Here is a 230,686-nt window from a genome sequence, read left to right on the forward strand (position 1 = left end):
GTTTAAAGCAGGGCTCGGATGGTATGAAAAATACGAATCGAAGATTTTGCCCCGGCGTGTGAACAAAGAAGATCAACTGTCCGCAGGGAAGTGAAATGTTAATGCATATGCGTAAATTTACAATACTGTTTGTTCTCCTCATGATCTTGTGTTCTTGTGCCGGGCCTAAGGGAACCGGGCAAGCGGAGGCGGGGCAAAGCGTAGCAAAGCCTCAGACGATGAAACCCGTTGGCCAAAATGCAGCCCAAAGCGGAAGAACGGTAAAGGTTCCCGATCATGTCGTCATCGTCGTGGAGGAGAACCATTCCCGCCAAAACATCATCGGGAATCGGGCGGCACCCTATATGAACAGCCTGGCTAAGCAAGGGGCGTATTTCACGGAATCGTATGCCAACGCTCATCCAAGCCAGCCCAATTATCTCATCCTGTTTTCCGGGTCTGATCAAGGCGTTCACGATGATTCCTGCGGACATACGTTTACCACGCCCAATCTGGCAAGCGAGCTGTTCAAACACAAGCTTACTTTTTCCGGATACTCGGAAGGTTTGCCTTCTGTCGGATCGACCGTGTGCACCAACAAGCAGTACGGAAGAAAGCATAGTCCCTGGGTGAACTTTACCAACGTACCGAAATCGGCAAACCGGAGATTCACAGATTTCCCGGCTGATTACAATCAGCTTCCGACCGTTTCTTTTGTGATCCCTAACCTGGATCATGATATGCATGACGGAACGATCCAGTCGGCAGACAAGTGGCTTAAACAGAACATGGGCCCTTATGTCGAATGGGCGAAAAGCCACAACAGCATCCTGATTTTAACCTGGGACGAAGACGACTACGGCAGCCGGAATCATATCCCGACCATCATCGTGGGGGATCATGTTCGTCAAGCCGTATTCGATCAGAAGATCACCCATTTAAATGTCCTGCGGACACTGGAAGACCTGTACGGTTTGTCACATCTTGGCCGTACATCGGGCAGCGAACCGATCCGAAATCTGTGGAAACCGTCCTAATGAAATTGAAGCCATGGAATTTGAATATAGATGGGGAGTGAGAGGCATGTATGAGAAGCTTCAGGATATGGATTTGTTTTTGCAGTCCATGCATGACTTGGAAACACGTATTCGTCATATGATTCAACGGTCCGGCCTTTCCGAGAAAGAGCAGCAGTTTATTTTGGATCATATATTGGTCATTCCCGGCAAGGATTTTTCATATCAGCGTAACTACGGTTAACTCTTGGCAGATCATCCTGACCGGATCAGGCATCGACTTGTGTCGCCTGGCAATCCGATGAGACCAAAGGGAGGGAACAAGCATGTCTAACCGTCGCCCGCGTATTTTGATTTTGACAGCCGGCTTTGGAGACGGACATCTCCAGGTATCTTCGGCGTTATTGCACTATTTTCATGCGCAGCAGGTCAACCAGGTGCAAATCATTGACCTCATGAAGGAAGCACATCCGGTACTAAATTCCTTGTTCTCGAAAGTGTATCAAATGAGCACATTTACGTCCCAATTGGGCTTCGACTATTATGGCTGGAGCTATTACATGACCAGGGATTCCAATCCATCCGGGCCGGTGATGCGGTACCTGAACGGACTCGTGAAAGGCAAAATGCTGGAGACCATCAGCCGTTTCCGGCCCGATGCGATCATCAATACATTTCCTTTCGGCGTCGTTTCGGAGCGAGAATGCGTTCAAGCCGCGCGTACGTTTACTGTCATTACCGATTATGCCCTGCATTCCCGCTGGATTCATCCGGATACGTTCGGGTATTACGTGGCTACTAACGAGATTAAGAACCAAATGGTCCAAAACTATGACGCCGCAGCGGAGAAAATCAGCGTTACCGGTATCCCTGTGAGGCCCCAATTCTATACAGCAGCCGTTGAAGCCCCGCTGCACCGTGGTGCACAAGGAACGGCCAAGGGGAAACGTATTTTGATCATGGCAGGCACATTTACGGTGTTCCAGCAGCTCGTCGAGCTCATTCATCTGCTGGTTGACCAGGAAGTTTGCGAAATCACAGTCGTATGCGGACGCAAACAGCAAGCCTATGAGAAATTGACGACGCTGTTTTCGGGTCAGCCGCAGGTGAATATTGTTGGATACGTTAAAAACATTCATGATCTGATGGCCGCTTCCTCCTGCATCGTAACGAAGGCCGGAGGCATAACTTTGTCCGAAGCCGTCATTCTGAAGCTGCCGATTTTTATTCTGAATCCGTATGGCGGTCAGGAGAGGGAAAACGCCCGCTATTTTAAAACCAACGGCATGGCCCAGATTTCATCCAATGTTCGCCAGCTTGCGGAGCAGCTCCGGGATTTTCTCGGGGCACCGACGATAGCCGATCGGATCCGCGGGGAAATGGCTGAATTTCATAAAGGAGCGGCAGGCGAGCTGATCGTGAACGATATTTTGAAAACGCTGCAGAACTATCAAGATGCAAACCATGATTATGAGCTGATGCTTCGTCCATAAACGATGAAGCATAGGATGAAATGGTTCGGAATGCTGCTCCTGACCGCTGTGGCAATATATATAGTTTATGTGCTGCAAACAGGGGATGCGGAATCTATTGTCGCGTGGATACGCCACTATCGTTTCTTTGGCTTCGTCGCTGTGTTTCTGTTTCAAACCCTGCTAAATATGCTCCCGCTGCCAGGCGAAATCACCGCCGTGATGGTTCTGGAAATCTACGGACCATATTGGGGAGGTCTCTGCTTGTGGACGTCGGGGATCATGGGAGCTTTTGGGGGATATTGGCTTGCCTGGTCTTTCTCTTCCTATTTTGCAGGTACGCGGGTTGAACCGTATCTTGCCAAAATGGAGGATTGGCTGAGAGCCAGTGAATTTAAAGGCCTTCTGATCGCACGGTTCGTTCCATTCATTCCTTATCATGCTGTCAACTATGCCGCCGGGCTCTTAAAGGTCAACCTATTTCGTTACATGCTGACGACGGCGATCGGCGTGTTTCCGCATACTGTGGCTATGAGCGCACTATACGCCGGTGTACGGAAAGGTTCACTGCTCTGGGCTGTGATCGGCTGCATGGTCTTCATGATCCTTGCCGGTTTGTCATGGTATGTAAAGAAGCGGACGTCCGCTAAGTCCCGAAAAAGCAGAGTGACGGCGGAGTAATGTAGACAATGAGAGCAGCCAAGGAACGGTTGCCGTTTATTGGGATCCATGAAAAATAGCTTAGCGTTTCATAGGATGACAGGCAACTCCAACCAAGCCCGGCGGATTTCTCGTTGGGGTTGGTTATTTCGGCTTGGAGCCTGCGATTTGACAAGAAGTCAAGGTCTTTTTACACCGCGTATTATCCAAGACCGGATCGGCGCATGTTAAAAGCGTGAAATGAAGGGGAAATATAGAGAAAGTGGCTTCTATAAAGCCGATGAAGTAAAAGTTATACGACTAAATAAGTTATAGCGGTTATGTGTAGAGGGAGCTGGAAGTACGTATGCTGACGAATTTGCTGGAGCACTATGGTTACGCATTGATCTATCTGTTTTTGTGCCTTGAAATGCTTGCCCTGCCGCTTCCCGGTGAAATGATGATGAGCTATACCGGTTTGTTTGTGTATGAAGGGAAACTGAACTGGCTGCTGAGCATGGCGTCAGCCGGAGCCGGCGTCTTGACCGGCGTGACTTTATCTTATTGGATCGGATACCGGCTGGGACGCCCTTTTATTTCGCGCCATGGCAGCAAGGTCCATCTCACCGAAGAGAGGATGGATCAAATTACGGGCTGGTTTGAGCGCTACGGGGACAAGCTTCTGTTTGCCGCTTATTTTATACCGGGGGTCCGTCACATTACCGGTTACTTTTGCGGCGTAACGCGTATGCCCTTCCGGCGTTATGCGCTGTTTGCCTACACCGGCGCGCTTTTCTGGGTAGGCCTGTTCATTTCGCTTGGTAAAGTGCTCGGCCCGAAATGGGAAGCCTATCACTCTACGGTCAATCGTTACATGGTTATTTTCGGGATCGGTTCGGCACTGGTAACAGCGGCCATTTATGTCTACCGCAAGTATAAACATCAAGCGATCGAGCGATTGATGGATTTGCTGGCAAGCGGCGTGCGGCATTTTCAGTCGTTCGGAAAGGTCCGTCTATTGCTGCTGGCCTCGTTTGCTGCATTTGTTTTGTTTTTTTCGTTAATGCTCGGCGTCATTCAGGATTTTTTGTCGCATGAGTACGGACAATTCGACCAAATTGCCTCTTATTTAGTATCGGTTCTGTTCGGTCCGGAGTGGGCGGGCTGGATGCACGTATTTGAGAGGTTCGGGACTTTGGATTTGTATGGGCCGGTTCTATGCCTGACAGGCTTGTGGATCGTGCTCCACAGCCGGGACCGCGGGCTTGATTTGTCGTTCCTGGTATGGGTTGTGGCCGGCGGAGAGCTCTTGGACAGGGTGCTTCGCCTGTTGTTCCATCGTCCTGGCCCGGTGGCAGCTGGCGTGCAGCTGTTCAATACATTTCCGAGCGAGGAAACGTTAGTTACGCTGACAGTATGCGGTTTTTCGGCCTTTTTACTGCTGCGGCATTATCACTTCCGTTACGTTCGCTTGCCAGTAATATTGGCGGTGATCCTGATCTGTTTGGCCGTCGGGATCAGCCGGGTTTATTTTCACGTGCAGTTCCCAAGCGATGTGTTTGCCGGATACATTTTTGGCGGTGTCTGGGTCAGTCTGCATGTGATGCTGCTGGAAATTATGCGCAAATTCAAGGAGTCGGAACTCGGCACGGCCCCTGATCACGATAACAGCAATAAAGGTGCCTAATCCGGTTATTTCACGGCAACCAGAAGTGCGCCGATTGCGATCAGCACGACGCCGGCCGAGTTCAGCCAGGATATCTTTTCGCCGAGGAACAGAAAGGCCAGAATGACGGCGATCACGACGCTTAACTTGTCGATGGGCCCTACCTGCGACACCTTGCCGTACTTGAGGGCCAAAAAATAGAACAGCCACGACGTTGCACCTGCCACTCCGCTGAGCACGATGAAGCTGAGTGCTTTTTTTTGTGCCAAAATGCTTCCCAGCTGGCCGAACTTTCCCTGTACGGCAATGACGCCGAGCAGAAATAAGGCCATAATGACGGCCCGAATCGCCGTGGCGGCGTTGGCATCGATGTTTTGCAGACCGATTTTCCCGAAAATGGACACCAGCGCAGCCGCTGCGGCAGAAAGCAGCGCGTAAATAAGCCATGCAGCCATAAGCATCCCCCTTTTTTCATAAATGACTTTTCAACAGCGGCAAAGATTCCCTATTATAGTATTGTTCATCACGGGCTCAAATCATGAATCATTTTACAAAATATCCATTCCCCGAATCCGTGGCACGTTTTTCGGCGTAAAGAGGGATATGGACGAAAGGAAATAGATGAAAAGAGGTGAACTGCCATGGAGAATCAGACCAAGGCTTTTCCTGACCATATCAAATTTCGCTATCCGTGGCGTTCCTATCAAAAGCGGATACTGGACCGGTTGGACGAGCATTTGCGCAATCGGCACCTGCATCTTGTCGCGCCTCCCGGATCCGGCAAAACCGTTCTGGGCCTTGAAGTCATGCTGCGCATCAACCGGCCGACGATCATTTTGGCACCGACTTTGACGATCAAGGAGCAGTGGGCAAACCGCTTCATGGAGCTTTTTTTGGATACAGACATACGCCCGGATTGGTTGTCGACTTCCATTCATCATCCGGCCATGGTCACAATTACAACATATCAGGCCTTACATACTGTTCTCACTGCCGCCGGGAAAAAGGATGAGGAGCAGGGAGACAAGCAGCCTACCGTTCTAAGTGAACATGGTCTAAAAGCTGCGGTCGATGATACGGAAGATGCTGCGACTGAACGTGGATCGGCTTCGGAAGAGCAGGAGATTCCAGAAGACACGGATGAGGCGGAGAAGGAAGACGAGGTGGACCAGCCTTCAGCAGCGATGGAGATCATTGAAAAGCTGAAGAAGCTGGGACTGCACACCGTCATTTTTGATGAAGCCCATCATTTACGAGTGTCCTGGTGGAGAACCACGGTTCAGCTGTGCGGCATGCTGGAGCGGCCGACCAAAATTGCGCTGACGGCAACGCCGCCGTATGACGTGAACCCGAACGAGTGGCAGCGGTATATCGAGCTGTGCGGGCCGATTGATGAGGAGATCAGCGTGCCGGAGCTCGTCCGTCATGGCGAATTATGCCCGCATCAGGATTACATCATGCTGACCCCGCCTGAGGAGAAGGAAGCGGCACAGCTTCGCGAGTTTCGCATGCATGCGGACAGACTGCGGGGCGAGCTCATCCGGGACAAGTTCATGACCGAACTGATCGCCGGCCACCCTTGGATCACAAACGCGGAATCCCATATGGAAGAGATATTATCTTCCCCGGGTTATTACTCCAGCATGGTCATTTTCTTACGGGCGGCGAATCAGCCGGTGTGGCGCGATGCGGTCAGGCTGCTGGGGCTCAAAGAAGCAGATACGCCTAATCTAAGCGACGAATGGCTGGAGGAGCTGTTGAACGGGGTATTGTTTAAAGATGCCCATGTGGATTCAGATCGGCCTGAGCTGAAGGAACTTCGCAGACGGCTCAGCCAACTCGGCATGATTGAGCGGCGAAAACTGTATTTGCGGTCCACCCCGGCCCTGGACAAAATGCTGGTTCACAGCGTTTCGAAGCTGAAGCAAATCGGACATATCCTCGATTTTGAGAGATCAGTCCTTGGCGAAGGCCTGCGAATGGTCATCCTGACCGATTATATCCGGAAGGAAGACATGCCTAAGCAAGCGGGGGATGAACAGCCAATTCAGCGCCTTGGGGTGGTCCCGATTTTCGAAACCATCCGCAGACGGCTTAGAGAAAAAGAACCGAGCGGGCGAGAGCTCCCCATCGGCGTTCTGACCGGCTCACTTGTGATCCTGCCAGTCGCTGCGGCAGCATGGGTGCGGGAGACAGCCGGTCAGCGCGGTATTACGCTCACGGAGCGGCCGCTCGCCCACGATTCCGAATACGTGACGATCGATGTGCGCGATTCGAATCGTTCCGTTATCGTCGAATGGGTCACAGAGCTCTTTGACCAAGGCGGTGTCCGCGTACTCGTTGGTACGGCTGCGCTGCTGGGCGAAGGATGGGATGCGCCGGGGATCAATTCGATGATCACGGCCTCCTACGTAGGCTCATTTATGCTGTCCAATCAGATGCGGGGGCGTGCGATCCGTTCGCAGCGCGGAAATCCGGACAAAACCGGGGCGATATGGCATTTGGCCTGCGTCGATACGGAGCTTGCGGATGGAGGAGAAGATATGGCGTCTCTTGCCAGACGTTTCCGCTCGTTGGTGGGCTTGTCCATTACGAATGAAACGATCGAATCCGGCATGGAGCGAATGGGATTGGGGCCGGGACGGTTAGCGGAAAGGGATATTGAGCTGTACAACGCACAAACATTGGAAAGGGCAAAGGAGCGGCACTTGCTCAAGGAGCACTGGGCAACAGCCGTTGCCCTGCAGGGTTCGATGACCGAGGAGCTGAAGGCGGAAGGCAAGAGCGTTCCAAGGCCGGTGGTTTATCCCTATACGATCAAAGCGGTTCTTATTTCCGCGTTGGTGCTCGGTTTGGAGACGTTTTTTGACGCGGCCTCATCGCCACAAATGCTGCACACGGATGTACCGGGGTGGTTCAAATTCAGCATTGCTGCCATCTTGGCGGCCGTCTGTGCCAGTCCCTGGATCTACAAGGCTGCAAAAATGACGATCAAGCACCAGTCGCTGGATCGAAGTATTCGCGAAGTCGGATTAGCCGTATACACCGTGCTGTATGAACTGAAGCTGGTCCAACCCGCTCCGAGTATTCATCTGATTGGAAGCCATGAGGAAGGAGGTACCGTCGTATGCTGGCTGAGGGATGGGAGTACGCATGAAAAGGCGCTGTTTCTTAATGCCCTGCAGCAGCTGCTCGATCCGATCGACAATCCCCGCTATCTAATCTATCGCACATCGCGGCTGTGGTTTGGCCGGTCGCATGATTATCATGCAGTCCCGGAGGAGATCGGACGCCGCAAGGAACATGCCGAGCGTTTTGCCGTTCTGTGGCGCAAGCATATCGGACCGGCTGAGCTGGTCTATACCCGGACTCCCGAGGGGCGCAATATGCTGCTCGATGCGAGAGCGAAGTCCCTGACGGCGATGTTTGTCCGCAAATCCGAGCGGGTCAGCGCTTGGCGGTAAGGCGGGCAAATCATCACATGCGGCACTGAAGCTGGTGAATTATTTACGGGGAAATTTCTCAGGGCAGCAACCAACAGCTGATTTCCGGCGTTTATTGATTAGGCACTCATCTTTTTATAACGGGAGGATCCTATCTGATGCGCTTCAAACTACGATGGAATTCATTTCTGCCGGCTGCTTTTCTGGCCGCCACTGCTGCATTTGCAATTGCACTGCCTGTTAGCGCCGACAATTCCGCGGCACCCAAAGCAGCGGCCAATACTGGCATTAACATGACGATGAACGGTAAAGCTGCAAATCCGAAAACACCCCCTTTTCTTGACAAAGGTACGGTTTATCTGCCGGTCCGGGATATGGGAGAAGTGCTCGGTACCCTGGTCTCTTGGAACGGTCAGGCCAGAACGGTAACAATGAGGTATCCAAAGCTAACCGTGAAACTGCCTTTTGGCTCGAAAAGCGCTAGCGTCAATGGACAGCTTGTCGCCCTGTCCTCGCCACTTCGAATGGTCGACGGGCGGGTGTATGCCCCGCTGCGCTTTTTCTCCGAGGCTATGGGAACGGAAGTGAAGTGGGAGAAGGCTACGCAAACCGTACATATGACGAAGTCGGACGATTACCTGAGATTTACGCCCTATGCGATTTGGTTGAATCAGGTTACCCGTGACCTGTATCTAACCAAAGATGAACAGTCTGATGTCATCTCGATCGGTAAACTGGATGCTGAATTTAAAGGGATCGTTACGACCGATGGAGCGGTTCGAAGTGGGAAAAATAAGGTGCTGACCTTTGTGGACAAGTACGCGAACCCACAGCCCCATTATGATGTTTACGAGCTTCTGATCCGCAATAACCGGATCGTCGATCAGAAGCATGCGGCTTATGACCTCCGGTACGAACCGAATACGTCAAACTATCAGGTTTATGATCCTAAAGGCTGGATCGAATATACGGTACTGACGGACGGAAAGATCGTGTGGGTATATAACGACGAAGGGAAGATCGTCTCGACGTATGATCTGCCTGCTTTGACCAAGCAGGATGATGTGTTCGGCGTTCAGTTCGTTGGAGCGGATTATCTGGTCGTCCGGCCGGGCCGCACGGGCTTGCTGACGCTGGTCGATCTGAAGGATAACACGACAACGGTACTCGCCGACAAGCTTTTAACGGGAAAAGATTTGGCATACGCCCGTGACAACCAGACGCCGTATCCTGGAGATACGCTGAGCTTCGCCGGGGATATGGGGCATGGAATTGTAGATTTTGCTTATCACAGTCCGTTCCAAAAGAACACCCGCTCCGAGCGGTTAACTTATGAACGGCCTTCTTATGCCGAAGAACGAAAGGCACTGCCTAAAGAACGCAGCTTTCAGGAGATGGCCGCTTCATGTGCCGTCGACACCGTGAGTTATGTTCACATTCAGGATGGGGACATCATTTACAAACCTCTGATTGGAGCGAACAAGAAGGATCAGGATGGGATTCGTACCGTTTGCCGGATCCTTAAAAAAATTACTGCCGAAGGCACGGAAGTGACGCTGCCGGGGACCTTTCCAGAAACGTTCTTCCACGGCATGTCGGTAGAGTTCACTGCCGGGGATTCCGTCAGCATTTACTTGGCTGGAGGAAACAAGCTGGGCATGGGTAACCAATTAGGAGGTAAAAATATTTTTCTGGAGAATGCCGGATTGGTTAAAGAATTCAATAGTTTTAAAGTGAAACCTGAAGGATGAGGAGTTGAAACAAGCCGCTGGCAAAGCGGCTTGTTTTTTGTTTTTTATGTAAAGCGCCAATTCTAGGGTTTCATTTTATTTTTTTGGAAACATAACCCTTGACACAAAAAACCAACCCGGGTATATTATTAATTAACAAAATGTTAATTGTAAATCGAAACAGGAAAGGCGCAGGCAAATATGTCCAACGAACAAGCACTTCAGCAATACGATGTCCGAAAGTACCGCACACCTGACGGCTATACGTCCGACATCGCGGTTTTTACAATCCGTTCGGAGAAGACGGAAGCATTTAAACCGCCGGTTATGGAGCTGCAAATTATGCTCATTAAACGGAGTATGACGGACAATGAGGGCCGCCCCAACATCGAAGCAGGGAAGTGGGCGCTGCCGGGAGGCTTTGTCGAACCAACGGAATCCGCGTTTCAAACGGCGCAGCGGGAACTGAAAGAAGAGACTGGGGTCGAGCATATTCATCTGGAGCATTTTGGCGTATACGATACGCCGGGCCGGGACCCGCGGGGCTGGATCATATCGAACGCGCATTATGCGATCGTGCCCGAACGCCATCTGTCCCAGAGAGCAGCCAATGATGACGCGAGCGAGGTTGAGCTGTTTCCGGTCGACGACGTCCTGTCGCTGGACTTGGCGTTTGACCATGAAGCCATCATCCAGGACGCCATTGCCGTCATCCGGCGGAAGCTGCTGGAGACGACGGCGGCCAAGGATTTTCTGCCTGAAGAGTTTACCTATTCGGAGCTGCAGAGCGTTCTGCTCACCGTAACGAAAGATTCGGCGATTGCTCTGGATGCGGCTTTTGCCAGAAAGATCAAGTCCCTCCCGTTTATCCAGGAGGTGGCCGGCAAGAAGACGAGCCGAACGTCGAAGAAACCGACGCAGCTGTACCGCTTTGTGGATGCGGATATCAGCAGCTCCATATATCACAGCAAGAAGTAAATCCATTGTGCGAAATTAGAGATCTTATTTTTTTCGAAATCTGATTTAACATTTGGTTAATTGTTATTTTACAAAAGGAGGACCAACGAATGAATCAGCAACCGATTCAGGATACCAATCTTCATGATGCAGATGACAGCCTTGCGCTGCATACGGATAAATATCAGATCAATATGACGCGGGCCTACTGGCAGGATGGAATTCATGAACGGCGGGCCGTGTTTGAGGTTTATTTTCGTAAAATCCCGTTTCACCACGGCTATGCCGTCTTCGCCGGACTGGAACGGGTGGTGCGCTATCTGCAGCAATTTCGTTTTACGGAATCCGATCTGTCTTACCTGAAGGAAGATGGATACAGCGACGAGTTTTTAAAATATCTCTCCGGGATCCGCTTCACGGGAACAGTGAAGTCTATGAGGGAGGGGGAGCTGGCGTTCGCCAATGAACCGCTGATGCGGATTGAGGCACCGCTGGCGGAAGCTCAGTTAATTGAGACGGCTGTGCTGAATATCGTCAACTATCAGACTCTGATCGCGACTAAGGCATCCCGCATGAAGCAGGTTACCGGAAACGACATCACGATGGAGTTCGGATCCAGGCGGGCTCAGGAAATGGATGCAGCCATTTGGGGAACGCGCGCGGCGTACATCGGAGGGTTTGATGCGACATCGAACGTGCGGGCCGGCAAACTGTTCGGCATTCCGACGGCAGGAACGCATGCCCATGCGATGGTTCAGGCCTACAGGGATGAGTATACCGCTTTCTGTAAGTATGCAGAGTCCCACCGGGACTGCGTTTTCCTAGTCGATACGTATGACACGTTGAAGTCCGGGGTACCAAACGCGATTAAGGCGGCCAAAGCGTACGGCGATCGGATCTCCTTCAAAGGCATACGTTTGGATAGCGGCGATCTGGCTTATTTATCTAAAGAGGCCAGAAAAATGCTCGACGATGCCGGTTTTCCGCAAGCCCGAATTTATGCCTCCAACGATCTCGATGAACAGACGATCATGAGCCTGAAAGCCCAGGGGGCGCAGATCGATGTGTGGGGTGTCGGAACCAAGCTCATTACCGCTTACGATCAGCCGGCACTGGGAGCCGTTTACAAGCTGATTTCCATTGAGAATGAAACAGGTGAAATGGTCGACACCATTAAAATCAGCTCGAATCCCGAAAAGATTACAACCCCGGGCAGAAAGCGGGTTTATCGCATCATCAACCGGAGCAACGGCAAATCGGAAGGCGATTATATTGCGCTGGAGCATGAAGAACCACAGAAAGAGACGCGTCTCAAAATGTTCCATCCGGTGCATACGTATATTGCCAAGTTCGTGACCGGTTTTGAGGCAAGGGAGCTCCATCATCTGGTTTTTGACAGCGGAGAGCTGGTGTATGAACTGCCAGACTTGAAGGACATCAGAGCGTTTGCACGTGACAACCTTCAGGTGTTGTGGGAGGAATATCAGCGGATCCTGAATCCGGCTGAGTATCCGGTGAACCTGAGCCAGGCATGCTGGGATAACAAAATGAGGCTGATCGACGAAATTCAGCAGGACATCCAGCGGCAGCTGCAGACTTAAGGAGGGGAACATGGCGAAAATCGGAATTTACGGATCCTCGTTCGATCCTATTACCAACGTGCATCTGTGGACGGCCAGCACCGTGGCCCACCGATGCCGGCTGGACCGGGTGATCTTCCTGCCCTGTTCAAGCAAAAGGCCGGATAAATCGCTGCATGCCAGCGACGAGCACCGGTGGAACATGATTCAACTTGCGATAGATGGCAATGATAAATTTGTCGCGGACGATTATGAGATGAAGCAAGCAGGATGGGAAATTGCCACCTATCTGACGCTGAAGCATTACAAGGAGGCATTCCCGGACGACGACATTTATTTTATCATGGGTGCGGATCTACTGCTTGATATCGGGGAAGGGAAATGGAAAAAATCCGAGGAGCTCATCCAGGAATACAAGTTTATCGTAATGGCTCGGGACGGAATCAACATGCTGGCGGCCATCAGCAAATCGCCGATTCTGCGGAACGCCGACGACGGACAGACGTTTCATTTGATCGACAAAGGGCTTGCGATGGAAATCAGCTCGACGTATATCCGGGATGAATTCCAACGAGGCGGTGAGCCGCGTTACCTGGTTCCCGACAACTGCTATGCTTATATGTGCCAACATAAACTGTATCGATAGAAGGGAGTCATTTATATGAGAAACCAACAACAAATTATTGAAGAACTTCATGTAAAGCCTGAGATTAAGCCGGAGGAGGAAATTCGCAGACGAATCGGTTTCCTCAAGGATTACTGCAAAAAGGCAGGGGCCAAAGGGTTCGTGCTCGGCATCAGCGGCGGGCAGGACTCGACCCTGGCAGGACGCCTTGCCCAGCTTGCGGTCCAGGAGCTGCGTGCGGAAGGATATGAGGCCAAATTTTACGCGGTTCGGCTCCCTTTCGGCATTCAGAAGGATGAGGACGATGCGCAGAAGGCGCTGGATTTTATCAAGCCGGACGAAAGCTATGATTTCAACATTATGAATGCCGTCAACGCTTTTGCCCTTACGTATTCTGAATCTACCGGAAACGGGCTTCCCGATTACCATAAAGGAAACGTCAAAGCGAGAATGCGGATGATCGCCCAGTACGCCATCGCCGGTGAGCGGCAGTGTTTGGTGATCGGAACGGACCATGCCGCCGAAGCGCTCACCGGGTTTTTCACGAAATTCGGTGACGGGGGAGCGGATATTCTGCCGCTGACCGGGCTGACCAAAGAGCAGGGCCGTCAGCTGCTTAAAGCTTTGGACGCCGAAGCGCGGTTGTATCTGAAGACGCCTACGGCCGATCTGCTGGACAACAAGCCGCAGCAGCCGGATGAAACCGAGCTGGGCATGGAATACGAAGTGATCGACCAGTATTTGACCGGGCAGCAGGTTGACCCGCAGGAGCAGCTCAAGATCGAGCAGCGTTACGACCGTTCGCAGCATAAACGTGAGCTGCCTGTGACTCCTTTTGATGAATGGTGGAAATAAGGCCAAATCCGGTTTGTGCGGCTGTTATAATCAATGAAAAGAGTCGAATGAGGTGAGCCGACATGGATATTCAGTCCATAATCCATCGAATAACACAGGATCTTTGTCAGGTTGATGGGGTCAGGGCCATCGTACTTGGTGGTTCCAGAGCTAGAGGGACACATCATCCCGGATCCGATATCGATATCGGCATCTATTATGATTCAAGGGAAGGATTGGACATCAAAGAACTCCGTCGGATCGCTGCTGTCCTCGATGATGACGGCCGAACGGACCTGATCACGGAGATTGGCGGATGGGGACCCTGGATCAATGGCGGGGGCTGGCTGCAAGTCGAACAAATTCCGGTTGACTTTTTGTACCGCGATATCCGCAAAGTCTCCACGGAGATGGAAGAATGCCTCGAGGGAAACGTCACGATTGATTATCAGCCAGGACATCCTCACGGCTTTATTAACGCCATTTACATGGCGGAAGTCGCGTTGTGCCATGTGCTATGGGATCCTGCGGACATCATTACCGCCCTGAAGTCCAAAACGTCGCCTTTCCCAGCCGTATACAGGCAAGCGGTTATCGGCAAGTTTTTGTGGGAAGCCGAATTTTCGCTTGACATCGGGATGAAAGGGGTCGCCAAGAAAGACATCTCTTATGTGAGCGGATGCTGCTTCAGGGCGGTATCCTGCTTGAACCAGGTGCTTTTCGCCATAAATCATCAATATTGCATGAACGAAAAGGGAGCGACTGCCCTCGCCGACGCTTTCGATATCGTGCCGCCAGCCTATGCAGAACGGGTCCATCAAATATTTCCCTTGGTATCGGCAGATGCCGGACGGTTACAGGAGGCACTTGATATTCTGCGCAAGCTGGTGCAGGAAACCAATAGGCTGGTCACCGCGGGAGATTGAAAGCAGGCTGAGGAGTAATTAGTATAGTGGTGAATATAAAAAAGCTGCCGAGTTAATCGGCAGCTTTTTTGAATTTATTCGTATACAATTATCTTAAAGTCTTGAGGGCTCCGCTCCAAGCTACGACTTGATCCAGCATGGCATTGACATTGTCCAGATGAAGGGCTTGCGGTTTAAAGACCGACCCGTTTTCAAAATCGGTGAACAGAGACAATGTTGGATGAACGCGAACGTCGGCAACCAAAAGTTCTCCCAGGATACCGCGGAGATGTTCCGCTGCGCGGGCGCCGCCGGTGGAGCCGTAGCTCACGATCCCTGCTGCCTTGTTGTTCCACGCATCACGGGCGAAGTCAATCGCATTCTTCAGCGCGCCGGTAATGCTGTGGTTGTATTCCTGAACGATGAACACGAAGCCGTCCAGTTCTCCGAGCTTTTGGTTCCAAGCGGCGATGCCAGGTTCGGATCCGTCAGTCGTTCCGAGGAAAGGCAGATTATAATCGCTGATATCCACGATTTCGTAGTTAGCGTCACCGCGTTGGTCGGCAATCTCTTTGATCCATTGTCCCACTTGTGGGCTTACCCGGCCTTGACGCGTGCTTCCCAAAATAATTCCGATGTTCAATTTGCTCATTGTAACTTCCTCCTTGGCTGCTGTGCCAAATAATTTTTTGAAAAACGACATGTTTGCACCACCTGAACTATCTATGATGTATTTGGATTATGAACCGACTGCAGTCTGAATTCATCAGTAAGTTACTTTACGTAAGTTATTATATTTTTTAAATTTAATATTGTCAACATAAAAACTTTATTTAAGTAACTAAGATACCAACCTGTTATAACCGAAGAAAGGATACATGGACTGCGGCATGGAAGTAGATATAAGCAGAGCAAGCAAGTAAGAAAAAGAGCGAGAGGTGAAATCATTCGATGAAGGCTATTACCGATATTCAGATCCCAGACGTTCCATGGCATCGGTTGACGACGGCCTATGGGAGAGGCACGGACATTCCTCGGTTCATTATAGAAAAACAGTACGCTTCCGTAGCGGGATTGATCGAACATCAGGGAACCTTGTGGCAGGTGACCCCTTGGACCATTCTTGTATTGATGGAGAAACTAAGGACGGTGGAGCCGGTACAGGTTACCATCGAAGAGATCGATTTATACCTTGCTGTAGCTTCTGCATTAGCAAATCAGGATATTCGTGACGTGGGTTTAATATCATCCATGGATGAGCTGCTGGATGACAAGTACCTCTGGCCCGAGAAAGAAGACGGAGACGAGGAGGAGTGGGAGGAAGAAGAACCTCGGGGCTACGAGCCAGATCCTTTTTACGGATATTATTATTTCAGCGGTGTGCTGCTAAAACAGGATGAAGCGGAGTTCACCCGGATCATGAACGGAAACGAGGACCTTGCTCCCAGGATCAGGGAGCTGTTGGCTTTGCTTAAACATATCACCGCTGAATGAAATTTAGCTACAATCATCGTTAGGCAATTACGCTATGAAAAAAGAACACACCGCATTTAGCGGCGTGTTCTTTCTGCGCATGAACAGCCTGTTACTTTCCTTGAATGCTCAGCTCGGCGAGAGTCGGATTCCAATCGACCTGGCATCCCAACTGTTTGAACAGGGAGGCTGGCACCATGACGGCGCCGTTTATCATACTTACCGGGCCGGACAATGCAATGGACTGCCCTTGAATGGCGGCTTCGGCCGAGTCGGGACGGAAAGTCACCGTAGTTTGGCCGTATTGAAGCCTGTAAGTGGTCCCTTCCTGAGTTGTAGAGGCCTCGAGAGAGCCTCCGAGCTCCTTCGCTATGCTTTTTACAGGGACGATGATCGAGTTATTCTTATTGACTGCCGGGAAGGAGGCGGGGAGCAAGCTGCCGTTGATACGAATGGTGATTGGCCGCTGAATGGGAACCGGTGCGTATTCCATGCCATCACCCGCATTACGCGCGACGCCAACCTCGTTCCAATTGTTCGCTCCCCAGCCGTACACCTGGCCTTTGGCATCAACGGCCAAACGATGAGTATCCCCGGCCGATGCCGATACAATCCGCTGCAGTCCTTTGACTTTAACGGCTGATCTGCCCTTTTTGCCGTCGTACATCCACACTTCGCCTTGCCGGCTCACCAGCAACGCATAACCGGGGGAAGCATAAACATTTCGGACCTGAAGGGACGGCTGAATGCTCACTGGCTTTACATACAGCTTTCCTGTGCTAGAAGAAGCCTGGGTAGACCAATTCCATACCTTGCCGGAACCGTCTACTCCATAAGCGTCATAGGCATGCTGCATGGAAATTTGCTTCAATGCCGGCAAACCCTGTATTCGGACCGGTACGGAGAGGTGGAGCTGATTCTCTGAGGCGTTCACCGTTAACTTCCAGACAAATCCTGCGGAATCCAGCGCATAGATATAATCGGATGTCGACTGCAGCTGAACGATATTTTTCAAGCCACTAACTGAAATCGGCTGTCCCGAATCGCCGCTCTTCTGATCTCTCATCCACGCTTTAACGGATCCATCGCTTCCGAGACCAAAGCTGTACTTTTGCAGTGTCGTTACTTGCGAGATTCCAGATAAACCTGGGAGTGCTCGTGGAACCTGGGTTTCCCGGACGTAGCCCGGCCGTGATCCCCATTCCCATACCGTACCGTCGCGAGCGACGCCCAATTGGTAACCATACCCGTCGGTAGCTATCGAGTTCAATGGTGGCAGTGTGTTGAGACGAACAGGTGCCACCATGCTGGAAACGGCCGTAGTATCTGGAATCCCGAGTTCGCCCAATAAATTTCTTCCCCAGGTCCACACCGAGCCGTCTGCCCGGAGTCCGACCGAATAATAATTTCCGGCTGCCACCTGAACGAAAGCCGTTCCCAAAGCGGCGGTGCTGGAAGCTGACGCGGCCGGTGACTCTGCAGAGATGGAAACCGATAGCCGTGCTGCAGCATCCATACGATCTCCCGGTTGAGTGGATGCTGCCGCAAACGAATGGGGTGATACCGCCGTCACAACCACTGCAGATAGCAGCACGCCTTGCATGAAGTGGGAATATTTCATGATCATCCTCCGTGTTCTTTTTACTTGAATCTACTAATCAAGACGCAGGCATCATGTGGGAAGTTGCACGACCCATTGTCTAATCTTTATCGGGTAAGATCCGTGTCCGGCCAACCGTTGCCCCGGCCACTGCCTACGCTTTATAATTCTAGTTAGTAGAATCCAGCAGACAGGAGGCGGATATGATCGATCAGCAGGAGTATGGAAAATACGTGCTTGGATTGATGGATGAAGAAGAGGCTGAAGAAACTGCGGGGCCTATTGAAGAAGAGATGTTTTACGGCTATTTTCAAATCTATATGCCCAGTGGAAAAGGGGTGGAAGCTACGTTCGCGCCCCTGGAAGACGGTGATATCTTATTAAAGCGGATCCTCCCGATCTATGAAATGCTGGATCCGCAGGACTTTGAAGGGGAATGGGTGCCCGGGTATTTTAACGGAAAATCTGAACATGTATCCGAAGAGGAGCTCAGGGAACTTGGCCAAAGGCATATCCTCGGGTTGAAGCAGCTGATGGACGATCATGCCGAGCTTGAGGAAGCGGTTGAGGCGTCGGCGTATCTCGGAACGGTCTCCGAAGTTGTCATCGTATCCGGCAGCGAATTCGAAAAATTCCGGCAGGAGTATGATCCCGTCGTACACGAATCGTTGTTTGAACTGGTGAGTGAGCATACGGATCATCAGGAACCTGTTCAAATGTTGAGCGAGGCTTATTATTCCATTGCCTGTGACTACTGGATTTCGTACTACCTCCAATGGCACCGCTACGGGCTTGAAGGAGACCCGCTTGCCCCGTATTTTGAGCTGTACAAGCTTGGATATTCGGCGATTTTTGCGAACGGTAAGCTGTATATCGGTAAGCCGTAGAAGTTGAAGCTGTTGTCGCAACAGAATCCTATGAAAAAGGCGTCCATCCAAGATGGCCGCCTTTTTGTGTTCATACAGTAATGATCAGTTTGATGTGCTGCGTACCTTGCCTTTCTTGAACAGCAGCGGATAAAACAGAATGCCGCTGACGATCAACACAATGCCCAGCAGGAAGGTTTTCAAATCCGCCGTTCCCGCGATGATGACCCAAAGCGAATACAATGCTGCAAGCCCCGCGATCATGCCCTCAGTTACCCGTTCTTTGCGAGCCGTAAAGGTTTCTCCGGTCCAAATCAGCTTAATATGATAGAGTGAAGCAATCAAATAAGGGACCAGATAGGCAAGCGTCGCAATGTAAATGATAAAATCGAACGCTGCCGAGATCGAGCCGGAGATCGTCGACAGCAGCAAAACCTGACCGACCGCGTTCGAGATCCATAGCGACGTCTTCGGCATGCCTTTTCCGTTTTCCTTGGAAAAGGAAGGGAGAAACACGCCCAGCTTGGCGGCCTGAAACGGCACCTCGGCGCTCAGAAGCACCCAGCCGATCGTCGATCCAAGCAGGCTGATCAAGCCCAGCGCAGCGAGGAGCTTGCCGCCGATCGGACCGATTACCGCGGTGATGCCGTCCACCAGCGGATTCTGGGAAGCCATCAGCTGATCCTGCGTCAGCAGTCCCATCGTCAGGATGCTGATGCCCACATACAAGACGATGGAGATGAGCAGCCCGGCAATGGTTGCGCGGCGGATGTCCTGCTTGCGGCGGGCGCGGGCGGCAAAGACCATGGCGGATTCGACGCCGATAAAAGCCCACAGCGTTCCAACGGCTGCGGCATTGACCTGGGACAGCAGGCTGAGCGTTTCGCCGCTGTCATTGGTCCGAGGAGCCAGGAAGGGGCCGATGTTGCTTTTTTGAAAAGCGAATAATGCAATGATAATAAACAAGGCGAAGCCAACCACTTTGGTTGCCGTCGCGATAAAATTCAATCGGCCCGCACCGTTCATGCCTTTCATGCAGATGGCGTGCGTGCCCCACAGCAGAAGCGAGCAGACGATAAATGTCAGCACATTGCCGGCCTTTAACGTCAATATTCCGGTATCCACCCACACCTTATCGCTGGTCAACACGGGAAAAAAGGTCGACAGGTAACTGGCGAAGGTCGTAATCACCGCCACAAACCCGGCTATATTGCCTACCCAGTACCCCCAAGTGGACATGAAGCCGGCCAGGCGGGAGCCATGTGAGCCTTCCCGGAACAGCTCCTTCGCATAAATTTGCGGCCCGCCGCTCAGCTCCGGCTTACGGACAGCCAGGCTTCCGAAAACCAGCGCAAGCATAAGAACCCCGAGCCCAGTCGCCAGCCAGGCCAGAATGACGCCCGCAGGGCTGGCCGCTTCGGACAGCGAGCGGGGCAGCATAAAAATTCCGGAACCGACCATATTCCCCACGACGAGAGCGGTCAAAATCCAGAATCCCAATTTGTGTCTGGTCATGATGTCAAACTCCTTTTGAATGAATAATGCATCGACTTGTTGAAAAAACACTGACAAGTATTAATCATACACTTTCTTCTGGTAAAGCACCAGAGTAAAATTCAGGGGAGCCCATTTTATGACGTTAAGCCCTCTGTAGGTTTCGCTTGTCCATTCGACGGGGAAGAATAAAGAAGATAGAACAAAGATGGAACAACTTTGCACGAGGAGCGTGGGAATATTGAGAGAAATCCGTGAAGCGGGTCAAGGGTTCGTGATGGTGGAGGATGATCGGAGGGTGGCGGAAATCACTTTTCAGCCCGTAGATGGCAGAACCATCGTCATAGATCATACGTATGTGTCCGAAGAGCTGCGAGGGCAGCGGATCGGGGATGAACTGGTCAAAGCAGTGGTGGATATGGCCCGGAAGGAAGGCAAGAAGATTATTCCCGCCTGCTCGTTTGCCCATGTTCAATTCAAGCGGCATAAAGACTATAAGGATGTGTGGCAGCAGGAAGAACGCTGATCGAACAATAAGAAATGAGGTGGGAACTGTGAAACGAAAAATACTCGTTACCGGTGCAGCCGGACGGATCGGAAGTTGTGTAGCGGATGGACTCCGGTCGACAGGCAAGTATGAAGTGGTCGCAACGGATATTCGGCCCGATCCGGAGCACGGAGTCGGCAAGCTGGACATCACGGATGGAGAGGCTGTGGCGACAGCGCTGGAGGGTATCGATACGGTGCTTCATTTTGGCTGGGCTAAAGACGAAGACGATTTCCTCGGGAAGGTGCTCCCGATTAACGTGACAGGTGCTTATCACATTTATGAAGGCGCCCGTAAAGGCGGCGTATCGAGGGTTATCTTTGCCAGTTCCAATCATGCCACCGGTTTTTATAAAGTAGGAGAGCATATCAAGCCCGAGGATCACCGGCCTGACAGCTTTTATGGGCTCAGCAAAAGCTATATCGAGCTTCTGGGCCGTTACTATTCCGATAAGTACGGAGTTTCCTCCGTGAACATCCGGATCGGCAATTTTCCGGGCGACGACCGTCCGCACTCGGACCGTACCGCTCATATTTGGATCTCCCGGCGCGATATGGTGCAATTGGCCGAATGCTGCATTGAGGCAGATCCATCCCTTAAGTTTTTGACAATGTACGGGACCTCAGCAAATGACGACAATTATTATAATATCGGATACTTGCGCGAAAAAATTGGCTATGTGCCTAAGGACAACGCGGCGGATGTGCTGGCACGGCAGGGACTGGACGAAGACGACATCAAGCAGGAGGAAGGAGTATATCAAGGCGGTCCAGGGGTAAAGAAGGAATAGGCATAAAAAATATTGTTCTGAATATGTCCCTGAGAAAAGCGGGAATTGTTTTATCAAAAAAGCGAAGGAGTTATGTCGTCTGCAGGCGGCGTAACTCCTTTTCATGTTGACATGATCAATGAGTTTGGCACAAAAAGCTTGCATTGGAACATAAAAACTCCGCCATACGGAACGTTATCCCGTGAAAGGCGGAGTTAGAAAGTAAACAAAAATAGAGTTGCCAAAATGAAAGCAACATGGTAAATTTAAATATGCGTCATGTGAATTTTATGTATTTAATCAGTATTATCTACTTATATCTTACACCATAGCGTCGGTTCCGTCAACCCCTATTTTTCAGGAACTCACAATCATTTGTGTAAAGGAGTGTTTCTTAATGAGTCAAGAACTTCAACAGGAGCAGCAGCGGGTGAATCAGGTGATTGGCATCATCCAAGATCAGATCAACGAATATGAGGAAGCAACGGCCCGCCGCCGGCAAGAGGTTGTGGACATCCGTAAGCATTTCTGGGAAGACGTTACGGTGAACACGGACAACTTTGACGATTTTCTAGAAACGATTATCAGCTTAAGGCAGCAGTCCGAGGTCCTCTCCTTAAGCCAGGGCAGCCACCGCCAGTCCTCCAAGCGGCTGTCCCAGCTTCAGCGCATGCAGGATGTGCCGTATTTCGGGCGGATTGATTTTGCCGAAGAGGGAATGAACGAGACAGAGCGCGTGTACATCGGCGTTTCCTCACTTACAGATGCTACCGGTGAAAAGTTCCTGATTTATGACTGGAGAGCCCCGGTCTCAAGCATGTATTACGACTGCACACCGGGTCCGGCTGAATACATCACGCCCGGCGGGCCGATTCAGGGCACGCTGGAGCAAAAATGGCAGTACATCATCCGCAGCGGAGTTATTCAGTCGATGTTTGATACCCGGCTCACCATCGGTGACGAGATTCTCCAGCAGGTGCTCGGTCAATCCGCAGACACGCACATGCGAAGCATCGTGGCGACGATTCAGCAGGAGCAGAACCGGATTATCCGCCATGACAGCGCACGTCTGCTCATTGTTCAGGGCGCGGCCGGGAGCGGCAAGACGTCGGCGGCATTGCAGCGGATCGCTTATTTGCTGTACAAATACCGGAACCGTTTGACGGCGGACCAAATGCTTTTATTTTCACCAAACGCCATGTTCAAGAGTTATGTCTCCAGCGTGCTGCCAGAGCTCGGGGAAGAGAACATGCAGCAGGTCACGTTTCAGGAGTACCTGAATCACCGGCTGAGCGGCTTCTTCGACGTTGAAGATCCTTACACTCAGCTGGAATACGTCCTTACGGCTTCGGAAGACTCGGACTACCGGGTGCGGATGGCGGGTATCCGCTTTAAGGCGACGAAGGCGTTTTTTGATCGGATCCAATCCTGCCGCCAGGCGCTGGAACAATCCGGAATGGTATTCAAGGATGTATCCTTTAAAGGCAAAACGCTCGTTTCCGCCGAGGAAATCATGGAGAGATTCTACAGTGAGCACACGACGCTTCGCTTTGCCAACAGACTGGAAAAGTTGTCGGATTGGCTGAAGGAGCTGGTCAAAGAAGCGGAGAAGGCCGAGCGGAAAAAGCCTTGGGTGCAGGACGCCGTTGAGCTGGTCGACAATGATGAATACCAGCAAGCTTATGCGCATCTTCGAAAAAAACAAGGGTTAACCGAAGAATCGGAAGAGGATGTGGATCTGGAACTTGTCCGTAAGGAGCTCGCGCGCCGGATCGTCAGCAGGAAATTCAAACGTATTCGGCAACAAATTAAAGATATGGGCTTTATCGATACGCCGGCCATCTATAAGCAAATGCTGGTTTCCCATCCGGCTGACGACGAGGTTGAAGGAGCAGAACTCCTTCCCGAATGGAATGAAATCGGCGAAATGACGTCTCAACTGATGGACCAAGGGAAGCTTTTATATGAGGACGCAACACCTTATTTGCTGTTAAAAGAGCTGATCGAAGGCTTCCAGACCAATGTTTCGATCCGGCATGTCCTCGTGGATGAGGCGCAGGATTATTCGCCGTTTCAATTCGAATTTATAAAAAGGCTGTTCCCAGCGGCGAAAATGACGGTGCTTGGCGACTTCAACCAGGCAGTCTTCGCGCACGCCGACGGTACGGATGATTTCGGCATGCTGGCCGAATTATACGGAGAGGAACAAACCGATGCCATTATCTTGAACCGAAGCTACCGGTCCACCAGACCGATCGTCGAATTTACACGAGCGCTTATCCCAAATGGGGAAGAGATCATTCCTTTTGACCGGAACGGAAGCCGCCCCGTACTCACGAGAGCTGCCGACGCGGAGCAGTTACATCAGTCCATTAGGGAAAAAGTCAATCAATTCCGGGAACAGGGGCACCGGACCGTTGCGATTATTTGCAAATCCGCAGCCCAAAGCGCATCCGTATTCGAATCCCTTCACGATCTGGAGGACATCAAGCTCGTTACCAGCGGTTCGATCGAATATAAACAGGGAATCGTTGTCATTCCGGTATATTTGGCCAAAGGAATTGAATTCGATGCTGTAATCGTCTATAACGCTTCGGACGAAGAATACGGAGAAGAGAGCTTGCGTCGGCTGTTCTATACCGCCTGTACCCGGGCCATGCATGAACTGCAATTGTACAGCATCGGGAAGCCGAGCCATTTTGTTCAAGAGGCTGCTTCATGGATTGCGGAAGATTCGATTTCATGAATTGAAAACCATCCCCATTTCATGTATCGTCAATCACAATGAGAGACGCTGCATGGGGAGGACCATATCATGACGGGTAAGATCGTTGTCGTATTAAAAGCTGTAATTATCCATCAAGGCCGTATTCTGATCCTCAAACGTTCCGGTTCAGACGAAGTAGGCGCGGGAGGCTGGGAAACGGCCGGTGGGAATCTGGAGTTTGGCGAGGATTTGGATACCGCTTTGATTCGCGAAATTAAAGAAGAAGCGGGGATTCACGCAAGTATCGATCGATTGCTGTTTGCAACGACATTTTTTACGGATCCGGGGAGGCAAATCGTGCTGTTATCTTATTTGTGCAGGACTGACGAACCGTACGTAACCCTCTCGCACGAGCACGACGAGTATAGATGGGCGACGAAGTCGGAGCTCGTTCAATATTTGCCTGAGGCGATCATCAGCGACTTTACGAAGCATGGCGTCTTAGCGCTTCCCGAATTGATTTAATTCCTGTATCAGTGCGTGGGCGAACGATCTTTATTGCATTTTACCCACTCTACGCCGCTTTAGGAGCGAAACATATGCATACTCACAGAGCATTATCCACGATGGATTTGACAGACATTTGCGGGTTCCCGCAAACGTCTAATTTATATAACCGAAGTGGTCATGCTTGTTGGCTTGGCAACGTCATTGTCTCACCAGGTCACAGGGGGCGAGGTGCCGGTGAATTTTTATTGCATGCAATGATGCAAAAGGCAAAAGAGAACTACGGGGTGAGGGAACTCTTCCTCTCCTGTCATCACGCGAATTCAAGAGGGCTGGCATTTTATCATAAACATTCCTTTAGACCTTTCGATTTGAAAATTTCCCAAATAGATGGCGGCCGCAAAATCATCACGGTGCAAATGAAAAGGAATCTGGGCTGAGTTCAAACGACTTGAAGAAGCAGTTGATTAACCAGCGAATAGCGAAAGCCCGCTTTGCAGCGGGCTCGTTATGCTCTCCGTTTATCGAATCCTTTATTTAGTTCTGCTCCTCGGCTGCCAGAATCATTCCCGAGTATTCCAGAGCCTGGATTCGGTATGTGCCGCCACTTTCCATGACAATTTGCTTGTACCCGAGCTCGTATTCTTTGCCGTCTGCTGTTCGTACGCGGTCTCCGCCTCGTCTTGGATCCCATATTTCGACGACGTGCACGGTTTTGACAACCGGCCCCTGAACGATATCCGCTGTTACTCTCCCAAGCATAATTAAAGGGAATAACGATAGGAAGAATATAAAAATGGCTAATAGCAAGTCTGCTCTTCGCGTAACTGATTGCCGTTTGCCGTACCGAAGCACCACGTATGTAAAAATATAGCTGAAAAATAGTAAAGCTGTACAGTATCCGGCGATTCCAATCCACAAAAATTGGCGGACATGACCATCATACTTCACTCCAACAATAGCCAGTTCTACCAGGCATAGCAATAGCAGGACGATCCGCAGTATGTTTCTTTTCTTTTGGTACCATACCCTTGTTGGGGGAGAAACCAGAGCTCCCAGCTCGTTCATGTCATCAACCTTTCGTCATTCGATCATATCCGGATTATCGAGGCCGATTCGTGCAAGCAAATGCTGCGCACGCCGGCATCATACAAAAAGTAATGGAAGATCCTGCAAATTGCAAGCCTGAATATCAGGAACAGGAAACGAACGTGAATTCATCAGGCGCACAGGTGCACGATGCTGAAACCCGATCTAATACGGCTCCGTAATGTTACAAAGACAACATTTTTTGAGCTCACAGGGGGATCGAGCGCGTGGCGAGGCATTCGAAAAGTCAAACAAAGCACATCAGCACAAAGCGTCATCAAGGGGATCGCAAAGGTAAATCTAAACGGAAGGGGAACCCGGCCGGAAGCCGGGCTTCCCGTTTTTGGCTGGGTTTATTAAAATTCCTAGGCTTTTTCATATTAGCCGGCTTACTTCTGTTATATTGGGACTCGGCCAGGTTGGCCTCATTAATCTCACATGCGTCTCCGGTACAGCAGCTGACGGCAGACACGAACGGAATCGTCCGAATAGAAGGAAACGCAGAGGGAGAGGCCGTTGCAGCGGATGAAGGCAAGTTAAGGCAGCGTTACCTGCTGCTTCAAAAGGAAAAGTTTAATTGGCACTGCAGCAAAAGCGGCTGTAACTATATGTGGAATGAAGACGTCGCTCCTCAAGTATGGGGAAGGTTAACCATTCAAGGCGTTAAGGTGGAAAGTGAGCGGTTCAAATTCTACTCGGACTGGCTGCCTCTTGATTCCGAAACTGTGAGTCCGGACCAGCTCCCCTTTATCCATGAGGGAAAAACATCCCGCCCGTTGCTTGTGGAGAGCCCTAAGGAAACGGCCTACGGTTATCACGCGCTTAGTCCAGGGCAAAGGATCACGGTGATCGGCCGGGCCGTTAACGGACATCTGGAGCCCATCCATCTGCCCGGTGAGGAAGAAGATCGGCGTACGATTTTGATTGGAAGCAGTGTAGAGGAAATGCTCTCCAGTGAAAAGGAAACGCAAACCGGGGTTCTCATCGCTGCCGGATTCGTCATGCTGTTTTTGGTACCCATGATCGTCGGGTGGATCCGTAAATTGTTCCGGAAGCTACACACTTTGCACCGCTAATAGTCTGTGTTTTGCAAAAAAAAAGCAAATTGATAGAGCAAATTAAAAGTCCGCGGAAACCGCGGACTTTTTCGTTTGCTCGGAAAGGTCAAACTATTGGAGTTTGCAGTGCTCTCGCAGCATTGGCACGTCTATTTTATGGTCGCGTCAGCAGGAAGTTCAGGAAGAACTGGCCAGACTGAAGTCCGCCAAACAAAGCTCTTAATCCTGGAAGTGAATGGTGTGTGGTGACTGACGCCTCAAGACACAAACGAAAAAAAACCAAATCAAATTCAACCCCTGTTTCTAAGAGAAGCGGGGGTTTGCCTATTTATATGAAACGGATTTCCAGTAACGAAAGTGTCATTGCTTCCTTCCCGTGATATGGTAATCTCATTTAAGGGGATTCATTTCCATTTGAGACCGAAATCCACGGCATAAGGAGGAGAAACATGAGTTTGCTGTCATTTTTGAAAAGATTGCTGGGTTCCGGTTCGGCTTCCGGAGATAGCTCAAAAGAAGGGAATAAGGGTCACGGGTTTGATACACCCATACCACCATACATAGGCATCACCAGAGAGATACAAGGCTTATCCGATCTCATCATACGATTGGAGAACGCGCTGGGAACGGACTATATGGAGCACGTAAAGCAGCGGGTTATGGAGCGCCATCCCATCAGCCACACCCAATATCAATGGATGCTGCTTGAAGTGAAGAGGTTCTTTCTCATATGCGCGATTCTCAAGCAGGTTCCCATGTTCAGTAAAGATGCCGACCTGATCTGGCATGAAATGCTGATGTTTACCCGCGATTATGATCGCTTCTGCACCACATTTGCAGGACGGTTTATTCATCATCAACCTAACGTGGCCTACACGAATGATAAAAAGTTGCAGGAAGAAGAGAGGGCACGGTATGATTTGATCTACAGCATGCTGTTTCACATTTATCCGGCAAACGAGGCACTTCTGAATCCGTTTTTCCAATTTAAAATCGATGAAGAGTTCTTTCAAACTTTCGACAATTTAAACGATCAAGAGATCCGAAGCCGATATTTTCAGAGCAGTTCCGATGCCGCAATCGAAGCCATTCACCTGGCCATCATCGGCTCGATCCGAAAACATTATCGGGACGTCAAATCAGCAAAACCCGGCACATTGAGAGCAAGCCGTCCTTTGCCTCCCAGAAGCGGCCGGGGTCAATCCACCGGCATCCGCCGCAGTGAAGAGAGCGGGGTGACGGTAGATCCGTTCAGCTCCATTCTGTTTCTGACAGCCATGGATACGGATCCTTGGAATGATGACAACCCTTCGGGCGACTGGAATCCTTCAGACAGCGATCCTTCGACCAATCCAGGGGTGGACGATTCAGGCCCATCTTCGGACAGTGACAGCCCTAGCGGCGATGATTCCGGTAATTCGTCCTGCAGTTCGTCCAGCGATTCTTCCTGCAGCTCGTCCTCGTGCAGCTCCTCATCCTGCAGTTCCTGTGGAGGGGGAGGAGACTAGGAAACCTGTACCCCTGTACCTTCAAAAAATCCTTCTGCTTTCTGCAGGTGGATTTTTTTGTCATTTATATTGACCGAGAGGTTAGCATGCTGTATGATTTTACTAACCAATTGGTCAGCATAATCAAAAAGAGGTGATGAGACTGCCGATACAGCTCTACGAACAGGAGAAAATTTTGCAAGCCTGCTTAACTGTGTTTGCACGCAACGGTTACAAAAACACTTCAACGGAAATGCTGGCGGCTGCTGCCGGGATCTCCAAAGCTTTGATCTTTCATCATTTCACGAGTAAGAAGAAACTGTATCTTAGCTTAGTGGATCACTGCTTTAAGAAGGTCCGAACCGGTATCCATTTTGATGAGCGGACTACGGAACATGCTGATTTTTTTACAGCCATCACGGAGTTAAGCCGTGCGAAGCTCGGCTATTTTCGCGAGCATCCGGATGAATGGAAGTTGGTATACGAAGCATTTTATGCCACACCTGATGGCTTGAAGGAGGAAATTGAGGATAAGTACGGCCAGGTGAGCGAAGCGCGGAATGCTATGTTGGCACAGCTTTTTGACAAGGTTCCCCTTCGTGAAGGCGTAAATCGAACGTATGCATTCGAGCTTGTCATGTCCGTAACCAGACATTTCGAAACGAAGTTTCTGAATGAGACCAAGGGGATGAGCCATATTGACGAAGCCTATACCCGCAGCCTTATGGAGGAATTGGAAGCTTTTTGCGACATGATCCGATACGGTATGGAAAACTAAAGTGAAGAGGTGAGCGGCCGTGAAAGACATCACTAGCAGTGATTTAGTGGCACCGGAAACGATGCGTGATTTCAACGTGTTTTACCAAAAATTGGCCCATCGTCAGGAAAGGCTTTACCGGCTTGACGACTTTTTTGGCATGGGCGAAGCTTGGATAGCTTTTCGGTATGAGGATGTCTCAGCGATTTTGAAAGATCCCCGGTTCCTTTCGGACCGGCGAAAGTTCCCTTCACAGCAACAATCTTCACGTGAGAACAGCTCGGTCAATGAATTGCTCGAATGGTTCAAAAACATGCCTAATATGCTCATGGTGGATCCACCCGACCATACCCGGCTCCGGCGTTTGGTGTCCAAAGCATTTACGCCCCGAATGATTGAGGATCTGCGCCCACGCATCCAACAAATCGCCGACGAGCTGCTGGATAAGGTGGCTAGCAGGGGCAAGATGGAACTCATTTCTGAATTTGCTTATCCGCTGCCTATCATCGTAATCTCGGAGATGCTGGGAATCCCCGGCCATCATCAGGCGCGCTTTCGCGAGTGGACCCACAAGCTGGCCCAAGGCGCGCTGAACCCCGGCCAAGCAAACTTGGTTCAAGAAGCCCTCCATGAGTTTATTGATTACATTCAATCTTTGATTTCCGAAAAGAGGGTGACCCCCGGTAACGATGTTATAAGCGGTTTGCTGCAGGCCTATGACGAGGGCGATAAACTTAACGAGAACGAGCTGCTCTCTACCATTTGGCTGCTCATTACGGCAGGACATGAAACGACCGTGAATCTGATCGGCAACGGAACCCTGGCACTGCTTCAGCATCCAGAACAAATGCAGCTGCTTCGCGAGGATCCAGCCCTTCTGCCGGCTGCGGTTGAGGAGCTGCTCCGGTATGCAGGTCCGGTTATGATTACGGGCCGGGTTGCAGATGAAGATATCGAGATCCATGGTACACTCATTCGAAAAGGCGAGATGGTTATGGTTTCGCTGGCCGGAGCGGATATGGATGCAAGCCGATTCGACGCGCCAGAGCGGCTGGATATCACAAGACAAGAAACCGATCATTTGGCGTTTGGCAGAGGAATCCATCTATGCTTGGGAGCACCCCTTGCCCGCATGGAGGGACAAATCGCGTTCGGCTCGCTATTGCTGCGCTTTCCCAACCTGCGTCTCGACGTGAAACCGGAAGACCTGGCATATCACTACAGCACGCTGCGATCCTTGGTGAGCCTTCCCGTCAGCTTTTAAAAGCTTATTCATATCCATCTTAGAGAAAAAGTCCGCGAAATGCGGACTTTTTTCTTTTGCTTTCAATTTATTGATCAACTCGTCTGGAGACAGGCGAGTTTTTATTTGTGACGGCAGCTCATAAAGATTCTTTCCGTTTTGTTGCGCCTTCTAACAATTTAAGGTTCCTGTAAGGTTGGGATTAACATGCTGAAAGGTTCGGGATTTAACATAAATGATGTAAGCAATAAGGAACGAATACAACCCAATTGAAGGAGATACTCATGAAAACGATACTGCAAGCGGAGAACGTCAATAAAACCTTTGGCACCAAAGGAAACCAATATACGGCACTGCACAATATCAGCCTTAGCATCGAAGAGGGCGAATATGTCGGCATCATGGGACCTTCCGGTGCTGGGAAATCCACCCTGTTGAACATTTTTTCGACGATCGACACGCCGACTTCCGGGGAAATCATCATTGATGGGCACAACATCGTGACTATGAATGAAGAAAAGCTGTCCGATTTCCGCCGGAATAAGCTCGGCTTTATTTTTCAGGACTATAACCTGCTCGATACGCTCACGGTCAAGGAAAACATTCTGCTCCCGCTGGCCCTGTCCAAAGTACCGGCAGTGGAGATCGAACAGCGGGTTAACGAGATTGCCGACACGTTTGGAATTCGTGAAATCCTGGATAAGTACCCGTACCACATCTCGGGCGGACAAAAGCAGCGGGCAGCGGCTTCCCGGGCGATCGTGGCCAATCCGAGCCTGATTCTGGCGGACGAGCCGACTGGAGCGCTCGATTCGAAGTCGGCCACCCGCCTTCTGGAAAGCTTGAGCCGGCTGAATCAGGCAAATCGATCCACCATTATGATGGTTACGCATGATGCGAATGCGGCGAGCTACTGCAAGCGGGTTATTTTCATCAACGACGGCCGGCTGTTCATGGAACTCCGTAAGGATGATCTACCACGAAAACAGTTTTTTGGCCAGATACTTGAGGTTCTGGCTACGCTTGGAGGTGAGGAAGATGACACTGTTTAATATCGCCGGCAAAAACATCCGGAATAACTTCAAACATTACTTTCTGTATTTTGCATCGATGATTTTCAGCATCGTTATTTATTTTACGTTTGTGTCGTTGAAGTACGATCATACCATTCAATCGGCATCGGACGGGTCGCCGAAAATCAGCTCGGCGTTCAGCGGAGCGGCCGTCGTCCTGATCGTCTTCGTCGCCATCTTTATTTGGTATTCGAATTCGTTTTTTACGCGTAAGCGCAAAAAGGAAGTCGGACTGTATTCATTACTCGGCGTCCGAAAAAAACAGATCGGCCGCATGCTCTTTTATGAAAATTTCCTGATGGGCGTCCTGGCGCTGCTCGTCGGGATTGCGCTCGGATCGTTGCTCAGCCGTTTTTTCGTCATGCTTCTGATGAACGTGATGGGTTACGACGCCATGCCGAACTTTACCGTTTCGCCGGCAGCTATCCTGAATACGATTACCGTGTTTTTGATCATTACGCTGATCACTTCGGTGCAAGGCTACCGCATGATTTACCGGTTCAAGCTGATCGAGCTGTTCCGGGCGGACCAGGAGCGGGACAAGGAACCAAGGTCATCGGTGTGGATTGCGCTTCTATCGGTTGTGCTTGTTGGTTTCGGCTACTGGCTTGCGCTGCAAAACATACTGACTTCACAGGCATGGAAGACGATTGGTGTGCTAGTGACCCCGCTGGTTATCCTGGTCTCGGTTATTCTCGGCACCTATCTGCTCTTTAACACGTTGACCGTTACGCTGCTGAAGCTGGCCCGCAAACGGAAAAGAAGCTATTGGCGGGGGCTGAATCTGATTGGAACTTCCCAGCTTTTGTACCGGATGAAAGGGAATGCACGCACGCTGACGATCATCGCCGTGCTGAGCGCAACGACGATGACGGCGGTCGGAACGGCATACAGCTTGTATTACAATAACCGGATCAATGTGGCGCTGGCGAACCCGAACAGCTACATGTTTATCGGAGGGGATAAAGCGGCAGATAACAAAGCAGATCAGGCGATCGAACAAGCTCCGGGTCACAAAGTGATCTATCATGAGTCCGTTCCATTGCTTGAAGTGGATGCCGACACAACGGGACTGGGGCAAACAGCCGGCTCCAATGATCAGACGTTTACGGTGATATCGAACCACTCCTTCAACAAGCTGGCCAAGCTGCAAGGACGGGACGAAGTGCTCAGCCTTCAAGGCAGCGATGCCGCGGCTCTGGAGCCTGGGTATATGAAGGGGATTTCACCGGCATACGAAGGTTCTACCATTTTGCTGACTGGAAAGGGAATCCATGAACAGATCCATTTTACCGAATTGAAAACGTACAGCGTGCTGAACCTAGGGACCGTCTATTCAACCCTGGTTGTCAGCGACGATTTGTTTGCGGCGCTCCAGCCGAAAGCCAAGAGCTTGACTGTTCAAGCGTACGAAGTTACGCATCAGGAAAACGCAAAGGAACTGACCAAGCAATTGGAAAGCGTACTGCTGGAGACCGCCGGCCTGGCGAGCTTCTATAGTGATTATGCACGGGGAATGGAGTCAACCGGACTGATGATCTTTATGGGCGGGTTCCTTGGGCTCGTGTTTCTGGCGGCGACGGGCAGCATCATTTATTTCAAGCAGCTGACGGAAGCGAGCAGCGACAAAGCCCGGTATTTGATTTTGCATAAAATCGGCGTCAAAAAAAGTGAAATCCGCAAATCGGTCGCCAAGCAGGTGCTGTTTGTATTCGCGCTGCCCCTTGCAGCAGGCATTGCCCACTGCGCCGTGGCCTTATCGGCCTTATCGAATCTGATGATGACCAGCCTGGTCGTTCCCGTCGTCAGCTGCATGGGCATTTATATTTGCATTTATCTCGTTTATTATTTCCTGACCGTCAACAGCTACTACAAAATCGTTACGAATGTAAAGTGAGGAGTGGATTGAAGTGAAAAAAGGACTCATCGCAATAGCGGTCATTTTGATCGTACTGGTCGGATTCGTCGTATTCATCCAAAACGTAAATTTGAACCGCCTCGGCGCGCAGCAGTATTATGTGCAGATTAACCAAGACGGAAAACGTTTCGAAGACAAATCGGACAACGGGGAGAAGTACGTCTACTACGAATACACCTTGGATGGCTATAATCCAAGCGGGAAAGAAAAAGCTCTGACTTTTACGGCACAGAAGGAACTGCGCAAAGACGCTTATTTGCGGATTTATGTAAAAGGGGATGAGGTCAGTTCCTATCAAGAAGTGAAGGCCGATGAGCTGCCGGAAGGAGCGAAGCAGAAGCTGGACGATGCGGGGAACTAATCTCTCTGCGTGAACCACGATTTATTCAGTAAAACTTTCTAAAGGGAGAGAATCCGATGTATCGCACGACTTTAAAAACCGTATCCCAAAAAGCGCTGGCGTATTCGCTTGCTTTGACGCTGGCAGCTTGCCCCATCGCAGGTTCATCTCAGTTGCTGGCCGCCCCTGGAGCACCTGCTTCCTCATCCGCCGAAATTGCACAGGTTCATGCTCCGGTTAAGTATCAGATCAACGCGCGGCTGGACGAGAAAACAATGCGTATTCAGGGAAGCGAATCGGTCACCTACCGGAACTTGTCCAAGGATACGCTCCAGGAGATCATATTCCACACATTTGCCGACGCGAACCGATCCACAGCGACCCAAACGTCGATGTTTGAGCGCAATAATGAGGAGATCCGGAAGGAGAATCCGCAGAAGAAGGCGGAAGACTTTCTGGGCGGGATCGACATCCGGAGCGCTGCAGTCAACGGCCAATCCGCGGAGTTTACGAACAGTAACCAGGCATTGACCGTTCATCTGAAGCAGGGTTTGAAACCAGGCGAATCGGTGACAATTCAAATCGCCTTTGACGTCAAAATCCCGTACGGAATGCAGCGTCTGTCGTACTACAAAGATATCGTGAACGGCGCGCATTGGTTCCCGGCCGCGTCGGTCTATGACGAAAGCAAGCATCAATGGGACAAGACGCCGTACAGCAAAACCTTCGAAACCGATTATTATGACTCCTCGGATTTCGAAGTACATTTGAATGTACCCGACTCTTATCAAATCCTGATGCCAGGGACCATGACTTCACAGGAAGTTCCTGAGGAGCCGGGAAGAAAAGTGATTACCACGACTGTGCTTAACACCAGGGAGCTTGTCTTTTTTGCCAGCCCGAATTACAAGGTGGAGAGCGTGACACGTGACGGCCTGACGGTTGAATATTATTATTTCGATAATATGCCGGACAAGAAAAAGCTCGTGGATCAGTACATCGACGCTGCTTTTGATGCGATCCGTTTTTTTAACGAAAGATATGGCAAGTACCCTTATCCGGAATTCCGAATTGCAGAATCCTATGTAGAGGGGGTTGCCGTCGAATTTTCCCGGGTCATTCAAATGGGGCAAATTGCGGAGAACAGCGATCCGGCGCATGATGACGTATTCGTGCATGAAATCGCCCATCAATGGTTCCATGCCCTGATCGGCAACAATTCGGAGACAGAGTCGTTTTTGGACGAGGGATTTGCCGACTTCTCCAAAGTATATTTTGCGGAAAAACGAGGCGATGCGCTTGGCGGATTCAAATCAATCCAGATGGATGACTTGTCGTCCATTGACAAACCGATCGCTTCAACCAATGCAAATGCGGGAGATGAAGAGAATCCGGTCTTTTACGGAAAAGGACGTCAAGCAATTTACCAGCTGTACCGTACGGTGGGCGAGGAGAAATTCGATGCGTTCATGAGGGAATACTTCAAACGCTTTGAATATAAAAATGCCACGATCGACGGTCTGCTGCAGACGATTCAGGATACGCTCGGAAATGTTGCACGGCAGGAAATGGACCGGGCGCTGCACGATCCGAATTTTACATTAAAGCCTGAATACCGGCTGTCCGAGGCGGAAGAATCCGCGTATTGGCATGAGCAGTTCAAAAGCATCTATCACTCGTCCCTGACCCAGATTCCCAATCTTGGGGAGGAAACGATGAGCCGCATTGTGGATAAGGCGCTTCAGGGCGAACCGCTGACGATCGTGATGAGCGACCAAGCCGACGACAGCGCACACAAGCAGGAGCAATCGATGCTGGAGCAGCTGCAGGGTTCCCTGCAATTGATGGGAATTCATGCCGACGTCATTACAGAGCGTCACATACTCAAGAAGCAAATGGAGAAGGAGCTGGCCGCCAGCAACATGATCGCCATCGGCAGCGCCGGGTCGAACGGCTTAATCCAGGCGCTGAAGCCCGGCATCATGCAAAACGCAAAGTCGATCGGTCTGAACTGGACGAGCTTGATGGGACAAAAAGCAGCTTCAGGCGCTTATATCGTCAAGCATCCTTACAATCAAAACCGTCTGCTGCTGCACTTTTTCTGGAACGGTAAGGCGCTCAGCAAACCGGCTATGAAGGTTTTTCCTGCTAAGATGTTAAATGCACTCAGCTTCAGCACGGATTACTACCAATATTATGTTATGAATGCGTCAGGCAAAATCACGTCAGACCGGAAAACCACCAACCCGTTGGCTCAGTTTTTCGCGCAGGAATGAGATGGACAGTGTTTCAAAAGGGGACAGCGGCTTGAAAATAGAGTTATAGTAGATGGCAGGGTGGAAATGATGAAGAAAGGAGGTACAGAACGTATGCCGCAAAGTCAGAAAGTGCTAATCGTCGATGATGAAGAAGATATCGTCAAGCTTTTGAAAACCGTTCTTCTGAAGGAAGGCTTCGAGCATGTATTTGCCGCTTTTTCCGCGAAAGAGGGTTGGCAGCAATTTCAGGACCAGCGCCCTGACGTCGTCATCCTGGATATTATGCTGCCGGACGGAGAAGGCTATGACGTCTGCAAGCAAATCCGCAGCGTTTCGAATGTACCGATTTTCTTCCTATCGGCCAAGACGGAGGAAATCGATAAAATACTCGGTTTTGCTATCGGAGGCGACGACTACATTACCAAACCGTTCAGCCCGAAGGAAGTAGCATACCGGATCAAAGCCCGCTTTCGGAGGCAGGAGGCTGCCTCTGAAGATGTGGACAAAGAGCATATTGTGCAAGCAGGCCCCTTTGTGTTTGACGAGCAAAAGATCGAACTGAAGAAAAATGGTGAAATCATCGAGCTGAAGCCGAAAGAGCTGGGATTGTTCACCCACTTGCTGAAGCACCCGAACCAAATTATCAGCAAAGAAAGCCTGTATGATCAGGTTTGGGGCGAAGATTCCTTCGGGTATGACAATACCGTGATGGTGCACATTCGGCGGCTCCGGGAAAAAATCGAAGACGATCCCTCCAATCCGCAGTATTTGGTCACAGTGAAGGGTCTTGGGTACAAGCTGGCGCTGGAGGGCGCGAAGCGATGAAATGGAGGCTCACCGGAAGATACCTGGTATCTGTAGTTCTTATCGTCGTCATCGTCATTTTCATGAATATCGTGGTTGTGACCGGTCTTTATTTAAACCAGTTTGCCTTTCCCCATTTTTCTTTTCAAAGCAAACAGAATAATCCGGATTTGATTACCCGGTCGTTCGGCAAAGAAGTGATCCTCTCCGATTCGGGGATGACCATTACAGGTGAAGGGAAGGAACTTCTTGACCGTAACCAGGCCTGGATCCAGGTTTTGGATGAGAACGGTCGGGAGGTCTACGGTTACCACGTACCCCCGGATGCAAAGACCAAATATACGCCGATGGATATGGTTCAGACCTACAAGTATATGGAAAAAGAGCTCATGTCGACCGTTTTTGTGGGGGAAAAGCAGGGCAAACAGCAGCGCTACAGCTACTTAATCGGTTTTAAAAATACTTATCTGGAGCGCAACGTCTTAACGTACGATATTCGCTCCGTGGTGCATTTTTTCAAAATCGGAAGCTTGGCCGTCATTGGGGTCGACGGATTTATTGCGCTGTGCATCGCTTATCTGTTCAGCAAAAAACTGACCCGGCCGCTTCATACGCTGATCGATGGAATCAAGCAGCTCGCCCACAAAAAATATGGGGTTCATTACGAGCCCCAAGGGGTTTACAAAGACGTGTTCCATCATGTCAACCTGCTGAGCGCGGAGCTGGAAGCCAGCGAAGCCGAACGTAAAAAGCTGGACCGCATGAAGGAAGAATGGATTGCCAACATCACGCATGATATCAAAACGCCGCTGGCTTCGATCCAAGGATACGCCGAAATGATGAGGGACAAGGATTATGAGTTTACGACCGGAGAAATGCGCGATTACGCGGAGATCATCGAACAGAAATCCCACTACTTGAAAGACGTCATTGAAGATTTGAACTTGTCCACCCGCCTTAAAAACAAAAATATTACGCTTAACCTGAAGAGCGTCAATCTGGTCAGCCTGGTGCGCAGCGTAATTATCGACGTGCTGAATGATCCCCGATACAGCGGCAGGAACATCGATTTCAGCTACAGCGAAGAGACTATTCAGGTAAAAGTGGACGACCTCCTCATTCGCAGGGCCGTCAGCAATTTAATATACAACGCGATGGTTCACAATGCAGAGGATACAGTCATTGAGGTTGGGGTTGAGAAAACGGCGGATTCGGTGACGATGATCATAGAAGATCATGGGAAAGGCATCTGCAAAGAGGAACTGGACCGGATTTTTGACCGCTATTACCGCGGGACCCATACGGGCGAGAAGCATAAAGGTTCAGGACTGGGGATGGCCATCGCGCATGATATCGTGGAAGCACATGGGGGAGAGATCCGCGTCACCAGCGAGCTCCATCAAGGAACGAAGATCGAGATTAGACTTCATCCGCTTCCAGAAGTTCACAAATCCGATGAGATCCTATAAGATAAAGATTCCTATATCATTTGATGGATGATAAAGAGTCAAGATTCATGGGAGGCAGAGTTTGAAGTTGGCTGAATGGATGACGAGTCTAGGCGAATATTCGATGATGCGTATTCCAGAGGGAGACGTTGCGCTTAGGGATGACAGGGTTAATAGATCATGGAACGTCAAGCTGGATGCCTTTTTCATGGCACCCGTCCCGGTAACGAATGCATTCTACGACGCCGTGCTGCAGCATAAAACCCGCACGCACGAACGTGTGAAAGCACCAGTCACAGGGGTATCATGGTACGAAGCAGTCTCATTCTGTAATACGCTGTCCCGGCAAGCGGGACTGGAGCCTTGTTATGAGATTGCCGATGAGGGCGAGCGTGTCATCTGGAATCGGGAAGCGGACGGCTATCGTCTGCCTACGGAGGCCGAATGGCAGCATGCATGTAAAGCAGGCTCTCAGGGCTACCGGTACGGCGAATTAGAAGAAGTCGCCTGGTTCCAGGAGAATTCCGATGGCATGACGCATGAAGTCGGAGGCAAACTGCCGAATGCGTGGGGGCTATACGACATGCTGGGAAATGTGTGGGAATGGTGCTGGGATCTGTATGACAAAGAGGTGTATGGATCCTATCGCATATTCAGGGGAGGCAGCTGGGCGGAAGAAGCAAGGGGCTGCGGAGCGACATGCCGCCGGCGCAGCCACCCGACGTTTCAGATCGACGACCTCGGATTTCGCCTGGCCCGCTCGATATTCTCCCGTAACGGAGATGGGCATCGGCCAATCGGATAAGCTGCCTGTCCTATACAAATCATAAGAGAAGGGCCACCCTTTGCGGGCGGTCCTTCTTCGGTTACCGGCGGCCGTGAAAGGTCCGGCGCAAATCTTGAACCCACAGCTCAGGAACTTCCCACGGTATAAAGTGGCCTCCTTCATCGTGGGCAGTAATATTGACGTGGTTATACCACGCTGCGCGGTCGGTCTTGAGAAAATGCTCCACGCGTTGATCGGTCGTCACCCCCGGCGGATTTTCATAACCCACGAAAGTGATGCCGGTCGGTGCTTCAATAACAGGCAGGCGTGAATGGGAGGGCTCCCATGGATACCGGTTGTTATTGGCATACACGCGCATTGATGTTTCGATGGCGTTATTGACCCAGAAAATCGTGGCGTGCGTCAGTAGATCGTCCTTGGAGAACACTTGTTCAATGCTGCCTTTGTTGTCGCTCCACTTGATCCAGCGTTCGAGGATCCAGGCGAGCATGCCGACAGGTGAATCGCTGAGCCCGTAAGCGAGGGTGCCGGGATCCAGAACGTGTACGGCAAGATGCGAAGCAAACTTACGGTCCAGCTCCAACATTTGGCTCCGGATCTCTCCAGGCAGGTCTTCCGGAATCGGACGTCCGCCGGCATAATCCCAGGCGCGTTCCCCGTTAAAGAAGTCCAATTTGAGTGCCGAACCGATATGAATACCATACAGCTCGGCTCCGTATTTATGCCCGAGCTGACCGGTGATCAGCGCGCCGACATCGCATCCGGCAGCAGCATATTTTTCGTACCCGAGAATGTCCGTCATGAGGATGTGCCACAGATCGGCCATTTTCCAGAAGTTCATATCCGGATGGTCCGGAAGCGGAGCAGAGAAGCCAAAGCCCGGCAGCGAAGGGACGATGACATCAAAAGCATCGGAGGGATCTCCTCCATGCGCACCCGGGTCCGCGAGCGGATCCACTACTTTAGACCAATGCCAGAACGTCCATGGCCAGCCATGGGACAAAATGAGGGGAACCGGGTTTGGCCCCACTCCAGGCTTGCGCATAAAATGGACAGGCACACCGTCGACTTTGACTTGATAATGCTCATAGGCGTTGATAGCCTTCTCGGATTTACGCCAGTCGAATTCGTGAATCCAGTAATCCACGAGCGCTCTCAGTTCATCGCGGCGTACGCCGTAGTAACCGTCTTCGTTCCCTGCATCCAGGGGCCATCTGACGGAGGTAAGACGACGGTTCAGATCGTTCAGTACCTCTTCGGAAACATGGATGGGACTTGCTTTAAGCGGAAATTCGGCATGGGTCATAGTTATCCTCCTCTGACGTGATTTGGAACTGACGATAGGGCGAACGATTCAAGCGCAACATCCGCTACGCGTCGCCAGCAATCTCGACCAGCCGCCTCAATGCCGGGATGGCGTCAGCTATCGCCTGACTCTCTTCTCTCGTAAGGTTTTCCGCGAAACCGGCAATCCGACTGATCCGTTCCAGACGCCGGGAATCGATCACGTTAGCTCCCTGCGGGGTAATATGTACGAGAACTACGCGGCCGTCATTCGGATCGGATCTTCGTTCTACGAGACCATCCCGCTCCAGCCGGGTTACAATTTGCGTGATCGCCGACTGGGTCACCTGCTCCGTGGCGGTCAGCTCCGTCAGGCGCATCGGACTGCTCAGTGTCAGTGTGTGCAGTACCGACAATGTGGTAAAGCTCAGCTTATCAATGGAAGGCAGGCGGATGTTGATTCGGGTCAAGCTTTCAATCACTTTGACGAAATCGGCGATGTCCAGTTCTTTGGAAACATGTTTATTTTTCATGACTTTATTATATTAATAACTTATATAAATGTCTAATACAAAAATGAAGATGCTTGAATAATGGAAGTGAATGATATCCGTGGAATCGCATCATAATAGCAGGATGAAAGCAGGATCTGCTCCAAACACCATGATGAAACGAGTGATGAGGCTTGAGATGGACATCCGCGGCATGCCTCCTGTTTATGCTGCTGCATAATCCGACCGCAGATCAAGAACAGGCACAGGACAAGCTTACGGTCACCCATGAAGGAAAAACCATCTCCGTGCTCAATCGTGACGCGCACAGCTTGGGGGTGTTTCCTTTACTGGACAAGGAACAATATAATGCGTGGGTCAACGAACTGGACCGGAAAACCTATAAGGAAGCGCAAAACGCCAGTTTTGACGCCGGGGGGCGCATTGTCGAGGGGAAGAACGGATACAAGCTCGACCGCAGGGCTTTTTTAATGAAATATTATGCGTATCTGTACGAAACGAACGGGCCGGCCACGATTGAGGTTCCGACGTACCCGGTATATCCGAAGGTCGATACGGAACTGCTCGCGTCTTTGCGTTCGAAGCAAATCGGTTATTATATTACTTACTACAACGCCGGCAACCAAGACCGCTCGCATAATATTGCTCTGGCGGCCGAAGCGATTGACGGTACGGTCATCTTTCCTGGTGAACGGTTCTCATTTAACCGGGTGGTCGGCATACGAACAACCGGCAGAGGATACCGCAGGGCTGCCGTCATTGTGCGGGGCGAGCTATCTGAAGGCGTAGGAGGCGGCATCTGTCAGGTATCCTCCACCTTGTTTAATGCCGCCGATCGCGCAGGGCTGAAGATCGTTCAGCGATATTCCCACAGCCGTCACGTTCCCTATGTGCCATCGGGCAGAGATGCAACCGTAAGCTGGGGAGGACCGGATTTTGTTTTTGACAACGCGTACAACCAGCCGGTCCTTCTTCGCGCGTTTGCGGGCGGCGGCAGCATGGCTGTGTCCATATTGTCGTCTGATGTGATCGAATACTTCCCGAAAAAGGTCCCCAGCATATCTCATCATCTGCCGGAAGAGGTGCGCGACATCACCGCAAGCCAAAGCCCCGGCCATCAGAAGAAAAATTAGACCACAGGCTTGCCTTGAAGAAGCCTTCATAGTCCAAACGGAAACAAGTTAATTCCTTAAGCTGTGCAGCGCACGGGCAAATCCGGCGATGCCTTGTCCAATGCATTCCGTCTTTGCACGCGCGAACGTAAACCGGACGAATCCGGCATCCGAACCGTACACGCTTCCAGGCACGAATACGACGCCGTTCCGGATCGCTGCTTCCAGCAGCTTTGCGTCATTGACTGGCTCAGACAGCTTGCACCATAAATGATGACCGCCCTTCGGAATCACGAATTGAATCACCCCCGGCAGTTCCTTCCGCAGCGCTTCGATCAGAAGATCGCGCTTATACATCAGATTTGTCCGCAGGCGGCCGAGATGAGGTTCAAAAAAGTCCGATTCCAAAAACTGCGCCGCCACCTGCTGGGGAATGACGCTAAGTCCAAAATCCATCTGCTGCCTGGCATCCGCCAATCTCTGCACGACGGAATTCGGAGCAACCATCCAACCGATCCGCAGTCCCGAAGCGGCGATTTTGGAGAAGGATCCGATGTAAATGACAGACCCCGACGTATCTATTGATTTTAAAGGCATGCGTGGTAAGCCTTCGTAATCGGTTAGGCTGTAAGGATCGTCTTCGATGATCGGCAGTCCGAGCTCGCTTGCGGTTTGAAGGAGCTTGTGGCGCCGTTCGTCGGCAAGCAGCGTACCGGTAGGATTTTGAAAATTCGGATTCGTAAATATCATCTTGATGCGGTGTTTTTTGTACAGTCCACGAATTTCTTCCGGCCTCATGCCGTCCTGATCTACGGGGAGCCGGAAGATCCGCAGTCCCGCCGACTGGAACATCGGCAGCGAATAATAATAGGATGGGTCCTCTATAGCAACGGCGTCGCCTGGGGACAGCAGGCAATGCGTAATTAAAAATAAGGACTGCTGAGACCCGGATGTAATCAGGATGGATAATTCCGTCGCCTGAACCCCGCGGTATTCGGCCAAATATCGAACCAGAGCTTGCCGGAGCGGGATATATCCCTGCGGGTTGTCATATCCCAAATACGATGCGTACTGATGGCTGCTCATGATTTCGCTGATTTCGCTTGTCGGGGCCAGATCGGCCGCAAGTTCTCCACTTGCAAAATCGACCAGGGAGGGATCCAGGCTCAGAGCTTCCCGAATTCTCCGGAGAAATGGAAGGTTCGGAAGAAAGCTCCCGCCTTCGGCATACCTGTTCCAGTTTGGTGTATGTTTCGGTGAAGCACCCCACTTAAATTGGCTCACCCGAGTTCCGCTGCCGGAACGGCTTTCGATGATCCCGAGCGAACGGAGTTCCGCAAAAGCCTGTACGACCGTGCTCCGGTTTACGCCGATCTGCTCAGCCAATTTCCTTTCTGAAGGGAGCAGGCTGCCGGGCGGAAATTCCCCAAACGAAATTCGCCGCTCGATGTGGTCGGCGATTTGCTGATATAATGGTTTTTTACTTTCTCGGTCAAGACCCCACATCCGTTTTCACTTCCTCGAACAACAATTACGACACATTTTTATTATCCTTTCCAATATATCTTATTCGCTTAACGATTTCCGTCTTTTTCTCACTGAAAGTTTTGCGTTTTCATGAACACGGCCCGTTTCATTTAGTGAAATGGATGGTCAGGGAACGATTGCAATGGCTGGTGTGTTCACGTCCGATGGTGATTATAATGAAACTGCAACAAATCTACTTGACGGGCGGGTGAACAGCATGGTCTGGCTGATGGTTTTTGCCGTGATCGTATTAATATGGGGACTCTTCGCAACGATGAGAATTGGACAATCCCAAAGCAATAAAGAACAAAATCCACAATACTTCCAGGATACGGGCAAAAAATGGTTTAGGCTTCTAGGCTTCTACGTAATTAGCATCGTTGCGGCAGCTATAATTATTGTGATTTTGATCAAGTGAATAAACAGAGGTAAATGATGAATGAATTGTAAATAAATATAAATAAAGGTTGTTAATGTTATCCAAACCGGATATACTAGCTATGTAAGCGCTTGCTTTAGTAGATTGAGACTTCTAGATTTCCCTGCCGCTGTACCATACCAAGCATAAAGCGAGGTGATTAACGTCCCGTAGGCGGGCTCTTTAATGATGCAGGTCTGATTTTCCTTATAGTGTCTGTGACGTTTTCCCAATTTGATGAGGAGGGAACAAGATGCTGAAAAAAGGATTATGCGGAATCATCATGGTCAGTCTTTTGATTGCTTTATTTCCTGTCAAACAGGTGAGTGCGGCTCCGAACTGGAAGCTGGTATGGAGCGATGAATTTGACGGAACCGCGCTGAACCGTTCCAATTGGACTCCGGAGATCGGCACGGGCAGCGGCGGATGGGGAAACAACGAGCTTCAATACTATACGGACCGGTCGCAGAACTTGCAGGTTACCGGAGGAAATCTGGTGATTACGGCAAGAAAAGAATCATACGGCGGAATGAACTACACTTCGGCACGTATCAAAACGCAAAATCTGAAATCCTTTACCTATGGAAAAATAGAGGCTAGGATCAAGCTGCCTTCCGGACAAGGGCTGTGGCCGGCGTTCTGGATGCTGGGCAGCAACATCAGCACGGTCGGATGGCCGTACAGCGGGGAAACGGACATCATGGAGAGAGTTAATAACAACCCTTATGTTAACGGCACCGTTCACTGGGATGCGGGAGGGCATGCGGAATACGGCAGAGTTTCGGGCAACCTCGATTTTTCCCAATACCATGTGTACAGCGTCGAATGGGATTCGAAGTATATCCGCTGGTTCGTTGACGGACAGCAGTTCAATGAATTTTATATTGAGAATGGCACCGGAAATACCGAGGAATTTCAGCGGCCGTTCTTCCTGCTCCTGAACTTGGCGGTCGGCGGCAACTGGCCGGGGGCTCCGAACGATTCGACGCCGTTTCCTGCTCAAATGCTCGTGGACTACGTCCGTGTATATCAGGACAATGGCCAGTCCAGCTCAATCAGCAACGGAGTTTATACTTTGGCCTCCAAGGCGAGCGGAAAAGTAATGGATGTCGTTGACGTGTCCATGGCCAGCGGAGCCAAAATCCAGCAGTGGACGAATTATACCGCCACCAACCAGCAATTCCGGATCGAAAGCACGGGTGACGGTTATTACAAGCTTACTGCCGTGCACAGCGGCAAAGTATTGGATGTGCCGAATTCGTCAACGGCATCCGGCGTCCAGCTGCAGCAGTGGGATGATAACGGGACAAACGCTCAGTGGTGGAGCATTGTCGACGTAGGCGGAGGGTATTATAAGCTGGTTTCCAAAGTAAACGGACTCGTCGTTGACGTGTCCGGTTCGTCCACGGCGGATGGCGCGGCCGTTCAACAGTGGACGGATAACGGAACGGACGCCCAGAAATGGGCCTTGACCAAAATCAATTAAGGCACAAACAAGCAGTCCGTATTCGGACTGCTTGTTTGTGTTTACGAGACTGAAGCTGGCAGACCGTTTGGCCCGCCGCCGCTGGAACCAGGTTTCCGTTTCATTCGATCCAGCAGCATTCCGTCGGAAGACGGGTTCTCCCCCACGACAAAATCCTTCATGTAATAACTGAGATAATCCCCGTAGCGGCTATCCGTCTGCATAAGGAGTTCGTCCACAAAATAGGCGCCATTAGGTAGATCGTCTTTCAGCAGTGTACTTAGGGCGCCATAAATCCCGCATGCAACCTGAAAATATGTGGCGTTGGTATGGTAGATCGGAAAAATTTCATCGCTGCTAAGGACATTGTACATATAGCGTTCCTTATCCGGATAAACGAGCAGAACACCCACCAAATCCTGTCCACCAACTTCGACGACGGAAGGATCCAGCACCTGATGATTCCAATCCCACAAATCGTCTATGGTGTCCAAATGGCCGCGAATTAAATCAATGGTGTATTCGCTAACACGGTATATAAAGCCCGTTTCAAGATCAAAAGCATGTCCAAGCGACAGAACCTCCTCATGCGGCATAAGAGATCCGTAAAACTGCTTATCCCCTAGCGTAACTTTGAATTCAAGCTCATAGACGGGAAGCTGCATGATAAACGGAATCTGTCGTTTCATAAAAACCGGATAGTTCAGTATCGCTTCATCGAGAAAGCATTCGGGTGACCACGTGGAATAAATCGTTTTGTCTTTGAGCAGAGAGGGGTCTTTATACAGGGAGTCGTCATGTTCAACAATATAGCAAGCCACCGGCTTTTCACCGGAGTCCTTTTTCATGAGCTGAATAGCCATCCACTGCACCACACCCGGATTCATCCCTGAGCCAATGATGGCTTTCGAATTCGCAACTGATTTCCGTCCTTCTTGAAACACATGATAGCGCTCGAGCAGGGAATACTCAGCAAGATTCTCGATCTCATCAACGGCAGGACATTCCAGCGCCGTGTTGATATAATGGACTCCCGCTTGATCGCAGCAATGAAGCATATCAACCGAATCGGCCCATGACACATCAATCACATGCGTCGTACCGGTTTCAGACAAATGCAGGCGGAACCGGTCCAGATCGGTTAGATCGAATTGGTGCAGTGCTGCTTGTTGAATCAACTGGGGCATAAATGAGCCGTAGTATGTCAAGTCTTGTTGATCTAAATCTATCAAGTGAATTTTGCTGTGCAAAATGAATGAATGGATCGGATCCCGGGTGTCTCCGAAGGATTTCTCTAAAACGGATAGAATCGCTTTCGCGACACCGCCTGCACTGCCAAGTATCGTAATCACAGTCCTCGGTTTCTTCATGATGTTCAACTCCTTTCTATCTTTACCGTATTCATAGATTGATAGAAAGGATTGTTCGTGAACCTATCATTGCTGTTTTTTTATAACCAACCACTTATGAAAGTATAAAGAACCACCGGGGATTCCCCGACATTTTCGATTTGTTATTCCGCTGTGATTTCAATTCCTGTGGTTGGAAATGATGATAGTATAGAGGAAATGAGTCATAACAAGCCAAAGGGAGAATGGAAGACATGATGGAACAGCTGAAAGCTTGGGCCAAACAATTAAAAAGGCAGGTATTTGTACTCTATTTCGCCTATCGCGACAAACGTTCGCCATGGTATGCAAAGCTGTTTTCCATGTGCGTCGTTGCCTATGCATTCAGCCCCATAGATTTAATACCGGATTTCATACCCGTTATTGGCTATGCGGACGATTTGGTTTTGATTCCGCTGGGAGTATTGGCTGCTATAAAAATGATGCCTGGTGAGGTCATTGAGGATGCCAAAAAGAAAGCGGATGCTCGCATGAACCAAGGGAAACCGGTGAATTGGGCTGCAGGTGGCATGATTATTTTATTATGGGCTGCTGTACTGGCAGTGGTATTGACTTACCTGTATAACCGTTTGAAGTAACCCGCTGATGCACAACAGGGCCTTCCGGCAGGATTCGGATCGCCCGCCCAATCGCTGCTTAAACCATGGTTGTTCCCCCGTATTTATGAATCCTGCAGCTTTTCCCGATACTCCGATGGCGTACAGTTGTAAACCTTGCGGAACTGGCGGGCGTAATAGTTCTGGTCCCGAAAGCCGCTTTCGAGCGCCACCTGGGAAATGGACAGGTTTGGATGGCGAAGCAGCGTGCAGGAATAGTCCAGGCGCTTGCGTATGACATAATCCATCGGGGTTGTGTGATAGTTGCGCGTAAAGACGCGCTGAAACTGGCGGGTGGACAGGTAGGCTTTGTCGGCCATCGCTTGCAGGGTGATCGGCTGGAGAAAGTGCTCTTCAATGTAAGTGACGGCTTCACCGATCCGCAGGGCCTTGTTATCATCAGCTCCGCTGCCGATCTGATAATAGCGGGAGAGCAGGCCGACGAGAGCGGTAAAATAAGAGCGAATCATCAGACGATAGCCCTGCGGCTGCAGCTCATACTCGGTTAAAATCAGGTCAAGCAGTTTTGTCGCTTCCTGCAGCTGCGCTTCGTTCAGCGTAAGCATGCCCTTGAAGTTCATTTCCTTGCGGTAAAATGGTTCGATGTAGAAGAGCGCTTGAAAGCCCGGAAGCAGCCTAAGCTCGGACAGCTGCAGAAGCTGCTCGGGCTGGAACATGACGTTGATGTATTCAATCCCGTCGACGTTTTTGTAACCGTGGGATACGCCGCTGTGAATCAAGAATACCTGGCCGGCTGTAACGGGGTATTCCCTCCCTTCAATGATATGAACGGCGCTGCCCTGCAAAATGACGACGAGTTCGGAAAAATCGTGGCTATGTACAAAATATTCGTGCGTTAGCGGACATTTCTGGATGCGGAACGTAAAACCCGGCTCGAGCCCGATGTCCGTGGCAAACAGTCTGGTGGTCATCATGTCCATATTATGCTAAACAATGTCGGCATCGTCAAGGCGAAGAGCGGCGTCCCGCGATACCATTAAGATTACAGGCCGACGCATGGCAGATCGATACGTCATCGGCTTAGAGAATGTCAATGGGGAGGTACCTATGGATTTAAGGTGGAATGAAAGATCGAATCAGCCCGTGAAGCCGGTTATTCTTTTTCTGGGGGACAGCATTACGGCCAGCGGTCATTATATCCGGTATACCGAAGCTTGGCTCCGTCAGCATCGGCCGACGATGGACATGAAGCTGGTTCCATGCGGCGTTCCCAGCGAAACCGTGTCGGGACTCAGTGAGGCGGCACACCCGTTTCCGCGTCCTTGCGTACACGATCGGCTTCGGAACGCGCTGGATACGGTATCGCCCGGGATCGTGGCCGCCTGTTACGGGATGAACGACGGGATTTACCATCCTTACTCCGAGGATCGTTTTGCTGCCTTTCAAGAGGGGATGTATCGTCTAGCCGAACGCAGCCGAGAGGCAGGAGCCAAGGTGGTGTTCATGACGCCGCCGCCGTTTGACCCACCCTCCATGAACGCCGAACTTCTGCCCGAAAGCGCGCCGGATTTCAGTTATCTCACACCATTCCGGGAGTATGACCGCGTCCTCGAACAATATTCCGCATGGCTTCTGTCTGCGGGCGATGTGGCCGGCCAGATCATCGACTTACGCAGTCCGCTGCTGGACTATATAAAGGAACAAAGGGCACTGAATCCTGCTTATCGTTCAGGGGACGGTATTCATCCGAACCGTGCCGGGCACTGGGTTATGGCGCGTACGTTTCTCAAGGAAATGTTCGGCGCGGCACCCAGTGTTATTCCCGATGTGGATGCGATTTCGAGATCGCTTGCTGAAGAAACGGATTGACACCTAAAAATCAACCGGATTATAGTTAGGTCACTCCAACAATCGGGAGGGAGAGAGGTACGATGAACTTGCTGCAAATGCTGCGTACGCGGAAATATTTACAGCGGATCTTGCTCAGCTTTATGCTCGTAGTCGCCACGCTGGCGGTGGCCTCCCTATTTATGAACGCCTTCGCACGCGACAAAGTGCTCAGCCTTCAGAACGAAGCCGACCGCAAGCTGCTGACCCAAATCAACTATAATATTGAAAACATGAACGGCATCGTCAAGGACCTGGCGGTATCCTTGTACAACGACGAAGAGCTGATCGCACTGAAATCCGGAGCGGATTACAAGCAGAGCATTCTGAAGATCGAGCGCCTGAATCAGACCGTAGCGGCGTCTCCGTATCTCCACGCTGCCGTCTTTTACAACGGTGCGCAGCACCGGTTTTTCTCATCGCTCAACCATGATATGGACAACAGGCTGCTGTATCAAAGGCTGGGGGATTATATGTCGTCCCGCAGCGACCTGCCGAAGCTCCAGTTGATTCCGATGGATCTGGACGGCGGAAATGAAGGGATCGATGTGTTCGCCTTCTTCATTTATGACGGACCGTCCTTAGGTTCCGTAAATGATAATGTCCTGATTTTGACCGTCAAGCCGGGATGGATGCTGGATAACGTGAAAGCGCTTAATCGTGTTGCGGAGCGGGAGAACGACATGCTGTTCGTGACTGACAGTGACGGGCGCATGCTGATCTCCAACGACCGGTCGCTGCCGGAGGGGCTGAGCGTCAAAAAGGATTTGCTTCCGCGAATCCAATCTACCGGGAGTACGCTGGACTCTTTTATCTATAAGCACGGTTCGCATAAATACAAGGTGACGTATTTGAGCAAAGGGCTGAACAACTGGCAAATCGTCAGCCTCCAGAATTATAACGACGTGCTCGGCAGCGTCCGGCAGATGAAATGGACGGAGATGGCCGTGACGCTGTCCGTTGCGGTCCTGGCTGTGCTGCTGTCCGTGTTTTTTTCGCTGCGGCTGTATAAACCGGTCGGTCAGCTGCTGACGCTCGTTCCGCCGCAGCGGCGCGATGCTCCCCCGGCGAAGGATGAGCTGTCGGTCATCGCCGCCAACGTAACGGAAATGATCGGAAAGCTGAAAGGGCTCGAGCAGGAGAGGGCATCCCAGTGGAACATCGCCAAGGTCTATCACCTGCGCAGCCTGATCGGTCTCAGCGAAGGCGTACACGAACTGGAGTTTCGGCGGATCAGAGAGCAGTACGGGCTCGATATCGCGTATCCGTCAAGACTCCGTCTGGCTCTGGTCCAGATTGACGACGTACAGAGCCTTGCCCCCGGCCAGGGATCGCAAGCAGAATCGCTGCTGTATTTCGCCATAGCCAATATTGGCCAGGAACTGCTCCACAAACACGGATCCTGCGAAGCCGCAGATATGAAAAGCGGGCATCTCGTCTTTATCGTCGGCGGCGAATCCAGGGATTTAGCTATGCTTGCTGACCGCTTTCGGGAGCTTCAGCACACCATCCTTCAATATTATCGGGTTACCTTCACGGTAACGCTCAGCGACCCGTTTGAAGACTACCGCGAAATCACGGCGCATTATAACCTGGCTGTCCGCCACGCCAATTACCGCATGGTTTTTGGCAAAGGTGCGGTGCTAGAGCCTGAGCGGGTCCGAAGCTGCGAGGCAAACGATACGTTCCGCATTCCGCAGGAATTGGAGCGGCGCCTGACGGAAGGATTAAAGAGCGGCGATCTGGAAGAGACGGAGCAGGCGATCCGGAGCTGGAGAGAGCTGATCGGAAGATTCAGCTTCGAGAATATGTACTCTGCGCTGCTGCATCTGGCGGTTACGCTCAGCCATACGCTGGGAGAGATGAACCATCACAATTTGAACCCGGTATCGGTCAACGTTCAGGCCATCAACCGGCGCATTCTCGAGAAAGAAACGTTGGATGAAATCGAAACGGTGCTGCTCGATGTCGTCCGCGAGGTATTCGAACAGCGGCGGAACGGGCGTGAAGACAAAAACAGGCTGCTTGCCGATACCGTGAAAGAAATTATCGACAAGCATTTTGCCGATCCGGATCTCAACGTGCAGCGGATCGCCGACATGCTGAAGATGAGCTCGGTCTACATCGGGCAGGTGTTCAAGGCACAGGAAGGAACGACGGTCGTCGATCAGATTAATGCCACCCGCCTGGCCCGTGCCCGAACGTATTTGGAGCAGCAGGAGCTGACCGTTGTGGAAATTATGGAAAAGGTCGGCTTCGGCAACGAAAGCTATTTTTACCGCTTGTTCAAACGCCGATACGGAACCACACCCAAGGAGTACCGCCTGAAATCTGCCATAGAGAGAAGCATATGAACCTGATGAAGACCCGCACGGGAGAACCGTTTTCCTGGCGGGTCTTTTGCATGCCCAAGAACGGCTGCAGGCTTGTAAATACAGGAATCCGGCATCTATACAGCCCGCCAGTACAGTGATCCTGCAATTGTACAGTACGCAGCAGTAAGGGTTTTACGTTATCGTTAGACGTGCAAAGCCTGACACCAGGCAGAGCGCAAAGGAGGAAAGGGGCTTACGATATGTTGAATAAGGTTTCTCTGGCGGGTGACGCAGAAAACAGACGGATGGAGCCAGAACTCGGACAAACCGGATTGCTACCCTCACCGGACGTGCCGCCAAAGCAGCGCAAGCAAAAATCGATCATCCGGAAGGAGCTGCGCCATTTCCGTAACAACCGGGAGCTGTTCCTGCTCTCATTGCCGGGAATATTGTATAAGCTGATATTCGCCTATATTCCGATGGTGGGGCTCATCATCGCCTTCAAAAATTATCGGTACGATCTGGGCATCTTCGGCAGCAAATGGGTGGGACTCGATAATTTCCGGTATTTGTTTTCTACGGATACGGCTTGGCGGATTACGCGCAACACGGTGCTGTACAATGCCGCCTACATCTTGGTGACCACCGTGGCTGCACTGCTGCTTGCGATCCTGATGAACGAAATCAAGCAGAAATGGAGCAAGTTTTATCAGACCGCCTTGTTCCTGCCGCATTTCCTGTCCTGGGTCCTGGTCGGTTACGTCGCGTATGCTTTTTTGAACCATGCGGACGGGTTGATCAACCGGACGCTGCAAGCGTTTGGGATGGATCCGGTCAGCTGGTATCAGAACGCGGCTCCTTGGCCGGTCATTCTCATTCTGGTTCATTTATGGAAGGCCGTCGGTTTCAATACGCTTATCTATTTCGCGGGAATTTTGGGAATTAACGGAGAATATTACGAAGCGGCGCGGATCGACGGGGCGACCAAATGGCAGATGGCCCGCAAGATCACCATTCCGCTGCTGTCGCCGCTGGTCATCATACTGCTGATTTTGTCCATCGGCAACATGTTCCGCGGTGATTTCGGTCTGCACTACTTCATTCCGAACAACTCAGGTTTCCTGTATGGATCCACCGATATTATCGATACTTACGTGTACCGCGCACTGCGGGAAATCGGGAACGTGAGCATGTCGGCGGCAACGGGCTTTTACCAATCGGTTGTCGGCTTCGTACTCGTTCTGCTGGCCAACGGCATTGTGCGCAAAATCAATCCCGACCATTCTTTATGGTAAGGAGGTGACGTAAAGTTGACAAAAACATTGGAGCTGTCGAAAGTATTGATCAACCTGCTGTTTATCATCCTGTCCGTCATGGTCGTGCTGCCGTTTCTGCTCGTCATCGCCGTATCGCTTACGGATGAGAAGGCATTGTCCCGGGACGGCTATCAATTCATCCCCAAATCGTTCAGTCTGGAGGCTTACCGCTATCTGCTGGATGCCCCGGACGTGATGATCCAGGCATACGGGGTTACGATCACCGTCACGGTGATCGGATCAATCGTCGGCCTGCTGCTGACCGCGATGACCGCTTACGTCATTTCCCGGCCGGATTACCGCTACAACCGGATGACGACCTTTTACGTATTTTTCACGATGTTGTTCAGCGGGGGACTCGTTCCTTCCTATATTCTAATGACCCAGTACCTGCACCTCAAAGACAGCCTGCTTGCACTCATACTTCCGGTGCTGCTGTCGCCGTTCAACATCATGGTCATGAAAGGATTCATGTCCAAGATCCCGCTTGAGATCATCGAATCGGCGAAAATGGATGGGGCGAGGGAATTCCGGATTTTTTTCCGCATCATTCTCCCTTTGTCCACGCCGGCATTGGCTACACTGGGCCTGCTGATCTCGTTCTCTTATTGGAACGACTGGTTTAACGCGATGCTGTACATTGACGATCCGGGTAAGGTGCCTCTGCAGCTGCTACTGGTCCGGACGCTGAACAGCATTGAATTTCTCACGACGAATACCGAGTTTGCGACGCAGCTGGGCATCGACCTGGCGAGCTTCCCGAACAATTCCGCCCGGATGGCGATCGCCGTGCTGGCCGGCGGACCGATGCTGATCATCTTCCCGTTCTTCCAGCGGTTTTTCGTGAAAGGGCTTACGGTTGGCTCCCTCAAGGGTTAACATACACGCAAGCGATTATAAAAACAGGAGGTCACACAGATGAAGAAAAAGTGGTTTAGCGTGCTGGCGTTTATCCTGCTGGCAGCGACCGTCCTTGCCGGATGCGGCGGCGGAAAAAGCGCGGACGGAGGCGGAGAAACGGCCGGATCAACGGATGTGAAGAACGAGAGCGGATTGAAACCCGTCGAGCTGACCTGGTATTATCCGTTGTCCCAGCTCCAGCCCGATCAGCAGAAGGTGCAGGACGAAGTCAACAAAATCGTCAAAGAAAAGATCAACGCTACCGTCAAGCTGATGCCGGTCTCCATCGGCGACTACGTGCAAAAAATGAACACCGTGCTTGCAGCAGGCGAGAAATTCGACATTCTCTGGACCGGCTACATGCTGAAGCCGGAGGAGCTGGTACGCAAAGGAGCCATCCAGCCGCTTGACGATCTGCTGAATCAATACGCGCCGGAGCTGAAATCCGATGTGCCGCAGGTGATGTGGGACGGCCTGTCCGTCGACGGCAAGATCTACGGCATCCCTAACCAACAGATCAACGGTTCCCGCTACGGATTTATCGTGCTGAAGGAGCTTGCCGACAAGTATAAACTGGACACCACGAAGATCAAAAAGATTGAGGACATTGAACCGTTCCTGAAGCAGATCAAGGACAATGAACCGGATATGATCCCGTTCGGTATCTTCGGCACTGATTTTATCAATCCGCAGGTGCATGACGACAAATATTGGATCGTGCCGGGACTCGATGACCACTTCTACATCAAGACGGATGACCCGACCTATACGCTTCAACGTTATCCGGAAGAAGAGCTGAACAATTTCCGACTGGCCAGCAAATGGTACAAGGAAGGTTACATTTACAAGGATGCGGCGACCGTGAAATCGGGTGACTTCAAAGGCAAGATCGCGGTGGATTACCATATCGTTCTGAAACCGGGCGTCGAAGCTGAAGTCAAGGCGAGAAACGGCGGACACGACGTGGTCATCATCCCGCTCAGCAACTGGTTCTCCAACGGTTATTCGGCGACCACCAACCAATCGATCAGCCGCACTTCGCCGAATCCGGACCGGGCGATGATGCTGCTGAATCTCGTAAACACTGACAAGGAGCTGTACAATCTGCTCTGCAACGGCCTGGAAGGCGTTCATTACGAGAAGCAGTCCGGCGAATACATTAGCGCACTCCCGGATTCCCGATATAAACCGAATATGGACTGGGTTTTCGGCAGCGTATTCAATTCCTATCTGAAGGAAGGCCAGCCGGAGAACGTCTGGGAGGAAACGAAGAAGATCAACGAAACAGCCGAAATCAATCCGGTTGGGGCGTTCAAATTCAATTCGGAGCCGGTCAGCACCGAGATCGCCAACCTGAACGCGGTATGGGGCGAATACAAACGCGGACTTGTGACCGGGACGCTTGATTTTGACGAAACGTGGCCGGTGCTCTACGGCAAGCTGAAGGAAGCGGGCGAGGATAAGTATGTAGAGGAGGTGAAGAAACAGTTTGAACAATTCCTGAAAGACAAGGGGCTGAAAAAGTAAGAAGAATATTTAAAAGCAGAGAAGCGCAAGCGGCGCACGGATAACGGGGAGAAACCTGCTGTCATGGGCGGCTTCAATGGAAGCATACTACGGGACCGGGGCCAGCCCTAATCCATGCTGAAAGGAAAGAGAAGCCATGGCAAAAAAACGGTTGCTCGCTGTTCTCGCAGCCATCGTGCTGATCACGTTTACCCCGTCTCCGCCGCCAGCTTCAGCGGAAGAAGCAGTCGCCAAACCAACGGGAAAATCGCTGTATGTAGCCATAAATGGCAGCGACACGAATAATGGATCCAAGAACCACCCGTTTAAAACGCTGGAGAAGGCAAGGGATGCCATCCGGAAGCTGAAAGCGAAAGATGGCCTGCCCGCCGGAGGCGTGACGGTGTATCTGCGTGAAGGGCGGTACGAACGATCAGGCAGCTTTGATTTGAACGAGCAGGACTCCGGCGAAGCCGGGAAGCCGATTAAGTATACGGCTTATCCGGGAGAAAAGGTGACTTTGTCCGGATCGAAACGCATTGGAAAATCCGCCTTCACACCGGTCACCGATCAAGCGATTCTTAACCGGATCATCAGTCCCGAGGCTAGACAAAAAGTGCTGGTGGCCGACTTGGCAGGCCAGGGGATTACCGATTACGGCGAGCAAAGCCGCCACGGCTACTATCTCGCCAACGACCTGAGCAAAGTCCCACCGATGGAGCTATACGTCAACGGGCAGGGAATGACCTTGGCGAGATGGCCGAACCAAGGGACGGTACAGATGGATGAAATCATCGATCCGGGCCCGACGCGGAAAGATCCGAACGGGGAGGTACATACGCGCGGAGGAACCTTTTCCTATTCGTATGACCGGCCCCAGTATTGGACGCAGGCGGACGATATTTGGCTTGACGGAATATTTGGCTACAGCTGGGAATGGTCCTACAACAAAATCGCCTCCATTGACACAGCCGCCAAAACCATCACCCTCCGCTACGGAGAGATGAGCGGCCTGCTCAAAAACTGGTATCCGGATTTTCATTTTGCGCAAAACCTGCTGGAAGAAATCGATATGCCGGGCGAGTATTACATTGACCGCCAGGCGGGAAAGCTGTACTTTTTGCCGAACGCTGAATTTACAGCGGCGAATCCGACGATCGAGGTTACGATGCTGAAAACGCCGATGATCAATGCGCTGAACGCTTCGCACATCGACTTTTCCGAGCTGGTCATGGAAGATGGACGCGACTCGGCAGCGGTTATTATGGGCGGCAGCCACGTGCGTATTCTGAACAGCGAAATCCGCAACTTCACGAACAGCGGCGTGTTGGTCAATACGCAAAGCCGGTTCTACTACAATGATTTTCAGGGCGTGCCGGGAACAGATCATGCCATTGTCAGCACGCATATCCACCATATCGGCGGGACCGCGGTCACGCTGACGGGCGGCGACAAAACGACCCTGCAGCCGGGAAACAACGCCGTTGAAAATTCGCACATTCATGATTTTGCTTATTACCATAAAGCTTACAATCCGGGCGTTCTTCTCTCTGGGGTCGGCAACCGTATGGCGAATAACGAGCTGCATGACGCGCCTCATCCCGGCGTGCTGATCTTCGGCAACGACCATGTCGTAGAGTACAACAACATATACGATGTGTGCAGAACCTTTTCGGATCTCGGGGCTATTTACATGAACGCGGGCGAAACACCGCAGCAGCGGGGTACCGTCATCCGCAGAAATTATTTTCACAATATTGGAGAAAGCAAGGCCGGCGTGGAGGGTGTCTATCCCGACAATTTCACCATGGGGCTTCAGATCGACGAAAACATTTTCTACAAAATGGGCAACTCGGCGATCAAAAACAACGGCGGCGCACATATTCTGTCCCGCAACAATATTTTCGTAGACAGTAAAGTTCCGTATGATTACGCGGACATCTACCTTGGGGATCAGCCGGACAATCAAATCCCGAAAAACTACATGCCAAAATGGCAGGCACTGTTCGCCGCCAATAACGATTTCGTCGGGACGCCTTATTTGACCAAGTATCCTGAGCTGGCCAACTTCTTTACAGAAAACCGTTATTATCCCGATACGAACACGTTCCAGGGCAATGTCATCTACAACCCGACCATTCCACGCAGCACGACGACCAATGCCAACGGAGCGTATGACAAATTTGGGCTGGTTCAGTATGCCGATAACTTCGTTACGACGGAGGATCCGGGCTTTGTGGACCTGGCGGGCGGAGATTTGTCCCTGCGGCCGGATGCGGCTGTATTCAGCGCCATACCTGGCTTTCCCAACATCCCGTTCGGAGAAATCGGCATTATCGGCCGAGCCGGCACCAGCACAGGTCAGGACAGCCATCCTGTCCAAGGGGTTGCCGTGTACAACGACGATGTTACGGTCGACCGTTGGAAAACGGTCAAACTGCAAACCGCGGTCCTGCCGTGGAACGCAGATCATCCGGCACTGTCTTTCACATCCGCCGATCCGGGAATCGCAACGGTCGATAACGCCGGCGTTATTACCGGACAGTCTGTCGGCCAAACCGAGATCACTGTGGCATCTGTGGAAAATCCGCAGCTGACAGCATCAGTGAAAGTAACCGTGGAAGCCGGCGACGGCATTATGGACTTCACCGATTTCGAATCAGGTGCAAATGGATGGCCGGTGGATGCTAACCGGAGCATCGTGAAAGTAGATGAAAACCGCTGGTATAAGTTACTTAACGGCGCGTCCGCGCTGAGCAGCAAAAAGTTCTCCGATTATGAGCTGACCTTCAAGCTGAAGACGCCGGCGACCATCGGCGAAAACGCAACGCTGTATATTTTCGACCGCCAGGCGGGAAGCGGTTCAAGCCGTATCGGATATAAAACCCGGGCCGACGGAACATCGTCATGGCTGCTGTACAATTCGGCGTGGTCCGTGCTGAAGGAAGTCAAGATGCCTGAGCATGATTTGAAGCCGGGCACGGAGTATGCCGTCAAAATGCTCGTCAAGGGCGGCGACATCAGCGTGTACTTGAACGGCGAGCTCCGGATGAAAGGCACCGATCCGGGACATAACCCGGAGGGTCAAGTCGGGTTCTACGTTAACAACGTCAGCGACATGATGTTCGATGACATCCAGTTCATGGTGCTGACCACCGATCTGGCCGGTATTATCCCGGCGGATAACAAAATTCGGCTGGCTGCCGGAGAGAGCAAGCAGCTCCAGCTGACGTTTGATCCCGCGGATACGCCGGATACGGATGTGACCTGGCAATCCGCGAACCCTTCGGTGGCCGAAGTGAACGACACAGGTGTCGTGAGCGCTGTGTACGAAGGCGAAACGGTCATCACGGCCGTATCCAAGGTAAACCCGCTGATCAAGGCGGACATCGCAGTCACCGTCTCAAACGTTACGCATGAGACCGATTTTGAATCCGGAGGAAACGGCTGGCCCGTCGATCCCAATCGCAGCATTGCAGCCGATCCGGACGGGAACCGCCGCTATAAAATCTTAAACGGCGCCACCGGCCTGCTCGACCGTAACTTCTCGTCATACCAGCTTGAGTTCAAGCTGAAGACGCCTTCCGTCATGCCGAATGACGGGGTGCTGTACATTTTTGACCGCCAGGACGCCGCAGGCTCAACGCGAATCGGCTACAAAACGAAGGCTGACGGCACGTCGGCATGGATGCTGTACGACACCGCCTGGCAGAAGATCAAGGAAGAGACGCTGCCCGCGCAAGACCTGCAGCCGGATACGGAATATGACGTCAAGGCGGTCGTCAAAGACGGCGACATCCAGCTCTATGTGAACGGGGAACTGAGGCTGTCCGGCACTGATCCGGGACATAAACCTTCCGGCAAAGTCGGCTTTTATGTGAGCGGATTCGATTACATGCTGTTCGACGACATTCGTTTCTCGGTAGTGCCTTAAAGCTTACTGGTGTTTAAGGGTTTCTTCGGCGCTCTCTCCCTGCATGGAGGGGGCGCTTTTACAATTCCAGGTCCGGTGCAGCAATCAAGAGGTTCAATTCAATTCTATTCAAGGACAATACGGTATACCTTCCATGGCAAAATCGTGCTAAATATGAGCAGCGCGAACTTCATGGATAAGCGCGATTCTCGGATACCTAAAGATTTTAGCATGGTAAAACCAAAAACTACCTCGAGGAGGGTCAACATGATTCGATGTTTATTTCGGGCCGTCTGGAACGGAGAGGGCAGTCCTCGCTCTTTTTTTCGAGCCCAGGAAAGAGAGCTTTCGCTTGCCGATGCGATGGAGCGGCTGCAGGTCGCCAATCTAAGCCTATTTGCCGATCAAAAACAGCTGTTTCTATATTATGAATGTCTGGACACGCCGGTTCTCCCGGAAAGCTTGCTGGCTGAAACCGGAGAGCAGCTGGCTGAATGGCCGGGAGGCGCACCGGGAAGACGTTGGGTACCGATGACTGATATTTTTCATTACCAGCACCCTGTGTCGAATTCGCAGTGGGCCCGTGTCCATAAGGAGCGCACCCCTTACGGAAGAATCGCTCTGCTAAAGCCGGAGCAAACGGCAAGCTATATATATTATCACTACCAATACCAGGAGGAAAAGCCGGGGGACGGCGATAAGTACGGCATGATCGGCATGCACGAGAACGTTTTGTTTTTCTACTCGGAGCTTCCGGAGACGCTCACGCCCGTGCTCTATGAGGGCCGATTGAAAACGTCGTTGAAGCCTGAAAACTGGGCCGAGGTGATGGAGCCCCATTTTATCAAGTGGGAGGGGGCTCCTGATGGGCAGGACATTTGGCGCAAGCTGATGCTTGTGCTTGAGGTACGCTGCCCGGCCGAAAGAAGGGGTGCACGACATGCGTAACTCGCTATGTCTGAACGGAGATTGGGATTTCATGCCGCTGTACGATCAGCCCCAATCCCGCAAGCTGCCGGAGAACATCGTATACGATCAGCACAAAGTTCAAGTCCCATCCAGCTGGAGAAGGACCTACAAGCAGGGCACCGGCCGGTCGTTCGGGAACATTCCCGAATACGGATATGTTCCGATGGACCTGTACGATTATCCGAAGGAATGGGACGCCGCCGAGGCGGGCGTGCTGCACCGGAGCTTCCGGCTTCCGGACCACATGGCCGGCCAGCGGATTGTGCTGCGGCTGGACGGCATCATGCAGAAGGCCGTTATCTATTTGGACCGGGAGGAAATCGCCGTATGGGAGGACGGTTACCTGCCGCTCAGGCTGGATATTACGTCCCGGGTGCAGACGGATCGTGAACACCACCTGCACGTCGTTTGCGGGAGCTTTGATCGCGTGACCCTTCCGTCCGGATCGCAAAAAGTGACCGGCCTTACCGGTTCCTGGTTCGGCACCGTTTGCCGCGGCATTTGGCAGGATGTTTACTTGGAGAGCTATCCGGAATTATCTCTGGAAGACGTCACCATCCGCACGTCTGTCCGGGATGGGAAACTGGAAGTGCAAGCGATTGCCGGAGGAGCTTCCACCGAGATAGAGCACAATTCGGGAGAGATGGAGCAGAATACGGTTCAGGTCAGGCTTGTCGTACGGGAGCTTGGCGTGCTGAGCGGGGATCCGCAGCCTTTGGAGCATGCCCAAGCATCCGCGACTCATCCGGCTCCAAATCCGGTTCTTGCAGCGAGTACAGCGGCCGTTTCTGTTGACGGTGCCGTTATTCAGCTGCCAAGGCTGTGCGAAAACGAGCGGGACGGGATAGCATACCACGCCTCCTTCATACTGGATTGGACAGACGCCCATCAATGGAGTCCGGATTCCCCATTCCTCTATCGGGCGGAGCTTGAGCTGCTAGTGGATGAGCGGAGCATCGACCGCTGTCATATTACGTTCGGGTTCCGGGAGTTCTGGTGCGAAGGACCGCAGTTTGTCCTGAACGGCATTCCGATCAATCTGCGCGGAGATTCCTGGCATTTTCAAGGCGGGGTGCAGCAGACGGAAGCCTACATCCGGAACTGGTACCGGATGTGCCGCTCCGTCGGCGTGAACAGCATCCGGCTGCATGCCGAGCCGTACCCTGAGGACTACGTGCGCATCGCCGATGAAGAAGGCATGCTCATTGTGGATGAAACCGCGATATACGGCTCGGGCAAATCGATGCAGGCAGACCATCCGGCTTACCTGGAAAACTGCCGGACCCATGTCCGCCGCCTTGTGCAGCGGGACAAAAACCACCCGTCCGTCATCTTGTGGAGCGTACAAAATGAGATGCGCTGGGTCGACGGGCGCGACGGTTTCAAAACGCATATTCCCGGCCTGATGGCCGCCATCCGCGAGCTGGACCCGACGCGGCCGATTCTTGCTGAAGGAGACAACCGTCTTCTGTCGAAAGAAGATACGGAAGTGGAGAGCCGCCATTACAATATCGACGGCACGATCGGCCAGTGGGACCGTGACGTTCCGCTAACGTTCGGCGAGCATGGCGGGTGGTGGTACATCTGCCCGCAGAACAGCAGTATGTATGTTGGACTGCGAGCTTACTGCGGGACAGATGAGAGCACGGCGGGGCTTGCCGAAAAAGAGCGGCTGTTTGTGGAATATGCCCGGCGTCAGGGCGTATCCGGCCTTTCGACCTTCAACTTTGCGCATTATTTCATGCGGGCTATGCCTGACCGGGACGTGATCTTACCGCCGGCCGGTCAAGGCGAACTCGGCCAGCCCGGCGTAAAGCCGAAGCGGATCCCCGCCTATTCACTGACCTTGAACAACGGTCTGCTGCCTGAAGAGTATCCGGCTTATTCTCCAAATCCGGCCTTTGCCATCATGGCCAGAGCATTCAAGCCGGCCACTATCATCGCGGCCGAATACAATCGCTGTTTTTACGATGATGCGCCGGTTCACCGCAGCTTCGATGTGTACAACGATACACTTGCTGCGCAGGACGTCCGGGTGGAATGCAGGATCAGGCAGGGAGGGAGGCTGGTTCACGAGCAAAGCTTTGACTTCCGCCAAGTTCCGGCTGAGCACCAAATCGTCTCGCTGCAATGGACCCCGGAATCTGTGGATGCAGAAGAACGGGCTGAGCTGACCGCGCAGCTGCTGCATGACGGGCAGCTTGTGCATGAGCTGCGTATCGAATACAGATTGGTTTCCGCCAGGCTGCGCAGCGAAGCGGTAGAAGTCGGCCGGGAAGCATTCTTTTGGGGGCCGGCCGGCGAGTATGACATGATCTGCCGGATGATCCCTGAATGCGCAGTAATAGAGCGGGAAAGCTTGGCCGGAGTGTCAGCGGACAGCTTACTCATCATCGGTACCTATGCCGAGGATGCGGACGGCTGGCTGGAAGCGCAGCTGAAGGCATTCGTGGAACGCGGCGGCCGTCTCATTCTGCTGGAGCAAAAGCAGCTGTCGCTCGGCAAGCTGACGCTGTCGCGCAGGCCATTCATCCGCGCCCATGCAGGCAGCTACAGCCATCCCGTTCTGAAGGGAATCGGCGATGAGGATTTAATGTTCTGGCATGAGGAGCTGCGGGAAGAAGGACCGCTGCCGATCATTCATGCGGCCTTTGAAAAGCCGGTCATCGGCGACTTTACGCTGCTGCTCGAATGCGGTGCAGGCGATTTCGGAGACGGTGGAGACTTGTGGTCGCCGCTGCTGGAATACCGCAGCGGCACAGGCATGTTTATCGCGAGCCAGCTGAATCTGATGGCGAACGTCGCGCGCGTTCCGCAGGCCTGCCTGCTGCTGCGGAACCTGATCTCCTACGCCGGGCGCGCCGATGACGCGGGCGCAGGCGAAACCTCCCGCACGGCCGCGCTGGTGCGCGCCGGCGGAGCAGCCGCAGCTTTCCTCGACAAGCTGCGGCTGAACTACACGGCGCTTGGCGAAGCGGCGCCGCTTCTGGCGTCGGCGGGCACTGCCGCCGCGCCAGGGGGGTCGGCGCAGGGCATCGCACCGCCGCCGGAAGCAGGCGGGCATGGCCGGCGTGCCGCCATGCCGCCCGGGCAGGACTTCGGCCTGCTGGTGGCCGAAGCCTGCCTGCTTGAGGCGCCGGGCGCGGCCGAGGCCGTCCGGCGCCACGCCGAAGCCGGCGGACGCGTGCTCGTCCTGCCGGCGGAGGCCCCGCAGCAGGCGGCGCTGGCGCGCCTGCTGGACCGCCCCGTGCGGGTAGCGCCGCACGAGGCGTATCACTTGGCGGCGGATGACGGCGCCGCCATGCGCGGCATCAGCCCGGTTGACCTGTTCGGCTACGACAAGGTATTCTTGTCGCCGCGCGACGTGGTCAACCGGGTGCTGGCCAGCCACAAGATCGAAGCACCCGGCACGGAGGTGCTGTGCCGCAGCGTGGAAGGCACCGCCTGGAAGGACTACTTCGTGAACGGCTACACGGCGGAGTACAGCCGTTTGTCGCTGGTGGAACTGAATCGCGCTAAGGCCGTGCCCGCAGGGGCATTCGTGATCGAAGCCAAGATTGGCGGGGGAAGCGTGGTATGCTCTCAGCTGCTGCCCGGTCCCGGCAGCGACAAGGCGCTGCGCCTGTATTCGCGCCTGCTCACCAATCTCGGAGCTGCCTTCGATGACGGCTTGCTTACGAGCGAGAAGGGTGATGCACAGTGGGCCGTGGAAGCGGTGATGGCCCTGCCTTGTCCGCCGCATGTCGATTACGGAGCGATGAAGGCTTACCACACGGATCCCGAATTTTCGTTGAACAATTTGGGCGAAGGCTTGTACGGATGGATGCAGAAGAAGGAACGGCGCCCGGATGACGGCATGCTTCGCATAGCGGACGCTGGAGACACGCCATGGTTCCTCAGCTGTTTCATCCTCGTGCCCGGGAAGGAAAACGAGATGCGGCAGGGGAAGCTGCGGATCAACACCGAGGCGTGGTTCGAGATCTATATAAACGGGGAAAAGGTCTCGAGTCCTGAGCAGGAAATCATCCTGAAGGGCGGGTTGAACCGGCTCATCGCCATCGTTCGCGGGACAGCGGGTGACCTTCTTTTCGGCATGACTTTCCTGAATCGGGACGGTACGTACATGAAGGATCTGGCGTTCCGCCTGACGCTGGACGAAGTCGAGCCGAAATAGGCAGGTACGTAGGCGTGCTGCCGATTAGGTTTAACTGCATCTTTATAGGGGGCTTCATCCTATAGATCCAACACAGAGACCCTACTTCATCTTTTTTCAGGAGGTTGTTATGAACTGGAGCGCAATGATCGAGCAAACGCTGTTAACTACTAAAGCCAACATCGCCCGCTTTCAAGGCCAATTTCCGCATGTCAGCCACGGTGATGGCAAATATCAACTGGTAAACCATACCGATTGGACGGAAGGCTTCTGGGCCGGCATTTTATGGTTGAGTTACGAATACAGTAAAGATCCGGATATCCACCATGCAGCGGTCCAAAGCGTCCGTTCTTTTCAGGAGAGGCTGCAGCAGGAGAGCCACTTGCAGCACCATGATATCGGCTTCCTGTATTCTCTGTCCGCTATGGCAGGCTGGATTGTCGAGCATAATGAGGAGGGCCGGGAAACCGCCCTGCAGGCCGCCGACCTGCTCTTAAAACGATGGAGGCCGTCCGCGCAAATCATTCAGGCGTGGGGTCCGGAAGGGGACCCGGAAAACGGCGGGCGCATCATCATCGACTGCCTGATGAATCTTCCGCTTCTGTATTGGGCGTCCGAGCAGACCGGTGACCCTCATTATGCCGCGATCGCCCGCATTCATGCAGACAAGAGCCGAAGATTCCTCGTACGGGGGGACGGATCATCATACCATACGTTCTACTTCGAACCGAAAACGGGCGATTCGATCCGCGGGGGTACGCATCAGGGCTTCAGGGACGGTTCCACCTGGTCCCGCGGGCAGGCTTGGGGGATTTACGTTTTCGCACTTGCCTATCGTTATTTGAGGGAGCCGTATTTTTTGGATACAGCCAAGCAGCTGGCCCGGTATCTCATAGATCACGTACCGGAGGATCTCGTGGCTTATTGGGATTTTGACGCCCCGCAGCAGCAGGGTGAACCGAGGGACAGCTCTGCTTCGGCCATTGCGGCATGCGGAATGCTGGAGCTGGCGCAGCATCTGGACGAATCGGATCCTGAGCGCGCATCTTTTCAGGAGTTCGCGGAGCAGTCCGTCATCTCCATGGCGAACGGTTATTTCACGGCCGGCAGCACGGAGGAAGAGGGATTCCTGCGGCATGGCTCCTACTTTGTCAGAGGGGGAATTTCGCCGGATGATTTCGTCATTTGGGGCGATTACTTTTTCCTTGAAGCACTGATGCGTCTGGATGGCCGCTCGACCGGGTATTGGTACGAAAGGTCGCTCTAAACGCTGGGTCGAAGTCAATGTAAACTATAATGGAGTATGATTTAAGGTGGCGGCCATTGTGCCGCCTTTTGCCATTGTTCATGCTGTTTCCTGTTTCCGCTGAACGACAAAAGTTCGCTGAGATAGATTGCTGAGCACAAAAAGAAGGGACACGCTAAAGAGCGTATCCCTCCTCTCGTCTACCAAGCCCAGACGTATGGCATACCCGAAATGATCCTCGAAATGATTCCTTGTTCAGTCTCAGCCTTTTCCTTTCAAACCGATGTGCCGCGCAACCCTTTCACCCAGCTCCGGAGATGCTTCGTACAAGTAACTTAATACGATCCGCTGCGTTTCATCGGATATTCCTTTCAGATCAGCTGCTAAGTTATCCACCAAGTGCTCCTGCTGTACTGGTGAAATGGCGCAGTAAAACTCCCCGGCTTGGGTGAAATTATCCGGTTTGGATATGTCGGTCCGTTCGAGCTTACCCTCCACGTATCTTCCATTTCCGCTGGTCACCAGGGAAGCCGGAGACCAATCTTCCTGGTGATTGATCGGTATGCTGCGAAAATTAGGGCCTAACCGCCGGCGCTGGGAGTCCCAGTAAATGTTGGCGCGGCCCTGCAGCATTTTATCATCCGACAGCTCGGCACCCTCCAGCAGATTGGACGGGGAAAAGGCAATCTTTTCGACCTGTCCCATATAATTGTCCGTATTGCGGTTCAATACGAGGCGGCCGACCGGACGAAGAGGGTACTGCTGCTGGTCCCACACCTTGGTATCATCCAGCGGGTCGAACGGAAGATGCGCCGCATCATCGGGATTCATCAGCTGCACATACAGCCCGTACTCCACGGTCTTGCCCGCGGCAATGGTATCGTACAGATCCTGGCCGGCAATATCCGGGTTTTCACCCGCCAGCCGGGCTGCTTCCTGCCGATCGATATACTGCTCGCCGGCTAATGGCATCCAGTGGTATTTTACATAAAAACGCATGCCCTTTGCATTTTTCCACACGTAAGTGCTCACGCTGTGACCCTTGATATGGCGGAGACTCTTCACCGTGCCCACGTCCGAGTAGAGCCAAACGAGGAAATGGGTGGATTCCGGCGCCCTCGCTACAAAGCTCCAGAAGCGTTCGGGATCGATCAGATTGTTTTTCGGCGAGGGGAGAAAGGCCTTGATCGATTCCGGGAACCGGACGGCATCTCGAACCAAAAAGACGGGGATATGATTGCATAACAAATCAAATATCCCCTGATCAGTGTAAAATTTGGTGGAAAACCCGCGCACATTGCGCGAAGTATCCGGTGTGCCTTTATTGCTGACCGCGAGGGAAAAGCGAACCGCGACGGGAACCTGCTGACCGGGCGTTTGCAAAAAGCTGAGCATCGTATAGTCGGTCATGGAATGCACTGTCTCAAAATAACCGAATGCACCAAAGCCTTTTACGTGGACGGGACGCTCAATGATTTTGCTATGTACAAAGGTTTCCAGCGTTTCATGCAAAATGTTATCCTGCTCCAGGACAGGTCCGCGTTCGCCAACCGTCTGCGAGTGCATCGCGGCCGGCAGGTCCTCTGCCCATGGTAAGGACTGGTTTACGCTATGCGGTCTGTCGTTCCCCTCATTTGGAACCGCTGAATTTGGTTCACGGTTCGCTGCATTGCCAGCCTGAGGGGCAGCGCCGTTGTGATGGGAATCGTTCATTCCTTAACCTCCATTTTCATGACTTCTCTCCAATATGGTTTATGCGGACTGCCAATGAAAATATGAGTGGACATCCATATGTCATTGCAGGTTTCGCGGCGCTGTGTATCGAAATATTCAACATCATGAATATGGGGCACCAATCTATGACCGTAAGCTTTTCTGGATAATCGAAAATTTTATAGACTTTCCGGATCGTAAGGTTCACGAGCTGGGGATGTTTTTTCTTGTGAATTTGCCAAGAGATCATTCCATATATCATCATGTTGAAGAATTTCAAGGCATGGAAGAGGGATTTGTCAATCTGTGGATCGATATCGATGAACTTGATCAGTATACCGTCATTCCTGAATTTGTTGCTTCGGAAATCAGACAATTAGATCATACGACAGGGGTCAAACATATTAAAAATAGAGCCGTCAGATAGATCGGAGGGAGAATATATTATGATCCGTGAAGCGGAATCCAAAGATAGAGAACAACTGAGTAACTTGTACAGAATGCTGGTGCCGAACAGCAAGAAAATGAATGTGCTGGAAGAGCAAATCGAACAAATTAGAAGGGATCCCGCCAATTTTCTGCTGGTCTTTGAAGAGGAAGGGGCATTACTGGGAACGCTTACGCTGAACATCTGCCTTCAAGCCATGCATGGGACCCGGCCCTATGGATTGATCGAAAACATCGTTGTTCATGAGGACCACCGCAGCCGGAATATCGGCCAATCCCTTCTGAAATATGCCGAAGAATATTGCAGGTCGCTGCATTGTCACAAAATCATGCTGCTCAGCCATTCCAAGCGAGTCCGGGCCCATCAATTTTTCGAACGAGAAGGATATGACGGCTCAGTCAGCAAAGGCTTCAAAAAATATTTGTAAGCACATTCAGGAAAACCTAAAGGTCAGCCCGAATTTCCACTGTAAGAGAAGTGTTCGCTATAATGGGGTAACAGGCATCAAGAAAGGAATGTAATTATGAAGAAATATATCATCATCGGATCAGGCATCCTGGGAGCATCGACGGCTTATCAGCTGGCAAAAATGGGAGCGGACGTCCTTCTCATCGACCGCAAGGATCCAGGACAGGCGACGGATGCCGCCGCGGGCATCATTTGCCCATGGCTGTCGCAGCGCCGCAATCAGGCCTGGTACCGGCTTGCCAAGGCAGGGGCGGCTTTTTATCCCGGGTTAATCAAGGAACTGGAAGCGGAAGGCGAGACTCAGACGGGCTATGCGAAGGTTGGTGCCCTCAGCGTCCACCAAGACCCGGAGAAAATCCGGAAGATGGAGGAGCGGGCTTTGCAGCGTAAGGCGGATGCACCGGAAATCGGCGGTATTACCCGGCTTTCTGAAGAAGAAACCCATCAATGCTTTCCGCTGCTGGAGAGGGGCTATCAATCGGTTCGGATCAGCGGCGCCGCCCGGGTGGACGGCCGTGCCCTGCGCGACGCTTTGATTCGGTCTGCCCAAAGGCACGGGGCTGTAGTGATTCACGGGGATGCGAAGCTTCTGGCGGATGGGAACCGGGTGAGCGGAGTATCGGTCGGACCCGACGAATATACAGCGGACCGCACGATCGTCTGTGCAGGGGCGTGGGCCGGACAGCTTCTGCAGCCGCTCGGTGTCCGCTTTAACGTCCGTTATCAAAAGGCGCAAATCATGCACCTCCAGCTCGAGAATCATGAGGATACAGGCACATGGCCAGTCGTCATACCGCCTTCGGATCAGTATTTGCTGGCTTTCGACGAGCAGAAGATCGTGATCGGGGCAACGCATGAAAATGACGTGGAAGGCTACGATACAAGAACGACGGCAGGCGGCATGCAGGAGATTTTGAATAAAGGAGTAACCTTGGCGCCCGGATTGGCGGACGGCACCTTTCAGGAAGTCAGGGTCGGCTTCCGCCCGTTTACATCCGACTTTTTGCCGGTACTTGGTGCCGTTCCGGGCTGGAGCGGCCTGCTCGCGGCCAACGGGCTCGGTGCATCCGGCTTGACGATGGGGCCTTTTATCGGCTATCAGTTAGCTAAGCTGGCGCAAGGCGTGGAGCTTGATATCGACATACACGATTACGATATCCGCAAAGCCATTGATGAGGGTTCGTTAACCGAATCGTAACCCGAACGTAACCCTTCTTGGATCGCCATTCTTCTACAATAGAAATGACATCTATACATATAAATACGTCTCCAATGGAGTATATAAAGGAGAATGATCCATGAAGAAACGGTTGAAGGTGTTCATTGCGGCGAGTTCGGCATTTGTCATTCTGTCGGGTTCTGCGCTGGCGGTGTCGGCCGGGCCGCGGATTTTTATCAATGGGGCGGAATTCGCCAACACTTTTATGAAATTGAAAATCGAAAACGGAACCGCCATGGTCTCGCTGCGGGCCATCGTGGAGCAGCTGAAAGGCGAAGTGGAGTACAAGAGCGACGGCATTCATGTGTCATTGCCCGAGGCGAGCAAGCTCTCCCAGCAAGTGAGCGGCTTCATGAACGCCTTGCAGGCCGATACGCCGGAAGATGCCGCCAAGACCTGGATCCGCGGTGTCCAGAAGCGCAGCGGACCGATGCAGTACGCGGTGATGACTCCCGCGCTGCAGGCCAAAACCAAACAGCAGTTTGAGGACAATTTCTGGGTTACTGGGGGTTCCAGTCCTCATATGGGCACGGTCACCAATATGACTACCAAGACATTGTCGGACGGCAAAGTGCAAATCTCCTTCGATTACCCGCTGGTGACTTCCGCAGGCGTGGAAGGCACAGGCAAAGCTATGCTCACGATTGAGAAAGGGTTTGGTCCTGCTGATAACCAATGGGCGATCTCGTCCATTTGGCTGAAAGATCCCGGCGATACCGGGCTCATGATCGGCGTGGATTAGTGTTTTTTGAAAGCTCGCTTGATAGCGGGCTTTTTTTCTTGGTTTATCGTTTGCCCGGCAACCAATAAACATCGTCTATTTCCCATTAAACTGCATAAAATCCGGCTATTTTTCCCATCGTAAGAACATATTCAAACATGTCGGATTCTTAAGCAGGAGGCAAAAGATGGCGCAGCAGCAGGAACGGGAGCATTGGCTGGCACTCATCAAAAAGGGAAACAAATCATCGGCGATCGCTATGCTTGGCAATGCGGTCATCGCTGCAGCCAAAGGGGTAGGGGCCGCTTTGAGCGGCAGCGGGGCGATGTTTGCATCGGCGATGCACTCGCTTGCGGACTGTGTAAACCAAGGGTTTGTGTTTGCCGGAAGCGTGCTTGCGGAAAGAAAGCCCAACCGTAAATTTCCGACCGGATTCGGCCGCGTGATCAATATTTTCTGTATGGTCGCCGTCATTGTGGTGACGATTATGGCTTATGAAACGATTCGGGAAGGGTGGCATTTGATTCATCATCCGGCCAAAGCGGGCGGAGCTTTTTGGATTAACGTGGGTGCGCTTATTCTGAACCTGGTGATCGATGGCGCGATTTTATTTAAGGTGATGAAGGAAATCGCCCGAGAAGCAAGGATCGAGGCCTCCGGGATCTCACTCATCCCTATGGCCTTCAAGCATGTATCACGCTCAGCACCTCCGACGCGGCTGGTCTTTTATGAGGATTTGGTAGCGGTCACCGGTGCGTTTCTGGCTCTTGTCGCTGTTGTTGTCACGACATTTACCGCCTTTAAAGCACTGGACGGCGTCGTGACCGTCATCATCGGTGTGTTGATGGTGGCCGTGGCTTTTCGTGTAGGCTATGATAATATGGTCGGACTAATCGGTGTGGCTGCGCCCCGCGACGTGGCGGAGAAGGTGTCGTCCATCATCTTGTCCGATCAGGATGTCACTGACATCAACGGTCTGCGGATTATCCAGGAAGGCCGATACTATCATGTGGATACGATGATCGAACTTCGGAGCGGCCTGTCGCTTGCCGATGCCGATGATATTAAGTTCCGCGTTCAGGACCAGCTCAGCTCGGATCCGGATATATCCGATGTCGTATTGGGCATCATCGAAGATAACGGTGTGAAAAATTGGACGCCGGAGCATTTGAATGAGTTTTCGTAATCGCTAGAATTAAGATATTGAAAAAGTCCGCAGAGTGCGGGCTTTTTTGTGTTGGGCTGCACGAATCCGGATTGATGGCTGGGTGTCAAATGTGCTATATCTTGTAGCTTGAATGTCTAGATCATGCTATTTTCCTGACTTGATCATCAAGGTTTGACTTAAGGCAACCGTTTAGAATATGGGACAGAGCCGATTGAACCAGAACAATGTGGCGTAACCGCTCTCATAGATTCAAGTGTGGAATCATCACGATTAGGAGCTGAGTATCGATGCAGTATACCAACCCCGTCATTCCCGGGTTTCATCCGGATCCCAGCATCTGCCGGGTCGGTGAAGATTATTATCTGGTCACCAGCACATTCGAGTATTTTCCAGGGGTGCCGATTTTTCACAGCAAAGATTTGGTGCATTGGCGGCAAATCGGGCATTGCCTGACGAACGAGCAGCAGCTGCCGCTGGCGGGTGCAGGCAGTTCAGGTGGCATTTACGCGCCAACCCTTCGCTACCATGACGGTATGTTTTATATGACAACGACCAATGTTAGCGGGATCGGGAATTTTTATGTGACCAGTGTTGAAGCAGCCGGGCCTTGGTCCGATCCGATACCCGTTGCGCAGGGCGGAATCGATCCATCTTTGTTTTTCGATGAGGACGGCCGTGTGTATTTCCAGTCGACCCGAATGGGAGACGAGGGAGACGGGATTTATCAATGCGAAATCGATAAGGAATCCGGTGAGATGCTCACAGAAAGCCGCTTGATCTGGCAAGGAACCGGAGGGTCGCATCCCGAGGCGCCGCATCTCTATAAAATAGGGGAGTATTATTACTTGATGATCGCCGAAGGCGGAACGGAGTTCGGACATATGGTGACGATCGCCAGAAGCAACGATCCCTATGGACCTTATGATTCTTGCCCGCATAATCCGATTCTGTCGAACCGGAGCCTGAAGAGCACCATCCACGCGACAGGTCATGCCGATCTGGTACAAGCTCATGATGGAAGCTGGTGGGCGGTTTGTTTGGGGATCCGGCCACCTTCCTATCCGATGCGCCACCACCTGGGCCGGGAAGTGATGCTTGCGCCGGTAACCTGGACGACGGACGGTTGGCCGGTCATCGGAGCAGGCGGACACATCGAACCCATTATGGACTCGCCGAATTTGCCTGCCGTCCGCTGGGACGAGAAGCCGGTAAGGGATGACTTTGACGGCACGCAGCTTCAGTTGGAGTGGACCTTTTTGCGTAATCCCGTTCCCGGGAGCTGGTCTTTGGAGCGACGACCCGGGCACCTGGAACTTCGTGGAAATCGGACGACACTGTCAGACACCGGCTCTCCGGCATTTGTAGGACGCCGTCTGTGCCATTTTACCTGCAATATTTCGGCAGCCATGGAATATGAACCAGCCGGCGACGGGGAAGAAGCCGGATTAACCGTTTATATGAATGATAAGTATCACTATGATGTTGCCGTTACGTCAAACAATGGAGTCAAGAAGTTACGGCTTCGGCGCACCGTCGGTTCCTTATGTGTGGAGAAGGAACATGCATGTCCGGCAGGGCCGCTGGAGTTGAAGATCGAGGTACAGCCTGACAAGTTCGTGTTTTATTACGGGCAGCCGGGAGCAGATCTGACGGAAATCGGCTGGGGGGAGACCCACCTGCTTTCCACGGAAGTGGCCGGGGGATTCACCGGGGTATTCGTGGCGATGTACGCGGTATCTGCCTATGAGGAGCCCGCTCCTGCGTCGTTCGATTGGTTCGAGTACGATCCGGCAGGCTGACGCCAGTGCTTATCCCGTTATGGCTGCACGCTTTTCCGGAATGCTTTGGGCGTCATGCCGTAAGTTTTTCTAAACTGGCGTGTCAAATAATTGCTGTCGTTATAGCCGCATTCATATGAGATTTCGGTGATCGAAAGGTTCGTCTGCTTGAGCAGGATGCATGCCCGTTCCAGGCGAAGCCGCTGAAGATACGCCATCGGCGACGTCTGATAATATGCCCGAAAGATCCGGTTCAGGTGCCGTACGGAAATCCGGGACTTATCCGCGATTTCTTCCAGGGTCACCGGTTCGAGGTAGTGGTCTTCGATATAGGATACTGAATTTGCCAAATGCATCAGATTGCTCTCGACGCCCTGATCCTGGTGCTCATACAGCCTGGACAAGTATACGGCAAGCTCCATAAACCGTGACGCCAGCATCGTTTGGTAACCTTGGTGCCGATGGTGGTATTCGTCAATCATATCGGAAATAACCGAAGCCACATGTTCGAGATTGGACAGCGGAATATTGAGTTTACTTTCATAAGGATGCAGGTGACGATAAAGCGGTTCCAAAATAAAAAGCGCCTGAAATCCTTGAGACGCCCTTAAATCCGGGCCGGCATATTTCAGCATATCGGGTTTGAACATGATGTTGCAAATTTTAAAATCGTACGGATCCTTGTAGGCATGCTGCGTGGCGCCATTAATAACAAACACGTTGCCTTTTTTGATAAAAGAAGCCTCGTTGTTGACGATATGCGTAGCATGTCCGTTCAGTACGATCACCAGCTCGCAAAAGTCGATGTGCTTATGCAGCTGCATGTCTTCGTCATGATCTCCATACTGGATGAAAAACGGAAACTGCTCGTCGGTCGTAAACCAGTTTAAATACACGTTGATGCTCATGGAGAATCCCACCCGAAAAAGTATGGTTTGATGTCTATATCATCCTATAACCGCGACTTAAAAATCAAGGTTTGCCAGCAGATTACGAATTACAATGGCTATTAACCAAACCGGAAATCGGTAAAGGAGGGATGTTTTTCGAGGATATTTCCGAAAACGTTTTTACTTCACGCACATACGGAAGGATAACCGGGAGAGCTAAATCAACTATGCTAAACCCAAAAATGCAAACGCATTCTTAACAGAAATAAGGGGGAACGATGAATATGACAGGTACAGTTGGGAAAAAATTCGGGCTGCTTCTTCTTGCCGGCATGCTGTTCATTTCGGCAGGGTGCAGCAGTTCAGGGGATGGCAAGCCAGCCGGTTCGGCCGGCAGCACGCAGGATTCCAAATCAGACGATACGAGCCCGATCACATTTTCGTTTTTTGGGGCGGACGCGAGCTCGAACTGGAACAAAATGCAGGATGAGGTTGGCCAAGAAATCACCAAAAGGACAGGGGTGACCCTGGATGCGGAATTCGCCGTATCCGGCGCGGGAGCGGATAAAATATCGCTTATGGCGGCGAGCGGTGATTACCCGGATCTGATTTACGGCAAAGGCGATGTCGACAAATTGGTGGAAGCCGGGGCCATGATCGACCTGACCGATTTGATCGACAAGTATGCACCCAATCTGAAAAAGGTATACGGCAAGTATATGAACCGCCTGCCATACAGCAACGACGACAAATCTATCTATGTCATACCAAGTAACGCGGCTGTTGATCAGCAGGACTTTGACGCCGGCAGCGGCTTTGAAATCCAAAATGCGGTGCTGAAGGAGCTGGGTTACCCGAAAGTCAGAACCGTCAAGGATTTTGAAAACGTTCTCCAGCAGTACAAAGATAAGCATCCTACAATTGACGGCAAGCCGACCATTCCGTTAACTTTGGACGCCGATGACTGGAGAATCATGATCACGGTTACGAACCCCGCAGTGTATGCTACCGGACTCAAGGACGATGGTGAATACTACATTAATCCGGACACCTTTGAAGCCAAGCTGCACTATAAGCGGCCGGAGGAAAAGGAATACTTCCGCTGGCTGAACCATATGTACAATGTGGGGCTTCTGGATAAAGAAACGTTTGTCCAAAAGAGCGATCAGTATAAGTCCAAAATCGCCAGCGGCCGCGTCCTCGGTCTGATTGACGCCAAATGGGGATATGCGGAAGCCGAGAATGCCCTGAAGTCCAGCGGGAAGGCGGAACGCACCTACGCCCATTTTCCGGTGACTATGTCGGAAGAGTACAAGGATCATAACTTCCAGGATACCGGATTTATGTCCGGCTGGGGCGTTGGCATTACGACCGCATGCAAAGATCCTGTACGGGCGATCAAGTTCCTCGACTTCCTTGCATCGGACGAAGGACAGGTCCTGATCAATTGGGGGATTGAAGGCAAGCACTATAATGTGGTGGATGGCAAACGGGTCATTCCCCAAGAAGTGCTGGATAAGAAAGTGAATGATAACGCCAACTTTACGAAAACCACCGGTGTTGGCTTGTACGGAAACATGTCGGCTCACTACGGTGACGGTGTCAAGGACGCCACAGGAAACTACTACACGACGAATTTTCCGGAACAAATTATCGCCTCATATACCAAGCCGGAAAAGGAAACGCTTGAGGCATACGGAGCAACCACCTGGAAAGACCTGTTCCCATCGAGCAAGGAATTTCCGGTCAAGCCGTGGGGTGCTGCCTGGAATATTGCAGCTCCGCAGGACGGTAATTATAACGTGATTTATCAGAAAACGCAGGATATTATCCGCAAACGGATTCCGGAAGCTGTGTTGGCGAAACCGGAGAAGTTCGATGCGATCTTTGACGGTATGCTGAAGGAGCTCGACGACGCGGGTGCTGTGGAGATGGAAAAGCAATACACAGAGCTGGTCAAAGCGAGGGTGGAGCTGTGGAGCGGTAAATAAACGCCGCACGCCAAAAGAAGATGCACGAAGGAGCTTCATGCTTCCTCGGTGCATCTTCTTTTCTTTTAATAGATTACATATCTGCAATTAACATCTTACATATTTGCGTTTAAAACCAAGCTGCTGCTTGTCCACCGCTTTTTGAATGTTTCCAGAAGCATTTAGGATGCTGCTTTTTTTATGATCGCGTTTCATTTCTACCGGACCGACTGCTTTTGCAGTCTCGACCGCTTTATCATGAAGCGGCAGATAGGATACGGCAACCGTGTATATAAAATTGTTCATCGCCGATTTTGTGCGTTCCGGAGCTTCGTGGATTGTCTTTGTCACCAATGCCAGCATATCCGCGAGTTTGCTTTCGTCAAATTGAGTGTCCGGCCGGCTGCCTAGAAGCCAGCAATAACAGCTCCAGCCCGCCGACATTTTCAGCTCCTCACCACTTGCGATCCATTGATCGGCGACTTGTTGCGCAATATCGGTTTCCGCCAAGGTTACCGCCACCACGTAATCGGACAGCATATAAAAATAGGCCCCCTGAATCCAACGCTCAAAATCCGATTCGGTCATCGCTTTCGGATCGGCAATGATGCCGGCAAAGTACATGGCGTCATAATTTCCTGTGGCGAACAGCTGCTCAGCCAACGATTGATCGATTTTGATCTTCTTGGCCATGGGTTTCATGGCACCTGTCGCTACGCCAAAAAGCGGTTCGTGTGCTCCATTGGACATATACTGCTTCTTGAGCCGTTCCTTGCCGAGAGCTTCGAGCTCCTGCATGACCTGTTCAAAATCCATGCTTTGACACCGCCTTCTTCAAATTGTTGCCGTATTTATTTTCCGCTTTTGCCGTTCCAAACGAACAGCGAACAGCACTCCACATGGCTCGTCTGAGGAAACATGTCCACGGGCTGGGCCCACTGGAGCTCATAACCGCCGTCGATGAGCACCTTGCTGTCCTTGGCCAACGTGGAAGGGTTACAGGATACATACACGAAACGGTTGGGCTTCGTTTTCAGAACGGTTTCCAGGAAGCGACGGTCCAGTCCGGTTCGCGGCGGGTCGGCGACGATGACGTCCGGGCGAAGTCCCGCTTTGACCCATCGCGGGAGCAGATCCTCCGCTTCGCCTACATGGAAGCTGGCGTTATGACGGCCGTTGCGCTCGGCATTCCGCTTGGCATCCTCTACAGCTTCCGCGATCGTCTCGATCCCACGGACTTCCTTGGCGTGCGGGGCCAGCCAGAGTCCGATCGTGCCGGTGCCGCAGTAAGCATCAATGACCGTCTCGCGGCCGGTCAGACCGGCGGCTGCCCGGACCGATTCGTACAGCTTCACGGTCTGCTGCGGATTGAGCTGAAAGAACGCTCGCGGCGATAGGGAGAATTCCAAATCGCTCAAGGATTCCTGCATGGAATCGGCCCCCCATATGGTGATGGTCCGGTCTCCGAAGATCAGCGAGGTCCGCTTCGGGTTGACGTTCAGGGCGATTCCTGCCAATCCATCGATAGACAATCTGAGCAGACGGATGAGATCGTCCTGACGCGGAAGGCTGCTGTTTGCGCAAACCAACGTCACCTGCAGCTGGTCGGATTGAAAGCCATGACGCACCACGATCGTACGCACGCCTTCTTTACTGCCGTTTTCTTTGGCCAGCGGGATGCGAAGTTCTTCCAGCACGGATTTCACTTTCTCCACGGCTTCATTCACCTTTGGATGCTGGATCGGGCAGCCGCTGATATCTACGATGCTGTGGCTGTCGGCTTCATACAGCCCAGCTATGATTTCGCCGTTTCGGCGTTCTACTTGCAGCTGGGCTTTGTTGCGGTATCCCCAAGGGTGGTCCATGCCCAGGATCGGCTTCAGCTTGAGCTGGTCGATACCGGCATACCGGTTGAACGCTTCGCGGACAATGTCCGTTTTGGCCTGCAGCTGTCCTTCATACGAGATATGCTGAATCTGGCAGCCGCCGCATACGCCGAAAACCGGGCAGGGAGGTTCAATCCGGTGGGGAGATCGTTTCTCCACCTCTGTAAGCTGCGCTTTGATAAACTTAGGCTGCACTTCGGTTACCTCGGCCTTGACGACTTCACCGGACAGCGCTCCGTCGATAAAAACCGCCTTCCGCCGATAATAACCTACGCCCTCACCGTTAATACCCAAACGTTTGATGGTCACGACGATGCGGTCGCCGGTCCGAAGCTCATCGGCATGATCGCGCGTAGAGCCAGGCGTCCGCTTCATCGGCTCATTTTTACGGAAGCCTTTGCGAGCAGCTGCATCCTTTCGATATAAATGAGTCCCGGCTTGGGACTGTCGTTTGTTATTGGGATGTTTTCGTTCATTCATCTTCGTTCTACACTCCATTGCTTGTTCTTCGTTTCACTATACCACGCGGCCAGGTAGGAATGCCATGTTCCGCCGCCGGGTGCTGCATTTTTCGTGACATTTCCTGTTGGGCAGCGTTTATATCTTAAAAAGCAGCAGAGGGGACCTGTTTCATATGAAAAAGCTGAAATTATTATTATGGATGACGATGGCCACAACGGGATTAGAAATGATGGGATTTGTGATGAATGAATCTGCACAAGCCTCAGCAGCCCCACCGTCGGTAGCAGTTCAAAATGCAGAATGGAACCAAGGACATGTCCTCGTCCCGGTCCGGCCTCTAATCGAACCGTTGGGAGCCCGCCTAGAATGGTTTCCTACAGAAAAGGAATTGGTTATCCGCAAAAACGATCTTACCATTCGGCTGGCTGCAAATTTCAAGCGGGCCATCGTGGACACCCCATCAAGAGGAGAATTTCCTGATTATCCGGACCTGCCGCATCGCGAGTATGCCGATATGGGAGCTCCCGTCCAAGTGTTGAATGGGAGTGTCTATGTCCCATTAAAATTTGTCGCAGCAGCACTGGGAGCTACAGTTGAGTGGGATGGGCCGTCCAAGCTTGCCACGGCGATTCTGGAAGGAATCCGGATCCAAATTAAACCGTCACCATCCCCTGTTTCTATGCCGGGTACCCAAAAACTGACCTCCGCCCGCATGAAGTTGTTGTCGGACAAATTAAACGAAGCCCAAAATCTGGACGCTAAATACGTGAGCGCACACTACAAATCCTATTTTACCGAACGCTTCATCCGTACGCTGATTCATGATCAAGGGCTGCAGGCAGCCGGCCGCTATAAAGATCCGATAACCCTGCCCGAATATACTGGCAAAACTGCAGCCACGTTTACACAATCAGCTCCCTTAGGGAACGGGCTGACGGGAGAGGATCAATACATTGAGGATCGGACCGTTACGCTCATCTGGACAGGAGGGGCTTGGAAGGTGGAGCGCGTCGACATCCGCATATGAACATTAACGACGGGGTTTGCCGAATACTCACCAATGAAATAGGAACATACGAATCTTTCCTCATCGTGATCAAACGGAAAGTCTTTCTATGAATTCTATATGAAAACGCCTCTAATTATCCGGGTATCTCCTGAAACCGATATGGCTTAAAATACGCCTGAAGGAGATGATAACGATGCCAGCACAGACCGACTATCCATTTCAGAATACATCCTTACCTTTAGAAGAACGAGTGAGAGACCTGGTCTCCCGATTTACACTGGAAGAAAAAGTGGAGCTGATGGTTCAATATCAAGCTGCCGTCGAGCGGCTCGGTGTGAAAGCGTATAAACACGGAACGGAAGCAGCCCACGGCATGGCGTGGCTGGGAGAAGCGACCGGATTTCCGCAGCCGATCGGCCTTGGCTGTACGTGGGACACGGAACTCATGAAACGAATCGGCAGCGTCATCGGTGACGAGGCCAGAGGGTTCTACCGCCGCAATCCCGAAGTGAACGGATTGACCCTGTGGGCTCCGACCGTCGATTTGGAACGCGACCCGCGCTGGGGCAGAACGGAAGAAGCCTACGGAGAAGACCCGATCCTGACCGGGAAACTGGCCTCCGCGCTCATTCAGGGCATTCAAGGTGATCATCCCGTATACTTGAAAGCGGTTGCCACTTTGAAGCACTTTATTGCGAATAATAACGAAGTTGGCCGGGGTGACGCTTCGGTCAGCATTGATCCGCGCAACATGCGGGAATATTATTTGAAAGCGTTTGAGATTCCGTTCAAGGAAGGCGGCGCCCAGTCCATGATGACGGCTTACAACGCGATCAACGGCGTGCCGGCGAACCTGAGTCCTGACGTCAAAGCCATCGTCAAGGACGAGTGGGGCATGGACGGTTTTGTTGTAAGCGATGCCTTCGACGTGACTGGTACCGTCCGCGATCATGGATACCTGGATACGTATAAGGAGGCCGTCGCCCGCTCCGTTAAAGAAGGTGGGATTGACAGCATCACGGACGATTCGGCTGTGATCAAGGATGCGCTGCGTGAAGCACTGAGTGAGGGACTGCTGGCTGAGAGCGATCTTGACGCCGCACTGACGAATACCTTCCGCGTCCGCTTCCGGCTCGGCGAATTCGATCCTGAAGAGGGCAACCCGTATGCTGCGATCGACGAATCCGTAATCCTGCGGCCAGAGCATGCGGAGCTGTCCCGGGAAGCCGCCCGTAAGGCAATGGTACTGCTGAAGAATGACCGTGGGCTTCTCCCGCTCAATGCAGACAAGCTGAACAAAGTGGCCGTGATCGGGCCGCTCGCCGGAATTGTGTACCGGGATTGGTACAGCGGCTCGCTCCCTTATGCCGTCACGCCGCTCCAGGGCATCCAAGAGAAGCTTTCCGGGGCAGGAACGAACGGCAAGACAAGTTACAGCGGGGGAACGGACCGCATTCGGCTGAAATCCAAAAAGACGGGGCGGTATGTGCGAATTCAGGCCGGAGAAGAGGCCGCGCTGGCTGCAACGACCGAAAATGCTTTGGATGCGTCTGTGTTTGAAATGACGGATTGGGGCTGGGGAAGCCACACCTTGATCTCTGAAGACAATGGCCGCTACCTGACAACAGACGATAAGATCGTTAAAGCGTCGTCCGAACAAATTTGGGAGTGGTTCACCAAAGAAGTCTTCCTCATCCATCCTGCCGAACATGAGCAAGGATGCGTAACCTTCTCAACATGGAACGGTACACCGGTGACGGTGCATGCCGAATCAGGTCAGCTGCTGGTTGGCGACGGCCAAGCCGCGGAAACAGCGAATGAGATCAACGTTGCAGGTGCTGCCGAGGTATCCGATGAGGATGCCCCGATCGTCCATGCCGATCTGTTCGAGCTGGAAATCGTCACGGACAAGCCTCAGACTGCCAAAGAAGCAGCAGCGGAAGCGGACCTGGCGGTCGTGTTCGTCGGTAATCATCCGCTGATTAACGGCAAGGAGACGATCGACCGTCCGGACATTACGCTTCCGGAATCGCAGGAGAAGCTGATTCAGGAGGTTTATGCAGCCAATCCGAACACGGTGGTCGTCGTCGTCGGCAGTTACCCGTACGCGCTAAACTGGGTGGACGCGAATGTACCGTCCGTCCTGTACACGTCTCATGCCGGCCAGGAACTGGGTCATGCTTTGGTAGACGTGCTGTTCGGGGACACCAACCCGGCGGGACGACTGAATATGACGTGGTACAATTCCGTCGACCAGCTGCCGGAATTTATGGACTATGATGTCATTAAGCACGGCAGAACGTACCAATACTTCGAGGGCGAGGCTCTGTATCCGTTTGGACACGGCTTGTCCTACACCAGCTTCCGGTACGATGGGCTGCAGCTTGCGAAGGAAAAGCTTACGGTAGGCACGGATCAAACGGTTCGTCTGACATGCAGGGTAACCAACATTGGTAAAGTGGCAGGGGAGGAAGTGGTGCAGCTGTACGGCCGGGCAAATCAGTCCCGCGTCAAGCGTCCGCGCAAGCAGCTGCTTGGATTCCGCAGAGTGATGCTTCAGCCGGGCGAGACGGCCGATGTGTCCTTTGAAGTTCCGCTTGATCAGTTGGCGATCTGGGATGTCACCCGCGAGCGCTACTGCATCGAGACCGGCACCTATATGATGATGGCCGGCGCTTCTTCGGAGAACCTGCCGCTGACAGCCGAGCTGGTTGTAGACGGGGAGACCATTCCGCCGCGTGACCTCACGCAATCAACGAAAGCCATCAATTACGACGATTACGAAGGCGTTCTGATTGGTGAGTGTACGGAAGGCGGCAGCGCCGTGGTCGTGAAGGATCAATCCGGATGGATCGTTTTCCGTGATGCCAAGTTCGAGAACGGTGCGGATACGCTGCGAATCCGGGCGGCCGGAGCGGCGGATGCCGTCGTTGAAGTGCGGCTGGATCATCCTGAAGGGCTGCCTGTGGGGCGGATCACTCTGACTTCAGGCGACTTACAGAAATGGCAGGATTATTCCTGCAAGCTTAGCGGAATACACGGAAGTCAGAATGTGTATTTTATTTTGAAAGGGAACCTGGCAATTAGCCAATTCCAATTCGCTTAAGTCCGAAACGGAAAGCAAAATATAGCTATTGACCCATGCACCCGCCTGCATTAAAGGCGGGTGCATTTAGGTTTCATGCAGGCTTGTAGCTAGCAAGAAAATATGAGCATTATGTTTATTAGATTAATCATTAATCATATTAAATAAATGATGTTCCCTAAGTAATCCAGACAGCATGTTGAATCATGTCGTCTCGTCCCACAACTTTCCCTCAAAGTTACTTACACGGCTCAGGACTGGCATCATCGGCTAGTGGACTGCTGGCTGGACTGGATCCTGGATGCCCCATCCACCAAGAAAGAACATGAGCATGAGCATGTGTGTTGTACGATTTTTCACCGAATCGGGAAGTTACGCACCAGCGGACAAATCCTTAACATGATTAATTAAATTTGGTCATCATGAAGAGAACAAGCCCCAATCTCACCGAGATCGGGGCTTGCTGTTCTTGTGGCGCAGCTTGTATTTCACCTATGGAAATGAGGGAACCCCCTTACTGGATAGAGGCTTGCTTCAAATCACTTTTAGGCGGCAGACCATACAATCGGGCATACTCGCGGCTGAATTGGGAAGGACTTTCATAACCAACCTGGAAAGCGGCATCGGCTGCCCCCATTTTTTCACTGATCATGAGATGTCTCGCTTCCTGGAGTCGGATCCGTTTCTGATATTGCAGCGGGCTCAGAGCCGTGACCTGTTTGAAATGTTTATGAAAAGACGACGCGGCCATATTTACTTCCTTGGCCAGTTCCTCGACGCGAAGCGGCTTGGAATAATCACGATGGATGAGCTGAATGGCCTTCGCAATGGCGTGCGCCTGGCTGCCGATCACCGCAAACTGCTTGACCAAATGGCCTTGCTCGCCCTGCAGAACGCGGAATAGAATCTCCCGTGTAATCAAGGGAGCCAGGATAGGGATTTCGGCAGGTTGGTCGAACAGTTTTACCAGCCTCAGCAGGGCATCAAGCAGTTGCGAATTCGTATTGCCGACAAATATGCCGCTTCCCGGCTCCGATTCTTCAGGCCAGGCCAGATCCGTATGCTGCAATATATCCAGAATTTGATCCGGTGTAAACTCCAGGTGAAGCCCAATGAACGGAACCTCAGGCGAGGCTTCGGTGATCTCACTTTTGATCGGGAGATGAACGGATGTCACGAGGTACGTGGTCGGATTGTAATGGTAAATCTCTTGACCAAGCGCTGCGGATTTGGCGCCCTGGACAATGAAGCATAAAGAAGGCGCGTACATGCTATGAATAGGTTCGGACGTCGCCGTGGCCCGCATCATGTGCAGCGACGGGATCTCTGTTATATGTAATCCATCCGTCTGCAACAGCTGGTTTAACCGCCCGGATAATTCAGACAAATAGGGTTCGAGTCCGTTGGGTTGCATTTCTCGATCCATTTTCAGTACGCCTCCTTGTTCAAACATACGGTAAGAATAACAAAGGAGCCGACATCAGGCAAGAATGGATGGAGTGAGTTGTTCTGAGTCTGAGATGCTTCAGATCATTTTCCTGAATCATCCTAGGAACCTCCTTTTACGGATATAGAAGCCGATTCATTCCGTCAACTTCTTCTTTTTTTCTGTTATGCGAAAATGTTAACATGGAGAAGGTCGAAGGAAAAATATAAAAAATGTTCAGGACAAATGAGCTTTTTCATATACCAACGAGGAGTGAACGTTCATGCAGAAAAAGATAGGTCATGTTACGCTGCTGGTTAAAAATTTTGACGAAGCGATTGAATTTTACACAGAAAAGGCAGGGTTCGTTCTGTTAACGGACAACCATTTCGGGAACGGCATGAGATGGGTCACCGTAGCTCCGTCGAAGGAGGCGCAAACCGCCATCGTATTTGTGGTGGCAGACACGGAGGCTAAGCAGGACAGGGTTGGAACCCAAGCAGCGAACCACGTATTCCTCGTCGTCCAAACCGATGACTTCTATCGCGATTACGAACAAATGAAGGCAAACGGAGTTCATTTTCTCAGTGAACCGAAAGAGGTCCCATGGGGCATTGAGGCGGTCTTCGAGGATCTCTACGGAAATCGGCTGGACCTTGTCCAACATAACGGATTTTAAAGACTGATCCATACCACATAGAAATCTAAGAATCGTGAGGTTAGCATGAAGCCAATTTAGAAACTCTGCGAAAGCGATCATCATTCAGCAAGGCAAATTGTTATTGACCAAAAACAAAGATAACGACGGTTTTTTCTACCTATTCCCAGGCGGCGGCCAAGAGCACGGAGAAGTACTGAAAGAGACCCTCAAGAGGGAATGCATCGAAGAACTTGGAGTACAAGTTGAGGTGCAGGACCTTGTTTACGTGCGCGAGTACATCGGGAAAAATCATGAGTTCGCAGCATGGGATCATGACGTTCATCAAGTGGAGTTTTATTTTGTCTGCTCGCTTGCGCAGGAAGCGCCGACGCGGATGAATGGAACCCAGCCCGACCCGGATCAGATCGGCGTAGAATGGGTGGATATTCGTCAACTCGATCACATCAGGCTGTATCCGAAAGCGCTTGGACATCAATTAGTGAATAATGAAATGAACGTACGGTATCTCGGTGATGTGAATTAAGTGACAGAGTGAATAACCGCAGGTCATTTATACGAATCTTTGGGGTTTCTGAAAGTTAGCGATGACCTTTGGGATGGTGAGGTTGTTCGTTTGCTGAAAATCGAGTGATTTAACAAATGAAAGGGATAAGGGAGCCTGAATGGCTTCTTTTTTTATGTGGATTTGAGAAAGCAGAAATCTGTTGAGGGTTAAGTAATTTTCAGGGATGATTCAGAATATATGTTCTGGTATAATAAGCAGGGGAATTTTGGAAAAACGAGGTGCTGTGAGGTCGTCCAAGCTATACATATCGATTGTTCAATCTGATCATTCCATGAAAGGGGCAAGAAATGTCCGAATCAACGGCAACCATAAGAGATGATATTCTGCAATCCGTTACAGATATCTTTGGGATCGAAATAGATGATTACCGCCAAATCGATCAAGGATATCTAAACCTGAAATGGAAAATTGAAACGGATATCGGAAGCCTGTTTGCGAAGCAGTACAACAAGAACCGATATCCCGAGCATCTCGTTCAAGGACTAGAGATTTCTTTATCGCATCAAAACGATCTCTATAACCAAGGGATCCCCGTACCCCAACTTTTCCAGTATCAAGGCCAATATGTGCTCCGGACGCCTTCACAGGAAAGATACGTCCTGATGCGTTCTTGCCAGGGTGAAATATTACAGCCGGGTACGGCTAATGCACATCAAATGTATTCGCTTGGGAAAATAACCGGGCACATGCACAAGCTCCTGAATTCGCACCGTGCCAAACAGCCTCTGCATTGGAATATCCGCAGCAAAGAAGAAATGCTAAAACATTGGGAGCGCAGATGGTCCGATGCCGTATCGATGGGATGCGAAAAAACGCTAGCCGCTTTGGAAATCCAGCGAGACATCATTGACGAGACGGATATCGGACTATTTTCAGGCTGCGAGCAAGGCTGGTGCCATTGGGATTTGTTTGTCGACAATATTTTATTTACGCCAAATTCGGTATCCGCAGTCCTTGATTTTGACCGGTTGAATTATGTTTATCCCGATTTCGATATTTCCAGACCCATTTTGTCCTGTGCTTTAGAAAAGGGAGGCATCCGTCTGGATGTCGTTCGTGCTTTCGTCCATGGTTACCGCGAGCACCGACCGCTTACATTGGATCAATTGGTCAGATCCATCCAGTTAACCTGGTGGAAAGAGGCCGGATGGGTGACCGTGGAAAAGGAACGGGATTCCACTCCCATCAAAAGATTTCGGGAAGAGAACCTTTGGGTAGGTCAGCATTGGCATCATCTAAGGGATATCTTGGGCGGGATATAAGTTTATGAATATCGGTGATAAGCCTCCGCTGAAACGAGAAGATTTTTATGAATTGGAATCTATTAAATATCATTCAATCCCCTAAGGAGGCGAGTTCATGCCAAAGTTAATTGGCTCCGCGGCCATAATTCTCGATGCAGAGGGAAGAGTGCTGCTGGTAAAACACAGCTATGGCAAATACAATTGGGACCTGCCTGGCGGTAAGGCGGAAGAGAACGAGTCGGCTCAGGAAACCGCAAAAAGGGAAGTATCTGAGGAAGTCGGCATGGAAGTGCTTATCGGGAACCTGACAGGCATATATTACGATCCGGATTATGACATTCATCACTTTGTGTTTCTTGCGACGAGTAAATATACCCGTGTGCCACAGCCAAGCTCACCTGAAATTGTAGAATGCGGATTTTATTCAAGAGACGAACTTCCTAGACCCATTAGTGATTTCACAATCAGACGGATCGAAGATGCACTTCGCAATACCCAAAACCATGAGCTGTTTCACAAGGTGGGGTCAAGACAATGGATCGAATAGTGAGCAATATGGGATCCGTAATGTTCGGGCTAATAAACGAGGAGGTGTGAACATGGAACTTGCGCTCGAATTTATCCAAAGCATGAAGGTCAAGTTGATATCGGAACAAAGAGGGACGCTTAAAGCCATTGAACAAGTGTCTGAAGAAGATATTACCTGGCATCCGACTCCGGAAAGCAACAGTATTGCTAATTTGGTGGCGCATATTCGGGGGGCCGCACACTCACGGGTCGAGACGATTCTGTATAACATTCCGGACATGCGGGACAGGGATAAGGAATTCGAACGTGGACTGATGATGACGAAAAAAAAGCATACCAGCATACAAAAGACGCGTTTGATATCATTCTTCAGTATCTTGAACAGCTTCAATCCGAGCCAGAGCAATTGATGTCCCAGCCTTTCCTCCATCTGCCGCCGCTTACATACAGCCAAGTGAACAACGAAACGACAGCACTAAATCTGATGATGGCGATGTTCAGAGAAGTGCACTACCATACGGGACAGATCATTTATATTGCCAAAATGAGAAAAGGCGAGTTAACTTGGGACTGAAGAGATCAGAAACTGTAGTTCTGTACATTTTTCGGAAAGGGGACAGGGTATGGAAAAAATGAAATGGGTGCTGCTTGCGATCTCATCGTTGATCTTGGCAGTCTGCTCGTTACGGGCAGGGTATCTGTACCTGCATCCAATGATCCCCGAGACAGGCCCTGTGGGTGAGTCTCCTGAACCTGACCGTTATCAAGCTGTGATTTGGTATATAGCTTCCGGGTTGTTATTCATCTCATTCATCATCGCTGTTGTTCGATCGATCAGCAACTGGGTGCAAGGGGGATGGCGTATACCTCATGATTAGCGCCTTGAAAACTAGAAACAAAGCAATCAAAAAGAAACGCCGGTTCCCCTGATAGGCTACAATCATCATAGAAATGAATATAGCCGGGAGGTATGACGCGAATGAAATTGCACAAGATTACCCCAAACCTGTGGTTCGATTCTCAAGCAGAAGAGGCGGCGAATTTTTATACGTCCATTTTCCATGATTCCCAAATCGGCAGAATTGTCCGCTATGGTCCGGAAAGCAGGGGTGTAGAGGGAACGGTGATGACCGTGGAATTTCAATTGGAAGGGCAGTCATTCGTCGCGCTGAATGGGGGTCCGCATTATAAGTTCAATGAGGCCATATCTTTTATCGTTCATTGCGATGATCAGGAGGAGCTGGACTATTATTGGGATAGGCTCTCCGAGGGAGGGGACGAAAAGGCGCAGGTTTGCGGTTGGTTAAAAGATCAATTCGGCGTATCCTGGCAAATCATCCCCAGCCATTTAACGGAGATGGTCTGTGACCCCGATCCGGCAAGAGCAGGGCGAGTCATGCAAGCCATACTCCAGACGAAAAAGAAAATCGACATAAAGGCGCTGCAGCAAGCTTACGAAAATTAGCGGATATTCTTACCCGCGTAAAATACGAAGGTTCGAAGAAAGGCCATCCATCAGGGTGGCCTTTTGCACTTTTGTTTCTTACGGTTGGAGGTCATCACAATAACGCCGTAAAATTCCTGGCCTTCGCAAATTTTTTGTTTTAACCAAGCCACTGTGATTTACTTCACAGGCAAAGCCTCCCATATCCGTTACGATATTAATGTAATAAATTTCACAAGGTTGCACGGGAGGCGTGTTTATGAGCAGACGATTGGTGATGATAGGCAACGGGATGGCGGGGGCGCGGTGTATCAAGGAAATTCTTCGCCGGGACCGCGACCGCTACGAGATAACGATGATCGGGGATGAGCCGTATCCCAACTATAACCGAATTATGCTGTCCCCTGTGCTGCAAGGGAAAACAACGTTTGAAGAAATCACGATTAACGATTGGGACTGGTATCAGTCCAATAACATACATTTGCTGTCCCAGGAACGGGCTATAGAGATTAACCGAGCTTTGAAAGAAGTTCGAACCGACCGGGGAACCGTCATCCCCTACGACGAGCTCATTATCGCGACCGGATCCAGCGCGTTTATTTTACCTGTACCAGGACATGACCTGGAAGGCGTCGTCGGTTTCCGCACCATTGAAGACACGAAAATGATGCTGGAAACGGCTAAACAATACAAAAAGGCGGTCGTGATCGGCGGCGGATTGCTCGGCTTGGAAGCAGCTCGCGGATTGATGAACCAGGGGATGGAGGTCCATGTCGTTCATTTGCTGCCCCATCTGATGGAAATGCAGCTCGACGCGGCAGCGGCAAAGCTGCTTCAGCAGGACCTGGAAGCCCAGGGCATGAAGTTTCTGATGGAAAAGAAAACAACGGAAATCTACGGTGACGGGAGAGTACAAGGGCTTCGGTTTGAAGACGGAACGAACGTCGAATGCGATCTTGTCGTCATGGCCGTTGGCATTCGTCCCAATGCAGCGCTGGCGCGGGACGCGGGGCTGGCGGTTGGCCGGGCCATTCAAGTCAACGACCTGATGCAGACGACGGACCCGTCGATTTATGCCGTAGGCGAGTGCGCTGAACACCGCGGCATAGCCTATGGTCTGGTGGCGCCATTGTATGAACAGGGCATCGTGCTTGCGGACCACCTTACGGGCCGGCCAACGGAAGGTTACGCGGGCAGCGTGTTGTCCACGCAGCTAAAGGTAGCGGGATGCGATCTGTTTTCCGGCGGAGAAATCCATGCGGATGAGGACACGAAAGCCATCGTCGTGCAGGACGAGGTCGCCGGATCCTATAAAAAGATCCTGGTTCGCGAGAATCGCATCGTCGGCGTTGTGCTGTACGGGGACGTTTCCGACGGAACCCGACTGTTCAGCCTACTGAAGAAAGGCAGCGACATTCAGGAATATACGAGCGCCTCCGTGCTCCATAAAGCCGGGGGAGACAGCGGACTCGATGTCGCCTCAATCAGCGCGGACGAAACGATTTGCGGATGCAACGGCGTAACCAAGGGACGCATCGTCGGCGCCATTCTCGAGAACGGACTGACCACGTTCGACGAAGTGAAAGCTGTGACCAAAGCCGGAGGCTCATGTGGCAAATGCCGCGGCATGGTTGAGGCGATCCTCGCGCATACGCTGGGCGACAAATTCGACGCATCGGCGCAGAAGGCGGCAGGCATGTGCGCCTGCACGACGCTTACCCGCGATGAGGTAGTGGCCGCGATTCGCGAGAAAGGTCTGCAGTCGCCGCGGGAGACACGCATCGTGCTCGGGTTTGCATCCGAGGAAGGCTGCTCGAAGTGCCGCCCGGCACTGAATTATTATTTGCGGATGCTGCATCCTGAGACGTATGCCGACGATAAGGCATCCAGATATGTCAACGAACGAATGGAAGGCAACATGCAGAAGGACGGCACGTTCTCCGTCATTCCGCGGATGTATGGAGGAACGACGACACCGGAGGATTTGATCCGCATCGGTGAAGTTGCGAAGAAATACAACGTGCCGCTGGTAAAAATTACGGGCGCCAGCCGCATCGGGCTGTACGGCGTACAGAAGGAAGACGTCCCGAACGTTTGGGAGGAGCTGGAGATGCGTTCGGGGTACGCCTACTCCAAGTCGCTGCGTAACGTCAAATCGTGTGTCGGTTCGAGATTTTGCCGGTTCGGCACCCAGGACTCGTTAGGGCTTGGCATCCGGCTGGAACAAGAGATCGAGATGGTCGATACGCCGCACAAAATGAAAATGGGTGTGACCGGCTGTCCGCGAAACTGTGCCGAAGTATTGACGAAGGATTTTGGCGTCGTCTGCGTGGAGAACGGATACCAGCTGTATTTTGGCGGAAACGGCGGCACCGAGGTCCGGGAATGCGACAGCCTGACGACGGTGGCGACTGAGGATGAGGTGATCCTGTTGGCTAAAGCCTACGTACAGCTGTACCGGGAAACCGGTATTTACGGCGAACGCACAGCCCCATGGGTGAAGCGGATGGGCACGGATTGGGTGCGCCAAATGCTGGGCAATGAGCAGGAGATTGCCGGTTTAGCCAGCCGTTTCGAGCATGCAAAATCAACGTATCACGAAGCATGGTCGGCCGCGCTGGAAGACGAAGAACGCCGCCGGATGTATACCGTGGAGAGACCATAAGGGGAGGGAAGGGCATGGACGTGACGAGAGAAATGATGAAAGTGATGAAGCTGGAGGAGCTGAAACCGCAGATTGGCAAGGAGGTACGCGTTGGCGATGAGTCGGTTGCGTTGTTCCGGCTGTCAAACGGGGAGGTGCGGGCGGTAAGCAACCGGTGTCCGCACAAGAACGGTCCGCTGGCTGAGGGGATTGTGTCAGGTGAATTTGTCTTTTGTCCGCTGCACGACTGGAAAATATCGCTGACGACAGGGGAAGTGCAAAAGCCGGACGACGGCTGCATCCAAACCTACGAAACCGCGGTTATCGACGGTTACGTCTATATTGGAGGACTGAAAGAGCATGAAAAACACCATTCAGATCGTTGATACCGCCGGGGTAAACAAGGTTAGCCTTATGAACCGGAGTATAGGCAAATACTTTGTATCCTCCATGCTTGCCGGTTTGTTCGTTGGTCTCGGCATCATACTGATCTTTACGATCGGCGGACTGCTCGCGCCAGTTCACGCACCCGCCATGAAGATCGTCATGGGAGCCAGCTTTGGTATCGCCTTGAGTCTGGTCCTGATGGCGGGATCGGACTTGTTTACAGGCAACAATATGGTCATGGTGGTCAGCACGCTGAACAAGAAGACGACCTGGCTCGATACGCTTAAAATATGGCTGTACAGCTACCTCGGCAATTTTGCCGGATCCTTACTGGTCGCGGCGATCTTCGTATGGACGGGATTGGCGAAAGGGGGAACGGCCGAATTTATCAACAGCACGGCTGCTGTTAAAATGAATGCACCGTTTATGGAATTGTTCATGCGGGGAATTTTATGTAACACGCTCGTCTGTCTTGCCGTCTGGTGCTCCATGAAGCTTAAGGAAGAGACCGCCAAGCTGGTCATGATTTTCTGGTGTCTGTTCGCCTTTATTACCTCCGGGTTCGAGCACAGTGTGGCAAACATGACGCTGCTCTCGGTCTCGCTCTTTATCCCGCATCCAGACACGGTAACCTGGGGAGGGCTGGCCGCAAACCTGATTCCGGTTACCCTAGGTAATATGGTCGGCGGCAGCGTGTTCGTAGGCCTGGCTTATTGGTATATGACGAAAGATAAAGAGAAGGTGGAGATCGAAACTTTGCCGCAAAGCAAAAGGTCTGCAAGTTAATGATCTGAAATAATCAACACCGTGAGCCTTCCCATAGAGAGCCCCAAGGGCGCAGCGGGAATGAAAGCCAAGAAAGCGCGGTACGCCCCATCAGGTCGCTTTCTTGGCTTTCGGTTTCCACGTGGGCGCTTCCGTCTCAGCTGGCTCCTCGATGATAGCCATGGCTTCATCGTAACGGCGGCTTTTAAATAGAATGATCAGTTCCTCCAGATCTTCTCTGTCCAACAGCTTCACCCCGTTCACGGCCGCAAGGATGCGGCAGGATTCGGTGTATCTTCCGGAAGTCAGCACGATTGCCCGTTCAGCTTCATAGTATCTCATCGAAGTATAAATCTCCTGAACCGCTCCGATGCTGACCGGATTGCTGTTCCCGTAGCGTTTGGCCTGAAGGACGTTTCTCAGTCCGTTCTGATCCGTAAACACCAAGTCGGCGCCGAAGTCCCGGCTGGCTGTCGTTTGATACACTTCTCTATATCCGAGCTCGTGAAACAGCCGGAAGAGATACAGCTCAAATTCAGAGCCGTCTGCCATTAAATCGATATCCTTGATCGTAATCTTGCGCGGATTCGCCTCCCGGCGGATCCTTTTTCTGCGGTTTCTGACCAAACGTATGACGAATAGGACGAGGAGCAGGGCAACCAGCCCGGCGATCATGATGGTCGTTGTATCCAAGGTAGTAGGCAAATTAGGTTTCCTCCAAATATCCGAATGTTTGTTCCTATCCACTATATCAAAATCGCTTCAACGAAGGAAGTCATTTCAAATGACTTGCTAGCTGAACATGACCGTGAGAGAGTAAAGGATATACAAAAATAAAACATGGGGTGTGATTGTTAAATGACCGAGACGTTGAATTTCGAGGAATGGTTGGATCGGGAACGGGATCGGGATCGTGACTCCGCTCTAGTCGTGCTCATGTGCGGAATCGCCGGTTCCGGGAAAACTACATTTTCCCAGAGATTGGAGGAACAAGGATTCATCCGTCTCTCTATTGACGAGGAGGTGTGGAACACGCACGGCCGTTACGGAATCGATTATCCGGTTGAAAAATACAGAGAATACTTAGATGTAGCGCATGCAAGCTTACGAAAAAAGCTAGTCACATTGGTTCAAAACAAAAAGCAGGTTGTGGTCGACTCCAGCTTTTGGAGCCGTTCCGCGAGAGATGACTATAAACAGCTTATTGAACATTCGGGAGGAAAGTGGAAGTTAATTTATTTAAAAGTACACCCTGATGAATTGCGAAAGCGCCTCAAAGTCCGGAGCCAACGTTTCGATGCAAACGCCGCGTTTCCTATTACCGAGGAGACGTTGAACAATTTTTTTAACTCGTTTGAAGAGCCTCAGGGGGAAGGAGAAATCGTAGTAGAAAATGTGATAGAGCAACAATAGCCGGCAGATGCTGCTGGTCTGTTCTGCGGATTACTAAAAGGCTGCCGTACGCACGGCAGCCTTTCGCATTTCTACAGGAAGAACATTAGCACTTCTCATCTCAGCACAATTTTTTTATTACAGATCAACAGTAATTTTTCGCGTTATCTTCATCGTTCTGATCAGAATATTTGGAACAATCAGCAGCAGCGCGATCGCTCCGTAGACGCCGACGGTATAACTCAAAGCGTATTCCAACCCAAAGCCCTGTTGAAGGACGGAAGTGATCAGATGAATGAGCAGGTTTGTAAAACAAAACGCATAACTCCGAATCATCCAGTTGCGGTGCCGAATGACCTGTTTCTTCTTAATTTGAACGAGTGCCGTCACCGTAATGAACAGCCAGATTAAATTCAGCGCGTTAAACGCCATGCTCGTCACTTTTCCTCCGGTGGCGTAAGGCGCCATATACCCGGAAGTTATTACGACAACAAGCACCGACAACATATAGACGTATCCGTTGATCCGATGGAATTTTCGGCTTTTTTGAAAAATGCGGTTGGAAAAGTTGACAAGCCCAGCCGCCATGGCGATGCACGCAAAAGCAACATGTATGCGCATGATGCTTAACCACGCTGGGAGGTGAATTTCACGTTGAAGACCGGTTTTATGGCTTAAAAAGCCTTCTGCACCGGGATCGATAATAAAATTATCCAATAAAGCATAAAGGATAAACAAAATACTGACACAGGCCAACACACCATATAAGATTTTTCGTTTGTTCACTTCATTCATAACCCCCAAAGCTCTTCATTTCATTGTTGAAAAGTTGATTTCAAACGCTTGCCGGCGACCCTGGAGGCCGGAAGCACGCCGGCTTTGGCGGTGCCGTGCAGCTCGTCGCCATCGACGGTGACATCAAATTTCAGGTTTAAACGCATCGGCTTGGTTACTTGCTGGGACCAGGTCAGCTTGTTACCTTGAATGACTGGACTCATAAATTTGACCGTTTCATCCCCTTGGGTGGCTGTTCCGTGGACTTCACCATGGCTTGTTGCGATGGAGAGCTTGACATCCATTTTCCCCACGGGCGTTGCAATGGTCACATCCCAGTCTCCGTCGAATACGGACTCTGTTTGTTCGAATGTGTTTTGAAGGGAAGGGGAAGGTGGTTTCACCGCTTCAGTACTCAGCACAAGGTTCGATTCCTTGTCTATTTCGGTCTTTCCCGAGTTCGGCACCATTCCCTGTGCCCGCCATGCGGTACCTCTCCGCTCGTATTCGAACAGCTCCTCGATCGCATGGGCGATCCGTGGGCCAAGCTCGCGTTCCACCAGATGCAGTGCAACATCGAGCCCGGACGTTACGCCGCCGCCACTAACCAAATTGCCGTCGTCCACGACACGTGCTTTGACCGGCAGAGCACCGGTTGCGCCAAGGACGTCCATGCCCAGATGATGCGTAACGGCCCGTCTGCCCTCCAGCAAGCCTCCCATGGCTAAAACTAAGGATCCGCCGCATACGGTAGAGACAATGATGTCTTTCCTTCCGAGGGCTTCCCTGATTATGCCGGTCAATTCGGTATTTGCGATTCGTGCCAGTATGGCTGGGACGGAATCGGGACCGTCGCCTTCGACATCCCCGGCTGCGCCGGGAACGAGAATAATCCCTGCTCGATTTGGATCCAGTTTGCCGGCTGCTTCAATAGGCAGGCCCTGGGTGCCGCTGGCCACAGCTCTTGCTCCTTCGGCGGTGACAAGCTTCACCTCCAGCGCACCATTGGACATCATCGCCGCGGCACAGAAAACTTCATATGGTGCCAAGGCATCCAGCAGATCGAAGCCATCAAAAAGAACGATTTGAACGGTTAACATCGTTACATCCTCCTTCATTGAAGACGAAGCCCGTACGTTCAACTTGAGCCCCTTGTGTTTTTACGCGAGACACGATCGCCGAACGGTACATTATGGGTCATCGTCGTTATTTGGTCAGCAAGTCCTTAAGCCGGCTATATTCCTGTTCGTCAATTTCACCTTTCGCCATCCGGTTTTTGAGAATCCAGGCAATGTCATCCTCCCGGCGGCGGCTGTTACCGGACTTGTGACGAATGGAATACATCCGAACCGCCAAAAAACAAAAAAGCGTGATACAAAACAAAGCGCTAAACACGTATACACTGCTGTTTTCCATGGTCAACCTCCTTCACGAACAACATCCTATCAAATGAATATCTCGAATGAAGAAATAAAAGTGTCACAAAACGATAAACATTGCATCACAAAATGGGTAGGGCAGTTAGTTCTTCCTCAAAAAAATGATAAACTAGATGCGAAGGTGGGATGTACATGAGCGGAGGCCATACGATTCTCGTTGTTGACGACGATTCCAGCATCGTCGAACTGTTGAAGGACTTTTTGGAAAATGACAATTTTCGTGTGATCACGGCCTGCGATACGGCAGAGGCGTGGGACATGTTCGAACGGAATACGGTTCACGCGATCATTCTGGATATTATGATGCCGGGACAAAACGGGTTTGATTTATGCCGCCGGATTCGCGCGAATAGCGACGTTCCGATCCTTTTTCTGAGCGCGCGCAGCGATGACGTGGACAAGATTCGGGGGCTGACGCTCGGCGGCGACGATTATATCGTGAAGACGGCTTCTCCGGGAGAGATTGTCGCCAGGGTAAAAGCCGTCTTGCGGCGCACCGCTTCGCGGGAGCATACGAAGGAAAGGATCCTTGACTACGGCCGGATCCAATTAAACTTGTCCACCAGGGAAGTTTTTGTGGATGGGGTTGGCATCGTGCTCACCCCGAAGGAGTACGATTTGCTGCGATTGTTCGCCGAACATCCAAGGCATGTATTTTCCTATGAGCAGCTGCTCGCCAAGTTTTGGGAAGGGATCGGCGACCGGCATACGATTCGGGTTCATCTCAGCCGGCTCCGGGAGAAAATTGAGGTTGATGCAAATCATCCGCAATACCTGGTCAACGTGTGGGGTGTAGGGTATCGCTTCGAGGGAGGATAAGATGAAAACACTTCGCATTCGCACATTTACGATACTCTGCTTATTTATGATCACGCTCGTGCCTTGGGTATTTTTCGTTGCAGCCAACTTTCTGGAAACCCATTCGCTAAAAATCGGCTCAAACCAGCCATACGATGAAAGTCTGCAGAAAGATATAAACGAGGCCATTCACATGATTGAGATGGGCTCGGGTCAATGGCGGGATCCGAACTGGCAAGGCCAGCTGCAAAGCGAGCTGCATCAATCCAAACTGGACGCGGTCATATTATCCGGTTCCGACGAGGAGATTTATCGGTCAACCGATCGTGAAGGTGGCTTGCAGTCAACCGAGCGCTTCTCTGTCATCGAGAATGGCCATGTGCTTGGAAGGGTGGTTGTTTACCTGCCCAAGTCCAATACGCTTCCGATGATATCTGCGTTTGCCGGTCTGCTGCTCGCCTTTTTCATCGTTGGCGTAGAGATGCGGAGATTCCTGCTGAAGCCTCTGGAGAAAATGAGCCGGGCCGCCAGGCAAATCGCTTCAGGCGATTGGGAGGTGCGGTTACCGAAGTCCAGAATTACGGAAATCGCTGAAGTAGGGGATGGATTTGATGTGATGGTTAAAGGGCTGCGAACGTCATACCAGAAGCAGGTAAAGCTGGAGGAAGACCGCCGCTTTGTCATATCTGCGGTCGCGCATGATTTGCGTACTCCGTTGTTCGCCCTGAGGGGATATTTGGACGGCTTGGAGCAAGGTATTGCCCAAACGCCGGAGAAAATTTCAAAGTATGTGGCGGTGTGCAAGGAGAAATCGGCCCAGTTGGATCGGTTGGTGGAAGACCTGTTTACTTTTACGAAAATGGAGTATTGGGATCGTCCATTGAACAAGGCGCCAATCGATTTACCGGTTGTGCTCCAGCAATCCATCGACAGCTTGAGTCCCAGTGCAGGGCATAAAAGTATTGTGATCAACAGCCATCTGGCCGCCGATTGCATCGTTAGCGGGGATGCTCATCTGCTGGAGCGCGCACTGAGCAACCTGCTGGATAATGCGGTGAGGCACACCCCGCCAGGCGGTACGATAGATGTCCGTTGTAACAAGAAAGAAGGGAAAATCGCGTTTATGATCCGAGACAGCGGCCCGGGGTTCACGGCGGAAGAGCTGGAGCGCGTGTTCGAACCGCTGTACCGCGGGGAAGCGTCCAGAAACCGTTCGACCGGAGGCAGCGGCCTGGGATTAACCATCTCGCAGCGAATTATTCGGCAGCATGGAGGCGAACTCACGGCAGGCAACGATCCGCAGGGCGGCGCAAGGCTGACGGGCTGGATTCCAGCTGCAGACTCACAACTTTCTTGATGGAGCTTACTGCGGATAACACTTTGAAATAGGCTGGTCACTGCCATTCGGCGGCCGGCTTTTTTGCGTATAAGCAGCTGCTTCTATTTCTTTCGGTTGGTCCTGATTTGGCAATATGTCAGGTTGACTCGACAATTTTTTATATTCCTTTATATAATATGTATAAATTTCCCCCGTTAAGAAGCAGCCCACTCCAATTGGAAAGTTGTCATTTTGTTGCGTAAGTACAAAGTGTTACCATCTCTTCCAGCAGTAACCTTAAAGAAACAAGCGAATATTTTTTTCTGAGGATTGGGAAGCGCTTGCATATAAATTGCCAGTCCAACGCCATATAAAACGAATTTAAAACACACTAATAAGGGTGGTATAATATGAATTTATCAACGCTGCGAAGATGGCTGTGGCCGCAAACGAGTTTCCAGGGGAAAATTTTTATGGCTTTCGGCCTGATCACATTTCTGTCCATCGTCTCCGTCACTGCCATCGTCTATGTGAATATGCGCGAGACGATCAAGCATAACGCGGTCACTTCCGTCTCGGACAGCATCCGGCAGGCGGATGAATCATTGAACGTCATGCTCGAGGAGATCGACCGGCTGAACACGGTTGTCGTAACCAATAAAAACACGGTGATTAATACGATCATGAGCCCAAACGAAGAGCCTAGTTATGAATGGTTCCTGGAACAGAAGCGGATAACGGAATATTTATCCGGACTGATTCAATATAAGCCTTATATTTCCCGCATGGCGGTTGTCGGACTGAACGGAAAAGTATTTTTTACCGGCGGTCCCTGGATGGACCGGAGCGTTCTGGGTACTCCGATGCTCAACTACATGCTGCACAACGGATCACGTCATGCGTATTTTAAGCCGGAAGGAACTGCGGATGCCATTACCGTCGGCCGCGAGATTCGCTATAACCGCGAGACGGTCGGCATCGTCATGGTTGACTTGGACTATGACTTTATTAAAAAAACGTACGGAGTCAAACCGACCGCGGACAGCATGCTGTATGTTCTTGATGAGCAGAACGGCTATGTGTATCAATCCGAGTCTGCGCCGTCTTCTTATGCGCCTTCGCTGGACAGAATCGTCCAGATCAAAGGGAAGCTTGCCGGAGATAACGACGTCGTGGAGCAGAAGATCAACGGCAGGTCCTACATCGTGGTCAGCCGCCATTCCGAATACACGGGCTGGAGCACGCTGGCACTGATTCCGCTTGATTCGTTACTTAGTGAATCGACGCGAATCCGTAATTTGATGACCGAGGTATCGATCATCGTCTTTATCGTCATCCTGATCGGTTCCCATCAGGTCTCTTCGCGGACCACAATAAATATCCGGCGGCTCAGATCGATGATGATGCAGGTGAAGGACGGGAATCTGTCGTTTCCCCGAACGGAGATTCACTCAAAGGACGAAATTGGACAGCTGTACCGCGTGTTCATCAGCATGGTAGACGAATTAAAACGGCTGATGGAAGGCATCCGATTAAGCGAGAAGAAGAAGCGGGAGGCTGAACTGACCGCCCTGCAGGCACAGATTCGTCCGCATTTTTTGTACAATTCGCTGAATACGATCAAGTACTTGGCCAAGCTGAACGGGGTGCCCAATATCGAGGAAGTATCCGGCTCGCTCATTGAGCTCATGCGGGGTTTATTGGGGAACTCCAACGAATTTTTAACGCTGCGCGAAGAGCTTGACTATGTGAACAGCTACATATCCATCGTGAAATACAAATATTTGGAACCCATCGAGGTGCACACACAGATCGAAGACGACGCTTTGCTGGACTGCCGTGTGCTGAAGCTGATGCTCCAGCCTCTCGTCGAGAATGCGATTATGCATGGTATCGGTCCATCCGGGGAAGGGGGCTTCGTCCTGATTCGGGTCTATGCGGAGCATCAAGAACTGCGGATCGAAGTTACGGACAACGGCCGGGGCATGACACAGGACCAGATCGACGCTCTTCTTGGAGCAGCGGACCGTGAGGATATGCCGTCACGCTTCAGCAGCATGGGCGTACGCAATGCGAACGAACGGATCGTGAGAATGTTCGGCGAATCGTACGGTTTGAGCTTATACAGCGAGCCGGGTCTGTACACGAAGGTAGAAATTCGTTTTCCGCAAATTCGTAACAGCGATCAATCTGATCAAGAGGTGGTCTAATGATGTTTAAAGTACTGTTGATCGACGACGAGCCGTTGATTGGCAATGTCATTCGAACGTTATTCAACTGGAAGAAGCACGGGTTCGAGTTCGTCGGCGAAGCATACAGCGGGACGGAAGCATTGGGGATGATGGAGGAGTCGCAGCCCCACATCGCCATTATCGATGTGAACATGCCGGAGATGAACGGGGTAGAGCTCCAAGGCATCCTCCGTGAGCGGTATCCGTCGGTTAAGACGATCATGCTCAGCAGTTATGACGATTACGATTATGTCCGCGAATGCTTGCGAAACGGGGCGGTCGACTATTTGCTCAAGCACCGGCTTGATGAGGCGTTGCTGCTGAACGTTTTGGGCAAAGCCGTTAAGGATTTACAGGAAGAAGACCGGGTGGAGGAAGGAAGGCTGGCGAGCAAAAAAATGGCGGAGACGATGAAACCCGTATTGATCAGAGGCCGCATTGCCGAGCTGGTGAGAGAGAACGGGGAAGGGGCAGGTAGCCTTGAGGTTGCGGGCGGGCTGGAAGGCTTGTATCCAGGTGCTGTCCGTTATGCGGCAGCGGCACTGCAGATCATCCCGTTCCTGCTGCTGACGGAGTCGTTCAGCGACAGCCAAACGAACCGGCTGGTACAGCAGGCGGTCGATGTGATGCAGCAGAGCCTTGGAGATATCCATGAGCGGACGGCCGCTTACGTGGAGAACGGGCGGTTGATGGTCGTGTTTGCGTTCAAGGAGCGCAGCGAGCATGCCGGCAGCAGCGAGGCGCACCGCTGGATGGGCAAAGTTCAGCATGCGCTGGAGCTGATGCTGAATCTGAAATCTGTCTATGCTCTTGGGCATCCATGTGCTAGCTTGACGCAGCTGGGGACGAGCTACAGATCGGCCGAAAAGGCGCTCGATACCTCTCCTGCCGTGGAGAATGGGATCCGATCCGAACATGTGACCCATAACGAGCCTGCTGCCAAAGAAGGACCGAACGAGCAGCATCTTCGCGTTGCCTTGACGATTGAGGAACAGAAACAGCTGCTTCTTGCCCTGGAAAGTCTGGACCAGGAAAGGATGCAGCAGCTGATCGCCTCCGTCTGCGGTTCTGTATGTCATCAGCCGCTTCATTCGCCTGCGGTCCAGATGATTGTCAGCGAGCTGCTGCACACCGGCGACAAGGCTCTGAAAAAGTCCATTTCCACACCTGCAGCGGAAGCCGCCATATCCGAACTCCCGCCGCGACGCGATCTGGGGCGGATCGGCAGCATGGATGAGCTTGAGGAATGGCTGAAATCCTACTTTACCGCCTTGCTGAATTTACTGAAGCGTCAGCGTGCTGGAGGCAGCTATTCCCGGCATGTCTCGCAGGCTATCCATTTTATATTGGAGCGGTATCAAGGTTATATCAACTTGGAAATGGTGGCGGCTTCCATCGGGCTCAATCCCTCTTATTTAAGCCGTTTATTCAAAGAGGAGACGCAGTGCAACTTCTCGGAATACGTGAACCGCATACGCATCGACGCGGCCCAAAAGCTGCTGGAGAGCGATCAATATTCGGTCAAACAAATCAGCAGCCAAGTGGGCTTTACGACATATAACTACTTTTTCAAAGTGTTTAAGGAGCTGACCGGGATGACGCCGCATGCTTATGTGGAGAGCCTCCGTCCGGAACGACAGCGGTCGAAACCGTAAAATATGTGGAGTAAATAGTCAAATAAGTAGAATTTGCTGTCATGCCGGGTGAACTATAATACTCACATGCACCAGGGGAAACGTTTTCAACTGTTCCCAAATATACAAAAACGGAGGTCATAGAATCATGTACAAACTTTGGGGTAAATATGCGCTGAGCACAGCGCTCGTTTCCGCTTTACTGCTCTCGGGCTGCAGCTCCAACAGCGGTTCGGGATCCGATGCAAAGACGGCGGAGCCGTCCGAAGCAACGGTGAATGAGACCGGGTTTCCGCTTACTAAAGAGCCCGTCACACTGAACATGTTCACCCGGATTGCCCCGCTGAATGGTCCTTTCAAGGACATGCCGGTGTTCCAGGATTATGAAAAAATGAGCAATGTGCATGTAAACTTCACCGAAGCGCCGACAGACGGCTTCCAGGAGAAAAAAAACCTGCTGTTCGCCTCCAATGAGCTGCCCGACGCTTTTTACCGCTCAGGCATTACTCCGCTTGAAGCGACGCAGTATGGTGCCGTTGGCCAATTGATTCCGCTGGAAGACCTGATCGACAAATATGCGCCGAACCTGAAATCACTGATGGAACAGTACCCGGAAATCCGCTCGGCGATCACGACACCGGAAGGCCACATTTACGCGATCCCGGGAATCGTGACGCTTGCAGCCGCCCGTACGGATAAGAAGTGGATCAATGAGGCGTGGCTGAAGAAGCTGGGCCTGAAAGAGCCCGAAACGACGGACGAATTGTACGATGTGCTGGTGGCTTTCCGCGATAAGGATCCAAACGGCAACGGCAAGAAGGATGAAATTCCGATGACTGCCCGGGCGGGTCTTGCTGTCGTCAACTTGATGAGCGGATCGTTTGGTCTCGATCAGCAGCTTGGCTACAACATCAATCTGGAGAACGACAAGGTCAACATCTGGATGGGCAGCGAGCAGAACAAAGAGCTGCTCATGTACCTGAACAAGCTGTACAAAGAGAAACTTCTGGATCCAGAATTGTTCTCACAGAAGGAAGCACAGTATTTGGCCAAACAGGGCTCGGGCAATGCCGGATTTTTCTTTGATCAGACGAACAACAACTTTCTTCCTATTGCCGACCAATATGTAGGGATTGCGCCTCCGGCAGGTCCGCACGGCGATCGGCTGCAGGCCCAGACAGCGCCAGTGCCGCGTGACTTTGGTGCCTTCGCCATTTCGTCCGTCAATAAATATCCGGAAATCACCATGCGCTGGATCGACTATTTCTACAGCGACGAAGGATCGACCCTGCTGCGGTTCGGGCGAGAAGGCGAGCACTATGAGCTGAAGGACGGAATTCCATATTATAAAGAAGACTTCCTGAAGACCGACAACCAGCCAAAAATCACACCTTATGCTGGAGGAGGAGCGCCACACCTCATTAGTGATAAGGTAGCCTCTTATATCAATCCTCCTCAGGTGCAGGAAGCTCAGAAGAAGCTGGATCCATACATGCCGAAGGTCCGTTATGCGGCTCCGATGTTCGACGAGAAGACAGCACAGGAAGTCAACATCCTCCGGAACGATATCGACAAGTATTACGAAGAACAAAGTACCAAATTCATTGCCGGTGCGCTCAGCTTCGATAAATGGGATGAATTCCAATCCACGCTGAAAAAGATGCAGATCGACAAGCTTCAGGAGCTGTATCAAGCAGCCTATGACAAGATGGAGAAGTAATGAACTAATGATATTTCGTCATGAGGTAAGGAGTAGATGGTTATGAAGAGCGCGCAAGTCCAGGCGACGGCCGCTCCATCCCGGGTTTCCGCAAGACGGGGGAGACGCATATGGATTCAGATGGTCAAGCGGTACGACCTGTATCTCATGCTGCTGGTGCCGATCGCCTGGTATTTGATCTTTCATTACGGGCCGCTGTACGGTCTGCAAATTGCTTTTAAAAATTTCAACCCCGCCAAAGGAATTATAGGCAGCGGCTGGGTCGGCTTCGATCATTTCGAACGGTTTTTCGATTCCTATTATTTCGGGCGGCTGCTGTGGAACACGTTATCGATTAATCTGTTCTCGCTGCTGATCGCTTTTCCGATTTCCATCGTGCTGGCGCTGATTGTCAATGAAATTCGCAGCAAATCGTTCAGCAAGCTGCTGCAAAATATTACGTTCATACCGCACTTTATTTCCGTCGTCGTCATCGTAGGCATCCTGAACGTATTCCTCTCGCCCACGACGGGGCCGATCAATTCGCTGATTGAGGCATTCGGCGGTTCGCCGATCCGATTTCTGGAGGAGGCCGGCTGGTTTAAAACGATTTTTATCGGCTCGAACATATGGCAGAACATGGGCTGGCAATCCATCATTTACATCGCGGCGCTCAGCGGGATCAATCCCCAGCTGTACGAAGCGGCAAAGATGGACGGTGCCTCTCGGATGCGGCGCGTGTGGCATATCTCCTTGCCGGGAATCGTTCCCGTCATCGTGATCATGCTGATCCTGGACATCGGCCATTTCATGGACATCGGATTCGAGAAAATATTACTAATGCAGAACAATTTGAACCTTGAGGCGAGCGATGTCATTTCCACATTTGTGTACACGACCGGTATTCTCAAAGGAGAATACAGCTACACCGCGGCCATCGGGCTGTTCAACTCGGTCATTAACCTGGTGCTGCTGCTATTGGTAAACCGGTTTGCACGCAAAACGTCGGAAACGAGCCTTTGGTAAAGGAGGACCATGCGCCATGTCTAAACAAGCTGCTGCTATGATCAGCAGACCCAGGGATGAGCGGGTGTTCGATGCGATCGTGTATACGATCGCATCGCTCATCATTCTGATCGTGCTTTATCCGCTCATTTTCGTGGTCAGCGCTTCGTTCAGCGACCCGGCGAAAGTGCTGAACGGGGAAGTATGGCTGCTGCCGAAAAGCGTGTCTTTGGACGCTTACTCGAATATTTTTCATAACGGAAAAATATGGACGGGATACATGAATACGATCATGTATACGGTAGTTGGCACAATCGTTAATATGATCCTGACCATATTGGCGGCTTATCCGCTGTCAAGACCCGACCTGCCCGGCCGGAAAGTGCTGATGGTCATCATTACGCTTACGATGTTTTTTGGCGGCGGGCTGATCCCTACTTATTTGCTTGTCAAAAATCTCGGAATGCTGGACACGATGTGGGCCTTGATCGTTCCGGGAGCGATCTCCACGTACAACCTGATCGTTATGAGAACGTACTTTCAGAGCAGCATCCCTTGGGAGCTGCAGGAGGCCGCCCACATCGACGGATGCTCGAACTGGCGGCTGCTGATCAACATCATCCTGCCCTTGTCCAAGCCGATCCTGGCCGTCATGGTGCTGTTTTATGCCGTCGGCCATTGGAACTCATTTTTTAATGCCCTGATCTATATCCGCGACGAGGGACGGTATCCGCTGCAGCTAGTCCTGAGGGAAATCTTGTTGATCAGCCAAACCGACGCCGTTGACGGCAACGTCGGACTGGAGAGTAAGGTGCTGCTTGCGGAAAGTATCAAGTACGCGGTCATCATTATTTCCAGCCTGCCGATTTTGATTATGTACCCCTTTGTGCAGCGGCATTTTGTCAAAGGCGTCATGATTGGCTCCATTAAAGGATAGACATGGGCAGACGCCTTGATTGGCGACGTTTAATAACATCTTACTTATGGAGGTACATTGTGCAAACGAATGCGACGATAACAATCGACTGCAGCCGGACTGGTGAACATACGGTTAACCCCTATCTTTTCGGGCATTTTGTGGAAGATATTCGCGACCATATGGAAGCGATGCTGGCCTTTCCCTTAAGAGATATGGATTTTGAAAGCGAGAAAACCGGAGAGAGCGCCGTATCGGGAAGCTGGTTTCCCTTTACGAACGGACGAAATACGCAATATGCGCTGGAAGCGCCGGCACTGAGACATTCAGGCCGCGCTCAGCGCATCCGGATCATGAGCGACGACGAGGCATACGCAGGCATCGCGCAAAATGCAGCGCTAAAGGGACCGATGACATACACGGTCCGCATTGTAGCCCGCGCATCCGTTGAGCTCCGTTATATCATACTGGACGCGGTGGACCGGCGGACCAAGGAGCTTCTTGGGCGTGTGAAGATGGAGCTCAAAAGCCACAATTGGCAGGAATACGAAGCCAGCGTGCCCGTCTCCAGAAACTGTGCCGACGCGGAGATCCGTGTCTATGTTCCGGCAGACCATCCCCGCTGGACCGACCATGTTTCCACCGGCATGCTGTGGCTCGATCACGTTTCCCTGCTTCCTGAGGACAACATTGGCCTGGTGAAACGCGAGGTGATCGATATGGCCCGGCCGCTGAATGCGGGCATGATGCGGCTCTCGGGGAATTACATCAGCGCATACCACTGGGAACATGGCGTGGGTCCAGTACTGGAGCGGCCAGTGATGTACAACGAAGCTTGGGGCGGATGGACCAGCAAGTATTTCGGGACGGACGAATTTATCCGGTTTTGCCAAGAGCTGCAGGTGGAACCGCTGATCTCCGTCAACGACGGGTCCGGTACGGCCGAGGAAGCCGCACGGTGGGTGGAATACTGCAACGGAAGCATCGACACGCCGATGGGAGCGCTGCGGGCGGCGAACGGTCATCCCGAGCCGTATAACGTACGGTATTGGGAAATCGGCAACGAAGTATGGGGCGACTGGCAGGTGGGAACCTGCTCCGCCGATGAATTTGCCGAGCGCTGCCAGGCGTTCGCTCTAGCGATGAAGGCGGTTGACTCGTCCATCGTCATCTTGGGCTGCGGGCATACCGATCCGGAATGGAACAAGCCGGTGCTCGATATTGCGGGCGAACAGATCGACTACTTGACGATGCATCTATACCACGGCTTCGGACGCTTCGGGATGAACCGCGATACGCCGGCAGAGGAACGATATAAAGCCATCGTTACGTTCCCGGAATGGACCCGTGAAGATATCCGGCAGGCGGAGGAACTCATACGCGCGAATCCGAAGCACAGCCATGTGAAGCTCGCCGTCACCGAGTACAACACCATGTATTTTCCGAACACGGTCCGCAAAGGGCTGCCGGATGAGCATACGCTGGGGGCAGCTGTCGCTAACGCCGCCAATTTGAACGAAATGCTCCGCAGGAGCGATATGGTGCACATTGGCAGCTTCTCCGATCTGGTGAACGGTTGGCTTGGCGGCTGCATCCGTGTTGGCGATTACTATGCCGATCAATACCGCGGCAAGAAGCCCGGCTGGAGCGGCCAGCCGCTTACAGTGTACGGAACGCCGACCTATGAAGTGTTAAAGCTGTATGCCAACCGGGACATCCGGCGGATCCTGCCGGTGGATGCGGAGTGCGGCACCTTTGCCGTGGAGTCGCCTAAGCAGACGCGCATCGGGCTTGATGCGGTGCCTGACTTGGACGTGACCGCAGGTATTAACGAGGACGGCAGCGTCATCACTTTGTTGATCGTGAACCGCAGCCTGCATGAAGTCAAGGCAAAGCTTGACCTGCTCTCATTCGAACCTTTTGGTGACACTATTTTATATGAGATCACAGGCGACTCTTTCGAAGACATTAACTCCGTTTTCGAACCGGAACGCATCAAATGCGTGCCCCGTGTCGTTCCGGTTTCCGCCTGGCAGGACGGTTATCCTTTACGGAAAACATCGGTGTATGCAATTGAAATCAAGAAAGAACAAAGGTCAGGGGTGGCAAAATGACAACCAGAGGCTATATCAAGGATTATCCCAGGCCGCAGTTCGTCAGGGGCGACTGGATGAGCCTGAACGGAGTGTGGGATTTCCGTTTCGACGACCATAACGCGGGAGAACAGGAACGCTGGCAGGAGACGTTCGCTGAAACGCATAAGATCAACGTTCCTTTTACGTACGAAACCCGGCTGAGCGGAATCGGGATCGAAGAGTTCCACCCTTACGTCTGGTACAACAAAAAGGTACATATCCCGAAAGAAGCCGGGGGAAAACGGGTCATCCTGTATTTTCAAGCCGTCGATCACGTTGCCAAAGTGTGGATCAACGGCCAGATGGCCGGCAGCCACCAGGGCGGGTATGCCGCCTTTTCCTTTGATATCACGCCATACTTGGTCTTTGGCGCCGATAACCAAATTACGGTGAAAGCAGAAGACAGCGACAGCTGCACCCAACCGCGCGGCAAACAGCGCTGGACGAAGGACAACTTCGAATGCTTTTATGTCCAGACGACGGGCATTTGGCAGACGGTATGGCTGGAATATGTAGAAGAGCAGCGGCTAGAAACAGTCAAAATCACACCGGATGTCGACCGGTCGATCATCCGTTTCGATTACCAAGTGGAGGGGGTGGAAACTTCAGGCGATTTGAGGCTGGAGGCGATCGTTACATTGAAGGGCAAGCCCGTGAAGCGGGTGAGCTTAGTGATTGACCGCCCCTGCCTGACGGTGGAAGTGGATCTGATTCATGAGGCGAACGGGCCTTGGAAAAAATGCCTTTGGTCGCCGCAGCACCCGAATCTGTACGATGTTGAGTTTGTCCTGACTTTGGACGGCCAAGTGGTGGACCGCGTCTTTTCCTATTTTGGAATGAGAAAAATTTCGATCGAAAATGGCCGGGTGCTGCTGAATAACGTGCCGATCTACCAAAGGTTGATCCTGGATCAGGGGTACTGGACGGACAGCCATTTGACACCGCCGAGCGAGGAAGCCCTGATCGAAGACATCGACAGCATGTTAGCGATGGGCTATAACGGTGTTCGCAAGCATATGAAAATCGAAGATGCCCGCTTCCTCTATTGGTGCGACGTAAAAGGTCTGCTGGTATGGTCTGAAATGGCTGCGACCTTTGAATTCCACGATCAGGCGGTCGAGGCGTTTACGAAGGAATGGCTGGAGATCGTCCGGCAGCAGTACAATCATCCGAGCATTATCACGTGGGTTCCCTTTAATGAATCGTGGGGGATTTCATCGATCCTTCGAGATCCAAGACAGCAGAAATTTACCGAGGGCATTTATCATTTGACCAAAGCGATTGATCCGTACCGGCCGGTTATTACTAACGATGGCTGGGAGCACACCGTCTCTGATATTTTGACGCTGCATGATTATGTCGAAAATGGAGACGGGTTCATGAAACGGTACTCGAATCTGGAGGCTGTCTTAACATGCGAAACGACCTGTAACCAATGGAAATTCGCTTTTGCCGAAGGGTATGAATACCGGGGTCAGCCTATTATGATCACCGAGTACGGCGGTATTGCGTTCCGGTCGGACAAAGGCTGGGGATACGGACGTCAAGTCTCTACTGAAGAGGAGTTTCTGAGCCGGTTCGAGGGATTGACCATGGCGATCAAGAACGTCGATTCCATCGTTGGCTACTGCTATACGCAGCTGACTGATGTACAGCAGGAGATTAACGGGATTCTGAACGAAGACCGTACGCCAAAATTTCCGCTCGAGAAAATTAAACAGATCAATATGGCATAACCGAACGCCGATACTCCAAGAGCCAAAAGAATCATATTTCTTTTGGCTCTTCCCGTGATCAGATCCATTTACGAAAAACGTAATCTATCCTACAAATTAGGGAGGTAATATCATAGTGAAATCCTTGCGATGGCTAATCATGGTAGCGGTTACATTTTCCCTGATCACCACGGTGCCCACCGAAACCTCTGCTTATCAAAACCCGAGAACACTTCCTGACGAATGGGGGCAGTATGGACTCGGAGACCCTTACGTTTTGAAATTTAACGGATATTACTATTTGTATGTGAGTACGCGAGATACGGATGACGGCGTTAAAGTATGGAGCTCCAAGGACTTGGTGAACTGGTCCTACCGGGGTTTGGCCGCAACGGACCCGATTACGCATGGCGCTTATGCGCCTGAGGTCGTCTATTGGAACGGCATGTTCTATATGTATACATCGCCGGCAGGCCAAGGACATTACGTCCTCAGCAGCACGAGTCCTACCGGTCCGTTCAACGTCGTAACCGGCAATCTCGGCAAAACGATCGACGGACACGTCTTTATCGACGACGACGGATCGTTCAGCTTCTATCATGCAGGGCAGGGACGCATCGATGCAGCACCGATGAGCAGCCCGACCTCGATCGGGGCGAGCTCGTCTACAGGTGTCGGCATGGGAGGCTGGACCGAGGGGGCGACCGTCTTCAAACGGAACGGCAAATACTATATGACTTATACCGGTAATCACGTGTTCAGCAAAGGATACCGGGTAGATTATGCCGTGAGTACGACAGGTCCGCGGTCCGGTTACGTTGCCGACAGTCTGAATCCGGCGTTAATCAGCACGGAAGGCCCGACCGTGGGACTTGGTCACAACACGGTGGTGGTCGGCCCTAACCTTGACACCCATTACATCGTGTATCACAACTTGGAGGGGCCCGGCGTGGTTGGTCCGCTCCGTCATCTGAATATGGATCGCATCGTATGGAACAACGACAAGCTGATCGTTCAGGGACCGACAACAACGCCGCAGCAGGATCCGGCGATGCCCACATTCTACGATTACTTCGACCGGACATCGATCGGCAGCGGGTGGACCAATGTCAACGGCGGCCATTGGGGCATCTACAATCAAGAGCTGATGTGGCAGGACTCGATCGGGGATACGACCTGGTACAAACAGATTTCGTCGGCAACCAGCTCTTCCGATTATACGGCCGAATTCAATACGAAAGAAATGAAGCGGGGCACTTCCGCTAGCCCAAGATACGGTGCCACCTTCTCGTATACGGACGAGAACAATTATGGCGTAGCGCTGCTAAGCTCGAAAAATAACCGCCTTGCGACGTCCTTCCGGATCAACGGTGTGGATCAAGCGTGGCAAACGTTCGACCTGCCTGCAGGTTTTGATTACACGAAATGGCACAGCATTCGTATCGAGAAGTCCGGCACGACGTTTAAGTATTATGTGGACGGCATGCTGAAAGGAACGCGTACGGCCAATTTGGGCGGAGGTGAAATCGGTGTCCTGACGGAAGATACGCATGCGGATTTCGGCTATGTCGCTGTCAGTAACGATGTCAACGGAAGCAGCGCATGGGATGCTTACAAACCGGTCCCAGGGACGATCGAAGCGGTGCATTACATGAAGGGAGGCGAGGGTGTCGCTTATCATGACACGACCGCGAATAATATTGGCGGCGCGTACCGCACGGACGCGGGCGATATTCGTCTCAATAGCGAGGGGCTGTTTAACCTAGGCTGGAATCAAACGGGAGAATGGTATAAATACAAAGTCAACGTGGAATCGAGCGGTTATTACGATATCGACTTCCGAATGGCCACGACGATGAACGGTGTGCAAATCCGCCTGTGGGACGGATCGACGGACTTAACGGGAGTCATCGACGTGCCGAACACAGGGGACTGGGATAACTGGCAGACCGTAACGAAGAAGGGAGTCTATTTGAATGCCGGGCAGCGGGAGCTTCGAGTCGAATTCGTTAAAGGTGAGGCCGATTTCTCGCGGATGACGTTCCATAAGAGCGCTCAAGTCACAGCGCTTAGCGATGACTTTAACGATGGTAATGACAACGGGTGGACGCGATTTGAAGGGACATGGGCTGTAGAGAACGGCGAGTACAGCGCTGGAAGCTCTGGACCTGCCAAGTCAACGATCGGGGACGCGAATTGGGCGGATTACACGGTCGAAGCCGACGTCAAAATGATCGACGCTGGAGGCGACGGTGGTTTGCTCTTCAGGGTGTCCAATCCTTCCCATGGCACGGAGCGGGGGCAAAACAACTATGACGCCTTCCAGGGGTACTATGCCTATTTGACGACAAGCGGGGTTAACCTCGGCAAGATGAGTTACAGCTGGACATTCATCAAAAGTGCGCCGCAGACTTATACGACAAACACCTGGTACCATATGAAAGTGGTGGCGAAAGGGACAAATATGAAAGTTTACGTGGATGATATGAACCAACCGAAAATCGATTATACGGACAACAGTCTGAACCCGTTCACGCATGGTAAAGCAGGCGTCAGAACGGCCAATAAGCATACGCATTTCGATAACTTTAAAGTTTCGCCGTAAGCCGTAACAGGAAGGTATCCCGATCTCTGCGTACTCTCCGCAACAGCAACAGCCTGCCGATTTCTGGATCGGCAGGCTGTTCTCATGATCGCATCATTTCGATTTATAAAAGTTCTCCGCTTTTTGGATCATATGTTTTTCTTCGTCCGGCACATCCGTATCGTAAAAAACGGCTCCGACCGGACAAGCTACCTCACAAGCACCGCACTCAATACAAATATCCGCCTCGATAAAAAATTGGTCCGGGCCTTCCTCGATGCAGTCTACCGGACAAACGTCCACGCATTCTGCCGCTTTTTCATCAATACAGCCCGAGGTAATCACATATGGCATTTGGTCTCACCCTTTCGATGAAATGTTTACCGGCGGATTACGCGTACCGGTAAAGAGATCAGCGTCTGTCCGGCGGCGGATGGGGTCAGGTTATCTTCCAGCTTAAACCCTGGAACGGGCTCGATCCGCTCAAATTGGTCCATGAACAGTCCCAAGCCGATATTGGCTTCAAGCCGGGCCAGCGGTGCGCCCAGACAGAAATGCGGACCGTTGCCGAAGGTCAGATGCCGTTTATTGTTGGAACGGTGGATGTTCAGCGTAAACGGGTCCTCAAAAACTTCTTTGTCCATGTTCGCAGCACTCATCCAAGCGACGACGACGTCTCCTTTTTTAAGCTCCACGCCGAGCACGTTATTATCCTGCTTCACCGTACGGTCCATCTTCGCCATGTGGAACCGGTAGCGAAGCATTTCTTCCACCGTATTCGGAAGAAGCTCGCGGTTGGCTTGAACCTCACCATAGATCTGGTCGTTATCATACAGGAAGGAATAGAACGTGCTGGACAGCAGATGGCTTGTCGTCTCAATGCCGGCCCCGAGAATAAACATGGTCATTCGGACGATTTCGTCATCGGTCAAACGTTCGCCATCGACCTCGGCCTGGATCAGATCGGAAATAATATCATCGGTGAGCTGGCTTCTTTTGGCGATGACATGCGGATAGAGATAGTTGTAGTAATTCGTGGCCGCCTGCCGCTTCAGCTCCTGAACGTCTTCGACATTGTCGGCCGGAAGAGGGAGGAACAGATGATCGACCCATTCCTTAAACAAGAAGCGGTCGTCGGACGGAACGCCGAGCAGGTCGGCGATCACGATGGTGGGCAGCGCGCTTGAGAAGCTTTTGACGATATCGATAACCGGTTCGTCATCCATTTCCTTGATCAGCTGGCTGACCACCTCATGGATGCGCGGCTCCCACAGCTTCAAGCTTCTTGGCGTGAACGCCGCCGACAGCAGGCTGCGGCTTTTGCGGTGTTCCGGAGGATCCGAACTGAGATCGACTCGTCCCGAATTATGCTGGCCGGCTTCATTATCGGCGCCGACGCTGATCGTCGTTCGGGCCCTCACGCTGGAGAAGTACTCGTAATCGCTCAGTACTCTTTTAACATCTTCATACCGGAAGACATTCCAGGAATTCGTTTCCTCATTATAGCTGATCGGATCATGTTCCAAGTGGTGCCTGTACCATTCAAAGGGGCTGAATTCTTCCACGGCGGATCGAAATTGGGTGATTTTAGCTAAGGAGATAATTTCCTTCTGCATAATACTCCCTCCCGGTTTGAATTATTTGGATTATGATTAAATAAACATATGTTAATTTAACATATAATCGTCAGAGGAACCACGACCGAATGACCCATGCCTAAAGGTCCGCTTTCCGGTTATAACGGTTGGATCAAGACCATGGGCGAACCCTTAGGCCTTACTCACGACGCCTTTTTTGATCGCAGCTTCGGGTGCATGCTCAATACTCCGGGACGTGCGCTTGATAAAGAACGAGAGCAGCAGCCCAACGATACCAATACCGATAATGACAACATAGGCGTCGTTAATTCCTTGGATGGTCGCTTCAAGCACCATTTGCTTCTGATTCGCCGCTGCGCCGCCGGACGCCATCATGTCCGTCAGATGCTTTTTCGTCCGGTCGGACATGACCGTTACCAACAGGGACGTACCGACCGCACCGGCTACTTGACGCACGGTGTTGGATATGGCTGTTCCATGCGCGTTTAATCGGGAAGGCAGTTGGTTGAGACCTGCGGTCTGGATTGGCATCATCAGCAGTGCCATACCGATCCGGCGTCCCGTCGACATGAGCAGCAGATACGCATAGGTGGTATGATCCGTCAAGTTGATGAATCCGGCGGTTGTTGCGATCGTAATGATTAATCCGGCAACGGCAAGCCATTTGGCGCCGAATCGGTCAAACAGGCGGCCGGTGACGGGCATCAGCAGTCCCATCACAAGCGCACCCGGGAGCATCAGCAATCCGGATTCCAGGGCGGAATAGCCGCGTGCATTTTGCAGGTATAACGGAAGCAGCATCATATCCGCATACATGACCATCGTAACCATGATGTTGATCACCGTGGTCAGGGAGAACATGTTGTACTTAAAAGCCCTTAGATCCAGCAGGGGTTTCTTGGAAACAAGCTGTCTCCATACAAACAGCCCGAGGGCAATCACGCCGACGGCAATGGACACCAGCACCTCGGCGCTGGACCATCCTTGGCTCCCTGCTTGGCTAAAACCATACAGCAGCGTGCCGAATGCGACTGTGGACAGAACGACGCTGATGATGTCCATCTTGGAGCGGACGGTCTCCGACACGTTTTTCAAATAAATAAAGCCGCAGATAATGACGATAACGGCAAGCGGGATCATGCCAAAGAACATCGTTTGCCATTTGAAATTTTCCAGGATGTAGCCGGCAAGCGTCGGGCCGATCGCTGGAGCGAAAATGATGGCGAGTCCCATCATCCCCATGGCCGCGCCCCTCTTTTCCGGAGGGAACAATACCAAAATCACGTTAGTTAACAGCGGCATGATGATACCGGCTCCTGCAGCTTGAATCATGCGTCCTGTGAGCAGAACCGGGAAGTTGACCGCGAGGGCGGACACGATGGTTCCGACGAGGAAAATCATCATCGAAGCTTGGAACAGCTGGCGGGTGGAGAACCTCTGCATAAAATAAGCCGTAATCGGAATCAGGATTCCGTTGACCAGCATGTAGCCAGTGGTCAGCCATTGAGCCGTGGTGGCCGAAATGTTGAAATCAATCATCAATTCCGGGGTGGCCACGCTCATGACCGTCTGATTCAGTGTGGCGAGGAAGGCGCCCAAAATCATAATGATTAGAATCGGGCCCTTCTTGACGGAACTGCTGGTTGTGTCCATAGGATGACTCAATCTACTCCTTCCTTTCTTTTCTCTCTAGACTTAATTTACAATGTGTTGGATAATTAACATTGTATAAATGAGATTATAGACAGAACCGTTGGAGCTTACAAACAACGCTTTCACAAAAAATGTAAATTAGTTATCGTTTCATCGTTTTAATGTTGATTAGTGATAAGATTTACTGCACATTGGTATTAAATTGTCTATTACGCAGGCCAGGAGAAAGGAAGGAAAAAAATGCCCGACGTTTCCAAACAGCCGACCGACCCCAGAGTGCTTCGTACAAGGCAGCTCATCAAGGATGCTTTTATCGATTTGCTGCAGGAGATGGATATCGAAAAAATGTCCATCAGCCGGATCGCCGAACGTGCCACCATTAACCGTGTCACGTTCTATTTGCATTACCGCGATATTCCCGACATGCTGGAAAAAATGGCCGATGATATGATCGAAGATTTCAAGCAGGCCGTGGGCATTGAGCCGGAAAAACCGGCAACCGAGGAAGAGGATTGGTTCATGATGCTGCGGCTTTTGGAGCATATTGCGGAGCATCACAAGTTCTACAAGGTGATCTTGGGATCGCGGAAGGCGCCCATATTCAGTGAGAGGCTGTTAAGTATGCTGACCGAGCTAATTTCGGCAAGAATCGAAGAGATGGGGACCGAGTCTTTTTGTTACAAAGCAGGCATACCCAAGGACATCGCCATCTGGCATGGATCCGCGGCCCTCATTGGTACGATCGTGGCCTGGCTGCGGAATGATATGCCGTACACACCGGCCTTTCTCGCCAAGCAGTTTTATTTGCTGACGCGCAGCCGGATTGAAACGAAGGGAGAGTGAATGGTTGGATGCAGGAGTTAACTTTAAAAGACCGGCTGTTGATTTTATCGGAAACGATCCGGATGACCGAAAAGGCATTTGCGCACTGGGAGAGTGCAACCATCACACTTGATGAATTGGGGGAAGCCGCAAAAGAGTTTTTCGGCAAAGCCGCAGCGGCCGAGAACCGGGCTGATTTTCAAAAGGTGATGTGGGCGTATTTTGGACAGCTTCGTAACGCTCATTCGAATTATATCGACAGGGCGGCGCCGTTCCCGCATGGCGGGGCATTTCCATTATCACTGCTGGAGTCGGATGGCTCTTGGCTTGTAAAGGAAGACGACACCGGTCTTACCCACCCCGGGGATATGGTGGTATCCATTGCCGGCAAATCGATGAACGAGTGGCTGAACGAGTTGGGCCAATGGACCGGGATTACGGATAGGCGCATGATGGCTGGCCTTCTATCTGTGTATTTTTCGCATTATTACATGAAGGAGCAGGCAGATATCGAATTGTTGAATGAGCAGGGCAATACTCGAACGGTTACGTTATCTCGTCAGCCTATAGATTATAACAGTCACAACAATGGCGATACATCAGGAAAATGGCTGCAGCAAGACAAAACGGCATATATACATATTCCAAGCTTTAACCATTCGAGGTTTGAAGAGAAGGCTCTCGAGCTGATCGGGGAATATCAACACGCTGCATCGATCATCATCGATGTGAGAGGAAACGGCGGCGGGAACACGCCGGGAAGGTTAACGCATCAACTTATGAACCGGCCGTATCGATGGTGGAAAGAGATGGCGCGCCATCCTGAGTTTTTATACCGGCGGCACCCGAATGCCGAAATCTCCTATACAACGGATTATCGGTTTTCCGTATTTGATCCGGACTATACGCAAGCTTCGGCCGAAACCTCCTACCAAGGTAATGTCATCATCCTGGTGGATCGATTCACCGGTTCTGCAGCCGAAGACTTTACCATGCCGTTTATTGACAACGGAAGAGCAGTTATCATCGGAGAGAGGACCTATGGTTCCACCGGTCAGCCGCTCGTTCAGCATTTCGATGACGGCAATATCGTTGTGCTGGTCGGAGCCATCCGCTCCTATTTTCCTAACGGGGACCCATTTGAGAATGTTGGCATCGTACCTGATATCGAAGTTCCGGTGGGGAGAGAAGATCTGTATCAACGATGGGACAGAACGCTGGAGAAGGCGCTTGAGGTAATCAAAAATGCATCATTGTAATTCGTAATAAAACGAAGGTCGGGCATACAGTGCCCGGCCTTTATTATGTTGTGAGGACATAACACCCCACTTATTTTTTCAACTAGGGATTGTCATGCGGAAGAATATGCCTTAATATATTCGATAATGATAATCATTATCATTACATAGACAGACATCGGTACGCATCGATAGGAGGTGAATTTTTGAATACGAAGGAAGGAGCAACTACTAGGTTGGGAAGCGGCTATTATGCAGTGATTTTGATCTTGATTATTCTAATCGCATTATCCGCTGTCTTTTCCGTATCGATTGGACAGGTACATATTCCTTTCAGGCAGGCGTGGGAGATCATCGTTCATGCCTTGACCAACGGCAAATGGGGATCGATGAGCCATGTCGAGAGCGACTCTTACGTCAACATCATTTTGCAAGTCCGGATGCCCCGCGTCATATTTGCCCTTTTGATCGGCATGGGGCTCTCCTTATGCGGAACGATCATGCAGGCGGTCGTGCAAAATCCGCTCGCTGACCCGTATATTCTCGGCATTTCGTCTGGCGCATCCTTGGGAGCAACCTTTGCAATCCTGGTCGGATTCGGCAGCGGTGCGCTGCTGTCCCAGTTCGGCGTCGCCTTCGGGGCTTTTGCCGCGGCCATGGTCACGTCGATTGCCGTGCTGGTGTTATCCAGCATCGGAGGCAAAGCGACATCGGTAAAGCTCGTCTTATCCGGCGTCGTCATCGGTGCCTTGTGCAGCTCCTTTTCCAGCCTGGTCATTTATTTTGCCAACAACGCGGAGGGCATCAAGACCGTCACATTTTGGTCCATGGGCAGTCTGGCTTCCTCCAGCTGGGATAAAACGCCAATCATGGCGGCGGTTGTACTGCTCGGCTGCGCATTGTTCTTATTGCAGCACCGTGTGCTCAATACGATGCTGCTCGGGGACGAGTCAGCCATTACGCTCGGGATTAACTTGAGTGCCTACCGCAAGTTTTATATGATCGCCGCGGCGCTTATTACCGGTACGATGGTCGCTTATGCAGGCATGATCGGTTTTGTCGGTTTAATCATTCCCCATATCGGCAGGGGGATCTTTGGCGCGGATCATAAGCGGCTGACGGCAGGAACGCTGCTGCTGGGCGGATTGTTCCTGATCTGGTCGGATATTTTATCCAGAACGCTGATTCATAATGTGGAACTGCCCATCGGGATCATTACGTCAGTGATCGGGTCGCCGCTGTTTATCTACATGATCGTGAAAAAAGGCTACAATTTCGGAGGGTGAGACATGGAGTTGACCGCAAAGGAAATGCATGTCCGTATCGGCAAAAAAGATATCGTGAAGAACGTATCGATCCAGGTCAAAAACCGGCAGTTCGTTGGCCTGATCGGTCCCAACGGATGCGGGAAATCCACACTGTTGAAAAGCATATACAAAAGCCTGGTTCCGCAGAAAGGGACCGTTTATTTAGACGACCTGGATGTGCTGAAAACGAACGAAAAGAAAGTTTCGCAGCGGCTTGGCGTCGTGGGCCAGTTTAATGAGATGAATTTTGATTTAACGGTCCAGCAGATGGTCATGTTGGGCAGAACACCGCACAAGAAGCTGCTGGAATCCGACAAAGCGGAAGATATGGCGATTGTGGAAGAAGCTTTGGCGAGAACGAATTTGCTGGATTATAAAGAGCGCAGCTATTTGTCGCTGTCTGGCGGGGAAAAGCAGAGGGTCATTTTGGCGCGGACGATCGCGCAGCAGCCGAAATTCATGATTTTGGATGAACCGACGAATCACCTCGATATTCGGTACCAGCTCGAAATCTTAACTTGTGTAAAAGGGTTGGATATCGGGGTGCTGGCCGCGCTTCACGATTTGGAAATGGCCGCTCATTACTGCGATTATCTCTATGCCATGAAGCATGGCGAGGTATATGCGCATGGCACGCCTGAAGAGGTACTGACGCCGGAGAACATTGAAGCGCTGTACCAGATCAAGTGTAAGACATATATAAATCCGGTTACGAACGGGTTGGGATTTGCTTATGGTCTATAAAAGGGGAGGAAGACAAGTGAAAAAACATCTGCTGCTGACTGCCGGGATTGCGGCAATGCTCGTGCTCAGCGCCTGCGGAAATGCGGCGAAAACCAGTGAACCGGAGGCCCAGGCTGCCAGCCACTATCCGGTAACGATCGAAAATTTCACGAAGGCGGAAGGCGGAACGACCTGGGAGAAAAAAGAGCAGGTATTCGATAAGGTGCCAGAACGCATCATGGCCAATACCCGCCCGGCAGCGGAACTGCTGCTTCACCTTGGACTTGGTGACAAAATCGCCGGGGTCGGCGCGAATTTCGGGGCACCGGATCCAGCGGTCGAATCGGAATATAACAAACTGAATATCCTTAGCGACGAGTACGTCGGCAAAGAGGTTACGCTGGGGACCAATCCTGACCTGGTTTATGGACGGGGCGGCTTATTCGATAACGCCGATTGGGGAGTCGGTACGGTGGACACCTTGAACGGCATGGGAATCAAAACCTATGTTCTGGAATCGTCGGTGACCGGGGGAACCTATGATTCGATTTACAAAGATATTGAACATCTAGGTGAAATTTTTAACGTACAAGATAAGGCCGAGTCGTTCATCCAGGAGCTGAAAGGGAAGCAGGAAGGCATCGCTTCCAAACTAGCGGGTATCCAAGCGGAGAAAACATTCGCCTATCTCCATATGAGCGATCCGAAGGAAGTGAGCGTATACGCAGCCCAACAAGAAACATTTTTTAATGATGCGTTCAAAATGGTCAAACTGGACAACGTTTTTAAAGATGAAACAGGCGAGGTCAGCGTCGAAATGCTGATTCAGGCAGACCCGGATGTACTCATCATCCCGGACTGGAGCACGACGGGCGGCACGACCCAGGATATGCTCAAAGAGGCGCTTTATGCAAATCCCAAATTGTCCAGCATGAAGGCGATCAAAAACAAGCAAATCTATGCGGTGGACTACAACTATATGTTTGGCTATGGCTACAATACGATCGACGGGATGGAAAAGCTGGCCAAAGAAATGTATCCTGACTTGTTTAAATAGTTTCATTTCATATAGAAGCGCGTCATGGCAACACTTTGTAATCGACAGAATCGCCGCACCTCCATCAGATTTCCTTCCTTCTGATTTGTGTAAATAAGAAGTAACAGCCTGGGCCATACTATGCCAATAGGAAATGAATGGGAGGTGGGAGCGATGAGCGAGACCAGCATTACGATTCATTTTGTCGGCGGAGAAGCACTCAATATTATATCCGATGACGTCAGCGGTGTAATTTCCAGGCTGAAAAGCGAGGAATGGGTAGAATTGAATGAGCATCAGGTGCAAACTTCGAACATTTCCTTTTTTACGGTGTATGAGTCAGGCTTTGGCAAAAACAGCGAAAAACAGCTTCCGTCTAAAAGCTGAGTGGGTCATTAGCATACCGAACGACAGCCTGGAGCGATCCGGGCTGTTTTTTTGTCGTGAAGACTTTCATATCTATACCCAGCAGGCTGATGGGCTTCTCGTCCATTCCGTTATCCTCGACTAAGGTCTAGTGATCACACTGGCCCTTTGATAGGTGTGCTCCATGCGATTTTCCTTATAATTAATATTATACATAACCAAACAGGAAGAAACTGGGGGTACAAATGAAAAACATAATCACAGGAACGACCGCCGTACTTGCCGTCATGCTGCTCGCAGGCTGCGGTACCGTGGACGATGCTGCACAAAAGCTCAAACAGGGGGCGCACGAAACGGCAATGACTGCCGGAACAACGGTCATGGATAAAGTTAGCGGTATCGAAGAAAGCATCAAAAGCAAGGGTGACAGCATTCAGCTTACTGCCGCACAGGAAGTTGGGGCGGATTCATCGGTACAAATTCACCATAAAGCAGGGCACATCACTCTCGTACGGGGTACAGGAAATAAGATCACCGTGGAGACCACCATCTGGTTTTTAAATGATCAAACTCACCGCAATATTGCCGAGCAAGCGGAAACCTCCATTGTGGATAAAAACGGCACGATGGAAATCGTGACACATGCAAAGGGGGATCCCAAACGAGATTTATGGGATTGGGCAGAGTCCCGTTTCGGGAAATCCGAGCTGTTCATCGAGTATGTCGTCAACGTGCCGGATCGGATCACCGGTTATGAAATTGTTAACGATGTCGGCGGCATCACGATGAAAAACCTGAACGGATCGTATCAGGTTGAAAATAGTGTTGGCAGTATAACCGTTGAAGGAGCGCATGTTGCAGGGAAATCCAGAATCCAATCGGATGCCGGAAGCGTCCGTGTGGACATCCAGGAAATGGAGAAGGACAGCACTCTTCAAGTAGGCACCGATGTAGGCGGAGTCCAAGCGGCCCTTGCAACTTCCTTGTCTTGCACCTTGAAGGTTCAGAGCGAACTCGGAACCATTTCCGGTGTATCGGGCGGTTCTACCGAATTCAACGGCGGGGGCCCGGTCATTACGCTTTCCTCTTCGGTCGGAGCGATTTCGGTTGAAGAAGCCATTTGAAATCAGTGATTTGAAACCAATTATGTTTAGATGATTTGTGATTATCTTTGGCACCATGAAGAGGCTGTCCCTGAGTCCGTAGACCTGGGGACAGCCTATTTGTTTGTTCGACATCAACTTTGAAAATATTGCCTAATCCCCAAAATATTTATATTCCTTACGCCAAATTTACTATAAGATATAGGAAGTACAGTCGTATTTTGGGGGTTCGACCACATGGAAAACAATTACCTCGCCGAGGTTCGACGACGTTGCATCGCTTATGGAATGCAGCCAACAGATGTTCCCTCACCCTTAACAACCGTGTCCGAAGAGCATCTACAGAGACAGAAGCGGCTTTATGCCGACATTCTGGAGGTTACCAAGGGATTTGGAGAGAACACGATTCAATTACTAAACGGGCAAATGGTTTCATTCGTCGTCACGGATGACAAAGGTTTGGTTATTGATTCCTTCGGTGATCGGATTATTAGAGAACAACTTTCACAGCTGAATATTAAAGAAGGGAGCTTACTCATTGAGAGAGAGGTGGGGATTTGTGCGACGCTGATCACGCTGGAGAACAAAATTCCGTTTCAAACCGTAGGGACGGATCATTATCATCTTGTTCTGCACGAATCCGCCTGCCACAGCGTCCCGTTTTCGTTTCCTGGCAATCATGGGGTGCGCGAAGGAACGATCTCCCTGATGACAAGCATCGTCGATTTCAGCAATTACCAGCTCGCCATGCTCGTCAATATGGCGGAATCCATGGGAAGGGAGCTGAAGCTGAGAAAAGCGAACCAGCGGCAGCTGGATCTGCACCATCTCATGGTCGACAATTTGGATACCGGAATTCTTTTGGCTGACCGCTCCGGCATTGTAGTCGATTTCAATCACGTCGCCCTAAACATCATCCCCGATTATATTTCCGTCGGACAGTCCTCCTATCAAATTACGGAGCTCGGACCGCTTTTTTTGCAAACGATCGCTAACGGCCAGCGGCAGCGGGGAATCGAGGTTCATTTTCACGCCGGCGGGACACACACGGTTTGCCTTGCCGACATCATTCCGATATTTGAAAATGGGATCATCCAAGGCGCCTATGCGCAGCTGCGGGATATTACCGAACGTTATTTGCTGGAGCAGCAGATCATCGTCAGCGAAAAGCTATCGGCCATCGGCAAGCTGGCCGCCGGTTTAGCCCATGAAATCCGCAACCCGCTAACCTCCATCATGGGCTTTGTGCAAATTATCCGCGAGAGGCCGCTGGACCCGGACACGACCCGTTATTTGGGTTTCGTACACGAGGAACTGGTGCGCGTTAAAAATCTTGTATCGGATTTTGTCACGATGTCCAAGCCTTCTTTTCCAATCGTCAAGCCGATCGAAATCAATCTGTTCCTTGACAGCGTGCTTGATTTTATGGAAGGACAGGCCGCGCTGCACGATATCCGGTTTATCCGGGATTACGATACCGGTGACCAGGACATCCTGTATGCCGATGCTTCGCAAATTAAGCAGGTACTGATCAATATTTTACAAAATGCCGTTGAAGCGTCCCAGCCTAAAGAAGCCGTAACCTTAAAATCTACCATTCAAAACAAACATCTAACCATCACTATTTCTGACAATGGCACCGGTATTAGTCCTGAAAACCTCACAAAAATACAGAATCCTTTTTTTACGACCAAAGAGAACGGAACGGGCCTGGGTCTATCCGTATCCTACCGCATTATTAACAACCATAACGGAGAGATCACCGTCGATTCCAGATTGGGTGCAGGAACGGAATTCAATATCCGATTACCTTTGTCAGGCATTTTAAAGGAGTGTCCTGTGTGAAAAATGTCGTAGAGCTCTTAGTTGAAACGCTGGTCAGTATGGATGTTCAGCATGCTTTCGGAATTCCGGGCAAATCCGTTGCCCCTGTGATTCTGGAATTTGGCAACCAGGGGATCGAATTTATTCTGGGAAGGCATGAAAGCGGGGCGGGTTTTGCAGCCGGAGGTTATGCTTTTGCTGGGAAAAAGCTGGGGGTGGTCGTCGGTACTTCAGGACCGGGAGGGACCAATCTGGTCACTGCCGCAGCGCATGCGAAAATGAACTGCCTTCCCGTTCTCTTCATCACGGGACATCAGTCGGCGGCGGAAACAGGGATCCCGCAATGCCAGGATTCCTCGTTATTCGGCATCGATTTGGCGGAAATTATGAAACCCGTTACGCTGTTCAGCACGATGGTTTCCCGCGCCGATACCTTCCCGGCGATTCTTAATCATGCGCTTCGCGAAGCCATGACCGGACGCAAAGGTCCGGTGCATCTGTGTATCCCGTTTGATGTGATGATTTCGCCAGTAGCCGAGACGAATATCCATATTCCGTCAAGCCGTCTAAACTATGCCGCAACCAATCTGACGGATGTGGTGAATCAGGTGCGAGCCGCCCGAAACCCGGTCATTCTGGCAGGAAAAGGGGTCGTCCTCTCCGGAGCTCAGGAGCCCCTCGCCAGGTTCGCCGAGCAGTTTCAGGTTCCCGTCGTCACAACTCCCGGTGGCAAGGGGAGCATCCATTCGATGCATCCACAATATTACGGACCTTTTGGTCTGGGCGGGCACCAAAAAGCCAAGCACCTGCTGGAGTCGGGTGTCGACCTGATGCTGGTGATGGGATCGCGATTGAGCGACACCGCACTGGCGGGCTTGGACCGTTCTTATTTCCCGCAAAGGATTATTCAGTTCGATATCTCCTATGAATTTATGGGCGGGATAATCCAGGCTGAGCATACGCATGTGTTCGGCGATATTACAACGAATCTCGAGGAGCTGCTGCGCCTGTACCCGAATGAAAACGTGAGTGATGACGTGCGGTTTGGTGAGCGGTATCATGATCCGCTGCCCGAGCTTCAGTCCCTTTCGGTCGCGGAAGTCTGCCAGGCGGTAGGGGATATCATTCCTGAGCGAACCACGGTTTTTGCCGATGATGGCGCACATGGGTACCATGCGGTTCGTTGGCTGGATGTAAAGCCTGGCGTCACATTTTTCTTCGATTCCTATTTTGCTTCCATGGCCAATGCGATCGGGATGGCGATTGGTACTAAATTTGCCGACCGGGACCAGAACGTCATCTGCTTGACGGGAGACGGCTGTTTATTTATGCTGGGCTCTGAAATCTCGACCTGCGTCGCCGAGCAGCTTCCGGTTATTTTTATCGTCATCAATAACGGACAGCTGGATATCGCATTAAAAGGGATGCGCGAGTTTACCGGAAGAACCGACGGCACGGTCTTTAAGCAGCCTTTGGATGCCGCAGCGTATGCGGCTTCAATGGGAGCGGACAGCGCGCGGTGCACGACGCTCAGCGAATTTACGGATGTTTTTAAACAGGCACTGCAGCTCAATAAGCCTTTTGTGATTGACGTGATCGTGGACAAAGAGGAGATCCCTTCCACCTTGGCTCGGCAAATGAAGCTCGATTAAAAAATTTATGCTACCGAATTGACCGGATAACGCGAGAGAAGCGCCTATATGGCGCTTTTTTATTTTTGCAAATCTTCATATTCCTAATAGATTGGGAGAATTGTATTAAGGTATTTGAATTGGGTTCATCCCAAATATGGGCAAATCATGTGAGTATTTAGCCCTAATTCTTTGAAAAACGGTTTTCATAGCCAGTTATTTCTATTAGCATAATGCTAACAACACTCAAAGGAGGTATGAACAAGATGTATTCATTTCAGTCATTGATCTCAAGGAACAAGCATTTTAAATTATTCTGCTTCGTTGCTCTTTCCATCCTGCTCTTTGGGATGTCGAGTTTGACCGCCTTTGCGGCATCGCCGGGAAAAACCGTCAACGCTTCGGCGAAACTGGCATACAACCTTAAAGGACTTCATCATAAACTGGCGGTTCAGAAAGCTTATATTGCTTCGAAATACGTATATGTTACCCAGCGGTCCAAAGGGACGGTCTATCTATCAAGACTGGTTATCAACGGCAATACCGCTACATACAAGGATGAAATGAAGATCACCAATGCCGGTCACGGGCAAACGCTTGATATGTATACCTACAAAGGGATCAACTATTTTTACTTCAGCTCAAAAGCCGATCCTTCAACAAGCAATTATTGGTCGCTCCAGGTCGCGAGACTTCAATATTCAGCCGGCAAGACCCTGGATTATACGGACCTTCACCGGTTCACGTATATGAATTACGCTAACAAAAAGGGCACAAGACTAGGGGACACGTACCGTGTTGACGGCGGCGGAAACAGCACATATACTTTTTTTCGGGTACAAACGAAACAAGGAAAGGTCACCTGGTCCGTTTATGATACGGTTAAACTGAACAAGCTGCTGGACAGCAACGAGCAGGTCCGTCTGGATAGTGCGGCGGCGAAGGCAGCGTGTGTATCCAGCTTTACCCAGTCGGGCAGTGCCATCGTGAGACCGAACGGTTCCTTCCAAGGCGCCGACCTGCTTGGCAAAACGGAAATTTATACGTCTGGCGGCGCTGAAGGAAACACCCCGCAGATTGCTATGATATCTAACACAGGAGCTTATAAGAGCCTGGTGAAAATCACCAACGTTGGAAAACATGAAATCGAGGGTGTACAAAACAAAAACGGGAACGTTTATTTTAATATCGTAACCAATCCCGACAGTAAGCAGAATACCCAGAAAATCTATTACGTTCCAGACAGCATTTTTTAATCGCGATCGTGTTGGCTGGTTCGATGAAAAGACAGAAAACAACCTGAGCATGGTTCAGGTTGTTTTTCTATTGGTAGTGATTATGAAATTTTTCCGGGGTCCGTTACCATGATAAAATAGTATGGAGCTTCAACTGCCAGTTATTTAACGAATCGTCATTGCAAAGGAAAGGTGAAGAAAATTGTCAGCCAAGACGAATGCCTGCCGAATACTCGACACGCTTCAAATCAAGTATTCGCTGCACGAATATGAATGGGACGAAAATCAGCTGGATGCGGCAACGGTAGCCGCGAAAGTAGGGCTGGAGCCCGGCCAGCTGTTCAAGACGCTCATTTTAAAAGGGGATAAGACAGGGGTCATCGCTGCTTGTATTCCAGGCGACCGGGAACTGAATCTGAAAAATCTGGCCGCTGTAAGCGGCAATAAAAAAGTGGAGATGGTGCCCGTGAAAGACATTCAATCCTTAACAGGGTATATCCGGGGCGGCGTGTCTCCACTGGGCATGAAAAAGAAGTATCCGCTGTATATGAATGCATCCGTGAGCTCCATGGAAGTCGTCAGCATTAGCGGAGGAAGACGGGGGCTGCAAATTTTTCTAAGTGGGCAGGACTTAGCGGCAGCTGCGGAGGGGGTGCTGGCCGATCTTGTGTACAGTTAGCCCGCGATGATGGAACGGGTTCAGACACATGAACCTGCAGGTCTAATCAGATTTTGCCTATTGAACTCAAAAGCTGCATAAATGCGATAAAAAAGCCGCCAATCAACACTAAAACAATCACCATGATCAGTACAAATCTTTTTCCATCCATCGTTAAACACCTCAGGATGATTATACCAAAAGATAGCCCTGATCCATAACAAATATGGAAAGCAAGGCCTTGAAATCAGAGCAATGTCTGGGGGGAATTGTGATTCGGGCGAAAAAAGAAAACGGTGAAATTCATTTCTTGGGTTAAAAACAATCTTATCTATCCATAATTAAGCCTATGTATACGGAACACTTTGATCTAAGTATAGAAGAAAGGAAGGATTTACTATGAACGTACTGATTATCGGAGCCAATGGCCAGATTGGCCGGCATCTTGTAAGAAAGCTGCAGGAATCCAACAAGCACAATGCCATCGCGATGGTGAGAAGCGACGAGCAGAAAGCGGCATTTGAAGAGCAGGGCGTGCAAGCGGTGCTTGCTGACCTGGAAGGAAGTATCGATGAGATTTCCCGCGTTGCCGAGGGGGCGGATGCAGTTGTATTTACTGCAGGCTCGGGTGGCCATACAGGAGCGGATAAAACGATGATGATTGATTTGGATGGTGCAATCAAGTCGGTAGAGGCTGCCAAACAAGCCGGGGTGCGCCGCTTCATCATGGTGAGCGCGATCGGGGTCCATCACCGCGAGCTTTGGATGGAGAGTGCGCCTTACTACAGCGCCGCAAAGCATTATGCGGATATTTGGCTCGAGCAGAGCGGCCTGGATTATACGATTGTTCGCCCAGGCGGGCTGATCAATGAACCCGGAACGGGGAAGGTCACCGCGGCGGTTGACCTGGATCGGGGGACAATTCCCCGTGAAGATGTGGCTGAGGCTATACTAGCATCATTGGAAAATCCTCATACCGTCGGCAAAGCTTTTGATATAATTCGTGGCGAAACTCCAATCATGGAAGCGTTAAACGCGTTATAAACATCCCGTAGAGACCCGAGGGGTATTTCTAGATAAACCAGGTTATTGAAGCCGCTGAATAAGCGGTTTTTTTCTGTAGCGTCATACCTGCTACTCAGTCCCATGAGCGTGGCACTAAGGGAAAAGGTCGAATGGATCAAGGAGGATAACCGATCGCTATCACGAAGTAAAAAAGATTCCGAGTTGTTTTTCGCCAATTTATATCTAGTACCAATATGCCGAGTATTTCGAAAGGGAGCGGAGAATCGTATGCATCGTCATCCATCGTTTAATTTGCTGCTTCACGACGACGAAGAACTGGCAGAATATCTAGGCAGCCCGGTCTCTCAACGGACCACCATTCACGAGTGGCCCTTATCGTGTGTTCAGCGCATGGTTACGGAGCAGGGAGGCCGTTACATTTATAAAGTGCAGGCTCCGCCGACGCTGGAAGCCCAATTTTATGCTCGTGCTCAATCTCCGCTCCTGGTGCCGGTTCGCGTGATCGAAGCGAAGGACAATATGACGGCTATGCTAATGGAAGAAATCCGGGCGCCGCGGCTGAAGGACATTCCTTTAAAAGATACGGAGGCAGCCAGCATCGCCAATGATCTGATAGACATGATCTCACAGATCCATGGAGATTTGCCTGTCATGTTCGACATCAGTACGGAAGAAGGATGGGCCGCATATATCGAGGGTGCTCTTCATGATATTTCCGAATGTATTCATGAAGGAAGCTTCAAGGAAGTGGACATCGGCAAGGTCAACAAACTGCGCGAGTGGAGTCAAGCCCCGGCATTGCTTACCGAACTCCGTTCACCTTCAGGATATGTACATGCAGACCTCAAAGCGGAAAATGTGCTGGTGACAAACGACGGGTACCGGGTCCTCGACTGGCAGCGCCCGATTCGGGGGCCGGTATCTCTGGATGCTGCAGCTTTATTACATTCGCTGGGTATTGATCCTGTTCGTTACGTCCCGATCGGCATTATGCAAATCTATCATTTCCTGCATCTCGCATGGTATGCCCAAGCGGCAAGGAAATGGGTTCCTCAGGGGAAGCCGTGGTTCGACCGCCTTATTGCCGAAATTGCTCGTGACCTCGAGCTGAAGCAGATCTAACTTAGCAGTGACTAACCCCAATAACAAAAGCTACCGGGCATCGGTGCGAGCTTACCTCTATCCTGCTGATGAAGCTCGTCTCGACCGAAATGATCCTGATACGTTAACTAAAAGGCACCTCTTACCTGCCATGAGGCATTCTAGAGGTGCCTTATTATGTTTGTAACTACATTTTCAGATCAGACGACGATCTTTGACCTTATTAAAAGAACAGCGTTCGGTCATTTTACAGCCGTATTTTTGAAAAAGTCGATGGGCGTCGTGCCTTCGGCTTTCCATACCGTGCCGCGCTGCTCGTACTGGAATAAGTTTTCTACAGCGTTAGCGATCTGCGGCCCCAACTCGCGTTCTACCAAATATAGGGCTACGTCCAATCCTGAAGTCACGCCTCCTCCGCTGACCAGGCGTGGTCCATCCTCAACAACTCTGGCCTCTACCGGGATTGCGCCCGCGGCACCTAACGCAGTCATGCCAATCGGATTGGTCACGGCATGCCGGTCTTTCAGCAGACCATCCATCGCAAGCAATAAGGAACCTCCGCATACCGTTGCTACCGTCACTTCTTTATCGTCCATTGCTTGTTTGATCATGCTGGTTAAGGGCGTTTGCTTCGCCTTCCAAAGAAGGTTCGGAATGGTATCAGGAGTATTTCCCGCCGGCTTGCCAGCAGCACCAGGCACCACAATAATTCCCGGCTGATTGGGGTCCAGCTTGGATTTCGCTTCCAGAGAGGGTCCACCCAGCCCGCTCGGAACAGAACGCTTGCCTTCTGCGGATACCAGTTCGACCGTCACTTTGTCACCGGAATACATACCCGCAGCGGCAAATACTTCATAGGGCGCCAAGGCGTCGAGCAAATCGAATCCATCGAACAGCACGACTTGAACATGAAGAGTATCCTTCCTGTTTTGATTGTCTGGTGCAGCATTCGCACTCGCGGCGGGGACAGCCAGACTGAGTACCAATGCCAATGACAAAAATAATGCAAACATCTTTCTCATTTCTGAATCTTCCTTTCTCTCTTCGCACCAAGCCCAGGCAGTATAGCTCATGCGTTTTTTATTAGCAGTAGAATCATATCAAGCGAATATCACAAACGGCGTTCTATAAAAGTCACAAAAGGATCAACAACTCCTCACAATCCATGGAGCCATGAAAATATGAAAATCTTGACTCCAAAACGAGAACAATCCTTAACCCATCGCACTAAAGCAAACTCTATAATTAAACTTGTCATGAACAATCTTAAGCCTTGGACGGTTAAAGCACAGAAGATTTATTTTACAGAATGTTTTTGCGCGGATGAAGGAGGCGTTAAACATGAGAATAAGACGCAGGCATGTCAGAGCAGCAGTCCTTGTGTCCATTTTGGCAGCCGTTCTTACGGGGTGTGCTAAAGGGGCGGAACCAGCAGCGGCCGCGCTGTCTTCGGCTGATATCCCTATTCAGCCGCAGCAGGGAAAGGAGCTCAAATGGAATGGGAATATCCCGTATGATCTTCCGGTTATCGATTTCATCGACTCCAAAACGGGATTTGCGGTTAAAGAGCGCACTGACGCTCAACTAAGGCTGCTGTCCACCCATGACGGCGGAACGCATTGGCAGGAACAGAATTTGCCTGGGAAGTATATACGCAGCCTGGACTTTATCAATGCCAAAACCGGGTATGCTTTGGTCGAAGACAACTGTTCCAGCAGCGCAGGACAGCTGAAGTGCAAACAGATCAGCCTGCTAAAAACCGGAGACGGTGGCAGCAGCTGGATGACAAAATGGAAGGCCGAATCCCATGAGGACCACAGCCAAGGCAATCCCATTCTGCGGAAATTGTCGTTCGCAAATGAGGAAAGCGGCGCGATGCTCGTAAACGGCCGCCTGCTGCTCACACAGGATGGTGGAAATCATTTTCAAACGGCTGTGTTCGGAATCAAGGACTTCAAGCCGATCAGCACAAGTTTTCCGAAAGCCGGCACCGGCTATGAGGTCGGTACGGTCGGCAAGGATGATACCAAGCTTGCTGTTATAAAGACCAATAATGGTGGGCGGACATGGTCCAAACAGCTGGATCTCTCTGCGAAGGATTCGCCTTTGTCCGCCTTTCAAATCTCGTTTGCGAGTGAAAATACCGGTTGGCTGCTGACAAATGAGAAGGGGATGCTGAGCGGGGACGTCTACCGTACCGTTGACGGAGGTAAGCATTGGACTAAAATGAGCACACAGCGGACGGGACGTCCTTATGTAAACGGTATTCAGCTGATCGACGGGAACACTGGCGTAATTTCGCTGCACCCGGGCGCGGGACCGATCGAAGGAGGCATTTGGCTGACAAAGGACGGCGGCCGCAGCTTTACCAGCGTGAGCAAGGCGGTGGCGGTAAATCAGGTACAGATGGTGTCCGCTAAGGCAATATGGGCCGCCGTCGACGGGATGAACGGCTCCGATTTTCTCATTCGCTCGACTGACGGGGGAGTAAGCTGGCAGGAGTCTTATCCGCTATCCGAGCCGTATGGCAGACCAACGGAGGACATGGCTTTTATCGATCGTCAACTCGGATTTGGCATTGGAACCCAGCTGGACAGCGGTAAGGTCCTGAAAACGATCGACGGTGGGGCGAGCTGGAAGATCATCGCTTCCCTGGATTCTTATATCCGGCTTGAGAAAATCAGCTTTGTCAGTGAGAAAGAAGGCTTCATGATGGCCTTCCGGGATAAAGACCCCCAGCATGTTTTATTGAAAACCCAGGACGGCGGGCTCACCTGGCATGAAGTTTCCAGCGAATCGCTGAACAAGCTGGGGATATCCGACGTTTCAGCCTTCCGGTTTTTTGACACGAAACATGGCGTCTTGTTCGCCACAGGAGAAGGGAAGGCTATTTATCGCACTTCGGATGGCGGAAAGACCTGGGGCAAAACGCTGGTGAGCAAAGAAAATAGTGAGATGCAAGTCTCCTTGACCTCCTATACCAGTGGATGGCTGCTGAAGCAGACGGACACCAAGGGAAGTCTTGAGCTCATTCGGTTCGGGACGGATCATTCGGCGCAAACTGTATTGACACTGAACAAGGACTGGTATCCGGACGCTGTCTATTTTAGCGATGAAACGCACGGGTATATGCTTTTTGAAGATTTCGAAGCCAAAGAAGGTGTGATAACACGGCTCCTGACGACTGCTGATGGGGGCCGCACCTGGGTGGATCATCCTTTTCCCGCGGATGCCGAGATGGTAGACGTCCGATCGATCGGCTTTTCCGATCCGCAGCATGGCTGGATTCAGTTCCTGCAGGGAACTGCCGTGACGGCTGATGGCGGGCTGAGCTGGTCCGTTCAGCAGTGATCATCGACAGGTCTAGCCGGAAATCGGAGAAGCTGACAACATGTGCCCATTTTTTGCCGCCAAACGGCGGTTTTTTTTATCCTTCGCTTGAACTAAAATCTAATTAAATTGAAGTAAGAAGAAAGGGGCACTGGTGCATGAAAGCATTGCCGACCATTCCACTAGACAGGCTGCTGTTACGTCCTTTTTGCCTAGACGATGCCAAGGCTGTTCAGGAATTAGCCGGGGATCCATACATCGCTGACATGACGTTATATATTCCTCATCCCTATGAAGATGGCATAGCGGAGAAATGGATCGCGTCCCACCAAGATCAATTTGATCAGGGACGATCCCTCGAGCTGGCTATCGTACATAAGGAAGGCCAATATGTGATCGGTGCCATCTGCATCGCATTCCATCAGCCATTTGACCACGGCGAACTTGCTTATTGGGTCGGGAAGCCCTATAGCAATCTCGGTTATTGTACCGAAGCCACAAAGGGGATCGTTCGTTACGCCTTTGAAGAAATAAGGTTAAACCGCGTATTTGCGCGTCATTTTGGCAGGAATCCCGCTTCGGGTAAAGTGATGGCTAAGGTGGGGATGAAATATGAAGGCACGTTACGACAGCATGCTAAAAAGCAGGGGAAATATGAGGATCTTGTGTATTATGGGCTGTTAAAAGAAGAGTATCTTTCGATGAAATGACCGGCAGCGAGCCACATGATGCATGACCGGCTGCCGGAAAATACAATTAAAGAACAGATTGCACGCGGAGAGTTGTATTCACAAACGGCTATCTGCTGACAGCACGCCATGCATCCAGCTGTCTCTGCACTTCTTTACGCACGTCTTCAATACCTGCCTGCTTCAGTTCATGATTAAACTTGGGGAGGATCGCGCCAACATCGACGGAGCCTGTCATCAGACTGGGGTAGTATTTCTGCCAGACCATCTCAATGTTATCGGTTTGTGCCGTCATTTTGCTAAGATCCGGCGTAAATCCGAGCACGGCCGACTTGACGACTCCAGCATTATATTGACGGAACTGCTCCCATTTATCGAGGGGATCCGGGTAGCCGCCGCCCATCGTATTCAGGATAAACCAATTTCCCTGAGTATACTGTACTCCAGCATAACGGGAAGAGGCATCGGCTCCATCCTTATCTTTTGAGGAGATGGGGACAACCTGCCCTTTGGCATCAAGCGTGTAGTGCACGCCCTCAATACCGTAATTAAATAAGTTCCGTATTTCCGGATCCGTGTTCAGCAGATTCAAAAACTTAATGCTCTCGGCGGGATGCTTGGTGTTGGCATTGACCGCCATAATTCCTCCCCGGACCGATTCCGTGGTGACAACGCTCGGCGTAACAGGATTCGCCACAACCTTGTAGCCGCGGTCCTTGCTCCAGGTCGTCTCCGAAAGGGGACCGCCGCCGGAGGATTTCCAGAATACTTTGGCTCCCCGCTTCAAGCCTCCAGGCTCCCGCAGCGCGGCGTCTTTGTTAATGAAGCCAGCCTTGTAATAACGTCGCAGCGTATCCAGAATCTGCCGCGCTTCCTTGGTTTCGAATATATTGACGACCTCGGCGCTCGGATCCAGCGATTTGATCATTAAGGGAATTTTGTTGTTCATGATATATTCATAGCCATCGAGTGCAAAGAAATTGTGCGAATCCCGATCAAGCTCCATCGGCACGTAATCCGGTTCTTTTTGTTGAATCATCCGAAGAAGAGGTTCAAGCGATTCCAGCGTATCGTACTTGGAGATGTCGATATGGTATTTATCCACGATGGAAGCAGGGTACATCCACTGATCGCGCACGGCCAGCTCCTTATTGGTAGGAATGCCGTATATGCCGCCGTCATTCATGCGTACTCCCTGCCAAAAGATCGGATCAACCTCGTCGTACATCTCCTTGCCCAGTCCCTGAAGGTAGTCATCCAATCTCAGCCAGGCACCGCGCATTGCCGTGGGGGCGTAATCAGGAACAAAGGCGATGTCGAATGGACTGCCGGCGGATATGAGCGTGTGCAGCCGATCTTCATATTCCTGCCAACCGACCTTGATATACGTGACGGTGACGCCGATTTTGGGTGCCATGATTTCGTTGATCTTATCGTTGACGAGCTGTAAATCCTTATCAGGTTCTCCAATCGTATAATAAATCAGATTGACCGGTGCGCCTTCATCGGAGTCGCTATTTTGGCCGGACTGACGAAAGCAGCCTGTCGTCGATAAGAGCAGTAGAATCAAAGAGAGGGTTATTAAGATCGGCTTGCGTCCATAATTCATGACCACCAGCAGCCTCCTTTCTGAAAAATGCGCAGCTTAAGCTTTTCCGCGGAGCTCGGAAGGAGACTTTCCGAAAAAGCTATGAAAGTGCGTATAGAAATAATTGAGATTGTTGTAGCCGACGGAAAACGCGATATAAGATATTTTCTCTTCGGTTGAGCGGATTCGGTCCTCTGCGAGCAGCATCCGGTATGCCATGAGGTACTCTGAAAACTTCATTCCGGTTTCTTTAAGAAACAGCTGTCCCAGGTAAGTACTGTTCATTTGGAAGCGCTCCGCTACGGATTTTAACGTTATGTTCTGGGCGTATTCCATCTTGATCATCAGTAATATGCGGTTGACCAGCTTGGAGAGATGCTCATATTGAACCCCTAATACGGGATCCCTGTTCAGGTCCTCGCTGTTCTTATCGCCGATCGTACCGTTAAGATCCTCGACAATGATTTTCTCAATGACTTGCTGCAGCTTGGTGCGCTCAACCGGTTTGAGCAGATAGTCTTTGACGCCGCAGCGAATGGCTTCCTGAGCATATTTGAATTCACTATAGCCGCTCATAATAATGTATTTCGTCGGGATCTTAAATTCGTTAAGCCTGCTGATGGTCTCATACCCGAGCGTCTTGCCAATGCAGACATCAAAGATAGCCACGTCCGGCTGCAGGTCAACCACTTTGGTCATGGCTTCCTCAGTCGTTTCACACGTTTCAATGCGGCCAAACCCGTATTGGTTCCAGTCCAGTATCCGTTTCATGCCTTCCAAAATTTGAGGCTCGTCATCCACAATCATCAACTTGTACATGTTCAATCACCTCTTTTGATATCCGTACCGCAATCTTGACCCCGGCTTCCTCGTTATTTGCGATTTCGATCGTACAGCCGTCCCCATAGAAGAAATGCAGCCGCGTATATACGTTGCGAAGGCCGATACTTCCGGAGGAAGCGTCATCCTGGTTAAACAGCGTGCGCCGAACGGTATTTAAACGCTCCGCCGGTATTCCCTGCCCGTTATCCACAAATTCAAGCATATAACCGTCATCGGATTCCCAGCCATTAACGACGTACAAATTAAACTCATGACCGGCATCGAAGCCGTGAATGAAGAAATTTTCCGCGAGCGGCTGCATCCAAAATTTCACGGTCGGGATCGAGAGGAGGGCCGGTTCGACATTGACCTGATAATAAAAACGTCCCGGATACTTAAACTCCATAATCTCCAAGTATTTCTGCAGCAGTTCCAGCTCGCTGGCAATCGAAATGATATTTTCCTTCTTCACGATTTCGCGGTAGAGCGTCCCTAAAGTCGCAATGGCATCGGCGGTATCTGTGTCCCGGTTGACCAGCGCTGTAGAGCGGATCACCTCCAGGGTATTGTACAGGAAGTGCGGATTAATCTGGTTCTGAAGCGCTTTCATTTCGGTTTCCTGCTGCTTTATTTTTAGCAAATATTCATTGCGGATGTACTTATCCAGCTGCTGTATCATATCATCCAACTCACGGGCGATCATACCGTATTCGTTTCTCCGGTACCGGGCCGGGCGGCTCGTCGTAAAATTGGCCGTTTTGACGCGCCCGATCGACTGGATGATGCGGTGCAGGAAGAGGGCATCATCCCGTAAATTGTAGACAATGAGCAGCAGTACGCTGACCATCGCGGCCAGCACGATCAGGAAGAGGGTGATCAGCATCCCGGCATGCTGACGAATCAGCGTGGACAAATCGATGATGCTGACGAATTTGAAATTAAACTTGGTGGAGGCGAAGGTGACATAAAATATCGGCTTCAGCATTCCCCTTGAAATAATGCCGTGTGTGCGTCCATTTGCTGCAGCCAGGCGGGACATTTGCTCCAAATCTTCGCCGTGTCCGCCGATCAGGTAGATATCGCCGGCAGCACTGACGGCCGCAGCTTCGCCAACCCGGAAATTTTGGACCGATCTGAAAACTTGCTCACTGCTGACCAAAAAGCGCAGCTCTCCGAATTCCTGAGAGCCCAGCGTAGGATTCGACAGTTTCTTGCGGTATACGAAACCTTTCGTAATCGTGTCATGAAAAGCCTCGTCCTTATTCGGAAGTCCGAACGTATAACTGGCGATACCGTTATCGTTAAAGCGTACTACATTGCCGTATTGGCCGGTGTGCAGGCTAATTTGCGTGATCTCACCCTGCGCCCAGCTGTATAAGTAGGTCTTAAGATCTTCGGGAAAGGAAACCAGCGGCTGCGAGTAGATGCTGTGATCCAGCCTGCTCGTCAAGTAACCTTCAGCACTGCTGCTCGCAAAGCTTCTGGCATCGTCGAGCAATCCCGGATTGGAGTAAATCCGCTGCATGTAAGCCTCGATACGGTCGGCGTCATACTGCAGTTCATTCTCCACGCGCGAGAATGCGTTCGCCGCCTCGATCCGGGCATTGCCGACCCATTGATTGAGCAGCATGGCACAGGTCAGCGTGCCCAGCGTGAGTCCGATGCTCACGACGAAGATGACATAGGCGATAAACTTGTGGCGGTAAATTTTGATTTGTAAAAAAGAGCCCATAAGACACCTCGATTGACAGCAACTCGTCGAAGCATGAATGCTAATCCCAATGTATCACGATTAGTGCAAAGGTACCACGATTAGTGCGAAACTTCATCGATGGGAAGGAAAAAGCATCCCTTAAGAGAGTCTCATTAAGGGATGCGCTTCCATTTCTTTTACTTGAAGTAGTTATCGATTTGCTCTTGAGCCGCTTTCATAATCGTGTCCATGCCGGCCGACTTCAGTTCAGCGGTAATCTTCGGCACCATTTTCTCCGGATCGGATGCGCCGGTAATGAGTTCATACTTGTATTTGTCCCATACGGCTTGGCAGTTTGCCACTTCGGTCTGCAGATTGCTGATGTCCAGTGCGAAACCAAGGATCGTGGAAGAGGAGGCAGCTTCGTTCAACTTTTTAACCTGTTCCCATTGATCTTCCGGAGCGCCTTTCGTCACCGCCAGATTAAAGAACGTGCCTTGGGTGTAAGCAGCCAGCGGCCAAGTATCGGTTGTACGCTCGATGACTTTTTCGCCGTCGACGTTTTTGTAGTCTACGCCCAGCTCGCCAAAGGCCAGCATGTTGCGCAGCTTCGGATCGGTGTTAACCAGTTCAAGGTACTTCAATGCTTCCTTCTGATATTTCGAATTTGCCGAAATCGCGTTCAAAGAACCTTGGATTGTACTTGTGGTGTAGATCGGTCCGTAATGCTGAACCATGTCGTATTTCTGGACGTTATCATTGATTTGCCAGCTGATTTCGGCGCCAGGGAAGGCTTGTGCCGCAAAGAACGGTCTGCCTTTGTCAGCTTCGGTTTTGGTCGGAGCATCCGGATTGATGATGCCGTCTTGATACCATTGATGCAAAAGCTTCAGGTTAGCCATAACGTCAGGCTGCTCCAGAACGGAAACGACCTTGCGCGTTGCATCGTCCGCTTTCACGCCGACCGGAGGGAAGCCCAGCGTTAAATCGTCATAATCGTTAAAGAATCCGTTCAGGCCTTCGCCCTGGGTCATCGGCAGCGGGTAGAAGCTTTTGCCTTCGCCGGCCTTCATATCATGAAGCGGCTTATCCAGATCCTGCAGCGTCTTGATGTTGTTGATGTCGATATTGTACTTCTGCACATACTTGTCATCGAATACCCAATACTGCGTCAACGCGGAATCTTTATAAGTCGGTACGGAATAATATTTTCCGCCGATTTTGGTGCCGTCCCATACGTTTTGCGGAATCAGTTTGTAAAGGTCAGGCGTTTCGCTTTGTACCAGATCGGTAATATCGGCAAAAGCGCCCATCGCAACCTGCTTGCTGTACTTGCCGCTGTTCGTGAACATGATGTCGAAAGGCTCGCCGGTATTGACGATGGTGTTCATCTTCGTGTCCCATTCGCCCCAGCTGGCTACCTTGATGTCCACTTTCACGCCGATCTTTTCGGCTGTGTAGGCATTCATGGCGTCAACAGCCTTGCTGAAGTTGCTCGGCACCTGGCCGCCGATCGTCCACCAGACTAGCGTCGGAACATCCTTGGTCGTTGTCGAAGTTTCCTTCGACGGTTCCGTGGTTGTCTGCGATCCATCGGCTGTAGAAGCAGGCTTCGAACCGCCGCAGGCCGCCAGAGCTGTGGCCAGAAGGGTCAGCAAACAGAGCGTAGAGATGAACCTGAAAGATCTTTTCATTCCAAATCCCCCTTATAGATGTTGAATCACCGTGATTAGCAGTGATTTATCATAAACCAAGATGTCTTGGCTTATTTCGTCATTATCCTTTAACAGCACCGACCGTAAGCCCGGAAATAAAATACTTCTGGAAGAACGGGTAGGCGCAGGCTACAGGCAAAACGATGAGGATCGCCACAGCCATCCGCGCGGATTCCTTCGGCATCGTCGCGACAAGTACGGCGTAGCTCACGCCCATGCTTGCGGCATTCTTTGCCAGGGCATCGACATTGCTCATCAGGCTGTTGAGCAGGGCCTGCAGCGAGTACAGGTTCTGGTTGTCGATATACAGCATCGATTGAAACCAGTCGTTCCAGTAGGCGAAGCAGAGAAACAATCCAATCGTCGCGATCACAGGCAGCGAGATCGGGAGGACGATAGAGAAGAAGATCCGCAGCTGGCTCGCGCCATCGATTTCCGCCGATTCGATGAGTCCGTCGGGAATCGTGCTTTTGAAAAACGTTTTGCAGATGATCACGTTAAAGGATGAGACGGCCAGCGGCAGAATCAAGGCCCAGATGCTGTCCTTCAGACTCAATAAATTCGTGTTGATAAAGTAGCTGGACACCAAACCGCCGTTGAACACCATCGGAATGAATACGATCCAGGTCAGGAACCCCTTCAGCTTGTAGTTGGGGCGGGAAATGACGTAACCCATGGATGCCGTCAGCAGGACGCCGAGCACGGTCCCAATCACAGTGACAAGAACCGACACGCCGAGTGCCCTCAAAATCGTCGTCCCCTGTTTGGTGATATAGGCGTATGCATCACCCGATAGTACGGTCGGCAGTAAATGATATCCCGTCTCACGGATCGAGTCTTCACTGGAAAATGAGATGGACAGAACCACAACGACAGGAATGACACAGATCAGCGCCAAGACGATAAATATCAGATGGAAAATGACGTCGACGACTCTGTGGGTACGATTAAATTTCTCCAGGCCCGTATCGTAAGCCGTTCTTGTTGACATCGACCCTACCTCCTTACATCATTGCGCTTTCCGGATCGATTTTGCGGACAATCCAGTTAGCGATCAGAATGGTGGCACAGCCCAGGACGGACTGCACGAATGCAGCAGCGGAGGCCATCCCGACAGTAGCGGTTTTCAGCTGCTTGTATACCATGACATCGATGGTCGTAGACACGTTGAACAAGGAATTGGAGTCCCGCGTGACCTGGTAGAACAAACCGAAATCGGTGTAGAAAATGCGCCCGACCGCCAAGATGAACATCATGACGATGACCAGCTTCAGCATCGGCAGCGTAATAAATCTCGTCTGCTGCCAAATTGAGGCGCCATCGATAACCGCAGCTTCGTAATAGGTGCTGTCAATGCTCGTGATGGTGGCCAAGTAGATAATCATTCCGTAGCCAAGGCCTTTCCAGACGTTTAAGAGAATCAGGAAGAACGGCCAGTATTTCGGTTCCATGTACCAGTTCACCGGGTCGCTGCCCATACTGACGAGCATTTGGTTGACGATCCCCTTGTCGAAGCTTAGGAAAGCCCAGCCTACGGCGGATACGACCACCCAAGATAAAAAATAGGGAAGGAACATCATCGTTTGATAGATTTTGCTGGCCTTCCGGCTGTGCAGCAGTCCTACCATAATGGCGAATAGAACAGGGAGGACGATGCCTAGAACGATAAAGATCAGGTTGTATCCAATCGTGTTGCGGATAATGATCCAAGCATCGTTCGATTTGAACAGGAACTCGAAGTTTTTGAAGCCGATCCACGGGCTGTTGAACACATTGCTCAGGAATCCGCCGCTAATTCTAAAATTTTTAAAGGCGATAATGATCCCGAACATAGGTAGAAAGCAGAAGAGGATATACCATATGGTCGTCGGCAAGGCGAGCAGGGTCAGTTCCGTATCCTGCTTGTGCCAACGTGGACGTAAGCGCTTACGTTTGTGGCTTTGCTCGGCTTTTGAACTCATGATAGTCACTCCTTCCGGTGGTTTCTCTATTGCAGCTTGCGCTTCGTAAATTCATTGTATAAAAGGAAGATTCCATGCATCCAGATAACAAACTTGATACTATAGTCAAAAAACGTTAGGTGAACATGAAATTTTGTCGAAATAAACGCATATAGGCACCCGGTTTCTACGACCGAATGCCTTTTTTAAATGGTGAATTAAGAAGCTTATTTGAATGATAATCGATGGGATCATCTTAAAAAGCGTTAGCGGAACATATTCTAACCGTCCAACAAATTAGACACGAGCCAGGGCTTGATGACCGGAAGCACGGTCTCCGGGTGCATGGCTTTGGTATGGTCCATCCCGTCTCCCGTTAAGATACGAACGTCCCAGCCCATTTCTTCCAAAGCTTGTTGGTTTCTCTGCAATATCCCGGCAATGTCCACAGTGACGCCGCCGAAGTTTTCCCCATACACGATCGTATCTTTCTCTCCGGCAAAAGCCAGCTTCGGAACGGCCGGGTTCAGACTCACCGCCCGATCGTCAAAATCCATCAAATGCTGGTACAGCGTCATAAACTGTTTGGTCTGATTTGTGTCGATCTTGACCTGAACCTGGTCCCAATCCACCTTTTCCGGACTGCTCGAATCCTGCCAATCTTTCATTATAGGGGTATTTTGATTGCGTACAGCTTGTTCATAAGTACTGCGGGTCACCACCATCATTTCTTTATAGGGCCCGTCCAATGGCGGAAATCCACCCATGATCAAGCTATCCAACCGCTCCGTACGGATAGCCAGCTGCAGACCGACCAGCGCCAGCCAGGAGTAACCATAATAGCTAAAATGGCGGACATTCATTTCATCAGCGATGAACAGCAGATCTTCTACAAACTGCTCTGGTGTCAGATGGTCGGGATTGGGGTGCTTCATGCGATGGCCTTCATAGTCAAAGTACAAGACTTGGAACATATCAGCCAGTCCCTCGACGAAATGCTGTCCAGATTCGGGGTCGACACCCCACAGCTTCAGGCTTTCAGCTTCTTGGCCGTACACGGATTCCTTGGCAACAGGCAGCATGATTGTTTTGCCTCCGGATCGTCCCGCCAAACCAACTTTGATTTCGGATGAATCCTTGAGCTTGATGACTTTTTCCATATTCTTCACTCCCAAATGGTTTATACAGTCATCATATAACATTCATGCAATCTTTCGGTTCCGCGGGTTTACTTCCTTGATATACTTGAATTAATGGCAAAAATATATTGTTGTAGCACTTGAAGGTTTAACTTTAAACTCGAGTGCCGGCCATGGAGCTGTATTGATCGAAACGAAATACCAGTTTAATAAACGTAAGCTATATCTCAGATCCTTCTCCAAGATTCTGTAAACTGCTGGATTCTACGCAGCCCTTCAGCGATTTCCCTCTCTGTCAGATTCCCGTATCCGAGTACCACCTTGCCGGGGGAGCGACCTTTTAACACTGCATAGTCTTCAAAAGATGAGAGGCGGACGCCGAGCCCTTCCATGTTGTGCCAGTCCATCGGCCCGTAAGCATCCTGCTTAAAATGGAGCTGAACATGCATTCCAGCTTCGTCACCCAACAGTTCAACGCGGTTGCCGAATAAGCGGCGGCATTGTTCCGCGATATATACGCGTTTTCGTTTGTATATCGCTCTCATTTTGTGAATATGCCTGTCAAAATGCCCGTCCAATATAAAACGCGCAAGTGACGATTGCATGATACCGGAAGTTGTCAGGTTTAGTTCCGTTTTGGTGCGAATGACCGGCTCGATCAGTTCCGGGGGGACAACGAGGAAACCGATCCGCAGGGCGGGCGAGAGCGTTTTGCTAAACGTGCCTGCATAGATGACCTTGCTCGGGGCAAGAAGCTGCAGTGGAGGGACCGGCCCGCCTTTATGCCGGAACTCGCTGTCATAGTCATCCTCAATGATATAGTGACCAGCCTTTTCAGCCAGCGCAATAGCCATTTGCCTCCGTTGAATCGAGAAAATGCTACCTGTCGGGTATTGGTGGGAAGGCGTCAGCACGATCAGGCCGGCAGGGAAGTTATGCTCAATCCGGTGGATCTGCATCCCTTGATCATCAACCTCGACCGGATGGATGATATAGTTTAATCTTTGGAAAATATCACCGACAAACCCGATCGTCGGCTCTTCGGTGTAAACCGTATGAAAACGGTCTGAAAGGGTAGACGCCAGCAGCAGAATTCCTTCGGAGGTCCCCGACGTAATGACAATTTGGTCCATGCTGCACGCCATGCCTTTGACCCGGTACAAATAACCGGCAATGACCTCACGCAGTGCAGGCAGCCCTTGAATATTGCCATACGAAAATATGTCTTCCGCCGCCGAATCGGTAATCTCCCGTACGTATTTGCTCCAGAGCCTGCGGGGAAAATGAGACAAATCAGGCAGACCTCCATCAAAGTCAATGAGCTTCGGTTTCTTAAGAACGGACTCAGATCGAGCGGTTGATGCTGAAGAAGGCATAGGGTCGATTTTCATAGCTTTGCGGGTTTCGATGCCCTCAGCGACAAACGTTCCGGAGCCGGCTCTGGACGTCAAATACCCTTCGGCGGTCAATTGCTCATACACTTCGATCACAATGTTGCGCGCTATCCCAAGGTCCATGGCGGCCCGGCGCGTCGGCGGCAGCTGGAGACCGGGTGCGAGTGCACCACTCTCAATTTTCTGACGCAGGTAACTGCATAGCTGCTTGGTGACCGAACCTGCCCCTGCAGCAGCACTGAATCCGAACATAGCCATGTCTCCTTTACATTGGTTCTCCTTATAAACAATTTTCCGGCTCCTATGGTGACCAATTATCACCATTATACGGAAGCTGAAGAACACGCACAAAGGGGTTGAAGGGACGTTTAAACGTGCAATGGATGCCGAGTTGGGCAGATTGCCGAGCTTGTGGCTTTGAAAGAAGAGTAGTTGCCAGAATGATTAACGTAAGATATATTATGTAAACCTGAATTAATTTGATAAAAATTTATCATGCTGAAGCCGCTTGCCTGGCGGCTTTTTTGCGCTATTAAAGAAATGATAATCCATGTAAAAACAAATTCCGACATGTTTCGCGCATTTTCCAAAAAAGTGATTGAAACCGTTTTAAAAATGTAATATACTCTTATCACGATAATAAATTATTATATTGATAAATTTTATAACGACACATAAGGTTTACAAGGAAGGAGACCACCCGTACATGAATGATAATCGGCAGTTCCTTGAGAAGTTTTTTCCAATTGCCTCATTTATTGCGGCTATTATTGGGCCCAAATGCGAAGTCGTAGTCCATGACGTCAGTGATCCGGAACGATCGATTATTTTTATTGAGAACGGTCACATCAGCGGGCGTAAGGTAGGAGACGCCTCCACGGATTTGGTCTTGAAACTGCTGAAAGCGGAAGCATACCGGGAAGAACAGTTTATCGCCAACTATAAGGCTTCGGGAAAGATGGGGCAAAGCTTTAGATCGTCCACCTTTTTTATCAAAAATGACGACAACGAGCTCGTCGGGCTGATGTGTTTGAACATTGACATCACCCACATGGAGGCTGCCGCAGAATGGATTCAGCATATTTTACAAGGCGGTTCGCCGCTTCCTCCAGCTTCAATTGAGGCTCCGCAGGAAGACAAACAGTCCAAGGAATATTTGCAGGGCAACGCGGATGATCTGCTTACTCATATGATCGCATCCGTAATCAGCAAAATAAACATTCCAGTAGACCGGTTATCCTCACAAGAGAAAATCGAGCTCGTGCGTGAGTTAAACGAGCAGGGGGTATTCTTGCTGAAAGGCGGCGTTTCCCAAGTAGCCGCAGCATTAGCGATATCCGAGCCTACTGTCTACCGTTATTTGCAAAAGCTTAAGTAATCAGCAACTGGCATACGCAGGATCAAGGGAAGGTGACATCATTGAAATATAATTTTGACCACATCATCAGCAGATACGGCACGAACAGCGCCAAATGGGACGGAATGGCCCAATCCCAGGGGGAGGACATGATCGCACTGTCCGTCGCGGACATGGATTTACCGGCGCCGCCAGCCGTGGTGGAACGGATGACGGAAATGGCCAGACACGGCATTTACGGTTACACCGATCCGTTCCCGCCATATTTCGAAGCGGTACAAGGCTGGCTGTCCAAAGCCTATAATTGGCAGGTGCCGCAGGAATGGATCGTATTCTGCCCTCGAATCGTACAGGCCGTCTCTGTCTTGATTCAGAACCTGACGGAGAAGGGGGACCGCATCTTGATCCATACGCCTGCTTATCAACCCGTCGCGAAAGCGGTTGCGATCAATGGCAGGCAGTTGGTTGAAAGTCCGCTGCAGCTTGTAAACGGACGGTATGAGATCGATTTTGCAGACATGGAAGAGCAAATGAGGGAAGGCGTGAAGATGGTCATGCTCGTCTCTCCGCATAATCCCACCGGCAGGGTCTGGACGATCCATGAGCTGGAGCGGATCAGCGAGCTGTGCATCCAATACGATGCGCTGATCGTATCCGACGACATTCATGCGGATTTCATCCATCAGGGGCACGAGCATACTGTGATCGCCAAGCTGACGGAGCAGGTGGCAGACCGTTCGATCATTTGTACGTCCCCAGGAAAAACGTTCAATCTTGCGAGTCTGGAAATCGCCAACATCATCATTCCAAACGGGCAGCTGCGGGAACGCTTTAAAAACGGGCTGCAGCAGGCAGGGATTCATAATCCGACCTTTTTTGCCGTCCCTGCCTTGGAAGTGGCCTATACGGCTTGCGATGAATGGCTGGACGAGCTTCGCGCATATATAACGGACAACATCGCATATACGATCGATTTTATACAGACACACATGCCAAAGCTTAAAGTCATTCAGCCTGAAGGCACCTATTTATTATGGGTGGACTGCACGGCGTGCGGCAAGCTTGAAAGCGATTTAGTGGAGTGGATTCAAAACAAGAGCAGAGTCAGTGTCAGCTACGGAACCTCCTTCGGAGCGATCGGTGAAGGTTACATCCGGCTGAACGTTGCCGCTCCGAGGTCACTTCTTCGGAATGCGCTGCAGCGTATGGCAGATCACTATCCTTTGCACGAAAAGTAGTTCACAATTCATTTATCCCAGGGGGAATACAACAATGACAGAGCAAACGAAGGGAAAACAAATCAAAGAACCGACGCTGTTTTTGGCCTTACTTCCGATCATAACGATGGTGGTGCTGCTGTGCTTGGGATACGTCATGTTCGAGCTGCCGCCTGAACCGCTCATTATTGCTTCAACGGTTGTCGCGGGGATCATTGCGGTTAAGCTGGGGCACAGTTACAACGATATTTTGAATTCCATTGCCCAAAAAATTGCCAAAACGATGCCGGCCATTCTAATCCTGATTGCCGTAGGGTTGATGATCGGGGCATGGATGGTGGGCGGCACGATTCCGATGATGATTTATTACGGGCTTAAAATTATCAACCCGCAGTTTTTGCTCATCACCGCCTTTTTAGTGACGTCGGTCGTATCGGTCTGTACCGGTACGTCATGGGGCTCTGCAGGAACGATTGGAGTAGCATTTATGGGCGTTGGCGCCGGACTGGATGTGAATCTGGCAGCCGTTGCCGGTGCGGTGGTTGCCGGTGCCTACTTCGGCGACAAACTGTCGCCGCTATCGGATACGACGAATATCGCCGCCCTATCCACAGGCGTGAACCTGTATGAACATATTGGACACTTGCTGTATACGACGGTGCCTTCGTTTATCGTAGCCGGAATCGTCTATGTCATCACAGGTTTGAACACACATACTGCAGGTGCAGGTATCCCTGAAAAAGTAGGGACCATTATGGATACGCTGGGCACGATCTACCACTGGAATTTGCTGCTCGTCGTTCCGATACTCATTGTGTTGTACGGCTCGATCCGCAAAAAACCAACGCTGCCGGTTATGCTGCTGTCTTCGGCCTTTGCGATGGCTAACGCCCTGATTTTCCAAGGCTTCACATTGCATGATGTCGTAAGCTCCGTATTGAATGGGTTCGACATCGCGATGGTTCACGTCCAAGGATTCGATCCGGCTGCGGTCATCCCTGATGTACCGAAGCTTCTGAACCGCGGCGGAATGAACTCGATGATGGGAACATTGTTAATCTGTTTCAGCGCGATTACGTTTGCCGGCACCATATCGCTTACCAAATCGCTTGAGCTGATCGTGAACCGAATCCTGAAGCATGTACGCTCGACAGGCTCTATGATCGTCGCAACGATCGTGACCGGTTTAACGATGATCGGCGTTACAAGCAACGGCCAAGTGTCCATCCTGATGCCGGGCGAAATGCTGCGTGAGGCATACATCCGCCGTGGGCTGCATCCGAAAAATCTCGGGCGGACGGTCGAAGACTCCGCTGCGATCACGGAACCAATCTTACCATGGACGGCGGCAGGCGCCTACATGGCCGGTACGCTGGGTGTCGCAACACTCGCATACTTACCATGGGCTATGCTGTGCTGGACAGGGATCATTTTCGCCACGATCTGGGGCTTCACCGGTTTTGGGATCGCCAAGCTGACGCCGGAACAGCAAAAAGAAATGCTGCAAGAATATGACGGTCAAAATGCAGAAGAAATGAATTCGAAGACAATGGCCGCGGTTAAGACAGCCCAAACCAATTAACCAAAACCTCATTTTGTCAGGTACTTGCAAAAATACGGTTGATACACGCCAAGTTTTTGCAATTCCCATAAACATAAATGTGCTTTCAAGCACGACAAGGAGAGAGAAACCATGACATCACAAGAGAGACAAACTATTGCAACGACCGAAGCTCCGGGAGCTATCGGACCATACTCCCAGGCAGTTCAAATCGGTAATGTGCTGATTACATCCGGACAACTCGGTATGGACACAACAGGCGTGTTCCCAGCAACCGTAGAGGAACAGACACAGCGATCGCTCCTCAATGTAAAAGCGATTCTCGAATCAGCGGGCTTTACCATGAACGATGTGATTAAAACGACGGTATTTTTGCAGGATATGAACGATTTTCAGAAGGTCAACGAAGTGTACGCGACATTCTTTGCAGAGCCTTATCCGGCACGCAGCGCGGTCCAGGTAGCCAAGCTGCCGAAGGACGGACTGGTGGAAATCGAAGTGATCGCTGTCAAAGCTTAAATTGATGATAGTAGGCAACCTCTTGGTTCTCCAAGGGGTTGTTCTTTTTTTACGGGAGGATAGCAGCACAACAAAAGCTGGCCAAGAACGGCCAGCTTTTTAATGGGTGTATTTATATGGGTTAAATAGATGCGATGGAGCGGCTTACTTTACTCAAATTTTCCCTCAAAAACAAGCTCGTTCAGCGGTCGGCGGTCATTCGGCACTTCGCGCTGCTGGATCGCTTCCGGAAGTACGGATTTATCGCCCAGATAGCCGAGGGCAATCACGGCGTGTAGCTCGATGTGATCCGGTACGTTCAATATGTCTCGGGCTTTATTGCGGTCAAAACCGCCGATGGCATGCGTGTGCAGACCGAGAATCGTCGCTTGAATCGCCAAGGAAGCCCAGGCTGCGCCGGCATCGAAGGCGTGCGCACCGTTCGGGTCGCCGTTTTCTCTAAGCTTGTCGGAAGCGACCACAATGAGAACTGGCGCACTGGACGCCCATGTTAAATTGAATTCATTTAAAAATGAATGAAATTTGCTGAGCTGCTCTCCGGTTTTAGCGACGATAAAGCGCCAAGGCTGATCATTATAAGAGGATGGAGCCCAATGTGCGGCTTCAAGGATGGTATAAAGGTCCTGATCACTGACTTTACGGGTGGAAAAAGCCCGTGTAGACCAACGGTTTAGAAATAGAGGGCTTACTGGATATTCGGATTTGCGCTGTCCTTGCACCTCCGGCAAAATTTCATTGACGATGGATTGAACGTTACTCATATACGATTTCTCTCCTTTTCAACTGAATATCTGCAGTGTTGTCGTTTCTGCTTACTTAAACTTACGTACTTACTAATTAAATATAATTAAATATATGATTTAACTTGGATATAGTCAAATCAAAATCTTTAATGGATGATTAGGTATATTTGCAGAATGACCATGGCTGCAAGCAGGGTTTAGAGGCGAATAAAGAGAATATTAGATGCATCTCTTAGAGTGAGAACGGTTACGGTGAACCGGCAATTTTGCATGAAGAACAGTATTAGTCTACGAATGTATCGAAAAACCAAAAAGCGACAATTCGAAGGAGAAGAAAGGTGGCAGCAAATGAATCAGAACGATAAAACATCCCTATCATTCGAGTGGCATTCAATATTGGAAGCGGTTTCCAATCGATTCATCCCGGAAAATGAGTGGCCGTCTGCGGCCGACGGAGGCGCACTCGTCTATATGGAACGTAGGGCAAATGAGGATCCTTCAACTTGGAACAAGCTGATCGAACCCGGCCTCCGCGCACTCGAGTCGGAAGCGGTGGCCCGGTATGGGCACGCATTTTCAGAACTGTCCGAGGAACAACAGGATGGATTGCTGCAGGATGTCCAGCATGACCGCGTCCGTGATTGGCCTGTTTCGTCCGCAATGTTCTTCAACGCATTGTTGGAGCTTGTCGTCGAAGGCTACTATGGAAATCCTGAATCTGGCGGGAATCGCGGGGGTAAATCATGGGAAATGATCGGTTTTCGGCCGGGTCCGGTATCCGGCGAACAGGGACCGCCAGTCGAAGCCGATTTACCTTTACGAACACTCGATCAGCTACAAGACCGCTACGATGCCGTCGTTATCGGAGCCGGAGCGGGCGGATCGGTAGCGGCGGCGGTGTTGGCTGAGTCGGGCATGCGCGTTCTTGTCATCGAACGCGGCCGTTGGCTTCGGTATGACCAGGTAGGCCGGGACCATTTGCGCAACCATCGGCTGAGCAAATTCGGCCACAACACTGGACCTGATCTGGAAGGCAGTCCGCGTACGTTTCTTGATGTGGCTGAGGAAGAGAGAATCACTGCTCCGCATGAAGGAGATTACCACAACAACGCCATGACGGTCGGCGGTGGTACGCGGGTGTACGGCGCTCAGGCGTGGCGGTTCCATCCGGAGGATTTTCGAATGGCAAGCCACTACGGCATCCCGGACGGGAGTTCCCTTAGCGACTGGCCGATCTCATACGAGGATCTGGAACCTTATTATGTGAGGGCCGAATGGGAGGTGGGCGTATCCGGTGACGGGAACGCCCACACCGGGCATGCCAAGCGGAGCCGGCCTTACCCGATGCCGGCTATGCCCTTGACGACGGAGGCGCGGCGGCTGGCGGAAGCGGCAGCCCGTTTGGGATGGGACGCCGGATCGGTCCCGCTGCTGATCAACTCGGTCGAACGGGACGGCAGGCCAGCATGCGGACAGTGCGGCCAATGCGTTGGCTTCGCTTGTCCAACCAACAGCAAAAACGGGGGACATAACACGATGCTCGTCCGAGCGGCCGCCACGGGTAACTGCGATATCATCTGCGATACGATGGTGGAGCGGATTGAGACGGAAGGCGGGAAGCGGGCCACTGGGGTAAGGCTGGTGCAGGAAGCAGGCGGGAAGATCCGGCGTCAACTGGTGGCAGCCGGTCAAGTCATCGTAGCCGCCGGCGCGATCGAAAGCGCGCGTTTGCTGCTGAACTCGGCTACCGATGCAGAGCCGGATGGCATCGGCAACCGGTCCGGCCAAGTCGGCCGGAATCTGCAGGGTCATGTCTACACGGGCGCGTACGGTCTCATGGATGATCCGATCCAGGACGGCCTTGGCCCTGGTGTCAGCATAGCTACGCTTCGCTTCGCCCATGACAATGGCGGCGGCGTGATCGGGGGCGGACTCCTCGCTAACGAATTTACCCGGCTCCCCCTTATTCATTGGTACAGGGCACTTGCTCCAGACGCCCCGAGATGGGGGCTGGCAGGCAAAGAAGCGATGCGCGACAGCTATTTGCGCACCAGCCAGATCCAAGGACCGATTCAAGAGATCCCGACAGCGGAATCGAGAGTGCGTCTCTCGCGATCAGTCAAGGACCGTTTCGGGATGCCAGTCGCCCAACTCTCAGGCCGGGTCCATCCGGAGTCGCTGCGGGCGGCAGCGATGCTGGGCGAAGAGGCCGAGAAGTGGCTTTGGGCTGCCGGTGCGCACCAGGTTTGGCGAACAAGTCCGGGAACCGGGCTTAGTGGCGGACAGCATCAGGCAGGCACGCTTCGGATGGGGGATAATCCCGCCACTTCGGTCACCGATCCGACGGGACGCGTACACGGTTACGACAACCTGTGGGTGAGCGACGGATCCGTGCATGTAACCAACGGGGGAGTGAATCCGGTTCTGACGATTCTAGCATTGTCATTCCGGACTTCGGAAAACATCGTGAAGCATGGCTAAAACGGTTATCAGCAGTAAATACCAGAATGTTAGTGAGATAACCCTCCATCAATTGTCGTGAGGAAAGTTCGGTTATAACCTTTTATTACCATTTGATTGTGGTAGGATGAATGTATGTGGAATCGAAATGATTCCTCACGGACAATACCTTTCTGAAAGGAAGCACATCGGATGAAGCTGGTTATCACAGGAGCCACGGGAAACTTAGGCGGGCTCGTTATAGACCATTTACTGAAAAAGATTCCGGGAAGTCAGATCATTGCAGTCGTTCGAAAACTGGATAAAGATGCTTCGCTCACGGAGGCAGGGCTGGAAGTCCGCCAAGGCGATTACAACGATCCGGGAACGCTTCGCGCAGCCTTTGAAGGTGGGACCAAACTGCTATTTGTATCCAGTCCGGATACCGATGATCCACTGCGGATCGTTCAGCATGCCAATGTAATCAAAGCCGCCAGAGATGCGGGGATCAGGCATATTGCCTATACCAGCTTCGCTTTTGCCGAGGAAAATCCGTTTGCACTCGTTCATATAGCCACCGAATATGCCATCCGCGCGACCCGTATCCCATATACCTTTTTGCGAAATGGCGGATATGCGGAGTTTTTCATCAATGCCCACCTTCAAGCAAATGTAGAACGCGGGGCGATCGTCACCAACACGGGCACAGGGAGAGTGAATGCGGTCAGCCGCAGCGATCTGGCACTTGCTGCCGCGGCGGTACTGACCGGGGAAGGACACGATAACAAGCAATACACGCTGGTTTCCGATCGTCCATGGAGTTTCGATGAGTTGGCGGAAGTTCTCTCCGAAGTTTCAGGTAAGCACATCATCCATCAAAAGGTTTCTTTCGACGAAGAGAAGGCCATGCTTATTCAAGCAGGCTTATCGGAATCTTTAGCTCAAACGACGGCCTTTATCTATAACACTGTTGCAGAAGGAACTATGGAGAAAACGACCGGCGATTTACATCAATTGATCGGACATCAGACGACGCTCAAAGAACTTGTTACAAAAGTTTTGCAAGCCTAAGTCAAACTAGTAGACAGCCGATTGAGGTACACATGTCCATAAAGACTGCTGGGTCCTAGGTAACGCTCAGTAAATAAGTAGAAGAAGTAGGGCAAAAGGTGAGAGTTCACCTGATGCTCTTCTTTTGTTGCGTCCGATAGTTCCCTTACATGACAACCGTGTAAGTTTGTTGTAAGAAAGAACCCTAGGAGAAGTATGAATCTTGGGATAAACTTGCATGAGGTATCCATTCATTTCGCAATAGGGAGCAGAATTTATGGCAAAGAATCGCAAGGTTATCCTGATCATCACCATCCTTTATACAGTCCTCATTTTGTATTTTATGTTTTTTGCTTTTGGCAGAATCGGGGCATCGCACCAGATTACAGAGTACGAATTTATTTTTACGCCCCTTGATTTTTATCATGTACCGGATTTGCCTGATTTTTTTCGATTTTCCTTAATGGCTCTGTTTGGTTTTGGCAACTTCGCTGCATTTATTCCTTTCGGCTTTTTGATTCCGATGTTGTTTCCCATGCGCTACGTTCGATTTATTGCATTGTTCTTTTTGTCCATCATGGTGGTCGAAACGGTACAGATGCTTACTTATCTGGGCAGCGGCGATATCAACGACGCGATTCAAAATTCAATAGGTGCTTCCATCGGATACGCGGCTTACAAATTAGGATCAAACGCAAAAACGATGATGAAGCAGCTTGTGATTTCCGGATTTTCTGCATTGTTCATTTTCGCTGTCGTATGGGGCTGCTGCGAAGTTATCGAAACGGCGCTGACAAAAAAAGAAGGACCTTTCGTTGCAATCAACGAAGTGAAGGACGCCAGTGGAAATACAGTTCAACACACAGCACCATATCGTTTTGAGTTGGGCGGCGAACAGGTGCTGCCTCAGTACAATGTGTTCAGTTTCAAAGAGCAAACTGCAGCAGTTTACACATCTGAACTAAGTGGAAGAGATATCATCCTCTACTTCAAGTATGGAGCAACGGGTAAGCTGGGAGGAACGCTTGCGATTTCGGTCGATGGGCAGCAGCTTCTGCTGACAGAAGCACCAACCTATCAAGAAGGAGCTGCTGAAACGTACGAAATTCCAATTGAGAAAGCGAATAAACTTACGATCACCATTAAGGGAAATGCGAGATTGTGGGATCTCGGTTACAGGGAAATGAAGTATTTCTGGAATTAGTGCTTGCTGATGCGCGAAATGGAAGTCATTTATGTTTAATAATATAAATCATTAATCAGATTAATTATATAGAACAGGGAGTGTCCTAAATTAGGATATTCCCTGTTTTTTTGCTGTAATTGGTGGTTTTCCGTCCTTCCGCACACGGCTAAAATGCCTGAATACATTGGAAAATTTTATTGACAATCGTCATTAAATATTGTTTCATTTTATTAAACTAAGTTGAATTTCATTCTATTTAGGAGATCAATGTGATGGAATTGGGGAGTAAGATCCGAAAAATTCGCAAGGACCAAAATCGGACCCTGGACGAAATCGCCCATGCCTGCGGCTTTACCAAAAGCCTGCTGTCCAAAATCGAAAACGGAAAAACGGTGCCGCCCATCGGCACGCTGATTAAAATCGCCGAAGCGCTTGGAACTAAAATATCTATTTTGCTTGATGACAGCGACCAAAACGGGACGGTGTATACCACAATGACGGGGACCCTGGATAAGATGGTCACGTCGGAGAAAGGATATTCGTTTTCGGCCATCGCGGCCGAGCGGCCCGAGAAGTTGATGCAGCCCTTTTATTTTGTAGTGACGAAAGGGAAGACGGAGAAGCGAACGGTCTCCCATGTCGGGCAGGAATTCATTTATGTGCTCGAAGGGACCATGATTTATTATGTCGGCCAGGAAGCTTATACACTGCATGCCGGCGACAGCCTGTATTTTGACTCCTACGAAAATCATAAATATACGCCCATCACGGATGAAGTAAAGTACTTGTCGGTTTTCTGTTCGGATTCCAAAGTTTGAGTCCGTCTAACCGACAATGCTCGGTAAGTTGATTTCTGTCCTTGTTGTAACATGCTCATACAGGATTCTTGTAAACGGTTGGCAGCGCCATAACCTTCAATTTACTGGAAACCCGGATGGGCATTTTTTGTACCATTCATACGCAGGGGGGGATTGGATATGCTGAACGTCTTAGTCGTTGACGACGAACCGAAGCACAGACAAGGGTTGTCGCGGATGCTGAAAAATCTGAGGCCGGAGTATCACATTTTTAATGCCAGGGATGGTGCGGAAGCGCTGGAAAGGATGGAGACCCATCCGATCGATCTGGTATTTACCGATATCCAGATGCCGATCATGGACGGCCTTGAATTCGTGGAACGTTTGACCCGCCGCGGGGGGAGCGAAAGCGTGGTGATTCTGAGCGCCTACTCGGATTTCGCCTATGCACAGCGAGCGCTGCAGCTCGGGGCAAGCGATTACCTGCTCAAGCCGGTGGAAGCCCAGAAGGTTACGCCTCTCCTTCAGAAAGCCGAACATAAGGCGGGAGCCTTGCGTGAGGCGACCATCGAATCGGCTTTGTCCGAACTGCTCGAGGGAAGTCCTGCCGCAACAGACATCACTTTGCTGCAGAGGTCCTTTTCAGGCTGGAGATGCGGAATCTCGCTGGGTGCCCTGATCCACACAAGCGGTGCGGACCGGAAGCGGATGCTGTCCCTGCTTAAACGCATGCTTGCCCACATCATGGAGGAAGCCGGTCTTGCCCATGCCTTTTACGTTACGGATCAATGGTTGACGGGGGTGATCCTTAGCGCCGATGTATCTTTTGACGTTACCTATGCGCTTGAAGCGCAACTGCAGGAACTGATCGATCATTTTCGGAATGACCATGGTCGGGAACTAACATTTGGCTTAGGCAAGTATTTTACGGAGTGGGGGCAAGGAGTACATTCTTCTAATCAGCAGGCGCGCTTTGCACTTCAAAGCTTATTTTACGACGGGCCGGGAAAATTGTATAAGTCTGACCAACAGAGCCCTAAAGACCCGTCCGCGATCATCCATTTGGATGCAGGCAAACTGGCCAAAGCGATTCTATCCGGCAAAAAAGATGGCATTCATGCCTGTCTGAAGACCGAACTGGATCGTACATTGGCCCAGGGATATCCCGATCCCTCCAGGTTGAAGTATTCCGTCGCCGCCTCGATTCACCATGTCACTTCAATTTTGAGCGAAAAGGGACTTTCTCATATCCCCAGTGCCGCTTTTGAAGGAGCACTGATGCGCTGCAGCCGCATGGACGAATTACGGGAGACAGCCTTTCACTGGGTTCTAGAGATGGCGGAACATATAGACCAACGTAGACAGTGTAAAAGTGAGACCGTGGTTGACAGCTGCAAAGCCTATATTGAAGCCAACTATGGTGAGGAGGATTTGTCCCTGAGCACGCTGGCCGTGAAGTTTCATTTTAACCCTTCGTATTTTTGTATTCTGTTTAAAAACCACACCCGTATGACCATCCACCAATACATCACCCACATCCGAATGAGGGCGGCGGCCAGCCAGCTGCTGCAAACCTCCCAGAAAGTTTACCAAGTGGCCGAGAACGTGGGCTACAGGGACGTGAAGTATTTTATCCGTCTGTTTCGCAAGGAGTACGGCACAAGCCCGGATGAATACCGCCATTTATCCGCTACCCGCATATGAGGAAGGGATGTTCATTGAGAAGCCGCCGATTGATGCCGCGATTTCAGGATCTGAGCTATCGAACGAAACTGATGTTGTCCTATGCCCTCATCGTCACGATTCCCCTAACGATACTTAGCTATAGATATTTTGTGTCGAGCAGCGGGTTTATTTCCGACTTTGCCAGACAGAATTTGTACTCCATTGTGAAGCAGAACAACGAAATCATGGACGGCGAGCTCGCCAGGGTCGAAGACAGCAGCCTCGCTTTGATCGCGGAGCAGGTTCTGTACGAACAATACCTCACTGCGGATCCGAAAGACGAATACCAAATGATCACGATGGAAAAAAAGGTAAGCCGGGCGCTGAATACATATTTTCCAGATTTGAAACACATGTACTCCATCCATTTAATCACCAGCTATTCAGACATCGGGCCTACCGGTGCTACGGCCTTTATCCCTTATGAAGGGTTTAACCAAACAGCCCTGTATCATGCTGCCGTACAAGCGGATGGGGGAATGGCTTGGGTCCCGACGTTTTCGTTTGGTGACATGTTTCATCGGGATGCCGGGTCTCCCGTGTCCTCCGAGAACGTTCAGCTTCTGGCCGGCGTCCGGCTGCTGAAATTGTTTCGGATCAATAACGGGGAGGTGATCGAGCTGCAGGGTGCAGCCGAGCTTCCCGTGCTGGTTATTACCTATCAGCCCGATTATTACCGTACCCGCTTCGCCAGCGTGCTCCCATCCACCGGGGCTTCTTTTTTTATCATGAGCCGGGACGGTCAGAAGGTAGCCGATTCGCAGGAAAAGGATTCCACGATTGATGAAACCTCATTGAAAAGAATGGCGGAGATGAAAAGCGGCACTCTCACGATCACAAGAAACGGTAAGCCGCTCATCGTATGCTTCGATACTTCCGATGTGACCGGCTGGATTTCCGGTGTCACGATCTCGCCGGAGGCGCTCGGCAGCGCCTTTTTGCCGGAGGTGAAGTCGTACACATTCTATTTGACGCTGATTCTTCTGCTGGTCTCGCTTCTCTTGGCATTTTTTCTGGCCAACTCCATCACCAAACCCATTCAACAGCTGCTTCGAGCGATCAAAAAAACGGGAGAAGGGGAATTCGATACCCGCATCCCGGTCAAATCCTATAACGAGATGGGGCTGCTCATTCACAAGTACAATCAAATGAATGTTAAAATCAACAACCTGATCGAAGAAAACTATAAAGTGAAGCTGAGAGAAAAAGAAACTCAGATTATGTCCCTGAACATTCAGCTGAATCCGCATTTTCTGTATAACACGCTCAACATCATGAATTGGACGGCACTCGAAAACGAGCAAAACGAATTGAGCGCCATGATCGTCAGCCTGTCTTCCATGCTGCAGTATACTTCTGCAAGCAATCAGGACATCGGCGATCTGGAGGAGGACCTGAATTGGTTGAAGCATTATTTTTCGATTACCGAGCAGCGGTTTGAAGGCAAATTTACGGTAACCTATGACATCTCGCCTGAGCTGTATTCCTTCAAAGTCCCGAAGCTGTTCCTGCAGCCCTTTGTTGAGAACGCCATCGTTCACGGCTTCGCCCGCCTGCACAGCGGTGGACAGATTGTGATCCGGGGGCGGCTTATTGGGGATGAGCGGATTTTCATGGTGGAGGATAACGGAATCGGCATCCCGCATCACAAATTGGCTGGTTTGACACGGGAAGAGAGCCGCTCCATCGGCATCCGCAACGTTGATCAGCGAATCAAACTCATCTACGGTGACTCCTACGGTGTGACCGTAACCTCAGAAGAACGCAAGGGGACAACCGTCATCATCAAACTGCCGAGATGAACAACACATAAAAATTGTCCACCATTCCAAAAATGTTCGAATTTTTTTTGAACCTCCGGTTTTTTACAATGAATTTACAAACATCAATTCTGTGTGATTGGAGGGTAAAAGAATGAGATTTTCCAAATTTCTCACTGGGATCGCTTTACCCGCTTTACTGGCCGTAACCGTTTCCCTCTCGGGTTGCTCAGGCAGCGGAGGATCAGCCCAAAGTGAAGGAGACAGCAAGGAAGGGGGCAAAGGGGAAGAAAAAGTAACCCTCAAGTTTGCCTTCTGGGGAGACACGATCGAAAAGAAGACGGTCACGGAAGCGCTCGAAAGCTTTGAGCAAAAAACCGGCATTCAGGTGGAGCCTATGCACATTCCGGCGGACTATTTGACCAAGCTGACGACGATGGTCGCAGGCAATGTCGCACCAGACCTCGGATATTTATCATCCGGAGCGGCACTAAGCTGGGGGAAAGACGGGAAGCTGCTGAACCTGGCTCCGCTGATCGAGGAGGACAAAGAATTCAAGAAGGAAGATTACCTGGATCAAGTATGGTATGAAATCGAACCGGGCAATACGATCGGCATGAGTACGGCTGTAGAAGGATACGGACTCATGTACAACAAGGATATGCTCCTTGAGGCGGGTGTCGAGCTTCCTCCCACGCAGGCAGATAAGGCATGGGACTGGGACACGTTCATTGAGTACGCAAAGAGGCTGACCCTGGACGATCAGGGACGAAACGCGCTCGACCCTAATTTTAATCCGAATAAGATCAAGCAGTTCGGCCTCCAATACGACCCGTACAACATGATGGCAGCGGTGGTCTCGAACGGCGGTAATTTCCTGACGGAAGACGGAAAAGGATTCGGGCTGGCAAAGCCGGAGGCGATCGATGCGATTCAAAAGCTGGCGGACTTGATGTATGTGCACCACGTATCGCCGACGCCACTGCAGACCAAGAGCCTTCCTGACATGGCGCTCCAGACCAAGAAGGTCGCCATGACCGTATCTGGCAACTGGGCGCTCCAGGCTTTTGCAGAACAGGATTTCAATCTTGGGGTCGGTGTCCTGCCTAAATTAATGAAGAGCAACACGCTTCTGGACGGCGCGCCGACGGTCATTTTCAAATCGACCAAGCATCCGAAAGAGGCATGGATGCTGTATAAGTACATGGCGGATCCGGAATCGGTGCTGCCGCTGATCGAAGGCGGCTTGTGGATGCCGCTCAAGAAAGAGTGGTATACGAATCCGGACCTCATCAATAAATGGGCGTCGGGGAACAAGGCTCACCCGGAGGGATACACAGATGCTTACATGAAACAGACGATTGAAAACGGCATACGGACCCCGGGCTTTGAAGTGAAGAACCTGGATAAAATCAATGCGCTGGTGACCCCTGCCCTTGACTTGGTATGGACCGGCAAGAAGTCAGCGGAGGAAGCACTGAAAGAGATCGAACCTAAAGTACAGCCGTTGATTGAAGGCTATTACGGCAAATAACCCCGTCCGAACGAACCGATCCAGAAAGGAGGGATTCCCATGCTGCACAAACGCCGTATCGCCGTGGCGGGCATTCTCTTCGCCCTGCCCAGCATCTTTGGGATTATGCTGTTTGTCGTTCTGCCCATGCTCACCAGCTTGTTGCTCAGCTTTACGGATTACCGGATCGTGAATACGCCCAAATTCATCGGGTTTACGAATTATAAGAGGCTTTTCGACGGAACGGATCCCTATTTTTACAATTCGCTGTGGGTGACCTTTAAATACGTTATTCTCCGCGTTCCGCTCGGACTGATCGTCTCATTTATCGCCGCTTTCCTGCTGAATATGGAATTTATCCGCGGCAAATCGGTCTTCCGCACGATCTTCTATCTGCCGGCGATCGTGCCGGCCGTCGCGTCCTCGATGATCTGGATCTGGCTGTTCAGCCCGGACCTCGGACTGTTCAACAGCTTCCTCGAAGCGCTGAATCTGCCCACCTTAAATTGGTTGTACTCTGAAAATACGGTGGTTCCTTCCATTGTGATCATGAGCCTGTGGGGGATGGGAAGCACGATCATTATTTTCCTGGCAGGACTCCAGGGTGTACCCAGATCCTTGTATGAAGCCGCCATCGTAGATGGTGCTGGTGCGGTCCGGAAATTCCGCCATATCACCATTCCGATGATGACGCCGATCATTTTCTTCAACCTGATCATGGGGTCGATCGGGGCTTTCCAAGTGTTCACGGAAGCCTTGATTATGACGCAGGGAGGACCGAATAACGCCAGCTTGTTCTACAACTACTACATTTACCGTCAGGCTTTTCAGTTCGGCGAAATGGGGCAGGCCTCAGCCATCGCCTGGATCCTCTTTATCATCATCCTGATCGTCACGGCGATCTTTTTCCGGACATCCAAGTCCTGGGTATTTTATGAAAGTGAGGTGTAGTGCCCATGAGGAAAAGCCGCCGGGTCTCGCAGATCATCGTATACGCCATTCTCATCCTGGGGAGTGTATTCTGTTTGCTGCCATTGTTCTGGTTAGTACGCAGCTCCATGATGTCGTCCATGCAGATATTCGAGATGCCGCCCAAATGGATTCCCTCGCCGTTCCGGTTTCAAAACTATACGGAGGCGCTGACGACCATCGATTTTCTCCGCTTTTTTCGGAACACCTTGACCATCACCGCCAGCTGCCTGATCGGAGCGCTCATCAGCAGCTCGCTCGGGGCATACAGCTACGCAAGGCTTGACTGGCCGGGGAAGAAGTTTTTCTTTGGATTGCTGCTTGCCAGCATGATGCTTCCCGGCGCGGTCACGCTGATCCCTACTTTTATCGGCTGGAGGCTTGCAGACCTGATTAACACTTACGTGCCATTGATATTGCCTGTTTGGTTTGGTTCCGCATTCGACATCTTTTTGCTGCGGCAGTTTTATGCCGGTATCCCGAGAGATCTCGATGAAGCGGCTTATGTGGATGGGGCTGGCCCCTGGACAATTTTCTGGCGGATCATCATTCCTTTATCCAAACCGCCTTTGATTGTCATCGGCTTATTCTCGTTCATGAATTCGTGGAACGATTTCATGGGACCGCTCGTGTACTTGAACGAAGAAAGCAAGTTTACGCTGGCGCTTGGGCTGCAAATGTTCCAGTCGCTTCACAGCGCGCAGTGGCATCTGCTTATGGCAGCCTCCACCGTGGTCATCCTGCCGGTCATTATCGTGTTTTTCATCGGCCAGCGGTATTTTATCGAGGGGATTACGCTGACTGGCATGAAGGGATAAGGAAGTAAATTTGCAGATTTTTGCAGCCGTCATTCAACAGGGTTGAATCTTGTTACATTAGATTGATTATGAAGAAACCATAGCATCTTTTGCTGCTGCGAGGATGAATAAGGAGCGTGAACCTACCATGGAAGCACAGCGTCTCAACAAGGTACGGGAAGAGCTTGAGCGTCAGGGGATCGACGGACTACTGATCGTCAGCCCGTATAACCGCAGATATGTGACCGGATTTACGGGTACTGCCGGCTTTGTTGCCATTACGAAAAATCAGGCCTTGCTGATCACCGACTTTCGCTATACCCGTCAAGCGGCGGAACAGGCCAAAGAGTATCAGGTTGAACAGCATACGGGCCAGCCGCTTGAAATGATTCGGGAGAAGCTGAGTGCTGCAGGAGTGCGGAAGCTCGGCTTTGAGCAAAATCATCTCACTTACGAGTCATATCAAACCTATATTGAAACCTTTCAGGGCTTTGAACTGATCCCGACGCAAAATATTGTGGAAAAGCTGCGTGGAATCAAAGATGAGCGGGAGCAGGAGCATATTCGAAAGTCGATCGAAATTACGGACATGGCCTTTGAGCATATCCTGGGCTACATGAAGCCGGGCGTATCCGAAAGGGACATTGCAGCCGAGCTTGAATACTTCATGCGCAAAAATGGCGCCGTTTCGTCCGCATACCCGACGATCGTGGCTTCCGGTGTCCGTTCGGCGCTGCCGCATGGTCTGGCCAGCTCAAAGCCGCTGGGAAGGGACGAGTTTGTGACGCTCGATTTCGGAGCGAGCTACGAGGGATATTGTTCCGATCTGACGCGGACGGTTTTTATTGGTGATCCGACGGAGCGGCATCAAGAGATTTACCGGATTGTGCTTGAAGCCAATCGAAAGACCTTGGAAGGCTTAAAGCCGGGGATGACCGGAAAGGAAGGGGACGCTTTGGCTAGAGACTGCATTGCCGGCTATGGGTATGCGGAGTATTTTGGACACGGGCTCGGTCATGCATTTGGCCTGGAGATCCATGAACTGATGCGCCTTTCCGAAAAGACGGAGGATTTGCTGGAGCCCGGCATGGTTTTGACCGTGGAACCCGGCATCTATTTGCCCGACTTTGGAGGCGTCCGCATTGAGGATGACATTCTCGTGACGGACACCGGGATTGAAGTGCTGACGAAATCAAACAAAGAGCTGATTGTCCTATAAAACGAAAGAAGTGATTGCATCCATGCGTGATGAAACCGCAGAAGTTGTCATCATCGGGGGAGGGATCATCGGCATGTCCATTGCCTACTATACCGCGAAAGCCGGCATGGACGTACTTGTCGTGGAACAGGGGGAAATCGCCGGCGGTACCTCTTCCAAATGCGACGGCAACATCCTCGCCATCGACAAGGATCCGGGCTTCGACAGCCAGATGTCGCTGAAGTCGCAGGAATTGGTCAAGGAGTGGGTACGGGATCTCGATGAGGAGTTCGAATACCGGGCTCCCGGAAGCATTCTGGTCTGTGAGTCGGACGAAGAGATGATCGCTGCCGAATCCTGGGTCGCACGTCAGCGTGAAGCCGGCCTGCCCTTCCGCATGCTTGGTCAGAAGGATCTAAGGGACGAATGGCCTTACATGGCCGAAGACCTGCCAGGCGGATTGGAATGCGCGACGGATTCAACGGTCAATCCGGTGCTGCTAACCTACTCGTTGGCGTCCACAGCCCGGCACTATGGGGCAAGGCTTCGAACCCATACGCTCGTCACCGGCATTCAGCTTGACGAGGGAAGGAAAGTACGCGCCGTTGAAACCTCGGAAGGCAGAATCCGCACGAGCACCGTCATTAATGCAGCCGGGGTATGGGCGAAGCATATCGGACGGATGGTGGGCATCGATATTCCGATCGAGCCCCGCAAGGGACACATTCTTGTCGCATCCCGATGGGCGAACATCGGGAAACGGAAGGTGATGGAGTTCGGATATTTGATGAGTAAATTCGGCGGAACCCGTACCGTGGACCCCAAATTCGACCGATATGGCGTTGCGCTCGTCTTCGAGCCTACCGCTTCGCAAAACTTCCTGATCGGCTCCAGCCGCCAATTTGTCGGGATGGACAGCGGCGTAGATCAGCAGGTCATCAGCTTGATTGCGGAAAGAGCCATTCGTTTTTTTCCCGTACTGGAACAGATTCCGCTCCTGAGAACCTATGCAGGCCTGAGGCCGTGGACGGCGGATCATTTGCCGATCGTTTCTGCAATCGACGAAGTCCCCGGATTCTATGTGGCAGCGGGGCATGAAGGGGACGGGATCAGCCTGGCCGCCGTAACCGGAAAGGTGATCAGCGAATTGCTGAGCGGGTCGGAGACCTGCATTCCGGTGGACCGTCTTCGTTATGACCGCTTCCGTAGCATGCCGCACCCCCAGGAGGTGATTCGATGAGATGGTCCAAGATGGTCACCACGATCGACACGCATACCGGCGGGAATCCGACCCGGACCGTTATGTCCGGGGCTCCGGAGCTCTTCGGAAAAACGATGACCGAGAAGATGGTCTACATGTCCGAGCATCATGACGATTTCCGCCAAGCGCTGATGTTCGAACCCCGCGGGCACGAGGTTATGTCCGGCTGCATCTTGACTCCGCCATGCGATGAGAATGCCGACATTGGGGTGGTGTTTATCGAAACCGGCGGGTATTTGCCGATGTGCGGTCACGATACGATTGGGCTGTGCACGGCGCTGATTGAGGCAGGATATTATCCGGCAACCAAGGACGTCATCCGGCTCGACACGCCGGCCGGCCTTGTCGAAGCCAGGCTCGAGATCGAGAGAGGAAAGGTCCGACAGGTCACCTTTACGAATATTCCGTCTTTCCTCTACAAGCAGGATGTCCGGGTTCAGGTCGGCGATCTCGGTGAGGTCTCCTTGGATCTTGCTTACGGCGGCAATTTTTACGGGCTCGTCGATGCCCGATCACTGCATTTGCCGCTGGTTCCCCAGCGGGCTTCGGAGATCGTCCGTACCGCCGTCCGGATCCGCGACGCGGTGAATGACAGGCTTGAAATCGTCCATCCCGAAATTCCTGTCATTCGCGGACTGACCCATATCGAGTTCTACAGCGATCCGGTATCGCCAGTGGCCCACTGCCGGAATACGGTCGTCGTCCCTCCCGGGGGGATTGACCGCTCCCCCTGCGGAACGGGCACATCCGCCAAATTAGCCGTGCTGCGTGCCAAGGGCGAACTGGCAATCGGAGAGGAATTCGTCCATGAGAGCATCGTGGGTTCGATGTTTCGCGCCAGTGTTCTGGAGGACACGACCGTCGGCCATTTGCCGGCCGTGATTCCGCAAATTTCCGGCTCGGCTTGGGTGATGGGCTTTCACCAATTCATTCTTCAGGAACGGGATGAACTGAATACGGGGTTCTTCCTGCTCTAAACATCACTATGACGGGAGCCAGCACTATGGAAACGAAAAAATGGTATGCCGCGATCGATGTGCATTCCTGCGGACAGCCGCTTCGGATCATCACGGGCGGCCTGCCGCCATTGGCCGGTTCGACAATGCGCGACAAGGCTTTATTCTTCCAGCGGCATGAGGATGACGCAAGGAAGCTGCTGATGTCGGAGCCGCGCGGCCACTATGCAATGACCGGTGGCATCGTTACAGCGCCGGTGACGCCGGAAGCGCGATTCGGTTTGCTGTTCCTGAACCAGCAAGGTCTTGCATCCGTCAGCGGGCACGGAATCATCGCCGCGGTCACGGCTTGGACCGCGACGGGGCAAATCGTCCCGTCCGATGCGGCGGCGGGTATACTGATCGATTGCCCGTCGGGAACCGTCCAGGTGGTCGCTGATGTGGAGGGAGACGAGGTTCGGTCGGTGTCGTTCAGGAATGTGCCCAGTTATGTGCACTCGGAGCGACTTCCTGTGACGATTCAAGGGAGGGAAATCCGGGTGGACGTCGCTTTTAGCGGTGAATTCTTTGCTGTAGTGGATATAGGCGAGTTCGGAGCGACTTCCTTGGAGCCCCATCAGCTTAGGGAATGGGCAGGTATGATCCGCAGTGAAGCCGAAAGGCGGCTTGAACTTCAGCATCCGCAGCTGGATTGGATATCCGGTATTCACGGCGTGTTCTTTTATCAGCGGGATGAACGTGATCGTCTGTCCTTCCGCAGCGCATGCGTCTTTGCCGGGGAGCAGCTTGACCGGTCGCCGGGCGGAGCCGGAGTATGCGCTCATTTGGCGGTCCTTAGCTCCCGCGGACGGCTCGAACCCGGACAGCAGGCCGTGTATCAGGGGATCAGCGGGGTTCAGGTCATAGGAAGCATCGCCAGAGACAGTCTTCTGGCTGGCAATAAAACCATCATTCCACAGCTTACGGGAACCGCCCATGTACTTGGTTTCATGAATTTCGTATTGGATCCGGACGACCCGCTACCGGATGGGTTCGTACTGAATTAGCCTTACAAATATCAACTTGAATCATGAGAGGAGACATCTTGATATGACAAGATTTGAAGGGGTTTATGTGGCGATTGTCACACCGTTCACAGCCGCATTTGAAGTGGACTATAAGCGTCTCGCTGAGCTGTGCGACTGGCTTATCTCGCAGGGCGTCCACGGCTTGGTTCCGACAGGATCGCTAGGGGAATATGCCACGTTGACAAATGAGGAGCGGGCAAAGGTCGTTCATACCGTCATTGAAGCCGCTGCGGGACGCGTACCGGTTGTCGTCGGCTCAGCCGCGCCGTCCACGAAGCAAGCCGCCGAGTGGGTCCGGCATGCTAAGGATTCGGGCGCTGCAGGCGTTATGGTCCTGCCGCCGATCCAGTACCGTCCGCTGGAACATGAAGTTATTGCCCATTATGAAGCGCTGAATGAAGTCGGGCTGCCGATGATCGCCTACAATAATCCCCATGATTATAAGGTCGATTTGACGCCGCAGCTGCTCGCCAGGCTTTCCAGACTGGAGCATCTCGTGGCGGTGAAGGAGTTTTCGGGCGATATCCGCAGAGTACACGACATCCTGGAATATACCGATTTGGATGTGCTGATTGGCGTCGACGACTTAGCTATGGAAGGTCCGCTGATGGGGGCCGTGGGCTGGATTTCCGGGGTGCCGAACGCGCTGCCTAAGGAAGGCGTGGAGCTTTTCAATCTGGCTAGACAAGGGAAGGTGCAGGAAGCGACCACGCTATACCGCCGCCTGCTTCCATTGTTCCATTATGATGCGAGTCCCCAGTTAGTGCAGTCGATCAAGTACATGATGGAGCTCGCCGGATTCCCGGTCGGTCCAACCAGACCTCCGCGTCTTCCGCTTCCGGAAGTTGAGTATGAAGCGATTCAAAGGGCATTTGAGCATGCCGTTAACCACCAACCTGCCGGTGAAGCGAAGAGTTCTTAAGAAGAGATTGAAAAAGGAGGGTTAGCTATGGTACACAGCCGAAATTGGATTGGCGGAGAGTGGTTCACCCCCGCGTCGGATGAGCTGGCCGTGAAGAACCCGTCCAACATTCATGAGGAGATCGGGGTGCTTCATCTGTCGGATGCATCGCATATCGCTCAGGCGGAGCAGGCAGCCCGAGCCGCATATCGTTCCTGGTCCCGTTTGACCGGCGCCGCCCGAGGTGAGCAGTTGTATCGCATGGCGGCTGCGCTCGAGTCCGCCTCCGCGGATGTCGCCTGCCTCGCCAGCATGGAAATGGGGAAGCCGATCACCGAAATGCAAGGCGAAGTCATCCGGGGAGTCAACCTGCTTCGGTATTACGCGGCGGAAGGCGTCCGCTCTAACGGAGTGGTCATCCCCGCAAGCGAACCGAACGTGCTCCAGCATACGAAGAAGGTTCCTTTGGGCGTGGTAGGTGTCATTACCCCATGGAATTTCCCGGTGGCGATCCCGTTATGGAAAATCGCACCTGCGCTCATTTGCGGCAATACGGTGGTCTGGAAGCCAGCGGAGAACGCCTCATTGACCGCCACTCTGCTGTGCGAAGTTTTTGCGGCAGCAGCTCTCCCGCCAGGAGTCTTGAACCTGGTGGTCGGCAAAGGAAGCAGGATCGGCGACGCCCTTCTGGAGCAGATTTCCCTTGACGCCGTAAGCTTTACTGGCTCAACGGCGACAGGAACCCGCATCGCCCAAATGTGTGCGAAACGAAACATCAAGTATCAGACCGAAATGGGTGGGAAAAATGCGGCCGTGATCCTGAATGACGCCGACTTGGAGAAGACGGTCCCGATGATTGTGAGCGGCGCGTATCGTTCGGCCGGCCAGAAATGTACGGCAACCAGCCGAATCATCATTGAATCCGGAATTTATGACGCTTTTATTGAAGCGATGAAGAAGGCGATCGACGGAATCAAGCTGGCTCCATCGCTGGATCCGTCGGCTTATCTTGGACCTGTCGCTTCCGCAAGCCAGTATGAAACGGTAATGTCCTATGTGAAGCTTGCGCGGGACCAGGCTGAAATCGTAGCCGAGGGCCGCTCTGCCGAGGCGAACGAAGAAGGGTATTATATTCCGCCGATCGCAGCAGCCGGCGTGGATCCAGGCCATCCATTGATTCAGGAAGAAATTTTCGGACCGGTTACCGCGATGATGAAGGCAGCCGATTTCGACGAGGCAATCGCCTTATGCAATCAATCTATATACGGACTCAGCGCTTCGTTATTTACCCGTGATTTGTCTTACGCGCATCGTTTCCTGGATGAGGCTCAGGCCGGGATGGTCCGCGTCAACCAGGAAACAGCGGGCGTGGAATATCAATCCCCGTTCGGCGGCTTGAAGCTGTCGAGCTCGCATTCGCGCGAACAGGGGCAAGCCGCGCTCGATTTTTATACCGAGCTGAAAACCTGCGCCATCCGGTATTGGTAGGAGGCCGGCCATGAATACATCAAACCTGATCGTTTGCCGTTGTGAAGAAGTGACCTTGGAACAATTGGAGGAAGCCTACCAATCGGGCTGCTGTACAGCCAGGCAGATCAAGATGAAGACGAGAGCGACAATGGGAGCCTGCCAGGGCCGGGTATGCAGACAGATGCTCGACGCCTGGGTTCATTTGAAGAACCCGCAGTTACCCCGGGATGCGGAGCAGCTGTCTTACCGTCCGCCGATCCGTCCCGTCACGTTCGGGCAGCTGGCGAAGGGAGAGGTGTAATGGACAGAATCGAAAATCATCCGATCTTGGGGCCGAGGAAAACAAAGCGAGAACCCGTAGATTTTACGTTTAACGGTGAGAAATGGGCCGGGCTGAAAGGCGAGCCGATTGCGGCAGCGCTGCTCGCCGTGGGCATACGGACACTGCGTCGGCATGAGGAATCCGGCAGCCCCCGCGGTCTGTACTGCTCTATCGGACACTGTATGGAGTGCCGCCTGAACGTGCAGGGCAAAGGCACGGTGAGAGCCTGCTTGACTCCTTTGGAAGCGGGGATGTGCATCTCTGAAGGGGAACGGCTTCCCAATGAGATTACGGGGAGGAGGCTACCATGACGCCGGCGATTCCTTTTGATCTATTGATCGTCGGTGCAGGCCCGGCAGGATTGTCGGCGGCTGTGGAAGCTGCCAGCCGCGGTCTCTGCGCTGCCGTGGTGGACGAATTTCCCGAACCGGGCGGGCGCATGTTAGGGCAGTTTCACGAGGAGAAAGGGCATTGGTGGGTCGGAAGACAGGTGGCCGAGCAGCTTCTCGACAAGTGCTCCGCGCTAGGAGTGAAGCTTCGGTGCGGAGTATCCGTCCACAGCATAGTGCGAAGCGGCGCCGTTTGGGTCCTGAAGACCTCAGAAGGATCTATGCAGGCCAGGAACGTTTTACTCGCCACCGGAAGTGCCGAAATTCCCCATCCCCTGCCGGGGTGGACGCTACCGGGCGTCATGTCGATCGGCGCCGCACAAGTGATGGCCAATGTCCATTACGTCAAACCGGGACGCCGTGGCTTAATCATAGGCGTCAATGTGCTCGCCATGGCGATCTCCCGCGAGCTGTCGGTGAGCGGCGTTTCGATCGCAGGGATTGTCCTGCCCGGGATTGGGCCGATAACCGGCAAAGAAGCATCGCCAAAAGAGAGCCTGAAGGAACTGATGGGATTGGCCCATTTGGCGCCGTCACCGCTGATGAGGATCGGAGGAAAAGCTGCAAACGCTTTGGGGATGGCGGGTTTCGTATCGAGGTTCATTCCAAGGAGCGGGATCAAGATTTGGGATATCCCCTTACGTTTGCGAACCGTTGCCGTATCCATTAACGGGCGCAGCCAGGTTCAATCGGTCACCCTTGCGGATGTCAACGGAGAAGGCGCCGTTATTCCGGGAAGCCAGCGGGAGGAGCTTGTCGATTTTGTGGCAATAGCCGGAGGGTTATACCCTTTGGCCGAATTGGCGTCGGTAGCCGGCTGCCCGTTTGTGTATGCGGAAGAGCTGGGGGGCCACGTACCGGTTCACGATGAGCAAATGCGGACTCCGGTCGAAGGTCTGTACGTAGCCGGAAATATTACGGGGATCGAGAGCGCGCCGGTAGCCATGGCTCAAGGGCGCCTTGCGGCCGCCACAATTTGCGGTGACGCAGGCCTGCTCGGTCAACATCATGAGCGCGAAGTGCTGGAAGCCATGCAGGATGTCCGACGCGTGCGCGCCTCCGCGCTCATTCAATTCCGGCCGGGCATCCAGGAGGCCAGGGAGCAATTTTACCGGAAATGGGGCAGGTTTCAGAGGGAGAAGCACGGGATCGAAGGGGAGGGATGACATGAGTTACATTCACGATGACGAAATGATCGTCTTAAAAGACATGGAAGCCCTGTATCTGGGTAATCTGGGTACAGTCGAATTCGACATCAACCTGCCCAGGGAAGGAAAGTACGGATCGCAGATCTCTTGGCAGTCGGGGGACAGCCGGTTCATCAAGGATGACGGCAAGGTGTTCCGTCCAAAATACGGTCTCGGCACACGGACCGTTCCGCTGATTGCGACGTTCCGCTATGGAGAAAGCGTAAAGGAACAAGTGTATCACGTGACCATTTTGGAAGAAGAAAATAACATCAAAGTTTCCCGGATTTATCCCATATCCCTGAGAGCTGAACTCGGTAAAAAGGTATATTTGCCTTCCGTCGCGGTGGTTGAAACCGAGGAGCATGAGGTCATAACCCATGCTGTGGCTTGGGAAAGCGGGCAAGAACGCTTGTTTCAAGAAACCGGACCTGCAGCCGCACGAGGCTTTCTCAAGGATACGGAAATTCCGGTCACTGCGGAAATTTTGGTTCAAGCCAAAGTGGAGCAGGAAAAGATGGATCCGCTTCCGACTGTAAAAAGCTTTTCTCCAAGCACAGTCCGGCTTGGCGGCGACACAGCCTTTCAGGCAGCCCAAAACCGAAGCCTGGCATTTCTGAAATCCGTCAATGACGATCAGATGCTGTATAATTTCCGGGCTGCTGCCGGATTGGATACGAAGGGTGCCCCGGAAATGCTCGGCTGGGATTCGCCGGATTGTTTGCTCAGAGGACATACGACAGGGCATTATCTGTCCGCCCTGGCACTCGGCTATGCCGCAACAGGGGATGAAGACATCAAGAAAAAGGCGGACTATATGATCGCCTCGTTAGAGGAATGCCAGCAGGCTTTTTCAACACAACCCGGTTATCATGAGGGATTCCTGAGTGGTTACTCCGAGGAGCAATTTGACCGCTTGGAATCATTTACGAGATATCCGGAAATTTGGGCACCTTATTATACGCTGCATAAAATCCTCGCCGGATTACTTGACGTGCACCGTCATCTGGGCAGCGACACCGCACTCGGGATCGCCGACCGTCTCGGCGACTGGGTATATCACCGATTAGGCAGGCTGCCCAACCAAGTGCTGAAAACGATGTGGAGCATGTACATCGCCGGCGAGTTCGGCGGCATGAACGATTCGCTTGCAGAGCTGTACCAATTGACGCGTAAATCAAGCCATCTGGCGGCGGCTAAATGGTTTGACAACGACCGGCTGTTCGTTCCAATGCAGGAGCGCATCGATGCGCTCGGCGGGCTTCACGCCAATCAGCATATACCGCAGGTCATCGGTGCCCTGAACATTTTCCGGGCTACCGGCGAGAAGAAATATTATGAGATCGCCCATTTCTTTTGGCATGCGGTGACGAACGCCCACATCTATTCGATCGGAGGAACGGGTGAAGGCGAAATGTTTCGGCAGGCAGGCAAGATCGGGGAATACCTCAGCGATAAAACCGCTGAAACCTGCGCCTCCTATAATATGTTAAAGCTGACAAAGGAATTGTTCGGTTATGAACCTGCGGCGAAATATATGGATTATTACGAACGGACGATGTTTAATCATATCCTGGCTTCGGGCGACAGCAAACCAACGGGAGGAAGCACGTACTTCATGCCGCTAGGGCCAGGAGGCAGAAAGTCATTCGATTCGACAAGCAACACCTGCTGCCATGGCACCGGCTTGGAAAATCATTTTAAGTATCCTGAAGCGATCTATTTTTATGATGAGCAGTCGCTGTTCGTCAATCTCTTTGTGTCTTCCACCTTGAATTGGGAGGAGAAGGGGATAACCATAGCACTTTCTGCGCAGAAGCAAGAACCAGGGGAGATTACACTGCGGATGCAAGGTGATGGTAGGTTTATTTTGAAAATCCGCCGACCTTACTGGAGCCCGGAAGGCGGCATCGTGGAGATCAACGGCCGCCAGGTCGATTACATGCCAGGGCCAGACGGTTATTGGTCCCTGGATCGGGATTGGAAGGATGACGATGTAATTCATTTGAGGCTTGACTGCCGGATTCGCCTGGAATCGGCCCCTGACCGGAAAGAATGCGTATCGCTTGCTTACGGGCCTTATATTTTGGCTGCGGTATCGGACTCGAAAGAATACCTGCGGCTTCCGCTTCAGGAAGGAGATCTGGACAGCCAATTCGTCAAGGAAACCGGACCGCAAGGGCTCCAATTCCGCTATATAAAGGACGACGTAACGTTTATTCCGCTGGCAGATGTCCAGAAGGAGAGCTATCACGTTTATTTCTTGGCCGAAGGTTCAACCATGGATCGGTGATAAAACAAAGTACGGCAAGTCATAATGGGAATTATAATTTGATTAATCGAATCCGATTAAAACCTTAACGCCGCCGGTAATATACCGGCGGCGTTAAATTTTCTATCCTAGAGGTCGATGTCTGAATCCAAACGGCGAACCTGGCGGGAAGATAGCGTCCACATCGCCCCGAGTAGCAGCAGAATACCGCTTACGACGAAGATGAGCCCAATCGAGGTCCCATTTTCTGAACCGATGATCCAGGTAAGCCAAGGGGACAGCTTCGCCCTAGTGAGGAGCCTTTCGAGCCATTGATCGGCCAGCGGCCCCGTAATAAGGAAGGACATTGGCGCCGTGACGGCACATAACTGGCCATATGCGGCAAATACTCGTCCTTGAAGGGAAAGGGGCGTTTTACGCTGCAAAATGGAGTAAAACAAAGCCCCTGTCATCGCGAGTGGAAGCATAAGCAGAAATACGGCGGCTCCCAGCATGATGACATGAGTGCTCGTTCCGAGCAGAACAAACATCAAGGAGGTGAGGATTGAGCCGGTGAAGATGAACCTGATTTTATACCGAAAATGTCCCCACCATACAGCAGCAGCTGCACCGGCCAAAGCACCGGCATTCATTGCTCCCAACAGCAAGGTCAAGGCGTCGCTGCTCCCCGTACGCTGCAGGAAAAAAGGGATAGCCAGCTCAAGCGGCCCGTTGAGAATAAAATTCCACCATCCAAAATACAGAAGCAGATAGAGAAGCGGTTTGTTTTTCCACAAAAATCGGAAACCTTGGAAGGCATCGTTCCATATGCGAACTTCCTCGAGCGGTCTCTCTTCGTGCTTTATTTCAGGCAGCGGGAGAAAAGCGACCACGCCGGTTCCTACCAGGAAGGTGAGCAGGTCCGCCGTCAAGATGATGCTAATTCCATACGGTTCGTAGAGTAAACCAGTTAACGAAGGGGCGATCACCCCTGCAAGCGGAAAGAGCAGTTCTTTCATGGCATTCATGCGATCCAGCTCTTCATCCCTCACCATAAGCGGGATCATGGCAGAGGTTGCCGTGCTCTGCAGCGCCACAAACAATCCTTGCACGGCAGCAATGCCATAGACCGGCCACAGCGTAGAATGGATGTTCATGAGGCAGATCACGAGCAGCAGAGTACAGACCGCCTGGCCTGTATCTCCGGCAATAATGGCCGTTTTGCGCTTCCAACGGTCAGCGGCGATGCCGATCCAGCCGCCCAAGAACAAGAGGGGAAGCTCATTGAAAAGTGCCAGCAGCAGCAAGGGAGTCGATTGACCCGTTTCATGGAATAATTTTAGCCCGATCGCAATGGAGGTCATGCGGCTTCCCAACATGGAAAAACCCTGCAAACCGAAAAAAACGTAAGGTAGAGCTTTAGAAGGGTACATGGCTATTCTCCTTTTACGGCAGCAAAAAAGCTCCCATGGAACTACAGATCCACGGAAGCTTGTAGCTTCGATACTGAGGAGCGCGAAAGAGCGCCTGCCTTGGGCCGAAGTGCTGCTTGTTGTTCTGATGTTCTGAAGTGGGAAGCAGGAAAAAGGCGCAGCGAATCAAAGCTCTGCTGATTGACAGAACGTCAAAGATGGCGATTTCCTGCTCTCGTATGCGATTACGCTTGCACTTCAGAACGACCAGTGAGGAGCATATCCTGTCGATTCCCCTTTTGTTTACCGATTGTAAGTGTACATATTCTATCACGCTGAATTTCTGAAGACAATATGACTTATGTGTTGATTAAAAATAAAATTTCATTTGAACTCGAGGGTATCTGAATGCCTCATTCATTGCCCGTCCGAAGAACTTTAATGACCGCAGCAAGCTCTTCGTTTTCGTATCCGGCTTGTATCGCCTTTTCGTATAATCCCTTGGCGAAATTGGGGAAATCCGGATTGATCCGTGCTTCGCGCGCCTGCTTCACCCATAACTCTGCTGTTGACATGCAGGTTTTGACCGAGCTTTGCGGCTGATCATAAGTCTCCGACTGAATCACTTCTCCTTCATGCTTGATCATTTGCCCGAAAACAGGGGAGATGTCGGCTATCATAGAACCGAACGTATCGACCCGGTGGCCTTCGGATTCAAGAATGCGCGCGCCGTGAAAGAAGCCGAACATCGAGCCGAACATCGTGGAAAGGGCGGCCAAATCCCATGCAGAGGCTGATCCAACCGATTCGCCCAGATATATCAGGTTTCCGGCTAATACTCTAAGAACCGGCTCACTCCGCCGATATGCGCTTTCCGAGCCTGACAGGAATATAGGTGTATCAGGCATTCCTATCTGAGGAGGTGTCGCCATAATGGCACCGTCCAGATAATCGGCACCCTGCTCATGAGCCCACGCCTCGCTGTTCCGTGCGTCTTGAGGAGTCCCCGTGCTGAGCTCCACCAATAACTTACCGTCCATTCTAGCAGCCACATTCTCTGATCCCAAAATGCTCCGCGATATCTCATAGGTTGCCACGCATACGATAATGATTGGGCTGGCATTCACAGCAAGTGCGGCATCGGGTTCAAAAACCGCTCCTTCCTGAACGATAGCCCTTGCCTTCTCGCTTGTCCGGTTCCAGACCGTCACCTTCTTGCCGCTGCGCAGCAAGGTCCGGGCTAACGCTGAACCCATAGGACCCGCCCCAATAACCGTTATATCACTCATGTTTGTTGATTCCTCCCCGTGTGTTCTGCCGTAGTTTCGTGTGTAGTAACGTCCCTCGGCAATATCATTGTAAGGCAGGATCGACTTGGCGTATAATGATTGAAAATCATGCAAGCATCATTATTATTGATACCGAAATGAGGGTTGGTCGTAAATGGAGCTATCGGATCTGAAGGTGTTTCTGGCCATCGCAGAAGAACGGAACATTTCCCGGGCTGCCGAACGATTGGGCTACGTACAATCGAATGTGACGGCAAGGATTCGCAAGTTGGAAGAAGAGCTAGGTCTTCCCTTATTTTACAGACATCCTAAAGGTGTAACGTTGACCGATAAAGGAGTGACCTTCAGTGAATACGCGAAGAATATTCTGAATTTGTCGGAAGAAGCGGTGCAAGTCGTTAAAGAAACGGAATTTCCTAGCGGACCGCTTGCGATCGGTGTGGTTGACAGTGTAACTTGTCTGGATTTCATGGATACCCTGGCTGAATTTCAACGTCGGTATCCCGATGTTTCGCTGTCCATTTGGTCCGGGACGTCATCGGATCTTCTGACTAAAGTGCTGGACCATCAATTGGATGGAGCGTTCGTGATCGGCGAATTTGACTCTCCGTACCTTGTTTCAGAACATATCCAGCGCGAAGAATTAACTTTGGTAACCCCGCCACATATGCGCGGGTTCCCGAATTTGTCACTGACGAGATGGGCCGTGTCGCCGGCAGGCTGTCCATTCAGGCGGGCATTGGAGGCCTGGCTGCGAAGCGAGGGAGTTTCTTTCGATAACATCATCGAATTCAGCTCGCTGGAGACGCTGATCGGATGCGTACGCTCCGGACTTGCTGCCACGCTGCTGCCGGCTTCCGTATTAGCAGGGGACTACTCAGCGTTTGGGGCATTTCCGATTCCGGAACAGTACAGATATACGCAGACCTGCCTTATCCGCCGCAAAGATCGTTATTCCAGCAAAGCATTCGTTGCATTCTCCAAATTAATAGTTGATTCCATGGCTGTGTAATGATGGAGTGGAAAAAATCAGACAGCGTCCTTATAGGAGGTACACACGAAGAGCCGCCAATCAAGCGGCTTTTTTGCTGCTTGTATGCGTGTCTGGTTTGCATCAGGATACCGTCCGCAGATGCTGTTCCAGCAGCATCACCAATTGCTTAACCATCTCTTCTGGCGGATACGGCATCGAATTTACGATCCACCATTCCACCAGACCCGTGATAGCAGCTGCCACGAATTGTACCGTGATCTCCCGATTCGCTCCATGCGGAAGGCCATAAGATTGAACCTGCTCCTCGACACCCCTAGTGATGAAAGCCATCATTTGACCTCTGAACGCGTGGGTTCCTTTTCTTGTCAACAACGTTTCGTAGATGTGCGCATGCCGTTCCAAATATTCAAACGTTTCAAGCAGCGGGCCATCGGACGCAAACAAGGTTGTGTCTTTTCCAGGCATGCAGGTCTCGTACAATTGCTTTAAGTAGCTGTCGATACACTGATCCAGCAAGTCGTATTTGTCGGCATAGTGCAAATAAATGGTCCCCCGGTTCACATTGGCCCGATCTGCAATTTCGTTGATCGTAATATGCTCGATTTTTTTCTCCTCCAACAATTCGACGAAGGCTTTGAGTATCGCTTCCCGCGTTTTTGCAATCCGTCTATCCATCGTTTCTCCTTTTTTTGAACACTCGATATGTGTTTGTTGATTTATCGACAAAAGCAAGAACATTACCGATTGATGCATTTTTATCGCATTGATATGCTAAGTCTAATCAACATTTGTTGATAAATCAATATTTGTTAAAATGCTGAAGCGGAGGAGTATTCATGAACATATTGGTATATGGGGCAGGCGTCTTAGGCAGCTACTTGGCGCACGTACTGGTGCGCGGAGGCCATGCTGTGACTGTACTGGCCAGAGGCAAGCGGGCGGAGGAGCTGGAGCAGAGCGGCCTCGTTATCCGCCACTATTTTCAGCGCAAAACGACGGTCGACCGGATCCGGGTTATTCGTACATTGGACGCTGAGGAAAGCTTCGATCTCATCTTTGTCGTCATGACCTATCCGGATTTTCCATCCGTGCTGCCTATACTGGCTGCGAATCAGAGCCGTCATATCGTTCTGGTAGGAAATAATGCGGATTCCAGCAAGACGCAGCATGAATTGCAGCAAATGAGCCGGACCGATAAACAGGTCGCCTTTGGTTTTCAGCTTAGCGCAGGCCGGAGGGAAAACGGACGCATCGTCTGCATCCGCGCAGGCGGGCAAATGGTACTGGGCGGGATTGACGGGTCGGTTTCTTTTCGGTCATTGCTGGAAAAAGCATTCGAAAGCACCAAATACAAGCTGGTGTTTCACGAGGATATGGACGCTTGGCTAAAGAGCCACATCGTTCCAATTTTGGCGATGAATGCTGCCTTGTTTGCCAAAGGCGGAAGGCTGCAAGAAATAGCCAAAGATAAAGAAACACGTACCCAGATCATTGCGGCGATCGATGAAGGCTTCAGTGTGCTTGAAGCCTTGGGATATACGATTACGCCTTCCGGTCAAGCGGCATTTTTTCGCAACCATAAACGGACGGCCAGCCTGGCGCTGAAAATTTACCACAGCGTGCCGGTAGCCCGATTGGTGGACGGATCTTTCGAGGAAATCGCCGCCTTCTTCGAAGCGTTCGCCGATTGGAAGCGTAATGCGGGCGTGCCTACTCCCCGGTTTGACGATCTCGAAAAACAGTTTTTTGGCAGTAATAAAGCCGAGAGCCGCTAGGCAACGATTCTGTTAACCCAAATCCGCACCCCCGTAAATTTACCAAATGGGAGAATGAGCAATCGGTGAGTAACGTGCTCCCGGGATCACTGATATAATGCATTTAATTACAACGCTTTTATGGGAGGTTGTTATTGATATGGGTGAAATCATTCTTACCATGCAGGTCTCGCTGGATGGCATTGTGTCGGACGAGCATCTGTGGATGACGCTGAGCGAGGAAATTCTCAAAGATTATCTGGACTATTACCAGATGATCGACACGATTATCGTCGGCAGAAACTCGTACGCCTCATTAGCCGAATACTGGCAGCAGGCGGAGAACTCATCCGATGCATTGGAGCAGGCCATTGCCAAAAAGATGAACGACATTCCTAAACTGGTGGTATCGCACTCCGATGTGGAACTAACCTGGAGAAACTCGGAATTACTGCTGGTGAAAGACGAGCACTCCCTTGCTGAAGAACTCCAAGCCCGTAAGAAAGCCGTACAGCGGATTTCAGTGGAAAGCGGCGTGAAGACGTGGCAAACCTTTATCGAGCACGGTTTTTACGACAAATTATGGCTGCTGGTTCATCCGGTCGTCGCATCCCAAGGCGAGCATTTATTCGCACTGGCCGGACAGCGGCAGTCGCTCCAATTGATGCAAACCAAAACCTATTCCAACGGTGTCGTTGGATTACAGTACAAAACGGAACATATTTAATGAATAGGCAGAAAATCCGCAGTTTCCTTTTCAGGCCGAGTTCCAATCGTGGGTTTTTCAGCTGATTTTCACAAACGCAGCAGGCACATCGATCAAGCGGATTAAATTGATGAGGTACATCCTATATGAACAAAAAAACAACAACCCTTGCTTTTAGCGCATTCGGGTTGTTGTTTTTTTAGGAGTCGGCTGCGGCAAGGCTACAGCTTTTTGACCGATTCGCGTATGACAAGCTGAGTGGACAGCAAGATCTTTTTGTAACTGTTGGGCGTTTCACTGCTGCTGTTCTCGAACAGAAGCTTTGCCCCCTCGTAGCCGAGTTCCTCAAAATTCTGCTTCACGGTGCTCAGCGATACTTTGGCGTATTTGGCGCTTTCGATGTCGTCGAAGCCCATGATGGATACTTGCTCGGGAATTTTGATTCCCCGTTGGGTTAGCTGCCCGATCATTTCAAGCGCCCGCCGGTCGTTCACGCAGAAGAGTGCAGTCAGCTCGCCCTGCTGAATTTGTCTGCATAGCTTCGTATAGTCCAAATCCCGCTCCAGGTATAACAGTTCGTCAGCCGGGGCAAGGGAGGCATGTGTCATGGCATTCAGGTACCCGCTAAACCGGTCGACCTCGGTGCTCAAATGAAAATCATAAGCCGCAAATCCGATTTTTCGATGACCTTGGGCAATCAAATACTCCACGGCTTCGTAGGCGCCGTCGTGGTTGTTGCACGTAATGCAGTTGACAGGATAACCTGCAGGAATACGATCAAGCATGACAAAGGGAATCGACTGTCGGCGAATCTCGTTCAGATATCCCTTAGCCAACTCCGGATGCGCGGAATAAATAAGCAGTCCCCGGTTCTCGGATTGGATCAGCTTTTGCATGACCTCACGTTCCTGTTCCACGTCGTTTTCCACAAATTCAATGATGAGCCTGCAGTCCTGCTGGTTTACGAACGACTGAATCCCTTTAATGATCTGCATATACGAAGCGTCATACATTTCGTTGCCGGAAATCATAAATGTGACGTAACTGGATGTTTTATGTACAGAAACAGCGGGATCGGCGACAAAGCTCCCTTTTCCCCGAATGCGGTAAATGACCCCTTCATTGACCAGCTCCGCCAGCGCCTTTCGCACCGTGATCGAGCTGACGTCAAGCAGTTTGGAAAACTCGGATTCGCTCGGGATTCGGTCATGGGTGCCAAGCTCTTTATTTTCTATTTGCAAAAGCACATAATCCTTCACTAGCTGGTACTTGGGCAATGTTGAGTCATTCTTGCTCATGTAGGTTCACCTCTTATAGACATATCCCTAATTATATCGTACATCGGGGTAAAATATATGGTTCTGCACTGCAAGGCTTGAAACAAGTTGCTACAGATACCGCATGCATGCTGATATCCCAACATTCCTTGTAGGTCCGGCCCGTAATTCTTATAATATGGTTACATAAGTTTAAGGATTTACTTTAAGGAAAGGACCGTCCATGGACAAAAACTATACACCGAAGCAGATGGCCACGAGACTTCATGTCAGCACCACTACCTTGCGGAGATATGAAGAACTTGATTTGGTGCCGGATGTACCTCGCACGGCCAGTAATCGGAGATATTACACACCGCTGCATGTACAAGCTTTCATTGCTTTACGTGCCTTAATCAAAGGATTTGAAATACCGGTCAGTTACGATGTCATGAGTTTGCTTAAAAAAGGGCATGTTGAACAGGCGCTCTGGAAAATCAATCTCCATCAATACCATATTCAAGTAGAGAAACAACGCGTGGAAGAAATCATGGGCCTGATCCAGAAAACCGATTTTTCCAAGTACAGAAATATACATGTAACGGAAGAAATGAAAATCGGAGAAGTGGCCGCGATCGCCGGTGTGAACTCCTCCGCTATCCGGCATTGGGAAAAGGAGGGGCTTATTCGCTCCAAAAGGAACCCGGAAAACGGGTATCGGGTGTTTACGTCCGGGGAATTAAAGAAGATCATCGTACTGAGCAGTCTAAGGAAAACCGTCTATTTTATTGAAAATATGAAGCAGCTGCTTGCCGCTTTAGAGACTTCTGATCTCGCTGCGATTGAACGCTCTTTCAAGGTGGCTCTGCAAAAGCTGAATGAGCAATTGAAACTCCAAATGAACGGCATATCCGAAATGATGAGATACATTGAGCTCCATTCCTTCTTCTTCGAAGAGAAATAGGCAAGAATTGAATAGGTATGTTCTAACGATGCCCAACCACCTTTTCCTATAATGAGTACATAAGGTCGGGCACGGGAGAAACGGCACGGCCAATACATTCTAAAGGAGAGAAACGCATATGAGTTTGAATGGAAAAGTTGCCATCGTTACTGGAGCATCGAGAGGGATCGGGAGACAAATTGCGTTACAATTGGCAGATGCCGGCGCGAAGGTCGTCGTGAATTACTCCTCCAATGAGGCAAAAGCGGTTGAGGTGGTACAGGCGATTGAGCAGGCCGGCGGTGAAGCGGCTGCCATCCGCGCCAATGTAGGCCGTTTGAATGAAGTCGAAGCGCTGTTTACGGAGACGCTGGAGCGGTTTGGGCGCCTGGACATTCTGGTCAACAATGCCGGGATCATGGGGGTAGTACCGATCGCTGAAGTGACGGAAGACATGTACGACCAGCATTTCGATATCAACGTGAAAGGAACATTCTTCGCCTGCCAGCAAGCGAACTTGCATATGGCGCAAGGCGGGACGATCATCAATTTTTCAACTTCGATTGCAGGAGCCATGCTCCCAGGTTACAGTATTTACGCGGCAACCAAGGGTGCCGTAGAGCAGATAACCCGTCAATTGGCCAAAGAATTCGGCCCTAAAGGAATCACGATTAACACCATTGCCCCGGGACAAGTAGCAACGGATCTGTTCTTGAACGGAAAATCCGAGGAACTGATCGATTCCTACCGCCGTATGAACGCCTTCGGTCGACTTGGAGAAGTGGAGGACATTGCGAATGCGGTCGAGCTGCTGGTCAGTGACAAAGCACGGTGGATAACGGGTCAGACCATTCGGGTTAACGGTGGTTTCAACTGAACAATGATGAGTCATCCGCGCAAGCGGATGGACTTGGCGATTAAAGCTTCCGGCTGCGGGAGCTTTTTTTCTTGTTGGTTATATTTAGTTCATTCTATCTTTAATCATTTTTTATCTTGTCACAAAGGAATATAGAGCATAACATTTTTGTGAAGCGGCTGATATGCTGCATGCTGTCTATTACCTAAGCCCAAAGGAGAAATCACTGTTTGAATACGAATCAAAGGGCCATCACGTGCCTTGAACAAAACAAATACGATGAAGCGTTAGCACTTTTCAAACGAGCTGTAGAAGAATCACGGGACGTTCAGTCCTTGACCAATCTTGCGTGGATCTATGTGCATGAAGAGGAAGATCACGGGGCAGCCTTGGCATTGCTCCATGAGGCCATTGCTTTAAAACCGGCATCTTATTTTCCATATAATTTGTTGGGTGAGGTTTATCTTGTCATGGAAAAATGGCAGGAAGCATCGGATATGCTGGTCCGATCCTTAGCGATTCAGCCTACGGAGGAAGCATACAATAACCTGGCGATCGCGAGGTATCATTTGGGAGATATTCAGAGCGCTGCCGACTATTTTCAGCGTAGTGCTCAGCCCTCTGATTATGCGATGTACAGCCACATTAAGTGCTTGATTGAACTGGGAAGAACAGAGGAAGCTAAAGCGAAACTGGACGCCAATTCCGAAGAAGACGAAGAATTTGTCGGCCAGGTCGAAATGGCGGAATTGTATGTTGAATTGGACTGCTTTGAGCAGGCCATTGAATGGTTTGAAAAAGGCTGGAAGTTATACTGGAAGACACCGGACTGGGTCGGCCGCTTTGTGTACGCTTTACTGAAAATCAATGAAGCAGGGCGCGCACATGAAATCCTTGATGAAGTCATTCAGCAAAAAGCTGAGGAAATCCGCGACGCGAACAAAGAGGCGTTTGACGACGATTGGACGGAGGATGAAAAGGCCGAGTATATTCAGAAACTGGCTGAGGAACAGAAGGCGTATGAGGGGCTGCTCCAGCGTATTACGGGAGGCTATATTCCTCCCATGAAATACGATACTTCCTTGCGGTCCAGCTGTTACTTGTTCGGATGCGAGCGCCATCAACATCCCGAGTATCATGAATGAAATGAGAAATCAGGCTATAATGATGTGGACAAACTCCAAAATGAAAGGAAATGGGTCGCATGAACAACGTTACCAAAATGAAGATCGGCAAACCGGTCAGTGAAGTGTTTGAAGCTTTCGTTGATCCAGCTAAAATAGGGAATTTCTGGTTCACTTCAAGCTCTGAAAGATGGGAACAAGGCAAAACGATTACATTAAGATACGACGAATACGATGCTCGGGGCGATATCAAGATCATGGAAATCAAAGAAAACCAAAAAATCGTGTTTCAATGGGGCGCCGATGGAGAAGGGCATGAAGTTACCATTACGATTGCTGAATCGGGGATTTCCGAAAGTATCGTCGAGGTGACGGAAGAAGGGTTTAACGAAAACGAGCAGGACTGGATACGTCAATTAGTGGATAATAAAGAAGGATGGGTCTATATGTTGACTTGTTTAAAAGGGTATTTGGAATATGGCGTTCAATTGAGAGCCTCCCTGATCAAATAGTTAGCTAAATGCTTGCATAGCCGCCGATATTGTTGAAATAGAAACAAAACCTCCATATAATAGGGTCATGCACCAACGGGCGGGAGGGCAGTCCATGAATAAACAAGAACAGGTCATGATGGATTTCAGGGACTTATTTAACAAGATGGTTTGGCTTAATAAATCCAAGATGGAGGACAGTCTTAAGGGGTATAAGCCTTCTGAAGTCCATTGCATCGAAGCCATCGGAAAAAATGACGATCCCAACGTAACCAAACTTGCGGAATCCCTTTATATGACGAGAGGTGCCCTAAGTAAACTAACGAAGAAGCTTATGGAAAAAGGTCTGATCGAAAGCTACCAGAAGCCGGATAACAAGAAAGAAATCTATTTTAGGCTTACGGAGCAAGGGAAGGTCATTTATAACATCCATGAGGAACTGCACCAAGAGTTTCAAGAGCGGGATCAAGCCGTGTTTGAGCAGGTAACCGAGGAGCAATTTGACGCTATGCTTCGCTTCATCCAAGCGTACAGCAGGCATTTGGATGCAGAAATTATGAAACAGGGTATTAGTATTCATTAAGTTGGAACAAATTCGCAGGCAGTCGGGCTCTATTGTGCATGGCTGCTTTTTTGTTATGAATATTTTGTTGACAAGGAAACAATGTTGCGTTATTGTTGACAAGGAAACAAACAACAACCTTCTGTGAGGTGATGAACATGGCAAAAATCAAAGCCAAGGAACCAGGATTACCCAAAGAAATGCTTATTGCCGCCTGGGCGATTGCCCTCGGAGCCATTGCCCCCATGCTGGACTCGACGATGGTGAACATCGCCATCGACCAGCTAACTAAAGATTTCAACACGACATTAGATATCGTTCAGTGGTCCGTTACTGGGTATGTTTTAGCCCTTGCAATCGCAGTTCCAGTATCCGGCTGGCTTATGAATACATGTAACGGGAAGAAAGTCTTTATCGGAGCAGTCATCGCTTTTGGTGTCGTTTCTGTGTTAGTAGGCGTAAGCTGGGATATTTCCAGCTTCATCTTTTTTCGTCTGCTTCAAGGATTCAGCGCGGGGATTATAACGACGCTCATGTCAACCCTATTGGTTAAAACAGCTGGTCCTGAAAATGTGGGGAAAGTGATGGCCATCGTCAGCACGCCTATGATTCTTGGACCAATCCTAGGGCCAGTTATCGGAGGCTTTATCGTTCAAGGCGCGTCTTGGCATTGGATATTCTTTATCAACGTGTTTATCGTTCTGATTGCTGCGCCCCTGATGATGAAAAAGATTCCTGACTTTGAACCGTTTGACAAAGACAGTAAACTCGATGTTTTTGGAATTATTGATTTGTCCTTCATGAGTGCGGCCCTAATATACGGCATTACGAAAGCAGCGGACCATGCATCCTTTAACAATCGGGAAACCATCTTGTGGGTGGGCATGGGTCTTGCCTTAGCCGTCATTTACTTCGTATATAATCGGTACCGAAAAAATCAAACCGTGCTTCCGTTGAATCTGTTTGCACACAAGAGCTTCACGGCTGCGAGTATCGGTTTGTTTTTGGCGAATATTGCCGTCATGGGTCCGATGATCATCCTGCCGTTGTTCTTCCAAAACTTCCGGCATTTTAACGCCATTGAGGCAGCGCTTGCGTTAATTCCCCAAGGCGTCGGGATGCTCATTACCCGGCCGCTGATCGGAAAAATGATTGATCAGATCGGCGCGAAATACGTAGTTCTGGTCAGCCTTGTCATTTCGCTTATTGGTTCCATTCCGCTGATCTTTATCACCGATCATACAAGCATGATCTGGATTTCCATCGTCTTGTTCATCCGGGGTACCAGTTTTGGAGGAATTATGCTTCCGCTTACGAGTGATGCTTATACAGGATTGGACAGCAAACAACTTCCGCAAGCAGGTGTCGGGATCAATATGATTGAAAACCTGGGTTCAAGCTTTGGCTCAGCGGTTATCGCAACCGTCGTCGCAGCAGCCCTCCAAGGAATGCAGCCGACGATAGCGAACGGATTAAAGGGTTATCATACAGGATTCTTAGTATCGGCCGTTGTCCTTGCGGTAATCTGCATCCCGGGCCTATTCCTTACCCATAAAAAAAGCGCATCATAACGATCATCGCTTTAACAATCAAAGGCGGATGCAGTTCATTTTTCTGCCATTCACACAGCTTCCATAAGGGACGGATGCCACCTGGCATTCGTTTTTTTGCGTGACAAGGGTTCCAGACGGCGGTTAGCGAATACAGGACAATCATCCGGCGTATATGCATCCAAAGAAAGACAACCGGAAGTATTTGGAGGAAGGTGGTGATCTGACCAGAACGATCGGAAACCGGAGGATTTACACAAGGATTTCCACAAGAACATGGCATGGATAAAGGGAGGAGAGCCCTATCAAACGGTGGAACGACTATTTGCTGAAAACAAAAATGTTTATCGCATTCTCGGCGGTATCCCTGTTTATCGTGACGTTGACCTGCCTGATGTTTGACTACAAAAATGTAAGCGATATCAAAAGCCAAACGTTCGCACTATCGGATACGATTACGAGGCAGTTCAGCAGGACGTTCGAGCTGTATGTTCAGGACATTGAAAAATTATCCGTGTCGATCATCGGGGATTCCATCATCCAGAACAGCCTGATCGATCATTACCATTCCGACGATCCTGTGGAGCAGAACGAAATCGAACTCACGATCAACAATCGGCTGTTCACGCATTTACAGTCGAGATCCCAATTGCAGAGCATTTACCTGTTTACTTTGGACCATAATGCTTATTTTGTATCGAAAGCCAGCGGACCTAAAGTCAGTTTTCATCTGGAAGATGAATTCTGGTATCCCCGGACAGCCGAAATCATGACAAACAAGTTCATTTTACTTCCCGTGGGTGAGGAGAATACCGGAGGAGACCGCAAGGAGAAGGTCATTTCATTCGTGCGGAACATCAACCGCATCCCTTATCGGGACACCCTCGCGTATATGAAGATCAACATCAATGTGAACGTGATTAACGACATGCTCGTCATGTCCGATGCCAACGAATTTGAACGGAGTATGAGGGTTCTCATCGTTACGGACCATGGAGACATCGTTTACGACGACAAGGACGAACTGACCGGAAACACCCATTCGGGACTGGGCAAGTCCGCATTTCAGAAATCGCCTCACTCGGGGGAATTGACGTGGATGGGGCAGCGATACCTGTACACGGTCGAGCATTCGGATTATACCAAATGGAATACGGTCATTCTTACGCCGAAAGACTTTTTATTGTCCAAGCAGAAAAAGTCGCAATATATTCTCGCTCTTGCCGGGCTGCTCGCCACAGTCCTGATCGCCTGCGTGTCTTATCTTTTGTCTCACCAGATCACGATTCCGCTGCGTAACTTGATGAAGAAAATGACGCGGGTCGAGCAGGGCGATTTCAGTCAATACATGGCCGTTACAGGAAATCATGAAATCAGCAGGCTGAGCCGGATTTACAACAACATGCTGGACAGCATTTCCCGCTTGATCAGCGAAGTATACGAATCCAAATTGGCGGAGAAAAATGCCCAGTTATCGGCGCTGCAGGCGCAGATCAATCCTCATTTTTTGTACAACACCCTGAACATCATGAAGTCAATCAGCCGTGTCCGGGGCATCGAGGAGGTTGCCGAAATGTCGGAATCGCTCGCAGAGCTGTTCCAGTACAGCATGAAAAATTTGCAGCACCCGGTCCCCCTTCAGGAGGAACTGAACCATATCGAAAATTACATGAACATCCAGCATCACCGGTTCGGCAGCAGGTTCGAGCTTCACGTGTCCGTCCCCGAACAACTGCTCCATGCATCGGTATTGAAATTAACGATACAGCCTCTGATCGAAAACGCCATCATCCATGGACTTGGTAACATGAAGTCCGGCGGAAGGATTGACCTTCGGGCGATGCAAAACGGCAGCTCGTTCGTCATCGAGGTGTCCGATAACGGTAAAGGCATGGACAAGGAGCAGCTGGAAGAGCTGCGGAGCGCACTCCAGCATGCTGCACATTCGAGCCGCCGCATTCAAGACCAGCCGTATGGAATCGGACTCAGCAATATCCGTGAACGGATTCGGTTGTACTATGGGGCTGAATACGGGATGGAGCTGGAGAGCGGCCAGGGCGGAGGGACGACCGTCCGGATCACGTTACCGTTTATGGATCACAACAACTGGAATAAGGAGGAGGCTTCGGATGAATATATTTCTGGTGGAGGATGAGCATTGGGCGCTTGCGGAGCTCGTCGAACTGTTCCGGATCTATGAAGCGCAGCACCGCATTTTTGCATTCGGCAGTGGGGATGAAGCGTTGGCCGCAGCCTATGAGAACAAGCCCGACCTGGTATTGACCGACATCACGATGCCGGGGATGGACGGGCTGGAATTGATCAAAGCGTTAATCGGCGTCCACCCAGACCTCAAAGCGATCGTGCTGAGCGTACATGACCAGTTTGCCTATGCCCAGCAGGGAATGAAAATGGGAGTCATCGACTATTTGCTGAAGCCTGTGCGCAAGGAGGTTTTATACGCGGCCATCGACCAAACGCTTCTTCAAATTACAAACGATACGATAAGAAAAACCGAACGTATGCATGCAGCCGTCACACAGATGCTTTTGTCTTCAGAGACCCCGGAGAATGAGTATACGGCATCCGTTACCGGGAGCCTGTATTTCGCAGCATTACTGCAAACCAATGTCTATGCTTCGGAAGAAGGCGGGAAGGATACGGCGCTAGGCAGCGCACGATCGGTATTTCACAAGCGGCTGCGGGAACAAGACTTCTACTGCATCGACGTTGGCGCGAAGAGGAAGGTCCTGCTTGCAGCCTTAGAGGATGAACATCTTATTGCATACTGTATGTCCTGCCTTCAAATGCTCTATCAACAATTGATCCATTCCAGAATTCAAGTGCACATGGGTTACGTCATCAAGAAGAAAGGGGAGTCCCTGCACTCCAGCTATACGGCTCTGAACAAAATGATCGAGGAGCAGAGGAAGTTCGGGATGTCCACATACTTAACGCCGGACACACGCAGCGTAGAGGCTGAAATCGGCGAAATATGGGATCGTGCCAGGCTGCTCCAAAATTTTATCGTTCAGGGAGAAATCCAAAAGGGGAAAGATACGATTCAGAGTATAGTTCATGAATTGAAGCATCATCAACTGACTTTGAAGCAGCTTACGCTGTTCATTAGTGATCTTTTCTATTCGCTCAAATATAACCTTCATGCTTCTACCAAGCGGGAAACCCGAATCGCCGCGCTCCATGACGACATGCATGTACTTCACGAATTCACTACGTATGATGAATTGTCCGGCTGGCTCACCCGTAAAGTATTCGGGCTGTTCGGCGGGCAGACACCTTTAGATCAGAAACCCAAGGAACTTGTCCCCATTCTGTTAAATCATATCCATTCGAATTATGAGCATGATCTTTCACTTCAGCAGTTTGCCGCGGAACATCACGTAAGCCTCGGTTATTTGTCACGCCTGTTTAAAACCCAGACGGGGTACACCTTCTCCGACTATTTGATCAGGCACCGGATCGAAGCAGCCAAAACGCTGCTGAGTGAGGGAGCCCGCATCACGGATGTCAGCAGACTTGTCGGCTATGAGGATCCAAAGCATTTCAGTCAAGTATTCAAACGAATCGTCGGCGCCCCTCCTAAAACATACGCTCAAATGCAAAAAAGAAAATTCACCCCCTAAAAATGGGCAAAAGCACAGGTGTTCACCCATCCGTAATCCATCTAATCTTAACATACGAGGGAACCCGGGCCCTTGATGCTGCATCGTTTCTCCCATCGAAAACGCATTCAACCTTTGAGCAATCCGCAGGATCAAATGAAGGAATCAGTTAGGGAGGTTGTGTAAACATGAAGATGACGAAGAGCAAACCGCTTGCATTCGTTACCAGTATCGTGTTGATGATGACGCTGCTTGCAGGCTGCGGGGGAGGGGGCAATGCCGCCGAAGGCGATACCGGAACCGCCGGTTCAACTTCGGAAAAGACGACGCTGACGTTGATGGTCGGCAACACAGGTACAACCCTGGAGGCGCTGAAAGCCGTAGCGGCGGAGGCAGAGAAAAATCTGAATATCGCTATCGAATTCGATATTAAACCGGATGGCGGGGAAGGCGACAATCTGGTCAAGACGCGCCTGGCCACCGGCGATATGGATGATCTGCTCGTATATAACACGGGATCGCTTTTTCTGGCGCTAAATCCGGAGGAGCATTTTATGGACGTAACGAGCGAACCTTTTATGGCGAATGTGCTCGATTCCTTCAAGACGGTCGTCACATCCAATGGTAAAGTATACGGTGCTCCTGTGGGATCCACCAATGCAGGGGGCATCCTCTACAACAAAAAGGTTTACGCCGACCTTGGTTTATCCGTACCGAAAACATGGGATGAGTTCATGGCCAACAACGAAAAGATCAAAGCAGCCGGCAAAACCGCCGTGCTCGCTTCCTATAAGGATACTTGGACTTCACAGTTGTTCGTGCTAGCCGACTTTTATAACGTTCAGGCGCAGGTTCCGAATTTCGCGACGGATTACACGGCCAACAAGGTCAAGTATGCAACCACGCCTGCGGCGCTCCGCGGCTTCGAAAAGATCGAAGAAGTGTACAAGAAGGGCTATATGAATAAGGATTTTCTGGCAACGACCTATGATGTGGCACTGAAAATGCTGGCCACCGGCGAAGGCGTGCATTACCCGATGCTGTCCAGCGGGCTCGACACGATCATGGCCAATACGCCGGACCAGATCAACGACATCGGATTTTTCGCCCAGCCGAGCGACAGCGCGGACGTAAACGGGCTGACCATATGGATGCCGAGCGGCCTGTATATCAACAAAGACACTAAAAACGCCGACGCGGCAAAGAAATGGGTGGACTATTTTGTCTCTCCGGAAGGTCAGGCCGTATTCGCTTCCAAGGTGAAAGCGGCGGGACCATACGTGATCAAAGGCGCCACACTGCCGGACGATTCATACGGTGCCGTAAAAGACATGCAGCATTATTTCGACGAGGGGCACACTGCTCCAGCGCTTGAATTCGTCTCCCCGGTCAAAGGGCCGAACCTCGAAAACATTACGGTCGCTGTCGGCAGCGGCATCAGCACAGGCAAGAAAGGGGCCGAAGACTACGACAAGGACGTGGAGAAACAGGCGCAGCAGCTGAACCTTCCTGGCTGGTAACCGCCGAGAAAGGAGAACTTCATGACCAAAACCAAGATGAGAACGTATTCGTATTTCTTTTTACTGCCAGCCGGCATCATTTACTTCGTCTTTTATTTGCTCCCTACCATCCTGTCGTTTTTCTTCAGCATGACGAGATGGACCTTAACGAAATGGACGTATATTGGTTTTGAGAACTATGCCACGTTTTTCTCCGAAACGTCGCTGAGCATCGGTTTCCGGAACACGCTTGTGTACGCCGTCGTGACCTGCGGGTTAAAAGTCGTGCTTGGCCTTCTGCTCGGTGCCTTCCTTACGTCAAGGGTTCTGTTCAAAAACTACTTGCGTTCGGTTATTTTCTTTCCGACCTTGCTAAGTACGATCGCGGTGGGGATCGCATTCTCCACGATGATGCACCCTTCACACGGGATGTTCAACACCGTCCTGGCCTCTCTCGGCATCACCGGACCGGATTGGCTGGGTAATACGAAAATTGCATTATTGTCCGTAGCGATGGTCGATGTCTGGAAGGGCGTCGGCGTCGCGACGGTCATCTATATCGCGGGAATATCGGCGATTCCCCAGGAATATTACGAGGCCTTGAAGATCGACGGAGGGAACAGCAATTCCGCTTTTTGGAACATCACGCTGCCGCTGAGCCGGCCGGCCATGAACTCCGTCATTATCCTTGCATTCATCGGCGGCCTGCGCTCCTTCGATTTGATTTGGGCGATGACGAAGGGGGGACCCGGTTTTACGACCGACCTGATTGCCTCGATTATTTACAAGCAGTACCAGGCCGGTTTCTATGGGCTCGCTACGGCCGGTAACGTGATCTTGTTCATCGCCGTCTCGGTGCTGGCGTTTCCGCTCTATAAGTTCCTGACGAAGAGCGAGGTGAACTTATGAGCAAAGATATAAGCAGCAATCACATGATCAAGGGCATCCGCGGAAGCAGGAGCGAGCGCGCTGAAGGCAGGCTATCCAAACGGGCGAGGAAAATCACAATTGGTATCTTGGCACTCCTTCTGAGCACCTTGATCTTTTGGATTCCCTTTTATTTTGTCATCATCAATTCGCTTAAGAATCAGGCGGAATCTGCTGATATGAGCATGGCTTGGCCGACCAGCTTTCATTTCCTGGACAATTATAAAGCCGTCCTGACTGCTTCGGATTATATGCTGATCCGCGCATTCATCAACAGCACGCTGCTCACCGTCCTGTCTATCAGCATCCTCGTTATTGTGGCGGCGATGGCCGGCTTCGTGCTGCAGCGCAGAGAAGGAGGGAGGACGTCCTCCTTCATTAATTTTCTTGTGCTCGCCGGGCTCATGATCCCGCCGGCTATCGTGCCGACGATCTGGGTGCTCGATTCCATCGGCTTGTTCAAGACGCTGGCGGGAATCACGCTTATCGAAGTCGCTCTTCATTTTCCGTTTGCGGCGATTCTGTACAAAGCGTTTGTGGCGACGCTCCCCCGCGAAGTCGATGAGAGCGCCTTGATCGACGGATGCGGAGGCGGCCGGTTGTTTTTAAGCATCATTTTTCCGCTTCTGAAGCCGGTAACCTCGACCGTGATCGTCTTGACGTCCATCAATGTGTTTAACGACTTTGTGAATCCGCTTTACTTTTTCCCCGGCGCGGACAACGCCACGATCCAGCTGACGCTGTACAATTTCATGAGCCGGTTCACGACATCGTGGAACTTGCTGTTTGCGGACATCGTGCTGATCTCGATCCCGCCGCTCATTCTCTTTATTTTCTTTAACAAGAAAATCGTGGCGGGGATGACGGCAGGGGCGGTCAAAGGCTAGAAGAATGACCCGGATAAATGTGCATAACAAATCGACCGGATCGGTACGGTTTCTGTCCCGATCGACCATGAATCAGAAAATCACGGGGATTATGATGTTATTAGAAAACGGTTACAGATCTTCTAATTGTGGAGCAACGAATGATTAACGGGTGAAAGGGATGAGGAAATGGCGGTCAAAATCGGAATCGTCGGCATGAATGGAATCGGGAATAACCACGCCAATTGTTATAAGGATGACGAATTGGCGGACGTCGTTGCGGTATGCGACGTCGTTCGGGATCGGGCGGATGCCGCTGCGGAAAGGCACGGTGTCAAAGCCTATTACAGCTTGAAGGACATGATCGAGAACGAGCCGGATTTGCAGGTCGTGGACATTACGACCGGAGGGATCGATAACGGAAGCTGGCATTTCGAACCGGCGATGGAAGCGATCGGTTCCGGCAAGCATGTGCTCGTCGAAAAGCCGCTGTGCAATGATGTCCGCGAAGGCCGCGAACTGGTGGCCTTCGCTGAGAAGCAGAAGGTGTATCTCGGATGCAACCTGAATCACTATTTCACCGCTCCTGCCGAGAAGGCGAAGGCTTACATGGACGGCGGAGAAATCGGCGAGCTTGTGTATTGTCTCGCCAAAATGGGCTTCAACGGCGGCGAAGCGAATTATGCGCCCGCCGGCTCAGCGAAAATAAGCGGACATCCTTATTTTCACATGCGGGCGTTTCTAACGCATCCGTTCAGTGTGATGCGGCATTTCTGCGGAGATATCACCCACATCCAAACGTTCTCGGACCGGCCGGGGTTCCGCCGCAGCGCCGGTGACGTGATGGTGTCCATCAACAGCATTCATGTCAAGTTTGCGAATGGCGGCGTCGGGTACCTGCTTAGCCAGCGGGGCGATGCGGTGTATGGGCTCGGCGGCTGGTGGAGCCTGGAGGTGGCTGGATCCAAGGGGACCTTCTGCATCGAAAATTGCGTCGAGAAGGTTTCGTTCTGGAAGGCAGAGAAGGGCATCGCCGCGATCAGCGTTCAACCGGAACCGGTCGTTACCGATTTCGGCACAAACGATTTTAACCGGACGTTCAACAACCGGCTGCACGCCTTCCTGGAGGATGTAGAGAACAAGGTGTCTCAGGACCAGCTGCGCGCCAGCGGCCGCGATGCACTGGCCGTATTGGAATACGTTCATGCGGTTCAGGAGTCCTACGAACTCGGCGGTGAAGTCGTTCGGCCGCATCCGCTGCCGCCGCTGCATGGTGATCCGCTGTACTTGAAGTAAAGAATCTGGATTATATCCATGATTCGAATATCCGAAGAACAAGGAGGAAAACCCGAGATGATCAAGTTAGGGGTCAATTCCGTATTATTCAAGCATTTCGGCTTTGCGCAAGCGGCAAAGCAAATCGCGCTCTGTGGTTACGACGGAGTCGAGATTGCCGCCATCCAGGGGATGTGCGAGCACCTGGACCTTAGCCGCTGGAAGGACCAGAAGAACGAGCTGCTCGAAATCGTACAAGAGAACGGCCTGTCCCTTCTTTCGACGGAAGTGGCATCGCTCGATGAGCAGCGGCTGCTTACCGCGTTCGAAGCGGCCGCCGAGATGAAGATCCCGATCGTGAACGTCGGTCCAGGGGGCAAGATGAATGTCGAGGAAGACCTCGCCGCATCAATCGATAAGCTGGCCAACATGTCTGAGAAGGCGGCGTCATTTGGCGTAACGCTGTGTGTCAAAGCCCATGTAGGCAACGCGATCCACAATACGCCGACAACACTGCGGGCCATGGAGGCTATTCCATCCCCGGCGTTCGGCATAGACATGGACCCGAGCCATATTCACCGTGCCGGCGAGCAAGCCGAGGAGGCGCTTCCTGCCGTGTTAAATCGAGTAAAACACATCCATATCCGTGACTGCCTGGGGAAGGAACAAGGCCCTGGTCCAATCGAGCTGCAGGCGTGCGGAAGAGGAGACATCGATTTGTACGGTTACTGCAAAGCTATGGTCGACGGCGGGTATGACGGCCCGGTCGTGTTAGAGGTCATCGGCGCTTCACCGGAGCATTCGCTGGCGCAGGTATCCATCGTTGCGGCTGAATCGTACGGCTACTTGAACGCGATCCTCAAGAACTTGGGTGCGCGGTAAATCCATATTTGGTAAGGAGTGAACTCAATCGACATGAGCAACCGTAAGCGTAAGAATGAGCCTAAGCGTAAGCCAAACGTCATTATTTTCGGCATCGACAGCCTTCGGCGCGATCATATGAGCTCCTATGGTTACGATAAGCTGACGACCCCATATATCGACCGCGTGGCGAAGGATGGCGTCCTGTTCGAGAAGCATTTCAGTCCCAGCATTCCAACCACCCCGGCCTACGCGTCTATGCTGACCGGCATGGACGTGTTCGGAACGGACGTCGTGGCACTCCGCCATGAAGGACCATTAGGCGATCATGTGCAGACTCTGGCCGAAACGCTGGGCGATCATGGTTATAACACGACTTGTATCGGTTTTACCGGCAATCCGTCCTCGCGCGGATTCGGTACGTATCTGGATTACGAGGCTTGGCAGCCCGATGAAACGGGACGAACGCCGAAAGCGCAAAATTTGAACGAAGTGGCCGTACCGGAGCTGGAACGTCTGGCAGCGGACAACAAACCGTTTTTCCTCTTTTTGCGGCATATGGATCCGCATTCGCCTTATTTGCCGCCCGCGCCGTATGAACGGATGTTTTACGGCAGTGACGAAAAAGATCCCGGCAACCGCTCCATGGAACCGGTCTACGCTTTCAAACCGTTTGCCGATTTTTTGAAATCATGGATTCCGGAAGGCGTCACCGACCAGGAATATGTTACTGCGCAGTATGACGGGGCCGTCGCCTATATGGATGCCTGCATTCAAACCATTTTTGCCAAGCTCAGCGCGATGGGCCTGGAGGATGACACGCTTGTGATCATCACCGCCGATCACGGCGAGACGCTATATGAGCACGACTGTTATTTCGACCATCATGGAATGTACGACTGCACGTTGGTCGTCCCGCTTATCATCAAGTTTCCAGGCCGCGTGCCGGCCGGTAAGCGGGTATCCGACGTCACGGTCATTTCCGACGTGATGCCGACGGTCCTGGATCTCCTGGAAATTCCGGTGGAGACGAAGTTCGACGGGCGCAGTCTGCGAAAGACGATCGCTGGCGAGGAGCGGAACCGGATCAGCGAATTTTATATCACTGAGTGCACTTGGATGCGCAAGCATGGCTGGCGCACACCGGAATGGAAGCTGATCCGGGCGCTCGAACCGGACTTCCATTTCAAGCCTGAGGTGGAGCTGTATAATCTCATTCTTGATCCAGAAGAGAATCATAATGTCGCGGAGCAGGAGCCGGATGTCGTAGCGCTGCTTACGAAACGGATGGAGGATCACATCGCCAGGAGAGAGCAGGAGACCCAAAGAGTCAACCCGATCTATACCAATCTGAATTGGCATGGAACAGGCAAGAAATTCGCCTCGTCCCAGGAAGTGTATGATTCCCTTCACATCGGGTCCATCAAAAAGGCGCGTTCGCTGCAGGCGAAGGAAAAGGCGGAATCCCGATGATCAGGGTTGCTGTCGTCGGTGTGAATAATATTGGCAAGATTCACTGCCGGGCTTACAAGCAGCACCCGGATACGGAGCTTGTCGCCGTATGCGACCTTATGCCGGACCGCGCTGAAGCGGCGGGACTCGAGCATGGCGTTCCTTTCTACACGGATCTGCGTGAACTTCTCGCCGCAGAGTCTGTGGATATGGTGGCCGTGGCGACGGCAGGGGTTGAGAAAGGGAGCCATCATTTCGAGCCTGCCGTTATCGCGATCGAAGCAGGAAAAGACGTGCTCGTCGAGAAACCAATATCGAACCGGATCGAAGAGGCCCGCAGCATGGTCGCCTTGGCCCGGGAAAAAGGCGTAAGGCTCGCCTGCAACCTTAATCACCGTTTTACGCCTGCCGCGTACAAGGCTAAGGAACTCATCCAACAGGGTAAACTCGGTTCCATGCTGTATTTGAACATGCGGCTTACCATTTCGAATCGGCAGGAGGATACGGAGTGGCTGCACATGCGTGCGCTGCATCCGCATTCCATCGACGTCATGCGCTACTTCGCCGGCGACGTGAAGCGGGTGCAGGCATTCATGACGAAAGCGCCGGGGCGGAATTCGTGGTCGACCGTTTCAGTCAACATGGAGTTCGATTCAGGAGCAGTCGGCCATCTAACCGGCAGTTACGACGCCTCCATGCGCCACCCGATCGAGTTCTGTGAAGCTGCCGGCACCGCTGGCCGGATCGTCATCGACAACGTGTATGAGAGCATGACGTACTATCCGCATCAATCGGATGAACTTACGGTGCTGCGCAATCCATTATTCGGCGGGATGCAGGGATTTGACGATACGTTCAAGCACCGGATTAACCGCTTTATCGAACAGATCAAGGGAGGAGCTACCCCGGAAGTCATCGACGCTTCCGGCTCGGATGCGCTCGCCGCACAGGAAGTCATCGAAGCGGCTATCCGATCGCATCAGTCCGGCGGAATACCCGTAGAGGTGCCGACCAGCCCATAAGCAGGAGGTACTTAAGGATGAATATAAGGCAGGAAGAGAAAGGAACGGTATTATGGTTTACCGGCCTTTCGGGCGCCGGCAAAACGACGACGGCCCGTTATGTGGCGAATGAGCTGCTGCAGCAGGGAGTCCGCGCAGAGCTGCTGGACGGCGACGAGCTGCGGGAAACGATTTGCAAAGGCCTCGGGTTCAGCCGTGAGGAGCGGTTTGAGAACATTAAAAGAATCGCCTACGTCTCTAAGCTCCTTGCCCGTAATGGGGTCCACGTGCTCGTATCCGCCATCACGCCATATGCTGAAATGAGAGACTACGCAAGACAAGAAATTCCGGGTTTCGTTGAAGTGTATGTTAAATGTCCTTTGGAAGAATGCGAGCGGCGTGACGTGAAGGGACTGTATGCCAAAGCAAGGCGTGGAGAGGTGAAGCATTTCACCGGAATATCCGACCCTTACGACATCCCATCCGATCCCGACATCACGATTTGCACATCATCCCATTCGCTTCAGCACAACAGCGATCAGATTCTATCCTGGCTGAATCGCAGGACACCGCTAAAAAAGGCAGCTCCTTAGGAGGACTAAGACGGATGAAAATCATTATGATTTCACTGGATACGCTTCGCGCTTCCCGGTTAAGCGGGTATGGTTACACCAAGCCGACAAGTCCGCATATGGACCGGATCGCCGCCCAGGGCGTTCTCTTCGAACGGGCGTACGCCGCGGATATTCCGACGGAAGTGGCGCATACCGGGATTTTCACGGGCAAAATCGGACTTACAACAGGCGTTGTATCGCATGGCTCCGAGCTGGCTCACCTGCCGAAGTCGGCGCCATGGCTGCCGACGATGCTGAGAAGCGCCGGATTCACGACCTCGGCGGTAGACAATTTGTATCAATTAAAGGAATGGTTCGCCAGAGGTTACCGCTATTATACGAACAGCGTCGGCGGCAACCGCTGGATTGACGGCGTGACCGTCAACGAGCTGGCATTCCCGTGGATTGAGGCGCATCGGGAGGACCATTTTTTTCTGTTCCTCCATTACTGGGATGCTCACACGCCTTATTTGCCGCCGGCAGACTATGTTCCCGAATTTTACGACAGCGGCCGCGATCCCTATGATCCGGCCAACCGCAGCATGGAGCGGGCGTATAATCACCCGGCATATCCGTTTTTTAAACACCACCACTACGATCTGGTCGGCCCCGTAACGGACAGTGCTTATTATGATGCGCTCTATGACGCCGAAATCCGGTATTTGGACGACCGGTTGAAGGAGCTGGACGACCATCTGGCAAAACTGGGAATTGCCGAGGATACTCTGCTGATTCTTTTTGGGGATCATGGTGAAAGCCTGACGGAGCACGACATATATTGGGACCACTGCGGACTATATGAACCGACCGTCCACGTTCCACTCATCATGCGTTGGCCGGGCAGAATTCCATCCGGAAAGAGAGTGCATGGGCTGGTTCAGCAGGTAGACCTGCTGCCGACCGTCCTGGAGTCCATCTGTCAAGAGCACCCTTCACATATTAACCTTGCTCCGCTAACAGATCCAATTGGGTTGGACGGCAAAAGTTTATGGCCGGCGATACGAGGAGAGGCCGAGGGAACGGCGGAGAAAGTATTCTTGAGCGAATGCGCCTGGCAGGCGGCCAGAGCCATCCGGACACCGAGGTACAAGTTCATCCGAACGTACGATGCTGGGCCGTTTACCCGTCCGCCAAGGGAACTGTATGATCTGATCGCCGACCCCGGGGAGAACGACAATCTGGTGGATCAGCTTCCGGAGCTCGCCGATCAATTCGAACAGGAAATCGGCGAATGGGTCAGCAGCAAGCTCGGCGGCCGCGAGGACCCGATGATGCGGCAGCTCGCCGAGGCGGGGCTGCCGTTCCGGAGACGGATCGAGCAAATTCTGTCCGCTTCCGGCATGAGCTGGGACGAATGGCAGCGGGAGCCGCGGCGGGAGCGGTTTGATCAGGCAGCTTCGTCCTGCCATTAATGGCTAACGGTCAGAAGGAGGTGCTGCTGTGTGCAGGAAATTCTCAATAGCCGGGGCTTCATGAAGGAAGAATTTCCGTTCTGGATCACACGGACCGAGCAGGGATCGCTTGCCGAGCATGGGCATGAATTCGTAGAGCTCGTCTATGTCGTGAAGGGAAAAGGGAGTCATATCTTTCAAGGAACGCGTTATGACATCCGGGCAGGGGATGTGTTCATTATCAACCCGGGCGAGACGCATGCTTATGACGTGGAGCAAGGCGAGAAGATGGAAATCATCAACTGTCTGTTCATGCCGTCCTTCATTTCGGACGCCCTGCTTAGGGAGCTGGAGATTACCACTTCGATGGATTACTTCTATGTGCATCCTTTCCTGAAGCATGACGTCCGTTTCAATCATCATTTAAACCTGCTCGGGCAAGAAGCGGCTTCCGTCCTTACGCTGCTTGACAGCATGATCCGGGAAATCGGAGCGCGTGTCCTGGGGCATACGACGGTGATCAAACTTCAGCTGGTGGAGCTGCTCGTGCTCCTCTCTCGATATTACGCGCTAATGCACAGCCGTAAAAGCTATGCTTCGCCGCGCCAGCTGGACCGGGTGATGACAGCCCGCCGGATCTACGGTTATTTGGAGCGCAGCTTCGATAAAAAAATTACGCTCCAATCCCTTTCCGGTTTATTTAACGTCAGTACCCGCCAGCTTAATCGCATCATGAGGGAAGAATTCCACAAGAGCGTATTCGACGTCCTCCATGAAATCCGGATTGAACGGGCCAAGCGGATGCTGGCCGAATCGGACGAGAAGGTGATTGCCGTGGCCGCCAGCGTCGGCTATGACGATCCGTCGTTCTTCAGCAGGCTCTTCGTGCGGCATGCCGGCTGCTCACCGAGCGAGTTCAGGAGCGGTGCACATGCGTAAACAGCGTCCCAATGTACTGCTGATCACCGCGGACCAGCTTCGCTACGACTGCGTGGGCTACAGCGGTAAGCATCCGGTCCGCACGCCGAATTTGGACCGGCTCGCTGCAGGCGGCGCGGCGTTCTCGCATGCGTACTCCGTGCTGCCGGTCTGCTGCCCGGCGCGGCAGTCCCTGCTTCATGGCAGCCGGCCGGAAACGTTTGGCGCCTTGTGGAACTACAGCGGGGCGCTTCCTGTTGCAACGCTGCCTCCTGACGCCTACACCTGGGCGAGGACGCTTGCAGAGAACGGGTATACTTGTGCCTACCTGGGTAAATGGGGTGTGAATCCCGATTACGATGCGACGGCCTACGGCTATCATTCGTATCTCGGTGAAGCGGAGTACGACGAATTTGCCAAGAATAAGTACCCGGACGTGCATTTTACAAACGGATACTTTGGCGAGAGTAATCCCATTCCGCTGGAAGACGCAAAGACGCATTGGTTTGCAGACCATGCAGCCGAGGAACTGGAACGCCTTCAATCCAGCGGGAAGCCTTGGCACATGGCGCTGCATTTCTCCGAACCGCACCTGCCGTGCAGGCCGTCCACGCCGTTTGCCACCATGTACGACCCTGCAGGCGTGCCGGAATGGGAAGGATTCAGAGATACACTGACGGGCAAGCCGTACATCCAGCGGCAGCAGCAGCTGAGCTGGGGCGTGGAGCATTATACATGGGATGACTGGGCGCCTATTGTTGCCCGGTACTACGGATTGATCAGTCAGCTTGACGATGCCATCGGCAAGGTGCTGGATGTGCTGGAACGCACAGGGGCCGCAGAGAATACGATGGTCATCTTCACTGCCGACCATGGCGACATGTGCGGCTCGCACGGCATGATGGATAAGCATTATATTTTATATGAAGACGTCGTTCGGGTGCCGCTCATCATTCGCTGGTCCGGCGTTCGGCATCCCGGGCAGACCTGCGATGATTTCGTGTATAATTTTCTGGATCTGCCTCCGACGTTACTGTCCATCCTGGGACTTGAGTTATGTAACCCCGGCCATCTGCAGGGGAAATCGCTGCTTCCGCTGCTTGCCGGCGAGGGACTGACTGAACCGTGGCGGGACGCAGTTGTATCCACATACAACGGTCAGCAGTTCGGACTGTATACGCAGCGTATGATCCGGACCAGGCAGTGGAAATACATCTGGAATCCAACGGATATCGACGAATTGTATCAGCTGCAATCTGATCCCGGCGAGCTGAATAATGTCGTCAGCGAAGCGGAGCATGCCGGCATCCTGCAAGAACTTCGCGCTCGGCTGTATCATCAGCTAAAGGCGGACGGGGATGCGCTCGTCTCGAACCAGTGGATGCAGAGGCAGCTGCTGGGCGGCGCCAAGCTGAACGATAGCCAGCGGACGACCGGATCGCTTAAAGGGTAGTTTTTTTTCCATCCTCCCAATGAAAAGACCTGTACGGCTCAGGTCGGTCATTCGGGAGCTTTTTTCGTTCCCCAAATAAATTCCGGCGCCCGTTTAAGCTTGCCCATTCAACAACTCCTCTGGAATAGCCAACCGGATATTATTCATCGCACGCTCTTTGGCCTCATCTAAAACGTGGGTGTAGATCTGGGTCGTGGAAATATCCTCATGGCCAAGCAGCTCTTGAACCGTCCGCAGGTCGGCTCCGTTGTGCAGCAGATCCGTAGCGAAGGAGTGTCTCAGCTTATGGGCGGACAGCGTTCTTCCCGATAAATGCGGATACTTTTCGAACAGGGCTTGAAAGGTCTTTTCCGCGATACTTTGAACCATTCGTTTGCTGATACGGCGCCGGAATTGGGAAATAAAAAAGGCCGTTTCCTTGGGATTCCGGGGAGAGATCCGCTCGCTCAGACATGTTTGCAGTAAGTTGGTCATTTCGGCAGGGAGGGGGATGTAGCGCCATTTCCCGCCTTTTCCGAGTACACCGATGTTGTTCCCTTCCTGATCGAAGTCCGAAATGTTAAACTTCACGATCTCACTGACACGAAGTCCCGCATAGGCCATCAGAGCGACGATCGAAACATCCCGAATCATATATCTTCCTTCAACCAGTCCCAGGCATGCATCGAGAAATTGCTTTTGAAGATACACGGGCTGTTTTTTCTTCTCGACCTTTGCTTTTTCAATATTCATGGCCGGATTATGGTCGGTTAGCTTGAATCGAATCATGACTTTATAAAAGATGCGGATGGCTGACTGGCACCGGTTGCGGTACCGGGCGCCTGCGCCGCTCTCACGCACACGGGTCAGGAAATACATCACATCAATCTCTGTAACTTCCGAAACGGCTTTGCCGTCCAGCGACATCAAAAAATGCTTGAGATCATGAAAGTAAGCATTCTGCGTTTCTTGCGAATATTCACGATCCTTCATATAGGAAACAAACAGCTTCGTTTCGCGTTCATATTGTTCAAAAACTTCCGAATATTTCATCAGCTTGGCACCCACCTGATCGATTTAAAGATAAATTGCATTAAATATAGATTTAATGCAATTTTAGTATAACAAAAAACGCTGTTAGTTAGGGCGCTTTTGCCACAAATAAACGGGGGACCGGATTTTAGGCCGATTAAGGGTCTGTCGTACCCTTTACAACCATTTTCTTGCCCAATGAAGCTGAAGGATCACCAGGTGATGATAAGAAAAACGTCTATCGACGTACCTTCAAATGAAGACAGACCGCATTTAGCTGAAGTTTTTCTTGCGATTATAGAATGGTTCAGCTTCGCTGAAATTTATAAATTCTATAATCTTAAGAAAAACGTCTATCGACGTACCTTCAAAGAAGACAGACCGCATTTAGCTGATGTTTTTCTTGCGATTATAGAGTGGTTCAGCTTCGCTGAAATTTATAAATTCTATAATCTTAAAAAATCTCTTTAGCGTTCATATGAACCGTTATATAATGTTCTTATTAGTTTATATCAATCCAATCAAGTTCATTTGATACTCTGAAATGGGGAGAGAACAATGATGCCGACAATCAAGCTCGAGTTATTGAATCGTCAAGATGAAGTGAGGACGGAGGAGTACAGCGATTCGCAAACGACGCATGTCCATTTGATGGAACGGGAAGAAGAAGGGTTTACGTATCTGGCCTGCCAGCGTGTGGAGTACGCCGAGGGCGACAAGTTTAGAGTCACGATAGAGCAGCCGGATTCGTATATCGTGGTTCAGATGGATGAGACGCTCAATCCGTCTTTAATTTATGTAAAAGGAACCACATGGGAATACGAGATTCCGCTGGCGTACAAACGAGCGTATCCCGAGAACGCTTTTGCCGGATCAAAGCATTATGTTACTGCCCGGTATGCGACGGAGAATGAGATCAGCGAGTACTGCAATCTGGCCTTAAACCCTCATGACCAGAAGCAGGACTCGGGCGCTTTCCCGCATGCTCACGCGAATGTTGAAACCCGAAACGACCCGACCTTCTTTGCCCGCAACGCCATCGACGGCGTCTATGCCAATTACAGTCATGGTTCTTACCCGTATCAATCCTGGGGAATTAACCAGCAGCCGGATGCCGAGCTGACACTGGATTTCGGTCGTAAGGTGCGGCTTGACCGTCTGGGCCTTGTATTGCGCGGCGATTTTCCGCATGACAGCTGGTGGAAAGAAGTCACGGTTGCTTTTTCCGACGGGTCAGAGGAGCAGCTCTATCCTGCAAAAATCCGCAGCATCCAATACTTTGACATCTCTCCCCGCACGGTCGAATGGCTGGTGCTCAAGCGCTTGATCAAAGGCGATGAAACGCCGTTTCCGGCCTTGACGCAGATTGAGGCATACGGCAGAAATGTATAGGTAAGCATCTTTTGATGGATAAGCATCGTTTACCGGGCAAGCGGCCTTTATCCCCTGCACATCCTTTTACGCTGAAGAACTTAGCCTATATAATGAAGACAGATCGTCTTGGCGAAAGGAAGGTGCTCCTGTGCGGGAAACCTGTGTTCCGGGCGGCGTTAAGCTCAAAGACACCGGATTTGGATATACGCTGTCCTTAATCGGCGGCAAATACAAAATGATCATCATGTACTGGTTGTCCGAACATCAAGTGATGCGTTTTAATGAACTCCAGCGGAGTATCGGAACCATTTCCTTTAAAACACTTAGCGTCATGTTAAAAGAAATGGAGGCGGACGGCCTGGTCTTACGCAAAGAATTTCCTCAGGTTCCTCCGAAGGTCGAATATTCGTTGTCCGAACGAGGTCTTTCCCTCATCCCTGTCCTGAATCTGATGTGCGAGTGGGGGGAGAACAACTTTGTTCCCGGCGTTGAAGCTGTTCAGCGATAGGCCTCCCGTAATACGGCTCATTAGAAGAAGTATTTCCCTTACAGGGAGATACTTCTTTTTTAAGGGCCAAATCCATTTGCCGGCTTAGAGGGAGTCGATAAACTTCAAATAGTCCTGCGCGCTTTGTTCCAGTTCGTCCAGGGGCTGATCGGCTTCCGCTCCCGGCACATTTTCACCAGGCTCGCTCTCCGTACCGTAGAATGCAAAAACCGAACGATAATCCGCATTGCAGTACCGGAAGGTCGTTTCAAACGGAACCAATATTTGCTCAAGTGTATACCGGTACCTGCCTGTTTCGCTGTAATCCGCTTTTTTGATTCCTGCAGAGACGCCAAGGGCGACTTTGCGGTTCTTTAACTTGTCGCCACCGTTCGAACCATAAGCCCAGCCGTATGCCAGCACTTCGTCCAGCCATTGTTTCAGGAGAGGCGGACAGTTGAACCACTGGATTGGAAACTGCAGCATCAAATGGCCATGCGTTTCCACCAAACGCTGCTCTTTTTCCACATCGATGGATTGGTCAGGATAAGCTTTGTACAAGTCATGGACCGTGTATTTTTCCGGGTATTTGTAGAGCTCTTGGACCCACCGTTTATTAATGACGGACGTTTCAATGCTTGGATGCGATACGATCACTAAGGTTTTCATCAGATTGGTCCTCCTTTTTTTCGATAATGACTTCGTATTGAGTATAAAAAATACCTCGCCACGCTGTAAGTACGCACTTTTAGTACAGGTACTAACGTCCTGGTAAGTGTGAACCGCGACATGAACAGAAGCCTTTTAACAACTTACGTCGTTGTATCCAAGCTGGATGGCCGATACAAGCGATGAAACGGAATTGACAGGGGTCGGGTAAATCTATACAATTATATTGTTTCATGTGAATAAATAATTTGATGTTTTAGATTAGTTTAGCTATTACATTTCTTATTCTTATTTATTCTAATTTAAAGGAGCGATCCACGCTGAAGAGTACATCATTCCATGAATAGGTTTAAGGCAGCATAAGGAGCATTCCTTTCACGTTCATATTTTGTTTCGAACGAAACAAATATCATTAACCAACTCAAAACAGCGAGCCGGGATGCAGTACATGGCACCGACGAGTGATTCGCGAGGCTGTAATGCGTTGGTCAGGAGTGGGGGAAGCACATCATAGGCGGTTTTCAAGTCTGAATGAACAGGAGGGTTCGAATCATGGAATGGGCGAAAATCATCCAAGAGCGCAGAAGCATCCGCAGGTTTAAATCCTCTCCCGAGGTGGATCAGGAATTTGTGCGGGAGCTGCTCCGCGAAGCGCAGGGCTTGTACCCTTATCGTTCCGGCGAGGCTGCAAATTACCGGTGCGTATATGCAGGAACGGCGGAATCCAGGGAGCGTCTTGCTGTCTGCATGCTTGAGCCTCTGGTGAAGAACAAACTGGTCAAATGGCTGCCGGAAAAAATTCGGGATTTTGTCCGAAAAAGAGTCACAGAAATACCCGGTCATTTGGCTGTTATTGCCAGCACGAACGAGGACAGAAGGACAAATGACATGAATTATGCTGCAGTTTGCGGGATGATGCAAAACTTCCAGCTGCTTGCCTGGCAGCGGCAGCTTGGTACCCTATGGGACACGGAGCCGATGATGCAGAGCCGGGAGTTATTCCACCTTTTCCAAATGAAACCAACGGAGAAACTAGTGGGAATTTTACACCTCGGCTATTTTGACAAAATACCGAAAGCCAGAGCCAGGACACGTGCAGAAAAGAAATGGACGATCATATCGGGATAAGGAGGCGAACTCATGAACATCACCGGTGTCACAAATAAAGGACTTACATCAAACTACAGCAATCGGCCCGTTCCTGAAAGTCATATCCTCGATCTTTTAAATGTGGCAGTATGGGCTCCGAACGACGGACTGCGGGAGCCGTGGCGTTTTATATTTATCGGGTCAGGCAGCAGACACATGATGGCCGGATTACAGGAGGAGGCGCAGGCATATTTGATCCTGGTGATTAAAGAAGAGCGAGATCCTCATAAAAGGGAAGAAGATTTCGCGGCCGCATGCTGCCTTATGCAAAATTTCCACCTGCTTGCTCAGGAGAGCAAGCTCCATGTCCGAGTGACGATGAACGACTGGATTTATGACCGAACCTCCGCCCATCGCTATGGTGTTCACCAAGAAGAGCGGATCGTCGCCGTTCTGGAATTGGGTTATCTGGAACCACCAATAGAGCCGGTAACCGCTGCTCATTCACCGAATCTTAACTTTAAGTTACTGTAATTGGCAAATGTTCAAGCTGCATAACCTTTTTTGCTCCTGATGCATCTAATTGGGGGAATGTTCAAAGGAGTACGTCAAAGATCCAAATCCTTCTCAGCGTCCCTTCCGGAAAGCATGTTTTCCGAAAAGGGACGTTTTTATTTCGGTACGATGTCACATTCGGCAGCCTGCCAAACGTTATACAGGGTGAGGATGGGACAACAAGGGAGGTGATGCCATGAAATACCTCAACCCCGGGGATGAGTCGACACAACCTATCGAGAGCGTCGTAGAAAGCGTCAAACAAGGAGATAAGCAGGCATTTGCCGACATCATCCGTACGTTTGAGCGTCAGATTTATACGTATTGTTATTACATTTTGAAGAACCGTGAGGAAGCGGAGGATGCGCTGCAGGAAATTTTCATCAAGGTGTATCAATCCATCCATAAATATGAGCACCAGGTTTCCTTCTCCTCATGGTTGTATAAAGTTGCTTACTACCATTGCATGGACATGACCAGAAAGAAGAGCCGGCAAAAGAAGACGTTATCTCTCCAAAAAGAGATTCGGCAGTTGGAGAATCAGCACCAAAAGGACAGCGTGCCAGAGGTGGAAGAGCTGCTGATGGGTTTGAAGCCTGAAGAAAGGCATCTCGTGCTTCTGCGGGCAGTGGAGCAGTACAGCTTCGAAGAGATCGGACAGATTATGGACTGCAAACCGGCAACCCTGCGCAAAAAGTACGAACGTGTCCGGAAAAAACTGATTCTGCAAAAGAAGATCAAAGGAGGGGTAACCCATGAACGAATGGTCAGATCTAACTGAAGAAGAGCTGATGGCGCATTTGCGGAGAACGGTTAAGCAAAAGGAAATGCCGCAAGAAAGCTACGCCAATCAAATTATGGAGAGGCTGAATGAGATGAGTAGATCCAGCAGAAGCGAACGTATCGGAAGAGGAACCTGGAAGAAAAAGGCGGCGATTAGCGTAACAGCTGCAGCCATGCTTGGAGGCGTGGTGATGGGAAGCGGCTTCGTGTCCCCAGTCATGGCGGATGCCTTGAAAAACGTGCCGTGGATCGGCAGTGTGTTCCAATACAATTCGGACAGCACTTTGCAGAAGGCCAGCACGACAGGACTGACAACTGCGCCGAACTTGAGTGTAACCAGGGACGGGGTAACGCTCAGCATTAAAGAGGTGATGTTTGATGGAACCCGGCTTGCATTCGCCATTGAACGTCAGGGCCTGGACGACGACACGATGATCTCCCCTTATCCAACGGCAGGGGCGAAGGATGAGAAGGGGAACCTGATCCAAACCGTTCCATTGGAACAGCAGAAAAAAGGGTATATCTATATGCCGGAAGTCCGCATCCAAGGTAACAGCAAATTTTTCGGTATGTTCACGGACGCTGTAGGCAAAACGGAAGATGGCCAATTGATCCGAAACATGGCCATGTATGAATTGACGAAAGGATTGACGGAGCTAAACCTCCCCGAAGCGTTTGACATGTCCGTAAAACTGAGCGTCACCGGGATCCAGGAACCGTTTGAATTCGTCGTTCCTGTCAAAAACCTGGCGAAAGGTTCGGTCGTCCTTCATCCGGATCAAACGCAAAGCAGCGGCGGCTTCAGCTATACGGTCAAGCAGCTTGAGTTGACGCCGGTAACGACACGTCTTGTTCTGGACAGCAAAGGCAGCGTTCCTGTGACATCAGAGCAAACAGGAGATTTAAGCCCGAGCAAAATGTACTACGACATCGTGGATCAGGATGGGAATCCGGTGCAGCAGAACATGATCGGATACTTCAACAGCAGCCCGGGTACTGAATACCATGAAGACGAGGCCTACAAACCGTTTGCTAAAACGCCGTCCTCCATTACGATCAAGCCTTATACATTGACTGTGAAAAAGGATTGGACCATCGTGTCCGACAGTAAGGGGGAACCGCTTAAAACTTATCATAAAGATCTCGAAATGACGATTCCAGTCGTCCAGTAACAAGCAAATTATAAAAGGTTATAAACTCTGCAAAAAAAGAGCTCTTATTCCATCTCGAACAGGGATGGGGAGCTCTTTTTTGATGGGCTATTTTAGCTGGCCGATGGACAAATTGACCTTATAATTGCCGAACTGAACCATCTCGCCCAGAAGGTCATTGAGGTCCATAGGGGTTGGCACCTGCACCCGAAGGAGATAGCAGCCTTCACCGCTGATCCGGTGTGCCTCCACGATGGGCTGGGTACGCTGGATGTAATGCTGGAACGAAGTATGCGTATCCGCGGATTTCATAAATACCGTAATAAAAGCACTGACCTGGAGTCCGAGCTTGCCCGGATTGCACCGAAGCGTATAACCCTCGATCACTTCCAGATCCTGGAGCTTACGGATGCGGGCACCCACCGCCTGACCGGTGAGATGTACCTTTTCTCCGATCTCCTTGTTGGACTGGAGAGAATTTTCAACCAGCAGCTGCAATATTTTAAGGTCGATCTCATCGATATCTTGTTTGCTCATCTTGCCCTTCACTCCTTTCACCGTGAAAATATAGCTACCAATATCGTTTCGCCAGGCTATGTAAAAAACACGTTTTCCTGTTTTATACTGGTATCGTGAATAACAGAATCATAAACCAAACCGGGAGTGAATGGAAATGAAAATTCAATTAATCCGCAATGCCACATTGTTTATTGAATATGCCGGTGTAACTCTTCTCGTCGATCCGATGTTCAGCGAGAAGGAGGCCAACCCGCCGGTAATCAATACCGCCAACGAACTGCGCAACCCGCGGGTACCCCTGCCAGTGGAGGTGGAAAAGCTCGTGCAGCCGGATGCGCTGCTGGTCACCCACCGGCATCCGGATCACTGGGATGAGCCTGCCCAGAAGCAAATCAGCAAGGAGACGGCAGTATTCTGCCAGCCGGAGGACGAAGGTGAGATCCGGGCAGCCGGGTTTACCGGCACGACACCGGTCGAAAGCAGCGTTACGTTTCAAGGAATCACTGTGACCCGTACCGGGGGTCAGCACGGAACGGGAGAAATCGGGAAACAGATGGGGCCCGTGTGCGGTTTTGTTCTTCAAGCCGAAGGCGAGCCGACGGTCTACATTGCAGGCGATACGATATGGTGCCGTGATGTTGAAGAGGCGCTTGATGCTTACCAGCCGGATCTGACGATCGTTAACGCCGGCGGCGCCCGCTTCGTGACGGGGGATCCGATCATTATGGATGAGAATGACGTGCTTGCGGTTCTGCGCCATCAACCAGATACCCGAGTGGCTGCCGTTCACATGGAAGCGATCAATCACTGCTTTGTAACAAGGGACGACCTTAGAGTTGCGATAGAAAAGGCGGGATACAGCAGCAGGGTAATCATTCCGGAAGATGGGGAAGTGTTTGCAGATTAAAAAAATATTTATTTTTGGATTTTTTAAAGAGGATGCCGGGGACGGATAGCGAAGGATACAGCATACCGTTTGAAAGCGAGGGATCATTGGCTCAATGAATCAGAATCAAGTATTTCAGACCAGGCTTCTCAGCTCGTTATCCAAAGTATTTCCGGATGGACAGGGAACCGAACATCCCGTGACTGGCGGGTCGATGCTCAGTAATGAAACGTATGCTTTTCAAGCTGCTTACTGGACGGACAGCCCGGTAAATGATCTTAAGGTCATCGTAGACGCGCCGGCTGCACTGCAGGTTACGGTACGCCGGGTTGGCCTCGTGCCGTCCGGTTTTCCCGTATATCCGGATCACGATGAACATGTCCTGCGTGCGGAACCCGGATTATTTCCGGATCCACTGTATCCGCTGGATGAAGATCAAGCAATTGCAGCTGCACCGGGAGAGTGGCAAAGTGTCTGGATCACACTTCAGACGAAAGGTCAGACGCCGGCGGGAAGCTACCCGATCACCGTCCGTTTTACATCCGGGGATGGGGAAGTTGCCGGAGAGGAGACTTTCCAGCTGGAGCTGATTCCGGAGGAGCTGCCTCCCCAGAAGCTGATACATACCGAATGGTTCCATGCAGACTGCCTGGCGACCTATTACAATCTGGACGTATTCAGTAAAGAACACTGGCAGGTGATCGGTCAATTCATTGATACGGCCGTAAAGCATGGCATGAACATGATTTTGACGCCCGTCTTTACGCCGCCGCTGGACACCGAGGTCGGCGGAGAGCGGCCGACGGTTCAGCTTGTGGATGTGACCGTCACAGGGGAAAATCAATACGCGTTCGGATTTGACCGGCTCGCAAGATGGGTTGAGCTGTGTGATGAGAAGGGCATCCGCTATTTTGAATTTTCCCATTTGTTCACGCAGTGGGGGGCGAAGCATGCGCCGAAGATCATCGCATCCGTAGACGGAAATCCACAGAAGATTTTCGGATGGGAGACCGATGCCACCGGTGAAGCGTATCGTCTGTTCCTGGAGCAGTTTGTTCCGGCGCTAACGGAATGGATTCATGCCAATGACCTGTCGGAACGAAGTTATTTCCACATCTCCGATGAGCCCGGGGCGGATCACCTGGAGTCTTACGGCTATGCGAGCAAGCTGCTGGGCGGTCTGCTGCAAGGATTCCCGATCATCGACGCCCTGTCGGACTATGATTTCTTTGAGAATGGTTTGGTGAAAACGCCTATTCCGGCCAGCAACCATATCGAGCCGTTTCTGGAGCATAACGTCCAGCCGCTATGGACGTACTATTGCTGTTCCCAATATAAAGAGGTGGCTAACCGCTTCATGTGCTTCCCTTCGGCCCGCAATCGGATTCTGGGCTACCAGCTGTACAAGTTTGACGCCGCCGGATTTTTGCACTGGGGTTATAACTTCTACTATTCGCAATACTCCAAAAGCGAGATCGATCCGTACGAAACGACCGATGCCGGCAAAGCTTTTCCGTCAGGCGATCCGTTTATCGTGTATCCGGGACCTGGAGGCGTGCCGGTCGAATCGATCCGGCTTGAGGTCATGAACGAAGCGCTGCAGGATTTGCGTGCACTCCAGCTGCTCGAATCGAAAATCGGCAGGGAGAATGTGCTGAAGGCGCTGGAGGAAGATTTGCCCGAGCCGATCACGTTCAGCCGCTACCCGCGCGAAGAAGAATGGCTGATCGCCAAGCGCGAATGGGTGAACCGGAAGATTAAAGAAGCTTTAGCTTCGGCAAACGTCTGAGCTGCGGCGTTGTCCCTTTGAACACCGCTTCATACACGACAAGACAAGGAAAAAGCATTCGTCAAACCGGTAGTGAACCGGCTGACGAATGCTTTTGTTTTTTTGAAATATGTGGCTTCATCACGTCCAACGAGCCGTTAAACCAGCACCTTGCGGAACTCGCGGGTGAGGAGCGGCACGACCTCGAACAGGTCCCCGACGATACCGTAATCCGCCACTTTGAAAATCGGCGCTTCGGGATCCTTATTGATCGCGATGATGACCCGCGACTGACTCATCCCTGCCAAATGTTGGATCGCGCCGCTGATGCCACAGGCGATATATATCTCCGGCGTTACGACCTTGCCGGTCTGGCCAATCTGCATCGAATAATCGCAGTAGCCTGCATCGCAGGCCGCCCGGGAAGCGCCCACCGCGCCGTGCAGCACATCCGCCAGCTCTTCGAGCGGCTTGAACCCTTCGGCACTCTTGACGCCACGGCCGCCCGAAACGATAATTTTCGCCTCGGTCAGGTCGACCTTGCCCGACGTCTTGCGAACGATGTCCTTTACGATCGAGCGGAGGGAGCCGGAAGGGGCGTAATCGATCTCGATGATCTCCCCAGGCGAAGATACACTTGGTGCGGGGGACAGATTGTTCGGTCGGATCGTCACGACCTGCGGGCCGTCGGTGAACGACTTTTGCTCGAACGCTTTGCCTGCGTAGATAGGGCGGGTGTAGACCGCTTCGCCGCCGTTCTGCTCGATCGCCGTCACGTCTGAAATTTGTCCGGCACCCAAATGGGCAGCTATTTTCGGCGCAAGATCCCGGCCCAGTGCCGTATGGCCAAGGATGACCACGTCAGGCGTCACCTGCTCAAACACGCTTTGCACGACATCAAAATAAGCTTCAGCGTTGTAGATTTCCAGCTCGGGGTGGTCCACGGCGTACACTCGGCCTTCCACATAACCTGCCAGATCTGCAGCAAGGGTCGTAATTTGCGACCCGATCAACACGGCAGCGACGGCGTCTCCTTCATTTTTGGCAATGGAGGCCGCCTGAAGCGCTTCCAACGAAACCTGACGCAGGCTGCCACCGCGGACCTCAGCTACGATCACAAACGTTTTACTCATTCGGGATTCCTCCTTGTATCGGTTTCATCAAATCAGCTTGGCTTCGGTACGCAGCAACTGGACCAGATCTGCAGCCTGCTGGGCCAGGTCTCCCTTCAGTATTTGCCCGGCCTTGCGCTCAGGCGGCAGGGTGAGGGAGAGGCGGTTCGTCTTGGCGGCCACATCCGCTTCGGTTAGTCCGAGATCGCCAAGTCCGAGACGCTGGAACGGCTTCTTCTTCGCCTTCATAATGCCGGGCAGCGACGGATACCGCGGCTCGTTAAGCCCTTGCTGCGCGGTGAATACCGCAGGAAGTGCGACCTCCAGCGATTCGGTATCGCCTTCGGCGTCCCGCTGCACGGATGCTTTTCCGCCGGCAATGTCCAGCTTCGTGATCGAGGAAGCGTGAGGCAGGCCCAGCAGGTGGGCTACCCTTACAGCGACCTGACCTCCGCCGGAATCTACAGAGAAGTTGCCGCCGAGAATGAGGTCTACGGACTGCTGGCCAAAATAGGCCGCCAGCGCTGTGGCGATGCTGAACTCGTCGCCGGGAATACTATCGCCGTCAATAAGCACGGCTTCATCGGCGCCCATGGCCAGTGCCGTTCTCAGCGCCTCGGCCGAGCGCTCCGGTCCCACTGAAACGACGGTTACGGTACCGCCGTGCGCATCCCGCTGCAGCAACGCTTCTTCTACCGCATATTCGTCGTACGGATTGATGACGTACTTGACCCCGTCGTCGGAAATCTGTCCATTCGAAATGACGATTCGTTCCTCCGTGTCGAAGGTTTGCTTCAGCATAACGTAGATATTCATGCGGACAAGCTCCTCTCTCAAACGCGTTATTTTAAACCTTTTAAGAAAAACTCAACTGTCTTATCCACCTGAGCGGAAAGGGAATACTTTCGGCCGGAGATAAGCCAGGAGGTGACCACTTCATCCATCGCCCCAAAAATCAGCAGGCGTGTCAGCTTGACATCGAGGTCTGCACGGAACGATTTCTCGGCAATCCCCTGTTCAATGATATGCTCGATCAGCTGAATGTAGGGCTTGACGACAAGCCCGATGGCTTTGCGCAGCTCCAACGAACTCTGACGCAGCTCGATTTGTGTTACATAAGCCAGATTGATGTTGTTTTCGAGCTCGGTAAAGTGTATTTCGCAAACTTTGCGGAGGGCTTCATCGGCGGTATTCGTTTCCTTCACGCTGCTGTTGAACATGGAGACCAGATTTCCGAGACGGGCTTGAAACAGAGAAATAAGGATATCTTCCTTGTTTTTAAAATATAAATAAATCGTACCGTCCGCGACGCCTGCCTCCTTGGCGATCCTCGAAATCTGGGAGCCGTGATAGCCGTTCTCCGCGATTACTTTTAAGGCTGCATCCAAAATCAACTCATATTTTTCCAATTTTCTACTTGTCATCAGGCCACCCCGGTGTTAGAATTCAAATAACTGAATGAATCCTCATTCATTTTTCTTAATCTTATGGGAAACAGTGCCAGTTGTCAATGTTTTCAAGATAAGATTTTATTTTTAAACAAGCTTTGTAACCGCTTACGAAATGTAACCCGTCACCAAACTTAGGTGAATACGAAGAAAGGACGGATGACAAATGGTGTGGCCAATCGTCAATTTACTCCTGTTTCTCGCTGTGACCGGGTACGGTATTTATTTGTTCTGCCAAGCAGTGTACCACAGACTGCTGTACGTGAAGCTCGGCAAGCCGGTGGATTTCCGGAAGCAGCGTGAAGGCAGATGGGGTGAGTTCCTGGGACAGGTGTTCGGCCAGAAAAAGCTGCTGAAGGACCGGAAGAGCGGCATTATGCACGTGGTGATCTTTTACGGCTTCATCATCCTTCAGTTCGGCGCGCTGGATCTCATTATCAAAGGACTGACAGACGGCGGCCACCTTCCGCTTCCCGCGTACGACGTATTCGGTCTGCTTCAGGAGATCACGGTGTTTCTGGTCCTTGTAGCGATGGGATATGCCGCTTACCGCCGGTATGGCGAGAAGCTTGCGCGCCTCAAGAAAGGGTGGAAGCCGAGCATTGTCGTGTTCTTTATCTTCTCCCTGATGCTGTCTGTGCTGCTGTCGCTTACCTTCGAAAGAATCCGGCTCGACCTCGAGCCATCCGCTTACGCACCTATATCCTCAGCGATTGCGGCCATCTTCTCCGGCATGTCCGGGACGGCGGCATCCATATTGTTCTACATCTTTTGGTGGGCCCATCTGCTTATTCTGCTATCTTCTCTCGTCTATGTTCCTCAATCGAAGCATTTTCACCTCATTACCGCACCGGTCAATATCTGGCTGGGCCGCTCCGAGCCTGTCGGCAAGCTGAGCAAGCTTGATCTTGAAGATGAAGAAGCCGAGTCGTTCGGCGTCGGCAGGATCGAAGATTTTACGCAAAAGCAGATGATCGACTTCTACGCTTGCGTGGAATGCGGCCGCTGCACGAACGTCTGCCCGGCTTCCAATACCGGCAAGGTACTGTCGCCGATGCATCTTATTACTAAACTACGCGATCATTTGACGGAAAAGGGTACAGCCGTTACCGGTAAGTCGCCGTATGTTCCCGAATATGCTTTTGCCGGGAGTGGAGCGCATGCATTGGATGCAGCCATGTCCGAAACCCATCCCGATTGGTCATCAGCGGACGGCGTGACGGATATTCGCCCGACGCTGGCATGGCAGAAGGCCACCTGGACCCATCAGGACACAAGTCCGCAGGACATGAACTTGATCGGCGACGTCATGACCGAGGAGGAGATCTGGTCCTGCACCACCTGCCGCAACTGCGAGGATCAGTGCCCGGTCGGCAACGAGCATGTCGATAAAATCATCGATTTGCGCCGCCATCTCGTGCTGATGGAGGGAAGCATGCCGGCAGAGGGGCAGCGAGCCCTGCAAAATATCGAACGGCAAAGCAATCCCTGGGGATTGAACCGCAACGACCGGGCCAACTGGACCGGCGAGGTGGAAGGCATCCGGGTGCCAACCGTCAAGGACAATCCGCAGTTTGAATATTTGTTCTTCGTCGGATCGATGGGCTCATACGACCTGCGCAGCCGCAAAATTTCCAAGGCGTTTGTCCGCCTGCTGAATGAATCCGGCGTAAATTTCGCCATCCTCGGCAACGAGGAGAAAAATTCGGGGGATACGCCCCGCCGGATGGGCAATGAGATGCTGTTTCAGCAGCTGTGCATGGAGAACATCGAGATTTTCGAAAAATACGGCGTTCAGAAAATCGTGACCGCCTGCCCGCACACCTTCAACACGTTCAAAAACGAATACCCCGAATTCGGGCTTGAAGGGGTGGAGGTCCTTCATCACTCTGAGCTGCTGGATCAGCTCCTCCGCGAAGGGAAGCTAAAACCCCAGTATGAAGTGAAGGAGCGGATCACTTATCACGACTCGTGTTACCTGGGACGCTATAACAACGTGTACGACCAACCGCGCAGCGTCCTCCGGGCTATTCCCGGCGTAGAGCTCGTTGAAATGAAGCGCTCGCGGGAAAATGCGATGTGCTGCGGCGCCGGGGGCGGCATGATGTGGATGGAGGAGAAGTCCGGCAAACGGGTGAACCTTGCCCGCACAGAGCAAGCGCTGGAAGTGAATCCAAGCATCATCAGCAGCGCTTGTCCTTACTGCCTGACCATGATGGAGGACGGGACGAAGATGAAGGAAGTGGAAGAGCGTGTGAAAGCAAAGGATATCGCCGAAATTTTGGAGCTGTCCGTGTTCGGGGATTCCGCTGCTCACAATAAAGGATTTGAAATGGAGGCAAGCACACAATGAACAAATCCATTCGCAAGGCAGCCGTCATCGGGTCAGGAATTATGGGTTCCGGCATTGCTGCACATCTGGCCAATGTCGGGATCCCGTGCTTACTGCTGGACGTCGTTCCGACTCAGCTGACAGAGGAAGAGACGAACAAGGGGTTGACACTGGAAAATCCGGCGGTACGCAGTCGTCTTGCAACTTCAGCCATTGAGAAGCTCAGCAAGATCAAGCCGGCTCCGCTATATGATCCTGCGTTTGCTTCCCGGATTACGCCAGGCAACCTCGAAGACCATCTGCCGCAAATTGCAGGCGTCGACTGGGTCATCGAAGTGGTGGTCGAGAATCTGGAAGTGAAGCAGCAGCTTCTGAAACGCGTAGAGCAGCATTGGAAACCGGGTACGGTGGTCAGCTCGAACACGTCGGGCATCTCGATCAACGAGATGGCGGCCGAATGCGGCGAATCATTCAGAAAACACTTCCTGGGCACGCATTTCTTTAATCCGCCCCGTTATATGAAGCTGCTTGAAATTATTCCCGGACGGGACACGGAGCCGGAGCTCGTGGCGCGTATGAAGGATTTTTGCGAAAGGGTGCTCGGCAAGGGCGTCGTCATCGCCAAGGATACGCCTAACTTTATTGCGAATCGGATCGGTACTTACGGCCTGCTGGTGACTCTGCAGGAAATGGTGGAGAAGGGTTTCACGGTGGAAGAGGTCGATGCGGTGACCGGACCGGCGATGGGGCGTCCGAAGAGCGCTACCTTCCGCACGCTGGATCTGGTGGGGCTCGACACGTTCGTTCATGTCGCGGATAACGTCCGGATGAACGTCGAGAATGAGCGCGAACAAGCGGTTTTCACTTCGCCGGAAGTGCTGACGGGCATGGTGGCACGCGGCTGGCTCGGGGAGAAGAGCGGGCAGGGCTTCTATTTGAAAAAGAAAACGCCGAGCGGGAGCGAGATTTTATCGCTTGACTTGAAAACGCTGGAATATGTGCCGCAGATGAAGCCCAAATCGGCATCGTTGGAGGCCGCGAAAATGGCCAAGGGAGCCGGAGCGAAAACAAAGGCGCTTCTCGGGGCGAAGGACCGTTACTCGGATCTGGCCTGGGACATTCTGAAGCAGGTGCTTGTCTATTCGGCCGAAAAGGTGGGCGAGATCGCCGATTCGGTCAAGGAAATCGACGATGCCATGAAATGGGGCTTCTCCTGGGAACTCGGACCGTTTGAGACCTGGGACGCCATCGGCCTGGCCCGGTCCGTGGAGCGGATGGAAGCCGAAGGCATGACCGTTCCCGCCTGGGTTAAAGAGTGGGTCGCTGCGGGACACAAGTCCTTTTACAAGCAGGAGGAGGGCCGGCTGTATTCGATTCATGTGGCGTCGGGCGCATACCGTGAGGTAGAACAGCCGGAAGAAGTCATCAATCTGCGCAGCCTGAAAGAGCAAAACAAGGTGGTGAAAGGAAACAGCGGCGCCAGCCTGATCGATATTGGAGACGGCGTCGCCTGCCTGGAATTCCATTCGCCCAACAATGCGATCGGCGAGGACATTCTCTCCATGATTACGCAGAGCATTGACGAGGTGCGCAGCAATTTCAGAGGACTCGTAATTGCGAACCAGGCACGCAATTACTGCGTAGGAGCCAACATTATGCTGCTCCTCATGGAAGCACAGGACGAAGAATGGGACGAAATTAACGAAATCATCCGGAAATTCCAATACACGATGTACGCGCTGAAACGGTTTGAAAAGCCGGTCGTGGCCGCGCCGCACCGCATGTGCCTCGGCGGCGGGGTCGAATCCTGCATGCCGGCCGACCTGGTCATCGCAGCGCCGGAGACGTATTACGGTCTTGTCGAAGTCGGCGTCGGCCTGATTCCTGCCGGTGGAGGGTGTAAGGAACTGGCGCTGCGGGCAAGCCAAACGGCCGGTCTTCCGGATGCGGATCTGCAGCCGTACATCAATCACATTTTCCAAACCGTGGGGACGGCGACGGTATCGACGAGCGGCCACGATGCCAAGCGTATCGGGTACTTGCGGCCAAGCGACCGCGTTGCGGTGAGTCAGGATGTTCAGATATATCAGGCAAAGCAGGCTGTTCTCGGTCTGGATCGAAGCGGCTATGAACCGATCCCGCAGGAGAAGGTCCGAGTCGTCGGGGAGGAAGGTAAGGCCGTGCTTCAGCTTGGTGCGCTTGGCATGAAGCAAAGCGGTTATATCAGCGACCATGATTACCTGATCGCCCGAAAACTGGCCCATGTTCTCGCCGGCGGTGATGTCCCGGCAGGAACCCTTGTCAGTGAGGAGTATATGTTGGACCTCGAGCGCGAGGCTTTCTTGAGCCTGTGCGGCGAACCGAAGACGCAGCAGCGCATGCATAACATGCTGACCAAAGGCAAGGCGCTCCGCAACTAACATCCACGGGAGGGGATATTCCATGAAAGAAGCAGTCATTGTATCGATGGCGCGTACCGCAGTCGGCCGTGCCAAGAAAGGCAGCCTGGCACAGACACGGGCCGACGATCTCGGGAAAACGGTGCTGGAAGCCGTCGTGGAACGCGCGCCGGGCCTTAAAAAGGAAGACGTGGAGGACATCATCATCGGCTGCGCCATGCCGGAAGGCGAGCAGGGGCTTAATTTCGCCCGGATCATGTCGCTGTACGCCGGATTCCCGGTGACGGTGCCGGCGCTGACGATCAACCGGTTTTGCTCCTCTGGCCTTCAGTCAATCGCCTTCGCGGCGGAGCGTGTCATGCTGGGGCATGCCGACATTTTGATCGCCGGGGGCGTGGAGAGCATGAGCCATGTGCCGATGACCGGTTTCAAGATGTCGCCGAATCCGAAGATCGTTGAGCAGATGCCGGAGGTCTACATCGCCATGGGACATACGGCGGAAGAGGTGGCCGATCGGTTCGGCATCAGCCGGGAAGATCAGGACCGGTTCGCTGCGAGATCACACGCCAAGGCGGCGCAGGCGATTGCGGAAGGCAAGTTCCAGGACGAAATCGTGCCGGTTCAGGCCGAACTAAAAAGCGTGGATGAGAAAGGCAAAGTGCAGACGAAAACCTTCGAATTCCGGGTGGACGAAGGCGTGCGAAGCGACACGACAGTAGAGGTGCTGGGCAAGCTGAAACCGGCGTTCAAGCTGAACGGATCGGTCACGGCGGGGAATGCGTCCCAGGTCAGCGACGGGGCTGCGGCGGTCGTTGTCATGAGCCGGGAAAAAGCCGATGAGCTTGGCCTGCAGCCGCTCGCGACTTTCCGCTCCTTCGCGCTCAGCGGCGTCGAGCCGGAAATTATGGGCGTCGGTCCGGTCAAGGCGATTCCGAAGGCGCTGCAGATGGCCGGAATTACGCTGGAAGACGTGGATTTATTCGAAATCAACGAGGCGTTCGCCTCCCAGTGCGTCCACATTATCCGGGAGCTTGGCATCGATGAGGAGAAAGTGAACGTCAACGGCGGCGCGATTGCGCTTGGGCATCCGCTGGGCTGCACGGGCACGAAGCTGACGACGACCCTGATCAGCGAGCTGAAGCGGCGCGGCGGCGGTTACGGCGTGGTGTCCATGTGCATCGGCGGCGGCATGGGCGCCGCGGGCGTGTTTGAGGTTCATCCGTAAGCAGAAGGCGTTCTACAGTGATTTGGTTTTTATATTAAAAATTCATATCGCAAAGGAGACGGGAACGATGAGCACAACGATGAATAAGGTGATCGGCGGCAGTTATATCATTGAGGACACGGACTTTCACAATATGGTGACCCCGGAAGATTTTACGGAAGAACACCGGATGATCGCCGAGACGACGGAGGATTTTGTGGCCGGTGAAGTGGTGCCCCATGACGAAGCGATCGAAAAACTGAATTATGAGCTTACGGTGGAGAAGATGCGCAAAGCCGGTGAACTCGGCCTGCTCGGTGCCGACGTACCGGAGGCCTATGGCGGGCTTGGCCTGGATAAGGTCAGTTCGACACTGATCAGCGAGCGGCTGACCAAGGCATCCGCATTCGCGTTATCGATCGGGGCCCATGTCGGTATCGGCACGCTGCCGATCGTCTATTTCGGCACGGAGGAGCAAAAGCAGAAATACCTGCCTGCTCTGGCAACCGGCGAGAAGATCGCCGCCTACTGCTTAACGGAGCCTTCCTCCGGTTCAGATGCGCTGGGGGCGAAAACGACAGCCACCTTATCCGAAGACGGTGAATATTATGTATTGAACGGCAGCAAGCAGTTTATCACGAATGCCGGTTTCGCCGACCTATTCATCGTGTACGCCAAAGTTGACGGCAAGGACTTCAGCACCTTTATCGTGGAGCGCACAATGGAAGGCGTCAGCATTGGACCGGAAGAGAAAAAAATGGGAATAAAAGGATCGTCCACCTGTCCGCTGATCCTGGAGGATGTGAAAGTGCCTGTAGAGAATCTGTTATGGGAAGTAGGCAAGGGGCACTTGATCGCCTTCAACATCCTGAATATCGGACGCTTCAAGCTGGCCGCCGGTTGTGTGGGCGCCTCCAAAGATACGATTGAGCTGGCTGCCAAGTACGCGAACGAGCGCGCGCAGTTTGGCCGTAAAATCTCCACTTTCCCGCTAATCGGCAAAAAGCTGGCGGATATGAATACGAAAACGTACGCGCTCGAGAGCATGGTTTACCGCACGGCAGGTCTGTTCGATGTTGGCCTTGCCGAAGTGGATCACAGCAGTCCAGAAGTGGGCTATCAATCGGCCAAAGCCATTGCCGAATATCAGCTCGAATGCTCGATCAACAAGGTGTTCGGTTCCGAAACGCTGGATTTCGTCGTCGACGAAGGCGTGCAAATCCATGGCGGATACGGCTTTATTCAAGAGTACCGGGTGGAGCGGAATTATCGGGATTCGCGGATCAACCGCATATTCGAAGGCACAAACGAAATCAACCGTCTGCTCATTCCGGGCACTTTGGTGAAACGGGCCATGAAGGGCCAGCTGCCGCTGATGCAAAAAGCCGTGGCGCTGCAGGCCGAGCTTCTGGAGCCGATTCCTCCGCAAACCTTCGAGGGTACGCTTGACCAGGAAGCCCATCTGATCAGGATGGCAAAGAAAATTTTCCTGATGGCCGGCGCCCAGGCCGTACAGAAATATCAATTGAAGCTCGAGGACGAACAGGAAATTCTGAGCCATCTGTCCGATATGATGATTTCCGTCTATGCGATGGAAAGTGCACTGCTGCGTACGCAAAAAATCATCGACCACTCCGGCGAAGACAAGGCTCGCCTGCCGATCCTGATGACGACCGTATTCGTTCATGACGAATTCAATAAAATCGAAACGTGGGCGAAGGAAGTGCTCGCCGCGATGGAATCGGGCGACACGCTCCGGACACAGCTGTCCGTTCTGAAAAAGCTGACGAGAAAGTCGCCTGTCAATACGCTTGGATTGAAGCGTGAAATCGCTGAAAAGGTCATTACCGCGGAAAAATACGTGCTGTAACAATTCGTGAGATGGGGTGGCCTGGATGTCGAGTAAACCTTGGTTAAATCAGTATCCTAGTGAGGTCCCGCACAGTTACGAGTATCCCAAGCAGAACGTTGCGCAATTTCTAGTGGATTCCGCTTCCCGATATCCAGAGCATATTGCTCTGGATTTCATGGGGAAGAAAATGACATTCCGATCCCTGCTGGTTTCGGTAAACCGGTTTGCGAACGCCCTGCTCCGGCTGGGTGTCCGCAAAGGGGACCGGATCGCCATCATGCTGCCTAACTGCCCGCAGGAGGTCATTGCGTATTACGGTGCGCTCCTTGCGGGCGGCGTGGTAGTCATGACTAACCCGCTGTACGTGCCGCGGGAAATTCAGCATCAGTTATCCGACGCTGATGTCAGCATCATCGTGACGTTGGATGCGCTGGTGCAGCGCGTGGAACAGGCGATGACCCACAGGCCGCTCAGCAAGCTGATCGTCACGTCGGTCAAAGACTATTTGCCTTTTCCGAAAAACATCCTATACCCTCTTGCCGCCAAAAAAGACGGAACAAATGTCTCCGTCACGTATGACGATCGAATCGTATCCTTTACCCGCCTTATGAAACAATCAAGCAGCGACCCGGTCAAGGTAGACATCGATGCGGAACAGGACCTGGCGCTCATCCAGTATACCGGAGGAACGACTGGGTTCGCCAAAGGCGTCATGCTGACGCATATGAACCTGGTAGCCAATACGATTCAATCGCAGATGTGGTTTTACCGGGCACGGATCGGCCAGGAAAAATACTTGGCTGCGCTGCCTTTTTTTCATGTATTCGGGCTTACGGTGCTGCTTAATCAGGCAGTTTATAATGCCGGAACGCTCATCTTGGTTCCACGTTTTGAAATCAATCAGGTGCTGAAGATCATTGACCGGCGCAAGCCGACGGTGTTTCCCGGGGCGCCGACTATGTATATTGCGGTGATTCACCATCCTGAAGTGCACAAGTACGACCTTTCCTCCATAAATATATGTATCAGCGGAGCGGCTCCGCTGCCCCTGGAGGTACAGGAGCGGTTCGAGGAGGTCACGCGCGGCAAGCTGATCGAAGGTTACGGATTGACCGAAGCGTCCCCGGTTACGCATGCCAACAACATATGGGAGAAACGCAAAAACGGCTCGATCGGTATTCCTTTACCGGATACCGAAGCTCGTGTTGTGCATCCCGAAACGGGTGAAGAGCTGCCGCTTGGCGAAATCGGCGAGCTGGTCGTCCGCGGCCCACAGGTCATGAAGGGATATTGGAACCGGCCGGAAGATACGGAGCACACGCTCCGGGACGGCTGGCTGTACACCGGGGATCTGGCGAGGATGGATGAAGAGGGCTTTTTTTACATTTTGGACCGGCGCAAAGACCTGATTATCGCCGGCGGTTACAACATCTACCCGAGGGAAATCGAGGAGGTGCTGTTCGAGCATCCGGATGTTGAGGAAGCTGTCGTTGCTGGCGTGAACGACCCTTACCGCGGCGAAAATGTAAAGGCTTACATCGTGCTCCGGAAAGGCTCGTCTGTTACCGAGCAGGAGCTGAAGCAGTGGTGCAAGGAACGGCTGGCTGTGTATAAAGTGCCCAAGATCTACGAGTTTCGCGAGTCGCTGCCCAAGACGCTGGTGGGCAAGGTACTTCGCCGCAAACTGATCGAAGAAGAGAATGAGAAGCTGGTCAATCAGTCGAAGGTCGACCTATAGGGATGACACACGGCGACGCCAAATGAGAAGGAGGGCAAGGATTTGAATCCGGAAACGACGGACAGCTTGAATATGAACCTGAAGTTGAAGCAGCTGGAGAACGCCGCGAAGCATACCTTCTGGGATTTTATCGGATGCGAACTGATTGAACTTAAAGGCGATCAGGTCGTGGTAGCCTTTGATATTTTGCCCCATCATCTCAATCTCATCGGGATCGTGCACGGCGGCATGCATGCTTCAGCCATCGACTCCGCCATGGGCATACTCATTATGCTGGCCAGGCCGGAAGCCAATGTGGTTACTGTGAATTTGAACATGAACTACGTGGCTTCCACGGGTGAAGGGCGTGTCATCGTGACGGCCGAGATCATCCACAGCTCGCGCAAGCTGATAACAGCCCAGGCCTATGCGCGCAAAGAGAACGGGGATCTGCTTGCCTTCGGCACCGGCACCTTCCGGGTGCTGGAAAGGCATGTCCCTGAAGCGCAAACAGAGAGCGATAAGAGGGGGACGATGGATGAGCGTGGTACAAGAACTTGAAGCGATGGCCGGAAAAATGAACGAACAGCCGGGGGCGCTGGATGAGCTGCACGCCTCCTACCATTTTCATATTAAGGATACAGGGAAACATTTGCAGGTATATTTCCATGACGGAACCGTGCGGGTTGTGGAGGACGCTTCGGGTGACGCCGACTGCACGCTGACGATGTCCGAGAGCCATCTTCGGAAACTGCTCCGGAACGACTTGAACACGACGATGGCGTACATGACCGGATCGCTTCGGATCGACGGCCGTCTTGGCCTGGCTCTGAAGCTTCAGGAAATCCTGAAGCAGTATCAGGTTTGAATACCTGGTTTACGACATCGATGAGCGCAATAATATAGGCTGCCTTATTCAGAGCAGCCTATTTGTGCTGTTATTTTAGATATAAGAAAGGATAAGCTTCGGAGATTGGGCTTCCTTATATCGCAAGAAAAACTTCCACTAAATGCGGTCTGGCTTCTTAGTAGGTGCGCCGATAGACGTTTTTTCTTATTTCCCTTTACGGGTTAATTTAGCGAGAGCATCCCATTGTTCCTCAGTGACGGAGCGAAGGTCATTGAATTCGCCCGCCCCCTGCAGCCATTCTCCACCGTCAATGGTGACCACTTCCCCATTAATATATCCCGCATAATCAGAAACCAGGAAGGCAGCCAAGTTCGCCAGCTCCTCTTTGTTCCCGACCCGGCGCAAAGGGACGCGATCGGTCATCTGCTGCTCCAGCTCCGGCGTGGGAGAGAGGCGGGACCATGCGCCTTCGGTTGGAAAGGGTCCGGGGGCGATCGCCACCTGGCGTATCCCGTAATGTGCCCATTCCACCGCAAGGGAACGGGTCAGTGCCAGCACGCCGGCTTTGGCCGCAGCGGATGGAACGACAAAAGCCGATCCGGTTGAAGCATAAGTCGTCACGATATTGAGCATGGTGCCTCCCTGGCCGCGGTCGATCCAGCGTTTGCCGATCTCCAGGGTCGCGTAGAACGTGCCGTGCAGAACGATGTTCAGCACCGCGTCTACGGCTCGAGGGGACAACCTTTCGGTGGGACTGATGAAATTGCCGGCGGCATTGTTGACGAGAATGTCAATCCGGCCGAAATGCCGTTCAACGGCATCCGCCAACTCCGCAATCTGTGCCGGTTCCCGAACGTCGCAAGGAGCATAGAATATTTTGTAACCGCTATCATTAAATTCTTCGGCTGTCTGCTTCAGCACTTCTTCCCGGCGCCCTGCGATCGCCAGTTTGGCACCAAGCCGCACGAACTTTTCACCCATGGCCCGGCCCAGACCCGTTGCTCCCCCGGTAATCAACACCACTTTGTCCTGTAACAAGTTCTGCGCAAAAGGTTCCATTTCGATTCCTCCCAAAATATATGCTGGAAAAGAATTCATACTGCTTAACTTCCACTATATCGGAACGGGAAAGCGGTGTATAGAGCAGCCTTTGCTATATGGGAAAAGGGCACTGATTCGATGTTATAAGTTTCATCTACCATCGGCGTACGTGCGGTTGTTCACTGAAGGTTTTTCCAGGTACAGGGGACATGGCGGTACCCGGCGGCATGATGAAATTCGGGTAGAAAAACCGCGGAAAATCGCTGAAACCCTTTTTATTGTTCACATTTTTGTCACATGTGGTTCTAAGCGCACGTTCGCCATAATAAGAAGAAGTAAACGCTTCAAACTAACATTCCTCAGCTTGTACCCTTCCTCCTAGCCCTTTTTCCCGTTGCGATGTCAAGGTCATTCACACATTATGTAAAGGAAGTGAAGAGACTTATGGCAATTATGCAGGGGCATGCCCAAAGACGTGCCCGAAACCCGCGAGCTGTTCGTCACGTCGGAATTTGTCTGATCCTCACGGTCGTTCTTTCGGTGTTTGGAATTCCTCCATTGCCTGTCTTTGCTGCGCCTCTCATCGCGATAGACCAGCCTTCTGGCCCCTTGGGGCCGGGATTGTCCCGGATTTCCGGAACGTTTTCAGGAGTGTATGACGTGGAACTCGCCGTAGGCGGCAATTCGCTCGTCAGTGCCCACATGGATGATCCGGAAGCGGACGGCAGCGGAAGCTGGTATGCCGACGTCGATTTCTCTAAGTACGACGGCCCGGTAGAACTGGCGGCTAGGGGAAAAGACAGCGTGACCCGCTATGTGGCCTGGTCTCCCTATATGTCGGTGGAGGTAAATAACCCGGGGGCCTCGCTCCCACAAGTGCAGATTACAAGCCCAGGCGAAACGAGCCCCGTGAAGGGGAGTGTCAATGTCCTCATTCAAGCAGGGGGCAAAAACCCGGTCAGCAACGTGCAAATACGGATTAACGGTGGAGAGTGGAAGGATGCGCCTCCCAAAGGATCAGGATACCAATTCAAGTGGAAGACAGCGGCTTATGCCGGACGGGTCAATAGCCTTGAAGCGAAAGCCGTGGATTCAAACGGAAATACAGGATACAGCAGCGCAAAATATGTGAAAGTCGTGAACGTATACAGCCAAGCAACGCTGCAGGAGGACCAGCAGGAGCAAGAGGGCTGGACAGAGCAGGATGCCCAGAATGATCAAGATGTTCAAACAGATCAAAATATTCAACAGAATGCCGAAACGGAACTGAATGTCCAGAAAGACCAGAGTGCTCAAATCGATCAAGATGTCCAAGGGCTGCAAAATAACGAAACTGCACAGGATGACTCAACAGCACAGGATAACTCAACGGCGCAGGATAACTCAACGGCACAGGATGCTTCAGCGGTACAAGATAACTTAACAGAGCAAGAGGTACCTCAAGCACAAGATGCCCCAACAACTCAAGATGACACCACGGTACAAGATGAGCTGACGCCTTCATCCTCGGAAAATTCAGTTAATGAAGTGATTCCGGATGAGGGGATGCAAATGAAAGCGAATTTTGGTTCAACGGAGGCTGAAGCAGCATCCAGTCCGACGACCATTACCCAGCAGGTGTACGGCCAGGATCGGGCCATGTGGATCTGGGAAAATGAATCGTACCCCCTGATCATGAACCCGGGTTCCCGTAATGTGCTGGATGCTATGGCATCCGACACGTCGACGTTCGGACAGAGACCGATCCGGACGTTGTACCTGGCGGTCGGACCCTATTTCGGCATGCGAATGCTGGAGGACAAACGGCCGGAGGTCAGGGATTTCGTCGGCTGGGCTCATGATAAGGGCTACCAGGTGCAGGCTTTGATCGCCGGCGGTACGACGCCGCCCTATTTCGGAGCCTATGCCCGTTACCGGACCCAGGCGGTGGTCGAGTTTGAAGGTATCCTGAATTATAATTTGTCCTCGGATCCAAAGGAGAGATTCGACGGTGTAAACATTGATACGGAGCCTTACAGCCTCGGTGATTTTAAAAGTGCCAAACCTTCGGTTCAGGTACAGTACCTTGACATGCTCAAGGCATTGATGGACCGCAAGCAGGCTTCCGGCCTGGACCTGCAAGTCGGGGCCGCCATCCCGCGCTGGTTCGACACATCGGTGGACGCCAGCAGCATCTCGTGGAACGGCTCGGTCAAATGGATGTCCCAGCACGTTCAGGATACGCTCGATTACATTTCGATTATGGACTACCGGGATCAGGCGGACGGCAGTGCAGGGATCATTGAACAAGCACGCGGAGAAATCGACTATGCGAATCAGATCGGCAAGCCGAATTCGGTCGTCATTGGCGTGGAAACGATCGATGTCGCCGACGGCGGCGATCCGGAGGCTATCAGCTTCTATGAGGAAGGCCGCACCTACATGGAGTCGGAACTGAACAAAGTGTACGCCGCTTTTGAAGGAGATCCTGCCTTCGGAGGGATCGCGCTCCATCATTACGGCAACCTGAGAATATTCCCGTCTGCATGGGGGCCGGGAGGCGTGTTCTGGCAGCCGCCGCAGGACAGCGAACCACCTTCAGCTGTTACGGGCACTCCGCAGGCAGCCGCCTTTGATTATCAGCGGGTCGATATCACCTACGGGCCGGCGTCCGACAACGCCACCGTGAAAGAGTACCGCATTTATCGTGGCACGGATGCGCAGTTTGAACCGGATCCAGCCCACCTTGCCGGTATATCGAACAAACTGAATTTCCGTGACGTCGGGCTGCTGCCGGATACGACATATGTCTATAAGGTAACGGCCGTCGATTCCTCCGGTAATGAAGGGCCTGCAAGCCAGCCGTTCTCCGCAACGACGGGGCATACCGATCTGAAGCCGATGATCGTGGGGCAAATGCAGATCACTTACGACGGGACCAAGGCGACCGTATCCCTGCAGGTCGTAGACAAAGAGACGGGAGCCGGGCTTCAGGCAACGGTTTACGGCCGGTTTACCTCTATGGGCGGAAAATATGTCGGTGGCGCCACGACAGCGACAGGTACGTACACCGCTTCATCCGAAGCGATCAATGCGGCTGCGGGTAAAGCCGGCTTTGCCGCCCGCAGAATCCTGGCGCACGGGTACTACTGGGCACAAGCTTATGATTCCCCCGACGGCCGATTCACGGAGTGGGGAGGATGACGCCGAGCTCGCAAAGGTAACGAGATCGATATGATCCAGATGGCTGGTATAACGAGAGGGCGCAGTGTTTGTTCTGCGTCCTTTTTTTCGCTTCATACGAAGCCCCATTTCTGTAAAGAAAATAGACACTCAATGATTTCGCTTCAAATATAAAGTGTACGAGAGATCACCTCACAAAAGCTTAAAAATCACACTTCGGCAAGGGATCTCACATTCTGTGGCGAAGGAGTAAGAAGGAGCGGAATGCATCCTAAAACTACATAAAAGGTGTGACTCAACTTTGACGAGACCGAATGTGATCGTGATTTACTGTGACGATTTGGGATACGGTGACTTGGGCTGCTACGGCTCCGATGCGATTCGCACGCCGCACTTGGATGCGCTTGCACAAGATGGGGCGCGTTTCACTAACTGGTACTCGAACTCACCGGTATGTTCACCGTCCCGGGCAGCCTTGCTGACGGGAAAGTATCCTGCAAAAACAGGTGTCAGCCATATTTTAGGAGGAAAGAGGGGGACGGGCGGATTAAAGGCCGACACCAAAACCCTTGCACAACACCTTAAAGAACATGGCTACCGGACAGCTTTATTCGGGAAATGGCATCTTGGATCCGCAGCGGACACCAAGCCCAATGCCAAAGGATTTGATGAATATTTCGGCTTCCAAGCCGGTTGCTTGGACTATTATTCCCACATTTTTTACTGGGGAATGCCGAGTGTGAATCCTGTGCACGATTTATGGAGCAACGACGAAGAGGTTTGGCGGGACGGCGAGTATCTGACGCATCTGATCACCGACAAATCCGTCGATTTTATCGAGGCAAGCCGGGGTGCCGGCAAGCCGTTTTTCTTGTATGCCGCTTATAATGCGCCTCATTACCCGATGCATGCGCCGGAAAAATACATGAAGCGCTACAGTCACCTCCCAAGGGACCGTCAGCTGATGGCAGCCATGATCTCGGCTGTTGATGACGGAGTCGGCGATATTGTGGCAGCGCTTAAACGGGTGGGGGCGTACGAAAACACCATTATTTTCTTCTCGAGCGACAATGGACCGTCTTCGGAGTCGCGCAATTACCTGGACGGAACAGAGGATGTGTACTATGGCGGAAGCGCAGGAATCTTCCGCGGACATAAAGGCAGCCTCTTCGAAGGCGGGATTCGGGAACCGGCCATCCTCATATATCCATCTATAATCGCTCCAGGACAGACGAAGGACGATGTCGGCATGATGGCCGACATCGTGCCGACCGTGATGGATCTCGCCGGTCTCCCCGTCCCCGCGGCGGAAGAGATCGACGGAAGCAGCATCGTGCCGATGCTGACACAAGGGGCAGGCACTCCACATGAGCAAATATGCTGGGAGTACGGCAGCCAGCTTGCGATTCGGGAGGGCAAATGGAAGCTTGTGCTTGGCGGCAAGCTCGACTTTGACCGCACCCAGCCGGACGACGTTCATTTGTCGGATTTGGAGGCGGACCCGGGCGAGCGGGTCAATCTGAAGGACGAGTTCCCGGAGATTGCGCAGCGATTGGAAAAAGATGTCCGGCAATGGTATGCCGCGCTTCTGTAGTTCTTCCTTGGGGTAATGAAACGTGAAGGATGCATCCGGGACAAAGTTCTCATTGTATTCGGACTTGAGATCAGAAATAATAGAAGGCTGGAGCTGTCATCTAGCAATGCCAGTTCATTAGATCCAAATCATAAAAGGAGTTGATCGTATGCCAACAATTCAAGTGGAAGGCAGAGAAGCGATTAGAGCAGAGGAAGGGCAGAAGCTAGTCCTGGCCCTGGAGGACAACGGGGTGGATATTTTGCACCGGTGCGGAGGAAATGCCAGATGCACGACCTGCCGGGTGGAAGTGTTGGAAGGCGATGCTGGCCCTGTCGGGGAAGCCGAAGCAGCCATTCTTACCACCAAAGGAATTCACGAGCCGAATGTCCGTCTGTCCTGCCAAATTCGGGTACATAACGACCTGACGGTCAAACCTGTGATGACGGTATCTGATTCCGGGATGGATCCTGGTAAAAGACCAGTAGACTAAGGAAATCGGGTCAAAACAGCCACATAATAAAACGGCTTTCTTTCCGCCTGGTAACGGGGAGAAAGTAAAACGGCTTTCTTTCCGCCAAATTCCGGGGAGAAAGCCGTTTTTCCGTTATTTTAACAGCCAGAGCGCCGGAACGTTCGGCGGTTCCCAGCCTGTCAGCGAGGTATGGGCCTGCCGGCATTCATAGGTCGCTCCGTTATAGGTAACGAGCGTGCCTGGTGTGTAAGCAACATTGGGTGCCCATGCCGCTGCGGATGAGGACGAAGCCGTCTTAGCAGTTGCCGCATTGCTGGCGGACGATTCATTTCCCGCCGCATCCACGGCGCGAACGGTAAACGTATAAGACGTGTCGGCCGCGAGTCCGCTGGCCGTGTAGGTCAGCGTCGTGCCGGATACGGTGCCTGCCAGCGTGCTTCCATTGTAGACCCGGTAGCCGGTTAC

198 protein-coding genes (2 of these 198 running past the window's edge) are annotated in these 230,686 nt (G+C 51.7%); 154 read left to right on the forward strand and 44 right to left on the reverse strand.

Annotation, left to right across the window (positions count from 1 at the left end; genetic code table 11):
* From IAE55_RS02785 to IAE55_RS02810, 6 genes are all read left to right on the forward strand, one after another.
* A protein-coding gene (locus tag IAE55_RS02785; protein WP_234489247.1) for an undecaprenyl-diphosphatase crosses the window boundary here: on the forward strand, nucleotides 1-94 show its 3' end. 530 nt of this gene lie to the left of the window's left edge; only the last 94 of its 624 coding nucleotides appear in the window; its start codon lies beyond the left edge, outside the window; the stop codon is at nucleotides 92-94.
* A 124-nt stretch (nucleotides 95-218) separates the two neighbouring features.
* Nucleotides 219-1,016 carry an alkaline phosphatase family protein gene (locus IAE55_RS02790; protein WP_200630860.1) on the forward strand — a complete coding sequence of 266 codons (798 nt, stop codon included), beginning with the start codon at nucleotides 219-221 and terminating at the stop codon, nucleotides 1,014-1,016.
* Nucleotides 1,017-1,062: 46 nt separating this feature from the next.
* The gene (locus tag IAE55_RS02795; RefSeq protein WP_181152809.1) at nucleotides 1,063-1,239 is read left to right on the forward strand and encodes a hypothetical protein; all 177 of its coding nucleotides are present in this window, start codon (nucleotides 1,063-1,065) and stop codon (nucleotides 1,237-1,239) included.
* A gap of 82 nt (nucleotides 1,240-1,321) precedes the next feature.
* Complete coding sequence (locus IAE55_RS02800) at nucleotides 1,322-2,488, forward strand: MGDG synthase family glycosyltransferase (protein WP_145157328.1); 1,167 nt, start codon at nucleotides 1,322-1,324, stop codon at nucleotides 2,486-2,488.
* 15 nt (nucleotides 2,489-2,503) lie between these two features.
* Entirely contained in the window at nucleotides 2,504-3,148 is a 645-nt protein-coding gene (locus IAE55_RS02805; RefSeq protein ID WP_186381872.1) for a TVP38/TMEM64 family protein, read from the forward strand.
* A gap of 325 nt (nucleotides 3,149-3,473) precedes the next feature.
* A complete protein-coding gene (locus IAE55_RS02810; protein ID WP_200630861.1) occupies nucleotides 3,474-4,793 on the forward strand; it encodes a VTT domain-containing protein in 1,320 nt (439 codons plus the stop codon).
* 5 nt (nucleotides 4,794-4,798) lie between these two features.
* On the opposite strand, the gene IAE55_RS02815 is transcribed toward IAE55_RS02810, so the two are convergent.
* Nucleotides 4,799-5,227 carry an EamA family transporter gene (locus IAE55_RS02815; protein WP_089547203.1) on the reverse strand — a complete coding sequence of 143 codons (429 nt, stop codon included), beginning with the start codon at nucleotides 5,225-5,227 and terminating at the stop codon, nucleotides 4,799-4,801.
* A gap of 186 nt (nucleotides 5,228-5,413) precedes the next feature.
* Between IAE55_RS02815 and IAE55_RS02820 the strand changes: the two genes are divergently transcribed.
* The 7 genes from IAE55_RS02820 to IAE55_RS02850 all read left to right on the forward strand — a co-directional run bounded on the left by IAE55_RS02820 (nucleotide 5,414) and on the right by IAE55_RS02850 (nucleotide 14,867).
* Nucleotides 5,414-8,236: a DEAD/DEAH box helicase family protein gene (locus IAE55_RS02820; RefSeq protein WP_200630862.1), complete on the forward strand. Its 2,823-nt coding sequence runs from the start codon at nucleotides 5,414-5,416 to the stop codon at nucleotides 8,234-8,236.
* Between the two features lie 137 nt (nucleotides 8,237-8,373).
* Complete coding sequence (locus IAE55_RS02825; RefSeq protein WP_200630863.1) at nucleotides 8,374-9,966, forward strand: copper amine oxidase N-terminal domain-containing protein; 1,593 nt, start codon at nucleotides 8,374-8,376, stop codon at nucleotides 9,964-9,966.
* A gap of 180 nt (nucleotides 9,967-10,146) precedes the next feature.
* Nucleotides 10,147-10,923 (forward strand): NUDIX domain-containing protein, encoded by a 777-nt coding sequence (locus IAE55_RS02830; protein ID WP_200630864.1) that lies wholly within the window; start codon nucleotides 10,147-10,149, stop codon nucleotides 10,921-10,923.
* Nucleotides 10,924-11,012: 89 nt separating this feature from the next.
* Nucleotides 11,013-12,503, forward strand: a complete 1,491-nt coding sequence (locus IAE55_RS02835) for a nicotinate phosphoribosyltransferase (protein ID WP_200630865.1) — start codon at nucleotides 11,013-11,015, stop codon at nucleotides 12,501-12,503.
* Nucleotides 12,504-12,513: 10 nt separating this feature from the next.
* The gene (nadD, locus tag IAE55_RS02840) at nucleotides 12,514-13,128 is read left to right on the forward strand and encodes a nicotinate (nicotinamide) nucleotide adenylyltransferase (protein WP_200630866.1); all 615 of its coding nucleotides are present in this window, start codon (nucleotides 12,514-12,516) and stop codon (nucleotides 13,126-13,128) included.
* A gap of 15 nt (nucleotides 13,129-13,143) precedes the next feature.
* Nucleotides 13,144-13,962 (forward strand): ammonia-dependent NAD(+) synthetase, encoded by an 819-nt coding sequence (gene nadE, locus IAE55_RS02845; RefSeq protein ID WP_145157337.1) that lies wholly within the window; start codon nucleotides 13,144-13,146, stop codon nucleotides 13,960-13,962.
* A 62-nt stretch (nucleotides 13,963-14,024) separates the two neighbouring features.
* Nucleotides 14,025-14,867 (forward strand): nucleotidyltransferase family protein, encoded by an 843-nt coding sequence (locus IAE55_RS02850; protein ID WP_145157338.1) that lies wholly within the window; start codon nucleotides 14,025-14,027, stop codon nucleotides 14,865-14,867.
* A gap of 88 nt (nucleotides 14,868-14,955) precedes the next feature.
* Here the strand turns inward: IAE55_RS02850 and IAE55_RS02855 are convergent, their stop codons facing one another.
* Nucleotides 14,956-15,549: an NADPH-dependent FMN reductase gene (locus IAE55_RS02855; RefSeq protein ID WP_145157339.1), complete on the reverse strand. Its 594-nt coding sequence runs from the start codon at nucleotides 15,547-15,549 to the stop codon at nucleotides 14,956-14,958.
* 248 nt (nucleotides 15,550-15,797) lie between these two features.
* On the opposite strand from IAE55_RS02855, the gene IAE55_RS02860 reads away from it, so the two are divergent.
* A complete protein-coding gene (locus tag IAE55_RS02860) occupies nucleotides 15,798-16,340 on the forward strand; it encodes a hypothetical protein (protein ID WP_200630867.1) in 543 nt (180 codons plus the stop codon).
* 91 nt (nucleotides 16,341-16,431) lie between these two features.
* Here the strand turns inward: IAE55_RS02860 and IAE55_RS02865 are convergent, their stop codons facing one another.
* Complete coding sequence (locus IAE55_RS02865; protein WP_200630868.1) at nucleotides 16,432-17,940, reverse strand: stalk domain-containing protein; 1,509 nt, start codon at nucleotides 17,938-17,940, stop codon at nucleotides 16,432-16,434.
* Nucleotides 17,941-18,122: 182 nt separating this feature from the next.
* Here IAE55_RS02865 and IAE55_RS02870 point away from each other — a divergent pair, with 182 nt between their 5' ends.
* Nucleotides 18,123-18,806, forward strand: coding sequence for a hypothetical protein (locus IAE55_RS02870; protein ID WP_234489248.1), 684 nt, complete (start codon nucleotides 18,123-18,125; stop codon nucleotides 18,804-18,806).
* Nucleotides 18,807-18,890: 84 nt separating this feature from the next.
* On the opposite strand, the gene IAE55_RS02875 is transcribed toward IAE55_RS02870, so the two are convergent.
* Nucleotides 18,891-20,300 carry an amino acid permease gene (locus tag IAE55_RS02875; RefSeq protein WP_192714241.1) on the reverse strand — a complete coding sequence of 470 codons (1,410 nt, stop codon included), beginning with the start codon at nucleotides 20,298-20,300 and terminating at the stop codon, nucleotides 18,891-18,893.
* Nucleotides 20,301-20,520: 220 nt separating this feature from the next.
* On the opposite strand from IAE55_RS02875, the gene IAE55_RS02880 reads away from it, so the two are divergent.
* The 5 genes from IAE55_RS02880 to IAE55_RS02900 all read left to right on the forward strand — a co-directional run bounded on the left by IAE55_RS02880 (nucleotide 20,521) and on the right by IAE55_RS02900 (nucleotide 25,249).
* Nucleotides 20,521-20,805: a GNAT family N-acetyltransferase gene (locus IAE55_RS02880; RefSeq protein ID WP_192714240.1), complete on the forward strand. Its 285-nt coding sequence runs from the start codon at nucleotides 20,521-20,523 to the stop codon at nucleotides 20,803-20,805.
* A gap of 28 nt (nucleotides 20,806-20,833) precedes the next feature.
* Complete coding sequence (locus IAE55_RS02885; protein WP_200630869.1) at nucleotides 20,834-21,616, forward strand: NAD-dependent epimerase/dehydratase family protein; 783 nt, start codon at nucleotides 20,834-20,836, stop codon at nucleotides 21,614-21,616.
* 376 nt (nucleotides 21,617-21,992) lie between these two features.
* Nucleotides 21,993-24,341 carry an RNA polymerase recycling motor HelD gene (helD, locus tag IAE55_RS02890; protein ID WP_200630870.1) on the forward strand — a complete coding sequence of 783 codons (2,349 nt, stop codon included), beginning with the start codon at nucleotides 21,993-21,995 and terminating at the stop codon, nucleotides 24,339-24,341.
* Nucleotides 24,342-24,410: 69 nt separating this feature from the next.
* Complete coding sequence (locus IAE55_RS02895; RefSeq protein WP_145157344.1) at nucleotides 24,411-24,827, forward strand: NUDIX hydrolase; 417 nt, start codon at nucleotides 24,411-24,413, stop codon at nucleotides 24,825-24,827.
* Nucleotides 24,828-24,901: 74 nt separating this feature from the next.
* Nucleotides 24,902-25,249, forward strand: coding sequence for a GNAT family N-acetyltransferase (locus IAE55_RS02900; protein WP_105443031.1), 348 nt, complete (start codon nucleotides 24,902-24,904; stop codon nucleotides 25,247-25,249).
* Between the two features lie 97 nt (nucleotides 25,250-25,346).
* Here IAE55_RS02900 and IAE55_RS02905 read toward each other — a convergent pair whose 3' ends face one another.
* Complete coding sequence (locus IAE55_RS02905; protein ID WP_200630871.1) at nucleotides 25,347-25,877, reverse strand: hypothetical protein; 531 nt, start codon at nucleotides 25,875-25,877, stop codon at nucleotides 25,347-25,349.
* A gap of 440 nt (nucleotides 25,878-26,317) precedes the next feature.
* Here IAE55_RS02905 and IAE55_RS02910 point away from each other — a divergent pair, with 440 nt between their 5' ends.
* The 11 genes from IAE55_RS02910 to IAE55_RS02960 all read left to right on the forward strand — a co-directional run bounded on the left by IAE55_RS02910 (nucleotide 26,318) and on the right by IAE55_RS02960 (nucleotide 39,089).
* Nucleotides 26,318-26,974 carry a hypothetical protein gene (locus IAE55_RS02910; protein WP_200630872.1) on the forward strand — a complete coding sequence of 219 codons (657 nt, stop codon included), beginning with the start codon at nucleotides 26,318-26,320 and terminating at the stop codon, nucleotides 26,972-26,974.
* A 431-nt stretch (nucleotides 26,975-27,405) separates the two neighbouring features.
* A complete protein-coding gene (locus tag IAE55_RS02915) occupies nucleotides 27,406-28,464 on the forward strand; it encodes a hypothetical protein (RefSeq protein WP_200630873.1) in 1,059 nt (352 codons plus the stop codon).
* Nucleotides 28,465-28,600: 136 nt separating this feature from the next.
* Nucleotides 28,601-29,221, forward strand: coding sequence for a TetR/AcrR family transcriptional regulator (locus IAE55_RS02920; RefSeq protein ID WP_234489250.1), 621 nt, complete (start codon nucleotides 28,601-28,603; stop codon nucleotides 29,219-29,221).
* A gap of 19 nt (nucleotides 29,222-29,240) precedes the next feature.
* Complete coding sequence (locus IAE55_RS02925) at nucleotides 29,241-30,464, forward strand: cytochrome P450 family protein (RefSeq protein WP_200630874.1); 1,224 nt, start codon at nucleotides 29,241-29,243, stop codon at nucleotides 30,462-30,464.
* Between the two features lie 263 nt (nucleotides 30,465-30,727).
* A complete protein-coding gene (locus IAE55_RS02930) occupies nucleotides 30,728-31,495 on the forward strand; it encodes an ABC transporter ATP-binding protein (RefSeq protein ID WP_200630875.1) in 768 nt (255 codons plus the stop codon).
* On the forward strand, nucleotides 31,482-33,413 hold the full coding sequence (locus tag IAE55_RS02935) for an FtsX-like permease family protein (RefSeq protein WP_200630876.1): 1,932 nt from the start codon (nucleotides 31,482-31,484) through the stop codon (nucleotides 33,411-33,413). The genes IAE55_RS02930 and IAE55_RS02935 overlap by 14 nt, the downstream gene beginning before the upstream one ends.
* Nucleotides 33,414-33,426: 13 nt before the next feature.
* Nucleotides 33,427-33,795, forward strand: coding sequence for a YxeA family protein (locus IAE55_RS02940; protein ID WP_200630877.1), 369 nt, complete (start codon nucleotides 33,427-33,429; stop codon nucleotides 33,793-33,795).
* 56 nt (nucleotides 33,796-33,851) lie between these two features.
* Nucleotides 33,852-36,050: a M1 family metallopeptidase gene (locus IAE55_RS02945; protein WP_200630878.1), complete on the forward strand. Its 2,199-nt coding sequence runs from the start codon at nucleotides 33,852-33,854 to the stop codon at nucleotides 36,048-36,050.
* 93 nt (nucleotides 36,051-36,143) lie between these two features.
* Nucleotides 36,144-36,857, forward strand: coding sequence for a response regulator transcription factor (locus tag IAE55_RS02950; protein ID WP_200630879.1), 714 nt, complete (start codon nucleotides 36,144-36,146; stop codon nucleotides 36,855-36,857).
* A complete protein-coding gene (locus IAE55_RS02955) occupies nucleotides 36,854-38,305 on the forward strand; it encodes a sensor histidine kinase (protein ID WP_200630880.1) in 1,452 nt (483 codons plus the stop codon). The genes IAE55_RS02950 and IAE55_RS02955 overlap by 4 nt, the downstream gene beginning before the upstream one ends.
* Nucleotides 38,306-38,408: 103 nt before the next feature.
* Nucleotides 38,409-39,089, forward strand: coding sequence for an SUMF1/EgtB/PvdO family nonheme iron enzyme (locus tag IAE55_RS02960; protein WP_200631156.1), 681 nt, complete (start codon nucleotides 38,409-38,411; stop codon nucleotides 39,087-39,089).
* A 61-nt stretch (nucleotides 39,090-39,150) separates the two neighbouring features.
* On the opposite strand, the gene IAE55_RS02965 is transcribed toward IAE55_RS02960, so the two are convergent.
* Together IAE55_RS02965 and IAE55_RS02970 are read right to left on the reverse strand one after the other, a co-directional pair.
* Nucleotides 39,151-40,377 (reverse strand): epoxide hydrolase family protein, encoded by a 1,227-nt coding sequence (locus IAE55_RS02965; protein ID WP_200630881.1) that lies wholly within the window; start codon nucleotides 40,375-40,377, stop codon nucleotides 39,151-39,153.
* Nucleotides 40,378-40,441: 64 nt separating this feature from the next.
* Nucleotides 40,442-40,888 (reverse strand): MarR family winged helix-turn-helix transcriptional regulator, encoded by a 447-nt coding sequence (locus IAE55_RS02970; protein ID WP_200630882.1) that lies wholly within the window; start codon nucleotides 40,886-40,888, stop codon nucleotides 40,442-40,444.
* Nucleotides 40,889-41,073: 185 nt separating this feature from the next.
* On the opposite strand from IAE55_RS02970, the gene IAE55_RS02975 reads away from it, so the two are divergent.
* Nucleotides 41,074-42,000 carry a VanW family protein gene (locus IAE55_RS02975; protein WP_200631167.1) on the forward strand — a complete coding sequence of 309 codons (927 nt, stop codon included), beginning with the start codon at nucleotides 41,074-41,076 and terminating at the stop codon, nucleotides 41,998-42,000.
* Between the two features lie 48 nt (nucleotides 42,001-42,048).
* Here IAE55_RS02975 and pdxR (IAE55_RS02980) read toward each other — a convergent pair whose 3' ends face one another.
* Nucleotides 42,049-43,485 (reverse strand): MocR-like pyridoxine biosynthesis transcription factor PdxR, encoded by a 1,437-nt coding sequence (pdxR, locus tag IAE55_RS02980; protein WP_200630883.1) that lies wholly within the window; start codon nucleotides 43,483-43,485, stop codon nucleotides 42,049-42,051.
* Nucleotides 43,486-43,648: 163 nt separating this feature from the next.
* Here pdxR (IAE55_RS02980) and IAE55_RS02985 point away from each other — a divergent pair, with 163 nt between their 5' ends.
* Together IAE55_RS02985 and IAE55_RS02990 are read left to right on the forward strand one after the other, a co-directional pair.
* Nucleotides 43,649-43,924, forward strand: coding sequence for a hypothetical protein (locus IAE55_RS02985; protein WP_145945927.1), 276 nt, complete (start codon nucleotides 43,649-43,651; stop codon nucleotides 43,922-43,924).
* A gap of 253 nt (nucleotides 43,925-44,177) precedes the next feature.
* Nucleotides 44,178-45,410 (forward strand): RICIN domain-containing protein, encoded by a 1,233-nt coding sequence (locus tag IAE55_RS02990; protein ID WP_200630884.1) that lies wholly within the window; start codon nucleotides 44,178-44,180, stop codon nucleotides 45,408-45,410.
* Nucleotides 45,411-45,451: 41 nt separating this feature from the next.
* On the opposite strand, the gene IAE55_RS02995 is transcribed toward IAE55_RS02990, so the two are convergent.
* Nucleotides 45,452-46,759: an S-adenosylmethionine decarboxylase related protein gene (locus IAE55_RS02995; RefSeq protein WP_200630885.1), complete on the reverse strand. Its 1,308-nt coding sequence runs from the start codon at nucleotides 46,757-46,759 to the stop codon at nucleotides 45,452-45,454.
* 233 nt (nucleotides 46,760-46,992) lie between these two features.
* On the opposite strand from IAE55_RS02995, the gene IAE55_RS03000 reads away from it, so the two are divergent.
* Nucleotides 46,993-47,376: a YkvA family protein gene (locus tag IAE55_RS03000; RefSeq protein WP_145157360.1), complete on the forward strand. Its 384-nt coding sequence runs from the start codon at nucleotides 46,993-46,995 to the stop codon at nucleotides 47,374-47,376.
* 83 nt (nucleotides 47,377-47,459) lie between these two features.
* Here the strand turns inward: IAE55_RS03000 and IAE55_RS03005 are convergent, their stop codons facing one another.
* Entirely contained in the window at nucleotides 47,460-48,329 is an 870-nt protein-coding gene (locus IAE55_RS03005; RefSeq protein WP_200630886.1) for a helix-turn-helix domain-containing protein, read from the reverse strand.
* Nucleotides 48,330-48,462: 133 nt separating this feature from the next.
* Between IAE55_RS03005 and IAE55_RS03010 the strand changes: the two genes are divergently transcribed.
* The 9 genes from IAE55_RS03010 (at nucleotide 48,463) to IAE55_RS03050 (ending at nucleotide 65,581) form a co-directional block, all read left to right on the forward strand.
* Nucleotides 48,463-49,224 carry an SGNH/GDSL hydrolase family protein gene (locus IAE55_RS03010; protein WP_200630887.1) on the forward strand — a complete coding sequence of 254 codons (762 nt, stop codon included), beginning with the start codon at nucleotides 48,463-48,465 and terminating at the stop codon, nucleotides 49,222-49,224.
* Nucleotides 49,225-49,286: 62 nt separating this feature from the next.
* Nucleotides 49,287-51,596 carry a response regulator transcription factor gene (locus IAE55_RS03015; RefSeq protein ID WP_200630888.1) on the forward strand — a complete coding sequence of 770 codons (2,310 nt, stop codon included), beginning with the start codon at nucleotides 49,287-49,289 and terminating at the stop codon, nucleotides 51,594-51,596.
* Between the two features lie 221 nt (nucleotides 51,597-51,817).
* Nucleotides 51,818-52,852, forward strand: coding sequence for an ABC transporter permease (locus IAE55_RS03020; protein WP_145157364.1), 1,035 nt, complete (start codon nucleotides 51,818-51,820; stop codon nucleotides 52,850-52,852).
* Between the two features lie 15 nt (nucleotides 52,853-52,867).
* Nucleotides 52,868-53,752: a carbohydrate ABC transporter permease gene (locus IAE55_RS03025; protein WP_145157365.1), complete on the forward strand. Its 885-nt coding sequence runs from the start codon at nucleotides 52,868-52,870 to the stop codon at nucleotides 53,750-53,752.
* A gap of 39 nt (nucleotides 53,753-53,791) precedes the next feature.
* Nucleotides 53,792-55,300, forward strand: coding sequence for an ABC transporter substrate-binding protein (locus IAE55_RS03030; RefSeq protein WP_145157366.1), 1,509 nt, complete (start codon nucleotides 53,792-53,794; stop codon nucleotides 55,298-55,300).
* A gap of 136 nt (nucleotides 55,301-55,436) precedes the next feature.
* Nucleotides 55,437-59,213: an Ig-like domain-containing protein gene (locus IAE55_RS03035; protein WP_200630889.1), complete on the forward strand. Its 3,777-nt coding sequence runs from the start codon at nucleotides 55,437-55,439 to the stop codon at nucleotides 59,211-59,213.
* Between the two features lie 246 nt (nucleotides 59,214-59,459).
* Nucleotides 59,460-60,140 (forward strand): hypothetical protein, encoded by a 681-nt coding sequence (locus IAE55_RS03040; protein ID WP_200630890.1) that lies wholly within the window; start codon nucleotides 59,460-59,462, stop codon nucleotides 60,138-60,140.
* Nucleotides 60,133-64,335 carry a glycoside hydrolase family 2 protein gene (locus IAE55_RS03045; RefSeq protein ID WP_200630891.1) on the forward strand — a complete coding sequence of 1,401 codons (4,203 nt, stop codon included), beginning with the start codon at nucleotides 60,133-60,135 and terminating at the stop codon, nucleotides 64,333-64,335. Before IAE55_RS03040 ends, IAE55_RS03045 begins: the two co-directional genes overlap by 8 nt.
* A 109-nt stretch (nucleotides 64,336-64,444) precedes the next feature.
* Nucleotides 64,445-65,581, forward strand: a complete 1,137-nt coding sequence (locus IAE55_RS03050; protein ID WP_200630892.1) for a glycoside hydrolase family 88 protein — start codon at nucleotides 64,445-64,447, stop codon at nucleotides 65,579-65,581.
* A 240-nt stretch (nucleotides 65,582-65,821) separates the two neighbouring features.
* Here the strand turns inward: IAE55_RS03050 and IAE55_RS03055 are convergent, their stop codons facing one another.
* Complete coding sequence (locus IAE55_RS03055) at nucleotides 65,822-67,126, reverse strand: catalase (RefSeq protein ID WP_234489306.1); 1,305 nt, start codon at nucleotides 67,124-67,126, stop codon at nucleotides 65,822-65,824.
* Nucleotides 67,127-67,376: 250 nt separating this feature from the next.
* Between IAE55_RS03055 and IAE55_RS03060 the strand changes: the two genes are divergently transcribed.
* From IAE55_RS03060 to IAE55_RS03085, 6 genes are all read left to right on the forward strand, one after another.
* Nucleotides 67,377-67,700 carry a hypothetical protein gene (locus tag IAE55_RS03060; RefSeq protein ID WP_200630894.1) on the forward strand — a complete coding sequence of 108 codons (324 nt, stop codon included), beginning with the start codon at nucleotides 67,377-67,379 and terminating at the stop codon, nucleotides 67,698-67,700.
* Nucleotides 67,701-67,719: 19 nt separating this feature from the next.
* Nucleotides 67,720-68,148, forward strand: a complete 429-nt coding sequence (locus IAE55_RS03065) for a GNAT family N-acetyltransferase (RefSeq protein ID WP_200630895.1) — start codon at nucleotides 67,720-67,722, stop codon at nucleotides 68,146-68,148.
* 96 nt (nucleotides 68,149-68,244) lie between these two features.
* Nucleotides 68,245-69,387 (forward strand): NAD(P)/FAD-dependent oxidoreductase, encoded by a 1,143-nt coding sequence (locus IAE55_RS03070; RefSeq protein WP_200630896.1) that lies wholly within the window; start codon nucleotides 68,245-68,247, stop codon nucleotides 69,385-69,387.
* A gap of 100 nt (nucleotides 69,388-69,487) precedes the next feature.
* Nucleotides 69,488-70,150 carry a hypothetical protein gene (locus tag IAE55_RS03075; RefSeq protein WP_200630897.1) on the forward strand — a complete coding sequence of 221 codons (663 nt, stop codon included), beginning with the start codon at nucleotides 69,488-69,490 and terminating at the stop codon, nucleotides 70,148-70,150.
* A 166-nt stretch (nucleotides 70,151-70,316) separates the two neighbouring features.
* The gene (locus tag IAE55_RS03080) at nucleotides 70,317-71,315 is read left to right on the forward strand and encodes a cation diffusion facilitator family transporter (RefSeq protein WP_200630898.1); all 999 of its coding nucleotides are present in this window, start codon (nucleotides 70,317-70,319) and stop codon (nucleotides 71,313-71,315) included.
* A 269-nt stretch (nucleotides 71,316-71,584) separates the two neighbouring features.
* Nucleotides 71,585-73,096: a glycoside hydrolase family 43 protein gene (locus IAE55_RS03085; protein WP_200630899.1), complete on the forward strand. Its 1,512-nt coding sequence runs from the start codon at nucleotides 71,585-71,587 to the stop codon at nucleotides 73,094-73,096.
* Nucleotides 73,097-73,113: 17 nt separating this feature from the next.
* Here IAE55_RS03085 and IAE55_RS03090 read toward each other — a convergent pair whose 3' ends face one another.
* Nucleotides 73,114-73,983 carry an AraC family transcriptional regulator gene (locus IAE55_RS03090; protein ID WP_200630900.1) on the reverse strand — a complete coding sequence of 290 codons (870 nt, stop codon included), beginning with the start codon at nucleotides 73,981-73,983 and terminating at the stop codon, nucleotides 73,114-73,116.
* A 266-nt stretch (nucleotides 73,984-74,249) separates the two neighbouring features.
* Here IAE55_RS03090 and IAE55_RS03095 point away from each other — a divergent pair, with 266 nt between their 5' ends.
* Entirely contained in the window at nucleotides 74,250-75,956 is a 1,707-nt protein-coding gene (locus IAE55_RS03095; RefSeq protein ID WP_200630901.1) for an ABC transporter substrate-binding protein, read from the forward strand.
* An 87-nt stretch (nucleotides 75,957-76,043) separates the two neighbouring features.
* Here the strand turns inward: IAE55_RS03095 and IAE55_RS03100 are convergent, their stop codons facing one another.
* Nucleotides 76,044-76,751: a DNA alkylation repair protein gene (locus tag IAE55_RS03100; protein ID WP_145157378.1), complete on the reverse strand. Its 708-nt coding sequence runs from the start codon at nucleotides 76,749-76,751 to the stop codon at nucleotides 76,044-76,046.
* 35 nt (nucleotides 76,752-76,786) lie between these two features.
* The gene (gene rlmD, locus IAE55_RS03105; protein WP_145157667.1) at nucleotides 76,787-78,196 is read right to left on the reverse strand and encodes a 23S rRNA (uracil(1939)-C(5))-methyltransferase RlmD; all 1,410 of its coding nucleotides are present in this window, start codon (nucleotides 78,194-78,196) and stop codon (nucleotides 76,787-76,789) included.
* A 259-nt stretch (nucleotides 78,197-78,455) separates the two neighbouring features.
* Here rlmD and IAE55_RS03110 point away from each other — a divergent pair, with 259 nt between their 5' ends.
* Nucleotides 78,456-79,310, forward strand: coding sequence for a stalk domain-containing protein (locus IAE55_RS03110; protein ID WP_145157379.1), 855 nt, complete (start codon nucleotides 78,456-78,458; stop codon nucleotides 79,308-79,310).
* Nucleotides 79,311-79,485: 175 nt separating this feature from the next.
* Complete coding sequence (locus IAE55_RS03115) at nucleotides 79,486-82,398, forward strand: glycoside hydrolase family 3 protein (protein ID WP_200630902.1); 2,913 nt, start codon at nucleotides 79,486-79,488, stop codon at nucleotides 82,396-82,398.
* A gap of 493 nt (nucleotides 82,399-82,891) precedes the next feature.
* Here the strand turns inward: IAE55_RS03115 and IAE55_RS03120 are convergent, their stop codons facing one another.
* Complete coding sequence (locus IAE55_RS03120) at nucleotides 82,892-83,803, reverse strand: AraC family transcriptional regulator (RefSeq protein WP_145157381.1); 912 nt, start codon at nucleotides 83,801-83,803, stop codon at nucleotides 82,892-82,894.
* A gap of 283 nt (nucleotides 83,804-84,086) precedes the next feature.
* Here IAE55_RS03120 and IAE55_RS03125 point away from each other — a divergent pair, with 283 nt between their 5' ends.
* The 11 genes from IAE55_RS03125 (at nucleotide 84,087) to IAE55_RS03175 (ending at nucleotide 92,062) form a co-directional block, all read left to right on the forward strand.
* Entirely contained in the window at nucleotides 84,087-84,482 is a 396-nt protein-coding gene (locus IAE55_RS03125) for a VOC family protein (RefSeq protein ID WP_200630903.1), read from the forward strand.
* A gap of 103 nt (nucleotides 84,483-84,585) precedes the next feature.
* Entirely contained in the window at nucleotides 84,586-84,987 is a 402-nt protein-coding gene (locus tag IAE55_RS03130) for an NUDIX domain-containing protein (RefSeq protein ID WP_234489251.1), read from the forward strand.
* A gap of 329 nt (nucleotides 84,988-85,316) precedes the next feature.
* Complete coding sequence (locus IAE55_RS03135) at nucleotides 85,317-86,291, forward strand: phosphotransferase (protein ID WP_200630904.1); 975 nt, start codon at nucleotides 85,317-85,319, stop codon at nucleotides 86,289-86,291.
* A 97-nt stretch (nucleotides 86,292-86,388) separates the two neighbouring features.
* Entirely contained in the window at nucleotides 86,389-86,820 is a 432-nt protein-coding gene (locus IAE55_RS03140; RefSeq protein ID WP_200630905.1) for an NUDIX hydrolase, read from the forward strand.
* A 52-nt stretch (nucleotides 86,821-86,872) separates the two neighbouring features.
* Nucleotides 86,873-87,211 carry a DUF1572 family protein gene (locus tag IAE55_RS03145; protein WP_200630906.1) on the forward strand — a complete coding sequence of 113 codons (339 nt, stop codon included), beginning with the start codon at nucleotides 86,873-86,875 and terminating at the stop codon, nucleotides 87,209-87,211.
* Nucleotides 87,211-87,375 (forward strand): hypothetical protein, encoded by a 165-nt coding sequence (locus IAE55_RS03150; RefSeq protein ID WP_200630907.1) that lies wholly within the window; start codon nucleotides 87,211-87,213, stop codon nucleotides 87,373-87,375. Before IAE55_RS03145 ends, IAE55_RS03150 begins: the two co-directional genes overlap by 1 nt.
* 49 nt (nucleotides 87,376-87,424) lie before the next feature.
* Nucleotides 87,425-87,679: a hypothetical protein gene (locus IAE55_RS03155; RefSeq protein WP_200630908.1), complete on the forward strand. Its 255-nt coding sequence runs from the start codon at nucleotides 87,425-87,427 to the stop codon at nucleotides 87,677-87,679.
* A gap of 101 nt (nucleotides 87,680-87,780) precedes the next feature.
* Entirely contained in the window at nucleotides 87,781-88,266 is a 486-nt protein-coding gene (locus IAE55_RS03160; RefSeq protein ID WP_442793323.1) for a VOC family protein, read from the forward strand.
* Between the two features lie 238 nt (nucleotides 88,267-88,504).
* On the forward strand, nucleotides 88,505-90,910 hold the full coding sequence (nirB, locus tag IAE55_RS03165) for a nitrite reductase large subunit NirB (protein ID WP_200630910.1): 2,406 nt from the start codon (nucleotides 88,505-88,507) through the stop codon (nucleotides 90,908-90,910).
* Nucleotides 90,911-90,924: 14 nt separating this feature from the next.
* A complete protein-coding gene (nirD, locus tag IAE55_RS03170; RefSeq protein WP_200630911.1) occupies nucleotides 90,925-91,275 on the forward strand; it encodes a nitrite reductase small subunit NirD in 351 nt (116 codons plus the stop codon).
* Nucleotides 91,250-92,062 carry a formate/nitrite transporter family protein gene (locus IAE55_RS03175; protein ID WP_105442996.1) on the forward strand — a complete coding sequence of 271 codons (813 nt, stop codon included), beginning with the start codon at nucleotides 91,250-91,252 and terminating at the stop codon, nucleotides 92,060-92,062. The genes nirD and IAE55_RS03175 overlap by 26 nt, the downstream gene beginning before the upstream one ends.
* A 90-nt stretch (nucleotides 92,063-92,152) precedes the next feature.
* On the opposite strand, the gene IAE55_RS03180 is transcribed toward IAE55_RS03175, so the two are convergent.
* A complete protein-coding gene (locus IAE55_RS03180; RefSeq protein ID WP_105444047.1) occupies nucleotides 92,153-92,716 on the reverse strand; it encodes a restriction endonuclease in 564 nt (187 codons plus the stop codon).
* A gap of 183 nt (nucleotides 92,717-92,899) precedes the next feature.
* On the opposite strand from IAE55_RS03180, the gene IAE55_RS03185 reads away from it, so the two are divergent.
* A complete protein-coding gene (locus IAE55_RS03185) occupies nucleotides 92,900-93,454 on the forward strand; it encodes an AAA family ATPase (RefSeq protein ID WP_200630912.1) in 555 nt (184 codons plus the stop codon).
* 117 nt (nucleotides 93,455-93,571) lie between these two features.
* Here IAE55_RS03185 and IAE55_RS03190 read toward each other — a convergent pair whose 3' ends face one another.
* The 3 genes from IAE55_RS03190 to IAE55_RS03200 form a co-directional block, all read right to left on the reverse strand.
* Nucleotides 93,572-94,219, reverse strand: a complete 648-nt coding sequence (locus IAE55_RS03190) for a DUF2306 domain-containing protein (RefSeq protein WP_105444046.1) — start codon at nucleotides 94,217-94,219, stop codon at nucleotides 93,572-93,574.
* Between the two features lie 29 nt (nucleotides 94,220-94,248).
* Entirely contained in the window at nucleotides 94,249-95,307 is a 1,059-nt protein-coding gene (locus tag IAE55_RS03195; protein WP_200630913.1) for a DJ-1/PfpI family protein, read from the reverse strand.
* A 106-nt stretch (nucleotides 95,308-95,413) separates the two neighbouring features.
* Nucleotides 95,414-95,623 carry a hypothetical protein gene (locus IAE55_RS03200; RefSeq protein ID WP_308737562.1) on the reverse strand — a complete coding sequence of 70 codons (210 nt, stop codon included), beginning with the start codon at nucleotides 95,621-95,623 and terminating at the stop codon, nucleotides 95,414-95,416.
* A 155-nt stretch (nucleotides 95,624-95,778) separates the two neighbouring features.
* Between IAE55_RS03200 and IAE55_RS03205 the strand changes: the two genes are divergently transcribed.
* The 10 genes from IAE55_RS03205 to IAE55_RS03250 all read left to right on the forward strand — a co-directional run bounded on the left by IAE55_RS03205 (nucleotide 95,779) and on the right by IAE55_RS03250 (nucleotide 111,702).
* Complete coding sequence (locus tag IAE55_RS03205; protein WP_200630914.1) at nucleotides 95,779-96,465, forward strand: response regulator transcription factor; 687 nt, start codon at nucleotides 95,779-95,781, stop codon at nucleotides 96,463-96,465.
* 1 nt (nucleotide 96,466) lies between these two features.
* Nucleotides 96,467-97,801 carry a sensor histidine kinase gene (locus IAE55_RS03210; RefSeq protein WP_145157395.1) on the forward strand — a complete coding sequence of 445 codons (1,335 nt, stop codon included), beginning with the start codon at nucleotides 96,467-96,469 and terminating at the stop codon, nucleotides 97,799-97,801.
* A gap of 371 nt (nucleotides 97,802-98,172) precedes the next feature.
* Entirely contained in the window at nucleotides 98,173-99,972 is a 1,800-nt protein-coding gene (locus tag IAE55_RS03215) for a cache domain-containing sensor histidine kinase (protein ID WP_200630915.1), read from the forward strand.
* Nucleotides 99,972-101,648 carry a response regulator transcription factor gene (locus IAE55_RS03220; protein ID WP_234489253.1) on the forward strand — a complete coding sequence of 559 codons (1,677 nt, stop codon included), beginning with the start codon at nucleotides 99,972-99,974 and terminating at the stop codon, nucleotides 101,646-101,648. Before IAE55_RS03215 ends, IAE55_RS03220 begins: the two co-directional genes overlap by 1 nt.
* A gap of 127 nt (nucleotides 101,649-101,775) precedes the next feature.
* Nucleotides 101,776-103,347, forward strand: coding sequence for an extracellular solute-binding protein (locus tag IAE55_RS03225; protein WP_152404420.1), 1,572 nt, complete (start codon nucleotides 101,776-101,778; stop codon nucleotides 103,345-103,347).
* Nucleotides 103,348-103,389: 42 nt separating this feature from the next.
* Complete coding sequence (locus IAE55_RS03230) at nucleotides 103,390-104,352, forward strand: ABC transporter permease (protein ID WP_145019673.1); 963 nt, start codon at nucleotides 103,390-103,392, stop codon at nucleotides 104,350-104,352.
* A gap of 16 nt (nucleotides 104,353-104,368) precedes the next feature.
* A complete protein-coding gene (locus IAE55_RS03235; RefSeq protein WP_234489254.1) occupies nucleotides 104,369-105,268 on the forward strand; it encodes a carbohydrate ABC transporter permease in 900 nt (299 codons plus the stop codon).
* Nucleotides 105,269-105,327: 59 nt separating this feature from the next.
* Nucleotides 105,328-107,361: an alpha-L-arabinofuranosidase C-terminal domain-containing protein gene (locus tag IAE55_RS03240; protein ID WP_200630916.1), complete on the forward strand. Its 2,034-nt coding sequence runs from the start codon at nucleotides 105,328-105,330 to the stop codon at nucleotides 107,359-107,361.
* On the forward strand, nucleotides 107,358-109,118 hold the full coding sequence (locus IAE55_RS03245) for a glycoside hydrolase family 2 protein (RefSeq protein WP_200630917.1): 1,761 nt from the start codon (nucleotides 107,358-107,360) through the stop codon (nucleotides 109,116-109,118). The genes IAE55_RS03240 and IAE55_RS03245 overlap by 4 nt, the downstream gene beginning before the upstream one ends.
* 115 nt (nucleotides 109,119-109,233) lie before the next feature.
* Nucleotides 109,234-111,702, forward strand: a complete 2,469-nt coding sequence (locus IAE55_RS03250) for a family 43 glycosylhydrolase (RefSeq protein ID WP_325168595.1) — start codon at nucleotides 109,234-109,236, stop codon at nucleotides 111,700-111,702.
* A 93-nt stretch (nucleotides 111,703-111,795) separates the two neighbouring features.
* Here the strand turns inward: IAE55_RS03250 and IAE55_RS03255 are convergent, their stop codons facing one another.
* From IAE55_RS03255 to IAE55_RS03265, 3 genes are all read right to left on the reverse strand, one after another.
* On the reverse strand, nucleotides 111,796-112,035 hold the full coding sequence (locus IAE55_RS03255) for a DUF362 domain-containing protein (RefSeq protein ID WP_105442987.1): 240 nt from the start codon (nucleotides 112,033-112,035) through the stop codon (nucleotides 111,796-111,798).
* 26 nt (nucleotides 112,036-112,061) lie between these two features.
* Complete coding sequence (locus IAE55_RS03260) at nucleotides 112,062-113,297, reverse strand: cytochrome P450 (RefSeq protein WP_200630918.1); 1,236 nt, start codon at nucleotides 113,295-113,297, stop codon at nucleotides 112,062-112,064.
* Nucleotides 113,298-113,450: 153 nt separating this feature from the next.
* On the reverse strand, nucleotides 113,451-114,932 hold the full coding sequence (locus IAE55_RS03265; RefSeq protein WP_200631176.1) for a DHA2 family efflux MFS transporter permease subunit: 1,482 nt from the start codon (nucleotides 114,930-114,932) through the stop codon (nucleotides 113,451-113,453).
* A gap of 240 nt (nucleotides 114,933-115,172) precedes the next feature.
* Here IAE55_RS03265 and IAE55_RS03270 point away from each other — a divergent pair, with 240 nt between their 5' ends.
* The 13 genes from IAE55_RS03270 to IAE55_RS03330 all read left to right on the forward strand — a co-directional run bounded on the left by IAE55_RS03270 (nucleotide 115,173) and on the right by IAE55_RS03330 (nucleotide 129,023).
* Entirely contained in the window at nucleotides 115,173-115,775 is a 603-nt protein-coding gene (locus tag IAE55_RS03270) for a TetR/AcrR family transcriptional regulator (protein ID WP_200630919.1), read from the forward strand.
* Nucleotides 115,776-115,783: 8 nt separating this feature from the next.
* Complete coding sequence (locus IAE55_RS03275) at nucleotides 115,784-117,013, forward strand: S41 family peptidase (protein ID WP_200630920.1); 1,230 nt, start codon at nucleotides 115,784-115,786, stop codon at nucleotides 117,011-117,013.
* Nucleotides 117,014-117,198: 185 nt separating this feature from the next.
* Complete coding sequence (locus tag IAE55_RS03280) at nucleotides 117,199-118,278, forward strand: FecCD family ABC transporter permease (RefSeq protein ID WP_200630921.1); 1,080 nt, start codon at nucleotides 117,199-117,201, stop codon at nucleotides 118,276-118,278.
* Nucleotides 118,279-118,281: 3 nt separating this feature from the next.
* Nucleotides 118,282-119,043: an ABC transporter ATP-binding protein gene (locus IAE55_RS03285; protein WP_105442981.1), complete on the forward strand. Its 762-nt coding sequence runs from the start codon at nucleotides 118,282-118,284 to the stop codon at nucleotides 119,041-119,043.
* A gap of 16 nt (nucleotides 119,044-119,059) precedes the next feature.
* Nucleotides 119,060-120,079, forward strand: coding sequence for an ABC transporter substrate-binding protein (locus IAE55_RS03290; RefSeq protein ID WP_200630922.1), 1,020 nt, complete (start codon nucleotides 119,060-119,062; stop codon nucleotides 120,077-120,079).
* Between the two features lie 153 nt (nucleotides 120,080-120,232).
* Nucleotides 120,233-120,445, forward strand: a complete 213-nt coding sequence (locus tag IAE55_RS03295; RefSeq protein ID WP_076165586.1) for a hypothetical protein — start codon at nucleotides 120,233-120,235, stop codon at nucleotides 120,443-120,445.
* Between the two features lie 224 nt (nucleotides 120,446-120,669).
* A complete protein-coding gene (locus IAE55_RS03300) occupies nucleotides 120,670-121,548 on the forward strand; it encodes a hypothetical protein (protein WP_200630923.1) in 879 nt (292 codons plus the stop codon).
* A gap of 216 nt (nucleotides 121,549-121,764) precedes the next feature.
* On the forward strand, nucleotides 121,765-123,372 hold the full coding sequence (locus tag IAE55_RS03305) for a two-component system sensor histidine kinase NtrB (protein ID WP_200630924.1): 1,608 nt from the start codon (nucleotides 121,765-121,767) through the stop codon (nucleotides 123,370-123,372).
* Nucleotides 123,369-125,003, forward strand: a complete 1,635-nt coding sequence (locus IAE55_RS03310) for a thiamine pyrophosphate-binding protein (RefSeq protein WP_200630925.1) — start codon at nucleotides 123,369-123,371, stop codon at nucleotides 125,001-125,003. Before IAE55_RS03305 ends, IAE55_RS03310 begins: the two co-directional genes overlap by 4 nt.
* Before the next feature lie 245 nt (nucleotides 125,004-125,248).
* Complete coding sequence (locus tag IAE55_RS03315) at nucleotides 125,249-126,238, forward strand: phage baseplate protein (protein WP_076165580.1); 990 nt, start codon at nucleotides 125,249-125,251, stop codon at nucleotides 126,236-126,238.
* Nucleotides 126,239-126,419: 181 nt separating this feature from the next.
* Nucleotides 126,420-126,896: a Cys-tRNA(Pro) deacylase gene (gene ybaK, locus IAE55_RS03320; protein ID WP_200630926.1), complete on the forward strand. Its 477-nt coding sequence runs from the start codon at nucleotides 126,420-126,422 to the stop codon at nucleotides 126,894-126,896.
* A gap of 378 nt (nucleotides 126,897-127,274) precedes the next feature.
* Nucleotides 127,275-127,919, forward strand: coding sequence for an SDR family oxidoreductase (locus IAE55_RS03325; protein ID WP_200630927.1), 645 nt, complete (start codon nucleotides 127,275-127,277; stop codon nucleotides 127,917-127,919).
* 249 nt (nucleotides 127,920-128,168) lie between these two features.
* Nucleotides 128,169-129,023 carry a phosphotransferase gene (locus IAE55_RS03330; protein WP_200630928.1) on the forward strand — a complete coding sequence of 285 codons (855 nt, stop codon included), beginning with the start codon at nucleotides 128,169-128,171 and terminating at the stop codon, nucleotides 129,021-129,023.
* 221 nt (nucleotides 129,024-129,244) lie between these two features.
* On the opposite strand, the gene IAE55_RS03335 is transcribed toward IAE55_RS03330, so the two are convergent.
* The gene (locus IAE55_RS03335) at nucleotides 129,245-130,024 is read right to left on the reverse strand and encodes a DJ-1/PfpI family protein (RefSeq protein ID WP_200630929.1); all 780 of its coding nucleotides are present in this window, start codon (nucleotides 130,022-130,024) and stop codon (nucleotides 129,245-129,247) included.
* Between the two features lie 319 nt (nucleotides 130,025-130,343).
* Between IAE55_RS03335 and IAE55_RS03340 the strand changes: the two genes are divergently transcribed.
* Both IAE55_RS03340 and IAE55_RS03345 read left to right on the forward strand, forming a co-directional pair.
* Nucleotides 130,344-132,353: a WD40/YVTN/BNR-like repeat-containing protein gene (locus IAE55_RS03340; RefSeq protein WP_200630930.1), complete on the forward strand. Its 2,010-nt coding sequence runs from the start codon at nucleotides 130,344-130,346 to the stop codon at nucleotides 132,351-132,353.
* A 137-nt stretch (nucleotides 132,354-132,490) separates the two neighbouring features.
* Complete coding sequence (locus IAE55_RS03345; RefSeq protein ID WP_200630931.1) at nucleotides 132,491-133,042, forward strand: GNAT family N-acetyltransferase; 552 nt, start codon at nucleotides 132,491-132,493, stop codon at nucleotides 133,040-133,042.
* 88 nt (nucleotides 133,043-133,130) lie between these two features.
* On the opposite strand, the gene IAE55_RS03350 is transcribed toward IAE55_RS03345, so the two are convergent.
* The 8 genes from IAE55_RS03350 to pdxR (IAE55_RS03385) all read right to left on the reverse strand — a co-directional run bounded on the left by IAE55_RS03350 (nucleotide 133,131) and on the right by pdxR (IAE55_RS03385) (nucleotide 143,564).
* The gene (locus tag IAE55_RS03350; protein WP_200630932.1) at nucleotides 133,131-134,630 is read right to left on the reverse strand and encodes an ABC transporter substrate-binding protein; all 1,500 of its coding nucleotides are present in this window, start codon (nucleotides 134,628-134,630) and stop codon (nucleotides 133,131-133,133) included.
* Between the two features lie 36 nt (nucleotides 134,631-134,666).
* On the reverse strand, nucleotides 134,667-135,428 hold the full coding sequence (locus IAE55_RS03355) for a response regulator transcription factor (protein ID WP_105442971.1): 762 nt from the start codon (nucleotides 135,426-135,428) through the stop codon (nucleotides 134,667-134,669).
* Nucleotides 135,403-137,163: a sensor histidine kinase gene (locus tag IAE55_RS03360; protein WP_200630933.1), complete on the reverse strand. Its 1,761-nt coding sequence runs from the start codon at nucleotides 137,161-137,163 to the stop codon at nucleotides 135,403-135,405. Before IAE55_RS03360 ends, IAE55_RS03355 begins: the two co-directional genes overlap by 26 nt.
* A 158-nt stretch (nucleotides 137,164-137,321) precedes the next feature.
* Nucleotides 137,322-138,818 carry an ABC transporter substrate-binding protein gene (locus IAE55_RS03365; protein WP_200630934.1) on the reverse strand — a complete coding sequence of 499 codons (1,497 nt, stop codon included), beginning with the start codon at nucleotides 138,816-138,818 and terminating at the stop codon, nucleotides 137,322-137,324.
* 82 nt (nucleotides 138,819-138,900) lie between these two features.
* A complete protein-coding gene (locus IAE55_RS03370) occupies nucleotides 138,901-139,830 on the reverse strand; it encodes a carbohydrate ABC transporter permease (RefSeq protein WP_200630935.1) in 930 nt (309 codons plus the stop codon).
* Nucleotides 139,831-139,843: 13 nt separating this feature from the next.
* Nucleotides 139,844-140,800: an ABC transporter permease gene (locus tag IAE55_RS03375; protein WP_076165559.1), complete on the reverse strand. Its 957-nt coding sequence runs from the start codon at nucleotides 140,798-140,800 to the stop codon at nucleotides 139,844-139,846.
* A 260-nt stretch (nucleotides 140,801-141,060) separates the two neighbouring features.
* On the reverse strand, nucleotides 141,061-141,939 hold the full coding sequence (locus IAE55_RS03380; protein ID WP_200630936.1) for an alpha/beta fold hydrolase: 879 nt from the start codon (nucleotides 141,937-141,939) through the stop codon (nucleotides 141,061-141,063).
* A 206-nt stretch (nucleotides 141,940-142,145) separates the two neighbouring features.
* Nucleotides 142,146-143,564: a MocR-like pyridoxine biosynthesis transcription factor PdxR gene (gene pdxR, locus IAE55_RS03385; protein WP_200630937.1), complete on the reverse strand. Its 1,419-nt coding sequence runs from the start codon at nucleotides 143,562-143,564 to the stop codon at nucleotides 142,146-142,148.
* A 454-nt stretch (nucleotides 143,565-144,018) separates the two neighbouring features.
* On the opposite strand from pdxR (IAE55_RS03385), the gene IAE55_RS03390 reads away from it, so the two are divergent.
* The 4 genes from IAE55_RS03390 to IAE55_RS03405 all read left to right on the forward strand — a co-directional run bounded on the left by IAE55_RS03390 (nucleotide 144,019) and on the right by IAE55_RS03405 (nucleotide 147,966).
* Complete coding sequence (locus IAE55_RS03390; RefSeq protein ID WP_076165552.1) at nucleotides 144,019-144,690, forward strand: helix-turn-helix transcriptional regulator; 672 nt, start codon at nucleotides 144,019-144,021, stop codon at nucleotides 144,688-144,690.
* A 32-nt stretch (nucleotides 144,691-144,722) separates the two neighbouring features.
* A complete protein-coding gene (locus IAE55_RS03395) occupies nucleotides 144,723-145,907 on the forward strand; it encodes a MalY/PatB family protein (protein WP_325168596.1) in 1,185 nt (394 codons plus the stop codon).
* Between the two features lie 34 nt (nucleotides 145,908-145,941).
* The gene (gene nhaC / locus IAE55_RS03400) at nucleotides 145,942-147,468 is read left to right on the forward strand and encodes a Na+/H+ antiporter NhaC (RefSeq protein WP_200630938.1); all 1,527 of its coding nucleotides are present in this window, start codon (nucleotides 145,942-145,944) and stop codon (nucleotides 147,466-147,468) included.
* A gap of 111 nt (nucleotides 147,469-147,579) precedes the next feature.
* A complete protein-coding gene (locus tag IAE55_RS03405) occupies nucleotides 147,580-147,966 on the forward strand; it encodes a RidA family protein (protein WP_105442965.1) in 387 nt (128 codons plus the stop codon).
* A gap of 149 nt (nucleotides 147,967-148,115) precedes the next feature.
* Here IAE55_RS03405 and IAE55_RS03410 read toward each other — a convergent pair whose 3' ends face one another.
* A complete protein-coding gene (locus IAE55_RS03410; RefSeq protein WP_200630939.1) occupies nucleotides 148,116-148,727 on the reverse strand; it encodes a nitroreductase family protein in 612 nt (203 codons plus the stop codon).
* A 330-nt stretch (nucleotides 148,728-149,057) separates the two neighbouring features.
* On the opposite strand from IAE55_RS03410, the gene IAE55_RS03415 reads away from it, so the two are divergent.
* The 19 genes from IAE55_RS03415 to IAE55_RS03505 all read left to right on the forward strand — a co-directional run bounded on the left by IAE55_RS03415 (nucleotide 149,058) and on the right by IAE55_RS03505 (nucleotide 171,989).
* Entirely contained in the window at nucleotides 149,058-151,190 is a 2,133-nt protein-coding gene (locus IAE55_RS03415; RefSeq protein WP_200630940.1) for a GMC family oxidoreductase, read from the forward strand.
* A gap of 171 nt (nucleotides 151,191-151,361) precedes the next feature.
* Entirely contained in the window at nucleotides 151,362-152,219 is an 858-nt protein-coding gene (locus IAE55_RS03420; protein ID WP_145165139.1) for an SDR family oxidoreductase, read from the forward strand.
* A gap of 256 nt (nucleotides 152,220-152,475) precedes the next feature.
* The gene (locus IAE55_RS03425; protein WP_200630941.1) at nucleotides 152,476-153,402 is read left to right on the forward strand and encodes a VanZ family protein; all 927 of its coding nucleotides are present in this window, start codon (nucleotides 152,476-152,478) and stop codon (nucleotides 153,400-153,402) included.
* Between the two features lie 254 nt (nucleotides 153,403-153,656).
* Nucleotides 153,657-154,202 carry a helix-turn-helix domain-containing protein gene (locus IAE55_RS03430; protein ID WP_145165143.1) on the forward strand — a complete coding sequence of 182 codons (546 nt, stop codon included), beginning with the start codon at nucleotides 153,657-153,659 and terminating at the stop codon, nucleotides 154,200-154,202.
* Between the two features lie 159 nt (nucleotides 154,203-154,361).
* On the forward strand, nucleotides 154,362-155,885 hold the full coding sequence (locus IAE55_RS03435) for a response regulator transcription factor (protein ID WP_200630942.1): 1,524 nt from the start codon (nucleotides 154,362-154,364) through the stop codon (nucleotides 155,883-155,885).
* A 32-nt stretch (nucleotides 155,886-155,917) separates the two neighbouring features.
* Nucleotides 155,918-157,708, forward strand: a complete 1,791-nt coding sequence (locus tag IAE55_RS03440) for a cache domain-containing sensor histidine kinase (protein WP_200630943.1) — start codon at nucleotides 155,918-155,920, stop codon at nucleotides 157,706-157,708.
* A gap of 112 nt (nucleotides 157,709-157,820) precedes the next feature.
* Nucleotides 157,821-159,200 (forward strand): ABC transporter substrate-binding protein, encoded by a 1,380-nt coding sequence (locus tag IAE55_RS03445; RefSeq protein ID WP_200630944.1) that lies wholly within the window; start codon nucleotides 157,821-157,823, stop codon nucleotides 159,198-159,200.
* A gap of 39 nt (nucleotides 159,201-159,239) precedes the next feature.
* Entirely contained in the window at nucleotides 159,240-160,130 is an 891-nt protein-coding gene (locus IAE55_RS03450) for a carbohydrate ABC transporter permease (RefSeq protein WP_076165527.1), read from the forward strand.
* 5 nt (nucleotides 160,131-160,135) lie between these two features.
* Nucleotides 160,136-160,966 (forward strand): carbohydrate ABC transporter permease, encoded by an 831-nt coding sequence (locus tag IAE55_RS03455; protein WP_105442956.1) that lies wholly within the window; start codon nucleotides 160,136-160,138, stop codon nucleotides 160,964-160,966.
* A 127-nt stretch (nucleotides 160,967-161,093) separates the two neighbouring features.
* Entirely contained in the window at nucleotides 161,094-162,164 is a 1,071-nt protein-coding gene (locus tag IAE55_RS03460; RefSeq protein WP_145019532.1) for a M24 family metallopeptidase, read from the forward strand.
* A 22-nt stretch (nucleotides 162,165-162,186) separates the two neighbouring features.
* Nucleotides 162,187-163,383 (forward strand): NAD(P)/FAD-dependent oxidoreductase, encoded by a 1,197-nt coding sequence (locus tag IAE55_RS03465; protein ID WP_145165204.1) that lies wholly within the window; start codon nucleotides 162,187-162,189, stop codon nucleotides 163,381-163,383.
* Complete coding sequence (locus tag IAE55_RS03470; RefSeq protein ID WP_145165153.1) at nucleotides 163,380-164,381, forward strand: proline racemase family protein; 1,002 nt, start codon at nucleotides 163,380-163,382, stop codon at nucleotides 164,379-164,381. The genes IAE55_RS03465 and IAE55_RS03470 overlap by 4 nt, the downstream gene beginning before the upstream one ends.
* A 26-nt stretch (nucleotides 164,382-164,407) precedes the next feature.
* A complete protein-coding gene (locus tag IAE55_RS03475) occupies nucleotides 164,408-165,406 on the forward strand; it encodes a proline racemase family protein (RefSeq protein ID WP_200630945.1) in 999 nt (332 codons plus the stop codon).
* A 43-nt stretch (nucleotides 165,407-165,449) separates the two neighbouring features.
* Nucleotides 165,450-166,349 carry a dihydrodipicolinate synthase family protein gene (locus IAE55_RS03480; protein ID WP_200630946.1) on the forward strand — a complete coding sequence of 300 codons (900 nt, stop codon included), beginning with the start codon at nucleotides 165,450-165,452 and terminating at the stop codon, nucleotides 166,347-166,349.
* A gap of 27 nt (nucleotides 166,350-166,376) precedes the next feature.
* Complete coding sequence (locus IAE55_RS03485) at nucleotides 166,377-167,816, forward strand: aldehyde dehydrogenase family protein (RefSeq protein WP_200630947.1); 1,440 nt, start codon at nucleotides 166,377-166,379, stop codon at nucleotides 167,814-167,816.
* Nucleotides 167,817-167,826: 10 nt separating this feature from the next.
* Complete coding sequence (locus IAE55_RS03490) at nucleotides 167,827-168,099, forward strand: (2Fe-2S)-binding protein (RefSeq protein ID WP_105442950.1); 273 nt, start codon at nucleotides 167,827-167,829, stop codon at nucleotides 168,097-168,099.
* Entirely contained in the window at nucleotides 168,099-168,431 is a 333-nt protein-coding gene (locus IAE55_RS03495) for a (2Fe-2S)-binding protein (RefSeq protein ID WP_105442949.1), read from the forward strand. The genes IAE55_RS03490 and IAE55_RS03495 overlap by 1 nt, the downstream gene beginning before the upstream one ends.
* Nucleotides 168,428-169,675 (forward strand): NAD(P)/FAD-dependent oxidoreductase, encoded by a 1,248-nt coding sequence (locus IAE55_RS03500; protein ID WP_200630948.1) that lies wholly within the window; start codon nucleotides 168,428-168,430, stop codon nucleotides 169,673-169,675. Before IAE55_RS03495 ends, IAE55_RS03500 begins: the two co-directional genes overlap by 4 nt.
* Before the next feature lies 1 nt (nucleotide 169,676).
* Nucleotides 169,677-171,989, forward strand: coding sequence for a beta-L-arabinofuranosidase domain-containing protein (locus tag IAE55_RS03505; protein WP_200630949.1), 2,313 nt, complete (start codon nucleotides 169,677-169,679; stop codon nucleotides 171,987-171,989).
* A 107-nt stretch (nucleotides 171,990-172,096) separates the two neighbouring features.
* On the opposite strand, the gene IAE55_RS03510 is transcribed toward IAE55_RS03505, so the two are convergent.
* Nucleotides 172,097-173,380 (reverse strand): MFS transporter, encoded by a 1,284-nt coding sequence (locus IAE55_RS03510; RefSeq protein WP_267917881.1) that lies wholly within the window; start codon nucleotides 173,378-173,380, stop codon nucleotides 172,097-172,099.
* Nucleotides 173,381-173,772: 392 nt separating this feature from the next.
* Entirely contained in the window at nucleotides 173,773-174,762 is a 990-nt protein-coding gene (locus tag IAE55_RS03515; protein WP_267917882.1) for an NAD(P)-dependent oxidoreductase, read from the reverse strand.
* Nucleotides 174,763-174,802: 40 nt separating this feature from the next.
* On the opposite strand from IAE55_RS03515, the gene IAE55_RS03520 reads away from it, so the two are divergent.
* A complete protein-coding gene (locus IAE55_RS03520; RefSeq protein WP_200630951.1) occupies nucleotides 174,803-175,660 on the forward strand; it encodes a LysR family transcriptional regulator in 858 nt (285 codons plus the stop codon).
* A 102-nt stretch (nucleotides 175,661-175,762) separates the two neighbouring features.
* Here IAE55_RS03520 and IAE55_RS03525 read toward each other — a convergent pair whose 3' ends face one another.
* Nucleotides 175,763-176,317, reverse strand: a complete 555-nt coding sequence (locus tag IAE55_RS03525) for a TetR/AcrR family transcriptional regulator (RefSeq protein WP_200630952.1) — start codon at nucleotides 176,315-176,317, stop codon at nucleotides 175,763-175,765.
* Nucleotides 176,318-176,478: 161 nt separating this feature from the next.
* Between IAE55_RS03525 and IAE55_RS03530 the strand changes: the two genes are divergently transcribed.
* Both IAE55_RS03530 and IAE55_RS03535 read left to right on the forward strand, forming a co-directional pair.
* Nucleotides 176,479-177,417 carry a ketopantoate reductase family protein gene (locus IAE55_RS03530; protein WP_200630953.1) on the forward strand — a complete coding sequence of 313 codons (939 nt, stop codon included), beginning with the start codon at nucleotides 176,479-176,481 and terminating at the stop codon, nucleotides 177,415-177,417.
* Nucleotides 177,418-177,556: 139 nt separating this feature from the next.
* Nucleotides 177,557-178,123 (forward strand): dihydrofolate reductase family protein, encoded by a 567-nt coding sequence (locus IAE55_RS03535; protein WP_200630954.1) that lies wholly within the window; start codon nucleotides 177,557-177,559, stop codon nucleotides 178,121-178,123.
* A 200-nt stretch (nucleotides 178,124-178,323) separates the two neighbouring features.
* On the opposite strand, the gene IAE55_RS03540 is transcribed toward IAE55_RS03535, so the two are convergent.
* Nucleotides 178,324-179,400: a GntR family transcriptional regulator gene (locus IAE55_RS03540; RefSeq protein WP_200630955.1), complete on the reverse strand. Its 1,077-nt coding sequence runs from the start codon at nucleotides 179,398-179,400 to the stop codon at nucleotides 178,324-178,326.
* A 202-nt stretch (nucleotides 179,401-179,602) separates the two neighbouring features.
* Here IAE55_RS03540 and IAE55_RS03545 point away from each other — a divergent pair, with 202 nt between their 5' ends.
* The 19 genes from IAE55_RS03545 (at nucleotide 179,603) to IAE55_RS03635 (ending at nucleotide 200,764) form a co-directional block, all read left to right on the forward strand.
* A complete protein-coding gene (locus IAE55_RS03545) occupies nucleotides 179,603-180,322 on the forward strand; it encodes a MerR family DNA-binding transcriptional regulator (protein ID WP_105442940.1) in 720 nt (239 codons plus the stop codon).
* Nucleotides 180,323-180,440: 118 nt separating this feature from the next.
* Complete coding sequence (locus tag IAE55_RS03550) at nucleotides 180,441-181,178, forward strand: SDR family oxidoreductase (RefSeq protein ID WP_105442939.1); 738 nt, start codon at nucleotides 180,441-180,443, stop codon at nucleotides 181,176-181,178.
* A 209-nt stretch (nucleotides 181,179-181,387) separates the two neighbouring features.
* Nucleotides 181,388-182,302, forward strand: coding sequence for a tetratricopeptide repeat protein (locus IAE55_RS03555; protein WP_200630956.1), 915 nt, complete (start codon nucleotides 181,388-181,390; stop codon nucleotides 182,300-182,302).
* A gap of 59 nt (nucleotides 182,303-182,361) precedes the next feature.
* Nucleotides 182,362-182,793: an SRPBCC family protein gene (locus tag IAE55_RS03560; protein WP_145165178.1), complete on the forward strand. Its 432-nt coding sequence runs from the start codon at nucleotides 182,362-182,364 to the stop codon at nucleotides 182,791-182,793.
* Nucleotides 182,794-182,887: 94 nt separating this feature from the next.
* Nucleotides 182,888-183,355, forward strand: a complete 468-nt coding sequence (locus tag IAE55_RS03565) for a MarR family transcriptional regulator (protein WP_145945825.1) — start codon at nucleotides 182,888-182,890, stop codon at nucleotides 183,353-183,355.
* Between the two features lie 137 nt (nucleotides 183,356-183,492).
* Entirely contained in the window at nucleotides 183,493-184,905 is a 1,413-nt protein-coding gene (locus IAE55_RS03570; protein WP_200630957.1) for a DHA2 family efflux MFS transporter permease subunit, read from the forward strand.
* A gap of 304 nt (nucleotides 184,906-185,209) precedes the next feature.
* Nucleotides 185,210-187,039, forward strand: a complete 1,830-nt coding sequence (locus IAE55_RS03575; RefSeq protein ID WP_200630958.1) for a sensor histidine kinase — start codon at nucleotides 185,210-185,212, stop codon at nucleotides 187,037-187,039.
* Nucleotides 187,014-188,528, forward strand: coding sequence for a response regulator transcription factor (locus IAE55_RS03580; protein WP_186382138.1), 1,515 nt, complete (start codon nucleotides 187,014-187,016; stop codon nucleotides 188,526-188,528). The genes IAE55_RS03575 and IAE55_RS03580 overlap by 26 nt, the downstream gene beginning before the upstream one ends.
* A gap of 167 nt (nucleotides 188,529-188,695) precedes the next feature.
* On the forward strand, nucleotides 188,696-190,027 hold the full coding sequence (locus tag IAE55_RS03585; protein WP_145019461.1) for an ABC transporter substrate-binding protein: 1,332 nt from the start codon (nucleotides 188,696-188,698) through the stop codon (nucleotides 190,025-190,027).
* Between the two features lie 21 nt (nucleotides 190,028-190,048).
* Nucleotides 190,049-190,915 carry a carbohydrate ABC transporter permease gene (locus IAE55_RS03590; protein ID WP_145019458.1) on the forward strand — a complete coding sequence of 289 codons (867 nt, stop codon included), beginning with the start codon at nucleotides 190,049-190,051 and terminating at the stop codon, nucleotides 190,913-190,915.
* Between the two features lie 23 nt (nucleotides 190,916-190,938).
* Nucleotides 190,939-191,820, forward strand: a complete 882-nt coding sequence (locus IAE55_RS03595) for a carbohydrate ABC transporter permease (RefSeq protein ID WP_145022949.1) — start codon at nucleotides 190,939-190,941, stop codon at nucleotides 191,818-191,820.
* 168 nt (nucleotides 191,821-191,988) lie between these two features.
* A complete protein-coding gene (locus IAE55_RS03600; RefSeq protein WP_145019455.1) occupies nucleotides 191,989-193,095 on the forward strand; it encodes a Gfo/Idh/MocA family protein in 1,107 nt (368 codons plus the stop codon).
* Between the two features lie 57 nt (nucleotides 193,096-193,152).
* On the forward strand, nucleotides 193,153-193,956 hold the full coding sequence (locus IAE55_RS03605; protein WP_145165188.1) for a sugar phosphate isomerase/epimerase family protein: 804 nt from the start codon (nucleotides 193,153-193,155) through the stop codon (nucleotides 193,954-193,956).
* 33 nt (nucleotides 193,957-193,989) lie between these two features.
* Nucleotides 193,990-195,408 carry a sulfatase family protein gene (locus tag IAE55_RS03610; RefSeq protein WP_145165190.1) on the forward strand — a complete coding sequence of 473 codons (1,419 nt, stop codon included), beginning with the start codon at nucleotides 193,990-193,992 and terminating at the stop codon, nucleotides 195,406-195,408.
* Nucleotides 195,405-196,409, forward strand: a complete 1,005-nt coding sequence (locus tag IAE55_RS03615; RefSeq protein ID WP_145165192.1) for a Gfo/Idh/MocA family protein — start codon at nucleotides 195,405-195,407, stop codon at nucleotides 196,407-196,409. Before IAE55_RS03610 ends, IAE55_RS03615 begins: the two co-directional genes overlap by 4 nt.
* A gap of 17 nt (nucleotides 196,410-196,426) precedes the next feature.
* Nucleotides 196,427-196,981 carry an adenylyl-sulfate kinase gene (gene cysC / locus IAE55_RS03620; protein ID WP_145019442.1) on the forward strand — a complete coding sequence of 185 codons (555 nt, stop codon included), beginning with the start codon at nucleotides 196,427-196,429 and terminating at the stop codon, nucleotides 196,979-196,981.
* A 14-nt stretch (nucleotides 196,982-196,995) separates the two neighbouring features.
* Nucleotides 196,996-198,414 carry a sulfatase family protein gene (locus tag IAE55_RS03625; RefSeq protein ID WP_200630959.1) on the forward strand — a complete coding sequence of 473 codons (1,419 nt, stop codon included), beginning with the start codon at nucleotides 196,996-196,998 and terminating at the stop codon, nucleotides 198,412-198,414.
* Between the two features lie 30 nt (nucleotides 198,415-198,444).
* On the forward strand, nucleotides 198,445-199,332 hold the full coding sequence (locus IAE55_RS03630; RefSeq protein WP_145019436.1) for an AraC family transcriptional regulator: 888 nt from the start codon (nucleotides 198,445-198,447) through the stop codon (nucleotides 199,330-199,332).
* Entirely contained in the window at nucleotides 199,325-200,764 is a 1,440-nt protein-coding gene (locus IAE55_RS03635) for a sulfatase-like hydrolase/transferase (RefSeq protein WP_186382139.1), read from the forward strand. Before IAE55_RS03630 ends, IAE55_RS03635 begins: the two co-directional genes overlap by 8 nt.
* Before the next feature lie 93 nt (nucleotides 200,765-200,857).
* Here IAE55_RS03635 and IAE55_RS03640 read toward each other — a convergent pair whose 3' ends face one another.
* Nucleotides 200,858-201,796, reverse strand: coding sequence for a tyrosine-type recombinase/integrase (locus tag IAE55_RS03640; protein WP_200630960.1), 939 nt, complete (start codon nucleotides 201,794-201,796; stop codon nucleotides 200,858-200,860).
* A 201-nt stretch (nucleotides 201,797-201,997) separates the two neighbouring features.
* Between IAE55_RS03640 and IAE55_RS03645 the strand changes: the two genes are divergently transcribed.
* The 3 genes from IAE55_RS03645 (at nucleotide 201,998) to IAE55_RS03655 (ending at nucleotide 203,657) form a co-directional block, all read left to right on the forward strand.
* Nucleotides 201,998-202,246: a hypothetical protein gene (locus tag IAE55_RS03645; RefSeq protein WP_200630961.1), complete on the forward strand. Its 249-nt coding sequence runs from the start codon at nucleotides 201,998-202,000 to the stop codon at nucleotides 202,244-202,246.
* 87 nt (nucleotides 202,247-202,333) lie between these two features.
* A complete protein-coding gene (locus IAE55_RS03650; RefSeq protein ID WP_234489259.1) occupies nucleotides 202,334-203,167 on the forward strand; it encodes a discoidin domain-containing protein in 834 nt (277 codons plus the stop codon).
* 130 nt (nucleotides 203,168-203,297) lie between these two features.
* Entirely contained in the window at nucleotides 203,298-203,657 is a 360-nt protein-coding gene (locus IAE55_RS03655; protein WP_105442922.1) for a winged helix-turn-helix transcriptional regulator, read from the forward strand.
* Between the two features lie 84 nt (nucleotides 203,658-203,741).
* Here IAE55_RS03655 and IAE55_RS03660 read toward each other — a convergent pair whose 3' ends face one another.
* A complete protein-coding gene (locus IAE55_RS03660) occupies nucleotides 203,742-204,305 on the reverse strand; it encodes an NAD(P)H-dependent oxidoreductase (protein WP_105442921.1) in 564 nt (187 codons plus the stop codon).
* A 552-nt stretch (nucleotides 204,306-204,857) separates the two neighbouring features.
* Between IAE55_RS03660 and IAE55_RS03665 the strand changes: the two genes are divergently transcribed.
* The 4 genes from IAE55_RS03665 (at nucleotide 204,858) to IAE55_RS03680 (ending at nucleotide 207,904) form a co-directional block, all read left to right on the forward strand.
* Nucleotides 204,858-205,433, forward strand: a complete 576-nt coding sequence (locus tag IAE55_RS03665; protein ID WP_200630962.1) for a nitroreductase family protein — start codon at nucleotides 204,858-204,860, stop codon at nucleotides 205,431-205,433.
* A gap of 12 nt (nucleotides 205,434-205,445) precedes the next feature.
* Nucleotides 205,446-205,928: a nitroreductase family protein gene (locus tag IAE55_RS03670; protein ID WP_200630963.1), complete on the forward strand. Its 483-nt coding sequence runs from the start codon at nucleotides 205,446-205,448 to the stop codon at nucleotides 205,926-205,928.
* Nucleotides 205,929-206,145: 217 nt separating this feature from the next.
* Complete coding sequence (locus IAE55_RS03675) at nucleotides 206,146-206,730, forward strand: RNA polymerase sigma factor (protein ID WP_200630964.1); 585 nt, start codon at nucleotides 206,146-206,148, stop codon at nucleotides 206,728-206,730.
* Nucleotides 206,705-207,904: a DUF4179 domain-containing protein gene (locus IAE55_RS03680; protein ID WP_200630965.1), complete on the forward strand. Its 1,200-nt coding sequence runs from the start codon at nucleotides 206,705-206,707 to the stop codon at nucleotides 207,902-207,904. Before IAE55_RS03675 ends, IAE55_RS03680 begins: the two co-directional genes overlap by 26 nt.
* Before the next feature lie 87 nt (nucleotides 207,905-207,991).
* Here IAE55_RS03680 and IAE55_RS03685 read toward each other — a convergent pair whose 3' ends face one another.
* Complete coding sequence (locus IAE55_RS03685) at nucleotides 207,992-208,420, reverse strand: Lrp/AsnC family transcriptional regulator (protein WP_116230429.1); 429 nt, start codon at nucleotides 208,418-208,420, stop codon at nucleotides 207,992-207,994.
* Nucleotides 208,421-208,556: 136 nt separating this feature from the next.
* Between IAE55_RS03685 and IAE55_RS03690 the strand changes: the two genes are divergently transcribed.
* Both IAE55_RS03690 and IAE55_RS03695 read left to right on the forward strand, forming a co-directional pair.
* Nucleotides 208,557-209,309, forward strand: a complete 753-nt coding sequence (locus IAE55_RS03690) for an MBL fold metallo-hydrolase (protein ID WP_145164256.1) — start codon at nucleotides 208,557-208,559, stop codon at nucleotides 209,307-209,309.
* A 94-nt stretch (nucleotides 209,310-209,403) separates the two neighbouring features.
* Nucleotides 209,404-211,077, forward strand: a complete 1,674-nt coding sequence (locus tag IAE55_RS03695) for a DUF4091 domain-containing protein (RefSeq protein WP_145164258.1) — start codon at nucleotides 209,404-209,406, stop codon at nucleotides 211,075-211,077.
* A 137-nt stretch (nucleotides 211,078-211,214) separates the two neighbouring features.
* Here IAE55_RS03695 and IAE55_RS03700 read toward each other — a convergent pair whose 3' ends face one another.
* Genes IAE55_RS03700 through IAE55_RS03710 form a run of 3 tightly spaced genes read right to left on the reverse strand, consistent with a single transcriptional unit; the run spans nucleotide 211,215 to nucleotide 213,592 of the window.
* Nucleotides 211,215-212,189, reverse strand: a complete 975-nt coding sequence (locus IAE55_RS03700) for an electron transfer flavoprotein subunit alpha/FixB family protein (RefSeq protein ID WP_200630966.1) — start codon at nucleotides 212,187-212,189, stop codon at nucleotides 211,215-211,217.
* A 27-nt stretch (nucleotides 212,190-212,216) separates the two neighbouring features.
* On the reverse strand, nucleotides 212,217-212,984 hold the full coding sequence (locus IAE55_RS03705; RefSeq protein ID WP_200630967.1) for an electron transfer flavoprotein subunit beta/FixA family protein: 768 nt from the start codon (nucleotides 212,982-212,984) through the stop codon (nucleotides 212,217-212,219).
* A gap of 26 nt (nucleotides 212,985-213,010) precedes the next feature.
* Nucleotides 213,011-213,592 (reverse strand): TetR/AcrR family transcriptional regulator, encoded by a 582-nt coding sequence (locus tag IAE55_RS03710; protein WP_076165412.1) that lies wholly within the window; start codon nucleotides 213,590-213,592, stop codon nucleotides 213,011-213,013.
* A 190-nt stretch (nucleotides 213,593-213,782) separates the two neighbouring features.
* Here IAE55_RS03710 and IAE55_RS03715 point away from each other — a divergent pair, with 190 nt between their 5' ends.
* From IAE55_RS03715 to IAE55_RS03745, 7 genes are all read left to right on the forward strand, one after another.
* Entirely contained in the window at nucleotides 213,783-215,969 is a 2,187-nt protein-coding gene (locus IAE55_RS03715; protein ID WP_200630968.1) for a (Fe-S)-binding protein, read from the forward strand.
* The gene (locus IAE55_RS03720; protein WP_200630969.1) at nucleotides 215,966-218,368 is read left to right on the forward strand and encodes a 3-hydroxyacyl-CoA dehydrogenase/enoyl-CoA hydratase family protein; all 2,403 of its coding nucleotides are present in this window, start codon (nucleotides 215,966-215,968) and stop codon (nucleotides 218,366-218,368) included. The genes IAE55_RS03715 and IAE55_RS03720 overlap by 4 nt, the downstream gene beginning before the upstream one ends.
* A 22-nt stretch (nucleotides 218,369-218,390) precedes the next feature.
* Nucleotides 218,391-219,572: an acetyl-CoA C-acetyltransferase gene (locus IAE55_RS03725; RefSeq protein ID WP_145164264.1), complete on the forward strand. Its 1,182-nt coding sequence runs from the start codon at nucleotides 218,391-218,393 to the stop codon at nucleotides 219,570-219,572.
* A gap of 67 nt (nucleotides 219,573-219,639) precedes the next feature.
* A complete protein-coding gene (locus tag IAE55_RS03730; protein ID WP_145164266.1) occupies nucleotides 219,640-221,421 on the forward strand; it encodes an acyl-CoA dehydrogenase family protein in 1,782 nt (593 codons plus the stop codon).
* 25 nt (nucleotides 221,422-221,446) lie between these two features.
* Nucleotides 221,447-223,141: a long-chain-fatty-acid--CoA ligase gene (locus IAE55_RS03735; RefSeq protein ID WP_200630970.1), complete on the forward strand. Its 1,695-nt coding sequence runs from the start codon at nucleotides 221,447-221,449 to the stop codon at nucleotides 223,139-223,141.
* Nucleotides 223,142-223,183: 42 nt separating this feature from the next.
* The gene (locus IAE55_RS03740) at nucleotides 223,184-223,681 is read left to right on the forward strand and encodes a PaaI family thioesterase (RefSeq protein WP_234489260.1); all 498 of its coding nucleotides are present in this window, start codon (nucleotides 223,184-223,186) and stop codon (nucleotides 223,679-223,681) included.
* Nucleotides 223,659-223,988 carry an SCP2 sterol-binding domain-containing protein gene (locus tag IAE55_RS03745; protein ID WP_145164270.1) on the forward strand — a complete coding sequence of 110 codons (330 nt, stop codon included), beginning with the start codon at nucleotides 223,659-223,661 and terminating at the stop codon, nucleotides 223,986-223,988. Before IAE55_RS03740 ends, IAE55_RS03745 begins: the two co-directional genes overlap by 23 nt.
* Nucleotides 223,989-224,174: 186 nt before the next feature.
* On the opposite strand, the gene IAE55_RS03750 is transcribed toward IAE55_RS03745, so the two are convergent.
* Nucleotides 224,175-225,029, reverse strand: coding sequence for an SDR family oxidoreductase (locus IAE55_RS03750; RefSeq protein ID WP_145164272.1), 855 nt, complete (start codon nucleotides 225,027-225,029; stop codon nucleotides 224,175-224,177).
* Between the two features lie 642 nt (nucleotides 225,030-225,671).
* Here IAE55_RS03750 and IAE55_RS03755 point away from each other — a divergent pair.
* From IAE55_RS03755 to IAE55_RS03765, 3 genes are all read left to right on the forward strand, one after another.
* Nucleotides 225,672-228,194 (forward strand): Ig-like domain-containing protein, encoded by a 2,523-nt coding sequence (locus IAE55_RS03755; protein ID WP_200630971.1) that lies wholly within the window; start codon nucleotides 225,672-225,674, stop codon nucleotides 228,192-228,194.
* Nucleotides 228,195-228,474: 280 nt separating this feature from the next.
* Nucleotides 228,475-229,767 (forward strand): sulfatase-like hydrolase/transferase, encoded by a 1,293-nt coding sequence (locus IAE55_RS03760; protein WP_200630972.1) that lies wholly within the window; start codon nucleotides 228,475-228,477, stop codon nucleotides 229,765-229,767.
* A gap of 148 nt (nucleotides 229,768-229,915) precedes the next feature.
* Nucleotides 229,916-230,239 (forward strand): 2Fe-2S iron-sulfur cluster-binding protein, encoded by a 324-nt coding sequence (locus IAE55_RS03765; protein ID WP_105442905.1) that lies wholly within the window; start codon nucleotides 229,916-229,918, stop codon nucleotides 230,237-230,239.
* A 114-nt stretch (nucleotides 230,240-230,353) separates the two neighbouring features.
* Here IAE55_RS03765 and IAE55_RS03770 read toward each other — a convergent pair whose 3' ends face one another.
* Nucleotides 230,354-230,686, reverse strand: the 3' end of a protein-coding gene (locus IAE55_RS03770; RefSeq protein WP_200630973.1) for a lytic polysaccharide monooxygenase. The gene runs 1,020 nt beyond the window's last position; the window shows 333 of its 1,353 coding nt (coding positions 1,021-1,353); its start codon lies off the right edge, out of view; it ends in the stop codon at nucleotides 230,354-230,356.

Origin of the sequence: Paenibacillus sp. S28 (assembly GCF_016624415.1) — a bacterium.
Classification (GTDB): domain Bacteria; phylum Bacillota; class Bacilli; order Paenibacillales; family Paenibacillaceae; genus Paenibacillus_AQ; species Paenibacillus_AQ favisporus.

What these genes read in the sequence shown, in the direction of transcription:
- IAE55_RS02790 (WP_200630860.1), top strand. Translation starts at nt 219, where the DNA reads ATGAAACCCGTTGGCCAAAATGCAGCCCAAAGCGGAAGAACGGTAAAG.
- IAE55_RS02795 (WP_181152809.1), top strand. Translation starts at nt 1,063, where the DNA reads ATGTATGAGAAGCTTCAGGATATGGATTTGTTTTTGCAGTCCATGCAT.
- IAE55_RS02800 (WP_145157328.1), top strand. Translation starts at nt 1,322, where the DNA reads ATGTCTAACCGTCGCCCGCGTATTTTGATTTTGACAGCCGGCTTTGGA.
- IAE55_RS02805 (WP_186381872.1), top strand. Translation starts at nt 2,504, where the DNA reads ATGAAATGGTTCGGAATGCTGCTCCTGACCGCTGTGGCAATATATATA.
- IAE55_RS02810 (WP_200630861.1), top strand. Translation starts at nt 3,474, where the DNA reads ATGCTGACGAATTTGCTGGAGCACTATGGTTACGCATTGATCTATCTG.
- IAE55_RS02815 (WP_089547203.1), bottom strand. Translation starts at nt 5,227, where the DNA reads ATGGCTGCATGGCTTATTTACGCGCTGCTTTCTGCCGCAGCGGCTGCG.
- IAE55_RS02820 (WP_200630862.1), top strand. Translation starts at nt 5,414, where the DNA reads ATGGAGAATCAGACCAAGGCTTTTCCTGACCATATCAAATTTCGCTAT.
- IAE55_RS02825 (WP_200630863.1), top strand. Translation starts at nt 8,374, where the DNA reads ATGCGCTTCAAACTACGATGGAATTCATTTCTGCCGGCTGCTTTTCTG.
- IAE55_RS02830 (WP_200630864.1), top strand. Translation starts at nt 10,147, where the DNA reads ATGTCCAACGAACAAGCACTTCAGCAATACGATGTCCGAAAGTACCGC.
- IAE55_RS02835 (WP_200630865.1), top strand. Translation starts at nt 11,013, where the DNA reads ATGAATCAGCAACCGATTCAGGATACCAATCTTCATGATGCAGATGAC.
- nadD (WP_200630866.1), top strand. Translation starts at nt 12,514, where the DNA reads ATGGCGAAAATCGGAATTTACGGATCCTCGTTCGATCCTATTACCAAC.
- nadE (WP_145157337.1), top strand. Translation starts at nt 13,144, where the DNA reads ATGAGAAACCAACAACAAATTATTGAAGAACTTCATGTAAAGCCTGAG.
- IAE55_RS02850 (WP_145157338.1), top strand. Translation starts at nt 14,025, where the DNA reads ATGGATATTCAGTCCATAATCCATCGAATAACACAGGATCTTTGTCAG.
- IAE55_RS02855 (WP_145157339.1), bottom strand. Translation starts at nt 15,549, where the DNA reads ATGTCGTTTTTCAAAAAATTATTTGGCACAGCAGCCAAGGAGGAAGTT.
- IAE55_RS02860 (WP_200630867.1), top strand. Translation starts at nt 15,798, where the DNA reads ATGAAGGCTATTACCGATATTCAGATCCCAGACGTTCCATGGCATCGG.
- IAE55_RS02865 (WP_200630868.1), bottom strand. Translation starts at nt 17,940, where the DNA reads ATGAAATATTCCCACTTCATGCAAGGCGTGCTGCTATCTGCAGTGGTT.
- IAE55_RS02870 (WP_234489248.1), top strand. Translation starts at nt 18,123, where the DNA reads ATGATCGATCAGCAGGAGTATGGAAAATACGTGCTTGGATTGATGGAT.
- IAE55_RS02875 (WP_192714241.1), bottom strand. Translation starts at nt 20,300, where the DNA reads ATGACCAGACACAAATTGGGATTCTGGATTTTGACCGCTCTCGTCGTG.
- helD (WP_200630870.1), top strand. Translation starts at nt 21,993, where the DNA reads ATGAGTCAAGAACTTCAACAGGAGCAGCAGCGGGTGAATCAGGTGATT.
- IAE55_RS02895 (WP_145157344.1), top strand. Translation starts at nt 24,411, where the DNA reads ATGACGGGTAAGATCGTTGTCGTATTAAAAGCTGTAATTATCCATCAA.
- IAE55_RS02900 (WP_105443031.1), top strand. Translation starts at nt 24,902, where the DNA reads ATGCATACTCACAGAGCATTATCCACGATGGATTTGACAGACATTTGC.
- IAE55_RS02905 (WP_200630871.1), bottom strand. Translation starts at nt 25,877, where the DNA reads ATGAACGAGCTGGGAGCTCTGGTTTCTCCCCCAACAAGGGTATGGTAC.
- IAE55_RS02915 (WP_200630873.1), top strand. Translation starts at nt 27,406, where the DNA reads ATGAGTTTGCTGTCATTTTTGAAAAGATTGCTGGGTTCCGGTTCGGCT.
- IAE55_RS02920 (WP_234489250.1), top strand. Translation starts at nt 28,601, where the DNA reads ATGAGACTGCCGATACAGCTCTACGAACAGGAGAAAATTTTGCAAGCC.
- IAE55_RS02930 (WP_200630875.1), top strand. Translation starts at nt 30,728, where the DNA reads ATGAAAACGATACTGCAAGCGGAGAACGTCAATAAAACCTTTGGCACC.
- IAE55_RS02935 (WP_200630876.1), top strand. Translation starts at nt 31,482, where the DNA reads ATGACACTGTTTAATATCGCCGGCAAAAACATCCGGAATAACTTCAAA.
- IAE55_RS02945 (WP_200630878.1), top strand. Translation starts at nt 33,852, where the DNA reads ATGTATCGCACGACTTTAAAAACCGTATCCCAAAAAGCGCTGGCGTAT.
- IAE55_RS02950 (WP_200630879.1), top strand. Translation starts at nt 36,144, where the DNA reads ATGCCGCAAAGTCAGAAAGTGCTAATCGTCGATGATGAAGAAGATATC.
- IAE55_RS02955 (WP_200630880.1), top strand. Translation starts at nt 36,854, where the DNA reads ATGAAATGGAGGCTCACCGGAAGATACCTGGTATCTGTAGTTCTTATC.
- IAE55_RS02960 (WP_200631156.1), top strand. Translation starts at nt 38,409, where the DNA reads ATGATGCGTATTCCAGAGGGAGACGTTGCGCTTAGGGATGACAGGGTT.
- IAE55_RS02965 (WP_200630881.1), bottom strand. Translation starts at nt 40,377, where the DNA reads ATGACCCATGCCGAATTTCCGCTTAAAGCAAGTCCCATCCATGTTTCC.
- IAE55_RS02970 (WP_200630882.1), bottom strand. Translation starts at nt 40,888, where the DNA reads ATGAAAAATAAACATGTTTCCAAAGAACTGGACATCGCCGATTTCGTC.
- IAE55_RS02975 (WP_200631167.1), top strand. Translation starts at nt 41,074, where the DNA reads ATGCTGCTGCATAATCCGACCGCAGATCAAGAACAGGCACAGGACAAG.
- pdxR (WP_200630883.1), bottom strand. Translation starts at nt 43,485, where the DNA reads ATGTGGGGTCTTGACCGAGAAAGTAAAAAACCATTATATCAGCAAATC.
- IAE55_RS02985 (WP_145945927.1), top strand. Translation starts at nt 43,649, where the DNA reads ATGGCTGGTGTGTTCACGTCCGATGGTGATTATAATGAAACTGCAACA.
- IAE55_RS02990 (WP_200630884.1), top strand. Translation starts at nt 44,178, where the DNA reads ATGCTGAAAAAAGGATTATGCGGAATCATCATGGTCAGTCTTTTGATT.
- IAE55_RS02995 (WP_200630885.1), bottom strand. Translation starts at nt 46,759, where the DNA reads ATGAAGAAACCGAGGACTGTGATTACGATACTTGGCAGTGCAGGCGGT.
- IAE55_RS03000 (WP_145157360.1), top strand. Translation starts at nt 46,993, where the DNA reads ATGATGGAACAGCTGAAAGCTTGGGCCAAACAATTAAAAAGGCAGGTA.
- IAE55_RS03005 (WP_200630886.1), bottom strand. Translation starts at nt 48,329, where the DNA reads ATGATGACCACCAGACTGTTTGCCACGGACATCGGGCTCGAGCCGGGT.
- IAE55_RS03010 (WP_200630887.1), top strand. Translation starts at nt 48,463, where the DNA reads ATGGATTTAAGGTGGAATGAAAGATCGAATCAGCCCGTGAAGCCGGTT.
- IAE55_RS03015 (WP_200630888.1), top strand. Translation starts at nt 49,287, where the DNA reads ATGAACTTGCTGCAAATGCTGCGTACGCGGAAATATTTACAGCGGATC.
- IAE55_RS03020 (WP_145157364.1), top strand. Translation starts at nt 51,818, where the DNA reads ATGTTGAATAAGGTTTCTCTGGCGGGTGACGCAGAAAACAGACGGATG.
- IAE55_RS03030 (WP_145157366.1), top strand. Translation starts at nt 53,792, where the DNA reads ATGAAGAAAAAGTGGTTTAGCGTGCTGGCGTTTATCCTGCTGGCAGCG.
- IAE55_RS03035 (WP_200630889.1), top strand. Translation starts at nt 55,437, where the DNA reads ATGGCAAAAAAACGGTTGCTCGCTGTTCTCGCAGCCATCGTGCTGATC.
- IAE55_RS03040 (WP_200630890.1), top strand. Translation starts at nt 59,460, where the DNA reads ATGATTCGATGTTTATTTCGGGCCGTCTGGAACGGAGAGGGCAGTCCT.
- IAE55_RS03045 (WP_200630891.1), top strand. Translation starts at nt 60,133, where the DNA reads ATGCGTAACTCGCTATGTCTGAACGGAGATTGGGATTTCATGCCGCTG.
- IAE55_RS03050 (WP_200630892.1), top strand. Translation starts at nt 64,445, where the DNA reads ATGAACTGGAGCGCAATGATCGAGCAAACGCTGTTAACTACTAAAGCC.
- IAE55_RS03055 (WP_234489306.1), bottom strand. Translation starts at nt 67,126, where the DNA reads ATGCACTCGCAGACGGTTGGCGAACGCGGACCTGTCCTGGAGCAGGAT.
- IAE55_RS03065 (WP_200630895.1), top strand. Translation starts at nt 67,720, where the DNA reads ATGATCCGTGAAGCGGAATCCAAAGATAGAGAACAACTGAGTAACTTG.
- IAE55_RS03070 (WP_200630896.1), top strand. Translation starts at nt 68,245, where the DNA reads ATGAAGAAATATATCATCATCGGATCAGGCATCCTGGGAGCATCGACG.
- IAE55_RS03075 (WP_200630897.1), top strand. Translation starts at nt 69,488, where the DNA reads ATGAAGAAACGGTTGAAGGTGTTCATTGCGGCGAGTTCGGCATTTGTC.
- IAE55_RS03080 (WP_200630898.1), top strand. Translation starts at nt 70,317, where the DNA reads ATGGCGCAGCAGCAGGAACGGGAGCATTGGCTGGCACTCATCAAAAAG.
- IAE55_RS03085 (WP_200630899.1), top strand. Translation starts at nt 71,585, where the DNA reads ATGCAGTATACCAACCCCGTCATTCCCGGGTTTCATCCGGATCCCAGC.
- IAE55_RS03090 (WP_200630900.1), bottom strand. Translation starts at nt 73,983, where the DNA reads ATGAGCATCAACGTGTATTTAAACTGGTTTACGACCGACGAGCAGTTT.
- IAE55_RS03095 (WP_200630901.1), top strand. Translation starts at nt 74,250, where the DNA reads ATGACAGGTACAGTTGGGAAAAAATTCGGGCTGCTTCTTCTTGCCGGC.
- IAE55_RS03100 (WP_145157378.1), bottom strand. Translation starts at nt 76,751, where the DNA reads ATGGATTTTGAACAGGTCATGCAGGAGCTCGAAGCTCTCGGCAAGGAA.
- rlmD (WP_145157667.1), bottom strand. Translation starts at nt 78,196, where the DNA reads ATGAAGCGGACGCCTGGCTCTACGCGCGATCATGCCGATGAGCTTCGG.
- IAE55_RS03110 (WP_145157379.1), top strand. Translation starts at nt 78,456, where the DNA reads ATGAAAAAGCTGAAATTATTATTATGGATGACGATGGCCACAACGGGA.
- IAE55_RS03115 (WP_200630902.1), top strand. Translation starts at nt 79,486, where the DNA reads ATGCCAGCACAGACCGACTATCCATTTCAGAATACATCCTTACCTTTA.
- IAE55_RS03120 (WP_145157381.1), bottom strand. Translation starts at nt 83,803, where the DNA reads ATGGATCGAGAAATGCAACCCAACGGACTCGAACCCTATTTGTCTGAA.
- IAE55_RS03125 (WP_200630903.1), top strand. Translation starts at nt 84,087, where the DNA reads ATGCAGAAAAAGATAGGTCATGTTACGCTGCTGGTTAAAAATTTTGAC.
- IAE55_RS03135 (WP_200630904.1), top strand. Translation starts at nt 85,317, where the DNA reads ATGTCCGAATCAACGGCAACCATAAGAGATGATATTCTGCAATCCGTT.
- IAE55_RS03140 (WP_200630905.1), top strand. Translation starts at nt 86,389, where the DNA reads ATGCCAAAGTTAATTGGCTCCGCGGCCATAATTCTCGATGCAGAGGGA.
- IAE55_RS03145 (WP_200630906.1), top strand. Translation starts at nt 86,873, where the DNA reads ATGGAACTTGCGCTCGAATTTATCCAAAGCATGAAGGTCAAGTTGATA.
- IAE55_RS03150 (WP_200630907.1), top strand. Translation starts at nt 87,211, where the DNA reads ATGTCCCAGCCTTTCCTCCATCTGCCGCCGCTTACATACAGCCAAGTG.
- IAE55_RS03155 (WP_200630908.1), top strand. Translation starts at nt 87,425, where the DNA reads ATGGAAAAAATGAAATGGGTGCTGCTTGCGATCTCATCGTTGATCTTG.
- IAE55_RS03160 (WP_442793323.1), top strand. Translation starts at nt 87,781, where the DNA reads ATGAAATTGCACAAGATTACCCCAAACCTGTGGTTCGATTCTCAAGCA.
- nirB (WP_200630910.1), top strand. Translation starts at nt 88,505, where the DNA reads ATGAGCAGACGATTGGTGATGATAGGCAACGGGATGGCGGGGGCGCGG.
- nirD (WP_200630911.1), top strand. Translation starts at nt 90,925, where the DNA reads ATGGACGTGACGAGAGAAATGATGAAAGTGATGAAGCTGGAGGAGCTG.
- IAE55_RS03175 (WP_105442996.1), top strand. Translation starts at nt 91,250, where the DNA reads ATGAAAAACACCATTCAGATCGTTGATACCGCCGGGGTAAACAAGGTT.
- IAE55_RS03180 (WP_105444047.1), bottom strand. Translation starts at nt 92,716, where the DNA reads ATGATCGCCGGGCTGGTTGCCCTGCTCCTCGTCCTATTCGTCATACGT.
- IAE55_RS03185 (WP_200630912.1), top strand. Translation starts at nt 92,900, where the DNA reads ATGACCGAGACGTTGAATTTCGAGGAATGGTTGGATCGGGAACGGGAT.
- IAE55_RS03195 (WP_200630913.1), bottom strand. Translation starts at nt 95,307, where the DNA reads ATGTTAACCGTTCAAATCGTTCTTTTTGATGGCTTCGATCTGCTGGAT.
- IAE55_RS03200 (WP_308737562.1), bottom strand. Translation starts at nt 95,623, where the DNA reads ATGGAAAACAGCAGTGTATACGTGTTTAGCGCTTTGTTTTGTATCACG.
- IAE55_RS03205 (WP_200630914.1), top strand. Translation starts at nt 95,779, where the DNA reads ATGAGCGGAGGCCATACGATTCTCGTTGTTGACGACGATTCCAGCATC.
- IAE55_RS03210 (WP_145157395.1), top strand. Translation starts at nt 96,467, where the DNA reads ATGAAAACACTTCGCATTCGCACATTTACGATACTCTGCTTATTTATG.
- IAE55_RS03215 (WP_200630915.1), top strand. Translation starts at nt 98,173, where the DNA reads ATGAATTTATCAACGCTGCGAAGATGGCTGTGGCCGCAAACGAGTTTC.
- IAE55_RS03220 (WP_234489253.1), top strand. Translation starts at nt 99,972, where the DNA reads ATGATGTTTAAAGTACTGTTGATCGACGACGAGCCGTTGATTGGCAAT.
- IAE55_RS03225 (WP_152404420.1), top strand. Translation starts at nt 101,776, where the DNA reads ATGTACAAACTTTGGGGTAAATATGCGCTGAGCACAGCGCTCGTTTCC.
- IAE55_RS03230 (WP_145019673.1), top strand. Translation starts at nt 103,390, where the DNA reads ATGAAGAGCGCGCAAGTCCAGGCGACGGCCGCTCCATCCCGGGTTTCC.
- IAE55_RS03235 (WP_234489254.1), top strand. Translation starts at nt 104,369, where the DNA reads ATGTCTAAACAAGCTGCTGCTATGATCAGCAGACCCAGGGATGAGCGG.
- IAE55_RS03245 (WP_200630917.1), top strand. Translation starts at nt 107,358, where the DNA reads ATGACAACCAGAGGCTATATCAAGGATTATCCCAGGCCGCAGTTCGTC.
- IAE55_RS03255 (WP_105442987.1), bottom strand. Translation starts at nt 112,035, where the DNA reads ATGCCATATGTGATTACCTCGGGCTGTATTGATGAAAAAGCGGCAGAA.
- IAE55_RS03260 (WP_200630918.1), bottom strand. Translation starts at nt 113,297, where the DNA reads ATGCAGAAGGAAATTATCTCCTTAGCTAAAATCACCCAATTTCGATCC.
- IAE55_RS03265 (WP_200631176.1), bottom strand. Translation starts at nt 114,932, where the DNA reads ATGGACACAACCAGCAGTTCCGTCAAGAAGGGCCCGATTCTAATCATT.
- IAE55_RS03270 (WP_200630919.1), top strand. Translation starts at nt 115,173, where the DNA reads ATGCCCGACGTTTCCAAACAGCCGACCGACCCCAGAGTGCTTCGTACA.
- IAE55_RS03275 (WP_200630920.1), top strand. Translation starts at nt 115,784, where the DNA reads ATGCAGGAGTTAACTTTAAAAGACCGGCTGTTGATTTTATCGGAAACG.
- IAE55_RS03285 (WP_105442981.1), top strand. Translation starts at nt 118,282, where the DNA reads ATGGAGTTGACCGCAAAGGAAATGCATGTCCGTATCGGCAAAAAAGAT.
- IAE55_RS03295 (WP_076165586.1), top strand. Translation starts at nt 120,233, where the DNA reads ATGAGCGAGACCAGCATTACGATTCATTTTGTCGGCGGAGAAGCACTC.
- IAE55_RS03300 (WP_200630923.1), top strand. Translation starts at nt 120,670, where the DNA reads ATGAAAAACATAATCACAGGAACGACCGCCGTACTTGCCGTCATGCTG.
- IAE55_RS03305 (WP_200630924.1), top strand. Translation starts at nt 121,765, where the DNA reads ATGGAAAACAATTACCTCGCCGAGGTTCGACGACGTTGCATCGCTTAT.
- IAE55_RS03315 (WP_076165580.1), top strand. Translation starts at nt 125,249, where the DNA reads ATGTATTCATTTCAGTCATTGATCTCAAGGAACAAGCATTTTAAATTA.
- IAE55_RS03325 (WP_200630927.1), top strand. Translation starts at nt 127,275, where the DNA reads ATGAACGTACTGATTATCGGAGCCAATGGCCAGATTGGCCGGCATCTT.
- IAE55_RS03330 (WP_200630928.1), top strand. Translation starts at nt 128,169, where the DNA reads ATGCATCGTCATCCATCGTTTAATTTGCTGCTTCACGACGACGAAGAA.
- IAE55_RS03335 (WP_200630929.1), bottom strand. Translation starts at nt 130,024, where the DNA reads ATGAGAAAGATGTTTGCATTATTTTTGTCATTGGCATTGGTACTCAGT.
- IAE55_RS03340 (WP_200630930.1), top strand. Translation starts at nt 130,344, where the DNA reads ATGAGAATAAGACGCAGGCATGTCAGAGCAGCAGTCCTTGTGTCCATT.
- IAE55_RS03345 (WP_200630931.1), top strand. Translation starts at nt 132,491, where the DNA reads ATGAAAGCATTGCCGACCATTCCACTAGACAGGCTGCTGTTACGTCCT.
- IAE55_RS03350 (WP_200630932.1), bottom strand. Translation starts at nt 134,630, where the DNA reads ATGAATTATGGACGCAAGCCGATCTTAATAACCCTCTCTTTGATTCTA.
- IAE55_RS03355 (WP_105442971.1), bottom strand. Translation starts at nt 135,428, where the DNA reads ATGTACAAGTTGATGATTGTGGATGACGAGCCTCAAATTTTGGAAGGC.
- IAE55_RS03360 (WP_200630933.1), bottom strand. Translation starts at nt 137,163, where the DNA reads ATGGGCTCTTTTTTACAAATCAAAATTTACCGCCACAAGTTTATCGCC.
- IAE55_RS03365 (WP_200630934.1), bottom strand. Translation starts at nt 138,818, where the DNA reads ATGAAAAGATCTTTCAGGTTCATCTCTACGCTCTGTTTGCTGACCCTT.
- IAE55_RS03370 (WP_200630935.1), bottom strand. Translation starts at nt 139,830, where the DNA reads ATGTCAACAAGAACGGCTTACGATACGGGCCTGGAGAAATTTAATCGT.
- IAE55_RS03375 (WP_076165559.1), bottom strand. Translation starts at nt 140,800, where the DNA reads ATGAGTTCAAAAGCCGAGCAAAGCCACAAACGTAAGCGCTTACGTCCA.
- IAE55_RS03380 (WP_200630936.1), bottom strand. Translation starts at nt 141,939, where the DNA reads ATGGAAAAAGTCATCAAGCTCAAGGATTCATCCGAAATCAAAGTTGGT.
- pdxR (WP_200630937.1), bottom strand. Translation starts at nt 143,564, where the DNA reads ATGTTCGGATTCAGTGCTGCTGCAGGGGCAGGTTCGGTCACCAAGCAG.
- IAE55_RS03390 (WP_076165552.1), top strand. Translation starts at nt 144,019, where the DNA reads ATGAATGATAATCGGCAGTTCCTTGAGAAGTTTTTTCCAATTGCCTCA.
- nhaC (WP_200630938.1), top strand. Translation starts at nt 145,942, where the DNA reads ATGACAGAGCAAACGAAGGGAAAACAAATCAAAGAACCGACGCTGTTT.
- IAE55_RS03405 (WP_105442965.1), top strand. Translation starts at nt 147,580, where the DNA reads ATGACATCACAAGAGAGACAAACTATTGCAACGACCGAAGCTCCGGGA.
- IAE55_RS03410 (WP_200630939.1), bottom strand. Translation starts at nt 148,727, where the DNA reads ATGAGTAACGTTCAATCCATCGTCAATGAAATTTTGCCGGAGGTGCAA.
- IAE55_RS03415 (WP_200630940.1), top strand. Translation starts at nt 149,058, where the DNA reads ATGAATCAGAACGATAAAACATCCCTATCATTCGAGTGGCATTCAATA.
- IAE55_RS03420 (WP_145165139.1), top strand. Translation starts at nt 151,362, where the DNA reads ATGAAGCTGGTTATCACAGGAGCCACGGGAAACTTAGGCGGGCTCGTT.
- IAE55_RS03425 (WP_200630941.1), top strand. Translation starts at nt 152,476, where the DNA reads ATGGCAAAGAATCGCAAGGTTATCCTGATCATCACCATCCTTTATACA.
- IAE55_RS03430 (WP_145165143.1), top strand. Translation starts at nt 153,657, where the DNA reads ATGGAATTGGGGAGTAAGATCCGAAAAATTCGCAAGGACCAAAATCGG.
- IAE55_RS03435 (WP_200630942.1), top strand. Translation starts at nt 154,362, where the DNA reads ATGCTGAACGTCTTAGTCGTTGACGACGAACCGAAGCACAGACAAGGG.
- IAE55_RS03440 (WP_200630943.1), top strand. Translation starts at nt 155,918, where the DNA reads ATGCCGCGATTTCAGGATCTGAGCTATCGAACGAAACTGATGTTGTCC.
- IAE55_RS03445 (WP_200630944.1), top strand. Translation starts at nt 157,821, where the DNA reads ATGAGATTTTCCAAATTTCTCACTGGGATCGCTTTACCCGCTTTACTG.
- IAE55_RS03450 (WP_076165527.1), top strand. Translation starts at nt 159,240, where the DNA reads ATGCTGCACAAACGCCGTATCGCCGTGGCGGGCATTCTCTTCGCCCTG.
- IAE55_RS03455 (WP_105442956.1), top strand. Translation starts at nt 160,136, where the DNA reads ATGAGGAAAAGCCGCCGGGTCTCGCAGATCATCGTATACGCCATTCTC.
- IAE55_RS03460 (WP_145019532.1), top strand. Translation starts at nt 161,094, where the DNA reads ATGGAAGCACAGCGTCTCAACAAGGTACGGGAAGAGCTTGAGCGTCAG.
- IAE55_RS03465 (WP_145165204.1), top strand. Translation starts at nt 162,187, where the DNA reads ATGCGTGATGAAACCGCAGAAGTTGTCATCATCGGGGGAGGGATCATC.
- IAE55_RS03470 (WP_145165153.1), top strand. Translation starts at nt 163,380, where the DNA reads ATGAGATGGTCCAAGATGGTCACCACGATCGACACGCATACCGGCGGG.
- IAE55_RS03475 (WP_200630945.1), top strand. Translation starts at nt 164,408, where the DNA reads ATGGAAACGAAAAAATGGTATGCCGCGATCGATGTGCATTCCTGCGGA.
- IAE55_RS03480 (WP_200630946.1), top strand. Translation starts at nt 165,450, where the DNA reads ATGACAAGATTTGAAGGGGTTTATGTGGCGATTGTCACACCGTTCACA.
- IAE55_RS03485 (WP_200630947.1), top strand. Translation starts at nt 166,377, where the DNA reads ATGGTACACAGCCGAAATTGGATTGGCGGAGAGTGGTTCACCCCCGCG.
- IAE55_RS03490 (WP_105442950.1), top strand. Translation starts at nt 167,827, where the DNA reads ATGAATACATCAAACCTGATCGTTTGCCGTTGTGAAGAAGTGACCTTG.
- IAE55_RS03495 (WP_105442949.1), top strand. Translation starts at nt 168,099, where the DNA reads ATGGACAGAATCGAAAATCATCCGATCTTGGGGCCGAGGAAAACAAAG.
- IAE55_RS03500 (WP_200630948.1), top strand. Translation starts at nt 168,428, where the DNA reads ATGACGCCGGCGATTCCTTTTGATCTATTGATCGTCGGTGCAGGCCCG.
- IAE55_RS03505 (WP_200630949.1), top strand. Translation starts at nt 169,677, where the DNA reads ATGAGTTACATTCACGATGACGAAATGATCGTCTTAAAAGACATGGAA.
- IAE55_RS03510 (WP_267917881.1), bottom strand. Translation starts at nt 173,380, where the DNA reads ATGTACCCTTCTAAAGCTCTACCTTACGTTTTTTTCGGTTTGCAGGGT.
- IAE55_RS03520 (WP_200630951.1), top strand. Translation starts at nt 174,803, where the DNA reads ATGGAGCTATCGGATCTGAAGGTGTTTCTGGCCATCGCAGAAGAACGG.
- IAE55_RS03525 (WP_200630952.1), bottom strand. Translation starts at nt 176,317, where the DNA reads ATGGATAGACGGATTGCAAAAACGCGGGAAGCGATACTCAAAGCCTTC.
- IAE55_RS03530 (WP_200630953.1), top strand. Translation starts at nt 176,479, where the DNA reads ATGAACATATTGGTATATGGGGCAGGCGTCTTAGGCAGCTACTTGGCG.
- IAE55_RS03535 (WP_200630954.1), top strand. Translation starts at nt 177,557, where the DNA reads ATGGGTGAAATCATTCTTACCATGCAGGTCTCGCTGGATGGCATTGTG.
- IAE55_RS03540 (WP_200630955.1), bottom strand. Translation starts at nt 179,400, where the DNA reads ATGAGCAAGAATGACTCAACATTGCCCAAGTACCAGCTAGTGAAGGAT.
- IAE55_RS03545 (WP_105442940.1), top strand. Translation starts at nt 179,603, where the DNA reads ATGGACAAAAACTATACACCGAAGCAGATGGCCACGAGACTTCATGTC.
- IAE55_RS03550 (WP_105442939.1), top strand. Translation starts at nt 180,441, where the DNA reads ATGAGTTTGAATGGAAAAGTTGCCATCGTTACTGGAGCATCGAGAGGG.
- IAE55_RS03560 (WP_145165178.1), top strand. Translation starts at nt 182,362, where the DNA reads ATGAACAACGTTACCAAAATGAAGATCGGCAAACCGGTCAGTGAAGTG.
- IAE55_RS03565 (WP_145945825.1), top strand. Translation starts at nt 182,888, where the DNA reads ATGAATAAACAAGAACAGGTCATGATGGATTTCAGGGACTTATTTAAC.
- IAE55_RS03570 (WP_200630957.1), top strand. Translation starts at nt 183,493, where the DNA reads ATGGCAAAAATCAAAGCCAAGGAACCAGGATTACCCAAAGAAATGCTT.
- IAE55_RS03580 (WP_186382138.1), top strand. Translation starts at nt 187,014, where the DNA reads ATGAATATATTTCTGGTGGAGGATGAGCATTGGGCGCTTGCGGAGCTC.
- IAE55_RS03585 (WP_145019461.1), top strand. Translation starts at nt 188,696, where the DNA reads ATGAAGATGACGAAGAGCAAACCGCTTGCATTCGTTACCAGTATCGTG.
- IAE55_RS03590 (WP_145019458.1), top strand. Translation starts at nt 190,049, where the DNA reads ATGACCAAAACCAAGATGAGAACGTATTCGTATTTCTTTTTACTGCCA.
- IAE55_RS03595 (WP_145022949.1), top strand. Translation starts at nt 190,939, where the DNA reads ATGATCAAGGGCATCCGCGGAAGCAGGAGCGAGCGCGCTGAAGGCAGG.
- IAE55_RS03600 (WP_145019455.1), top strand. Translation starts at nt 191,989, where the DNA reads ATGGCGGTCAAAATCGGAATCGTCGGCATGAATGGAATCGGGAATAAC.
- IAE55_RS03605 (WP_145165188.1), top strand. Translation starts at nt 193,153, where the DNA reads ATGATCAAGTTAGGGGTCAATTCCGTATTATTCAAGCATTTCGGCTTT.
- IAE55_RS03610 (WP_145165190.1), top strand. Translation starts at nt 193,990, where the DNA reads ATGAGCAACCGTAAGCGTAAGAATGAGCCTAAGCGTAAGCCAAACGTC.
- IAE55_RS03615 (WP_145165192.1), top strand. Translation starts at nt 195,405, where the DNA reads ATGATCAGGGTTGCTGTCGTCGGTGTGAATAATATTGGCAAGATTCAC.
- cysC (WP_145019442.1), top strand. Translation starts at nt 196,427, where the DNA reads ATGAATATAAGGCAGGAAGAGAAAGGAACGGTATTATGGTTTACCGGC.
- IAE55_RS03625 (WP_200630959.1), top strand. Translation starts at nt 196,996, where the DNA reads ATGAAAATCATTATGATTTCACTGGATACGCTTCGCGCTTCCCGGTTA.
- IAE55_RS03635 (WP_186382139.1), top strand. Translation starts at nt 199,325, where the DNA reads ATGCGTAAACAGCGTCCCAATGTACTGCTGATCACCGCGGACCAGCTT.
- IAE55_RS03640 (WP_200630960.1), bottom strand. Translation starts at nt 201,796, where the DNA reads ATGAAATATTCGGAAGTTTTTGAACAATATGAACGCGAAACGAAGCTG.
- IAE55_RS03645 (WP_200630961.1), top strand. Translation starts at nt 201,998, where the DNA reads ATGATAAGAAAAACGTCTATCGACGTACCTTCAAATGAAGACAGACCG.
- IAE55_RS03650 (WP_234489259.1), top strand. Translation starts at nt 202,334, where the DNA reads ATGATGCCGACAATCAAGCTCGAGTTATTGAATCGTCAAGATGAAGTG.
- IAE55_RS03660 (WP_105442921.1), bottom strand. Translation starts at nt 204,305, where the DNA reads ATGAAAACCTTAGTGATCGTATCGCATCCAAGCATTGAAACGTCCGTC.
- IAE55_RS03665 (WP_200630962.1), top strand. Translation starts at nt 204,858, where the DNA reads ATGGAATGGGCGAAAATCATCCAAGAGCGCAGAAGCATCCGCAGGTTT.
- IAE55_RS03670 (WP_200630963.1), top strand. Translation starts at nt 205,446, where the DNA reads ATGAACATCACCGGTGTCACAAATAAAGGACTTACATCAAACTACAGC.
- IAE55_RS03675 (WP_200630964.1), top strand. Translation starts at nt 206,146, where the DNA reads ATGAAATACCTCAACCCCGGGGATGAGTCGACACAACCTATCGAGAGC.
- IAE55_RS03680 (WP_200630965.1), top strand. Translation starts at nt 206,705, where the DNA reads ATGAACGAATGGTCAGATCTAACTGAAGAAGAGCTGATGGCGCATTTG.
- IAE55_RS03685 (WP_116230429.1), bottom strand. Translation starts at nt 208,420, where the DNA reads ATGAGCAAACAAGATATCGATGAGATCGACCTTAAAATATTGCAGCTG.
- IAE55_RS03690 (WP_145164256.1), top strand. Translation starts at nt 208,557, where the DNA reads ATGAAAATTCAATTAATCCGCAATGCCACATTGTTTATTGAATATGCC.
- IAE55_RS03695 (WP_145164258.1), top strand. Translation starts at nt 209,404, where the DNA reads ATGAATCAGAATCAAGTATTTCAGACCAGGCTTCTCAGCTCGTTATCC.
- IAE55_RS03700 (WP_200630966.1), bottom strand. Translation starts at nt 212,189, where the DNA reads ATGAGTAAAACGTTTGTGATCGTAGCTGAGGTCCGCGGTGGCAGCCTG.
- IAE55_RS03705 (WP_200630967.1), bottom strand. Translation starts at nt 212,984, where the DNA reads ATGAATATCTACGTTATGCTGAAGCAAACCTTCGACACGGAGGAACGA.
- IAE55_RS03710 (WP_076165412.1), bottom strand. Translation starts at nt 213,592, where the DNA reads ATGACAAGTAGAAAATTGGAAAAATATGAGTTGATTTTGGATGCAGCC.
- IAE55_RS03715 (WP_200630968.1), top strand. Translation starts at nt 213,783, where the DNA reads ATGGTGTGGCCAATCGTCAATTTACTCCTGTTTCTCGCTGTGACCGGG.
- IAE55_RS03720 (WP_200630969.1), top strand. Translation starts at nt 215,966, where the DNA reads ATGAACAAATCCATTCGCAAGGCAGCCGTCATCGGGTCAGGAATTATG.
- IAE55_RS03725 (WP_145164264.1), top strand. Translation starts at nt 218,391, where the DNA reads ATGAAAGAAGCAGTCATTGTATCGATGGCGCGTACCGCAGTCGGCCGT.
- IAE55_RS03730 (WP_145164266.1), top strand. Translation starts at nt 219,640, where the DNA reads ATGAGCACAACGATGAATAAGGTGATCGGCGGCAGTTATATCATTGAG.
- IAE55_RS03735 (WP_200630970.1), top strand. Translation starts at nt 221,447, where the DNA reads ATGTCGAGTAAACCTTGGTTAAATCAGTATCCTAGTGAGGTCCCGCAC.
- IAE55_RS03745 (WP_145164270.1), top strand. Translation starts at nt 223,659, where the DNA reads ATGAGCGTGGTACAAGAACTTGAAGCGATGGCCGGAAAAATGAACGAA.
- IAE55_RS03750 (WP_145164272.1), bottom strand. Translation starts at nt 225,029, where the DNA reads ATGGAACCTTTTGCGCAGAACTTGTTACAGGACAAAGTGGTGTTGATT.
- IAE55_RS03765 (WP_105442905.1), top strand. Translation starts at nt 229,916, where the DNA reads ATGCCAACAATTCAAGTGGAAGGCAGAGAAGCGATTAGAGCAGAGGAA.